The sequence below is a fragment of the Microbacterium sp. PRC9 genome (assembly GCF_031844125.1).
GTDB lineage: Bacteria > Actinomycetota > Actinomycetes > Actinomycetales > Microbacteriaceae > Microbacterium.
In genome coordinates this window covers 344,779-569,480 of record NZ_JAUZUR010000003.1, presented here as the reverse complement: position 1 = coordinate 569,480, position 224,702 = coordinate 344,779, and the positions used below count along the sequence as shown (strand labels likewise).

The following is a 224,702-nucleotide window of genomic DNA, read 5'->3' as shown; positions in this document are numbered from 1 at the left end:
GCGGGCGTGGGCGTGTGGGCGTGCGGGCGTGCGGGCGTGCACGCCAACAGGGTTGCCGATCTTCGCCCTCAACACCGGCTTCTGACCGGACACCGCGGGGAGGCATCCGCTGTTCTGAAAGCCGATGCCTCGGCGGCTTCCTCTGCCGTACTGTGAGCGGATGGCGTTCGATCCGCGCGACGTTCCGGCATTCGTGGAGTTCGTGCGCGCCGAAGCGCAAGGCGTCGTCGCGACCGTATCGCCGTCGGGGGCGCCCGAAGCGGCGCTCGTGGGAATCGCCGCGCTCGACGACGGCACGCTCGTGTTCGACACCCTCGCCCTCTCGCGGAAAGCGGAGAACCTCCGCCACGATCACCGCATCGCCGTCGTCATCGGGACGGACGGCGCGGTGTCCGTCCAGATCGACGGCTTCGGAACGATCGTGCACGGAACGCTCCGCGAAGAGTACGGCGGGGCCTACAACGAGCAGTTCCCCGGGTCGCGCGCGCTCGATCCGGAGTTCGCGGTCATCGTCGTCCGCCCGGCGTGGGTGCGGGTCTACGACGCGTCGACCAGCCCCGCCAACGTCACCGAAGCGCGCTGGTGACCCCACCGGCGGCGGCGACCGCCGGATGCAGGTGCTCGGACGACAGCGCCACGACTGCCTGACGGGCGCCGGCGGCGAGGCATCCGTCCAGTCCTTCACCGGTGAGCGAGGCGGCCAGGAACCCCGCGAAGAACGCGTCGCCGGCGCCGTTCGTGTCGACGACGTCGACCGGAACGGCCGCGACCGTCGCACGTTCGCCCGACGCGGCGAGCGCGACAGCGCCCTGCGCGCCGCGGGTGCATACGGCGAGCCGCGGACCGCGGTCGAGGCAGCTCTGCATGAGCGCCCACGGATCGTCGGTCGCGTCGTCGTTCATGAAGACGACGTCGGCGGCGCGGAGGAACGGCTCGTGGAACTCTGCCGTCCCGTCGTAGTCGTGCAGGTCGGTCCATATCGGAACGCCCGCCGCGCCGGTGAGTCGGCGGTGCACGATCGCCACGCCGACCTCGCTGAGATCGACGACCGCGACATCCGCTCCGGCGAGGGCGTCGTCGATGCGATCGATCGTGTCGACGGATGCCGCCGACGGCGTCGCGAGGTAGAGACTCACGCGCTCCCCCGTGGCGGTCATCAGATTCGCATGGCGCTCGGTGCGCTCCGAGGGGTAGGCCTCGACCCGCACGCCCGCCGCGTCGAGCGCCTCAGCCACCCGGCGGCCGTCGTCGTCGGCACCGAGGAGCGCGTGGAGGGCCACGTCGACGCCGCGATCGGCCAGGTGCAGAGCCTTGCCGGCCGACGTCCCGCCGAGGGTGTGCAGATCACCGAGCGCGAACTGCATGTGCGGCACCGGCTCGGGAAGTCGGTCGAGGAGGATGAGGTGGTTCCACGAGGCGGGCCCGCACAGGGCGACCCGGGCGTCAGCGAGGGGCATCCGCCCAGTAAACCAGCGGTCTTCTGCTCCCAGCTCCTCAGCCCCGTCGACGACCCACGCAGCTGCTCCGATGGACGGCGCCCGCTACCGCGGCTGCCACGCCACCCAGGTGCGGCCGGCCACGAGCGCCGAGTTCGCCGCGGCCAGGCGCTCAGCGGGGTGGTCCTGCGCACGGCTCGTGCCGCCGCGCCAACCGTCCCCGCGCTGCAGGCGGAACGACACCGGCAACTCGGCGCCCTCGGTGAACCGCTCCGACAGACCGCCCTCGACCACGGAGAACACGGTCTGCTCCATCTCGTCCGCAGTGCTCTCCCATGTCTCGTCGCACGCGTCGCAGCCGCACACCGGAAAGTACGCGTCGACGAGGAAGCCGGCGTGCAGATGGATGCCGGGGAACGACGTGAAGACGAAGGTCAACGGCGACGCAGCGTCGTCGGCCGGTCGCACCCGCACGGCTCGCACAGCATCAGCGGGCACCCGCGCGAGATCGGCTGCGGCCTCCGGGGAATCCTCGACGGTGACGTCGAACGACTGCGCCAGCCACGTGATCAGAGCATCCGCGACGTCGTGCAGGGGCGCGAACCGCTCGAGATTGCTCGTCACCGAGTACGTGTCGTGGGGCGGCGACTCGCCGCCCCACCGCTCGCCGTAGGCGATCGGCGCACCCGATGCGTCGACGAACACCCGGGCCGGCGGCGACGGGCGCAGATAGCCGGGCATGCGGCCAACCTATCGCGGCGCACCGGCCGGCTGCGTCCCCGGCTACTCCTCGAGCGGCCCGAGGTCGGGCCCGGCGACGAATCGCGCGATCGCCCCGGCGACACGATCCAGCTCGACCACGACGACGACGTTCTCCCCCGCGTTCAGCGCGGCAGCCGGGACGTACAACGTGCGCTGCGGGCCGTTCGACCAGAAGCGGCCGAGCAGGAAGCCGTTGACGAGGGCGAAGCCCTTGCCCCAGCCGTGAGTGTCGAGGAAGAGGTCGGCGGGATCGTCGAGCGTGAACGAGCCCCGCAGCACGAACGGAGCGACGTCGATCGTCGAGGAGACAGCGGTCGCAGCATCCGTCGCCGCAGCAGCGAGAGCGGCGACGTCGATGGGCGTCGCGGTCCACCCGGTGAGGGGCTCACCCGCCAGCGTCACCGGCCCGATGAGGCCCTTGGGCTCGCCGAGGCGCACGTCGTAGTTGACGCGGCCCTGCTCCTCGACGAGGACTCGCAGCCGGCGACCGGCGGGAACGACGAGTGCGTCCTCGTGCCGCGTGCGCGACAGCGTACCGACCGACACACCGTCGACCGAGACCCACGCGTGATCGCGCACCTCGCCGAAGCGGAGCACTCCCCCGCGGCCGCCGAGCTCGGCCTCGTACGCGACGAGCGCGCTCAGGTGTCCGAGGTCCTCGAACGTCGGCGGGGTCTCGTGACCAGACACGGATGCCGCCACCACCGTCTCGACCGGCTCCAGCCCCACCTCGAACGCGGGTGCCGGGCCGCTCGCCGCGGGCACCTCGTCGGGCACCGGCGCATACTTCGCGATGACATCACGGAACGCGAAGTACTTCTCGGTCGGATCTCCACGCTCGTCGAGCGGGGCGTCGTAGTCGTACGACGTCACGATCGGCAGGTACCGGCCCTTGTCGTTCGCGCCGTTCGTCAGCCCGAAGTTGGTGCCGCCGTGGAACATGTAGAAGTTCACGGACGCGCCCGACGCCAGCAGCGCGTCGAGCTCGGCGGCCGACGCCGCAGCCGGTGTCGTGTGGTGCGTGTTGCCCCACCAGTCGAACCACCCGTCCCAGAACTCGGCGCACATGAGAGGCCCCGTGGGCTGGTGCCGGCGCAGGGTCTCGAGGCGCTCGGCCGCGCGGGATCCGAAAGAACCCGTGAGATGCACGCCCGCGACGCTGCCGTCGCTGAGCATCTGGTCGGTCGGCTGGTCGATCGTGGTGAGCGGGACCGTGATGCCGGCATCCTTCGTCACCTGCACGAGGTGCTCGAGGTAGGCGGTATCGTCGCCGTACGCGCCGTACTCGTTCTCGATCTGCACCAGGATGACGGGTCCGCCGCGGTCGATCTGGTACGGAGCCACGATCTCGTACACCCGCTCCAGGTACGCGGTCACCTCTTCGAGGTAGCGAGGCTCGGAACGACGAAGGCCGACGCCTTCGAGCGCCGTCAGCCAGACGGGGAGTCCCCCGTTGTGCCATTCGGCGCAGATGTAGGGACCGGGCCGCACGATCGCGTGCATGCCCTCCGCCGCGACGAGGTCGAGGAACCGGCCGAGGTCGTTCCAGCCAGTCGCGTCCCACTCGCCGCGCACCGGCTCGTGGGCGTTCCACGCGACGTACGTCTCGATGGTGTTGAGGCCCATGAGCCTGGCCTTGCGGATGCGATCGGCCCACTGTCCCGGGTGCACCCGGAAGTAGTGCAGCGCCCCGGCGAGCACCCGGAAGGGCTCTCCGTCGAGGAGGAAGTCGGTCTCGCCGATCGCGAACGAGCGCGCGCCGGCGGTCATCGCGCAGCTGTCCGGGCGTGGAGCACCGCGGCGAGGCGCTCGAGCTGTGATGCGTCTTCGAGGGCCGAGCCGACGGCGGCGACGCGCACCCCGGCGTCGAGGAACTCCTCGACGTTCGAGGCGTCGAGTCCGCCGGTGGCGACGAACGTCACCTGCGGGAACGGTCCGCGGATGTGCTTGAACCAACCGCTGCCGAGCCACGTCGCGGGGAATGCCTTGAGCCACGTCAGCCCGAGCGAGACGGCGAGCTGGACCTCGCTGGGGGTGGCGACTCCGGGGAGGATCGGGATGCCGGCATCCTGCGCCGCCCGGACGACGACCGGATCGAGTCCCGGCGAGACGAGATACACCGCGCCGGCGTCGGCGGCCCGCGTCACCTGCTCCGGCGTGATGATGGTGCCGGCACCGACGCTCTTGCCGCGGGCGTTCGCGGCCTCCACGACGGCGCGCAGGGCGCGCTCGTCCTCGTCGGTCTGCAGCGGCACCTCGACCGAGTCGATTCCGAGGTCCCACGCCGTCTCGGAGAGGCGCACCGAGCGCTCGACGCCCATGCCGCGGAGGATCGCCATGAGCGGCGCCCCGGCGAACGCCGTGTCGAACCACGCGCCCTGGGCGTCAGCTGGGCCCACGCGCCCGGAGGCTCCGGCCGACGCGCCAGCGGCGACCGGAGGGGGCGTGGGGACCATCGCGCTCGATGAGGTGGGCTGGGAGGTCATTCGGAGGTCCTTCGTGCGTCAGGTTCGGTCATCGTTGCGGGTCTGGGGCGCACCGCGTGCGTTCGGGGCGTGCGGCGTGCGCCCCGAACGCTGGGGACGCGCCCCGAACCCGTCATGTCGGGGTCGGGATGCCAGCGGCGGGAGCCGGAGCGGCGGCCGGAGCCGGAGCGGCAGCCGGAGCCGGGGCGGCAGCCGGAGCCGGGGCGGCGGGAGCCGGGGCGGCAGCCGGAGCAGGAGCGGCGGCCGGAGCCGGGGCGGCAGCCGGAGCCGGAGCCGGGTCGGCGGGCGGAGCCGGGGCGGCGGGCTCGTCGATCGAGTCGGTGGTGGTCTGGAGGGTGCGGGCGGCGCGGGCGTGGCCGGCCCGCAGGCGATCGGACACCGAGTCGCCCGAGAGCCGTCCCGCGAGGTACCCGCCGGCGAAGGCGTCGCCGGCGCCGACCGGCTCGACGACCTCGACGACGAGCGCCGGCTCGAACACCTCGTCGTCACCGACGAAGGCCGTCGCGCCGATGTCGCCGTCCTTGACGATGAGCTCGGCGACGTCCGGCAGGAGGGCCCGCACGTCGGCGGCGGTCGGGGTGGACCAGAGCGTCTCGGCCTCGTCGCGGCCCACGAGCACGATGTCGGCGCTGCGGGCGAGCTCGAGCAGCACCGGCGCGGCGGTCGCGGCATCCCACAGCGGCGCGCGGTGGTTGACGTCGAACGACACCGGCACGCCGTGCTCCCGGGCGCGAGCGATGACGCGCGAGAGGAACGCGGCGGCGGACGCGGAGATCGCGGCCGTGATACCTGAGACATGCAGCAGGTCGACGCCGTCGAACGACACGTCGTCCGCGTCCGACTCCGACAGATGCGCCGCAGCAGAGCCCCGGCGGTAGTAGAGCACCCCGTTGCCGGGATCCTTCACGTACAGCCCGGTCGGATGCCCGTCGTCGAACACGACGCGCGAGACATCAACGCCCCGCCCCGAGAGCTGACGCGCGATGCGGTGCCCGAGAGCGTCCTCGCCGAGCCGGCTGAACCAGACGGCGCGGTGTCCGAGCGCGGCCACGTGCGCGGCGACGTTCGACTCCGCTCCCCCGGCATCGAGCAGGAACGCGTCGGCGTCGGCAACGGGAGCCGCGATGACGGGCGTCACCATCGCCATGGTCTCGCCGATCGCGAGCAGAGTCCGGGGCACCCCGCCAGCGTAGTCAGGCTGCAGCATCCGTCGCCCTCCCTGGCGGGATCGCGCGAAACTCGGAGATCCGGATCCCGGCGGCCGCCGTCGCCGTGCCGGCGGCGTCGAACCGCGTCATCGCAGGTCGGTGACGGGGGCCGCGTCCATGTCGTCGAACGCCTGGTTCTCGCCGGCCATCGCCCAGATGAACGTGTACGACGACGTGCCGACCCCGGAGTGCAGCGACCACGAGGGCGAGATGACGGCCTGGCGGTCGGCGACCACGAGGTGGCGGGTCTCTTCGCGCTCGCCCATGAGGTGGATGACGCGGGCGTCCTCGGGCAGGTCGAAGTACAGGTAGCACTCGGTGCGGCGGTCGTGGGTGTGCGCCGGCATGGTGTTCCACATCGAGCCCGGGTGCAGCTCGGTGACGCCCATCACGATCTGGCAGCTCTTCACGCCGTTCTCGTGGATGTACTGGTTGAGCGTGCGGCGGTTCGAGGTCAGCTGGTCGCCGAGCTCACGCACGGTGCCCTCGCCGGGCGACACCAGAGCCGACGGGTACGCCGTGTGCGCCGGCGCCGAGAAGAGGTAGAACTGCGCCCCCGTCTCATCGGAAGCGTCGGCGAGCGACACGGAACGGATGCCGCGGCCGAGGTACAGGCACGCGCCCTTGACGAGCGTGTAGACCTCGCCGTCGGCGGTGACCGTACCGGTGCCGCCGACGTTGATGATGCCGACCTCGCGGTGCTCGAGGAAGTAGTCGCTGCGGATCTCGGGGTATCCGCCGAGCTCGAGCACCGCGCCCGCGGGCACGGCGCCGCCGAGCACGATGCGGTCGTGGTGCGTGTACGTCAGGCGGATCTCACCCGGCACGAAGACGTCGGGGATGAGGTACGTGTCGCGCAGGTCCTGCGTCGTCATGCCCGGGATCTGGGCGGGGTTGGTCGCGTAGCGCTGCGGGATGTGCGTCTCGGTCACGAGTTCTCTCCTGGTTCTGCGTGGGGGTGCGTAAGGGTCAGCGGACGAGCCAGCCGCCGTCGACGGGGATGACGGCGCCGGTCACGTAGGCGGCGGCGTCGGAGGCGAGGAAGACGAACACGCCTTGCAGATCGGATGCCTCGCCCCAGCGTCCTGCGGGGATGCGAGACAGGATCGACGCGGCGCGGTCCTCGTCGGCACGCAGCGGTGCGGTGTTGTCGGTCGCCATGTAACCGGGGGCGACGGCGTTGACGGTGACGCCCGCGGCCGCCCACTCGTTCGCCAGCGCCTTGGTGAGCCCGGCGACGGCGTGCTTGGAGGCGGTGTATGCCGGAACGAGAATGCCTCCCTGGAACGACAGCATCGACGCGACGTTGATGATGCGTCCGCCGCCGTTCGCGAGCATGTGGCGGCCCGCGGCCTGCGACAGGTGGAACACCGCGTCGAGGTTGATGGCGAGCACGTCGTCCCAGTCGCCGAGCGGGTACTCGGCGGCGGGCGCACGCCGGATGGTGCCGGCGTTGTTGACGAGGATGTCGAGGCCGCCGAGCTCGGCGATCACCTCGTCGACCGCCGACGACAGCTCGTCGGGCGTGGCCGACACGAGGTCGCGCTGCACGCGGTGGACGCGGCGGCCGGTGGCCTCGATGAGCTCGGCGGTCGCCGACGCGTCGCCGCGGTCGAGGAGGGCCACATCGGCGCCGGCCTCGGCGAGGGCGACAGCGGCGCCCTGGCCGAGCCCACGGCTCGAGCCGGTGACGAGCGCGACCTTGCCGTCGAGGCGGAACGAATCGAGGATCATGCGGCGGACTCCTGGCTTGCGATGAATCGGGTGGTGAGCTCGCCGAGCCCCGAGATGCGCACGGTGACCGCGTCGCCGCCGGCGAGCGGGCGGTGCGCGTCCTGGGCGGCGGGCAGCTTCTGCGGCGTTCCGGTCGAGACGATGTCGCCCGGCTCGAGGGTCAGCACCTGGCTGAGGTGGTGGATGACGTACGCCACGCTGAAGATCGTGGTCGACGTCGACTGCGACACCGTTACGACCCCGTCGCGCACGACCTCCACGAGGAGGTCCTGCGGGTCCGGCGCCTCGTCGGGCGTGACGACCCAGGGCCCGAGCGGCGCGAAGCCGTCGGAGCACTTGCCCAGCGCCCATTGGCTCTGCCGGCGCTGCCACGCGCGGTCCGACACGTCGTTGAGGATCGTGTAGCCGCCGACGTGGTCGAGGGCGTCCTCGAGTGACACGCGCTGCGCGCGCCGGCCGATCACCACGGCCACCTCGCCCTCGTAGTCGACGTCCGTCGCACCCGGCGGGATCACGACGGCGTCGTTCGGGCCGGCGAGCGTGTTCGACGTCTTCACGAACACGTCCGGATACTCCGGGTCGTTCGCGGTCGGGTCGACGCCGTCCGGCACGTGTCCGCGGTAGTTGTACCCGAGGCAGAGGATCTTGCCCGGCACGACGGGAGCGAGAAGGTCCGCCGCATCGACCACCGGCAGGGAATCCGCATCCGCCGACGCCACCGCGGCCCGCGCCGCGTCCAGTGCGGCGTCCGATGACAGCAGCTCCGTCACCGAGCCGGCGATCCCGCCGAGGTCGAGCACGCGATCGCCCGCGACGACCGCGGCCGGACGGGCGCCGTCCGCACCCGCATAGGTGACGAGCCTCACCAGTACTTCCTCCACTCCGGACGCGCGACGCGCATCAGAGCCTCGAGGTAGAAGTAGTCGCCCCAGAGCGTCCCCTCGTCGACGCCGTTGGCCTTCGGCAGGTCGTAGACCGAGTGCAGGATCAGCGCGTCGGCGTCCTCGGCGTTCACCGGGGTGTAGTTCGCGATGAGCGACGCCAGGATCGAGTGCGCCCGGGCAGTCCATTCGGCGGCTCGCTCAGCATCCGTCTCGACCTTCGCGAGCTCGAGGAGGCCGCACACAGCGATCGCCGCCGCGGAGCTGTCGCGCGGCGCATCGCTGCCGTCGGTGTAGACGAGGTCCCAGAACGGCACCTCGTCGGCCGGCAGGTGGCGCAGGAAGTACTCCGTGCAGCGACGGGATGCCTCGAGCAGGCGCTCGTCGCCGGTCACCGCGTAGTTCATCGCGAAGCCGTAGATCCCCCACGCCTGCCCGCGCGCCCAGCACGACTCGTCGGCCGCGCCCTGCTCGGTGCCGCCGCGGAGGGCGTCGCCGGTCTCGGCGTCCCAGTAGAACGTGTGGAAGGTGGAGTCGTCCTCGCGGAGGATGTGCTCGCGCAGCTGCGCGGTGTGGCGCACGACCGCGTCCGCGAAGCGCTCCTCGCCGGTCTGCTCGTGGGCCCATGTCAGCAGCGGCATATTCATGAGGCTGTCGATGATGGTGCGTCCGCGCTGGGCGGGGTCGGAGAGGTCGCCCCATGCCTGGATGATGCCCGCCGGCTCGAGGAACCGGCGCATCAGGTGGTCGGCGGCGAGCAGCGACGCGTCACGCGCCTTCGGGTCGCCGACCAGGCGCCACGCGGCGACCGTCGACAGCGTGTAGAGGAAGCCGAGGTCGTGGGTGTCGAGGTCCTCCTCGGCGCGCACGCGACGCTCGAAGTCGGCCGCGTCGATCCGCGCGGCGTCGCGATAGTCCTCATCGCCCGAGAGCTCCCAGGCGAGCCACAGCAGGCCGGTGCGGAAGCTCGTGGTCCAGCCGCGGTTGCCGCCGAGCGGGATGCCGCCCTCGGCAGGACGCAGCTCGTAGCGGTCGTCCACCGTCGTGTCGTCGGGGTACGCACCGCCGAACTTCGCGATGTTGCGCCGGATCGTCGACAGCGCGGCAGCGATGGCCGCGTCGGTCGTGGTCTCGGTGGTGCCCGCGGCGGGCGAGGTGGACGTCATGGAGAGATTCCTTCTGAGGTATATGCAGAGAACGGATGCCGCGGGCTCAGGCCTGCGCGGCGGCCTTCTCGTCGAGATCGAGCACGGGGCGGAGCGTGAAGCGCGAGTTGGTCCACGCGAAGAAGAGGGCAGCGGAGGCCGTGAGGCCGAGCCCGAGGGCGGGCGCGGTGGCGAACACGGCGACCTGGGCCGCTAAGGCCGCGAGCGACGCTGCCGTGAGGTACCAGCGGCGCAGGCTCAGGTAGAGGCAGGCCCGCAGCACGTCGCGCAGGCGTGCGGTCGGCACCTCCGAGATCGCGACGAGGGCGACGAGCCCGACCGCGATCGCGAGCAGCGCCAGCATCCCGAGGAGCGGGACGGTGAACACGGCGACGGCCGTGGTCGACAGCATCCGTACGTCCACGAGCAGCACCACGACGACCGCCGCGACCGCCGCGCCGATCAGGAGTGCACGGCGCCACGTGGCGCGCAGCCCCGCGACGAACGCGCGGATCGGGCCCAGCCCGCCCTCCCCGTGCTCGCGGAACGCGCGGAACGCGGCAGCGAGACCAGGGGCGGCGAGCGGCGCGGCGATCGCGAGCAGCGGCCACGAGTACAGCGGGTCGGTCGTGACCAGCAGCACCACGAGCGGCAGCGACGAGACCACCAGCAGCAGGTTCACGATGAGCCCGAGATAGATCATCCCGATGAGGGACGCCCACGTCTCGTGCGACACCAGCCCGTTGAGCTTCTTCATGGCCTCAGCCCTTCAGACCGCTCGTCGCGATGCCCTCGACGAAGTACTTCTGGCCGAGCAGGAAGATGATCGCGATCGGGATGACCGAGATCGTCAGGCCGGCGAACAGCAGTGCGTAGTTCGTGTCGAAGAGGTTCGAGACGAAGCCCTTGAGGCCGAGCTGGATCGTCCAGAGGTCGGGGTTGCGCAGGTAGATGAGCGGCCCGAGGTAGTCGTTCCAGGTGTTCACGAACGTGAGCAGCGTCAGCGAGGCGAGCGCCGGGATCGACAGCGGCAGCATGATCCTGCGCCAGATCGCGTACTCGCTGAGGCCGTCCAGACGTGCCGCCTCGGAGAGCTCCTCGGGGATCGTCTCGTAGAACTGCTTCATCAGGAACACGCCGAACGCACCGAACGCCTGCAGCAGGATGATCGACCACAGCGTGTTCGACACCTTGAAGTTCGAGAGCAGGATGAACTGCGGGATCATGTACGACTGCCACGGGACGGCGATCGTGCCGACGTAGAGCAGGAACAGCACGTCGCGGCCGCGGAAGCGCATGCGGGCGAAGCCGTACGCCGCGAAGGAGCCGGTCAGCACCTGCAGGAACGTGACGACCACGGCCAGGAACAGCGTGTTGCGGATCCAGACGAGCATGTTCGACTCGGTCCAGATGTCGATGTAGTTCTGCCACACCCACGTCTCGGGGAGCCACTTCACCGGCACCGAGAAGACCTCGTTGGCCGACTTGAACGAGCTCAGCACCATCCACACGAACGGCGCGAGCAGTCCGATGGCGAAGATGACGAGTCCGACGTACATCGCGATCCGGGCGATACGGCGGCCGGGGGTCATCTTCTCGGTGTAGGCGACCTGGGGCTGCGGCTCCGGGGTCTGTTCGGCGAGCTTGCGCAGTCCGCGACGCGCGCCCGCGGGGGCGGTGAAGTCGGAGACGAGGAGCTCGGCGTCCTTCTCGATCTGCTCGGCCATCAGCTGCTCCGCTTCTTGTTCCAGAGGAACTGCACGATCGTGACGATGATGCACATGAAGAACAGCGCCACGGCAGCGGCCGACGCGTAGCCGAACTGGCTCTCTTCGAAGCCCTTGCGGTAGATGAACTGCGACATCACGAGGGTGGACTGACCCGGGCCGCCGTCGGTCATGACGAGGATCAGGTCGAAGATCTTGAACGAGTTGATCGTCAGCATCACGGTGACGAAGAACATGGTGGGACGCAGGCACGGCAGCGTCACGTTGACGAACCGCTGCCACACGTTCGCGCCGTCGACGCGGGCGGCCTCGTGCAGCTCGCGCGGGACGGTCTGCAGGCCCGCGAGGAAGAGGATCATGTAGTAGCCCATGTCACGCCAGGTGCCGACGATGACGACGGCGGGCATCGCCCACTCGGGCGAGGTGAGCCATCCGGGCGGGTTCTGGATGCCGATGAAGCGGAGGAACTCGTTGATGGGGCCGTATTCGGGGCTGAAGAGCAGGTTCCACACGACCGCGATCGCGACGATCGAGGTGATGTACGGGAAGAACGCGGCGGTGCGGAAGAAGGCGACGCCGCGGAGCTTGTTGTTCAGCAGCAGCGCGAGACCCAGCGACACGAGGATCGTCAGCGGGATGTGCAGCGCCGAGTAGTAGAGGGTGTTGAGAACCGAGATGCGGAAGCTGCCGTCGCCGATGAGGCGCTGGAAGTTCGCGAGTCCGACCCAGTCGGCCTTGCCGAACACGTTCCAGTTCGTGAACGACATGTAGAACAGCACGATGATCGGGATGAGCGTGAGCAGCCCGAAGCCGATGAAGTTCGGAAGGATGAAGCTCCACCCGATGAGGGTGTTGCGCAGCCGCAGCTTCGAGCGCCGAGGGCGCACGGGCGGCGGCGCGGTGCCGGCCTCTGTGGCGGTGATGGTCGCCATGGCGGACCTCCAGTGGGGTGGTGACGTCGGGGGGCGGTGGCCGGTCCGCCGCAGGGTGCGGACCGGCCACCGGGTCGGGCCCCGGTGGGCCCGGAGAGATCAGTCGGTGCCGACCTCGTTGGCCACGCGGTCCTGGGCCTCCTTGATGGCGTCCGAGACGCTCTTGGAGCCCGACATGATCGCGGTGTGCATGTCGCCGAGGATGCCCTGGATCGCCGCCGTCTTGCTCGACGTCGGGTTCTCCGGGTGCACCTCGTGCGTCGAGTACGCGAACTTCGACAGGTCGTCGGTGGGAGCCCCGTCGACCGAGAAGTAGGTCTCGACGACCGAGTCGGTCAGCAGCGCCGGGGTGATGCCGATGTTCGCGAGCACCTGGGCGCCCTCTTCACCGGCCGCGAAGGCGAGGAACTTCTTGGCCGCGGCCACCTTCGACTCGTCGATGCCGGCGTTGATGCCGAAGCCGGTCGGGTCGCCGAAGGTCACGGGGGTGTTCTCCAGACCCGCGGTCTTCGACGAGACCTGCGGGATCGGTGCAATGCCCCACTCGAAGTCGTCGGCGTCGCCCGAGGCCTGCTGCGCGATCAGCGTCGCGACGAACCACGTGCCCATCTGGAGCATCGCGGCGTTCTGCTTGCCGAACTCGCCCTGGTAGGTGAGCTGGTTCGCCTTGGCGGTGTTGAAGTCCACCTGGTCGCCGGCCGACTGCAGTGCGAGCACGTTGTCGTAGAACGGCTCCATGTAGTCGTACTCGCCCTTGAGGATGTCGCCGTCGGACTGCGCGTTCGCGAAGCCCTGGACGGTCGACTGCCAGTTGTGGAGGTACGCGCCCTTGGCCGAACCGCCCGCAGCGGCGATGCCCTCGGTCAGCGCCGCCGCGGCGTCGCTGTAGTCGTCCCACGTCCACGAGCCGTCGGGGTACTCGACGCCGGCCTGGTCGAAGAGGGCCTTGTTGTAGTACAGGACCCACGAGTCGTTGCGGTAGGGCACCGCGTACGCCGTGCCGTCGACCTCGTACGACTTGGCGCCGCTGATGCCGTCGGGCAGCTCGACATCCGACACGTCGAGGAGCTGGCCGCCCTCGACGAACGTCGGGACGAACTTGACCTCCTTCTGCGTGATGATGTCAGGGCCGGAGCCCGCAGCGAGGTCGGCGGTGAGCAGCGTGTTGTACTCCGCCGCGTCGTAGCCCTTGAGCTCGACCGTGATGTCGGGGTTCTCCTCGTGGAACGCGTCGGCGAGCGCCTGGAACTCCGGCGTCGTGTCGAGGCTCCAGCCCGAGAGGGAGAGCGTGACCGGACCCGACGACTCCTCGGGCGCGGCCGCGTCGTCGCCGCCGCCACTGCAGCCGGCGAGAGCGAGCGTTGCGACCACGGCGATGCCGGCCGCGGCAGCGTATGAGCGCTTCATTCTGGGGGTACTCCTTTGTGATTGCGGACCCGTCCTCGGGCCCATCGGGTTACCGGTTCGCGGGGGATCCGGGGTGTGCGAGGCGACTCGTGGTCGCCGTTCCGTCCGGCCAGGTGACCGTGGCGGTGGTCTGGTCGCCGTCCTCGTCGAGGACGACCTGTGCGGCATCGGCGGGCGATGCGAGGTCTTCGGTGGTGAGCTCCACGAGCGTCGCGCTCCACGTGCCCGGCTCGACCGGGAACGACACGAGCGGCACACCGGCGACAGGCCCCAGCGGGCTGGCGTCCTCGCGCGTCTCGATGCTCGCCTCACCGTCGCCGAGGAGGGGACGGATGCTGCTGCTCAGCCCCTTCGCGACGACCGAGGCGGCAGCATCCGTGCCACCTCCTGCATCCTCATCTGAGGACGAGAGCTGAGATGCGGAGGCCGACCCGGCGTGTGCTCCCTCATCTCGGCTCAGCTCCTCAATTGAGGAGCGCGGGGTCTGGGCGTCTGCCAGAGCCCAGCCCCCCACGCGGAGGCGGAGCGACGCGGCGTCGACGCCGGATTCGAGCGCGGCGACGCGGACGAGGCGCGCCTCCCACGGGCCGCGCACGAGCGAGTGCACCTCGACGAGGCCGGCGATCTCGATCTCGCCGTCGATGCCGGAGCCGTGGCGCTGGGCCGACGGGCGGAGGTCGATCCAGTGGGCGCGCGAGACGGACGCGGCGATGCCGACGCGGCCGCCCTCGTCGTCCTGCACGCGCACATCGATGAGGTCCATCGCCGCGCGATGGGTCGCGCGGCCGGCGGCGTCCACCAGGGCGACGGACTGCTCGAGGGGCTCCTCGAACGCGCGCTGGTTCGCGAGCGGGCCCGCCGCCGTCGCGTACCCGATGCGGGCGTAGAGGGGCGAGTCGCCGACGAGGCTGCCGCCTGCGGCGTGGTCGGTGCCGTGGTTGACGATGCGCACGATGCCGTCGGCCTGCGTGCCCGAGATCACCCAGCCGGCAGGGCGCACGGTGCGCAGCTCGTCGCCCGACTCGATCGGCAGCGGCTCGGTCTCGGCGGCCCACACCTGGTGGTCCGCGGGGAGCGCGATGCCGAGGAGGCCCTTCACGGCCCAGTACGGCGAACCCGGGCCCGAGTAGGACTGGGCGAGCTCGCGCCACTCGTGGTGCCACCCCATGGTGAGCACGCCGTCCGCCGTCGGAACGCCGGCGTGGTCGAAGTGTGCGACCACGGCGTTCGCCGCGCGGCGCAGCTGCCCGAGCGGCACGGACGGGACCTCGGCGATCGCGCCGACCCAGAACGGGGCGGCGGCGGCGAAGCGGTAAATGAGGCTGCGGCCCTGCACGAGCGGCGAGCCGTCGGCGCCGACGAGGGTGACCGCGTCCTGCAGGAAGCGGTCGAGGCGCGCGATGTCGCCGGGCGTGCGGCCGGCGGCGAGCTCTTCAGCGCCCTGCATGCGCGACCACAGCACGGGGTAGGTGTGCAGGGCCCAGCCGACGTAGTGGTCGTACGAGCGCTCGAAGCCGTCCGAGATCCAGCCGTCCTCGCGCACGAGCACATCGTGCAGCGCGAGGTCGTCGGCGATGTCGCCCTGCGACCAGGGCCCGCCGACCGAACGGAGGAACGTCTGCACGACGACGCGGAACCACAGCCAGTTCGTCTTGGGGTACGTCGCATCGCCCACGACGGGCGCGAGGTAGTCGATGACGCGCTGCTGGGTGAGAGCGTCGAGGCGGTCCCAGATCCACGGGCGCGTCATGTCGAGCACGAGCGCGAGCGATGCCGCCTCGACCTTGGCCTGCGCGTGCTCGTCGAGACGGACCCAGCGGTCTTCGGCCTCGGGGTCGACGCCCGTCACGATGCCGCGGCGGTAGAAGTCGGCGAGCTCCTCGGTGCCCTGCCCACGCGCCCCCGCGATGCGGAATCCGGCGAGGAGGAAGGTGCGGGCGAACCCCTCGAGCCCGTCGACGGCGTGGCCGTAGCCGCCCTCCGCGCCCGGGAAGTGGATGCGGCCGGCACCGGGCGACGCGTGGGTGCGGGCGGTGTCGAGCAGGCGGTCGGCGTAGGCGAGCCATTCGTCGCGTGTCCAATCGAAGCCCGTCGCGATGTGCGCCGACGTGGTGGGCTGCTGGACCGTCACTGGGATCTCCCTTGATGCCTTCTTCTCGCCGCCGGAATCAGATCAGCGGAAAGCGAACGTTTGGGACTGTAGCAACCCAATTCGTTCATTGCAAGGTTGTTTGAGATTCGTTATGATCGTTTATGATCGCTTTGGGTTCATAACGAGCCTCACTGCGAGGTGGATCCCCCACCCATGGTGAATCAACGAGGAGGAACCTTGACGACCGCGACGGATGCCTCTCCCGCGACGTTCCAGGGAGAGCTGGCCGCCGCCTACCACCGGCGGGCCGGCATCGACGCCGCCGGTTTCGGCGCGGCACTCGCCTCCCTCCTTGCGGGGCCCGAGCGCGCGCTCCCGGTGGCACCCGCCGAGGACCGCGCCGTCTGGGGACCTGACGGCAGCGCCGATCCCGTCGCCGTCGCCGACGTCCTCGCCCGGGCGCACGCGGATCTCGGCCGCCCGTGGGGCGTCCCCCTCGCCACCGCCGCGGCGCGCATCCACGACGACGGCGACCGCGTCGGGTGGGAGACCGTCGTCTTCGAGCGCCAGTTCCGCCTGGCCCGCGCCGCGATCGCCGCCGCGCACCACGCCGACGACCCCGAGCTCGGCCCCGCGTGGCTCGCCGAGGTGCTCGACGGCGTCTGGCTGATCTGCGAGCAGAGCACGTGGTGCTGGCCGGCCCACGACGACGCCTTCCGAGAGCGCGGATCCGTCCTCCCGACGGTGACCGCCCCGTACCTCGACCTCGGCGCGGGCGAGGCGGTCGCCCTGCTCACGTGGGTCGACCAGCTCCTCGGTGCACGGCTCGAAGCCCGGTACCCCGGCATCCGTTCCCGCATCCGCCACGAGGCGCGCGTGCGCGTGTTCCAGCCGTTCATCGAGCGCCGCGACTGGCACTGGATCGGCCTCGACGGCGACGTGCACAACTGGAACCCGTGGATCCACGGCAACGTGATCACCGCGGCGCTGCGGCTGCTCGACGACCCGGCCGAAGCCGACGAGCGGGCGCGCATCGTCGCCCTGGCCATCGAGGGCATCGACCGATACGTCTCGGTGCTGCCGGCCGACGGCGCCATCGACGAGGGGTACGCGTACTGGTGGAACGGCGCGTGCCGCGCCCTCGAAGCCCTCGACATCGTGCGCCACGCGACCGGGGGAGTGCTCGACGCCTCCGGCATCCCGGCGCTGCGCGAGACCGTCGCCTTCCCGCACCGCATGCACCTCGGCGGCGACTGGTACCTGAACCTCGCCGATGGTCAGGCGCGCATCACGGACCGGCAGCCGTGGCACGCCCTGCATCGTGCGGCGCGGAACACCGGAGACACGGATGCTGCCGCCCACGCTGCGTCGCATCGTCACGCCGGCACGCCCGCGGCCACCGAGCACGAGGGCTTGGGGCGCCTGCTGCGCGGCATCACGGATCCGGCCTGGGTGGGCGCGGCACTCCAGACGTCACCGTTCCCGCGCGACGTCTGGCTGCCCTCGACCGAGGTGCTGCTGGCCCGTGAGCACAGCGGGACTGCGCGGGGCCTGACGGTCGCCGTCAAGGGCGGGCACAACGGCGAGCACCACAACCACAACGACGTCGGCTCGTTCGTCGTCGCGTCGGACGGCGTGCCCGTCATCGTCGACGCGGGCCGGCCGACGTACACCCTGCAGACCTTCGGCCCCGGCCGCTACGACATCTGGACGATGCAGAGCGGGTGGCACAACGTGCCCGTGATCGGCGGTGTCGAGCAGAGCCCCGGCGCCGAGTTCGCGGCATCCGGCGTCGAGGTGTCCGTCGATGACGCGTCGCTGTCGCTCGACCTCTCGGGTGCGTACGCCGACGCGGCGCCGTGGCGGCGCACGGTGCGCCTCGAGCGTGAGACGCGGCGCGTCGTGATCGAGGACGCGTGGACACCCGCGCTCCCCCCGCTCGTTGAGCGAGCGAGGAACGTGGTCGTTGAGCGAGCTTGCGAGTCGAAACGCACAGGCGAAACGCCCCGGACGGACGAGAAGACCCAGGTGCGGATGCTGCTGGCCGGCGACGTGCGCAGGGACGCAGCATCCGTCACGGTCATGCCGCTCGACGGCGCGACGCCCGTCCGCATCTCGTGGCCGGCGGGCGTGGAGGCGTCTCTCGTGGTGCGCGAGCTCGACGACCCGGTGCTGTCCGGCGTGTGGGGCGCGCGACTCACCCGGCTCGATCTGGACGTGACGACGGCCGACTCGGTCGCCGTCACGGTAGAACTGGACCTGACGAACGCGGAGGACGCCCGATGACCGACCAGACTCCGGCGCTGCTGGCCGCGGAACGGCGGGCGCACGTGATGGCCACGCTCGAGCGCGACGGCGCCGTGCGGGTCGCGCAGCTCATGGACGAGCTCGGCGTCGCCCCGGTGACGCTGCGCCGCGACCTCGCCCAGATGGAGCGCGAAGGCCTGCTCGTGCGCGTCCACGGCGGCGCCGTGCCTCCCGCCGGGGGATTCGACGACGTCGAGCCCGGGCATCCGCTCGCCGCCACCCGTACCGGATCGATCGCGATGCTCGTGCCGTCGCTGAGCTTCTACTGGCCGAGCGTCGTGCGCGGCGCCGAGACCGAGGCGACGCGCCACGGTCTGCGCGTCGTGCTGCGCGGCGCGTCGTACGAGCTGCAGGACGAGCGCCCGGTGCTCGAGCGGCTCGTCCACACCGAGGGTGTGCGCGGGCTCGTCGTCGCGCCGAACACCGACACGCCCCACGCGCAGGACGTTGTGCAGTGGCTCGCCGACTGCGGTGTCCCCAACGTGCTGGTGGAGCGCGATGCGGTGGTGCTGCCGGACGGCAGCCCCGTCGAGAACGTCACGACCGACCACGCGCTCGGCGCCGTGCTCGCGGCCCGGCACCTCGCCTCGCTCGGCCACCGCCGCGTCGGGCTGATCATCGCGCGGGACTCGCCGACCTCGCGCAAGATCGCCGCCGGCTGGCAGGCCGCCTGCCTCGAGCTCGGCCTCACCCCGTCGGACCACTTCGAGACGAGCCTGCCGCCACGCACGAGCCCCGACTTCTCGGCGGTCGTCGACGCCACGCTCGACGCCGCGCTGTCGAACTCGGTCACGGCGATCCTGGTGCACTCCGACCCCGAGGCGATGGCCTTCGTCGATCTCGCGCTGAACCGGGGGATCTCGGTGCCCGGCGACCTCTCGGTCGTCGCCTACGACGACGAGGTGGCCGAGCTCTTCACGCCCGCGCTCACCGCCGTGAGCCCGCCCCGCCACTCCGTCGGTCGGGCGGCCGTCGACCTGCTGGCGCGGCGCATCGAGGACCCCACACGCCCGGTGCACCGCGTCGTGCTCAACCCCACGCTGAACGTCCGCGGCTCGACCGCTCCGCCCCGCGGCGCGTAGGCGCACAAACGCCCGGGGCTCGCTAGAGTTCCGCCATGGGGGAGGACGTCCCGGCACAGGAGTTCACCCGCGCCGACCGCACACGCCATCGCGAGAAGGTCCGGCGCAACCTCGACGTGTTCGCGCGCATGCTGCGCGAAGCGCACTTCGACACCGACGACCCGCTGACCGGCCTGGAAGTCGAGCTGAACCTCGTCGACGAGGCGGGAGACCCGGCGCTGCGCAACGCCGAGGCGCTGGAAGCGATAGCGGATGCTGCGTTCCAGACCGAGCTCGGACAGTTCAACATCGAGATCAACGTGCCGCCCGCGCGCCTGCGCGAGGGCGGCCTGACGACCTTCGAGGAGGGGCTGCGGCGCAGTCTCAACCACGCCGAGGAGCGGTCGGCGACGGTCGGCGCGCACCTCGTGATGATCGGCATCCTGCCCACGCTCGCGGAGGGACACCTGCGGCCCGACAGCATCAGCGCGAATCCGCGGTACCGGCTGCTCAGCGAGCAGATCCTCGACGCGCGCGGCGAAGACATCCTGATCAAGATCGACGGGCCCGAGCGGCTCCTCACGACGGCGGACTCGATCCTTCCCGAGGCGGCCTGCACCAGCACGCAGCTGCACGTCCAGACCTCACCGGACTCGTTCGCGGCGTACTGGAACGCCTCGCAGGCGATCGCGGGGGTGCAGCTCGCGATGTCGGCGAACTCGCCGTATCTGCTGGGCAAGCAGCTGTGGCACGAGACGCGGATCCCGCTGTTCGAGCAGGCGACCGACACCCGCAGCGAAGAGCTGAAGGTGCAGGGCGTGCGCCCGCGGGTCTGGTTCGGCGAGCGCTGGATCACCTCCGTCTTCGACCTCTTCGAGGAGAACGTCCGGTACTTCCCCGCGCTCCTGCCGATCGTCCACGACGACGACCCGATGGCCGTGCTCGACGACGGCGGCATCCCGGCCCTCGCGGAGCTGCGCCTGCACAACGGCACGGTCTACCGGTGGAACCGCCCGATCTACGACGTCGCAGACGGCGTGCCGCACCTGCGGGTCGAGAACCGCCTGCTCGCCGCCGGGCCCACCGTCGCCGACATCATGGCCAACGCCGCGTTCTACTTCGGGCTCGTGCGCGCGATCGCCGAGAACGACCGGCCGCTGTGGTCGCAGCTGTCGTTCACCGCCGCCGAGGAGAACTTCCACAGCGCCGCCCGCGACGGCATCGACGCCCAGCAATACTGGCCCGGCGCCGGCCAGGTGCCCGCGACGGAGCTCGTGCTGCGGCGCCTGCTGCCGCTGGCGCACCGGGGTCTCGAGGCGTGGGGCGTGGAGACATCCGTCCGAGATCGCCTGCTCGGCATCATCGAAGGACGATGCCTCACCGGGGTCACGGGCGCCGGCTGGTTCACGGACCGCATGCATCGCCGGGCCGACATGGACCGCTACGACGCGCTGCGCGCCACCCTGCTCGAGTACCGCGAGGCGATGCACACGAACGAGCCCGTGCACACCTGGGAGTGACGCGGGCCCACCCCGTCAGCCGGCGAGGGCGGCCGCGCGCCAGTCGGTGAGCACGCGAGCCGCGGCACGCGTGTGGGCCCAGGGCATCTCGGGCACCTCCAGCCGGCCCTCGGCGAGCGCCAGCGACAGCGCGTCGGCCTCGGCGGCCATCGGCTGCACCACCGGCAGCTCGACGACCCGCTCGTCGGTCCCGCGGCGCACGATCAGCGTCGACGGGCTCTCGGTGCGACTGCCCCACACATTCGGCAGCAGCACGTCGGTCTCGGTCTCACCGAACCACAGCATCGCCACGTCGGAGAGGTCCTCGACCACCGACGTCGCCAGCTCCGCCGTCACCGTGCCGAAACCGACCTCAGCGGTCGCCCACCCGTCGACGCCGTTGACGAGCTCTGCCTGGAAGCTGCGGTACTCCGGCGCGTCGATCGGCTGTCCGGCCGCGGCCGCGAGGTCGATCGCGAGCGCCAGCGGGTAGCAGCCGACGTCGAGGATCGCGCCGCCGCCGACCGCCGGGTCGAACAGACGCCCCTCGCGTGTTCCGGCGTCGAAGCCGAAGGCACCCCCGAAATGCTCCAGGCCTCCGAACTCGCCGCCCGCGGCGAGTTCCCGCAGCGCGTCGGCGAAGGGACCGAAGCGCGTCTTGAACGCCTCGAGGAAGGGCCGCTGCGTGCGCTCGGCGGTCGCCAGGATCCGCTCGACCTCCGCGAGCGTCGGACTCGCGGGCTTCTCGCACAGCACGGCCTTGCCCGCTTCGAGAGCACGGATCGCGAGGTCGGCGTGGGCCGTATGCACTGTCCCGATGTACACCGCGTCGACGTCGTCGCGCGCCAGGATCTCGTCGTAGGTTCCGGATGCCTCGGCCCCGTGCTCCGCCGCGAACGCCGCCGCGCGCGGGGCCGACGAGCTGCCCACGGCATGCAGCATCCCGTATTCCGATGCCCGCAGTCCGACCACGAAGTCCCGGCTGATCCACCCCGGCCCGAGGACCGCCCATCTCGTCTGCGCCTGAGTCACGCCCTGATGCTACCGAGCAGCACCCACCTCTGGGCGAGACCGCACGACAGCACCGCGCATCCGCCGGGATCGGTGCTTCTGTGCGGTCTCGCATGCTGACGGAGCGAATGCGGATGCTGCGGCGCGGCGCACGCCGTGGGTCAGGCGATCGGCTCCGCGGACTCGCGCGCAGCGCGGGCGGAGGACCGGATCGCGCCGATGCTCGCGGCGATGACCAGTGCGATGCCGAGGACCTCGAGCCACGTCATATGTTGTCCGAGGAATATGAACCCCGCGAGGGCCGCGGTGGCCGGCGCGAGACTCATCAGGATCGCGAAGACGGCCGCCGGGAGGCGCCGGAGAGCGATGAGAATGCCGAGCGGGCCGACCTGGGGGAACAGCAGGACGGCGATCGACGCACCGACCTCCTGGCACGCGAGGCCCGCGATCACCAGCAGGATCGCGGGCGAGCTGCCCGAGCGGCCACCGCCCGAGATCGACGCGCCTGCGGAGTCTGCGCCCGCGTTCACTCCGACGCCGGCGGCGTGCAGACCGCGAGCGTGTCGATCGCGGCGTGGTACTGCTCGGAGGTCCAGGGAAGACCGGCCTCGGGTGCCGTCTCGCCCGCGGTGGCAGGCGTCTTCGACGCGATCGCCGCGAGCTCCCACGCGAGGTACTCGCCCACCGCGGCATCGGCCGCGGAGTTGTTGAGGACGATCGCGACCGTCAGCCCGGTCGTGGGGTCGGCGAAGGCCGCGGTGATGTACCCGGGCACCTTGCCGTACTGGCCGATGAGCGAGCCGGCGATGAGCGCACCGCCGTCCGCGGCGTACCACGACGGGGCATCGGCGGCGACCGCCACCGGCGCGTTGAATCGGTCGTCGTCCTCGACGAGCGAACCGGACGCCAGCGCCTGCACGTAGCGGCCGAGGTCATGGATGTCGGTGATCGCGCCGGCGTCGGTGAAGCCGCTGCTCGACGAGGCCGTGGTGAGATCGAGCGGCTGTGCGCAGTCGAGCGCACCCTCGGCGTTGTTGACGGACTGCCCACCCTTGAGCATGCCCGAGGCGGGGAGATCGCCGAGCGCGGTGGCATCGAGCCCGAGCGGGTCGGCGACGTAGTCGTGGATGAGGGCGGCGGCGGTCTTCTCGGTGGCGCGCTCCAGTGCGAGGCCGAGCAGCACGTACCCGGCGTCCGAGTCGCGGTAGGCCGCGCCCGGGTCGGCCGTGCGTGGCTGGCCGAGTCCGAAGCTCGCCAGATAGCGAGGATCCCAGTTCCGGTCGGGATTCGAGAGCCAGGACGAGTACAGCTGGCCCGCGTACGAGCCGATGCCGGACGTCCCGTCGCAGAGCTCGATGAGCGTCACGTCCTTCAGGTCGGGCACGCCCGAGACGTAGTCGGTGATGCTGTCGTCGAGCTTGACCTTGCCCTCGGCGGCGGCCTCGAACAGCACGTCGCACGTCATGGCGCGCGTGACCTTGCCCGCACGGAACACCAGATCGTCGGTGACCTCGCCCCCGCCGTCCGGACGCTGCGTCCCGAGGCCGGCGACCCAGCTCCCGCTCCACGGCGCCCACACGCCCACGATCGCGCCGGACGACCCGGTGACCCCCATCGCGTGGGTGACGGCATCCGTCAGCTGCTGCACGGTCTCGTCGGCGAAGGCCGCGGTCGTCTGAGGGGGCAGATCGGGCTCGATGTCGCCGTCGAACGAGCACCCGGCGAGGAGCAGAGCGGATGTCAGGGCACCGGCGACGACCGCGATGGCGCGTCGATGTGTGGAGCGGGTCCGCATTCTCACCCCCCGATGATCGTGCAATGAATTCAAACACACCATGGTCGCTTGCGTTGAACGGCGATCCGTAGGGTGATGGCATGACCCATCACTTCGACGACGCCGCCCTCACCGGCGTGCTCGGCCACATGAACGGCGATCACGCCGGCGACAACCTCCTGATCTCGCGGGCGTTCGCCGCGGACGCGGGAGTGGCCGACGCCGAGATCAGCGCCGCGACGATGACCGGGTTCGACGGGGACCGGGGCGTCTGGGAGGCCACGCTCGCCGACGGCTCGACCGCCGAGATCGCCGTGCCGTGGCCGTCGGGTCCGATCGCGGAGCGCCGCGAGGTGCGCCGCGAGATCGTCGCCCTGTACGACGAGGCGTGCCACCGCCTCGGAATCGAGCCCCGGCCGCACGCGTAGGAAATCAGTGGGTTAGGTTCGCCTTATCTTCAGTTAGCATGAAGGTATGAGCGACCCGATCCCGTTCTCCGCCGCCCTGCGCGAGCGCTCCAGCAGCTCGCACTCGTCGAGCGAGCACTCCGGCTTCATGGCCGATCTCATGAAGGGGGAGGGCACGCGCGAGGACTACGTCGCCCTCGTCGTGCAGCACTGGTTCATCTACGAGGCGCTCGAGCGCACCGCCGGCCAGATGCGCAACGACCCGGTCGCGAGGGTCTTCATCTCCGACAAGCTCACGCGGCTGCCCGCGCTCGAGGCCGACCTCGGGTTCCTCGTCGGTCCCGACTGGCGCGAGCGCATCGAGCCGCTGCCGACGACGCGCCGCTACGTCGACCGCATCAACGAGGTCGGCGCGACGTGGGCGGGTGGCTTCGTGGCCCACCACTACACGCGCTACCTCGGCGACCTCTCGGGCGGCCAGTTCATCGGGCGCCTGATGGCGCGCCGCTTCGGGTTCGAGACGAACGGCATCGGCTTCTACCTGTTCGACGACATCGCCGACCCGAAGGCCTTCAAGGACGTCTACCGCGAGCAGCTCGACGCCGCCCCGTGGGATGCCGCGGAGCAGGAGCGCGTGATCGACGAGGTGCTGCTCGCCTACCGCTTCAACACCGAGCTCTTCGAAGACCTCGCCGCCGCCAAGGCCGCGGAGTCCGCCCAGTCCTCGCACGTCGCCTGACTCGCGGCCCCTCCGAACCCCGCGAGGTGGTGGGGACGGATGCTGCGGGCCGGGGCGCACCTCAGGCCACCGGCGCTCCCCGCACCGCGGACGCCATGAACCGCCGCACGTCGGGGTCGACCTGGATGTCGCGCGGCCTGAGCGGCCGTGAGAGGTACAGCCCGTCCAGCGAGGTCAGTCGCGACAGCGCGACGTACGTCTGCCCCGGCGCGAAGGCCCCGGAGCCGAGGTCGATGATCGCGCGGTCGTAGGTCTTGCCCTGCGACTTGTGGATCGTCACCGCCCACGCCAGCCGCAGCGGGAACTGCGTGAACTCGGCCACGATGTCGCGGGTGAGGGTCTTGGACCCGGGGTTGTACGAGTAGCGGTACTTCTCCCACACCGACGGCTCGACGTCGAACTCCTCGCCCTCGACGTCGACCCGCACGGTCTCGCCGGCGATGCGGGTGACCGTTCCGATCGTGCCGTTGACCCACCGCGGCGGCTCGCCGAAGGCGGCGGTGTCGTTGCGCAGGAACATCACCTGGGCGCCGACCTTCAGCTTGAGCTCGAGATCGGCCGGGTACGCGGCATCCCCTCGTCCGAAGTCGCCGTTGACCTCCGCCATCGCCGTCTGCTCCCGGCCCACGAGCTCGGTGAGGTGGCGGCGGTTGATGTTGTTGACGATGTCGTTGCGCGTCGCGAGCGTGATGATCGGGTGTTCGCCGTCGAGCGGGTCCGGGGGAGTGCGCGCGCCGGTCGTGTTGAGCACCTCGGCGATGTCGGCCGTCACGCGGCCGTACCGCACGGCGTTGAGCATCGCCTTGAACGCCGGATCGGACTGGCGGTGGATGTCGACGAGCTCTCGGATGTTGAGGTCGGCGCCGTACGACCCGACATCGAGGATGCCGTCGGTCGCCGCCTCGCCCACCCACACCTTGGCGTCGAAGAACCAGAACGACCGGTAGTGGTCCTGCACGTACCGCAGCTCGTCGCCGCGGGGCGGGACGGGCGCGAGCTGGTACGGGTCGCCGAACATGACGATCTGCGTGCCGCCGAACGGCTCGCCGCGCCGCCCCCGCGCCTTGCGCAGCGAACGGTCGATCGCGTCCATGAGGTCGGCGTTGACCATCGAGATCTCGTCGATGACGAGGGTGTCGATCGCGTTGAGCAGCTTGCGGGTCGCGTCCGACTGGTCCTCGTCGTGCGAGCCGATGATGCCGAGCGGCAGCTTGAAGAGCGAGTGGATCGTCTGACCCTCGACGTTGAGCGCCGCGACGCCCGTCGGCGCGCACACCGCGATCTGCTTGTTCGTGTTCCACGCGAGGTGCTGCAGCAGCGTCGATTTGCCGGTGCCCGCGCGCCCGGTCACGAACACGTGCTCGCGGGTGTCTTCGATGAGCCGGAACAGCGCCTCCTGCTCGGCAGACAGAGGCGGAGTGTTCACCGACTCATGTTAACGAGCGGATGCCGCCTCCCGGCCCTGCACGCCGCGATCCGTGGACACCCGCCCGCTCTCCACAGGCTCCTCGGCTTCTCGCCAGCGCCCGGTCCCCGCCACGACCTCGTCCATGATCGCCCGGAATCGCGGACACGTCGTGATGTCGTGGGAGCGGCAGCGCAGCGCGTGCTCCGTCATGCGCCGCGAGCGCTCCATGTCGGCCATGCGGCGCTCGAGGTCGGCGAGGTGCTCCTCGAGCACGCGATGCCGCTCGGGCGCCTGCTCGTCCAGCAGCACGCCGATCTGCTCGAGGCTCATGCCGGCGTTCTTGCTGCGCACGATCACGCCGATGCGCACCAGGTCGTCGTCGCCGTAGCGACGGCGCCCACCTCCGTCGCGGTCGGGCCGCAGCAGTCCCACGTCCTCCCAGTGCCGCAGCACGTTCGTGGGCAGCGAGAACCTGGCGGCGGCGTCTCCGATCGGCAGACTTGACTTCATGTCGACATGAAGTCACAGGATCGAGGCAGACGCAACCCGACGAGAGGATCACTCATGTACGACGTCATCGTGATCGGCGGCGGCCCGGCCGGCCTCCAGGCCGCGCTCACCATCGGCCGCATGCACCGCACCGTGCTCCTGCTCGACTCCGGCGAGTACCGCAACGCGACGGTCGCGCACGCCCACAACCTCCTCACCAACGATGGCCGGAGCCCTGCCGAGCTGCGCGGAATCGCCCGCGACGAACTCGCCGCGTACGACACCGTCGAGGTGCGCACGACGGCCGTCACCGCCGTGTCGGGGTCGCTCGGCGACTTCGAGGTGACCACCGCCGACGGCACCGAGCGCGCCGCGCGCCTCGTGCTGGCGACGGGTATGCGCGACGAGCTGCCGCCGGTCCCCGGCCTCGCCGAGCAGTGGGGCCGCCTCGTCGCACAGTGCCCGTTCTGCCACGGCCACGAGTTCGCCGGCCGGCGCGTCGGCATCCTCATCGACGGCGAGCACGCCGGGATGATCGAACGGATGCTGCGCCCCGTCGTAGCCTCCGCCTTCATCGCCCGCCCCGCCGACGTCGCGCTCGTGACCGAGGTCGACGGCGGGCTCGAGCTCTCGCTCGCCGACGGTTCGGTCGAGAACGTCGCCGGCGTCTTCACGGCCGCGACGGCGACGCAGCGCGCCCCGTTCGCGGCCCAGCTCGGCTGCGGCATCCTTCCCGGCGGCGGTGTCGAGATCGACGCGATGGGGCGCACCACGGTGCCCGGCGTGTACGCGGGCGGCGATATGGCGCACCTGGCGGCCGTCCCCGGCCCGATGGTGTCGCTGGCCGCCGCGATCGCCTCCGGCCAGCTCGCCGGCGCGAGCGCCGTGCGCGACGCGATCATGCCCTGACCGGCGCGCGGGTGCGGCGAGGCGACCGAGTGGACTTCGAGTCCCGACTTTGCGTTCCACAGGGGCCTCCCGGCCACGCTTTCCTAGACTGGGCCCGTGGATCAGGGGGTGATGGACACGTCGTCCGGTCGCGCGGGTGCGCCTCCGGCCGGTCCGGCGACCCCTGACACGGCGCACGCGACCCCCGAGTCACCGGTCATCCACCCTCCGATCAAGCGGCGGACGCGCCGCCGCCTCGCGCTCGATCTGACGCTGCTCGGTGTCGTCGGCGTGGTGCTCGCCGGCGCCGCGTTCGCGGCCTGGCAGGTGATGCAGCGCGAGTTCTACAGCCCGAAGGCGTTCGTCGAGCGCTACGTCCAGCTGCTCGCCGAGGGGCGCGCGGCCGATGCCCTCGCCGTGCCCGGCGTCGCCGTCACCTCCGCCGAGCTCGAAGAGGCGGGTCTGCCTCCGACGGCGTCCGAGGCGCTGCTGCGCAGCACCGCGCTCGCCCCGATCCGCGACGCGCATGTCGTCTCGCAGGAACAGGACGGTGACGTCACGCACGTCACGATCGAGTACACGGCACGCGGCCACGACGGCCGCACGACGTTCTCGGTCGAGCAGGACGGCTCGATCGGCCTCGCGCCGACGTGGCGGTTCGCGAAGAGCCCGCTCGCGGTCATGAATCTCGGCGTCACCGGCTCGATGGTCTTCGACGTGAACGGCTTCGAGATCGACAAGCGCCAGGTCTCACCCGACGGGGCGGACGCCGACCCCGCAGCCCCGGTCTCGCTCCTCGTCTTCTCGCCCGGCCTCTACTCGGTGTCGGTCGACACCGCGATCTCGAGCACCCCGGGTGTGGCGGTGCTCTCTGACAGCCCGTTCCGTGCGATCCCCGTCAACGTGGTCGCCCAGCCCACCGAGAAGTTCCTGAGCGTCGTGCAGGAGAAGGTCGAGGAGTTCCTCACCTCCTGCGCGACGCAGGAGGTGCTGCAGCCGACCGCGTGCCCGTTCGGCTTCTTCGTGGAGGACCGCATCACGTCGCTCCCGAAGTGGTCGATCGTGTCGCAGCCGACCGTCGCCGTCGAGCCGGACGGCGCCGGGTGGGCGATCCTGGCGGCAGAAGCCGTCGCCCACATCGAGGTCGGCATCCGCTCGCTCTTCGACGGTCGCGTGCGCGCCGTCAGCGAGGACGTCCCCTTCATCGTCAAGGGCACGATCACCGTGCGCCCCGACGGCACCGCGACGATCGTCGTCACCGGGCCCGACACGACCTGACCACGCCCCGACGTGCAGATCCGAGGAGATCTGCCCATCCGAGGGCTGATTCCGCCGAATCACCCCCTGATCCGCAGAACTCCTCGTCTTCATCGGCCGCGCACCGGGCGGCGGCGACCGCCTTTCCGCCATGATGGGTGCCGGGGTCGATGATGAGGTCGCAGGAAGGCATCGCGCGGTGGATTCCCGCCGTCGCGGCCGTGCGCGGCTACCGGCGCGCATGGCTCTGGCCCGACGTGCGGGCGGGCATCGTCGTGACGGCCCTTCTGATCCCCGCGGGCATGGGCTACGCCGAGGTCGCGGGGCTTCCGCCCGTGACCGGCCTGTACGCGACCATCGTGCCGCTCCTGGCGTACGCGGTGTTCGGTCCCTCGCGCGTGCTCGTGCTCGGCCCGGACTCGTCGCTCGCCCCGATCATCGCCGCCGCGATCCTCCCGCTCGCCCTCGGCGACCCGTCGCGCGCCGTCGCGCTCGCGGGGCTGCTGGCGATCATGGTCGGCGCGCTGCTGATCGTCGGCGGCCTGGTGCGACTCGGATTCGTGACCGACCTGCTGTCGAAGCCGATCCGCGTCGGCTACCTGAACGCGATCGCGGTCATCGTCATCGTGTCGCAGCTTCCGAAGCTGCTGGGCTTCTCCGTCGAGGCACCCTCGCTGTGGCGGGGAGCGGTCGCCACGGGCGAGGGCATCGTCGGCGGCAGCGTCGATCCCGTCGCCGCCGCGTTCGGCATCGGCTCCCTCTTGGTGATCTTCGCCCTGAAAGCGCTGCGCTTCCCCGTGCCGGGAGTGCTCGTGGTCGTGATCGTCTCCATGGTCCTCACGGCGATCCTCGGCTTGTCGGCGTCGCTCCCCGTCGTCGGCGCACTGCCGCAGGGCCTCCCCGCGCCCGCACTCGGCGGACTGGAGTGGGCGGATGTCGCGTCCCTGGCGCTCCCCGCCGCCGGCATCGCGCTCATCGCGTTCACCGACACCGCGGTGCTCTCGCGCACATTCGCCGCCCGCCGCGGCGACAGCGTCGACGGCAGCCAGGAGATGGCCGGTCTCGGCATCGCGAACGTCGCGGGCGGCGCGCTCGGCGGCTTCCCGGTCTCGGGCTCGTCGTCGCGCACCCCGGTCGCCGAACAGGCCGGGGCGCGCACGCAGCTCACCGGCGTGGTCGGCGCCGTGCTGCTCATCGTGTTCATCCTCGCGCTGCCGGGACTCACCGAACTCCTCCCGTCAGCGACGCTCGCCGCCGTCGTCATGAGCGCCGCCATCGGCCTCATCGACGCGCGCGGAGTCGTGCGGCTCGTGCGCATCAACATCGTCGACGCGGTGCTCTCGGCGGCCGCGTTCCTCGGCGTGCTCGTCTTCGGCGTGCTCGAGGGCATCGTCATCACGATCGGGCTGTCGTTCATCGCCTTCGTCAACCGCTCGTGGCGGCCCTACAAGGCCGAGCTCGGCCGCGTCGCGGGCCTCCGCGGCTACCACGACCTCGCACGCAATCCCGAGGGCACCCGCGTCCCGGGAGTCGTCATCGTGCGATTCGACGCACCGCTGTTCTTCGCGAACGGCGCGATCTTCGACGACTGGGTGCGCTCGCGCGTGCGGTCCGCGGGACCGGACGTGCGCAGCGTGATCCTCGCCGCCGAGCCCATCACCGATATCGACACCACCGCGGCCGACGAGCTCGTCGAGCTCGACGAGTATCTCGAGGCACGCGGCATCCGTCTCATCATCGCGGAGATGAAGTCGCCGGTCGTCGACACGCTCGCCCGCTACGGCCTCACGGGCCGCTTCACGCCCGACCGCTTCGCGCCGACCGTCGGCGCCGCCGTCGACGAGGTCACGGGCACCCTGCGCGGCGACATCAGCGGGACGAAATGGGATGCTGCGCCCGAAAGCCCTCGTCGCGCCCCGGGCGACGACACCCCCGGCGACCCGAAAGCGTAGTTCTCAGCCGCCGCTGCGCGCGTCACGCTCGGCGAGCGCCGCCAGCCGTGCGTTGTACTCCTCGAGCTCCGCGTCGCCGGTGCGGTCGGCGTGGCGGTCGCGACGCTTGGTCTCGCGGTCGTCGCTGCGGCTCCACTGGATCGCCACCGTGATCGCGAGGATGAGCGTGGGGATCTCGCCGATCGACCACGCGATGCCGCCGCCGGTGTACTGGTCCTCGAGGGGCGTCGCACCCCACGTGCGGCCCATCGAGCCGAACCACTCGGCGATCATGAGGCCCTCCTGCATCATGATCGCGATGCCGAAGAACGCGTGCATCGCCATGACGCCGATGAGCAGGAGCAGGCGCCCCGGGTACGGCAGGCGATACGGCACCGGGTCGATGCCGATGAGGCTCATCACGAACAGGTACCCCGTGATGAGGAAGTGCGCGATCATCCACTCGTGGCCGAGGTGGTCGTACAGCGACCAGCGGAAGAGGTCGGTGTAGTAGAAGACCCAGAGCGAGCCGATGAAGAGACCAGCGGCGACGAACGGGTTCGTGAGGATGCGCGCCACCGGCGAGTGCACGACCCAGAGCAGCCACTCGCGGCCGCCGCGGGTGCCGTCGCCGCGCTTGTGGATCGCGCGCGCCGCGAGCGTGATGGGTGCGCCCGGCACGAGCAGGAGGGGGATCGCCATGGTCAGGAGCATGTGCCCGACCATGTGCATGCTGAACAGGTAGTCCTGGTAGACGTTGATGACGCCGCCGGTGACCCACACCAGCAGGAGCCAGCCGACGACCCACATGATCGTGCGGTACACCGGCCACGCGTCGCCGCGCCGGCGCAGGCGCCAGACGCCCACGAGGTAGAAGAAGATCGCGAAGCCGGCGATGACCGCCCACAGGAGGTCGACGTTCCACGCCGTGAGCCAGCGGTCGAGGGTCAGCTCGGGCGGGAGCGGCGCCCCGGTGAGGCGCTCCGCGGGCGTGGGCGTCTTCGGAATCAGCGGCGTGACCGGCGGGGGCGTGCGCGCGAGGGCCGCCGCCGCACCGCTCGCGACGCCCATGAGCACGAGCTCGAAGGCGATGAGCGTCCAGAAGGCGCGGGTGGCAGCATCCGCGATCTTCATCTTCCCGATGAGGCGGGTGCGGTACCAGGCGCCGAAGAGGCCGAGCGCGATGAGCGCGAGCACCTTCACGCCGAGGATCAGGCCATACGGCGAGATGAGCGCGGACCAGTCGCGCAGACCGATCGCGGCCCGCACCGTGCCCGACACGGCCACCACGACGAACGCGGCGAGCGCGATGCTCGAGTAGCGGGCGACGGTCGCGACGCTATCGCCCTGGGATTGCATCGGCCGCACGATCACGATGAGCAGCAGGCCGCCCAGCCACACCGCGGCGGCGATGATGTGCAGGATCAGCGCAGTCATCGCCTCGTGGTGGAATGCCTCTTCGCCGGAGTGGCCCTGGGTGCCCATCGGGACGAGGGATGCCGTGGCCAGCAGCGCCACGAAGAAGGTCGCCGTCCAGGAGCGCACGGCGAAGGTCAGCACCGTGAGGGCGGCGCCCGCGATCGTGGTGATGAGCCACGTGCGGCCGACCTCGGTCTCGACGATGAAGCGGCCGAGCTGGGCCCCGAACTCCGGGCCGATGCTGAGGACGGGGTTGAACGCGTCCACGAACGTGAGGAACCCGGTGGCTGCCGCGGCCATCGTGAACACGGCGGCCGAGATGGACGCGGTGTCGAGCGCGACGTCGAACTCGCGATCCCCGGCCCGCAGCGTGAACAGCGCCGTCACGAGCACGCCGACCATGCCGGCGGCCGAGAGGTTGACGAAGAGCTTCGCGGTCGGAAGCCCCCAGCGCACGAACGGCCCGGGGTCGGCGATCGCGAGCGGCGCGGCGCCCCCGCCGAACGCCAGCGCCCACACCATGACGGCGAGCGCGGCCACGACGAGGATGACGGGCCCGACGGCCCGCAGGGCGCGGGGGTTCACGTCTCCAGCCTACGTTTACGAAGAGAGAGGGGATGCCGCGGGTCGCGGCATCCCCTCTCCAGAGGTCTGCGTCGGAATTACTTGACGGCGGCCTTCAGCTTCGAGCCCGCGGTGACCTTGACGCGCTTGCCCGCGGGGATCTTGATCTCCTCGCCGGTCTGCGGGTTGCGGCCCGTGCGAGCCGACGTGGCGACCTGCTCGAAGGCGATCCAGCCCGGGATCGAGACCTTGCTGCCGGCGGCGACCGCGTCGGAGACGGTGGAGAAGAGGGAGTCGAGCACGCCAGAGACGGCGGACTGGCTCTGGCCGGTCGCGCTCGCGATGCTCGCGACGAGCTCGGTCTTGGTGATGGTCTTGTCGGCCATTTGGTATGTCCTCCAAAGACGACGAGAGTGCCGTCTTGTCATTGCTCGGACCGGACGGCTTCGCCCCCCGGCTGGTCCTATCGACCGGTCCCGAATGTACCCGACCAGGCCGACAGAACCGCGTATTTCTGCGGATTTCTGCCGATTCAGGCCGCGTGTCGTGTGAAAAGAGTGACAAATGTGGCTCGTGAGCCTCGATTACGCCGACAGCGTTCAGCCCTTGTGCGCGGCGATGAGCTCGAGGGCGGTGCGGGCGAACGCCGGGCCGACCCGGTCCTGGCCGTCGAGATAGCCGCCGACGAGCGCCGCATCGCGCAGCAGGACGAGGGATGCGGCGACCCCCTCGGGATCGCGCAGCCCCGCTCCCTCGGCCAGCTGCCGGAGAGTTCCGCGGAACCACTCGCGGTGGTCGGCGATGAGATCGCGCACCGGCCCTCGGTCGGGATACTCGGCCGCGGCGTTGATGAAGGGGCAGCCTCGCGTGTGCCGGTCGCGGATGTCCTGCTCGATGCCGGCGACCACGAGGTCCAGCAGCGCATCCGGGGCGCCCCCGGCCTGCGCCGCCTGCGCGAACAGCGCCCGCAGGCCCTGGTCCTCCCCCTCGAGGTAGGCGAGCACGAGGCCCTCCTTGCCCGCGAACTGCTTGTACATCGTGGCCCGCGTGACGCCGGCCTCCTCGATGATGCGATCGACACCCACCGAGTGGATGCCCTCGTTGTAGAAGAGTTGCGTCGCGGCTTCCAGCAGCCGCTGACGCGCCGGCGACGGGCGGCTCGCCGCGGCAGGCGCGGCACTTGTGGTGCTCATGGATCCCCCTCAGGTCCTTCCATCGTGCCATTCCAGAAAATCTTGGGAATAGTATTGCGTAGATAGAACGTTCGGTCTACCATCGGACACATCAGCCGGAGACACACCAGGATCCGGAGCCTGAGAAACATCCGAAACCACCGCACGACACCACCGAGGAGCACGACATGAACGAGAGCACCACGACCAAGACCCCGATCGTCCTCATCCACGGCCTCTGGATGACCCCCAAGAGCTGGGACACGTGGGCCGAGCGCTTCCGCGCCGCCGGCCACCAGGTCATCGTCCCGGGCTGGCCCGGAATCGACGACCGCACGGTCGAAGACATCCGCAGCAACCCCGAGGCGCTCAAGGGCATCGGCCTGAAGCAGATCGCCGACAACTACGAGCGCATCATCCGCGAGCTCCCCGAGAAGCCGATCATCATCGGCCACTCCTTCGGGGGAGTCCTCACGCAGATGCTCGCCGACCGCGGCCTCGGCGTCGCGTACGTGGGCGTCGCCCCCGGACAGACCGCCGGTGTCACCACGCTGCCGCTCTCCACCCTGTGGACCGGCACCCCGATCCTGTCGAACCCGTTCGGCCGCAACGGCGCCAAGCCGCTCTCGAAGCGCCACTTCCACTTCACCTTCGGCAACGACCTGCCGCGGGAGGAGTCCGACAGGCTCTGGGAGGAGTACGCGGTCAACTCGTACAACCGGGTCTTCTTCGAGGGCGTGGCATCGGTGCTCAACGAGAAGGGCGGCGTCACCCACGTCGACTACGGCCGCACCGACCGCGCGCCGCTGCTCATCATCACCGGCGAGATCGACCACGTCGTGCCGCCGGCGATCGGCAAGGCGGTCGTGAAGAAGTACACCGGCACCGGCAGCCCCGCGATCGTCGAGTACAAGGAGTACGCGGGCCGCACCCACCGCCTGGTGAGCCAGGACGGCTGGGAGGAGATCGCCGACTATGCCCTCCAGTGGGCGACCACCCACCAGGTGCGCGAGACGGCTCCGGCCTCAGAGACGGAGGCGGCGCAGTAGACGGATGCTGCGCCCCGGCGCCGCGCCGACAGCAGCCGGTCGTCGAGCTCCCAGTCCATCTGGTGGTTCGGCGGCCGGGTGGTGTCCCGGCCGGTGTCCGCGGTGGGACGCAGCGGCCCGGGGTTCTTCGAGCCCCGGGCCTTCGCCGTCCGTCCCCCCACCTTCTCGCGGATCCGGAATTCGGAGAATCGTCGCGTTTCCGGAGCGGTCGTGGTCGCAGCATCCGGAAGGCAAGAAGCCCGAATTCCGGATCCGCGGGTGAGGTCAGGCGTGCAGGCGGCGCAGCGCGGCGACGACGTCGTCGTGCCAGCGGCGGGCCGCGGGGAGGACGGCGAGGAAGATCGGGGTGTCGTGCGTCACGCCCTGATAGCGCACGACGCTCGCGTCGACGCCGGCCGTGCGCAGCGCCGCGCCGTAGGCGTCGCCGTCACCGCGGAGCGGGTCGTACTCGGCCGTGAGGATCACCGCCGGCGGCAGGCCCTCGTGCGACGCGGCCCGCAGCGGCGACGCGTAGGACTCACGGGCTCTCCGCTTCGACGGCAGGTAGGTGCGGGCGACCGAGCGAAGCTCGCGGACCGCGATGAATCGAGGGATGCCGAGAGCCCGGGTCGCGCTCAGATCGAGGTGCGCCCCCGTGAGGTCGACCACGGGCACTTCGAGCAGCTGGAGCCGGAGGTCCGGCCCGCCGCGGTCGCGGTTCATGAGGGTCACTGCAGCGGCGATGTTGCCCCCGGCGGAGGTGCCGAGCACTCCGATGCGCGCCGGGTCGATGCCGAGCTCCTCCGCCTGCGCGAACAGCCACTGGAGCGCCGCGTACCCCTGCTCCACGGGCACGGGGTACTGGTGGTCGGGCGCGAGGGCGTAATCGACGGCGGCGATCGCGACCTCGGCGTCGACGGCACGACGGCGGAATCCGGCATCCGTCGTCGGATAGTCGATCCCCCCGATGCGGAACGCGCCGCCGAAGAACGCGAGCACGGCGGGCACCGGGGCGCCGGCCGCCTCGGACGGGAAGTAGATGCGCACGCGCACCGACGGGCGGCCCGGCACGTCAACGCGGTGCTCGGCGATGCGCACCTCGGGCCCCGCGACCCCCACCGTGCGCAGCTCCGTGCGATCCCATGCGAGCGCGGCGCGGCGCTTGCGCGCGCGGGCCTGAGCCCGGGGACCGAGCGTCGGCTTCTCCGGCTTCTTCGTGCGCTGCTGCGCACGCGCCTCGACGGTGGAACCCGTCGCCTGGGCGGTGCTCGGCGCGCTCGCCTCGGCCGCCGCGGTCGGCGCGGCGACGCGCGGGAAGGGCCAGAGGGCGGCGAGCCGCGCGCGCATCGACCCCGTGGCCTTGTCGAGCAGGTACTTGCGGTGCACTCTCAGGCGCTCGTCGAAGAACGGATCCAGCCGCATGATCCCATCCTCGCGCGGCCGGCCGCGGCCGCACGGCGCTTGACAAAGCGCAAGGCCCGGAGCTCCGAGGAACTCCGGGCCCGAGAAGACCGGGCCTACTCGCCCGACTCCTGCGCGAGCTTGGCGTCGAGGGCCGCCCCGACGTCGGCCGGAGTGGCCTGACCCTGCGCCATGAGCTGGATCTGCGCGACCAGCTCGGTGTACAGCGCGTCCTGGTACTGGGGCCACGAGATCATCGGCAGGTAGAACTTGCCGTCGAGCAGCGCCTGGAACGGCACCTCGAGCGACTCGTCGATCGTCGGGGTGTAGTTCGACGTGGTCGTCATGTCGTTGGTCTGCTCCTGGAAGATGCGCACGCCCTCCTCGCTGGCCAGGAACTCCAGGAACGTCTTCGCGGCCTCCGGCTCCTTCGCGGCGGTGTTGATGGCGTAGCCGGGCGACGCGGCGCCGGTGAAGAAGGGCTCGCCGCCCTCCTGGGGCACGCCCGCGAACGTGAAGTTCAGGTCGGGGGCGGCTTCACGGATCGTGCCGACGTCCCACGGACCCGTGGTGATCATCGCGACGCGGCCCCCGACGAACTCGTCACGCACCTGGTCGCCGGTGAGGCCGACCATGTCGGGGCTCAGCACGCCCTCGGCGATCAGCTCGTCCCACGGGGTGAGGGGGTCTGTCCAGAGGTCCTCGAAGGTGGACTCGCCCGCGAAGATCTGCGCGTCGACGTCGCCACCCTGCTCGTAGTTCGCGAGGCCGACGGCCGACCCCAGCGAGGTCGGGAAGCCCTGCCACGACTCGAGGAAGGGCACGACGCCGTCGCTCTTGAGCGTGGTCAGCATCTCGACGAAGGAGTCCCAGTCGGTGGGGAACTCGTCGTACCCGTGCTCGGCCAGGAGGTCCTCGTTGTAGACGATGCCCGACGCCCACGACGACAGCGACAGCCCGTACGCCTCGCCGCCGGGACCCGCGTAGGTCGCCGTGTTGAACTCCGACGCGACGTCCATGAACGGCTCGTCGCTGAGGTCCTCGACGAACCCGCCCTCGATGAGGTTCGTCTTGTTCTCGGCCGCGATGACGAAGACGTCGGCGGCGGTGTTGGAGCCGAGGCGGTTCTGCAGCGTGGAGATGTACTCCGCGACCGGCGGCGCCGAGGAGAACTCGACGCGGATGTCGGGGTTCTCCTCTTCGAAGGCCTCGATCACGGGCGTCATGGTCTCTTCGTTCGACCACGAGAAGAAGGTGAGCACCGTCCGGTCGTCGGCGGGTGCTCCGGAGCAGCCGGCGAGCGCCACGGCCGTGGCCACTGCGGCGGCGCCGGCGGCCAGCCGGACCGACGCGCGGGCGGAGGGGAAGGTATGCGTCATTGCTGTGCCTTTCGGTTGTTGGATCGTTACAGGTTGCGGAAGCTTCCGCGTGTACCGCCGTGCGAGCGGTGCATCTCAGCCCTTGACGCTTCCCGCGATGAGGCCGCGCACGATGTGGCGCTGCATCGCGATGAAGAAGATCACCATCGGGATCAGGACGATGACGCTGAGCGTCAGGAACATCGGCCAGTCGGTCGTGAACTCGCCGACCGCCTTGTAGGTCTGCAGGACCAGGGTCTGCTTCTCTGTCGAGCTGATGAAGACGACCGGCAGCAGGAAGTCGTTCCAGACCCACATCGTCTGGAAGACGCCGACCGTCACCAGGATCGGCCGGATGAGCGGGAGAGCGATCCGCCAGTAGATCTGCCACGGCCCGGCGCCGTCGATGCGCGCGGCCTCGATCACCTCGCCGGGGAGCGTGCGCATGTAGCCGACGATGAGGAAGTAGCAGAACACCGCCCCCGCGGAGTAGAGGATGATGAGCCCCTCGAGGGTGTCGACGAGCCGCGCGTCGCTCAGCAGCCGGTACAGCGGGATCAGGGTCACCTGGCCGGGTACGAGGAACGCGATCACCAGCAGGACGACCATGAGCCGCGACGTCCGCATGATGACCGAGAACGCGGCCATCGACCCGATCAGCAGCATGAGCAGGATCGAGGCGACTGTCACGTACAGCGTGTTGAGGAACGCCTGCGCGACGGGGACCTCGGTGAACACGCGGATGTAGTTGTCGAGGTTGAACGTGGCCGGCAGGGCCAGCGGAGACGCCGTGGTCTCGGCCTGCGTCTTGAGCGTGTTGATGACGAGGTAGTAGAACGGCAGCCCCACGAGCACCGCGAGGGGGATCATCACGAGGCTCGTGACGATCGCGCCCGGGCGCGACAGCACCCGTTCACGGCGGCGCATCTTGACGGCGGGGACGGATGCTGCGGGCACGGCGGCTTCGCGGACGCTCATGAGAACCTCCCCTCGAGGCGGCGGGAGAGGAAGAGCTGCAGGGCGACGATCGCCCCCACCGCGACCATGAAGATCACCGCGAGCGCGGACGCCTGGCCGTACTTCGCCTGCGAGACGCCGTTCTGGATGATCGTCTGCGTGATCGTGAAGGTCGAGAAGCCGGGGCCGCCCTTGGTCAGCGTGATCGGCAGGTCGTAGACCTTGAGCCCGCCCGTCATCAGCAGCAGCCAGCTCACCGTCATCGCCGGCAGCAGCAGCGGAAGCGTGATGTAGAAGAAGCGCTGGAACCCCGACGCACCGTCGATGCGAGCGACCTCGTAGTAGTCGCCGGGGATGGACTGCAGGTAGGCGAGGTAGAGGATGGCGTGCCACCCGGTCGAGGTCCACACCGCGACGGCGATCACACTGATCTGCGCCAGCGTGCTGTTCGACAGCCACGGGATCGGCCCGATGCCGGCGATCGACATGAGGAGCGAGTTGAGCGCTCCCGATCCCAGCGGGTTGAGGATGAAGCCCCACACCAGGCCGAGGATCGCGACCGACGGGATGGCGGTGAAGAAGAAGATCGCGCGCACCGCGTTGCGGCCGAAGAACGCGCGGTCGAGGACGACGGCGAGCGGGATCGCGAGCGCCGTGATGATGATCGTCGTGGCGAGCGTGAACAGGATCGTGAAGCTCAGGCCCGCCAGCATCGAGGGGTCGGTGAAGACGTTCGCGTAGTTGCGGAACCCGACGAACTGGGCGTCGGACGAGTACCCGTTGAAGTCCGTGAAGCTCCACCACAGCGACTGCGCCAGCGGGATCGCGAACAGCACGATGAAGACGATGATCATCGGGACCAGGAACAGGCTGATCCGCACCCGATCGGCACGGTAGACGGGGCCGTGGCTGCCGACCGGCTGTCGAAGCCATCGCGACATGCGCTTGCCCGCCGTCACGAGGACCCGCGTGTCTGTCCGGGGCCTCTCTTCCATGAGTGTCACGTGATCTCCTTCGACCAGCGGAAGTGGACTGAATGCTACCTGTATCGTTACAACCGGTCTAGAGCCGGTCCGGGATCCTCATGCCGGATTCATCCGGTCGACTCCCGCGCGACCACACGGAACCCGGTGACGTGCTCCCGGGGCTGCCAGTCCGGTGAGTCCGCCAGGCGGGCGAGCAGGAGGTCGACGGCGAGCCGGGCGACCTCCTCGTGGTCGGGGTCGATGGTGGTGAGGCTCGGCACGCTGTACCGGGCCTCGAGGATGTCGTCGAAGCCGACCACCTTCACATCGCCGGGGACCGAGATGCCGCGATCGGCGAGCCCGCGGATCACGCCCAGCGCGACGGTGTCGGTGATGCACACCACACCGTCGACACCCGCGGCGCCGTCGGCCAGTCCGTGCGCGGCGAGGCGTCCGGACTCGGACGACAGCTCCTGCAGCTCGACGACGAGCGCAGGGTCCGGCTCGATGCCCCGCTCGGCGAGCGCCCGACGGTATCCCGCGTGACGCAGCGACGTGACGCTGAGGCGGCTGACGTCGTCGCCCTCGACCATCGCGATGCGCCGGCACCCCCGGTCGATCAGGTGCATCGTCGCGGCGTACGTGCCGTCCTCGTTGGGCAGGGCGATGTGGTCGACCGGCGAGTCGAAGACGCTCTCGCCCAGGATCACCATCGGCACGTCGGTCGTGAGCAGGTCGCGGTCGGCGGTGCCGAGGCCGACGGCCGACAGGATGAGCCCGTCGTACATGCGGGTGCGGGAAGAGACGATGGCCGACAGCTCGTTCTCGCGGTCGGCGCCGGTCTGCTCGATCACGACGCGGTATCCGGCCTCGTGCGCCTTCGCGATGACGCGCGCCGCGAGCTGGGCGAAGTACGGCCGGTCGACCTCCGGCACGGCGAACCCGATCGTGTTGGTGCGCCCCGCACGCAGGTTGCGCGCCGCGACGTTCACGCGATAACCGAGGTCGTCGATCGCCTTGAGCACGCGCTCACGCGTCTCGGCCCGCACGTGCGGGTGCTTGTTGAGCACGTTCGACACGGTCATCGGCGAGACGCCGGCGGCCTTGGCGACGTCGTGCAGGGTGGCCATTGCTGAACTCTATCCGTGGGCCGCCGGCCCGGCCGTCAGGCCAGCTCCAGCGACACCGTCGCGAACGAGTGCGCCGGCAGCGTGACCCGCAGCGTGCCGCCGTCGAGCTCCGTGTCGAGCGCGACCGGGGCCACCGCCTCGGGCGCCTCGGCCGAGTTGTGCGCGGCCGCGGAGTCGCCGGTGAGCACGCGGGCCGTCGCGGACGACACCGTCCGGCCGCGCAGGTCGACCTCGATGGAGAGGGATGCCTCGGCGTCGAGGTTGCTCAGCGAGAGCAGCGCCGTCGAGCCCGTCGTGCTGGCCGACGCCGACACCACCTGCAGCGATCGGCCGTCCGCCTCGCGGGCGTCGGGGGCGTCGAGGACGTGGACGGCGAGCGACGTCGCGTCGTGGTGGCCGCGGCTCATCTCGAACACGTGGTACGTCGGCGTGAGCACGAGGGCGCCGGTCTCGGCATCCGTCAGCAGCATCGCCTGCAAGACGTTCACCGTCTGCGCGATATTGGCCATCACCAGGCGGTCGGCGTTGCGGTGGAACGCGTCGAAGTGGACGGCCGCCACGAGCGCGTCGCGCACGGTGTTCTGCTGGTACAGGAACCCGGGGTTGGTGCCCTCCTCGACGTCCCACCACGTGCCCCACTCGTCGAGCACGAGGCCGACCTTGCGGCCCGGGTCGTACGCGTCCATGATCCGGGCGTGCGCGCTGATGACGCGCTCGATGTCCTGCGCCTTCGACATCGTCGCGTAGTAGTCCTCGGTGGAGAACGACGTGGCGCTGCCCTTGTGCTCCCACGTGCCGGCGAGCGTGTAGTAGTGGAACGAGATCGCCTGGAAGATGTTCTTCGGGTCGCGCTGGCAGCCGAGGCAGTTGAGCGCCTCCATGAGCGCCGTCGTCCAGGTCACGTCGTCATCGGACGCGCCGGCGGCGATGCGGTAGAGCTTGTTGTCGCCGTGGTCGCGGCAGAAGGTCGCGTAGCGACGCGCCTCGGAGGCGAATTGCGGGGCGGTGAAGTTGCCGCCGCATCCCCAGGCCTCGTTGCCGATGCCCCAGAACGGCACCTTCCACGGCTCGTCGCGCCCGTTCTCGCGGCGCAGGCTCGCCATCGGGCTGTCGCCGTCGCGCGTCAGGTACTCGACCCAGTCGCTCATCTCCTGCACGCTGCCCGAGCCGACGTTGCCGCTGACGTACGCGTCGGCGCCCAGCATCTCGCACAGGTCCATGAACTCGTGCGTGCCGAAGTGATTGTTCTCGACGACGTCGCCCCAGTGGGTGTTGACCATGCGGGGCCGCGACTCTTTCGGGCCGATCCCGTCGCGCCAGTGGTACTCGTCGGCGAAGCAGCCGCCCGGCCAGCGGAGGTTCGGGATGCCGATGCCCTTCAGCGCCTCGACGACGTCGAGCCGGATGCCGCGCTCGTGGGGGATCGACGAATCCTCGCCGACGTAGAAGCCACCGTAGATGCAGCGCCCCAGGTGCTCGGCGAAGTGGCCGTAGAGGTGGCGGCTGATGACCGGACCGGGGACGTCCAGGTCGACGACGGCGCGAGCGCGGAGGTCGGGCACGGGTTTCTCCTTCGAAACATCGGGGCGAGGCGATTTGTAACGATACACATTCGGACGATCGATGTCGAGCGGAAATGCAGAAGGCCCGGAGTTCCGAGGAACTCCGGGCCTTCTGTGAAGCGGGTGCTTACCAGCTCGACTTGGTCACGCCGGGCAGCTCGCCACGGTGCGCCATGTCACGGAAGCGGACACGCGAGATGCCGAACTTCGTGAGGACACCGCGGGGGCGGCCGTCGATGACGTCGCGCGAGCGCAGGCGGACCGGCGACGCGTTGCGGGGCAGCTTCTGCAGGCCCACGCGAGCGGCTTCGCGCTCCTCGTCGGTCGACGTCGGCGAAACGAGCGCCTTCTTCAGCTCAAGGCGCTTGGCGGCGTAGCGGTCGACGACCTCCTGGCGCTGCTTGTTGCGCGCGATCTTGCTCTTCTTAGCCATGGATCAACGCTCCTCTCGGAAATCGACGTGCTTGCGGATGACCGGGTCGTACTTCTTGAGCACGATGCGGTCGGGGTTGTTGCGGCGGTTCTTGCGCGTGACGTAGGTGTAACCCGTGCCCGCGGTCGAACGCAGCTTGATGATCGGACGGACGTCCTGTGCCTTCTTGGCCATTAGAGCTTCACACCCTTCGCCTGGAGGTCACGCACGACCGCCTCGATGCCGCGAGCGTCGATGACCTTGATGCCCTTGGCCGAGACGTTGAGCTTGATGTTGCGACCCAGCGACGGAACGAAGTAGGTCTTCTTCTGCACGTTCGGGTCGAAGCGGCGCTTCGTCCGGCGGTGCGAGTGCGAGATGTTGTGACCGAAGCCGGGAACTGCTCCGGTCACCTGGCACACTGCTGCCATGGTGATGTCTCCTTAGTACCGTGAGGCCGGACGGCCTCACCCAAGATCCCTTGTCTGCATCTCGACGCACGCCGCCATCGCCCGGAAGTTTCCGGTCGTTGAGCGAGCGAAGCGAGTCGAAACGCGTACTGCGTGCTGGAGGCGCGCAGACAAAGAGTCAGTCTAGCACGGACGGATGCTGCGCCCCGCCGACTCCCACCGGCGCCGGGCAAACCGCATCCCGGCGGTCAGGCGGTGAGCGTGTAGCGAGACTTGCCAGCGAGGCGTGGAGTGCACTGGGCGTCGATCCACCGCGGGGGTATGAGCCACACCTTCGCATCGATGCCGGGACCGTCGACGCGGATCCCCCACCCGTCGGCATGGAGCCGATGATGACACCCGGTGCGCAGCAGGACGCCGTTCTCGAGGTCGGTGCGCCCGCCGTCGCGATCCCACCACTCGAGGTGGTGCCCGTGGCACCACGCCGGTGGCGCTCCGCAGCCGGCGCATCCGCCGTCGCGTTCGCCGAGCGCGAGCTTCTGCACTGGGGTGAAGAGCCGCTTCGCGCGCCCCCAGTCGAGGATCTCGCTGTCATCGCCGAGCACGCACGGGATGATCTGCGCATCTGCCGCCAGGCGGCGCACCGCGGACGCCGGGATCGACTGGGCGATGCCATCGATCGTCGCGGCGCCCGTGCCCGCCTCGAGATCTGCGAGGTCCATCCGCACGACGCAGTCGCGGTCGCCCCAGTGGGCACCCGGTCGCACCCGATCGCGTGGCGGCAGAGGTCCGCCAGCGCATCCGCTTGAATCTGCCGAACCGATCGCGGGTCACGGTCGACCTCGTCGGCGTGTTCGTTGCGGCGCAGCGCATCGCCGACGAGCGCGTCGAGCGCCGCTTTGACAGGCGCTCCCGTCTCAGGGTCGAGCTTGGCGGAGATCACCAGCATCCCGTCGCGCTCGTGCATCTGGAACGTCCGCTCGGACACAAGCTGCTCGTGTCGCGGTTCGATGCCGTCGGGATCGAGGTGCGCCTCAGCGCGGGCCAGCAGCTTGCCGAGTTCGTCGGGGCGCATCCCCGGAGCCAGCCCCACGAGCTGCCGCTCTGCTTCGTCGAGCCGGGCCGCATCGACGCGCACGGCCAGCCGGTCGAGCAGGCCGATGATCGCGGCCGCCGCCGTCATGCCGATCCCGCCGCCCGCCACCGCCTCGGCGACATGCGGGTGCTTCGCGGGCAGCGCCTCACCGGTGAGCGAGACCCGAGGCGCGGTCGCCTCACCGACCTGCACGATGCGCACGGCCTCACCGACGCTCGTGCCGGTGGTCGTCGAGATCAGCACCGCCGGCGATGCGAAACCCTGCTTCTTCGCGAGCGAATCCTTGCCGAGCTCTCGGCGCGACTGCCGCGAGATCTCGGCCGCTACGGGGGCGAACGCGGCATCGACATGACGCTTCAGCGCACCGAACGCTTGGTTCACCGCCACGAGCTCCGCCGGCGTCAGAGCGCCGGCAGGACGGTCGCCGCCCGCGGTCGCCAGCGCGTGTAGCGCCTCTGCGATGCCGTCGAGCGGGGTTGCTTCCATGGCTCGATATTAGAACATACCTACGACATTGAGACCGCCCCCTGAAACCGGCTGAGAGTTGGGGCCCTTCGGCGCCGGGACCCGCTCTCCGTGCGCCTTCTTGGCGCTGCCCTGTCCCCGCGATACCCCTCCTCAGCGCTGCATTCCGCCACGGGAATGCATCCTCGGGGTTGCTCCAAGACAGCAGGCCCCGGCGGCGCGCCGCGTTGTGCGCCCCTACAAAATCCCACACCGAACCGCATTCCGGGTGGACCATGTCGTCAATCCCGGGAGAGGGGATGGACATGAGCGCAACGCACGACGACGGACCCCTGTGGCCTGCGTCTCCGTTCGATCTCGCCGACGCGCACCGATGCCCGTCGTGCTTCACCGCCGTCACCGCGCGGGTATGCCCCGCGTGCGGCTTCGCGTTGACCGACCCGGGCGCCCCGCGCGTGCTCGAGCTCGGCCGCCAGATGCTCACGCTGGAGCTGTCGCGTCAGCAGCTGATGGACGAGATCCGCCTCGCGCACGCGACGGCATCCGCGGCGACAGCGGATGCTGCACCCGCGACCGTGGCCGCAGCGCCGGAGCTCGTCGCGGCCGTCGCCGACGCAGGCGTCGCCGTGCACCTGGCGCCCGCCGCCGAGGCGATGCTCGGCGCCTCGGCACCGCCGACCGGCGCCATCGCGGTCGTCACCGCGCCGGAGTCCACCACCACGGCGCCCGCGACGACGCAACCCAAGATCGTGGCGCCCCCGAAGCCGCCCGCGCCGGCCGCTTCGGTGCCGCAGGGGCCCGGGCCGTCCGCACCGGTCGCGGTGGCGGCATCCGCTCCCCGCCGACGGCTGACCGTGCCGGTGCTGCTGCTCATCGTCGGCGTCTCGCTGGTCGGCATCGCCGCGGTCTTCTTCCTGCTGCTGGCGTGGTTCCTGTGGGGCATCGCGGTGCGCGCGCTCATCATCGGCGGCATCACCCTCGCCACGATCGCGCTGGCCTCGTGGCTGCGCCGCCGCGACCTGGGGGCGACGGCCGAGGGGATCGGCGCGCTCGGTGTGGGACTGCTCGCGCTGGACGCCTGGGCCGTACGGGCGAACGACCTGTTCGGCACGGGGTCGACCGACGCAGCGCTGTACACGGGGGTGTCCGCTCTCGTCGTCGCGGTGATCTGCCGCCTGTGGGCGCGCGTCTCGCACCTGCGCGGACCCGACCTCGCCGCCTCGCTCGCCCTGCCGGCAGGCCTCGGATTCCTCGTGGGCGGGTTGACGTCGCTGCCGCCCGCGGAAGCCCTCACCGCCGGCCTGCTCGGCGCCGCCGCCGGCGGGCTGGTGCACGCGCTTCCCGCACCCTGGTCCTCGGCGCGGCGCGGCGAGGACCACGCGGTCGAGCGCCTCGTGCTCGCGCTCAGCGGGGTGGCTGCCCTGGTCGCGGCGGGTCTCGCCGCGGGGTTCCTGACCGGGGACGCGCTGCCGGTCGTGATCTGGTCGGGCATCGGGCTCGTCGTGCTGGGCATCGCGCACGCGTGGCTCGCCCATCGGACGGTCGACGGCGCTCGTCTTCCCGCCGCCGTCGTGGTCTCGGGCGTCGCCTCGGTGGTCGCGACCGCGGCCGCGGGGCTCGCGGGCTGGCAGCTCGCGATGCGCAGCGGCCTCCCGGTGTACGGCGTGCTGGTCGCCCCGGTGCTGGCCGTGCTCGTCGCCGTCGCGATCGACGTCGTGCGCAGCCGACGCGGCGCACCCGCGTGGGTGCCCGCGGCGATCGCGTCCGCGGTCGTCGCCGGGCTGTCGATCGTCGCCATCATCCTCACGTGGGTCACGCAGGCGATCGTGACGATCGGCGCCTCGTGGACGGCGTGGCGGACGGATGCCTTCACCCTCCCGGCCGGAGCCCCCGAGGTCCCGCTGCTCGCGGTGATCACCGCCGTGGTCATCGGCGGCCTGCTGCTCGCGACGCCCTCGCTGCGAGGACCGGTGCTGGGCCCGTTCGTGCCGGCCGTGGCGACGGTCCTCCTGCTGGTCGCGGGCGCGCGGACGGCCGTCCCGGCCGTCGTCGTGGCGGTCGCGGTCGTCCTGGTCGTCGCCGCGGTGGCCGTCGTCGCGGTGCTCCGGATCCGAAAGCGCCGCCGCAACGGCGTCGACGCCGACGGTGCGGTCGATCCCGGCGAGGGACTCCTCGCCAGAGGCCTTCCGATCGGGTACCTGGTCGCCGGCGGGATCGCCGCCGCGACCGCATACGTCGGCGGCGTGGCCACGCCGTGGCTGTGGCTCGTCGGGATCGGCGTCGCGATGGCGTACCCGATCGCGCTGCGGCTCGTGCTGCGGCCGAGCGACATCGCCGCGGTCGTGGCGGCCGTCGCCCCGGTCGCCGTCGCCGCGCTGTCGACGGTGTTCGCCCCGAGCGCCCTCGCGGCGGTGACCGGCCTGACGGGCGAGCCGGGCCCGGTGATCGCGACGCTGCTGCAGTGGGTGGCCGTCGCGACCCTCGTCGCGGCGATCGTGCTGCCTGTGGAACGCGCGAGCCGCATCGCGCTGGCCGTCGCCGCCGAGGTGCTCGCGGCCTTCAGCCTCATCGGCGCGTTCACCGCCGTGACGACGCCGGGCGCGGAGCCCTCGGCGAACCCGCTGCTGACGGCGATCGGCGAGCCGGGCCTCGGCATCGCGCGGGGCGCCCTGCTGCTCGCCGGCCTCACGATCGTCGCCTTCGGCGTCACTCGCGTCGCCGGGGTGCCGACGATCCTCGCCGCGGCGCTGACGGCCCCGGTCGCAGCCGCGACGACCTACGACGTGCTCGGCACGTTCGGTCTGCGCGACACGGAAGGGGCGCCGCTCGCCCTCACCGCCGCGGCGGTCGTCGTTCCGCTCGTCGCGGCGGCCACCGCGTTCCCGCGACGCGAAGCGAACGAGGCTCCGCCCGCACCCGTCTCGCAGTGGCCGGCCGACATCGCCCCCTCCCCGCCGCGGCCGCGCCCGACGGATCGCGTGCTCCGCAGGCTCGCCGCCGATCTCGGCGCTGCCCTCACGGTGCTCGTCGTGGTGTGGCCGGTGACTCCTCTGCTCGTGTGGGCCGCACTCGCGATCGTCGCCGTCGGCTTCGCCGCGGCATCCGTGTCCCGCGGGTGGGTGGGGGCGATCGCGGCGGATCCTGCCGACGATCGCTTCGCGACGAAGCGCGCCGGGATGCCGCTCCTCGACGCCCCGCGCCGCGTGCTGGCGTGGCCGGCGCTCGTCGCCGCGATCGCGGCGTGGTGGACGTGGCTCGACGCCGGCACCCCCGACATGTCGTACACGGTGGAGTCGTACGTCGTGCCGTCGGCCGTGGTGCTCGTGGTCTTCGCCGCGCTGCTGGTGCGGCTGCGCCGCCGCGTCGAGGCGAGCATCGCCCTCGCCGGCGGTCTCGCGCTCGGGCTGTGGGCGCCCGCCGTCGAGGGGTGGAGCGGGGAGCCGCTGCGGGGCGTGGTCATCGCCCTCGTCGCCGTGGCGGTGTGCCTGGCGCTGTCGTTCACGCCGGTGCGCAGCATCCGTCCCGCCGCTCCGCTCGGGGCCGGCGTCGCCGTGATCGCGATCGGGCTCGTCGCCGTCGAGCGCGCGTTCGAAGGGCAGGGCTCGCAGGTGCTCTGGCTCGTGCTGCTGGTCGCGGTCGCGTACGCGTCGGGCTGGGGCGCGACCCTCGCGCGGCCGAGCCGTCTGGCGTCCGGGCTCTACGCACTCATCGTGCCCCCGACAGCCGTCATCGCGGCGATCGTCGCGATCCTGCCGATCGCCGACGAGCCGCGCATCGTCGCGGGGACGATCATCATGCTCGCCGCACTGCATCTCGCCGCCGCGGGGCTGAACCGCCTTCCGCTGACCGGCGCGACCCGCTGGATCTCGCTCGCGGGAGCCTTCGCTGTCGGCGCCGCAGGCTGGGTGCTGGGTGCGGCGACCGAGGTCGAGGCGGTGTCGCTCCCCGTCGCCGCGATGTGTCTCGTCGGGGCCGTGCTCGGCATGCTCCGGCGTCGGCGGGCCGGCGATGTCTGGCCCGCCGCGGAGGGCCCCGCGTGGATCGTGGGTGTGGTGCTCGCCACCGCGCCGAGCCTCCTGGTCGCGGCCGAGCCCGCGCGCGTCTGGGCGTACATCGCGCTCACCCTCGCGGCGGCGGCCGGGGTGGCCGCGCTGCGCGAGCCTGCGCGCGAGCGCGTCGCCGCGGCGCCCGCGCCCACAGCGGCGCAGGTCGCCGCGCCGCCGGCGTCTGCCCGGGGTGCCGCTGCACCCATCCCGCCCGGCCCGTTCGCGACGAGCGCCCCGCCCGAAGAGCTCTCCGCCTACGCTCCGCCCGCGGGTTCCCCCGTGCATCCTGCCGCGCCACCGGCGTACGCAGCGCCGCCCGCGGCAGCCGTCGCGCCGTCCGTGCCGCGGACCCCGCGGTTCGTGGACATCTGGTCGCTGCGCACCCCGACCGCGATGCTGCTCGGTTTCGCCGCCGTCCTGATGGGACTGCGCGGGCTCGTCCCGCCGGCCGTCGCGGGCGACGCGGCGGCGGCGATCGTCGCGGGCCTCGGCGTCGTGGCGGTGGCCGTCCTGCTGACGGCACGCGCAGCAGCGGATGCCGCCGCCCGCGGTGCGGCCGCCCTGGCCGGCGCCGGGACGGCCCTGCTCGTCGCGATGTCGCTCACGCGTCCGGACGCCGATCTCGTGCTCACGACCGTGACCGCCGTCATCGGCGGCGTGCTCGGCGTCGCGGGCGCCTCGGTGCTGGGCCTGCGGCGCTGGGCGCCGCTCGGCGGGGTGCTGGCCGTGGGCGGACTCGTCGTCGCGGTGGTCGCGTGCGGCGCGCGGTTCTTCGAGATCGCACCCGCCGGCGGCCTCGAGCCCGACCTCTGGGCCGTGGCAGGGGCGGGGATCGCAGGAGCGGTCGCCCTGGCTGCGCTGCGCGCGACGCCGTCGCGCGCGGTCGGCCTCACCGCCGGTGCGGGCTTCGCGGTCGCATCGGTGCTGTTCGCCCTCGCCGAGCTGCAGCTGCTGCTGGTGCAGCAGACGGGCGACGAGCTGCGCACCGCCGCGGTGATGTCGGCGCTGACGGCGGCCACCGTGGTCGGCACGGCGGCACGCGCCCGGCTCGGACTGGCCCTGGTGATCGCGGCTGCGATCGCGGGCGCCGGCTTCGGCATCCTGGCGCTCACGGCCGGGGACGTGCGCCCCATCGAACTGGTCACGGCGCCGCCGGCGCTCGGCGGCATCGCGTACGGCGTGCGCACCCTGCGCCGCGAACCGGCGTCGCGCACGTGGCCGACACTCGGCCCGTGGCTGGCGCTCTTGACCGTGCCGTCGCTGCTGACCGACTTCGCGGGGTCCCCGTCCGGAGTGGCCGCCGAAGCGGGGTGGCTGGGCGGGCCCGAGCTCTGGCGCATCGTCTCGCTCGGCGTCGTCGCGATCGCAATGGTGGTGGTCGGCGCGATCTACCGGCTGCAGGCGCCCCTCCTGCTCGGCTCGGCGGTGCTGGTCGTGCACGCGGTCGCCCAGCTGTGGCCGTGGATCTCCACCACCTACGTCGCCGTGCCGTGGTGGCTGTGGCTCGGCCTGGGCGGCGCGCTGCTCATCTTCATGGCCGCCCGCTACGAGAAGAACATGAAGGCGCTGCGCACGACCGTCGTCGCGGTCACGTCGCTTCGCTGACCTCGCGCGCGCCGCGCCCCCAGCGGAACGGCGACACGGTCGGCTCGCCGGGGATCCAGTATCGCCACGGGAACACGGCGGTGCCGGCCACGCCTGCGACGCCGACGCGCGGGCCCGACGCCACCTCGGCGAGCGGGTCGGCGAGCAGCTCCAGCCGTGCCACTGCGCCGTGGAGCGGCGCACCGGTGATCGCGTCGATGCCGTCGTGCAGCGGATGCCGCAGCCCCACCGCGTCGCCGAACCGGCCCGGTCCGCGCGCCAGGTCGCGCGGAGTGCGGGCCGCCGGTCGGCGGCGGGTCGCAGCATCCGTCCCCTCGATCACCTGGCCCGCCCGCAGCAGCACACCGCCGGCGACCCCCTCGGGACCGCACACGACGTTCACGCACGAGTGGATGCCGTGGCTGAGGTACACGTACAGATGCCCGGGTTCGCCCCACATCGTGGCATTGCGGGCGGTCTGCCCCATGCGCGCGTGCGAGCCCGGATCGGGCACCGGTCCGGTGCCGCGCCCGTGGTAGGCCTCGACCTCGGTGAGGCGCACCGCCACCGTCTCGCCGTCGACCACGGTCGTGAGGCGGGCGCCGAGCAGGCGCGGCGCGACGTCGGCGGGAAGACCCTGCAGGTCCGCGCGGGTCGCCGCACGCCACAGGTCCCGCGCCATGGGGCGAGTCTACGTCCGCGCGTCGTGGCCGCGATCAGCCCGGCGACGCACCGCCGCCGATACTGTTCGCGCATGGGGAAGTGGTTCGTACTCATCCTGCTGAGCGTCTCGCAGTTCATCATGGTGCTCGACAGCACGGTCATGAACGTCTCGATCTCGACCGTCGCGCATGACCTCGGCACCGACATCTCGGGCATGCAGGCCGCCATCACGTTCTATGCGCTGACGATGGCGGCGTTCATGCTCACGGGCGGCAAGCTCGGCGACCGCTGGGGCCGCAGCATGGCCTTCCGCATCGGGTCGGTCGTCTACGGCATCGGCTCGCTGACCACCGCGCTCGCGCCGAACCTCACGGTGCTGATGCTCGGCTGGTCGCTCGTCGAGGGGCTCGGCGCCGTGCTCGTGATCCCCGCGATCGCCGCCCTGGCCGCGATCAACTACACCGGCCGCGAGCGCGTGGTCGCGTTCGCCGTGCTCGGTGCGGTCACCGGCGGCGCCGCCGCGGCCGGCCCGCTCATCGGCGGACTCGTCACGACCTACTCGTCGTGGCGCTACGTCTTCGTCGCCGAAGCCGTCGTCATGACCATCGTGCTCATCGTGTCGGGGCGCATCAAGGACGTGCCGGGCGACCGAAAGCTGCGGATCGACCTGCTGAGCGTCGTGCTCTCGGCGCTCGGTCTGGGGCTGCTGGTCTACGGCATCCTGCAGTCCAAGACGTGGGGCTGGTTCCAGCCGCTCGACCCGCCCGTGATCAACGGCCAGCCGTTCGCTCCGCTCGGCATCTCGCCCGTCGCGTACCTGATCCTGCTGTCGCTCGTCGTGCTGTGGCTCTTCGTGAAGCGGCAGCAGCAGCTCGAGCGGAGCGGCCGCGTGCCGCTGCTGAAAGTCAGCCTGCTGCGCATCACGGCGCTGCGCAGCGGCCTGACGATGTTCATGGCGCAGTACTTCGCGATCGCCGCGCTGTTCTTCGTTGTGCCGGTGTACCTGCAGACGATCCTCGGCTACGACGCCCTGCAGACGGGCCTGAAGATCCTGCCGCTGTCGCTCGGGCTCATCCTGTTCTCGATCCTCGGGTCGCGGCTCTCGACCGTGCGCACGGCGCAGAACATCGGCCGGATCGGGCAGCTCACGCTCGGCCTCGGCGTACTGATCGTGTTCCTGGCTGTGCAGCCCGAGCTCGCCGACTGGGCGTTCGCCGCCGGCATGTTCGTTGTCGGCGCCGGCTTCGGCCTCCTGGCCTCCCAGCTCGGCAACGTCAACATGTCGGCCGTCTCGCAGTCCGACACCTCGGAAGTCGGTGGCCTCCAGGGAACGTTCCAGAACCTCGGCTCGTCGTTCGGCACGGCGATCGTGGGCTCGGTGTTCATCCTGCTGCTCACCTCGGGCTTCACTGCGGCGGTGGAGCAGAGCACGACGATCCCGTCCGATATCCAGCAGCAGGTCGTCGCCACCGCTTCGAAGGGCGCACCGATCATCTCGCAGCAGCAGGCCGAGGACCTGTTGACGGATGCCGGCGCCGACCCCGAGTCCGCCTCCGAGGTCGCCCAGCTCTATGCCGACACGCAGGTCGAGTCGCTGCGCCAGTCGCTGTTCTTCGTGTTCGCTCTCACCGTGCTCGGGCTCATGCTCTCGAGCGGCCTGCCGGCCACGCTGCCCAATCCCGCCGCGCCCAAGACGGACGACGAGGACGCAGCATCCGCCCGCCCCTCCTGAGCTCCTCGCGTCCTCAGCTGAGGATCTGCGCCGAGATGCGGAGCGAGCCGGTGCGCACGGTCCGCATCTCGGCTCTCGTCCTCAGGTGAGGACGTGACACGGATGCTGCGTCCCCGCGTCCGTCCGCCGGGTCAGCGGGGCGGCACCTGGCACCACGAGATCGAGGAGCCGTTGAGCCCGACGACGGGGTCGCCGTCGGCGACCTCGAGGACGCGTGTCTCGGGGCGCTTCGGCAGCGGGTGCTGGTACGTGTCGTAGGAGTTCGTCACGGCGTCGGGCGCCACGAGCACCGCGAGGTAGCGGGCGCTGGGCGACACGCACACCTGGATGACGGCATCCGTGTCGGCGATCTCGGTGAGCATGGTCGTCGCACCGTCGGCGCCCACGTGGGCGACCGAGGTGCGCCCGGTCGGCACGCCGTCGGCGTCGAGCACCGCCGCCGTGCGGATCGTGGAGCCGTCGGGGAGGGGCGTCACCGACGTCGTCCCGCCGAGGTCGATGTCGGGCGCGACGAGGTCGGCCTCGCCCGCGTCGGTGAGGTCGATCACGGTGGCCCGGTCGAGCCGGTCGACGACCGCCTCGCTCGAACCACGGGCGATGCCCTCGATGGTCAGCGCGTCGCCGAGCGCGGTCGGCGCGCCGGCCGAGGCATCCGAGCCCGTCAAGAGCAGCGAGCCGTCGAACGAGAGCAGCAGGATGCTGTCGGTGTCGGGCACGAACCGCCACTCCGCGACGCGGGGGTCGGCGCCCTCGACCTCGATCGCAGTCGGATCGGCGTCCGGTTCGCTCAGCGACGCGGTGTAGAGCCGGCTCTCGCGACCCGAGTCGGCGGTGAGCTCGGCGTCCGAGAACGTGTAGCCGATGCGCTCACCGCGATCGGCGGTCTGCAGGTTCGACACGAACCCGTCGCCGGGAAGCGGCAGTTCGTGCGCGTTCTCGCCGTCCAGATCGGTGACGATGAGCCCGGCCTGATCGTCGTCGGTGCGCACCGAGACGACGAGGTGCTGGGATGTCGCGCGGAAGTCCTCGATGTGGGCGTGCCGGAACACGGGCACCGCGTTCTGCCCGGTGAGGTCGGTGCGGTAGATGAGGTCGCCCGAGTTCGTGCCGCGCTGCATGAGGAAGACCTCTGCCGCGGGGGTCCGGAAGGTCTGCGTGATCGTCGCCGTCGGGCCGCCGCCCAGCGACGCGACGTCGTCGATCGTCACGGTGTACTCGGTGTCGTCCCACAGCGGCAGCGTGAACCGCACGCCGACGCTCCGCCCCGACGTGTCGACGGCGAACGGCGTCTCGGGGGTGATCGTCACCTGCGAGGGGTCGATCTCGGCGAGCGACTGCGTCGTGGTCACGATGAGACGGGCGCCGGATGCTGCGGCCGCCGCCTCCGGATCGACATACGCGTCCGTCACCCGGGGCCCCTGCGCGACGCTCGCGGCGGCTCCGGCGAGCCCGAGAACGGCGAGGACGCCCACGACGATCGCGAAGGCTCCGACGAACGCGCGGCCCCGACGACGCCGGGACCGCGAACGACGTGACGACCCGTCAGTATTCATACGGGTCCTCGGGCTCGTCGATCTCCTCGACCGCGGCCGCGGCGACCACGAGCTGCCCGTCCGACGACGAGCGCACGGTGCCGGTGATCGTGACCCACTGCCCGGTGTCGGGCGCGCTCGCGCCGCTCACGACGGGCAGGCTCGCGGGCTGCGCGTCGATGACGCAGTGCGTGATGACCAGACGCGTGAGATCGAATTCGCCGCCCTCACCCGGCGTCACGAAGCCGGTGAGCTCGACGGTCTCGCCGTCGAACGCGTCGGGATTGGTGGCGGTCGCGAACACCGTCGCCCACTCGCCGACGCCGAACGAGGCCGTGTCGCCGGTCGAGGCGAGCTGGATCGTGTCGGTCCCGCCGAACAGCGGCGTGGCCCCGACGTCGCGCGACATCGCGAGCTCGGCGCTGAGCGAGGCCGGAGGCAGCACGAGCGTGAGCACCACGACCCCGGATGCCGCCACCCCGCCGGCGACGGTGGCCGCGACGGCGAGCGGGTGCGAGGTGTGGTGGCCGTGGTCGTGCTCCGGTTCCTCGCCGTGGTCGTGGCCGTGGTCGGCCTCGGCGCCGAGCGGCAGGGCGAACGAGGCCACCGCGCCGATCAGCACGAACACCGACATCGACACCGCGAACCACGTCGAGTCGGGGTTGATGTACAGGCCCAGTCGCCCGGTCACCGCGAGCGAGATCGTGAAGACGGCGAGCGCCGCGGCCAGCCCGACCCCGAGCCACCGCGTGCCGACGAAACCCGTCTTACGCAAGGAGGTTCACCGCCGTCCCGATCGCGAAGGCCGACAGGACGACGACCACCACGATGCCGCCGAGCGTGCGCCACGTGAAGGTCGTCCGCATCAGCGCGAGCATCTTGACGTCGACGAGCGGCCCGACCAGCAGGAACGCGACGATCGAGCCGGGCGTGAACGTCGAGGCGAACGACAGCGCGAAGAACGCGTCGACGTTGGAGCAGATCGACACCACCATCGCCAGCGCCATCATCGCGACGATCGACAGCGCCGGATTCGCGCCGATCGCGAGCAGCGCCTCGCGCGGGATGAGCACCTGCACCGCGCCCGCGAGCGCGGAGCCGATGACGAGCGCCGGCATCACCGCGCGCAGCTCGATCACGAACTGCGCGAGCGTGCGCCGCCACTTGCCGCCCGGCTCATGCACGACGAGCTCGCACGTGTCACGGAAGCGGTCGGTCAGCAGGGCGTCGGGAGACGGATGCCGCGAGTACAGCCATCCGATGAGGTTCGCGATCGCGTACCCGCCGAGGAGGCGCGCGATGAGGATGCCGTCGCTGAAGCCGAACGCCTGGTGGGTCGTGATGATGACGATGGGATTCACGATCGGCGCGGCGATGAGGAACGTCAGCGTCTCGGGCACCGAGAATCCGCGCATGAGCAGGCCGCGGGCGAACGGCACGTTGCCGCACTCGCACACCGGCACGATCATGCCGAGGAGCGACAGCACCGCCCGTCTCGCCCACCCGCGCCGCGGCATCCATCGCTCGATGACCCCCGGCGGCACCCACACCTGCACGACGATCGACAGCACCACGCCGAGCGCCACGAACGGCAGCGACTCGATGAGCACGCTGATCGCGAGCGTCAGGCCGTCCTGGGCGCGGGTCGGGAGCGACGCGGGGAACAGCGCCGGCGCGAGCCAGTCGATGAGGAAGAGGCCGGCGACGACGGCGACGCCCACACCGAGCCAGAGCAGGGTGCGAGCCTGCGCGGACGGCTGCGGCGCAGCATCCGATGCAGATCCGTGGCGGTGCTCGGCAGAGCGCCCCCGCGTGCCGGGGTCAGTTCGCGTCACGCTGGGCATCCCGGGCGGCGGCGCAGTTCGCGCAGAGCCCGAAGATGTCGACGACGTGTTCTGCGTCGCGGAATCCGTGGCGCTCGGCGGTGCGCTGGGCCCACTGCTCGACGTCCGTCGCCTCGATCTCGACGGTCAGTCCGCAGGAGCGGCAGATCAGATGGTGATGGTGGCCCGTGCTGGAGCACGCGCGGTAGAGCGCTTCGCCCTCGGGGCTCTGCAGCGAATCGGCCTCGCCCAGGGCGGCGAGCCCGGCGAGGGCGCGGTACACGGTCGCCAGCCCGATGCCGGTGTTCTCGTCGCGGAGGGTGGCGTGCAGTGACTGCGCGCTGACGAATCCGCGGGCGTCCGACAGCGCTTCGCGCACGCGTTCGCGCTGCCACGTGTTGCGCTGGGCCATGGTGGGGAGTCTACCGAGGGGTCCTGTGCGTCGCCCGGGCGCCGGTCAGACCGAGCTCCGCATGCTCACCTGTCGCACCGTGCCACCGCAGGCAGCATTTCGTGACAGGGGAGCAGAATCCGGCGCCGGTCACCGGGCGACCTCGGGCACGGCGGCCCGCGTGACGCGGTCGCGGCGGGAGCCGACGACGCGGCAGACGACGTAGATCAGGAACGAGATCGTGGTGATGTACGGGCTCACCGGGAGGGTGCCCATGATCGCGAGCAGGATCCCGCCGACCGCAGACACGAACCCGAACAGGGCCGACAGCAGCGGCACCGACAGCGGGCCCGACGCGATGCGCATCGCCGCCGCAGCGGGGGTGACCAGGAGGGCCATCACCAGCAGCGCCCCGATGATGTGCACCGCGACGGCCACGATGAGGCCGAGCAGCAGCATGAACCCGAGCGAGACCGCGGTGGTCGGCACGCCGCGGGCCGCCGCCGACTGCGGGTCGAGCGAGTCGAACCGCAGCGGGCGCCAGATGAGCAGCAGCCCGAGCAGCACGACCGCCCCGATGCCGATCAGCCAGCCGAGCTGGCCCGTCTGCACCGACACGATCTGGCCGGTGAGCAGGCTGAACCGGTTGGCGCTGCGGCCGTCGTAGAGCGAGAGGAACAGGATGCCGAGACCCAGCCCGAACGGCATCAGCACGCCGATGATCGAGTTGCGGTCGCGCGCCTTCGCCCCGAGCACGCCGATGATGGCGGCTGCGATGAGCGAGCCGACGATCGACCCGGTGACGACGTCCCACCCGATGAGCAGCGCCGCCGCGGCGCCCGCGAACGACAGCTCGCTGATGCCGTGCACCGCGAACGCCATGTCGCGCTGCATGACGAAGACGCCGACGAGTCCGCCCACCAGCCCGAGCACCGCGCCCGCCCACACCGAGTTCGACACGAGCGCGAGGATCTCGCCGTAGTAGGGCAGCCCGCCGAACATCGCGTCGGCGATGTCGTTCCAGTTCATGCGTGCGCCCTGTTCATTCGTGCATCGGGTGGTCGTGATGGTGATGGGATGCCTCGGCGTCGGGCGCACCGACCACCACGAGGCGGTCGCCCGCCCGCAGCACGAAGACGTGCGCCCCGTACAGCGCCGTCAGCACGTCCGAGCGGAGCACCTCCTGCGGCGTGCCGAGGGTGAACCGCCCGTTCGCGATGTACAGGATGCGGTCGACCTTGCCCAGCAGCGGGTTGATGTCGTGCGTGACGAGCAGGACCGCGGCATCCTTCTCCCGGCGATGCCGGTCGATGAGGCCGATGACGGCCTGCTGGTTGGCGAGGTCGAGGCTCGTGAGCGGCTCGTCGCACAGGAGGAGCGGCGGGTCGTCGGCGAGGGCCTGGCCGGCCCGCAGGCGCTGCTGCTCGCCGCCCGAGAGGAGGCCGACGGGCCGGTCGGCGAAGTCACGGGCGCCGACCGCGTCGATGAGCGCGTCGACGCGTGCCCGGTCGCCGCGCCGGGGGATCGGGAAGCCGAACCGGTGGCCGTCGACGCCGAGCGTCACGAGGTCGCGGCCCCGCAGCGACGTGTCGCGCGGCAGCGGCCGCGCCTGCGGGATGTAGCCGATGCTGCGACTGCCCTTGTGGGCCACCGGCTCGCCCTCGACGGTGATCTCGCCGTTCGACAGCGGCTCGAGGCCGAGGATCGCGCGCAGCAGCGTCGTCTTGCCGGAACCGCTCGGCCCGAGTACGGCGACGAGCTCGCCGGCGTGCACATCGAGGTCGAGACCCGCCCAGAGCTCGCGGGCGCCGCGCTGGAGGGCGGCATCCCGGATGCTGAGGATGACGCGGCGCGAGCCCGCGGCGGCCGGCGTCACGCGTCCAGCGCTGCGCTCAGCGCCTCGATGTTCGCCTGCATCCACGAGATGTAAGTCTGCCCCTCCGGCAGCGTTTCCGAGAACGCGATCACCGGGATGCCGAGCCCGTCGGCCTCGTCGACGATCTCCTGCGTCTCCGCGCCCCCGGTCTGCGTGTTGGTGATGACCACGCGCACGTCGCCGCCCTTCACGAGCGCGAGGGATTCGAGCAGGGTCGCGGGCGCGACATCCTGCCCCTCTTCGACGGCCTCGCTGAACTTCTCGGGCGTCGCGTTCTCGAGTCCGGCCGCCTGGACGAGGTACACCGGCACGGGCTCGGTCACGAAGACCTTCTCGCCCTCGTGCGCTGCGGCGATCTCTTCGAGGGACCCCTCGAGGCCCTCGACCTCGCCGGAGAACGCCTCGGCGTTGGCGGTGAAGGTCTCGGCGTCGCCGGGGCTCAGCTCGCCGAGCTCGGTCGCGATGGCTTCAGCGACATGCGCGATCGTGTGCGGGTCGTACCAGACGTGCTCGTTGAAGCCCTCGACGTGCTCGTGGTCGCCGTGATCGTGGGCGTGATCCTCGGCGTCGCCGGCGCTCTCCTCGTCGTGACCGCCGTTCTCGGGCCAGTCGTGCGAGTACTCGACGGCGGTGACGACCGGCGCATCGGTGCCGCTGGACTCGATGAGCGCGTCGATGAACGCGTCGTAGCCGCCGCCGTTCTCGATCACGAGGTCGGCCTTCGACACGGCGAGCTGGTCGCGCGCGCTCGGCTCGAACGAGTGCGGGTCCTGCGACTCGTTCGTCACGATCGACGTGACGTCGACGAGGTCGCCCCCGATCTCCTCGGCGATCTGCCCGTACACGTTGGTCGAGGCGACGACCACGATCTTCCCGTCGCCCGCGTCGCCTTCGGACGGCGTTCCCGCGCACCCGGCGAGGACGAGGGCGGATGCTGCCGCCAGGCCGAGCACGGGCAGGGAACGTCGCACGAAGGTCATGCTCTCGACTCTAAGGCTAATGAGAATCGTTCTCAAATCTCCGCCCGCGCTCCTCGACCCCCTCCGTGAGACGACACCAGGCGGACGAGACGGTGGGCAACACCCAGGGTCTCGTCCCCCGACTGTCGTCTCACCGGCCGTGGGGGTGCTGCCGGGCGCGATCGGAGAGACGACGCAGCGCCGCCCGGCACGGAGCCGCGGCGGCGCTACGGTCATACAAGATCTCAGTCGAGCAGCAGCGCGGGCTCCTCGAGGATCGACGCGACGTCGGCGATGAAGCGCGACATGCCGTCGCCGTCGACCACGCGGTGGTCGAACGAGCCGGCGACGGTCGTGACCCAGCGAGGACGCACCTCGCCGTCGACGACCCAGGGCTTCTGGCGGATGGTGCCGAGCGCCACGATGCCGGCTTCACCGGGGTTGATGATCGGGGTGCCCGCGTCCATTCCGAAGACGCCGATGTTGGTGATCGTGATCGTGCCGCCGTGCTGGTCGGCCGGGGTCGTCTTGCCCTCGCGCGCCGTGAGCGTCAGCTTCTCGAGCGCCCGGGCGAGCTCGCGCATCGACAGATCCTGGGCGTCCTTGATGTTGGGCACCAGCAGTCCGCGAGGTGTCGCCGCCGCGATGCCGAGGTTCACGTAGTTGCGCACGCGGATCTCGGCGCCGCCCTCGACGTCGGCCCAGGCGGCGTTCACCATCGGGGTGCGCCGGGCCGCCCAGATGACGGCGCGCGCCATGATGAGCAGCGGCGAGACCTTGATGTCGGCGAAGTCCGGTGAGGTCTTCAGACGCTTGACGAGCTCCATCGTGCGGCTGGCGTCGACGTCGGTCCACACCGACACGTGCGGAGCCGAGTACGCCGACTGCACCATCGCCGACGACGTGGCCTTGCGCACGCCCCGCACCGCGATGGTCTCCTCACGGCCCGCCGCATCGGGGGCGGGCGTCGACGGAGCGACCGCCGCCGGCCCGGCCGTCCCGGTCGCAGGCGCCGGCGCCGGCGCCGAGACCGGGATGGTCTCCTCGCGCACGTCGCCCCACTCGGGCGTCTCGATGTTGCGGAAGACGCTGGCCTGCGACGCGTGCCGCACGACGTCCTCGCGGGTCACCTCGCCGGCGGGGCCGCTGGGCGCGACGGCCGAGAGCTCCACGCCGAGGTCGCGCGCGAGCTTGCGGATCGGGGGCTTCGCGATGACGCCGACGGATGCTGCGACCCGCTCCTCCGCCGGAACCGCGGGCTTGCGCCGCCGCGACTGGACGTGTCCGCCCGTGCCGTAGCCGACGAGCACCGCACCCTCGCCGGCCGCCTCGGCGGGCTCGCCGTGCTCGGACTGCCCGACGGTGGCCGGGGGCGCAGCATCCGTCGCCGAAGCGATCGTGATGATCGCGGCCCCGACGTTCACGGTCGTGCCCTCGGCGGCGAGCAGCTCGCCCACCGTGCCGGCGAACGGCGAGGGCAGCTCGACGAGCGACTTGGCGGTCTCGATCTCGACGAGGACGTCGTTGACGGCGACGCTGTCGCCGGGGCCGACGCGCCACTGGACGATCTCGGCCTCGGTGAGGCCTTCACCGACGTCGGGGAGGACGAACGTCTGGGTGCTCATGCGGAGCTCCTTTCGATCCCGGATTCTTCGTGAGACGACAGTCTGCGGCCGAGACCGTGGGTTTCACCCACAGTCTCGTCCCTCATCTGTCGCCTCACGGGGAAGGGGTCGGGTCAGTAGGCGAGGGACCGGTCGACGGCCTCGAGGATGCGGTCGGCGTCGGGGAGATAGGACCCCTCGAGCTTGGCCGGGGGGAAGGGGGTGTCGAAGCCCGACACGCGCAGCACGGGTGCCTCGAGCGCGTAGAAGGCGCGCTCCATGACGGTTGCCGCGACCTCCGAACCGAGCGAGGTGAAGCCGGGGGCCTCCTGCGCGTAGACCATGCGGCCGGTGCGGCGGACGGAGTCGAGGATGGGCCCGTAGTCCACCGGCGAGAGCGAGCGGAGGTCGATGACCTCGATGCTCGTGCCCTCGGCCTCGGCGAGCACCGCCGCCTGCAGCATGGTCGTCACCATGGCGCCGTGTCCGACGAGGGTGATGTCGGTGCCCCGGCGGACCACGCGGGACGCGTGCAGGGGCAGGGCGCGCGCCGACGTGTCGACCTCGCCCTTCTGCCAGTACTTGCTCTTGGGCTCGAGGAAGACCACCGGGTCGGGCGACGAGATGGCGTCCTGGATCATCCAGTAGCCGTCGTTCGGCGTGGACGGGCTCACGACCCGGAGGCCGGCCGTGTGCGTGAAGTACGCCTCGGGGCTCTCCTGATGGTGCTCGACGGCGCCGATGTGCCCGCCGTACGGGATGCGGATCACGACGGGCATCTGAAGGGCGCCCTCGTGCCGGTTGGTCATCTTCGCGAGCTGGGTCGTGATCTGGTCGAACGCCGGGAAGACGAACCCGTCGAACTGGATCTCGACGACCGGGCGGAAGCCGGCCATCGCGAGTCCGATCGCGGTGCCCACGAGTCCCGACTCCGCGAGCGGGGTGTCGAGCACGCGCTGTTCGCCGAACTCCGCCTGCAGGCCCTCGGTCACACGGAAGACGCCGCCGAGCTTGCCGATGTCCTCGCCCATGAGCAGGACGCGGTCGCTGCCGGCGAGCGCCGCGCGAAGTCCGGCATTGATCGCCCGGCTGAACGGCAGGGTCTGCACCGTGGGCGCGGCGGCCTCGGCGGCTGCCGCGGCCTCCACCGCCGGTCCCTGAGCCTGTCGGAGGGTCACGATGCGCCTCCTTCGAAGGATGCCTCGTAGTCGGCGAGCCACTGCCGCTGCTCGTCGATCAGCGGGTGCTGCTCGGAGTACACGTGCGCGAACATGTCGTCGCGCTCGAGGCCGCCCAGAGCGTTGGTGCGGGTGCGGACGTCGTCGGCGAGCGCCTGAGACTCGGCCTCGACGTCGGCGAAGAACGCCTCCGAGGCACCGCGCCCGATGAGGAACGCCTTCATCCGCGCGATCGGGTCGCGGCGGCGCCACGACTCCTCCTCGTCGGAGGTGCGGTACTTGGTGGGGTCGTCGCTCGTGGTGTGCGCGCCGAGGCGGTAGGTCATGGCCTCGATCGCCTGCGGTCCGCCGCCGGCGCGCGCCTGGTCGAGTGCGGTGCGCGTCACGGCCCAGCTCGCGAGCACGTCGTTTCCGTCGATCAGCGTGCTCGGCATGCCGTAGCCCTCGCCGCGCTTGTACAGCGGCGAGCGCGACTGCGTCGCGACGGGCACCGAGATCGCCCACTGGTTGTTCTGCAGGAAGAACACCTCGGGCGTGCGGTAGCTGTTCGCGAAGACCATCGCCTCGTGCACGTCGCCCTGGCTGGAGGCGCCGTCCCCGTAGTAGACGATGACGGCCTCGTCACGGTCGAGGTCGCCGGTGCCACAGCGCCCGTCGAAGACGAGCCCCATCCCGAAGCCCGTGGCGTGCAGCGTCTGAGACCCGAGCACGAGCGTGTAGATGTGGGTGTTGCCGTTCTTCGGGTCGGTCGGGTCCCACCCGCCATGCGTCAGTCCGCGCATCACGCGGATGATGTCGATCGGGTCGACGCCGCGGATCTTCGTGACCACGTGCTCGCGGTACGACGGGAAGAGGTGGTCCTGTGCGCGCGCAGCGCGGGCCGAGCCCACCTGCGCGGCCTCCTGCCCGTAGCTCGGCGGCCAGAGGGCCAGCTGCCCCTGCCGCTGGAGGTTCGTCGCCTGCACGTCGAACGCGCGGATGACCGCCATATCGCGGTAGAACGTCTCGAGGTCGGCATCGCCGAGACTCTCGACGGCCTCCCGATACGGTTCGGCGGCACGGCTCGGCGCGAACGTTCCGTCCGCCTCCAGAAACCGCACCAGGGCGTGATCGTCGACCGGGATCATGGATTCACGCTATCTCTCCGTGCATGCGCGATTCTGCATGCGTTCGACAACGGTTGCCGAGATCCACCGCACGCGATCGACAATCGCACCGGCAGTCATCCCTCGCGACGGGCGGCGACCGTCGCCGCGATCCGCAGCACCTGCTCGACGGATTCCTCCTCGCCGACCGAGATCCGGATGCCGTCGCCGGCGAACGGCCGCACGATCAGCCCGGCCTCCTCGAAGGTCGCCGCGAACGCCATCGTGTCGTCGCCGGTGGGCAGCCACACGAAGTTGCCCTGCGCGACGGGGACGTCCCACCCGGCCTCGCGAAGACCCGCCGCCAGCCGGTCGCGACGGTCGGCGATCACGCGGACGCGCTCGAGCAGCTCGTCCTCGGCGTCGAGGCTCGCGAGTGCGGCCTCCTCGCCGTGGGCGGTCACCGACAGCGGGATCGCGGTGCTGCGGGCGGCGTCGAGCACGCGGGGGTGCCCGATCGCGTACCCGACGCGGAGCGCGGCGAGACCGTACGCCTTCGAGAACGTGCGGAGCACGACGACGTTGGGCCGGCCCGACCCGCCGAGCACGCGCAGTCCGTCGACCGACTCGGGGTCGGTGACGAACTCGGCGTAGGCCTCGTCGAGGATGACGAGCACGTCGGAGGGCACCTTCTCGACGAAGGCGTCGAACTCGGCCTGCGTGACGATCGGGCCGGTGGGGTTGTTGGGGCTGCACACGATGATCGCGCGGGTGCGGTCGGTGATCGCCGCCGCCATGGCGTCGAGGTCGTGGCGGGCACCCTCGGCGAGCGGCACCTGCACGGCGGTGGCGCCGGCGACGACCGCGAGCCACGGATACGCCTCGAACGAGCGCCAGGCGTAGATGACCTCGTCGCCGGGGCCCGATGTCGCCAGCACGAGCTGCGCGAGGATCGAGACGCTGCCGGCACCGATGTGGACGGAGTCGGCGCCGACGCCGAACCGCGCGGCCAGCCGCTCGCGCAGCCGTGCCGCCGTCGCGTCCGGATATCTGTTCAGCGCCGACGCATTCCGCACCCGCTCGAGCACCCCGGGCAGCGGGTCGAACGGGTTCTCGTTGCTCGACAGCTTGAACGCGTCCGCGCCGGCCTGCCGGCCCTGCTTGTAGGGCGGCAGGGCGGCGACCTCGGGGCGCACGCGGACGGGGATCTCGGGAGCGTCGGTCACGCCCCGAGTCTACGAGCGGGGGATCGGATGCGCCTCCTGTCCCCGGCCGCCGCAGGGCACGGTGTGGCTCCTATCGATCGCGGGCGCGGGCGTGGAAGACTGGGCGGATTATGGGCTTCCTCATCCGCGTGGTCATCAACGCCTTCGCGATCTGGGTCGTCACCCTGATCCCGGCGCTCCAGGTCTCGGTCATCCCGTTCCCGCCGGGCGAGACGCTCCAGCTGATCCTGACCCTGCTGATCGTCGCCGCGATCTTCGCGCTCGTGAACACGATCATCGGCACGGTCATCAAGGTGCTGGCGTTCCCGCTCTACATCCTGACGCTGGGCCTCATCGGCCTCCTCATCAACGCGTTCCTGCTGTGGCTCACCGCGTGGTTCACGAGCTTCTGGAACTGGGGCCTGCGGGTCGAGGACTTCTGGTGGGGCGTCGTGGCGGCGATCATCATCACCCTCATCAACTGGATCGTCGGCATCATCATCCGCCCGCGCAAGGACTGACTCACCCGGCACCGCGCGTCGCCGCGTACTCGGTCACTTCGACCGATTCGGCTCGCGCGAGCTCGGCGAAGACGTCGCGGAGCGCATCGACCCGCGGGTCGGTCGAGGCATCGACCAGCGCGGCCGTCTCGGCGTAGGCGTTGAGCCGGTGCGCGGGGAGCCGGGGCTCGTCGGTGCCGACGTCGGGATCGAAGACGCGTTCCGCGACGAAGCTCCCAGGCGCTCCGATCGCGGCGGCGTGGCCGCCGCCGGCCAGCCCCGCGACCGGGTCGTCGGTGTGCCGCAGCGTCACGCTGAGGGTGCCCGATCCGACGTCGGTGTCGACGGGCGACCCGATCGAGACCAGCGTCTGCGTGTCGTAGCCGCCTTCCAGCGCCAGGTGCCCGGCGATCATCGCCCCCTGCGAGAACCCGAAGAGATGCACGGCGTCGCCCGGCTGCACGCCCGCCTGGGCGAGCGCCGCCTGGGTGGCCGTGTACGAGTCCGACCTCTGCCCCGCGTACAGCTCGACGTTGGAGGCGTTGTCCCAGGGCTCCTCGCCGCCGACGTCGAACGACTGCATGCCGGCGAGGTACACGGCGTACTGCCGCGACCCGTCGGGCATCGTGTACCGCTCGACACGCACCCGCGAGTCGCCGGCCCCCGGCATCCGTTCCGTCACGGCAGCCAGGCTCTGCGGCGCCACCGAGGCGGGCGACCGCGACGGCGCGAACGCGACGCCGGCGGAGGTCGCGCCCGCCGGCGGGCCGGCCACGACCGGGGTCACCGTGACCGGCCCGGCCGTGCCCGAGAGCCGCGCGTTCCGAGACAGCAGGCCGGCATCCGAGAGCCCCACGACCGCTGCCCCGCCCAGCGTGAGCAGCCCCGCCGCACCGCCGACCACGACCGACCCCGGGTCGCTGACCTCGCCGCCCACTGCGACGCCCCACTGCGTCGCCTGGCGGACGAGCTCCGACGGCCACATGACGGCGCGCTCGAACTGGGATCCGAGTGCCATGCGCCACGCGTCGGGGTGCGCGTCGACCAGGGCTGTCATGCGGGCGTCGAGGCGCCGCGCGCGGTCGGTGTCGCCCGCGAGCACGGCGGAGCGGTGCGCCGCCTCGATCTCCACCATCTCGTACGCCCACGCGGCCTGCCGCAGTGCCGCGGCGATCTCGTCGGCCTCGACCTGTGCCGCGTCGAGCTTCGCGGCGAGGACGGATGCTGCGGCCCGCGCATCTGCCGTGTACTCGGCGTGCGTCCCCAGCTCGGCGCGCAGCGCGCGCACTTGCCGGCCGATCGAACTGAGCTCTTCCCGGGAGGCGTCGAAGCGGACCGCCGCAGCCGAGAGCGTCGCGGTGTCGACGGCGACGGCGCCCCCGCCGCGGATCTGCAGGCCGTCGTCGACGCGCGGCCAGTGCTCGGCGAGGAGGCCGATGGCGCCCTCGTTCGGGCCGAGGCGCCCCACCTCCGGCGCCAGCTCCGGATCGACGAGGTTCGGACCGGGCTTCGTGTCGCTCATCGCCCCGCCCTCGGAAAGAGGCCGGGGAAGGAGCCCGCGAACGCGGCGCGGTCCTGCGCCCGGGAGACGTCATACCGGGCTGTCTCGGCCAGGCAGGCGAGGCCGGACACGTCACCGGCCCACAGCGTCGCCCGATCGTGGAACGCGGTTGCGGCCTTCGCCTGCCAATCGACGGCGTCGGCGAGCCCGCGGGCGACGGTCGCGGCATCCGTGATCCGGTCGATGATGCGTGCGAGCTCCCGCGCGATCTGGGCCAGGTGGTGAGAGGCCGCATCGGCGGCCGGTTCAAGCAGTGTCACCCGTCGATCGTCGCGGGGAGCGACCTTGCCGCGGCCGCCCGCGCGACGATCTGTTCACGGCGCAGCGCCCCACCCGGCTGTGGAGGAGGGGCGCCGCTCCTTTCGGAACGACGCCCCTGGGGGGCGGAGCGATCGCGGGCTACTTGCCCACGACCACCTCGACCGTGTCGGTGCTGGTGTTGCCCGCAGCATCCGTCGCCGTCCAGGTGAAGCGGTAGACGGCACCCTTCGCGGCCTTGACCGTGAACGTGTCGTCGTCGACCTGGGTCCACGACGCGTTCGCGCCCGAGACGCTCACATCGGTGAGTTCGACGGTCACATCGCCGCGATCGTCGGCCGCGTCGATCGAGAACTGCACCGTGCGCATCTTGTTGTTCGGCGGCCAGATCAGCTCCGGGTCCGCCGTCACCTCGATGGTCGGATCCGTCGCGTCGGGCGTCAGGTTGAGCCCGACGATCACCGGGTCGTGGTCGCTCGAACGGTAGGCGTCCGGCGCATACAGCGCGTCCTGGGCCGGGAGCTTGAACGACATGTCGTAGTCGATCAGGCTCGGCTCGTCGGAGTTGATGTGCCACGACGCGACCGCCGACACGTCCGCGGTGAGCGCGGGCTGCGCGAGCGCGTAGTCGAGGTAGCCCAGCTGGCCGTCGAACACGTACGAGTACGCGTGCTCGCCGTTGAACTGCTTCTCCAGGTCGGTGAAGCCGCCCCGGGCGAACGCGTCGATCGAGTCCTCGTGGTCGTACGAGTTCAGGTCGCCGATGACGATCGCACGACCGTCCGGAGCCACCGTCTCGTTGAGCCACTTCGTGAGCGCCGTGGCGGCCGCCGTGCGCGACGCGCTGCAGTTGCCCTGGCCGTCCTCGAGGTCGGGGCTCTCGGAGCACGCCGAGCCCTTCGACTTCAGGTGGTTGACCGACACCACGAACTCGTCGCCCGTCTCGGTCGACGCGAACCGCTGCGTGACCGCGGGGCGGTGCCGCGCGTCCGACCAGGTCGGGTCGACGGCGCTCGTCATCAGCTGGTACGTCCCGACGGGGGTCACCGTCGACGGCTTGTAGATGACGGCCGTGGTGATCGCGTCCGTGCCGATCACACCGGTGGTCACCGGCACATAGGTGCCCGCACCCACCTTCGCGTTGAGCGCGTCTGCCAGCGCCTGGACCGCGGTGCCGTTGTTCTCGATCTCGAGCAGGCCGAACACGTCGGCGTCGATCGCGGCGAGCGCAGCGACGATCTTGTCCTGCTGGCGCTGGAACTCCTCGGCCGTGTCCGCACCCCGGTAGTCGTCGTCGTCACCCGAGTTGGCCGGGGTCGGGTCGATCGAGGTGAAGTAGTTCAGCACGTTGAAGCTCGAGATCTTCAGGTCGCCGCCCACGTCGGGCACGCCGGTGCGGGCGTTTGCGACCGTGAAGTCGGCACCCTCGGTCGGCTGCACGCCCCACGTGTCGAAGCGGTAGTCCAGGATGCCGGTGGCGTTCTGGACGAGATCGCCGCTGCGGAACGAGTGGTCGAGCGTGAAGACCGCGCCGTCCGGGTGGATGGCCGGGTCGGGGTTCTGGCTGCCGCGACCGTCGTCCAGTGTGATGCTGTTCTCGATGTTGGCGGCAGCGAGCGCGTTGGCCGCAGCCCCCGGCTCGACGACCGCGGTCGGCGTGTCGAGGCGGCCGTTGGTGAGGGTGATCGTGCCGAAGCGGCCGTACTCGAACGTCTCGCCGATCGCGAGGTTCTGCGGAAGCGTCACGTACATGCCCTCGAGCGCCTCGCGCTGCGCGCTCGTCGCCGGGAGTGTGAGAGGCGTCGCCGTCGGCAGCGCCTGGCCGGTCGCGCACACCTCGACGTCGGCGGCGACGACCTGCGTGAGGCCGAAGAACTCCGCGACCTCGCCCGCAACGCTGACACTGTCGCCGACGTCGACCGGCGCGCCGCCCGGCGCGTACACGAAGATGCCGTCGGAGGTCGCGGCGTTGCCGTCACCCGCATCCTGCACGTAGTACCCGTCGAACCCGCCGGTCTGGAAGTCGCCCACGACGACGCCCTCGATCAGCACGTCCTGTCCCGGGATCGGCGACGCCGCACCGGAGCCCTGGACAGAGCCGATCGTCACGGGAGTCGCCGCGCAGTCCGCCACGGGCTCGGGATCGGGGTCGGGAGGAGTGAGGTGCCAGCCGACGCCGTCGAACGTGTCGCTGGCGTAGCCGGTCCATTCGACGGCGGGATCGAACGGGTCCGCGCCGTTCGTGTCGCCCTGCACGATGCTCGCGTTGCGGCGCAGCGTGTTGTCCATCGTCGACGCGAGCCCGGTGCCCCACTGAGAACCGGGGTCGACACCGATCTGACCGATGACGTCGACGATCTCGGTGCCCTTGACCAGGGCGACGGCGTCATTGCCGTTGAAGAGACCGAGGTTCGCCGACTGGTCGGCCTGGGCGAGGATCGCCGCGTTGGCGAGCGCGTGCGAGAACACGTAGACATCCCCGGGGGCGACGCTGCCGGTGAGGTTGATCGTAAGGCTGACCGTGGCGCTGCCGTTGGAGTACTGCTGCAGCTTGTATCCGGTCGCGGCGAGGTCGACCGCCGTCGTGCCGGGGTTGTAGATCTCGATGGCCTTGTTGTTCGAGGAGCCTTCGACGTACTCGCTGATGAACAGATCGCCGGATGCTGCGGCCGCGGGCGCGGCGGATGCCACGACTCCTCCGGCGGCGAGCGCCGCGGCCGCGATCGCAGCGGCTATGGGACGGGGTACTGGGGACACGAGACCTCCACGGGATGACGGCGGTCTGTGGACCGCGCATGGGGAAAGGGCGGCCTGGTCGCCGCCCGTTCGTCACAAGCTAGGCGAGCAGCATCCGTCATCGGAAGACCCTGAGAGGAGAACTCCTTAACGTTCGGTGTCCGCTCGGTCCAGAATGGAACCCATGACCGCGACCGACGCGACGCCCTTCCGCGTCGTGTTCGTGTGCACGGGGAACATCTGCCGCTCGCCGATGGCGGAGGTGGTGTTCCGGGGATTCGCGGATGCCTCGGGCCTCGGCACTCGCGTCGCCTCGACGAGCGCCGGCACCGGCGACTGGCACGTCGGCGAGCAGGCCGACCTCCGCACGATCGAGGCGCTGGAGCGCGCCGGCTACGACGGATCGCACCACCGCGCGCGGCAGTTCACGCACTCGGACTTCGCGCGCAGCGACCTCGTGGTGGCGCTGGACCGCAGCCACGAGCGGATCCTGCGCGGATGGGCCCGCACAGAGGGCGACGCCGACAAGATCGCCCTGCTGCTGGCCTTCGATCCCTCGGCCCGCACCCTCGACGTCCCCGACCCGTACTACGCGGGCCCCGGAATGTTCGACGAGGTGCTCGGTATGATCGAGAGCGCGAGCCGGGCGCTCTTCCGGCAACTCGAACCCGCCATCCGCCCGGTGTGAAGACACCGGATCGACGGTCGTCCTCGGCGATACCGACGGGAGCCCCCATGACCTCTCTGCCTCCGCAGCCGCTCAGTCCCCTCGACGGGCGCTACCGCCCCGCCGTCGGCGAGCTCGGCGAGTACCTCTCGGAGGCGGGCCTGAACCGCGCCCGCGTCGAGGTCGAGGTGGAGTGGCTCATCGCCCTCACGGACCGCTCGCTGTTCGGCACCTCGCCGCTCGCCGATGCCGACAAGGAGCGCCTGCGCGCGCTCTACCTCGAGTTCGGGCAGGCAGAGATCGACTGGCTCGCCGAGAAGGAGTCGGTGACCCGTCACGACGTGAAGGCCGTCGAGTACCTGGTGCGCGATCGCCTGTCGACGCTCGGACTCGACGCCATCGCCGAGCTCACGCACTTCGCGTGCACGAGCGAGGACATCAACTCGACGTCGTACGCCCTGACCGTGCAGCGCGCGGTGCAGCGCGTGTGGCTGCCGAAGCTGCGCGCCGTCATCGCCGCGCTCACCGAGCTCGCCGTGAACCACCGCGACGCCGCGATGCTGTCGCGCACGCACGGCCAGCCGGCGACGCCCTCGACCATGGGCAAGGAGCTCGGGGTGTTCGCGTGGCGCCTCGCCCGCGTCGCCGACCAGATCGAGGGCGGCGAGTACCTCGCGAAGTTCTCGGGCGCGACCGGCACGTGGTCGGCGCACCTCTCGGCCGCCCCGGACGTGGACTGGCCCGAGGTCTCCCGCGCGTTCATCGAGGGCCTGGGGCTGGACTTCAACATCCTCACGACCCAGATCGAGTCGCACGACTGGCAGGTCGAGCTCTACGACCGCGTCCGTCACGCCGGCGGCGTCCTGCACAACCTCGCGACCGACATCTGGACCTACATCTCGATCGGCTACTTCACGCAGATCCCGGTGGCCGGCGCCACGGGCTCGTCGACGATGCCGCACAAGATCAACCCCATCCGCTTCGAGAACGCCGAGGCGAACCTCGAGATCTCGGGGGGCCTGCTCGCGACCCTCTCGCAGACGCTCGTCACGAGCCGCCTGCAGCGCGATCTCACCGACTCGACCACGCAGCGCAACATCGGCGTCGCGTTCGGGCACTCCCTGCTCGCGCTCGACAACCTGCAGCGCGGCCTCAAGGAGATCTCTCTGGCCGAGGACGTGCTGCTGGCCGACCTCGACCAGAACTGGGAAGTGCTCGCCGAGGCCATCCAGACGGTCGTGCGCGCCGAGATCGCGGCCGGGCGCTCGCAGATCAGCGACCCGTACGCGCTCCTCAAGGACCTCACCCGCGGCCGCCGCGTGGGCGCCCCCGAGCTCGCCGAGTTCGTCCGCGGGCTCGACATCGGCGACGAGGCCAAGGAGCGCCTGCTCGCCCTCACGCCCGCGACCTACGACGGCCTCGCCTCGCAGCTGGTCGACGAGCTGGGCTGACCGCTCCGGTCCGCGCGGCCGCACCGCAGTCCGACGTGGCCCTGTGGAGGGCGCCGCACTCAACCTCGGATCCGCAGGAGCGGATGATCGACGTGACACGCCGGGCGGCAGCATCCGTCACCGGCGTGTCGCTCGTCACGCCCGCACCGGCGGATCCGATTCTGTGGCCGGGCCCCGCGAGGTGGACGGTACGAAGTCGGTCCGTCGGGTTCAGGCCTTTTGGTCGCCGGATGCTGCGGCATCCGGCGTGTCGCCCTGCTCCGGCTCGTCGGGGTTCTCGTCGAAGAGCACGGGCTTGTCGATCTGCTTCGTCACCTGGGCGGGGTCGACCGCCAGGAGGAGCAGCGACACGATCAGCAGCACCGCGATGAAGCTGATGCCGGCGATGACGAGCGCCGTGACCACCGCGCGCTCCGCCTCGCCGGCGGCGCGCTGCTGGAAGAAGCCCATCGACACGAGCGTCACGATGCCCGCGAACAGAGCGGCCGCGAAGGCCAGCCCGAGCAGCTGCAGGGGCTTCATGAGGTCGCGGCGGGTGGGGCTTTCGTGGCTCACGCGGAGTCCTTCTGGGGGGTGGGATCGGCGGACGCGGACGCCCCCGCCGTGATGTCGGGGGTCTCGGCCGGGCGCGGCGAGAAGCCGGCGATGCCGAGGTACACGGCGACGATCGCGGCGTAGCCGCCGAACAGGCCGACGCCGATCGTGATGCCGGTGAGGGTGAACGTCGCGTGGGCCTCTTCGATCGTGTAGTCCAGTGCGTACGCAGGCTGCACGAACAGCAGCGCGATGCCGAGGAGGATCGTCAGGGCACCCACGACGGCCGCGTCGCGGCTCTCCGAGCGCGGACCGACGAGCGCGGCGGGCCGCGCGTCGGCGACACCCGGCGCGATCTCGCGCCGCTCGCGCCGGCCGAGGAGGCCGCGCCAGCCCGCGATGAGCTCGATGACGCCGCTGATGAGCGCCCACGCGATCACGATGACGAAGTACCCGGTGACAGTGCGGAGCGGGAGGAGGCCGCTCGCCATGCCCGCGACGATGGCGACGCCGCCGAGCGCGGCCGACGGCCAGCGAAGTCCCTTCGGGTAGACCAGCCACACCGCGAGCAGCAGCACGAGGCCGGTCGCGATCGCGAAGCCGCTGAACACCGAGCTGCCGACCAGGGCCGAGTGGTCGGGCGAGAACGTGATCATGAGCGCCGCGAGCGCCGCGAATGCGGCACGTGCGAGCTGCACGTGGCGCACGGCGAACGTGCGGGAATCGGCTGAGGTCACGGTGATCCTGCGGAGCGGCGGGTTCTCAGGAATGAGAACGGATGCCCCCAGTCTACGTGCGTGGAGGCTGGGAGCTTCCGGGCACCTGTCGGCGGCTTCAGTCCAGGGTGTCGAGGATCGCGGTGAGCAGCTCGAACGTCGTCAGCGGCGAGATGATCGCGAACCGCAGCACGGGCTCGCCGGCGTGGGAGCTCGGCACGACGAACGCGTGCTGCTCCTCGAGCAGCCTGCTCGACCACGCCTCGTAGTCGGCGAGCGTCCAGCCCTCGCGTCGGAGCACCACGACCGACAGCTGCGGGTCGCGCACGAGCGAGAGGCCCTCGCGCGATGCGATCTCGTCGGCGATGCGGCGCGCCAGGTCGATGCCGTACTCGATCGTGGCGCGGTACTGGTCGGTGCCGTGGGTCGCGAGCGAGAACCACATCGGCAGGCCTCGTGCCCGGCGGGTGAGCTGGATCGCGAGGTCGGACGGGTTCCAGTCCGGCTTGCCGGTGAGGGTGTCGAGGTACTCGGCCTTCTGGGTGTGGGCCGACAGCGCGAGTGCGGGCTCCCGGTAGATGAGAGCACACGCGTCGAAGGGCGCGAACAGCCACTTGTGCGGGTCGACGATGACCGAGTCGGCGAGCTCGACGCCCGCGAAGACGGGCCGCATGCTCTCGACGAGCATCGCCGCGAGGCCGTAGGCGCCGTCGACGTGGAACCAGATGCCGCGCTCGCGCGCGACGGCCCCGACGCTCGCGATGTCGTCGACGATGCCGAAGTTGGTCGTGCCACCGGTGGCGACCACCGCGAACACCGCGTCCGCGTGCTCGTCGAGCACGCGGGCGACCGCGTCACCGTGCAGGCGCCCGTTCGCATCCACCTCGGCCGTCGCCACGTCGACGTCCATGACGGCCGCGGCCGACGCGATCGACGAGTGGGCCTCGGCGCTGCACACGACGACCCACCGAGGCGGCGCCTGGCGCCCCTCGTCCGCCGCGCGGCGGCGCGCAGCATCCCGAGCCGTCACGAGAGCCGAGAGGTTGCCGATCGTGCCGCCCTGCACGAACACGCCCCCCGCTCCCGCCGGCAGGCCGAACTCCTTCGCGAGCCAGTGCAGCACCTCGTTCTCGGCGAACACCGCGCCGGCGCCCTCGACCCATGAGCCTCCGTAGATGGCGGATGCCGAGACCACGACGTCGAACGCGAGCGCGGCCTTGCTCGGCGCCGAGGGGATGAACGAGAGGTACCCGGGGTGGTCGGTCGACACGCACGCCGGGGCCAGGACGTTCTCGAAGAGGGCGATCGCGCGCCGCGAGCCGATGCCTTCGGGGGTGATCGAACCGGACGCCAGGCGCTCCAGGTCGCGCGGGGTCATCGGCTTGTCGAGCGGCACGTCCTCGTAGAGGGCCCGGCGCCGCGCGTACTCCAGCACGTCCTCGACGGTGTGGCGGGTGTCGGGCGAGATGCGGTGCATGTCTTCAGGCGCGGTCACGGTGAGTCCTTCCAGAGGTGGCGTGGCCAGGCTATGCGCGTACCACTGCGCCTTTCAATCAGCATCTCGCGTCAATTCGGCAACCCGATACGCATTCTGCGTATAGACGGGGTACATTCTGTGCATGGTGGCTCCGCTGGATGATCTCGACCGTCGCCTGATCTCGCTGCTGCGCGCGAACGGCCGGGAGTCGGTGGTTCGGCTCGCGGAGCGGCTCGGCGTCACGCGCACGACCGTGAACAAGCGCATCGAGCGGCTCGTCGAATCGGGCGTCATCGCCGGCTTCTCGGTGCGCCTGCACGATGTCGCGAGCGACTCCGCCGTACGCGCGATCACGCTGGTCGCCGTCGAGGGACACGACGCGCGGGACGCGATCCGTCAGCTGCGAGGCATCCCTCAGATCGCGGCACTGCATACGACCAACGGTCGCTGGGATCTCGTGGCCGAGCTCAGCTGCGAGAGCCTCGGCGACCTCGACGGCGCCCTCGCGGCGATCCGCAGCACCGCGGGCGTGCGGGACAGCGAGACGAGCATCCTCCTGAGCTCGGCCGTCGCCTGAGGTCAGGGGAGCGGGACGACCGCGCCCGACCGCAACGTCGTGCAACGTACGCGCGCCTACCGTCGGATCAGAGGGCGGCGAACGCCCGCCCCAGGGAAGTGATATCGATGACGATCCTGACCGACTCGCACGCAGCACACGGCACCGCGACCCCCACCGGCACGATGCGCGCAGCCGTGGTCACCGCGCCCGACCGGCCTCTCGAAGTGCGCGACGTGCCCATCCCCGCGCCCGGCCCCGGGCAGGCGCTCGTGAAGGTGCTGACCACCGGCGTGTGCCACACCGACCTCCACGCCGCCCGCGGCGACTGGCCGGTCGCCCCGAAGTCCGACCTCATCCCTGGGCACGAGGGGTACGGCCGCGTCGTCGCCCTCGGCGAGGGCGTCACGACGCTCGCGGTCGGCGAACTCGTCGGCAACGCGTGGCTCTGGAGCGCCTGCGGCGTCTGCGAGTTCTGCCGCACCGGGTGGGAGACGCTGTGCCCCGACCAGCAGAACGGCGGATACTCCGTCGACGGCAGCTTCGGCGAGTACATGCTCGTCGACGAGCGCTTCGCCGCCCGCATCCCGGCGGGCGCCGACCCCGTCGAGGTCGCGCCGATCCTGTGCGCCGGCGTCACCGTCTACAAGGGACTCAAGATGACCGAGGCGCGTCCGGGCGAATGGGTCGTGATCTCGGGCATCGGCGGACTCGGCCACATCGCGGTCCAGTACGCCCGCGCGATGGGCCTGCGGGTCGCCGCCGTCGACATCGACGACGCCAAGCTCGAGCTCGCCCGCCGGCACGGCGCCGAACTCACGGTCAACGCGCTCACGCAGGACCCGGCCGCCGTCGTCCAGGAGCGCACCGGCGGCGCGCACGGCGTGCTGGTCACCGCCGTGCACCCGAAGGCCTTCGGCCAGGCGCTGGGCGTCGCCCGCCGCGGCGCGACGATCGTCTTCAACGGCCTCCCGCCGGGCGACTTCCCCGCCGACATCTTCGACATCGTGCTCCGCGCGATCACGATCCGCGGATCGATCGTCGGCACGCGCCAGGACATGATCGAGGCCCTCGACTTCTACGCGCGCGGCCAGATCCACCCGACCGTCGCCGTCGAGTCGATCGACGACGTCAACGACATCTTCGAGCGCATGGAGCACGGCAGGATCGACGGCCGCATCGTGATGCAGTTCGAGTGACGCCGAGGAGGTGTCACGGGAGCACAGGGGCGGGGCGGATGCCTCGCCCCTGCGTCGTGCCTCGGCCACCACGATCAAGCAGGAATGGAGAAGCACCCTCCGGAGCGCCTCGGTAGCGTGAGGATCACGGGACGCGAAGGCGCCCACGAGCGTGAGGAGGAGCATCATGGCGAAGACGGCATCGGACGGACTGTCGCAGGAGGAGCGCGAGGCGGTCAAGAATCGCGCGAAGGAGCTGCGCGACCAGGCCAAGGCGGGCAAGAGCCGCGAGGCGGGCACCAAGCAGGTCCGCGAGGCGATCGAGAAGCTCGACGGCACCGACCGCGACATCGCCGAGGGCCTGCACAAGGTGGTCGGCGAGGTCGCTCCCGACCTCGTGCCCAAGACCTACTACGGCTTCCCCGCGTACGCGAACGCGGCCGGCAAGGTCGTCGTCTTCACTCAGCCGGCCTCGAAGTTCAAGACCCGCTACGCGACCATCCAGTTCGACGAGAACGCCCACCTCGACGACGGCGACTTCTGGTCGACGGGGTTCGCGGTGCTCGCCTGGACGCCCGCGGTCGAGAAGAAGATCACCGAGCTCGTCGCGGCCGCCGTGGCCTGAACCGGCGCGACCGACGCACCGCGGGGCGCGGCATCCGTCAGAGATACGGATGCTGCGCCCCGCGGTCGTGCGCGGTTCAGCGGTCGGGGCCGGCCGGCGTCGGAGCGGCGCGATCGGCGTGGCCGAGGGCCCGGCCGGGAGCGATGCGGTCGCGTACGCGGCGCTTCAGGGCGACGATGTCGGGGAAGCCGCCGTCAGCCTTGCGGGACCAGACGAGCTCATCGTCGGCGTAGACCTCGAAGATCCCGCCGGTGCCCGGCTCGAGCGTCGCGCCGCCGCCCATGAGTTCGTCCTGGAAGGTGGTGAGGAGCTCCTGTGCGACCCATGCCGCGCGGAGCATCCACGCGCACTGGGTGCAGTAGACGACGCGGATGTGATGGCTCATACGCCTGCCCCCTCCGCCGCCAGGAACTCCGCGGCCGCATCGCGGAACGCGCGCGAGCCCGGGGCGTTGAAATGATGCCGCCCCGGGATCTCGATGAAACGGCCGTTCGGCGCCGTCGCGGCGAGTGCCCGCGAGCGCTCGAGGATCGCATCCTCTGTACCCGTCGCGAACAGCACCGGCTGCCGCGGAGGCCGCTCCGGGTCGGGGTCGGCGTCGCCGAACCGCATGCCCTCGGCGAGCGCGATCAGAGCGCGCAGGTCGTTGTCAGGGACACGCTCGGCGAGTTTCACGTAGTTCTGGGTGACCGGATCCTCGACGGGTATGCCCTTTTCGGCATACGCGCGGGCCTGCTCGATGCGCAGCCGCCCGAGCGGGCGCCCGTCGGGGATACCGCCCAGCACCGCGCGACTCACGTGCTCCGGCGCGTCGACGGCGAGCTGCCAGCCGACACGGGCACCGAGCGAGTAGCCGACGTAGCGGACGTCATCGACGAGATACGTGTCGAGCACAGCGATCAGGTCGCTCACGAAGGCGCTCATCGAGTAGGCGACGGGATCGTCGGGCTTGTCGCTCGCGCCGTGGCCGCGCTGATCGACGCCGATGACGCGATATCCGGCGGCGGTGAGCATGCGCACCCAGCCGGTCTCCACCCAGTTGTCGCGGCAGCTCGACGCGAACCCGTGCACGCACAGCACGGGGTCGGCGTCAGGCTCGCCCCAGGCGTACGTCGCGAGCTGGTACCCCTCGGCAGACATGATGTAGCTCGGCGGCGGCATCTCGGTGCGCGGGAACGAGGCGACGGCATCCATATCGCCATTCTGCTCCCGCGCCCGCGCGCTCAAGTGCACCAGAGCGCCGGCGAAGGGTCCCCAAGTCCTTTCCCCCCAGGCGGAAAGGCCGCACAGGTTACCTCCCACCGCGCGGGATATCAACCGGGCTGAGGGTCGGGGCGTGCTCCGCATACGTTCACCTCATGAGCACCGACAACCGCGACTACCGCACGACGGACCCGCGGAGGACCGACGCGGACCTGGATCGTGATCGCGATCTCGCCCGCGACCCCGATGCCGGCAGCACCCGTCCCCTCGACACGGATCCCCGCACCGACACCACCCGCGACATCGACGGCACTCGCGCCCGTGACGCGGACCGCGACGGCGTCGCCGACGACACCGAGCGCATCTACCGCGACCGCGACGCCCACGTGGTGCGCGATCGCGACGGCGACGGCGTGCCGGACGCCCAGGAGGCGCGTCGCGCGCGAGATGTCGACAGCGTCACCGACACCCGCGAGGCGTCGCTGCGCGAGGTCGTCGTCGCCCGCGAGCGCGAGCGCTTCGGAGGGATCAAGTTCGGCAGTGCCTTCTTCGGCTGGCTCACGGCGTTGGGCGCACTCGTCGCGCTGACTGCCGTTGTCGCCGCGATCGGCGCTGCCATCGGCCTCACCTCGCCCCAGGCGGTCGACGACGCCGCCGAGGCCGCGACCGGCAACACGGGCGCGGCCACCATCATCGGGGCGATCGCCATCGCCGTCGTGCTGTTCATCGCCTACTTCGCCGGCGGCTACGTCGCCGGCCGCATGGCGCGTTTCAGCGGCGCCAAGCAGGGCTTCGCAGTGTGGCTGTGGGCGATCCTCATCGCGGTCGTGGTCGCGGTGATCACGCTGATCGCCGGCAGCCAGTGGGACATCCTCGCGAACGTCGACATCTTCCCGCGCATCCCTGTGACCGCCGACACGGCGACGCTCACCGGCATCCTCACCGCCATCGGCGCCGCCGTGATCACGCTCGTCGCCGCGGTCCTGGGCGGGATGGCCGGCATGAGCTACCACCGCCGCGTCGACCGCGTCGGACTGGACGGTGTGGACCGCGTGGATCGCGCCCGCTCTTGAGCCTCGCCCTATGAAAGACAACGAAGAGAAGGGGATCCGCCATGGGTCTGGATGACGACATCAAGCACAATGCCGAAGACATGAAGGGCAAGGTGAAGGAGAAGGTCGGCGACGCGACCGGCAACGAGAAGCTGCAGGCCGAAGGCGTGGCGGATCAGGCCAGCGCCAAGATGAAGAAGGCCGGCGACGACATCAAGGACGCGTTCACCGGCGACCGGTGACCTGCCGACGACGATGCCCCGGCTCCCGGCGGACCCGGGGCATCGTCGTGCGTGCGCTCAGAACACGTCCCAGTCGCGCGCCCGCTCGGCCAGCGCGTCAATGACACGGCCGGTGGAGGGTGTTGGGGGGTCGGCGGCTCGGATCGCGAGGTGCAGGGTGTTGATCGGCGCTTCGTCGGAGCGGTGCAGCACCTCGACGGTGCCGGCGCCGATGGCGGGCTCGGCGAGGTAGCGGGGCAGCGCCGAGATGCCGATTCCCGCCACAACGGCGGCGAGCACACCCCGCAGGTCGGGCACCGTGACAGCCACGGGATTGGCGGGTCGATGCCCGAACTGACTGCGCCAGTACCTGCGCACGATCGACAGGTCGGCGTCGTAGGCCACGAGGGGCAGGTGCTGAAGCGCCCCCGCCGGTTCGGCGGCGAGGCGCTTCCGGTCGATCGTCCGAGCGAGCGCCGGTGCCCCCACGAGCACGAACTCCTCGTCCACGAGACCGCGATAACGGATGCCGCGCACCGGCGTCCGCACCGATGACACCACGACGTCGAGCTCACCGTCCGCGAGGCGTGCGAGCAGGTCGTGGGCGAGGCCCAGGGTGAACGCGAGGCTCACGCCCTCGCCCGTCAGCGGCGCCAGGGCGGGGATGACCCTCGACGCGACGACGTCGCTCGCACCTCCGATCCGGACCGTCTCAGCGGGGCCGGGGGCGGGCGCGACCCACACCTCGCGCAGGCGGTCGACCGGCCCGGCCACGCGTACCGCGAGGGCGTCGCCGGCGGGCGTCGGGGTGGCTCCACGTGCCGAGCGCGTGAACAGCGGCGTGCCGAGCTCGCCCTCGAGCCGGGCGATCCGTTCGCTCACCGACGGCTGGCTGACACCCAGCCGCGCCGCGGCGGCGGTGATCGACCCCGCCCGGTGCACCTCGAGGAACGTGTGCAGCAGGTCGAGTTCTTGCATGCGGCATCCATCCATCAAGAAATCTATGACTAAACAGAATTGTAGGAAATGATGCCGATGGATGCCTCGTTCCTTCCCGCAAGCGGCTCGCACCGAGCGCCCACCTGAACGGAGAAGACATGGCACACGTACTCATGGCTGTCACTGGCGCGGACACCATCGCGCTCACCGACGGCACCGCGCACCCGACCGGATTCTGGGCGGAGGAGCTCGTCGAGCTGCACCGCGGGCTCGTCGCCGCGGGTCACACCGTCGACATCGCGACTCCGGGCGGCGCACGCCCCACGGTCGACCCCGGCAGCCTCGGCGAGGAGTCCTCAGACGAGCTGCACGCCTACCTCGCGTCGATCGACGCCCTGCTCGCGCACCCCCGCGACCTCGCCGGTGTGAAGACCGGCGAGTACGACGCGATCGCGCTGCCGGGCGGGCACGGACCGATGGTGGACCTCGCGACGGATGCCGACCTCGGACGGCTCCTCGTCGACGCGATCGACCGCGACGCGGTGGTCGGCGTGCTGTGCCATGGTCCGGCCGGCCTCTTGAGCGCGGTGCGCGAGGACGGCTCGTTCGCCTTCGCCGGGCGCCGGCTCGCGGTCTTCACCGACGAGGAGGAACACCAGGGCGGCCTCAAGGATGCCTCGCCGTACCTCGTCGAGTCGCGGTTGCGCGACCTCGGGGCCGTCGTCGCGTCGGGTGAGCCGTGGTCGGTCACGGTCGTCGTGGACGGCTCGCTCGTAAGCGGACAGAACCCGCAGTCGAGCGTGGCCACGGCCCGGCGCCTCGTCGAGGTGCTCGCCGCTCGCTGACGCCGAGGGAGGCGGATGCAGCGGCCCGCGGCATCCGCCTCCGCGTCGGTGCGAGGGTCAGGCGACGGGCTGCTGCAGCTCGGTCACCCACGTTGACTGCGGGCCGTCGGCCTGGAGGTAGACCTCGCGGCAGGGGCCGTCGAACTCGCCGCCGTCTGCCACGACCGCCTGCATGAACGCGGCCCACGCATCGGCGATGCCGCTCATCTCGCCCCGGTAGGTCGTGACGGCGGAGCGCTCGACTGCGGGCAGCTCCACGACCTGCCAGCCGTCGCCCTCCACCGGCTCGTCGCCCGCGATCCACGAGACCCACACCCGCAGGTCGCCGCCGTCGAGCGGCTCGTACCAGAAGGTGCCGGGCTCGCGGTACTCCACGCCCGCGGCCTCGAGGGCACCGTGCAGGGGCGGCAGGATGCGGTCGATCACGGCGGGTACGCCTTCACCGCCCGGTGCGACGCCCGATGCCGCATAGACGGTGACGGGCTCGAGCCGGCGGTATTCGATGGCGGTCATCCTGTGCTCTCCTTCGAGGGTCGGGGGCGGCGCGTGAATCTCGCCTCCTGGATCGTCGCCCTGGGGTCGGACATCGGCGGCGGGGCACAATGGCACCGTGCCCATTCTGAACAAGGACATGGTCCTCTGCATCTCCCTCGCCGCACGCCCCTCCAACATCGGCACGAGGTTCCACAACTTCCTCTACGACGAGCTCGGGCTGAACTTCATCTACAAGGCGTTCACGACGAACGACATCGAGGCCGCGATCGGCGGAGTGCGAGCGCTGGGGATCCGCGGGTGCTCGGTGTCGATGCCGTTCAAAGAGGCCGTGATCCCGCTCGTCGACGAGATCGAGCCCTCCGCCGCGGCGATCGAGTCCGTGAACACGATCGTCAACGAGGGCGGGCGCCTCGTCGCGTCGAACACCGACTACGAGGCGGTCGCGGAGCTGCTCGAGCGGCATGCCGTCGACCCGGCGCTCCCCGTGCTGGTGCGCGGATCGGGCGGCATGGGCAAGGCGGTCGTCGCGGCGTTCCGCGGCGCGGGCTTCGACGACGTCACCGTGGTCGCGCGCAACGCCGAGGCGGGCGCCCGGATCGCCGAGAAGTACGGCTTCCGCAGCACCACGGCCGACCCGGCGCCCGGGCACGCGGTGCTGGTCAACGTCACCCCGCTCGGAATGGCCGGGGCCGACGCCGACATCCTGTCGTTCTCCCAGGAGCACGTCGACGCGGCGCAGACCGTCTTCGACGTCGTCGCCTACCCCGCCGAGACCCCGCTGATCCGGGCGGCGCGGGCCGGCGGCATCCCGGTCATCACGGGTGCCGAGGTGATCGCGCTGCAGGCGGCCCGGCAGTTCGAGCGGTACACCGGCGTCACGCCGACGCTCGACCAGATCCAGCGCGCCTCGGAGTTCTCGCGGCAGTAGGCCGGCCCGCGGTCGTCCGCGAGCCAGGGGCTTCCCGCCGAGACCGGGGACGTCGCCCTCGGTCTCGGCGCAAACGCCTCGGCTCGACGAAATCCGGCGGCGGGTCAGGGCACGCGGTAGCCTGCGGCCCGGAACAGCTCGTACCACTCGGCGCGGGTAAGGGGGATGTCGGAACCCTCGGCGGCACCGCTCACGCGCTCGGGGCTCGTCGTTCCGAGCACCACCTGCATGCGCGCCGGGTGGCGGGTGATCCACGCCACCGCGATCGCGATCGGCGGCACGTCGTACCTCCGCGCGAGACGGTCGATCACCGCGTTGAGCTCGGGATAGTCGGGCGAGTCGAGGAACACGCCGGTGAAGAAGCCCGCCTGGAACGGCGACCAGGCCTGCACCGCGATGTCGTGCAGGCGGCAGTAGTCGATGATGCCGCCGCCGTCGAGCGTGAGGGACTGCTCCTCACCGTGCATGTTCGCGGCGACGCCCTGCGCGATGGTCGGGGAGTGGGTGATCGAGAGCTGGATCTGGTTCGCGACGATGGGCTGGCGCACCGACTTCTTGAGCAGATCGATCTGGCGCGGGGTGTGGTTCGAGACGCCGAACGCCCGCACCTTGCCCGCCGCCTCGAGGTCGTCGAACGCCCGCGCGACCTCGTCGGGCTCGACCAGGGCGTCGGGCCGGTGCAGCAGCAGGATGTCGATGTAGTCGGTGTCGAGCGCACGCAGCGACCCCTCCACCGAATCGACGATGTGCTCGTACGAGAAGTCGAAGTACGGCCCGTCGCCGACGATGCCGGCCTTGGTCTGGAGGGTGATCTCCGCGCGCTCGGAGGATGAGAGCCGCATCGCCGCGGCGAAGCGGAGCTCGCAGCCGTGCAGGGAGCTGCCGTAGATGTCGGCGTGATCGAAGAAGTCGATGCCCGCGTCGCGCGCGGTGCGGGTCAGCGTGCGCACGGTGTCGTCGTCGAGGTCCTGGATGCGCATGAGGCCGAGCACCACGTTGGGTGCCGGGCGCTCGACGCCGGTGAGTTCGATGGTCTTCATGGGTCCGCTCTCGGGTCGGGTCAGTACTGCCGGGTCCACGTTAGGCACCGCCCACAAAGAAGTCCAACAACTGTATATTCTGCGATTGAGAATCGAAGCGAATGGATACACCATGGAGCACCGCCAGCTGGAGTACCTGGTCACCCTCACCGAGGAGCGGCATTTCACCCGCGCCGCAGAGCGATGCCGCGTCTCTCAGTCCGGCCTGTCGGCGGCGATCCGCCGGCTCGAGCAAGAGCTCGACGCGAAGCTCTTCGAGCGGACCACGCGCTCTGTCGAGCCGACGCCGGCCGCGCTCGCGCTCCTGCCGCACGCCCGCGAGATCCTCGCCCAGACGGCCGCGGGACGGGATGCCGTCGTCCGCGCGTCGCACCAGCTCGCCGGCTCGCTGCGCATCGGCGCCGAGCAGTGCCTGGGGGCACTCGACGTGAACCTGCTCCTCGAGCGGTTCCACCGCCGCCACCCTGCCGTCGACATCCAATTCGTGCAGGCGGGGTCGCACCAGCTGGTCGACCATGTCGCGGCCGGCGAGCTGGACGTCGCCTTCGTCGCCAGCGCAGACCCCGCGCCGGTGCCGGCCGTGGCGGAGCTCGCGCGGATCCCCCTCGTGCTCATCGTCCCGCCCGCCCACCCGCTGGCCGAGCGTCCGGTGTCGCGGTGGAGGGACCTTCGCGACGCCGACTTCGTGGACTTCCGGCCGGCGTGGGCGCTGCGCACGATCAACGACGACGCGTTCCAGCGGCACGGCGTCGAGCGGCGGGTGCGCTGCAGCGTCGACGACGTGCACACGCTGCTCGACCTCGTCGTGCGCGGGCTCGGCGTCGCGATCGTGCCGCAGCACGTCGCGAACAAGCCCCAGGCGAAGGGCCTGGTCGCCCTGCCGGTCCCCTCCGGTGCGCCGGAGTGGATCGTGTCGACCCTCATCGCGGGCACCGCCTCGCTCGCACCCCGCCTGCTCGAGATCCTCGACGAGGAGCGTGCCGAAGCCGAGGCCGCATGACCGTCGTGCTGGTCGAGGGCGAGAGCGATCGGATCGCTCTCGAGACGCTCGCGACGCGGATGGGGATACGGATGCCGGAGGTCCGTGTCGTGGGCGGCTCCAAGGGCGCCCGCCGCGCGGCCGGGCAGCTCGTCGGCGTACCGCTCGTCGGTCTCGTCGATGTGGGGGAGCGGAGAGACTTCGAGCGCGTGCTCGACACGGTGTTCGTGTGCGACCCCGACCTCGAGGCCGAGTTCGTGCGCGCTCTCGGCGTCGCGGGCGTCGAGGCGGTGATCGCGGAGCAGGGCGAGCTCGAGTCGTTCCGGAGTCTGCAGCGCCAGCCGTTCCAGCGCGAACGTCCGGTCGACGCGCAGCTCGCGCGCTTCTTCGGGGGCCGCAGCGGCAACAAGGCGCGCTACGCCCGGCTGCTCGCAGAGGCGGTGCCGCTCGATCGCGTGCCGCCGCCGCTCGCCGCGCTGCTCGCCGCGCTCTGACCGCGACCCCGATCAGGGCTTGTGCGGCAGCATCATCCATCGTCTTGCCGTCGGTGAGATCGTTCTCACGCGCCGCTTGCCACCCGTTCACCGGGCCGTCGCGGAATGGTCGGCGATCGGTCAGCGCGCGGCCGAGCGACCCCGGTTGCGTCGAGGGCATGAGTCGAATCCCCACACGACGCGTCCTGCCGCGCCTTCTCGCCGCGGCAGCAGCGACGGCCACCGCCGTCGCCCTCCTCCCCACCTCCGCCGCCTTCGCCCAGCCGGTCGCCACCGCGTCCGGCGACTCGCAGTCGCCGTACGTGCAGACGCACGTGCCGACGCTGGTCGCGCGGGCGACGCTCTCGGCCGACCACCTCGAGCCGGGCCCGGCGTCGGGTGCCCTGGCCAGCACGGCCAATGGGCGCACCGGTCCGTGGAACGGGCAGGTCATCCCCGGATTCTCGGCCGCGATCGACAACGGCGACGGCACCTTCTGGGCGCAGCCCGACAACGGCTTCGGCGCCAAGGGCAACTCCGCCGACTTCCTGCTGCGCAACTACCTCGTGCGTCCGGCGTGGCAGACGGCCGCCGGGGGCGCCGGCGAGATCCGCATCGAGCGGTTCGTGTCGTACAACGACCGCAATCACGTGCTCGACTTCCCGATCGTGGGCGACGGCACCGCCGAGCGCCTCCTCACCGGCGCCGACTTCGACATCGAGTCCGTCGTCAGGGCCAAGGACGGCACCTTCTGGGTCGGCGAGGAGTTCGGGCCGTTCCTGCTGCACTTCGACGCCGAGGGCACGCTGCTCGAGAAGCCCTTCTCGCTCGACGGCGCGAAGTCTCCGCAGAACCCGTACCTGCAGTCCGGCGAGACGCCGCGCGTGCGGGCCAGCCGTGGCTTCGAGGCCCTCGCCGCCTCGGTGAACGGGCGCTACCTCTACCCGGTCGTCGAAGGCTCGTACGCAGACGACAGCGACCTGCGCCGCCGCGAGATCCTCGAGTTCGACACGCGCGCCGGCGCCTACACCGGCCGCACGTGGAGCTACCAGACCGACCAGGAGCCGAACGTCATCGGCGATGCCTTCACCGTGAAGAACGACGTGCTCCTGCTCATCGAGCGCGACGACTTCGAGGGCGAGCAGTCCGTCACCAAGCGCGTGTACCAGGTCGACCTGCGGCGCACGGACGCCGAGGGCTACCTCGAGAAGACGCTAGTGCTCGACGCGCTGCGCATCGCCAACCCGAGCGGCATCGGCGCGGGTGACGGCTACGGCACGGGCGAGGTCTACTCGCTGCCGGTGCAGTCGTTCGAGACCGTCGTGCAGCTGAAGGACGGCAGCCTGCTCATCGGGAACGACAACAACTACCCCGGCAACGACGCGCGCATCCCCGGCACGCCCGACGACACCGAGTTCGCGATCATCGACCTCGACAAGACGAAGATCGAGCCGTCGACGGTCAGCCTCATCGGCCACCGCGGCGCGAGCGGCTCGCGTCCCGAGCACACGCTCGCCGCGTACGAGACGGCGATCGTCCAGTGCGCCGACTACATCGAGCCGGATGTCGTCTCCACGAAGGACGGCGTCCTGGTCGCGCGTCACGAGAACGAGATCGGCGGGACGACGGATGTCGCGTCGCACCCCGAGTTCGCCGCGCGCAAGACCACGAAGCTCATCGACGGCGTCTCGGTGACGGGCTGGTTCACGGAGGACTTCACCTTCGCCGAGCTGCGCACCCTCCGCGCGAAGGAGCGCCTGCCCCAGACGCGTCCCGCGAACACCGCGTTCGACGGGCTCTATGTCATCCCGACGCTCGACGAGGTCATGGACCTCGCTCGCCACTCGGTGAGCTGCGACGGCCGGCCCGTCGGCGTGTACCCCGAGACGAAGCATCCGTCGTACTTCGACGCGATCGGTCTGTCGCTCGAGGAGCCGCTCGTCGCGGCCCTGAAGGCGAACGGACTCGACCGCGCGGACGCGCCGGTGATCCTGCAGAGCTTCGAGACCGCGAATCTGCGCGACCTCGACGAGATGACCGACGTCACGCTCGCCCAGCTCGTGAACGGGTCGGGCCGTCCGTACGACTTCACGCTCGCGGGTGACGCGCGCACCTACAAGGACCTGGTGGCGCAGGCCGGCCTCGCCGAGATCGCGACCTACGCCGACGGGGTGGGACTCGAGAAGTCCGTCATGATCCCGCGTACCGCTGAAGGGCGCCTCGGCACGCCCACCGCGGTCATCGCCGACGCGCACGCCGCGGGGCTCACGGTGCACGGCTGGACGTTCCGGGCCGAGAACCAGTTCCTGCCCGCCGACTTCCGCTCCAGCGCCGACCCCGCCGCCTACGGCGACCTGGACGGTGAGATCCGCGCGTTCGTCGCCGCCGGCATGGACGGCGTCTTCAGCGACCACCCCGGCATCGCCGCGGTGACCATCGACACGGTGACGCTCGCGGGCTGAGCCGGGACGACATCGCCGATTTCGGGCGGGGGATGCTGCGGCATCCCCCGCCCTTCGCCGTGCGCGCCACCTCCGCCTGGCAAAATGCGGAGGATGGGCGCCGCAGGGGGGCGGCGCTTTGGACGAAGGGACGAGTATGGCCATCGACGGCACCCCCGGGGCGGGACTGACGAAGGAACAGCTGGCGGAGGAGGTGACGCACCTCGCGACGCCCGACGTCCTTTCGACGCCGTTCGGCGACTTCGAGTTCTTCGACGGCGTGCCCAAGACCGACTCGGTGCGGTCGATCTTCGACGCACTCGACCTGCTGCGCGGCATCGACGCGTTCCTCACTGCGATGCCAGGAGCCTCGCTGGTCGCGATGCGGAACGGTCTGCGGACGGCGGGCGTGGATGCGCCCGACAAGATCGGCTACACCGACCCCCGGGCGAACTCCGGCGGCATCTTCCTCACCCCGAACACCGAGACGACCTATGGCACGACGTTCCTCGATCTGAAGGCCTGGGGGCCGACGGTCATCGAGGCGCCGCCGCAGTCGTTGTGCGTCGTCGACGACTTCTGGTTCCGGTACGTCGCCGACATGGGCATCGCCGGGCCCGATAAGGGCGCCGGCGGCAAGTACCTCTTCCTGCCGCCGGGTTACGACGGCGAGCGCCCGGAGGGGTACTACACGTACGATTCGCCGACCTACGCGAACTGGGTCGTGCTGCGCACCCTGGGCGGTGTTCCCGCGATGAAGGAGACGCGGATCTACCCGCTGAGCGAAGCCGACTCGCCCCGCGAGAACACCTTCCTGAACATCGCTCCCGTGCTGCAGAACACCGTGCACGCGAACGACTTCACGTTCTTCGAGGAGATCGCGCAGCTCGTTTCGGAGGAGCCGCCGACGGCGCTCGACCCCGAAAGAGCCGGCACCCTGGCCTCGATCGGACTCGTGCACGGCACGCCCTTCGAGCCCGACGCCCACCGGCGCGCCATCCTCGACGACGCCGCCCGCATCGGTGCGGCGATCTCGCGAGCGCTCGTCTACAAGCCGCGCGACCCCGACGCCTTCTTCTGGGAGGGCTCGTCGTGGAAGAACGCGTTCGTGGGCGGCAGCTACGAGTTCCTGCGCGGCGGCGCCCTCAATCTCGACGCCCGCACGCAGTTCCACTACTTCGCGACGGTGATCACGCCGGCGATGGCGCATGCGCAGGTGGGCTCCGGCTCGGCGTATGCGTACACCGCGGAGGATGCCGACGGCCACGCGCTCGACGGCTCCGCGACATACTCGCTGCGGATCCCGGCGGACCCGCCGGCGAAGAACTTCTGGGCGATCGACCTCTACGACACGCAGACCCGCTCGCTCCTGCAGTCCACGCCGTACCCCGCGCTCGCCAGCCTCTCGGGGACGGTGCAGTCCGAGGACGACGGCTCGTACGTGCTGTGGTTCTCGCCGACCGCGCCCGAGGGCAAGGAGGCGAACTGGATCCCCACGATCCCCGGCAAATCCTGGTTCCCCATGCTCCGGCTCTACGGACCGCTCGAGCCCTGGTTCGACAAGACGTGGCAGCTGCCCGAGCTCGTGAAGGGGGCTTGAACGCCGTGACCGACCTCGACGCCCTCGCCGCCGAGGCGTACCTCTACGGGTTCCCGCTGGTCTTCGACCTCGAGCAGGTCGTCCGCTACACGTCGACCGGCGTCGGCTCGAACCCGCGGGCGCCGTTCAACGCGTTCTCGCACGCGCGCACCCTGGCCACGGCCGCCGACACGTTCGTGTCGATCAACAACGACACCGTCTACTCGATGGCATCGCTCGACCTCGGGGTCGGGCCGGTCCGGCTCTCGGTGCCGGCGTCCGATCGGTATCACGTGCTGCAGTTCGTCGACGCCTGGACCGACAACTTCGCCTACGTCGGCACCCGTGGCACGGGCAACGATGCCGGCGAGTTCCTGATCGTCCCGCCGGGATGGGACGGGGATGCCGAGGGGTCGAACGTCATCCACTCGCCGACGCGAGTGGCGTCGATCGTCGGCCGCTGGTCCTGCTCGGGTGTCGAGGATCTGCCGGCCGTCCACGCGCTGCAGGACGCCACCACGTTGACGCCGCTCGATCCTGGTGCGGCGGCCACCGGGATTCCTGCGGTCGAGGCTCAGGGCGACGAGGTGCTCGACTTCTGGGAGAAGTACCGCGTGTGGTCGCAGGCCTTCCCTCCCGCTCCGCGCGACGAGGCGCTGCAGGCGTCGTTCGCGGCGCTCGGCCTCACCGGCGATGCGCCGGTCGGCAAGCTGAGCGACGAGCAGCGGGCCGCGTTGCGCGCCGGATTCCAGGGCGGAGCGGGCATGATCGCCACGGCGATGGCCGGTGCCGCCACCGGTGCGGAGCCGGGCGCCTGGTCGGCCACCCTCCACGTGTTCGACTACAACCTCGACTTCTTCGAGGTCGGCGCGATGGACGATCCCGCGTGGAAGATCGCCGATCCGAAGGTCCGGATCGTCGAGCGCGCCGTGGCGGCGAAGGCAGGGCTGTGGGGCAACCACGGGTACGAAGCCGCCTACGTCATGACGTTCCTCGACGGCGACGGGCAGCCGCTCACGGGTGAGCACGAGTACGAGCTGCAGCTGTCGCCGCCCCCGCCGGTCGGGGCGTTCTGGTCGGTCACGATGTACGCACTTCCGGAGTTCTACCTCGTCGCGAACGAGATCGACCGCTATTCGGTGGGCGATCGCACGCCCGGGATCATCACCGACGCCGACGGCGGCCTCACGATCCGCATCAGCCGCACGCGGCCGTCGGATCCGGATGCTGCGGCCAACTGGCTCCCGGCACCCGAGGGCGCGTTCCGCCCGATCCTGCGGATGTACATGCCGGGCGAGGCCGTGCTGAACGGCACCTACTCTCCGCCGCCGATCACCCGCCTCGACTGACGCTGCCCGCGCCCTCCCGACCGTGAAACGACAGTCGCGGGACGAGACCCCGGGGATCACCCAAGGTCTCGTCCCGCAACTGTCGTCTCACGGAAGCGGCGAGGCGCAGCGCTCGGCGCCAGGACGGGGGTGCGCCGGACCATCCGTCGCGCGGGGTCAGCGCACGCGGCGGCCGTGCGCGAGGTCGATGAGGCGCGAGAGCACGTCGCCGGCGCGCAGGCCGTTGTGTTCGTGCTCGCTCGTGATCCACGGGGTCACGCCGGGGAGGAGCCGTGCCGTCTCCATCGAGAACTCGAACGGCACATAGACGTCGTTGACGTACACCGCGGCGGCGCCGCGGGCGCCGGACGCGGCGAGCGCGTCGGCGTCGTAGAGCGACGGCCACTCGAACTCGGCGAGCGCGAGGGTCACGTCGCGCCACGGCTGGAACCCGGGCACGGTGTCGAGCCACTCCCGGCGCACGTGCTCGCCGGTGAAGAGCGTCGGGTCTTCGCGGAAGTCTGCGGGTTCGGTGCGCTCGGCCGACCACCGCGTGGCGTGGCCGTCGGCATAGCTGGACTCGTGGAAGACGTAGTACAGCGGGTTGCGGGCAGTGAACGGCATCGCCGCGGCGAGGTCGTGGCGGAAGGCGTTCGATCGCGGGTCGCGTTCGAGCAGACCCCACAGTGTCTGCCAGCCGTCGTCGGTGCCGAGCGCCGAGCCCACCGAGCGCACACGCGAGACCGAGGCGACCTCGCCGCCGGGCAGCACGAGCTCGCCGTCGACCGCGAGGTCGATCACGCGACGCATCGCGTCGCGGTGAGCGGGAAAGCGGCGGTAGTACTTCTCCGACTCGTCGCGCATCTTGTCGTACGTCACGGCGTAGACATCGTCGGGGTGGCGGCCCACGGCGCTCAGACCGCCGGTGATGTAGACGTGCTCGAGAGACGCGGCATCCGTCGAGAGATACGCCAGCGTGGTGAACCCGCCGAAGGACTGGCCCAGCACGCTCCACCGCTCGGCGCCCAGGTGCTGGCGCACCGCCTCGCCGTCGCGCACGATCGCGTCGGCGCGCAGGTGCGTGATGTACTCGGCGAGCTCGGACGGGTCGCGCTCGAGGTCGTCGTCGCCGACGGGTGTCGAAAGTCCCGTGCCGCGCTGGTCGAGCAGCACGACGCGGTAGTGCTCGAGCGCCGCGTCGAGCCACGACGGCCCCGACGGCGAGTGGAACGCGCGCGGCGCCTCGTGGCCCGGTCCGCCCTGCAGGAACACCAGATACGGCAGACTCTCGCCGCCCTCTCGCGTGACGACCGCCGCGTGGATGTCGATCGTGCGGGCGTCTGCCGGATCGCCCCACACCAGGGGGACCGTGAGGAAGTGGTCGTCGATGGTCAGATCCTGCATGCGGCGCGTCGTCACGGACATGGGAACGAGCCTAGGCGCCGTCGCCGACGTCGATCGTGGAACGGACGGTGACCGTGAAGTCGTCGACGTTGGGCAGATGGGAACGGATGCTGGATTCCGCCGCAGTGGCGAGGAACGAGGCATCCGTCTCCCGAGCGGCGATGACGATCGCGTCGCCCTGGAGGCGGTGTCCGACCCAGCGAAGGCGGACGCGGTCGATGCGCTCGACACCGTCGACGTGCTCGATCGCGTGCTCGGCGCGGTCGACGAGCTCGGGTTCGACGCCGTCGAGCAGCCGGCGGCCGACGCTGCGCACCGTGCCGATGAGCAGCACGAAGATCGCGGCTGCGATGAGGAGGCCGACGATGGGGTCGGCGAGCGGGAAGCCGAGCAGGACGCCGACGCCCCCGAGCACGACCGCGAGCGACGTGAAGCCGTCGGTGCGGGCGTGGACGCCGTCGGCGACGAGGGCCGCCGACCCGATGCGCCTGCCCACTCGGATGCGGTAGATCGCGACCGCCTCGTTGCCGGCGAATCCGATGACGCCCGCGGCGATCACCCACCCGAGGTTGTCGAGAGGCTGCGGGTGCAGGATGCGGTCGATCGCCTGCCAGGCCGCCACGACGGCCGACAGAGCGACGACGAACACGATGAACAGTCCTGCGAGGTCTTCGGCCCGGCCGAGTCCGTACGTGTAGCGACGGGAGGCCGCGCGACGGCCGAGCACGAACGCGATCCACAGCGGCACGGCCGTGAGGGCGTCGGAGAGGTTGTGGACCGTGTCGGCGAGGAGGGCGACCGAGCCGCTGAACGCGACGACGATCGCCTGCACGACCGTCGTCGCGAGCAGGATGACGAGGCTGATCTTCAGTGCGCGGACGCCGGCGGAGTGCGCCTCCATCGCGTCGTCGATCGCGTCGGCGGCGTCGTGGGAGTGCGGCACGAACAGCTCGTGCAGCACGCCGCGGAACCCTCCCGCGTGGGAGTGGTCGTGGGGGCCGTGGGAGTGGTCGTGGGGGCCGTGGTCGTGAGAGTGGTCGGTGCGGTGCCCGTGCTCGTCATGCGCGTGGTGCCCGGCGGTGTTCGCGCTCATTCGAGGGCACTGTCGGCGTGGTGGTGGCGGGGCGTACCGCCCAGCGAGTGCTCGGCCTGGTAGATCGCGTCGGCGACCAGGCGCGAGGCATGCTCGTTCTCGAGCCGGTAGAACACCCGCTGACCCTCCTGGCGGGTCGAGACGATGCGCGCGAGCCGGAGCTTGGCGAGATGCTGCGACACGGCCGCCGGGGACTTGTCGACGATGTCGGCGAGATGATTCACCGAGAGCTCCCCCGAGTCCTGCAGCGCGAGGACGATCCGCACCCGGGTGGCGTCGGCGAGCATCGCGAAGACCTCGACCGCGAGTTCGACGAAGGGACTGTCGACCGCGTATCCGGATCCCTGCTTATCTGCACTCATACGCAGATACTAGGACATCAAGATCCGTGGGAGAGCGCCTGAGATGACCGCCCCTCGTGACTCAGCCTCGCGTGCGGCGCTTGTCGCGCGACGGCACGAACCGGAACCGCCGCGGCCGCCGGGTCGCGCCCTGGGCGACGGGCGGCAGCACGATGGGCTGCGTGACGATCGCGTCGACGACCATCGAGCCGTCGGTCGGACCGATGACCGCGATGGGCGTGGTGGGCGTCGCGACCATGGGGGTGACCGGCTGCGTGGCGAGCTGACGGTGCGCGTGGATGTACGCGGGCACGAGCACGACCACAGCGCCCAGCCACGCGAGCGGGTTGCTCGCGGCGACGCCGATGAAACCGAAGATGCTGCCCAGCACGACGGCAGCGCCTACGCGCATCACGAGCTCGATGACGCCGGTCACGGTGGGGATGAGGGTGTGGCCGAGCCCCTGCAGAGCGCCGCGGAGCACGAACAGGATGCCGAGGATCCAGTAGGTCGCACCGTTGATGGCGAGCATCTGCGCGGCGAGGTCCACGACCTCTGCCGAGCCTTCGTCGATGAAGAGGCGCACCGTCATCGCGCCGAAGGCGATGAGCAGGGCACCGAGCACGATGGCCGCGCCCACCGACATCCACGTCGCCTCGATCACGCCGCGGCGGATGCGGTCGGGCCGGCCGCCGCCGTGGTTCTGCGCGACGAACATCGACACGGCGAGGCCGAGCGACTGCAGGAGGGCGACGGCGAGGCCGTCGACCCGGGATGCCGCGGTGTACGCGGCGACCGCGTCCGCGCCGAGCTCGTTCAGCGCGACCTGCACCGAGAGGGTTCCGATCGCGATGATCGAGGCCTGGAAGCCCATCGGCAGACCGAGGCGGAGGTGCTCCGCGAGCTCGGCCCTGCTGACACGCCAGTCGCCGCGGCGGACGTGGAGCACCGGCATCCGTCGCCGTACGAACTCGAGGCAGAGCAGCACCGAGATCGCCTGCGACACCACCGTCGCGAGCGCCGCCCCGCCCACGCCCCAGCCGAGCGGGCCGACCATGACGATGACGAGCGCGACGTTGAGCACGCACGCGAGCGTGAGGAAGACGAGCGGCGTGCGCGAGTCGCCGATGGCCCGGATGATCGCCGACAGGTAGTTGAAGAACATCATCGCGCCGGCGCCGAGGAAGCTGATCTGGGCGAAGACGATGGCGTCGTCCATGAGTTCAGCGGGCGTCTGTAGCAGCTCGAGCAGGGGCGCCGTCAGCAGCGGTGCGCCGACGGTGAGCAGGAGCGTGCAGATGCCGGTGAGGATCGTGCCCGACGCGACGGAACGGCGCACCGCGGCGTAGTCGCGCGCCCCGAAAGCCTGCGCCGTCGGGATCGCGAAGCCCGATGTGAGACCCCACGCGAACCCGAGCAGCAGGAACAGCATGCTGCCCGTCGCGCCCACCGCGGCCAGCGCGTCGACGCCGAGCTGGCGCCCCACGACGACGGCGTCGACGAAGTGGTACAGCTGCTGCACCACGTTGCCGATCAGCAGCGGGACGGAGAACAGGAGGATGACGCGCCAGGGGCGGCCCGTCGTCAGGGCGGTGGTCATGAGGGCGGCTCTTGAACGAGAAGACGAGGAGGGGGACGGATGCCGCGCCCGCAGGCGACGGAGAGGTGCCGAGTGGCAGCAGCCAGTGTATCGAATCGATTCGGAAGCGCCATCCTCAGCTCGGGCTCTTGCGCAAAACCTCGCGCGCCCCACCCGGGCAGCCCGCCTGGGTGACTCGTATTTTTGTTCGTATTTGAACTTCCTTCTCGTGGTGAGATTGGCTACGATATAGATCAGAGATTCGAAGATCGGGTGGGCCCGTTCAGGGCGTTTGGGGGGAGCGGTTCGGCCGCGGGCAGGTGTTGAGGCATATGCGCGTGACGCGCGGGAATCTCGGCCCACTCCTCCCTGACTGCGAGCCTCATGTCTGCGAATTCCGACCCCGGTGCTGACGGCGTCGCGCCCGAGTTCTTCCGGGTCGTGCGGCTGGTCGATGCGTTCGAGGCGGGGCGGAAGCGTCGATCGATGGACGATGCGGCAGAGATCCGGGTGCTGGCGGATGCTGCGGCCGCGGTCGCCGGGCCGGCCGATGCGACCCCGGAGCGCGCGCGGCGGGCGGAGCTGGACCGGCGTGCGCTGGTCGCCGATCTGGCGACGTCGACCCGGGTGTCGGAATGGACCGTGAACCGGCTGCTGTCGGAGGCCGCCGATCTGTGTGAGCGTTTCGCCGGGGGCGTGGAGGCGCTCGAGCGCGGGGAGATCTCCAGGCCGCACCTCTCGGTGATCCACGACGCCGGCGCCTCGATCGTCGACGACACCGCGCGAGCCGAGTTCGTCGGCCTGGCGCTCGAGCGCGCCGCGAACCTGACACCGGGACGCCTGGCCGCGGTGCTGCGGGTGATCGCCGAACGCTTCTTGGAGCGAACCCTCGAGGAGCGCCACAAAGAAGCAGCCGCCGGGCGTCGCATCGAAGTGGTCGATCTGCCCGACGAGATGGCCGCGCTGACGGCGATCATGCCGGCGACGCTGGCGCACGGCATCGAGGACCGCCTCACGCAGCAGGCCCGCTCGGTCATCACCGCACGGGGCAACGGCGAGAGTGACGGCGACGGCGACGGCGACGGCGACGGCGACGGCGACGGCGAAAGCCTCGACGATCACGTCGAGATCGACGAGCGCACGATGGACCAGCTCCGCGTCGACATCTTCACCGACACCCTGCTCACCGCCGGACCTGAGGACTGCGTCGCCGGCACCGGCCTCCGCGCGATCCGCGCCACCGTCCAGGTCACCATCCCGGTGCTCACCATGACCGGCGCATCCACCGAGCCCGCCCTGCTCGCCGGCTACGGCCCGATCGACCCCGACACCGCCCGGATCCTCGCCGCCGGCGCCGTCGGCTGGGAACGTGTGATGACCTCCCCGGTCACGGGCAGCGTCCTCGCCGTCGACCGCTACCGCCCCGGGCCCGCGCTGAACCGGTTCCTCGCCGCGCGGGACGAGCACTGCCGATTCCCCGGCTGCCGCCGCCCGGTATGGCGGTGCGACGTCGACCACACGATTCCCGCCGCCGAAGGCGGACCCACGCACCACGCGAACCTCGCGCACCTGTGCCGACGCCATCACACCCTGAAGGGCGTCACGGCGTGGTCGGTCGAGCAGGTCTCGCCCGGCGTTCTGATCTGGACCAGCCCGTCAGGGCGAAGGCACACCGACCGCCCCGAGCCGACCGTGAGATTCACCTCCGACGAGACCGCCACACACCTCCGCACGATGATGCGCGAACCCTGGCTCTTCCCTGCTGACGACCGACCCGGATCCCCTGCGGCGCCACCCTTCTGACGCGGATGCCCCAGGTCTCGGCGCGTCTGTTCACCTCACCGACCTGAGCCGACGAGATTCACCCGCTTCCTGTGCGATCGGGCGCGCGTCATCCCCTGCGGACGCGCTTCGCATGGGCTGCCGGCCGACCTCCGTGATCCTGCGCCGGCGAAACGACACTCGACGGCGCAGCCCGGTGACGAGCACACCTCCGACCAGGAGCATGCCGCCGATGATCTCGGCGGGCGTGGGGATCTGGCCGAGCAGCAGCGCGGCCGATGCCATCGCGACCACGGGCGCGAGCAGCACCCACGGCACGACGGCCGCGGAGGGATTGCGAGCCAGCAGGCTGTTCCAGATCGAGTAGCCGATGATCGTGCACAGCACCGCGGTGTAGAGCGTCGACAGCAAGGACTGCCAGCCGAATGCGGCGATGCCCGACGAGATCGCCCCCGGCCCCTCGACGACGAACGACAGCATCAGGGCGGGGACGGGCACCACGAGCGCCGACCACACGGTGAGCGACAGCGACCCGAGCCGCCCGGGCCCGCTGACCACCCCGGCGCGGCGGGAGATCACGTTCCCGATCCCCCACGAGAATGCCGCGGCAAGGGCCAGCGCCACCGCGAGCGCGGGCGCATCGCCACCGCGACCGGCCGCCACGATCGCGAGCCCGACGATGCCGAGTCCGATTCCGGCGATCTGCGGGACAGTCGGGCGCTCGCGCAGCACGGCGGCGGCGATGAGGATGGTGAACACCGCCTGCGCCTGCAGCACCAGGGCGGCGAGCCCCGGCTGCAGCCCGAGTGCCATCGACGTGTACAGGAGCCCGAACTGCCCGAGGCTCATGAACAGCCCCACGCCGATGACCGGGCGCCACGAGGTGCGGGGCCGCGGGACGACGAAGACCGCGAGCGCGACCACCAGGAAACGGATCGCGACGAACAGCAGGGGCGGCACGCCCTTCATCCCCCAGTCGATCACGACGAAGTTGAATCCCCAGAACGATGCGACGGTCGCCGCCAGCACCATGTCGCGTCTCTTCACGACTTCTACTTCACCGCACCAGTGGATGAAGCACCAGCGATGCTTTTCTCATGAATCGATGTAGCGTTGCTTCATGATCGATCTTGAAGCCGTCGTCTCGCTTCGCGCGGTCGCCACGCAGGGCAGCGTGGTCGCCGCGGCGACGAGCCTGGGCTACACCCCGTCGGCGGTGTCTCAGCAGGTCAAGCGACTCGAGCGCGAGACCGGTATCGCCCTCCTCGAACGTGCGGGACGCGGAGTGATCCTCACGGAAGCGGGGACGCGTCTCGTCGTCGCATCGACGCCGATCCTCGCCGACCTCGAACGGCTCCGCGCCGATCTCCAGCTCACCGCGGGGCCGGACGATCAGGTTGTGGGCGAGATCAGGCTCGCCGCGTTCTCGACCGTCGTGCGCGGACTGGTCATCCCGGTCCTCGGCGACCTCGCGGCGCAGCATCCCGATCTCTCCGTGCCCCTGCGTGAGAGCGAGCCGTGGGAGACGATCGCGCTCGTGGCCTCAGGCCAGCGCGACCTCGGCATCGTGCACCGCTGGGGCGGGGTCGCGCTGGCGATGCCCGATCACCTCGTCTCGACACCGCTGTTCACGGACGTCGCCGACGTCATCCTGCATCGTGACCATCCGCTCGCCGGCCGCACGGTGCTGCACCCCGACGAGCTGGCGGGGGAGACGTGGGTCGCGACGTTCGAGGCGACGATCTGCCGCCAGTGGCTGCGTCGGCTCTTCGACGGCGTCCCCAACGCCCCGCGCATCGTGCACGAGTCGATGGAGTTCCAGAACCACCTCGAACTGGCGCGCGCGGGCCGCGCGGTGGCACTGGTGCCCCGGCTCGGCCGCGGCGACCTCGGGCCCGACCTGGTCGCGATCCCGACCGTCGAACCGGCGTCGACGCGCGACGTCCGCGCGGTGCATCGCCGCACTCAGGAGGATTCCCCGGCCCTGCGCGCCACGCTCGACGCGTTCGTGGAGCACGCGCGCTCCCTGTGACCGCGGGGTGGCTCAGGTCGCGGCCACGCGCTCGGAGCGCAGGGGCGAGAACCACGCCAGCAGCGCCGCGATCGCGAAGACCACGGCGACGGCGATGAGCGTCCAGCGGTCGCCGACGAGCGCGATCGCAGCGCCGCCGGCGAACGCGCCGATCGCCGCCGCGGTGCGATTGGCCGAGCGGATGTTCGCATTCACGCGGCCGAGCAGGAGGTCGGGGGTGACCGTCTGTCGCAGGGCCATCTCGTTGGCGTTCTCGACACCGCCCGCGAGCCCGTGGAGCGCGAGCGCGACGAAGAGGAGCGCGGGTCCGGCGGGGACCCAGGCCGCCACCGCGGCGAGCGCCCACGCGATCGGGTACAGCGCCCGCGCCACGACGATCGTCCGGCCGATGCCCAGCCACTCGCCGATCCGGGCCGCGAACGTCGCCCCGACCAGCGCACACGATCCCGCGACCGCGAGCAGCAGGCCGAACGTGAACGCCGTGAACCCGAGCGAGCGCAGCGCCAGCAGCGACAGCACCGTGAGCGCCAGGCCGTTGGCGAAGAACCACACGTGCGTCGACACGGCGAGCGGGCCGAGGGTGCGGTGCGCGTACGCCCACCGGAGGCCCTCGCGGATCTCGCGGCCGAGATGCCGATCGCGCCGCCGCTCACGGGTCTCCTCGACGCGGATGCTCGCGTTCAGCGCGGCGTCCACGATGTAGCTGATCGCGTCGACGAGCAGCGCGATCGGCGCACCGAGCAGCGCCACGAGGCCACCGCCGATGGCCGGACCGAGCGTCTGGGCCGCGGCATCCGTCTGATCCAGTCGCGCGTTCGCGACGACGAGCCGGAAGCGGGGCACGAGCCGGGGGAGGAAGGACTGCGTCGCTGCGAAGCCGAAGACGGAGAACGCGCCGAACAGCAGCAGCAGCACGACGAGCATCCAGATCTCGAGCGCGCCGACGAGCCACAGCACGGGGATCGCACCGAGCGACACGGCCCGCCCCACGCTCGCCCATACGAGGATGGGCCGGCGACGCCAGCGGTCGGTGTACGCACCGGCGAAGAGCCCGAGCACGGCGTACGGCACGAACTGCGCCGCGCCGACGATGCCGACCTCGAACGGCGTCGCGTGCAGCAGCTGCACCACGAGCACCGGCATCGCGACGGCGGTGACCGCGGTGCCGAACGAGCTGATGGCCGCCGCGGTCCAGAAGCGCGCGAACGACGACCGGGGTGCCGGCCCGCGCCCACCCTCCACCGGATCGCTCACGACCGCCGCTCCGGCGAGGTCACCCCCATCCACCACGTCCTCATCATGCCCCGGGCGGGCCGTCGAGCACCGTCGGGACGTACTCGAGCAGCTGGATGCGCCCGTCGAACGTGCGTGCCTCCACCAGATCCAGGCGTACGTCGGGGTAGCCGTCGAAGATCCGGTCCTGTCCGGTTGCGCCCGTGATCACCGGGAACACGCCCACCCGGTAGCGGTCGACGAGCCCCGCCAGAAGCAGCGACCGGCAGAGGGCGACACTGCCGAGCGTGCGCAGGGGGCGGTCGGAGTCCTCCTTCAGCCGCCGGACGAACGCGACCGCATCCTCGCGGACGAGCGTCGTGTTCTCCCACGCGAGAGGCTCCTCGAGCGTGGACGAGAAGACGTACTTCTGAATGCCGCCGAGCATGTCGGTGCCCTCCTCGCCGCCGGCGGTGAGCTCCGACATGAGGCGGTACGTCGTCGCCCCCATGAGAAGCGGATCGTCCTTGTCAGGCGACTCGGCGAGCCAGCCCAGGTACTCGGGACCTTCCATCCCCCAGAAACCCGGCCACCCCTCCGCGGCGCCGTAGCCGTCGAGCGAGATGATGAAGTCGACCGTCACGGTCTGCACGGGACTCTCCTTCGTGTCCGGTTCTCGCCGCGTTCTGCGGGAGTTCTTTTCTCGAGCGGATGCCTCGACCCGAGCCTATGCGCCGCCTCCACGCGACGACACCCCCGCGTCGCGCACCGAACCCATCGCGGAATCGGGGGCGGTCTGACATGATTTCTCCCACCGCAGATTGGAAGCTTTCGTGAAGCAGCCATCAGAGGGTTCTTCACCGGTCGCGCCGATACCCCGCTACCGGCGCACGTTCGCGGGGGTTGTCGGGGGCCTCGTCGGTCTGCTCTCGCTCAGCGTCATCGCGGGGGTGCTGGTGGTCGCGCCGCTCGCGCCGGCCATCGCGATCGGCGGGCACGCGGCCAGCAGCGCGGTGTCGCTGTTCGACAACATGCCGAGCTACCTCGAGATCGACCGCCTCATGCTGCCGACGACGATCTACGCCCGTGACCCGTCGACCGGGCAGGACGTCGAACTGACGTCGTTCTACGACCAGAACCGCGAGCCCGTCGCGTTCGACCAGGTGTCGCTCGTCATGTACGACGCGATCCTCGCCTCCGAGGACCCCCGGTACTACGAGCACGGCGGGGTCGACATCATGGGCACCACCCGCGCCCTGATCAAGAACGCGCAGGGCGGTCAGACGCAGGGTGGTTCCTCGATCAGTCAGCAGTACGTGAAGAACGTGCTGGTCCAGCGCTGCGAACGCGACGCCGAGACGGTGTTCGAGACGAACGAGGCGGGTGAGACGGTCGTCGACGAGAACGGCGCCGCCGTCGTGAAGATGACTCGCGACCAGGTGCTGCAGCAGTGCTGGCTCGACGCCACGCAGGCGGACGGCACAGCGGGCTACGAACGCAAGCTGCAGGAGATCCGCTACGCCGTGCAGCTCGAGCAGAAGTACTCGAAGAACGACATCCTGCTGGGCTATCTCAACATCGCCAACTTCGGCGGCACGACCTACGGCATCGAGGCGGCCGCCCGCTACTACTTCAGCACCACGGCCGCCCAGCTCACACTGACACAGGCGGCGACCCTCGCCGGCATCGTGCAGAACCCCAACACGTTCCGGATCGACCGCGCACAGGGCTCGATCTTCGGGGGCGACGGCACCAGGTACAACAAGGCCGCCGACGGCTCGGTGGACGACGTGACCCCCGGCACCCTGGCGGGCCTGGACACCCTCCTCGCCGACGGCGCGATCACGCCGGAGCAGTACCTCGCGGCCGGAGACGCCTACAGTGCCACCAAGGGGCGGCAGCTCTACGTGCTCGACCGGATGCGCGAGGACGGCCGCATCACCGCCGATCAGTACGTCGCCGCGGCGATCGAGCCGATCACCCCCGCGCTGCAGCTGCCGCCCACCCGGTGCGGATCCAGCGCGGCCCCGTTCTTCTGCCAGTACGTGGTGAACACCGTGCAATCGGACCCGGACTACGCGAGCGCGTTCGGCGCGACGCCGGAGGACCGGCAGAAGTCGCTGACACGCGAGGGCCTGAACATCTACACGACGCTGGACTGGAACCTGCAGAACGCGTCGCAGGACGCCATGCACCGCTACGCGCCCGAGACCGTGGCGGGAATGTCGTTCGGGTCGGCCTCGGTGAGCATCGAGGTCAACACGGGGCGCATCCTCGCGATCAGTCAGAACAACCGGTTCACGGAGGACCGCGACCTCGCCCTCACCGACCCGGTGTACAGCTCGCTCGTCTACGCCGGCGACATGATGCACGGGGTCTCGACGGGATTCCCGACCGGATCGACCTTCAAGCTGTTCACCCTCGTCGACTGGCTCGAGACCGGGCACACGTTGTCCGACACCGTCAACGGCACGTTGCGGGCCATCCCTCGTCTTCGCGACCGCTGCGCGGGCACCTGGGTCAATCGCGAGAACCACGTCGTGCGCAACTTCGGCGGCGCCCCCGGCTACGTGGGAACGCCGATGCAGTTCACGGCGCAGTCCCTCAACAGCGGCTTCCTCGGCATGGCGGAGCAGCTCGACATGTGCGACATCGAGAACGTCGCAGCCCGCATGGGCGTCGCCCGCGGCGACGGCGACCCCGTGGACCTCGACGGCTCTTCTTCGATCATCGGGACCAACAACATCGCCCCCGTCGCGATGGCGGGGGCGTTCGCGACCGTCGCGAACAACGGCGTCTACTGCATGCCGCGCGTGATCGAGCGCGTGGTCAACGCCGACGGCACCGAGCTTCCGGTCCCGGGCAACCGGTGCACCCAGGCCATCAGTCCCGAGGTGGCGGCGGCCACCGCGTTCGCACTGCAGGGCGTCATGCGTCCGGGCGGCACCGGGTCGGGCGGCAACCCCAACGACGGCACGCCGGTGCTGGGCAAGACCGGAACGCACGAGAACATCCAGACGTGGCTGGTCGAGTCGAGCACGCGGGTGACGACCGCCGTGTGGGTCGGGAACACGACCGGCTACGGCGACGTGTTCCGGTCCTTCCACAACGGCCGCGCACTGTCGACGATCCGCTTGCCGATGACCCGCGACATCCAGGCGGCCGCCAACCAGCTCTACGGGGGCGGTGGCTTCGCCGCGCCACCCGCCGACCTGGTGCGCCGCGCCGCGCCACCGCCGCGCCCGGGTCCCGCACCCGCTCCCGGTCCGGACCAGCCGCCCGACGGCAACGGGAACGGCAACGGGAACGGCAACGGCAACGGCAACGGCAACGGGAACGGGAACGACTGAGCACGGGCAGGGCCGGTGCGCGTGCGCGGACCTTCGGCCGCAGCATCCGTTCTCCCGATCGTGTATCTGGCGAGCACCGTCGCGACTCTCGGTACCTCGGAACATCCGTTTCGCACGTCCGTTTCCTTGGGGAGGAAAGCCCATGTCTCGAACCGCCGGCCGACGCCGCAGCTTCACGAAGCTCGCAGCCGGCCTGACCGCGACCGCGGCGCTCACCGTGACGACACTCGTCGTCAGTGCGCTGCCCGCCGCCGCGTTCAAGCCGTACACCCACAACGCCACCGCCGAGAACGCCTACGACGACGTCACCGACGACGGGAAGGTGACCATCGAGGGCACCGAGTACACCGTCCGCGGCGACATCGTCACGGCCCTGCGCAACCAGCCGGCCGCGTACAACGCGGGCGTGATCGGTCCCGACGGGTTCCCCGACCTGGCCTACGGGCAGTCGGCGATCCACCCCGACGAGACCGGCAAGTGGCTGCAGCACGTCATGACCGAGGCGTGGGACGCGCAGGACGACGCCGGCCGCAGCGCCGCCGAGAAGCAGCAGATCCTCGCGTTCGCGTACGGCTTCATGACGCATGCCGCCGGCGACATGTGGGCGCACACGCTGATCAATCAGGTCGCGGAGGGCGTCTTCCCCGGCGTCGGCGAGATCCTCGACCTCGAGGACCCGACCGCGCTGGAGATCGCCCTGCGCCACGTGATCGCCGAGGGCTACGTCGGCGATGCGACGGCGGGCTTCGACGGCAACTCGCTGCGTTCGCAGGTCGCGGGCGAGACCGACGAGACCGGACCCGAGTACAGCAACGACTCCACACCGGCGTTCGAGTACTCGGCGCCGACCGCGTGGATCTACGACACCCTCGTCGACCCGAACAACCCGCTGCCGGTCGGCACGTGCGGCGACGGTGTCGACGACGACGGCGACGGGACGGCGGATGATGGATGCCCCGGCCTGGCGTACACCGTGGGCGACGAGCCCGAGCCGAACCGAGGCCCGCTCATCGACTACTTCATCGACCTCAAGGCCACGCTGCAGGTCGAGCGCGCGGCGATGCAGAAGGACCTCGACTACGAGGACTGCAACATCGTCGACTGGGACTGCTACGAAGTGGTCGAGAACGTCACGGTCGACACGGTGCGCGGCGTGACCGTCACACCGGTCACCGTGCAGGAATGCCGGGCGGAGTACTTCTGCGTCACGAGCCCGATCGACGAGGCCGACGACGCCATCGTCAACCCCGCGATCATCGCCTACCTCGACGCCTGGATCGCCGACATCGAGCGGGGCCTGCGGCACTGGCCCGAACTCGGTGAGGCGCTCTCTAAGACGCTCTTCGACGCCGGCACGTTCCGCGATGCGCAGAACTTCCTCTGCGACGGCGACGCCGAAGAAGGCGAGACCGACGAGGTGCTCGACACCGACCGCGCGAAGTGCGAGGACGGCATCGGCATCTTCCAGGTGGCCGGCTACACGCTCGGCGGTCTGAACGACAGCGACAAGCCCGGCTTCATCAACGAGTACCTGCTGTCGATGCTCGGGGCTCCCGACTTCGTCGGCGAGGTCGTCGAGGAGGGCGGCGCGGTCTTCCTGTGGCTGCAGGATCTGCTGCAGTCGATCATGCCCGACATCGACTTCCTCGATCCGCTCGTCGCCGACGCCAAGGAGCTCGTCCTCGAGCTCGCCTCGGAGGCGCTCGGCTTCGACGTCGAGCTGCTGTCGGACTTCCTCAAGAGTCCGACGCACTGGATGGAGGTCGGCTCGGCCGACATCGACGTGCCCTTCTCCGACGACGACGTGCACGTGGACCTGTTCGACGACGGCGACCGCGAGTACCTCGACGCCGTCATGGGTCTCGTCGACCCGCTGGTCGGCGACCAGGTCGAGCTGCCGGACGGCACGGTGGTGCCGTCGTCCCGCCTGAAGGACAGCGCCGAGTGGACGCTCGAGGACTTCGAGCCCGCGTACGACGCCGTGCAGATGTCGAAGCTGCTCCTCCTGGACGCGAACGGCCTCAACCAGGTCATCGCCGACCACCGCAGCCCCGGCCTTCTGCCGAGCGTGTCGACGGCGATCTACACGGATCCCGCGGGTCGCCCCGCGAACGTCATGATCGACGGGCTCGACGGGCAGCCGTGGCTGCGGAGCATCGACTCCGACCATTCCTGGCGCGCCGACCGGCTGCCGGTCTTCGACTCGCCCGACCCGGGCCACAGCTCGGAGGACGAACCCCAGTACGCCGGCACCGGCCAGATGCCGCTGTGGGAGTCGTGCGTCGCGCGCTCGACCTTCCGCGACGTGTTCCGCGACTGGGAGAACGGCGCCTGGTACCTGCCGGGGAAGAACTTCCCCGACCACGGCGACGCCCCGAGCGCGCCGGCGTGGATCGCCGGGTCGCTCGGCGCGGACTTCCAGATCACCGGTGACGAAGCCGTCGTCTCAGGCGTGCAGTGGGTGGGCGTGGACCACACGTTCACCGTCACCGCCGCCGACGACTCCTTCACACCGGAGTCGCTGACGACGGCGTACGCCGTCCACCCCGCCGGCTCCGAGCCGACGTGGACGACGGTCAACGGTGCGGTCGCCGAGTTCGCCCTTCCGGCGGACGCCGACGAGAACCTGGAGTGGGTCATCGAGTGGACGGCGTCGAGCGAGTGCGAGACGGTCACCGGAAGCCAGACGGTCCGCGTCGACCGCACGGCGCCGGTCGTCGACCTGAGTCAGCCGGCGGCCACCGGCTACGACACCGACGACTTCGCGAGCGTGCAGTACACGATCACGGATTCGCTGAGCGGGGTCGAGTCGCAGTCCGTGACGTTCGATGGCACCGAGGTGCCGACGGGCCACGTGCTCGACATGTTCACGCTCGACACCGGTGCGCACACGGCGGTGGCGACGGCGACCGACTTCGTCGGCAACACCGGCACGGCCACCCGGACGTTCACGCTGCTGGCCACGACCGAGTCGCTCAGCAACAACCTCACCCGGGCCGTCGCCGAGAAGCTCGTGACAGACCCCAAGGTCGAGAAGGGTCTGCGCGACAAGCTCGACGCGGCGCTCAAGAGCCACGCGACGGGCAAGCACCCGACCGAGGTGAACCAGCTCGGCGCAGTCGTGCAGCAGCTGGAGGGTCAGCGCGGCAAGGGCGTGAATGCGGTGTTCGCACAGCGCATGATCGGCTGGACGAACGATCTGATCGCCGTCCACTGACCCGGTGAGACACCGAGGCGGCCGGTCGGGACTTCCCGGCCGGCCGCTTCCACGCGTCTACCCGAAGTCGCCCGGGGCCATGTCGGTGAAGCGCGAGAAGTGGCCCTGGAAGGCGACGGTGATCGTGTCGGTGGGGCCGTTGCGGTGCTTCGCGACGATGAGGTCGGCCTCGCCGGCGCGCGGCGAGTCCTTCTCGTAGGCGGCCTCGCGGTGCAGGAGCACCACCATGTCGGCGTCCTGCTCGATCGAGCCCGACTCGCGGAGGTCGCTCAGCGCCGGCTTCTTGTCGGCGCGCTGCTCGGCACCACGGTTCAGCTGCGACAGCGCGATGACCGGCACGCCCAGCTCCTTCGCGAGCAGCTTGAGGGCCCGCGAGAACTCGGAGACCTCCTGCTGACGCGACTCGACGCGCTTGCCCGAGGTCATCAGCTGCAGGTAGTCGATGACGACGAGCTTGAGGCCCGCACGCTGCTTGAGCCGGCGGCACTTCGCGCGGATCTCGACGAGCGTCATGTTGGGGCTGTCGTCGATGTACAGCGGCGCGTCGTTGATGCGGCCGCGGGTCGCGGCGACGGTGGTCCAGTCGCGCGAGTCGAGCGTGCCCTTGCGCATCGACTGCAGGGGGATCGCACCCTCGGCACTGAGCAGGCGCATCGCGATCTCGCTGCGCCCCATCTCGAGCGAGAAGAAGATCGTCGGCATGTTGGCCTTGATCGCCGCCGAACGTGCGAAGTCGAGCGCGAGCGTCGACTTACCCATCGCGGGTCGCGCCGCGATGATGATCATCTGACCCGGGTGCAGACCGTTGGTCAGCGCGTCGAGACCCGAGAAGCCGGTCGGGATGCCGGTCATCTGGCCGTCGCGACCGCGCGCGGCCTCGATCTCTTCCACCGCGGCATCCACCGCGATCGTGAGCGGGACGTAGTCCTCTGCCTGCTCCGCGCCGGTCACCGAGTAGATCTCGGCCTGCGCGTTGTTGACGAGGTCGAGCGCCTCACCCTGACCCGAGTACCCCATCTGCACGATGCGGGTGCCGGCGTCGACGAGGCGGCGCAGCAGCGCACGCTCCGACACGATCGAGGCGTAGTAGCCGGCGTTCGCGGCGGTCGGCACGATCGAGGTGAGCGTGTGCAGGTAGTCGGCGCCGCCGGCGCGCTGCAGCTCGCCCGTCTTGATGAGCTCGTCGGTGACGGCGACGACGTCCGTCGGCTCACCGTGCGAATACAGGGTGAGGATCGCCTCGAAGATCAGCTCGTGCTTGGGCACGTAGAAGTCGGTGCCGCGCAGCGTCTCGATGACGTCGGCGACGGCGTCCTTCGACAGCAGCATTCCGCCCAGTGCGCTCTGCTCGGCGAGCAGATCGTGCGGGGGAGTGCGCTCGAAGTCGCGAGGGCCCCCCATGCGCTCTTCGGAGATGTCGGCGATCGACATAGGCTGCGAGTCCTCCCTACCGTTGTTCACATCATCCGAGCTCTCTCGGCGGTACCGGGACGGCTCGCCGAGTCGGCGCGCCTGAGCACGAGCGACCAGCGAGATGCCACGGCATCTCGCCCCCCGCTTGATTCCGCCGTGCGATCGCGGCCACCGTCGCGTCACCTGACCCAGCACGGAGGCGCGACGCCCGAATGGGCCGCACCCCACGCTAAGGATGGCCCCCGACAGTCGCAACACACCCTGTGGATAACTTTGTGGAGAGTGGGGGAGAAACGCCGTAGCTCCTGTGAACAACCCCTGTGGAGAACCCACCGTCCTTCTGGGGGTTATGTCGCCGAAATCGCCGCTGACCAGGGCCTGCCCAATCCACAGCCTGTGGAGAGAGATGTGGTTGAAGTCCGGGTTGAAGGTTTACTCGCGAACACTGTCCTGTGCACAATCGCCCGCAGCCCCCGCTGTCTCCGGATGCTGCCCCGAGACAAAGGGACTTACCGTCCAAACGGGTCTGGACAGACCGAATCGGCGAGGAGTACTCTCGGGGGTCCAGGCACCCTCACGCACGATCCATCCGGAACGTGCGGCTCTTTCGTCGTGGGAGGTGAACGTGGAGATCGCAACCTCGCAGCTGCCGAGGATCGTGCGGCTGGCCCTCATCGGGGCCGCGACCGCGTTCGCCTGGCTCGTCGTCTCGCTGGTCCTCGGCCTCGGCCTCGGACAGGCGCATGCCGACGAGCCCGACGACGCAGGAGCGCTCGGGGGTGCCCTCGGCGCCGTGACCTCGCTGGTCGACACGACCGCGTCGACGGTCACCGGCACCGTCTCGACCGTCACGACCGGCGTGAGCAACGCGGTGAACAACGTGGTCGCCGCCGCTCCCGCTCCTGTGCAGCAGCCCGTGAGCCAGGTCGTGCAGACCGTCGGCTCGGTCGTCACGACGGTGACCCAGCCGGTCTCGGAGGCCGTCTCCGGCGGTGTCGTGAGCGAGATCGCCAAGCCGGTCGTCGACCTCGTCACCGAGGTGCCGATCGTCGGCGGGATCGTCTCGGGCGTCGGCCTCGACGATGCCGTGAGCGACCTCGGCGGCACGGTCGACGCGACACTGGGCGGTCTGGTCGGCGCCATCGACGGGACTGGCTCGACGATCGGCCAGCCGCCGGCGACCGTCCCGGGTCTGCCCGCACTTCCCGCGATCCCGCATCTTCCGGGCCTTCTCGACAGCCCGGCCGACTCTTCGGCGCCGACCGCGATCGCACTTCCCGCCGCGCGGACGGATGCTGCCGCGGCCCTTTTCACGACGACAGCGGGTGCGCTCGGGCACTGGGCCGCGGCATCCGTCACCGAAGCGGCCACGCGCGCCGCTCTCGTCATGTCTTCCGCCGCGCTGGTCGCAGGCGGACTCTTCGGCTCCGCAGGCGGACTCTGCCTGTCGATCGCTTCCGCGGGACCCGGTGGTGCGGGTCCCGGCGCCTGGGCGCTCGCTGCCCTCCTTCCGCTCGTCGCACACCGTGCCTGGGTGCGCCGAGCAGGACCGCAGGACGAGCACGCGCCGCCGGCGCCCGCCGGCTCCACCGACGTCTCCCCCGACTGATCGGCTCGCCGCCGCTTCTGCTCACCCGAGCGTGAGCGGCAGAGCATCAGCGCGCCCTCCGCGCTGAGCAGTGCGACCCTTCCGCGCTGCGAACCGATCAATTCACAAAGGGGAACATCATGCGCACTTTCTGCAAGCGCGCCCTCTTGGGCACGCTCCTGGCCGGCGGCATCACGCTGCTCGGCGCGACGGTCGCCAACGCGGCCGAACCACCATCGGATCCGGACCTTCTGTCGTCGGTGGTCGCCGACAACGGGCTCGTCGACTCGATCGTCGGCGACGGCATCGTCGAGCCGCTGCTGGGCGATGACGGCGGTCTCGACCCCGTCGCCGACGCCGCAGCCGCGGTCGTGAACGACGTCACCGACACCACCGCCGGCACGGCCGTCGTCAACACCCTCGTCGGCGACGGCGGCGCACTCGATGATGTCGTCGGCGACGGCGCCCTCGTCGAGGGCGGAACCGTCGGCACCCTCGCCGCAAACGGTGATGCCGTCATCGACGACGTCGCCGCGGGTGCCATCCAGGCCGCCGTCACGGATCTCGGAACGACGGTCCAGGATCTCGGCTCCGATGTCGGACAGACCATCACCGATGCAGCGGCCAACACCGACGATCAGGTCGTCGACGGCCTCGTGCACGACGCGCTCACGGACGCGGTGGGTGTGCTGTCGGGCGACACGGCGATCACCGGCGCCGATGGCCTGGTCCAGCACGCAGGGGAGAACACCGGCGACGCCATCGACACGACGGGCCTGCTCGAAGACGCCCTCGAGCAGACGCTCGAAGGCGGCCCCGCGTCGACCCCGGCCACTCCGGTCGCGGACGCGGACGGCCTGCTGACCGGTCTGACCGAGAACGACGGCATCGTCGACGGTCTCCTCGGCGACAGCGTGCTCGATCCAGTCCTCGGCGACGACGGCGCGCTCGCGCCGCTCACGGATCCGGTCGGCGACCTCCTCGATGGCGTCACCGATACGACCGCGGGCACCGGCATCCTGGATGGCCTGCTCGGTGACGAGTCCGGTCTGAACGATGTCGTCGGCGACGGCATCCTGGTCGAGGGCGGACTCGTCGGCAACCTCGTCGACAACGGGGACAACCTCGTTGACGATCTGCTCGACGGCGACCTCGACGGCGCCGTCGACGACCTCGGCAACACGGTGGCCGTCCTGGGTGCCGACCTCGGCACCACGGTGACCAACGCCACGGAGAACACCGCCGACCAGGTGCTCGATTCTCTGGTGAACGACGCGCTGGGCGACGTCGGCACGGTCCTCGACGAACTGGTGAGCGGCGGCGACGTGCTCGGCGCCGTCTCCGGCACGGTGCAGAACGCCGGAGACAACGTGGCGGACGCGGTGGACGACACCGGACTGGTCGACGATCTGCTCACCGACCTGCTCGGCGACACGGACGTGACCGGGCCGGTCGATCCGACGGACCCCACCGATCCGACGGACCCGACCGATCCCACCGATCCGACGGACCCGACCGATCCCACCGATCCGACGGACCCGACCAGCCCCACCGGCCCCGGTGACGGCGGCACGGGAGGCACCGACGGCACGACCGGCTCGGCGGCCGCGGTCACGGGCTCGGCGGCTACGGCCGGCACCGCCACTCAGCTCGCCACGACGGGAGGGACGGGTGTGATGCCGTTCCTGCTGCTCGCGCTCTCGCTGCTCGCAGCGGGCGCCATCGCACGCGCGTCGCGGCGGCGCTCCGCGTGAGTCGACGGGGCGGGTCGACGTACCCCAGGCGTCCCTCGCCCCCACCCGCGTGAGCGCGCGGGAGGGCCGTCCCCCAGCGGCCCTCCCGCCCTCAACGCCCCCGATCGCGAGAGCCGGCTCTGCCTGGACCGCGCCCCGCGATCGGGGGTACACACCATCTCCGCAGTCCGGTGTCCCGGCACAATGCCTGGACCGGGGCGACGTACTCGGAGATGTCACGAGCGGATGCCGCGACCCGGGGGGCTCGCGGCATCCGCCTCGTCATGCCTGCTCGAGCCGCGCACATCCGACGCGTTGCGCGCCTCCCCACTCCTCGCCAGAGTGGAGGGATGCCGCTGCCCGAGCCCTATCGCCTGGCCCCCGTCGACGCCGACCGGCTGGAGGACGTCCTCCGCCTCGACACCTGGGCCTTCCCCACCGAGCGCTCCGTCGAGGCGCTGCGGGAGCTCCCGAGCCCGCTCAGCTGGGATCGCACCTACGGGATCACGCGCGTCGACGACGACGAGGTGCTCGCCGGCTTCCACGGCGCCTATCCGCTGCGCGCCTACCCCGTCCCCGGCGCCGAGGTCGCGTGCGGCTGGCTCACCTGGGTCGGCGTGCACCCGGGGCACCGGCGGCGCGGCATCCTCCGCGGCATGATCGAGCACCACTTCGCCGACTGCCTCCGCAACGGCGAAGCGATCTCGGGCCTCATGGCCGCCGAGACCCCCATATACGGCCGCTTCGGCTACGGCATGGCCTCGACCCAGCTCGACCTCACGATCCCGCGCGGAGCTGCGCTGCGGCCGGTGGCCGGGGCGTCCGAGCTCGAGGTCGAGCTGGAGGAATGGGATGCCGAAGTCCACGGCGATCTCGTCGCCTCGATCCATCGCGACTATGCGCGGCTGCCGGCCGGCCTCGGTCGTCCGGGGTGGGCGACGCGCGAGACCCCGCAGCAGCGCACCGCCCGCGACGCCGACCCGCCCGCGTACCGCGGCGGCAAGGAGTCGCTGCGGCTCCTGCTGGTGCGCGACGCCGCCGACAACACGCTCGCGTACGCGACCTTCCGGCGTGCGACATCGTGGGAGCGCGCCGGCGCCGAGGGCACCGTCCACGTGCGCGAGGCCGTCGCGCTGACCGCGGCGGCGGCCCACCGCATGTGGTCGGTGCTGCTCGACCTCGACCTCACGAGCCGCGTCAAGATCTCGAATCTTCCCGTCGACGACCCCATCGTGTCGCTGCTCGTCGACATCCGCCCCGCGGTTCCCGACTTCCAGGACAACTCGTGGATCCGCATCCTCGACCTGCCGGCGGCGCTCGGGCGGCGGCGCTACGCGGGCGACGTCGACGTGGTGCTCGAGGTGACCGACGCGATGCTGCCCGCGAACGCGGGCCGGTGGCGCGTGCGCGCCGCCGCGTGGGAGCACGCCGAGGTGGCAGCATCCGATTCCGAACCCGACCTCGTGCTCGACGTCCGCGAACTCGGAGCGGCGCACCTCGGCTCGATCTCGCTCAGCTCGCTCGCGCAGGCGGGCCTCGTCGAGGTGCGGACACCCGAGGCGCTGCGCGCGGCCTCGGCGGCGTGGTCCTGGCCCGTCGCGGCCGGCGCGAACTGGATCTTCTGACCTTCTCGGCTCAGAACTCAGGCAGAAGAATCGCCCCACGGTCGCCGGCACGAGCGCCTGGAGCCCGGTTCCGCCGGAGTCGTGACCCGTGACGGATGTCACAGCCACATCGTGACAGCCGTGTGAGGGTCGCGGGCGCCCGCCGCGCGACGCTGAGGGCATGAAGATGACACAGACCCTCGCGCGAACGGCGGCGGCAGCATCCGTGATGCCGCTCGCCATCGACGCGAGCGACCTGCGCAAGGCGTTCGGCAAGGTCCGCGCGGTCGACGGGGTGACCCTCCGGGTGCACCCCGGCGAGATCGTCGCCTTCCTCGGGCCGAACGGCGCGGGCAAGACCACGACGATCGACCTGCTGCTCGGCCTGTCGGAGCCCGACTCCGGCGCGGTGCGCGTGTTCGGCGAGCCGCCGCGCGCGGCGATCGCCCACGGCCTCGTGTCGGCCGTGCTGCAGACGGGCGGACTGCTCAAGGACCTCTCGGTCCGCGAGACCGTCGAGCTGACCGCGAGCCTGTTCGCCGACACGCGACCCGTCGACGAAGTGCTGCAGCGGGCCGGCATCGCCGAGATCGCCGGCCGCCGCGTGGGCCTGTGCTCGGGCGGGCAGCAGCAGCGCCTGCGCTTCGCCATGGCGCTGCTCTCCGACCCCGGCGTGCTCATCCTCGACGAGCCCACGACCGGCATGGACGTCGAGGGCCGGCGCTCGTTCTGGAGGGCCATCCGGGCCGACGCCGCGCGCGGTCGCACCGTGCTGTTCGCGACGCACCACCTCGACGAGGCCGACGAGTACGCCGACCGGATCGTTCTGATGAACCGGGGACGGATCGTCGCCGACGGCACGACCGCCGACATCAAGAACATGGTGTCGGGACGGACCCTGACCGCGACGGTCACGGATGCGGATCCGGCCTTGCTGGCGGCGCTGCCCGGCGTCGACAGCGTCGAGGCGCTGGGCGACCGGCTCAGCATCTACACCAGGGATGCGGACGCCGTCGCCCGGCACCTCCTGACCCGCACCGATGCGCGCGACATCGAGATCGCCGCGCAGAGCCTCGAGAGCGTCTTCCTCGCCCTCATCTCCGAAGGAACGGCATCATGACCACCACCGCACCCACCGCCGACCGGGTGTCGCTCGAGCGGCGCGTGCCGCCGCTCGGCGGCTTCAGCCTCACCTACCTGGGCATCGAGCTCAAGCGCAAGCTGCGGGGTCGCCGCATCCTGCTCTTCATCGTGGCGTTCCCCATCGTGATGTTCGTCATCATCGGACTCCCGCTGCGCGACCAGCCGCTCACGGCCACACCGGTCTCGCAGGGCGGGCCCTCGGTGGCCGCCTACATCATGGTGTCGATGGCGATGTACGGCGCCATGATGTCGGCCACGCAGACCGGTGCCGCCATCGGGATCGAGCGGGCGCAGGGATGGAGCCGCCAGCTGCGGCTCACCCCGCTGAACCCACTGGTCAACGTCATCGTGAAGACGATCGCCGGCATGCTGCTGGGGCTCGTCGCCGTGGTCGGCACCTACATCACCGGCGCGATCAGCGGCGTCCAGCTCACGCCGGCACAGTGGGTTGCGACCGGGCTGGCCGGCTGGCTGCTCGCGAGCGCCGTGTTCACGACACTGGGCCTCATGATGGGCTATCTCGTGCCGGGCGAGGGGGCCGCGCAGATCACGAGCCTTGCGATCGTGCTGCTGTCGTTCCTCGGCGGGCTCTTCACACCGCTCAGCTCGATGCCCGACTTCGTTCAGGTGATCGCGCGGTTCACACCGGTCTACGGCATCAGTCAGATCGCGCGGGCACCGCTCACCGGAGCGGGAGTCGACCCGCTGTGGTTCGTGAACACGGTCGTGTGGCTGGCGATCTTCGTCGCCGGTGCCGCCTGGGCCTTCCGCCGCGACACGAAGCGCGTCTGACCGGCGATCGCGGCGCCGGCCGCGCGACTCTTCGCCACTCGCGCGGCCGGTGCCGCTCGCCGACCTCGACCCCTAGGGTGAGAGCCATGCACGCGACGTCTCGCGGCGACGGACTCGATGCCGATCCTCCTCCGGGAACCCCCGTGCGACGACCCGACGCGACGATCCGGGCGACCGGCCCCTTGCCGCGAGCCCTCTGGTCGCGGCAGGCCGCGGGCTGGTACATCGGGGCCGGAGTATCCCTGCTCTGGCTGATCGGCCTCGCTCAAGAGGTGATCGCACAGTCGGCATCCGCCGCGGCGGCGACGACGGGCGTGCTCCTGCTCATCTTGTTCGCAACCGCGTACCTTCTTTCCGCTCCTCTCGCGTGGACGCTGCGCACCCGTGGCCGGCTCACCGTGTGCGCCGGGCTCTTCGCCCTGTCGTTCAGCCTGTTCCCGTGGCTCGGCTGGGGCATCGCGCCCGCCTGGACCTACGTCGGCGTCACCTTCGGCATGTGCGTCTTCCCCTGGCGGTGGACGTGGCCGGCGATCCTCGGACTCGGAGGGCTCGCCCTCGTGACGGCCGGCATGACCGAGGGCTGGGACGAGAACGTGCTCTGGGTTCCGGCGATCATCGTCTCGATCTCGATCATGCTGGCGTCCTTCGCCCGCACGACTGCGGCGATGAGCCAGCTGCGGCACGCGCAGAAGCAACTCGAGGCGCTGGCGGTCGAGCGCGAGCGCGGTCGGGTGGCCCGCGACATCCACGACATCCTCGGCCACTCGCTCACCGTCGTCACCGTGAAGGCCGAGCTCGCCGGGCGACTCGTGGACGTCGACCCGCAGCGCGCCAAGGCCGAGATCGCCGAGGTGGAGTCGCTCGCCCGGGGCGCGCTCGCCGACGTGCGCGCGACGGTCGCCGGGGTACGGTCGGTGAACGTGAGCGGCGAGCTCGCAGCGGCCAAGGCCGCGCTGGCCGCTGGGGGCATCGCCGCGGAGCTGCCGTCGTCGACGGATGCTGTGCCCCCGCATCGCCGCGAACTGGCGGGGTGGGTCGTGCGCGAGGGGGTCACCAACGTCGTCCGGCACTCCGGTGCGACGGTCTGCCGCGTGACGCTCGCCGCACATGAGGTCGAGGTGGCCGACGACGGAACGGGCCCGACGGACTCGACGACGACGTCGACCGGACTGGCCGGCCTGCGCGAGCGCGTCGAGGCCTCCGGCGGGCGCCTCGTGATCGGGCGCAGCGACCTGGGCGGCTTCAGCCTGCGGGTGACGCTGTGATCCGCCTGCTCATCGCCGACGACCAGGCGCTCGTGCGCGGCGCGCTGTCGGCGCTCCTCGGCCTCGAGCCCGACATCGAGGTCGTCGCCGAGGTCGGCCGCGGTGACGAGGTCGTCGCGGCCGCGCGCGCGTCGCACCCCGACGTCGCGATGCTCGATATCGAGATGCCCGGGCTGGACGGCATCGGAGCGGCCGCCGCCCTGCGCGCCGCGCTGCCGGGGTGCCACGTGCTCATCGTGACGACGTTCGGCCGGCCCGGCTACCTGAAGCGCGCCATGCAGGCGGGAGCCGCCGGCTTCGTGGTGAAGGACACCCCCGCCGCCCAGCTCGCCGACGCCGTGCGCCGCGTCGCCCAGGGGCTGCGGGTCGTCGATCCCGTCCTGGCCGCGGACTCGCTCGCCCAGGGCGACTCACCGCTGACCGAGCGAGAGACCGACGTGCTGTCGGCGGCGCAGACCGGCGGCTCCATCGCCGACATCGCCCGCATGCTCCACCTGTCGGAGGGCACCGTGCGCAATCACCTGTCCAGCGCCATCGGCAAGACCGGCGGCCGAAACCGCGCCGACGCGGCCCGTCTCGCCCAGGAGAACGGCTGGCTCTGACCCCGGAGACGACGGATGCCGCAGACCCGAAGGTCTGCGGCATCCGTTCGTGCGCCAGGAATTACTTGGCGGCGACCACCTGCAGGGTGATCACGGCGGTGAGGTCGTCGCGGAGGCGAACGGTCGCCTCGTGCTCGCCCACCGACTTGATCGGGGAGGTGATGTGGATCTTGCGCTTGTCGAGCTCGCCGAGACCGGCGGCCTTGACGGCCTCCGCGACGTCGACGGTCTTGACCGCACCGAACAGGCGACCCTCGGCGCCGGCCTTGACGGCCAGGCGGACCTTGTTGGTCTCGAGGTTGTTCTTCAGGGCCACGGCCTCTTCGTGGTCGTGGATCGCGCGCGCCTCGCGGGCGGCGCGGATCGACGCCACCTGCTTCTCGCCACCGCGGGTCCACGCGACCGCGAAGCCCTGGGGGATGAGGTAGTTGCGGGCGAACCCGTTCTTGACCTCGACCACGTCACCGGCGCTACCGAGCCCGGCGACCTCGTTCGTGAGAATGAGCTTTGCCATGTGGGTACTCCTTAGCGGCCAGCGCCGGCGTAAGGCAGGAGCGCCATTTCGCGCGCGTTCTTGATCGCCTTGGCGATCAGACGCTGCTCCTGCACCGAGACACCGGTGATACGACGGGCGCGGATCTTCCCGCGCTCCGAGATGAACTTGCGAAGCGTCGCGACGTCCTTGTAGTCGATGAGACCGACACGGATCGCCTTCGCGGGGGCCGCGTTCTTCGCGCCCTTCCGCGGCTTCCGGCGGTCGCCGGTTGCCTTTCCAGCCATGGTGTTTCCTTTACGTTTTGCTGATCGGATGCCTCGTCACGAGGCATCCGGAACCTGTTGTGAGATCTGACCGATCAGAACGGGGTGTCGTCGCCGTAGGCGCCCGGGGCAGCCCACGCGTCGCCGCCACCGGCGCCGCCGGCGTTCTGCGAACCGGGCGTCGACCACGGCTCGTCGGCGACCTGCGGACGCGACTGACCGCCGCCGCCGAAGTTGCCGCCGCCACCGCCGGAGCCGCCCGCGGCGCGGGTGACCTGTGCGGTCGCGTAGCGCAGCGACGGGCCGATCTCATCGACCTCGAGCTCGATCGCGGTGCGGTTGTTGCCCTCGCGGTCCTGGTAGCTGCGCTGCTTGAGGCGGCCGGTCGCGATGACCCGCATGCCCTTCGTCAGCGAGCCGGCCACGTGCTCGGCGAACTCGCGCCACACGCTCGCGCGGAGGAACAGCGCTTCGCCGTCCTTCCACTCGTTCGCCTGACGGTCGAAGTTGCGAGGCGTCGACGCGATCGTGAAGTTCGCGACGGGGAGACCGTTCTGCGTGTACCGCAGTTCGGGATCAGCCGTGAGGTTGCCCACGACGGTGATGATCGTCTCGCCGGCCATCGTCCTTACGCCTTCGCAGCCTTGGCGGTCTTGCGGGCGGCGCGCTCGTCGGCACGCTGCTTCTCCGAGGCGATCATGGCGATCGCTTCCTCGGCGCGCAGGACCTTGGTGCGCATGATCTGCTCGCTCAGGTTGAGCTGGCGGTCGAGCTCCTGCGTGGTCGCAGCCGTGGCGGTGAAGTTGACGACGGCGTAGATGCCCTCGTTCTTCTTCTGGATCTCGTAGGCAAGACGGCGCTTGCCCCAGATGTCGATGTTCTCGATGGTGCCGCCGTCGGTCGTGATGACCTTCAGGAACTTGTCGAGGTTGGCGCCGACCTGGCGCTCGTCGATCTCGGGGTTCAAGATGACCATGAGCTCGTACTGGTGCGTCACTAACCCACCTCCTTCGGACTAGAACGGCTGTCGGGCATTTCCCGGCAGCAGGAGGGTGTGTAGCACGTCGTCCGACTCGCCGCGCATGGTTGCGCGTGCGGACAACCCTCCTATGGTACCGGATCGTCGAGCAGACGCCGAACCCAGGCCCGGTCGGCGTCGGCCGCGGGCGGCGCGAGCGGGTACGCGGGCGGCGTGGCGGAGAAGGAGATCGGATGCCGCACCCCCGGCACGCGCTGCGCGCCGGCGTGGGCGACGGGGTCGAGGCCGAGCGCCCGGGCGCGTGCGAAGGCGGCGTCCATCGCGAGGATCGGGGCACAGGGGACCCCTGCCGCCGTGAGCCGGGCCTCCCATTCCGTCGCCGGGTGCGCGGCGAGCGCCCGCTCGAGCACCGGGCGCAGCGCCTCGCGACCCGTGCTGCGATCGGCGTTGCGGAGGAAGCGGGGGTCGGTCGCGGCATCCGGGATCTCGAGCACCAGGCAGAGCCGCTGGAACTGGCCGTCGTTGCCGACCGCGAGGACGAGCTCGCCGTCGGCCGTCGGGAACGGGCCGTACGGGTACACGCTCGGATGGTCGTTGCCGAGCCGCTCGGGCACCACGCCGGCGACGGCGTACGCACCCGACTGGTTGACGAGCGCCGACAGTGCCGACGACAGGAGATTGACCTCGACGTGCTGCCCCTCGCCGGTGGCATCGCGGTGCCGGAGCGCGGCGAGCGCGCCGAGACCCGCGTGGAGGCCGGTCACGACGTCGACGATCGCGACCCCGGTCTTCGTCGGCTCGCCGTCGGGCGCCCCGGTGACGCTCATGAGTCCCGAGAGCGCCTGGCCGAGCACGTCGTAGCCGGGAAGGGCCGAGTCGGCGCCGAAGCCGGTGATCGAGACGTACACGGCGCGGGGGTTCTCGGCGTGCACGGCGTGGTAGTCGAGGCCGAAGCGCGTGAGTCCGCCGGGCTTGAAGTTCGCGATCACGACATCGGCGCGGTGGGCGAGTGCGCGGGCGACGGCGAGGTCTTCGGCGTCGTCGAGGTCGAGCGTGATGGCGCGCTTGCCGCGGTTGATCGACAGATAGTAGGTGGCCTCGCCGTCGCGCGACGGCGGCATCCAGTGCCGCGTCTCGTCGCCCGCCGGGCCCTCGACCTTGACGACCGTGGCGCCGAGGTCGGCCAGCAGCATGGTGCAGTACGGCCCCGCGAGCACGCGGGAGAAGTCCGCGACGAGGAGGCCGGCGAGCGGGCCGGTGGCCCCCTCGTGTTGCCGAGCGTGTCGAGGCGCGGTCATCGGAACGCGCTGAGCCCGGTGAGGTGCTGGCCGAGGATCAGGGTGTGCACCTCGTCCGTGCCCTCATACGTGCGCACCGACTCGAGGTTCGCCGCGTGCCGGATCGGCGAGTTCTCGAGCAGCACGCCATCGCCGCCCAGGATCGTGCGGGCTTCGCGCGCGATCTCGATCGCCTCGCGCACGTTGTTGAGCTTGCCCAGCGAGATCTGGGTGGGCGTCAGGGTTCCGGCATCCTTCGCGCGCCCGATCTGCAGCGCCAGGAGGGCGCCCTTCTGCAGCTCGACGACCATGTCGACGAGCTTGCGCTGCGTGAGCTGGAATCCCGCGATCGGCCTGCCGAACTGCTCGCGCCGCAGCGCGTGGCGCAGCGCCGCCTCGTAGCTGTCGCGCCCGGCGCCGAGCGCGCCCCAGACGATCCCGTAGCGCGCGTCGTTCAGGGCCGAGAACGGTCCGCGCAGTCCTCGCGCTCCGGGAAGGAGAGCGGATGCCGGCACTCTCACCTCGTCGAAGTGCAGCGCCGTCTGCACCGACGCCCGCATCGAGCCCTTGGGCTCGAGGACGGTGATCCCGAACCCGGGCGCATCGGTGGGCACGATGAAACCGCGGACGCCGTCGTCGGTCTGCGCCCACACCACCGCGAGCTGCGCGAGCGACGCGAGGCCGATCCAGCGCTTCGCGCCCGTGATCACCCAGTCATCGCCATCGCGGCGGGCGAACGTCGTCATGCTCGACGGGTCGGACCCGGCGCCCGGCTCCGTGAGCCCGAACGCGCCGATCACCTCGCCCGCAGCCATCGGCGGCAGCCACTCCTGCTTCTGCTCCTCGCTGCCCCAGCGGTGGATCGAGCCCATCGCGAGCGAGCCCTGCACCGAGACGAACGTGCGGATGCCGGAGTCGCCGGCCTCGAGCTCGAGCGCGGCCAGACCGTACTCGACGGCGCTGCGGCCGGGGCATCCGTACCCGTCCAGCTCCATCCCGAGCACTCCGAGGCGTCCGAGCGCAGGTGCCAGCTCGACCGGGAAGTGCGCCCGGTCGAACCAGTCCGCGATGTGGGGGCGCAGCTCTGCGTCGACGAACGCGCGCACCCGGTCGCGGATCGTCCGCTCGTCGGGGCTCAGCTGCGCATCGATGCCGAGGACATCGGATGCCTCACGCAGCGCGGCGAGATCGTCGGGGTCACGGCGGGCATCGGTCACGGCGCCTCCTCGCGCAGAATCCATCGGGCGCGCGCTCGCGCCGACACCCCTTGATCATGCCCGCAATCGCCCGCCACGCGCAGAACCGGCGCGGGTAGCGTGGTCGGGTGAGTGTTCCTCCCGCCGGGCAGAGCTCCTACCCGTTCGACGCGCGCCCGCTGGTCGAGCCCGTCGCACCGGGCGCCGCGCGAGCGTTCGTGCAGGAGCTGCGCCGGACGGGCCGCATCACAGGCTCTCCCGTCTTCGGCGTGCTCGTGATCGTCGTCATCGTCTTCGTGGTCGTCGTGCTGTTCGGCTCCGTCGCGATCACCCTCGTCACCAGCATCGTCAGCGTCGCGAGCGCCGGCGCCGACGGTGGGGGACTCGCCGTCCTGTTCGGCTTCCTGCCGCTCGTGGTCATCGGCATCATCGCCGCGGTGGGGATCACCCTCTTCGTGCGGGGTGCGCGCAGCAGCAGCGAGCGCATGTACCGCCTCGACCGCTTCGCGCGCGCGAACGCGATGCACTATGTGCCGCGACTCGACGCTCCGGGACTGCCGGGCATGATCTTCTCGCTCGGCAGCGGCCGCGGGTCGAGCGATCTCGTGCGCGGCGATCGTCCGCGCTTCGTGGAGTTCGCGAACTACCGCTACACGACCGGCTCGGGCAAGAACCGGCAGACGCATCACTGGGGCTACGTCGCGGTGAAGCTCGACACGCCCCTCCCGCACATCGTGCTCGACGCGACGAGCAACAACGGCCTGTTCGGCTCGAACCTGCCGCTCACGTTCGACAAGAATCAGCGCCTCAGCCTCGAGGGCGACTTCGACGAGTACTTCTCGCTGTACTGCCCCGCCGACTACGAGCGCGACGCTCTCTACCTCTTCACGCCCGACATCATGGCGCGCTTCATCGACAACGCCGCTGCGCTCGACGTCGAGATCGTCGACGACTGGCTGTTCCTCTACGCCAAGCGCGACTTCTCCACGCTCGACCCGCAGACCTGGGCGTGGCTCTTCTCCGTCGTCGGAGCCCTGCTCGACAAGTTCGCGCAGTGGGCGCGGTGGCGCGACGAGCGACTGGCCGCGGCTGCGGCTGCGGCGATGACGGATGCTGCCCCCCTCGGCTCCGCGGCGGCCGGGGCCGGCGCAGAGCAGGCAGGCGCAGCATCCGTCCCGTTCACTCCGCCCCTCGACGCACTGCGCCCGCCGCCCGGCGTCGCCCCGGCGGGCCGGCGTCTGCAGCGCGGCGTGCCGTGGCTGCCGATCATCGTCGGCGGCGTGATGGTGCTGTTCTGGATCCTGACCCAGATCGGGCCGGCCTTCCTCCGCTGAACGCGAGGCCGACGCGCAGGCCGACGCGCGTATGCTGTCGGGCGTGCATTCGACGTTCACGACGGCCGGCGGGCGTGAGGGGGTACTCGGCGCTCCACGCGCCGAGCGGAGGTAGCCGCGCGCGCCGCCGGGGTCCCTGACCTCGGGTGGTGCAGCCCGCATCATCTGCGCGCCGCCGGCCCGCAGCATCCTTTCGTCGCCGCTTCGGCGATCTCTTCCGTGAATCAAGGAATCATGCACGCATTCACCGAGAAGGACATCCGCGCGTCCTTCGTCAACGCCTCGCTGCGCGAGCGCAACTCCCTCATCGTTCCCGACCTCGCCCAGGTGGACTGGGACGGACTCGACTACTTCGGCTGGCGCGACCCGAAGCAGCCGCTCGCCGGCTTCATCGTGGTGCCGGTCGACGGCGAGGCCGTCGGCATCCTGCTGCGCCAGACCGAACAGCGCACGCGCACCCGCGCGCAGTGCTCCTGGTGCGAGGACGTCACGCTGCCGAACGACGTCGTGCTCTTCGGCGCGAAGCGGGCCGGCAAGGCCGGTCGCAACGGCGACACCGTCGGCACCCTGCTGTGCGAGAAGTTCGAGTGCTCGGTCAACGCGCGGCGCCCGATGCCGCCGGCGTACCTCGGCTTCGATGTGATCGCCGCGCGCCGGCGGCGCATCGAGGCGCTCCGCGCGCACGCCGAGGGGTTCGCGCGCGACATCCGCGACGGCGCGTGACCCCGCGTCCGGTTCAGAACACATGATGTCGCCGAGATCACACGTCGTTCACGCGCCGAACGTGTGATCTCGGCGAGAACACATGATGTGACCGCCGGGCGGGGCGCGAACACCCGCCCGGCCCACCGGGTCACTCGTCGCGGGTCGCCTGCCCGCTCGCGATCGGGCCGGATGCCCGTTCAGCTGGGCGAAGTGCCCCCTGACACCTCCGGCCCGAGGCCGAAATGCACGAGCTCTGCGTCCTCGAGCATGCGGCTGCGGATGAGGAACCGGCTGCCCGTCGGACCCTCCACGCTGAAGCCCGCGCCCCTGCCGGGGACGACGTCGATGGTGAGGTGCGTGTACTTCCAGTACTCGAACTGGGCCTGCGAGATGAACACCTCGATCGGGGCGTCCAGGCCGACGTCGAGGTCGCCCAGCCGCACGTCGGAGGGACCGACGATGAACATGCCGATCGGGAAGCACATCGGGGCGCTGCCGTCGCAGCAGCCGCCGGACTGGTGGAACATCAGCGGACCGTGCTGCACCGTCAGCTGCCGCAGCAGGGCGGTCGCAGCATCCGTCGCGGCCACCCTGCTGTAGTACGTCGTGTCTGACATGCGTCGGCTCAGAAGAAGCCCATGGCTCCGTCGGCGTACGACACCAGCAGGTTCTTGGTCTGCTGGTAGTGGTCGAGCATCTTGAGGTGGTTCTCGCGGCCGATGCCGGACTGCTTGTACCCGCCGAACGCCGCGTGCGCAGGGTACTGGTGGTACGTGTTCGTCCAGACGCGGCCCGCCTCGATCGCCCGGCCGGCGCGGTACGCGGTGTCGCCGGAACGGCTCCAGACGCCGGCGCCGAGGCCGTAGAGCGTGTCGTTGGCGATCGAGATGGCGTCGTCGAAGTCGTCGAACGAGGTGACCGAGACGACGGGTCCGAAGATCTCCTCCTGGAAGATCCGCATGTCGTTCGTGCCCTCGAAGACCGTCGGCGCGACGTAGTAGCCGCCCGACAGCTCGCCGCCGAGATCGACGCGCTCACCGCCGGCGAGCAGCTTCGCGCCGCCCGCCTTGCCGATCTCGATGTAGCTCAGGATCTTCTCGAGCTGGTCGTTCGACGCCTGCGCGCCGATCATCGTCGCAGGATCCAGCGGGTTGCCCTGCACGATCTTGCCGACACGGCCGAGGGCGTCACCGAGGAACCCGTCGTAGATCGAGCGCTGGATGAGCGCGCGCGACGGGCACGTGCAGACCTCGCCCTGGTTGAGGGCGAACAGCGTGAAGCCCTCGAGCGCCTTGTCGTAGTAGGAGTCGTCGGTCGAGCGCGCGACATCCTCGAAGAAGACGTTGGCGCTCTTGCCCCCGAGCTCGAGCGTCACCGGGATGAGGTTCTGCGACGCGTACTGCATGATGAGGCGGCCGGTGGTGGTCTCGCCCGTGAACGCGACCTTGCGGATGCGCTTGTGCTGCGCGAGCGGCGCGCCTGCCTCGATGCCGAAGCCGTTGACGATGTTGACGACACCCGCGGGCAGCAGATCGCCGATGATCTCGAAGAGGAACAGGATCGACGCCGGGGTCTGCTCGGCGGGCTTCAGTACGACGCAGTTGCCGGCGGCGAGCGCCGGAGCGAGCTTCCACGTGGCCATGAGGATCGGGAAGTTCCACGGGATGATCTGGCCGACCACGCCCAGCGGCTCGTGGAAGTGGTACGCCACCGTGTCTTCGTCGAGCTGGCTGAGCGAGCCCTCCTGGCCGCGCAGCACGCCCGCGAAGTAGCGGAAGTGGTCCACGGCGAGCGGGATGTCGGCGGCCAGCGTCTCGCGGACCGGCTTGCCGTTCTCCCACGTCTCGGCGACGGCGATGCGCTCGAGATTCTGCTCGATGCGGTCGGCGATCTTGTTGAGGATCACCGCGCGCTCGGCGGGCGTCGTGCGCTTCCACGACTCGAACGCCTTCCACGCGACGTCGACGGCGCGGTCGACGTCTTCGACGGTGCCGCGGCCGACCTCGGTGAAAGGCTTCCCCGTGACCGGGGTGATGTTCTCGAAGTACTGGCCCTTGATCGGCTCGACGAACTCGCCGCCGATGTAGTGCCCGTAGCGGGGACGGTAGTCGGCGATCGATCCTCGCTGCCCGGGTGCGGCGTAGACGCTCGAGACGCCCTCTTCGACGATGGTCATTGCTGGTCTCCTTCGACGCTGTCCGCGACGGTCGTCGTCGCGATGCGTCGAAGGTAGGCCGGGCGACGTTGCATGATGTTGCGACCTCGTCCGGGGCGTTCCGTCTCTGCGTCTCGACTCGCGAGCTCGCTCAACGACCGCGTTCCTCGCTCGCTCGACCAGCGGGAGGAGGGTCAGTCGTCCGCTTCGAGCCTCTCGATCCTCGCGACGAGGCCGGCGCGGCGCGGCGAGCGGGCGGGCAGCATCGACAGGCACAGCCGGAGCAGCTCGACGTCGTCGGCGGCGGCATCCGTCTCGGCGAAGGCGAGGAGGACGTCGACGGATGCCTCGGCCATGAGCGCTTCGCGCAGCGCGACCCGGACGGTGTCGCGGAACTCCTCCACCCCGGGCGCGACCGAGTCGGGCAGCACATCACCGCGGTAGGCGGCCAGTGCGACGCGGTGCGCGCCCCGGTCGAGGAGCGACAGCACCTGGTGCGCATCGGTCTCGACCTCGACGCCGAGCCGGTACGGCCGGGACTCGGGCACGAGCGCGGGGGCGGCTGTCGTCAGCGCCTTTCTGAGGCGCACCATCTCGGCGCGGAGGGTGACGGTCCCCGCTCCTCCTCCGCGCGGCGCTGGCGCGCCGCGCGGAGCCTCTCGGTGCGGGGGCCCAGCCGTGTCCCCCGCCGATTCGCCGTACACGAGGTCGCCGAGCCGCTCGGCAGACAGGCCCTGGCGGTGCACCGCGAGCATGAGCAGCAGCTCGGCGTGGCGCGGACCGAGCTCCGACACGGTCTCGAAGCCCTCGCCCGTCACCTCGAGCTGGGCACGGTCGCGGCCCAGCACCCGCAGCGTCGCGCGCGTCGGCTCCACCCGCCGGGCGGGCGCACGACGCGCGGGTCGCGGCGGCTCGGCGCGGGCTCGGAGGCGCGCCACGAGGAGTTCTCCCTCGATCGCCCGGGCCGTGGCATCCACCAGCAGCTGCGCCTGCGGGGTGACGGCCTCGAGGCCGCCGGTCACGTCGATCACCCCGAGGATGCGCCGCGTCTCAGGATCGTGCACGGGCGCAGCGCTGCACGACCACGGCTGCACGAGCCGGTTGAAGTGCTCGGCACCGGTGATCTGCACGGACCGGTCGAGCGTGATCGCGGTGCCGGGGGCGGCGGTGCCGACCGCGTCCTCCGACCAGTTCGCGCCCTCGACGAAACCCATGTCACCGGTGAGACGCCGCACGTTGCGGTCGCCCTCCACCCACAGCAGGCGCCCGGCGGCGTCGCCCACCGCGACGACGACCCCGGATTCGGATGCCTCGCCCGGGAGCAGCAGACCGCGCACCATGTCGATCACCGCGGCGAGCGGGTGGGCGCGCCGGTACGCCTCGAGCTCCTCGGCCGTCAGGTCGAGGGGCGGCAGCGCTTCGGCACCGACGAGGCTGTCGAGCGAGCGGCGCCACGAGTCGCGCACCAGCAGCCGGACGTCGCGCAATCGCTCATCTGCGGCGTTGCCCGCCACGAGCTCCTCGTGGGCGCGCTCGATCAGCAGACGGGAGGTCTCGGGCGACACCTCGCGGCGCTGCGACCAGGATGATGACACGGCGGCTCCGATCGACGTCGGTGGAGCGTGCCTCCAGTGTAGGTGCGGGCGGTGCTACGCCGCCGCGGTGGTGACCTTCGCGCGCAGCGGCATGAGCGCGCCGGCCACCTGGTCGATCGCGTCGGCGTCCACGCCCGCTTCGGCGAGCGCCGCCGCCGCGTGGCCGATGACGCGGTCGAAGTCGGCGTCGGAGATGCCGCGACCCGCGTGGGCGACGCCGAGGTCCTTGCCCTTGTACCCGTCCGGGCCGCCGGCCGCGGCGGCGAGGAAGAGCGCCATGTGGCGCTTCTGCTCGATCATGCGGGTGTGCTCGAAGAAGGGGGCCAGCGTCTCGTCGGCCATGATGCGGCTGTAGAGGCCGTCGACCACCGCAGCGATGCCCGCGCCTTCGCCGAGGCGCTGGTACAGGGTCGCTTCGCTCGTGTCAGTCATGCGGATGCTCCGATCGTGAGGGGGATGTCGTCGTGCGGGTCGTTCAGTATTCGACGTCGATGCGCCGCCGGCGGCCCTCGTCCGAGGGGTTCGCAGGAGCGGGGAGGGGCGCAGCCGTCGTCGGCGTCGTCGGCGTCGTCGGCGTCGTCGGCGTCGTTCGCGCAGGGGTGGCGCCGAGGCGTCCGAGTTCCCGTTCGATCGACTCCAGCAGCGAGTGCACCTGCGCGCTGGCCATGCGGGCGAACTGGCGGGCGCGCACCACGTCCTCCGGCGAAGCAGGCCCCGCGACCTCGAGGTCGTCGGTCGCGAACGCGAGCGCGGGCGACCGGTCCGCGGGTCCCGGCTGCGAGGCGGATGCGGGGGCGGGGGCGCCTGCCACGGGGACGCCGGACGGGGCCGCCGCGACCTGAGCCGGGTGCGCCGCCGCTTCCTTCTCGATCGCGTGGGCGACCTGCTGCGCCCGCTCGACGATCTCGCGGTACTGCTTGCGCGCGGTCTCGATGAGGTCGCGGGCGTAGGACTCGGCCTCGGCGACGGCGTCGTCGGCGATGCGCTGCGCGCTGCTGAGCAGCAGCACGGCGCGGCTCGAGATCTCGCCCTCGTCCGCGCTCACGCCGCTGGCGGTCAGCGCGGCGTTCTCGCGCCAGGCGACCTCGAGGGCGTCGGCCGCGGCGGTCAGCAGCGCGTCGACCTCGCCGCGGGAGTAGCCGTGGCGCTCGTCCGAGAACGACGCGGCGCGCAGCGTCTCCGGTGTGGTGGATACGGATTGGATCGCGGTCATTTCGCCTTCGCTCTACTGGACTCCCAGCGAGACGGCGGGGCGGACGAGCTCCGGGGAGTCTGCTCGTCCGGCGGCGGCGCTGGGTTGCTGGGTGAACGGGTCTTCGTACTTCTCGCTGCGGATGCGGTGCTCGTCGAGGCCTGTGCGGCGCAGGGCCGCGATGGTGTGGTCGACCATGCGCGGCGATCCGCACACCATCGCCAGACGCTCATCCCACGGGCCGTCTGCGGCCGCGAGGTCGCCGATCAGGCCACGGCGCCCGGGGAACGACGGGTCGTCCGACACGCCGTACTCGACATCGAGCCATGCCGCGTCGGCGTACCGCTCGAGTTCGGGCTTCGCGTAGAAACCCCACGGGTGCCGCACGCCCTGGTAGAGCGCGACGCGCGGGCCGTTCCCGCGGGCCGCGTGGCGCGCGGCGACCTGGTCGATCACGGCGAGCAGCGGCGCAAGACCGGTGCCGCCGGCGACGAGGAGGAGGTCCGGCCACTCGCTGTCGAAGGGGAGGGTGAGCAGCTCGCCGATCGGCGGGCCGAGGCGCACGCGATCGCCCGCCTTCACGTCGCGCAGCAGCGCACCGCTGACCTGTCCGCCGGCGACGAGCTGGACGTGGAAGGTGATCGTGCCGTCGGCGCGGGGGGCATGGGTCGGCGACAGGTAGCGCCACTGCCGGGGCCGCTGCGGGATCTCGACGGCCAGCGACTGGCCGGCCTGGTAGCGGTACCGGTCGTCGGGGCGGATCGTCACGGTGCCGACGTCCATTCCCCGTCGCTGCGTCGCCACGACCTCCGCGGCCCACGTCGCGGGCTGCGACTCGACGGCTTCTGCGGCGGTGATCATGGTGGTGGCGATCAGCCCGTAGGCCTCGGCCCACTCGGCCGCGAGTTCGGCCGTCCACGCGTCGCCGAGGAAGTGCTTCAGCGTCGCGAGCAGCGACGCGCCGACGGCGGGATAGTGCCCGGCGATCGTGCCGAACTTGCGGTGATCGCGGCCGAGATCCTCGATGTAGGGCACGACGTCGCCGACCCGGTCGACGTTGCTCACCATGTGGCCCAGCGCCTTGACGAGGCGATCGCGCTGCGCCGCCATCGCGACGGGGAACAGGTCGCGCGTCTCGGGGTGGGCGAGGAAGAGGTGCGCGTAGAAGTACCCGGGGACCGCGTCCCCGTGAGCGGCGACCTGGCTCCAGGTCCGCTTGAGCGCTACCGCATCCACGTGTGTCCTGTCCCCTCGTCGGCGATTCGGTCTCGGGCGACGCTAGCGCGTTGCAGATGTAACTGCAAAGCAACCACGTGCAACTGCAACCGGATAGCATTGCCCTGTACAGCGCTCAGGGGTGGTGCGCGATACAGGTCGGGGGGCCGGATGAGCGTGTTGTTGTCGAACGGGACAGTCTTCATCGAAGACGGCCTGCGCGAACAGGCAGCCGAGCTCCTGCGCCGCGTCCCCGACCTCGGCACCGTCGGGTTCACCGTCGCCGCGGAGGACGTCGCCCACACCGCGGTTCCCGCTGATCTGGGGTCGTTCCTGGCCCACGTCCTCAAGGGATTGGCACGCGGCCGCGTGTCGGTGGCCACGCTCCCCGACGAGCTGACCACCACCGTCGCGGCGGAGCTCGTGGGCGTGTCCCGGCCCACCTTGATGAAGCTGGTGCGGGCGGGCGAGCTCGCCTCCCACCAGGTGGGAACCCACACGCGGCTGCGCACCGCCGACGTCCTCGCGCTGCGGCGGACACGCGCCCGCGCGCGGCGCGACGCCCTCGACGCCCTGCGCGAGCTCGACGACGAGCTCGGAGCCGGATTCGGAGCCGATTGACAACCCTCGCTGGGTAGTCTGACCGGGTGCTGCACCGTGTCTTCGTCGACAGCGACGTCCTCGCCGCGCGCACCCCGTACGAATGGCTCGCGCTGCTGCGCCACCAGACCGGGTCGTTCCAGCTCCATTCGTCCGCGGGTGTCGTGACGGACTCCGTCCGCCTGTGGTCGAGGCGGCAGCCGACGCGGCGCGCGGCCTCACGGCGACGTCTCGAGCTTCTCGCCACCAGCCTCGACGAGATGATCGGGTCGGTCGGCGCCGACATCGACCTCGACGATGCCGTCGAGCCCCACCGCGCCGCGGCCGACGCCGCGACCGGCGGCGCCCACGTGCTGGTCTCGAGCCACCCTCACGGGATCGCTGCAGAGGATCCGCCGCCCTTCGACGTCTACAGCCCCGACGAGTTCCTCTGCCTCCTCGACGACACCGCGGGTGCGGACGTGAGGCGCGTGACCTCCGAGCAGCACGCACGCGCACGCCGAACGCGAGAGGGCCGCCCGGAGCCGATCACGGAGGCGCTCACCGCCGCCGGATGCCCCGCCTTCGCCGAGCGGGTCGGGGTGCATCTGCACGCGCTCTCTCGGTGATCCACGCGAGGTGGCGGAGCGGAGGATCCGTCGCTGAAGGGGATCAGGCGCGCGCGGCCCACCACTCCCGCAGGCGCCGCTCTGCCTCGTCCTCGCCGACCACGCCCTCGTCGAGGCGGAGGTCGAGGAGGAATTTGTACGCCTCGCCCACCTCGCGGCCGGGCTTCAGGCCCAGCACCTCCTGGATGCGGTTGCCGTCGAGCTCGGGGCGCATCGCATCGAGCTGCTCCTGGGCCGCGAGCTCGGCGATGCGGCGCTCGATGTCGTCGTACGCGCGCGCGAGGCGCGTGGCCTTCTTGACGTTGCGGGTCGTGACGTCGGCGCGCGTGAGGATATGCAGGCGATCGAGCTCGGCATCGGCGTCGCGGACGTACCGGCGCACCGCCGAGTCGGTCCAGGCACCCTCGGAGTACCCGAAGAAGCGCAGGTGCAGCTCGATGAGCCGGCTCACGGTCGCGATGGTCGCCGAGTCGAAGCGCAGCTCCTGCAGGCGTTTGCGGGCCAGCCGCGCGCCCTTGAGGTCGTGGTGGTAGAACGTGACGCCGCCGCCCGGCTCGAGGCGTCGGGTCGCCGGCTTGCCGATGTCGTGCAGCAGCGACGCGAGACGGAGCGCGACGTCGGGTGCAGCATCCGGATTCCGGCTCTTCTCGAGCTGGATCGCCTGCCGCAGCACCGTGAGGGAGTGCTCGTAGACGTCCTTGTGGTGGTGGTGCTCATCGACCTCGAGCTGCAGCGCGGGGATCTCGGGCAGGAACTCGGCCATGAGTCCCGTATCGACGAGCAGGCGGATGCCTCGCACGGGGTCGTCGGTCGCGAGCAGCTTCACGAGCTCGCCCTGGGTGCGCTCGGGGCTCACGATCTCGAGCGTCGCGCGGAGCTCTTGCATCGCGGCCTCGGTGGCGGGGTCCACGGCGAAGCCGAGCTGAGACGCGAAGCGGGCGGCGCGCAGCATCCGGAGCGAATCGTCGCCGAAGCTCACCGCCGGGTCGGCCGGGGTGCGGAGCACGCCGCGGACGAGGTCTTCGACACCGCCGGTGGGATCGACCAGCGTCTGCCCGGGTATGCGCAGCGCCATCGCGTTCACCGTGAAGTCCCGGCGCACGAGGTCGCCCTCGATGGTGTCGCCGAACTCGACGGTGGGCTTGCGGGTCACGCCGTCGTAGCTGTCGGCGCGGTACGTCGTGATCTCGACCTGCTCGCCGTGCACGCGGGCGCCGATCGTGCCGAACGCGCGGCCGATGTCCCACCGCGCGGACGAGATCGGCTTGACGATCCTGAGGATGTCGTCGGGGCGCGCGTTCGTCGTGAAGTCGAGGTCGTTCGTCGGGCGGCCGAGCAGCGCGTCGCGCACCGGGCCGCCCACGATCGCGAGGTCGAACCCGGCGTCGGAGAACGCGCGGGCGAGCGTGGAGACGACGGGGGACTCGGCGAGCGCGCCGAGGCGCGCGATGCCCTCGGCCATGTTGAGCATGACATCGAGCCTATCCGCGCGGACGGGACCCACCGAGACGGGCGGGTCAGTCGTCGTCCACGATCGTGATCACCCCGGTGCCGTCGGCGATGGTCGCACCGGCGCTCACTGTGCTCAGCCCGACGACGATCGTCTCGTCGGCCTCATCGGCCTTGTCTGCCACGATCGTGAGCGAGAACGTGCCCGACGTCTGCCCGGCCTTGATCGTGAGGGTGACCGTGGTCGCCCCCTTGTAGTCGGTGCCGCTGGTCGCGGTGCCCCCGATCACCGAGACGGTCACGGTGATGTCGACGGTGGATGCTGCGGACAGCGTGATCCTGAGGCTCGCGGTGGTGCCGGATCCCTTGCTGCCCTCGGTGACCGACGTGTCGGAGATGGTCAGGGCGGGAAGGGTCGCCGGCGCCGCGGGCTCCACCGGGTCGGCCAGCCGCGTCCCGGTGCCCACGCCGTGCTGGTCGAGATCGGAGCCGTAGTTGTTGTAGCGGTCGAGCTCGGTGGCGAGGGCGTTGATCTGGGCGCTGCTGCCGCCGGCGAGCACGGCGTTCACGCGGGCGATGACCTGGGCCGTCGTGTACGGATAGGGGATCTCGGGGTGCGCCGACGACAGCAGGGCCGACACCGCGTGGCGCAGCAGGGCGGTGACGCCACCACCGCCCGCGCCCAGCGCCTGCAGCAGCGTCTGCGACGCGTATGCGCCGGTGGCCGCTGTGAACACGCTGCCGACGGTCTGGTCGGGGCGGTACAGCAGCGAGCCGTCGGGCAGGCGGGGCCACGCGATCGCGCCCCAGTTGGTCGCGTTCGTCTTCCAGAAGCCGGGCGTGTGGCCTTCGGCGCCGCCCGCGGCCACGGCGCGGTATGCGGCGGCGTCGCTGTCGGTCGCGGTCTGCCCGGTGACGGCGTCGGTGCCGGTCGCGGTCGCGGTGTTCGTGTAGTCGACGGTGCGGACTGTGCTGCTGTAGCTGTACAGCCAGATCTCGTCGGGGTCGAGCAGCCCGTTGCCGTTGGTGTCGCCCGACACGTACGCGGGGGTGAAGTCGTCGGTGGTGTTGCCCGGCGTGCCGTTGTCGTCGACGAGGCTCACCGAGATCGGCGTGTTCCCGGTGTTGCGCACCAGGTACGTCCACACGATGGCATTGCCCGCGAGCAGCTGCGGGCCGCTCGTGTCGGCGTCTTCGAGGCCGTTCGGGTGCCACGGGTCGACCGCGTTGATCGCCTTCTCGACGTCGATCCCGACGACGGCGCCGTAGACGTGCGCCGGGTCGTCGTCGGTGAAGACGCGGCCGAACCGGTCGGTGCCGGAGACGGTAGCGACGTTGCGGAACGCGCCGGCGCTCGCGATCGTCGTCCAGCGGTAGAGCCAGACCTCACCCGTCTCGAGGATGCCGTTGCCGTTCACGTCGCCGCTCACGAGCGTCAGCGTCACGTCGTCGGCGGTGTCGGCCGTGCCGCGATCGTCGACCAGCACGATGCCCCTCAGGGGCAGCGAACCGTCGATGAGGCGCACCTCGAACGTCCACTCGATCGTCGAGCCGGGGATCACGCGCACGGCCGCTGCGGCGGTGTCGGCATCCTGTCCGTCGGCGCGCTTGACGACCACGACCCCTGTCGGCGGGACGACCACTCCGACATGGTGCGCGTCATCGGTGTCGCGGCCCGTGATCGCCGTTCCCGGGACGGTGCCCACGACCGTCGCGACGTTGACGTACGCGCCCTCCGTCACGGAGCCGGCCGCCCGGTAGAGCCACAGCTCGCCGGGGTCGACCAGCCCGTTGCCGTTCGCATCGCCCGACACGTACGCGGGGGTGAAGTCGTCCGCGGGGTTCGCAGGCGTCCCGTTGTCGTCGATCACGGTGACGGCGAGCGCGATGTTGCCGAGGTTCCGCACCTCGTACGTCCACGTCACGGGGCCGCCGACCGGAAGCTCGATGCCCGGTGCGGTCGCAGCATCCTGTCCGTTCACGTACTTCACGATCTCGGGAAGCGTGATCGCGCCGAAATGGTAGGCCGCGTCGCGTGCCGAGGCCGGGGCATTCGCCTCGTCGTAGGCGGTCACTGTCGCGGTGTTGCCGTAGAGCCCCGCGATCGCCGCGAAGACCCGGACGCCCAGCGACGTGAAGAGCCACACCTCACCGGGATCGAGCAGACCGTTGCCGTTGGCGTCGCCCGAGACGTACACCGCGGTGAAGTCGTCGCTGGCGTCGTCGGGGCTGCCGTTGTCGTCGACGACGGTGACGCCGTGGAGGCTGGACGTCGTGAGGCTGCGGACCAGGTACGTCCACACGACGGCGGTGCCGACGCCGATGGGCTTGGCGAGGGCCGCCGCGTCGGCGTCGTCCTGGGCGGTCGGCGCGAGCGGGGATGCCGCGTTCACGGCCTTGTCGATCGAGACCAGGCCCACCGGGATGCCGACGTAGTTCGCGATGTCGGTGGCGTCGAGGCTGACCCCGCCGGCGGCGCCCCGGACGGTCGCGGTGTTCGTGTACTGGCCGAGGACCGCGGTACGGATCGCGCGGAACAGCCACAGTTCGCCGACGTCGAGGATGCCGTTGCCGTTGGTGTCGCCCGAGACGAACACGGGCGTGAAGTCGTCGTTCGGGTTGCCGGGCGTGCCGTTGTCGTCGCGGAGCGTGACACTCGACACCGGGCCGCCGACGGCCGACACGAGGTACGTGAACACGACCTGCGAACCCACGATCAGTGTGGGCCCGGTCGCGAGGTCGGCGTCCTCGGCCGAGGTCGGGTGGAGCGGGTCGACGGCGTTGACCGCCTTCTCGACGAACAGCTCGGTGCCTTCCACAGGCACCCCGACGTAGTTCGCGGCGTCGGTGGCCACCAGCGGCGCGTCGCCGGCGGCGCCGCGCGCGGTCGCGATGTTCGTGTACTGGCCGAGGATCGCCGCGCGGACGGCCCGGAAGTACCAGATCTCGCCGGGATCGAGGATGCCGTCGCCATTCGTGTCTCCCGACACGTACACAGGTGTGAAGTCGTCACTCGGATCGAACGGCGTGCCGTTGTCGTCGCGCAGCGTGAGCGTCGAGACGGGACCGCCGACGGCGGTGACGAGGTAGGTGAAGACCACCTGCGACCCGACCGCCACGCGCGGACCCGTCGGCGAGTCGGCGTCCTCGGCGAGCGTCGGGTGCAGCGGATCCACCGCGTTCACGGCCTTCTCCACGAACAGCACCGTCTCGTCGACCGGGATGCCGAAGTAGTTGGCCGCGTCGGTGCCCACCAGTGCGCGCCCGGCGCCGGTGCCGCGCACCGTCGCGATGTTCATGTACTGACCGAGGATCGCGGCGCGCATGGCGCGGAAGATCCAGATCTCGCCGAGGTCCAGGGAGCCGTTCTGGTTGGTGTCGCCTGAGACATAGGTCGGGGCGAAGTCGTCGTTCGGGTTGCCCGGTGTGCCGTTGTCGTCGATCAGCGTGACGCCCGAGACCGAGCCGTTCAGGGAGGTCACGAGGTAGGTGAAGACCACCTGCGAGCCGGCGGTGACGAGGGGGCCGGTCGCGGTGTCGGCGTCCTCGGCGGGGGTCGGGTGCAGCGGGTCTACGGCGTTCACGGCCTTCTCGACGAAGAGGAGCACGTCGTCGGGGCCCGAGATGCCGATGTACACGGCGGGGTCGCTGTCGCGCCGGGCCTGGCCGTTCGCGCTGACGCCCTCCGCCGTCACCACGTTCATGTACCGGCCGGCGCGCGCGATGCCAGTCGCGCTGAAGCGCCAGATCTCACCGGGGTCGACGAGCCCGTTGCCGTTCGTGTCGCCGCCGAGGTACACGGGCGCGAAGTCGTCGCTCGGATCGGCGGGCGTGCCGGCGTCGTCGAGGAGCCGGGTGAGGCGGATCGAGATCGTGCCCGCGACGGTGACCTCGTACGTCCAGACCACGGTGGACCCGACGGGGACCGTCGGACCCGACTCGTTCGCATCCTGCCCGTTCACGTACTTCACGACGCGGAGGATCGTCTGCGGGTCGCACGGGCAGTGCAGGTTCTGGCCACCCACATCGTCGCGCCCGGTGCCGCCGATGTTGCCCGGCTGCGGGTCGCGGGGGCCGCCGTGCTGGTCGTTCCACAGCTGGCCGTCGCTCGGCTCGACGAGCGCCTCCTCGTCGAACGGCTCGCCCGAAGGGACGCCCGGGCCCTCGTCGGAGCCGCCGGCGACCGACAGGGCGCGGATGAAGTCGCGGATGTGCGGGCTGAAGCCACGGTTGACGGTCGGCGAGCCGAACGGGCTGAACGGGACGAGGTAGCTGTTGAACTCGCCGCCCCAGTCGAACATGCGGTCCTGCGCGGTGTTGGCGATGAGCACGTCGCGCCCGGCGCCGCCGAAGGCGAAGTCGCCGTCGCGGAAGCGCGGGTCGTCGTTCTCGGGGTCGGTGTTCGCGCCGCCGGCGGTCTCGAGGTTGTCGTCGAGCTGGAGGAGGTCGTCGCCGAAGCCGCCGAACAGCCAGTCGCAATTCGTGCCGCCGACGAGCCAGTCGTGCCACAGGTCGCCGTAGATGCGGTCGCGGCCGTCGTCGCTCTTGACCTTCATGCCGTCGATGTCGATCGGCAGCCCCGTCGCCTCGTCGAGCACGTACGCGTCGAAGTTCAGGAGGAACCCGGGGATGATCGACCGCGGGTCGTCGGCGTCGTAGTCGGCGAACATCGTCGTGTCGGCGTTGTAGTGCAGCGGGTCGGTGTCGACCGTCGGAAGCTCGGTCGCCAGGCGCGTGAGCGCCCCGATCCGCAGGTCGCGGTTGTAGAACTCCTGCATCGCCTCGGCGCCGGACATGGAGTCGCTGCCTTCGCCGCCGTGCATGAAGTCGTCGCCGAGGCCGCCGTAGAGCACGTCGTGGTTGACCGCACCGTCGACCCAGGTGGCGAAGTCGGCGCGCTTGAGCAGCTCCCCGAGGATGTAGATCTCGGCGCCCGTGAACGGACCGGGGATCGACACGAACTGGGCCGCGTCGGCGATGTTCAGGTTGTTGAGCGGCTCGGTGAGCCCGTTGCGGCTGGTCTGCAGCTTGCCGTCGTCGCCCATGATGCCGTCGACGCCGGTGCCGCCGTAGATGCGGTCGTTGCCCCAGCCGCCGTAGATGTCGTCATCCTGGCCTTCGCCGAAGAGCACGTCGTCGCCGAGCTGGCCGTGGATCGTGTCGTCGCCGTCCTCGCCGTGCACCACGTCGGCCGCGCCGATGCCTGCGCCCGACCCCTGTGTGTAGTCGAGGAAGATGTACGCCCGCGGCAGCAGGCGCACGGCCCCGGCGTAGGTGTCGTAGGTGAAGGTGAGGAACGCGGTGCCGGGCGTGTACGGGTCGGCGTCCGCCGCGGTGGCCACCATCCGCACGAGGCGGTGGATGTTGCCGTTGTCGCCCAGGATCACGTCGCTGTCCGCGGCGTGGCCGCCCTCTTCGAGGTCGCCGTAGTTGTTGCGGACGAGACGGATGCCGGCACCGCCGAAGATCGTGTCGGCGCCGTCCGGCCGGCGCGCGGCCGTCGTGAGACTGAAGAGCTCGGAGCTGCCGCCGATGAGGTCGTCGCGGCCGAGGCCGCCGAAGAGGACGTCGTTCCCACCGTTGCCCTCGATGTAGTCGTCGCCGTCGCGGCCGGGTCCCGCCCAGTCCTCGGCCGACTGGCGCGTGGTGCGCACATCGACGGTGATCGCGCCGGTGTCGTCGATCGCCGAGCCGTCGCCCTGGATCCAGTCGTCGCCGAGCTGGCCGAAGATGAGGTCGTCCTCGGCGCCGCCGGCGATCACGTCGCCGGCGTACAGCCCGGGCTGTGTCGACGTGTCGTGGTCGAAGAGCACGACGTCGCGCTCCTTGGCGCCGCGCGGGTCGTCGTACGAGCTCGCCGGGTTGGTGCCGCAGGCGCCGCCGGCACCGCTGACGATGTTGGCGCATCCGGTGTCCTGCGCGTAGATACCGCTTCCGGTGAGCACCTGGAAGCGCCGGCTCGAAATGTCGCCGGTGCGCAGCAGGTTCGCGTTGTCGCCGGCGATGGCGTCGTCGCCCTGACCGCCGTCGATCACGTCGCCCCATCCAGCGGGATCAGCACCGTCGCTGCCGCCCGCGACGTTGTGGCCGCCGATGAGGTCGTCGTCGCCGTCGCCGCCGGTGATGCGGTCGGCGCCCTGACCGCCGATGATGACGTCCTCGCCGGCGTTGCCGCGCAGCAGGTCGCCCGCGCCGCCGTGGGCGGCGAGCGTGTCGATCGACGTCCACCGGAACGGGTGTGCCGCGAGCGGCATGTTGAGCGGGAGCAGCTCGAGGAAGATGCCGAGCACGCCGCTGTACGGGACGGTGGACTCGACCTTGCCGTGGTCGCCGAAGATGAGGTCGTTGGCGTCGTCGCCCGCCACGGTGTCGGCGCCCGTGCCGCCGAAGACGATGTCGTTGGCGGTGCCGCCGAAGATGACGTCACCCGCGCCCTGGTGCGGGTCTGTCGTCGTGATGAGGTCCCACGTGCCGTCCGCCGCGGCCGGCGTCGCGCCGTCACGCACGAGACCGTGGTCGCCGAGCATGATGTCGGCTTCCGCGTCGCCGCGGATCGTGTCGGCGCCGTTGCCGCCCAGGATGACGTCACGGTCGTCGCCACCGGAGATCACGTCGCCACCGGCCGCCACGAGCGGGTCGGTCGTCGTCACCAGGTGGCGCAGGCCGTCGGGCGAGGCGTACTGGATGCGGCCGTGGTCGCCGAAGATCGTGTCGCGTCCGGCGTCGCCGGTGATGGCGTCGGCGCCGTTGCCGCCGGCGATCCGGTCATCGCCCGCGTCACCCGAGATGACGTCGTCGCCGCCCACGGCGGGCTCGGCGGTCGCGATGGCGGTCACGAGGCGCGCCGTCTGGATCCGCACGAACACCGGTCCGCCGAGCAGGTCGGTGCGCTCGAGGGTGACGGCCTGCGTCACGACGCCGTGATCGCCGAAGATGACGTCGTCGTCGTCGCCCGCGGCGCCCGCGGCGCTTCCGGCCCCTTCGCCGTGCAGCTCGTCGTCTCCGGGGACGAGGCCGTCGGCCATGGGATGCGTGCTCGCGTTCGCCGTCGGGATGTCGAGGCGGCGCGTGATGACGTCGACGTTCACGCCCGAGTCGCCGTAGATCTGATCGCTGCCGCGCTGGCCGAGGATGAGGTCGTCGCCCGAACCGCCGGCGAGGTAGTCGTGCGCCTGGCTGCCGATGATCGTGTCGTCGCCCTCGCCGCCGTAGATCACGACGCCGACGGTGGGCAGGGCCCCGGCGGGCACCCCGGTGAACAGCGCGCTCGCGTCGATCACATCGTTGCCGGCGTGCGCGAACGGGTTCGCCAGCGGCAGCCAGAAGCGTTCGTCCTCGTCGGGGATCCCCGGGAAGGAGTCGAACGGCTGTGCGCCGAAGTCTCCCGCGTCCTGGCCGGCCGGGCGGCCCGAGTACCAGACGCCGTCCTGCGACGTGTCGCCGTAGACGACCAGCGGCGAGGCGGGACCGCTGCCGCCGGTGATGATGATCGTGTCGCCGCCGACCACGCCGCCCACGAGCTGGTTGCCGCCGCCGTGCACGACGGTGAGCGATCCGTGCGCGGCGGGCGGGTTCACGGTGGTGGCCGGGTCGCCGTCGTCCTCGGGCGCCTGCTGCAGCGTGCCGGTGATCGTCAGGCGGTCGTTGCCCGTGCCGAGCAGCAGGTTCAGCACCTCGATCGTCGAGAGCGAGGCATCCGTCGTGATCCCCGTCACCGTGCCGTCGCCGCCGGTCGCGAACTCGACGCGGCCCCACGAGATGCCGCCGGGCACCACGGCGGGCTCACCGAACGCGGTCGCGCCGTCGACGGTGAACCCAGCGGGCAGTCCCGTTCCGGTGAGGCTGGTGGAGGTCAGCGTGCGGACGTGGTCCTGCACGCTCGAGTCGTCGTAGATGCTCAGGATGTCGACGTTCTGCCCCTCGGGAACGGATGCCGCGTTCCCGATGCCGAGCAGGGGCCCGTCGGTCTCGCCCGGCAGCTTGATGCCGCCCCGCAGCGACCGATCGGCGCGAGTCGTGCCGCCCTCGATCTGGACCGGACCCACGAGCTGCGACAGCAGGTGCGGCTGCGCGGCGAACGTCCTGACGCCCTCGCGCACGAGCGGCACGTCGAACAGGGCGTCGGCCCGCAGCGATACCGTGACCGGCGTCGCCCAGTTCGCAGCCGTGAAGGTGATGGATGCTGCCACCCGGCGCAGCGTCATCGTGCCGGCGAACGCGCCCAGCGCGCCTTCGGCGGTCAGCTCGATCACGTTGTCGAACGTCGCGTTCGTGCCGCGGATGACCGCGATCTTGTAGGAGGTCGCGCCGCCGTCGAGCGAGATGCGCATGCCCTCGAGGAAGCCGTCCGCGAGGAAGCTGCCGCCGTCGGTGCGCGTGATGCGGCGCGTTCCCGGGTCGATCGTGACGCCGCCGCTGAACAGGCCCGCGCCCGCGGTGCCGATGGCGCGCATCGTGACGCGGCCGCCGAGGACGACGTCGGTGAGCCCGTCGGTGAGGATCGCGATGTGCACATCGGCGGTCGGCGGCGTGGTGAGGCGGATCGTGTAGTCGTCGCCCGTGCCGCCGCGGACGACGGTCGTCGAGCCGCCGCTCTGCGTCACGATGACGCCCGCGGAGTCGTCGTCGCGGACGTCTGCATAGAGCGTGCGGTCGGCGAACGCGTAGCCGGCCGGCGCCGAGACCAGGTGGGCGATGAGGCGCACCCAGGTCGGGTCCTGGCGCGCGGCGTCGTCGATCGCGACGATGCGGATGCGCACCGGCGCGACGTCGCCCGCCGCGAACGTGATCGTGCGGGTCGCGGCGTCGAACCGCGAGTCCGAGCTCTCGAGGCGGATCCGGCCGTCCGGCAGGTCGAGCCGGATGACGACGGTGCCGGCGGCGGGTGCGGCCAGCCCCACGAGGATCTCGTCGGTGATGCCGTTCGCGCCCTCGAGCACCACGGTCGAGCGGTCCTCGTTCGACGTGCCGGGCGTGACCTCGACGACGACGACCCCGGGCACGTCGTTGTCGCGCACGAGCGCCTCGACGTTGCGGACGGTCGCACCGTCGAACCCGGCGGCGATGTCGGCGGCGTCCGTCGCGATCGTCGTGTGGCTGATGGCGACCACGCGGTCGCCCTCTCCGCGCAGGTCGTCGACGGCGTAGACGTGGATGGTCTGCGGCACGTTCCAGTCCGAGCCGTCGAAGACGAGGACGACCGCGCGCTGCGCGGGGTCGACGACGCCGCCCATCTCGACGAGGTGACGGCGGAATTCGGCGAACGCGTCGTCGCACTGCGCGGCGGTGCCGGCGCAGAGCCACACCGAGTCGCCGGGGTTCACTCCTAGCCGCTCGGCGACGCCGGGCGAGGCGGCCGAGACCGTGACGTACACCTTGCCCACCGGCTGACGCGAGAGCTTCACGGTGTACGAGTCGAACGATGTCGCACTGCCGCCCTCGCTGACCGAGGTGCCGCCGCCGGACTCCGTGATGACCACGAGCCCCTCGTTCACGCCCGCGACGTGCAGGTCGATGCCGGGCGCGACGATCCCGTCGTAGCGGATGTCGCCCGACGTGACGAGGTGGTCGACTGATCCGCTCGCCCCCTCGATGTCGCGCACCACGATGTCGGTCGAGATGTCGCCCGCGATGTTGATGCGGTCGCTGCCGAGGCCGCCGATCACGCGGTACGAGACGCCGCCGGCGGTCGACTGCACGAAGAACTCGTCCGCGCCCTCGAGGCCGTCGATCTCGACCGACTCCACGGTCGTGTACCGGACGCTCACGCCCGCGCCGTAGATCGCGGATGCCGTGATCACGATGTCGTCGGGGAACTCGGTGCCGAGGATCACGAGCTTGTCGTAGCCCGCTCCGCCGTCCACCGACACCGGCGCGTTCATCGTGTACTGCACCTCGTCGTCACCGCCGCCGGTGCGGATGTCGAGCGGACGCCCGGTCGAGAGCCCGATCGCCGGGACCGCCGTGCCGTTCGCCATCAGGATGTGCCCCGCGGCATCCGTCCGCGCGAGCGCGAAGGCGCGGACCACGAAGAGGTCGTTGCCGTCCTCGCCCTCGAGGCGCAGCTCGGCGCGGTTCGAGTAGACCGTGAACCGGTCGTCGCCGGCGCCACCGAGGGCGACGAGCGGCGCGCTCACGCCGGGGCTCAGGTAGCCGCGCGTCGTCGGGATGAGGAGCGGGAAGACATCGGCGGGCGCGAGGCCGGCGGAGGCGTCCCGCGGGGTGCCGTACAACTGGCCGAGCTGGAACTCGTCGTCGCCGGCGCCGGCGTCGAGGGTGATGGTCGTCGCGGTGTCGTCGACGGCGAAGAAGTCGTCGCCGAGTCCCGACTCGACGCTGAGCCGGCCGTTGAGCGCGGCGTCGTAGGTGATCCGCTCGACGCCGGTGCCGAGAGCGGGCGAGGAGCGCAGGCCCTCGACGGTGCCGTGCACGAGGGCGACGAACGCGGGGCTGTGGGCGTTCTCGCCGGGGATCGAGGTCACCCGGCGCAGGAGGAAGACGTCCGCGCCGTCGGTGCCGACGATCGTCGCGACGTCCGCGCCGTCGTTCGGTGCGCCCGAGTCGAGGAGGTTGACGATGTAGGTGCGCGAGGCATCCGTCGTCGTCTCGACGCGGTAGGAGTCGGTGCCCTGCTGCCCGTCGAGCGTGAGGGTGTGCGCGGCCGGGTCGTCGGGGGTGCGCAGCGCCAGCACGCGGAACGCGTCCTCGCCGTCGCCGCACCCGACCTGGAGCACTGCGGGGGCGCAGATGGTGCGGTCGGTCGCCGACAGGTTCTGGCTGCCGTAGACGTGCACGGCGGTGCCGAGGAGCGTCGACATGAAGTCGAAGTGGTCGGCGTCGATGTGGCCGAAGATCAGCGCCCCGTTCGTGCGGTCGGCTCCGCCGTCGAGGTCGAAGACGCCGCCCAGGCGTCCGGCGAACGTCATCGTCGTGCCGAAGCCGGCAGGTGCCGTGGCCGCGCTCGCGTGCGTGTCGGCGTTCGCGGCGACAGGCGTCCCCAGCGGGTCGGGATCGGTGGCCGTCGGGGTGGCGGGTCCGCGGTCGGCGTCGCCGTGGATGTAGATGGTGCGGCCGGCGACGATGTCGGAGCCCGCGGGGGCGAGCAGGTCGTCGCCCACCCAGAGGGAGATGTCGACCTTGGCCCAGATGCCGCTGCGCGTCGTGGTCGCGGTGTCGGCAGCGCCGGGGGTCGTGCTGCGAGGCTGCGCCTGGCTGACCAGGCTCGTGCCGCTGACGAGGAGGATGAGGTTCTGCGTGCCCGTCGACGGGGGTCCGCGTACGCCGTTCGTGTCGGGGACCGTCACGCGCACGTCGCCGGTCCGCGACGTCGCCGCGAGCAGCCGCAGATCGCCGTCGGTCTCGGTGACGAACACGCTCGCATCGGCGGAGGCGTAGAGGCGCCCGCCCGCACCGGTGATCGACGACGTGTTCACGTCGAGGTCGTCCAGGAGCGCGCCGATGCCGCCACCGGTCGCCCGCAGGTCGATGCGCTCGGCGACCACGTCGGCGGCGGCATCCGTCTGTCCGTCCAGAATCGAGCCGGCGCCCGTGACGAGAGCCACGTCGGTGACCTTGGTCGTGTCGAGCTGGTTCGAGGTGACGAGTCCGACGCGCAGGTCGCCGATGGTCTCGAGCAGGTGCACGCCCAGAGCGGCCGTGGCGTTCAGGATGCCGCTCACCGGCGTGCGCGCGAGGCCCACGGTGTCGAGGAGGTTGATCTCGAGGAAGTCGCTCTCGGTGCCGATCGAACCGGTCCTCGCGGTGAGCGTGATGTTCACGCCCTCGACGTCGCGCGGGTCGGCCGGGTTGGTGGCCGCGTCGCCCGGGTCGCCGTCGAGCATGCTCACCGCGGCGACGAGGGCGACGTCGGACGTGCGCGAGCGGATGAGGCCGATGCGGAAGTCGTCCTGGACCTCCTCGAGCGTGACGGATCCGTCGATGTCGACGTCGACCCAGCCGGAGCCCGTGCCTGCCGCGGACGGCGCAGTGAGATCGATGAAGCCGACGACGTCGATCTCAGGCGCGGTCCCGCCGTCCACGGCGTCGGGTCCGTTCACCAGTGCCTCGGTGTCGCGGATGCGGAGGTGGTCGCCCGCCACCACGCCGGGCGCGCCCGCCGGGAGCGGGGCGTCGGCGAAGATCACGAACCAGCCGCCGACGATCTCGGCGAGGAACATGGTGTCACTCGAGCCGCCCACCGTGACCTCGGTGCGCGGGCGCGGAGCGTTGCGCGCGAGCAGGCGGTAGACGCTGTCGATCTCGACGTCGGCGCCTGCGGGGTCGATCGCCGGATCGACGAAGGCGGAGACGCCGGCGCGGGCGGGGTCGTAGGCGCCGTTGACGTCGTTCACCCCGCGGAAGTGGTGGCGGTGCGGGCGCGGCACCGACCAGATCGACTGCTCGCCGGGCACGACCACGTTCACGTCGGCGGTGCGGGCGGAGGCGCCCTGGCGGATGCCGGTGCGCAGCTCGAGGTCGACGTCGCGGCCGGCGCGCACCAGGTCGAGGGTGACCTCGATCACCGTCACCGCGGGCTGACCGGCCGCGGGCACGGTGCGGTCGACGCCCCGCAGGCTCAGGTGCGCGTCGACGCCGGCGACGGCGGCCAGGCGCGGATCGCGCGGGCCCGAGGCGGTGGGGGCGTCGAGCCGCGGGCGGGCGGTGAAGCGCACCAGGTCGACGGCGAGGCGGCGCTCTGCCGACCCGATCGAGCCCTGCGTCGCCTCGATGTCGAGCAGGTTGGTCACGATGATCGTGCTCAGCGACGACGCCAGGATGTCGCCGAACAGGTTCACGATGCGCGTGAGGCCGACCGGGTTGTTGATGCGGCCGTTCAGCAGCACGTCGTCGTCGCCGCGCTTCTCGATGTCGACGACACTCGGGGCGGCCGCGTGGCGCAGGTCGAACTCGAGCGTCACGTGCGAGTCGAGCGGGCCGCCCGACGAGCGCAGCACGACACGGGGCCACGAGCCGAACGTGTTGACGACGTCGATGCCGCTCACGGTGACCCGCTTGCCGGAGCGGTCCACGATCGTCACCGACTCGAGCGTGTCGCGGAACTCGAACGTCGGCCACGGGTCGCTCGCGCGGCCGTCGACGCTCGAGGCGTACCCGTCGCCGTTGTCGATCGCGCACGACACCTGGTCGGTCGGTGTGCACTGCGCCTCGAAGAGCACGTTCGCGTAGCCGTCGTTGCGGATCGGATCGATGACGTAGGCGCCGTCGCCATCGGGGTCGACCTCTTCGCCGATGACGGGGGCGCGCCCGCCGTTGATGGTGATCGCGTTGACCGCGACGACTCTGCCGTCGGCGCCGACGACGAGCAGGGGCGCTCCGTTGAGCCCGCCCAGCACGATGACGTCGGCATCCCAGGCGATGCGGCGCGCCTGCATGAACGGCGAGCCGCCGTCGTCGCGGTAGCGGTCGGAGTCCGTGGGCATGTCGGGGTAGGTCACGCTCGCGTTGGTCGAGAGCACGTACAGCGCGACCTGACCGGGATCGGACGCCGCATCCAGCCCCGACGCCGGGTCGGTGCGGCGGGCTCCCGCGATGACGAGCGCGCCCTTTGCGGTGTCGACGGTGGTGTCGATGCGGCCCTCGCCGTTGTTCTCGGCGCGCTGCGGCGGGATGAGGGCGACGGCGAGCCGCATCGCGTTGCGCTCGATGACGATGTTCGCGGTGTGCGCCTTGAGGTCGACGCCGCGGTCGCCGCGGATGATCGTGCCGCCGCCGGCGATCTCGACCGCGACGGTGAGGAAGACGTCGACCTCTGCGTTGGCGAACGCCGTCGCGACGCCGAGCAGGATCGGGTTGACGCCCAGTGCCTTCGCGGTCGCATTCGCGAGGATGCGCGACACGAACGCGTCGAGGTTCACCGTCTCGCCGGTCAGGCGCACGCCCGTGCCGACGACGACGCGCGAGGTCGAGGCATCCGTTCTCGATCCGATCCTCACACCCCGGTCGTCGTTGGTGTTGTCGGAATCCGCACCGGCCCCGATCCCCCAGGACTCGGTGTCGGACAGTGTCCGCCCGTTCGTGGCGAGGTCGGTGCGCACGATGACGTGGTGGCCGGCGGCGATCACGGCGTTCGCACCGATCGTCGCGGTGGTGTCGTTGTCGATGCGCGCGGTCGTCTCGGCGATCTTCGCCGAGATCGCGCCGCCGCCCTTCGACGAGGCGGTGGCAGAGATGCGGTGGTCGGATGCTGCCGACAGGAGCACGTCCGCGCCGGCGGCGATGTCCGAACCCCCGCCGATCGCGACGTCGGTGGTGGCGGTGTCGAACACGGTGTCGGCGTGCGCCTCGCCGACGGCGACCCCGCCGCCGCCCGCACTGTTCGCGTACGCGACCGACCGGGTGCGGCTCGACGCGACGACCTGGACGGACTGCCCCGCGCGCACCGTCACGGTGCCGAGGGCCGCGTTCACCGTGGGGGTTCCATCGACACGCGCGCTCGGCACGTCGATGCCGACGATGATGCCGGCCGATCCGCCGTTCACGGTCGCGCCGGTCGCGCCGTCGCCGGCGGCGGGCGCGAGGTCTGCGAGCACCTCGCCGCCCGGGCCGCCGAGCGTGTGGGTGCCGGCCGGCAGCGACGGGCTCGTGAGCCGCGCGTAGATCACCTGGCTGCCGGAGCCGGCCTTCAGGTCGACCTGCACGAGGCCGAAGCGGTGGACGCCGGCGGCCGCGTCGCCGAGGGCGATGGCGCTTCCGCCGATCGTGGCGGCCAGCGCCACGCTCGTGCCGTCGGCTGCGCGCCCGACCGTGTAATAGGTATACCCGTCGCGGAGGCCGGGCAGCGCCCTCTGCAGCGAGGCCGTGACGCTCTCGTCGGAACCGGGCGAGATGGCGAGCGCCTGGGCCGGGTCGTTCGTGCACCCGACGGCGTGGCAGAAGGTGTCGGCGAGCTGGATGAGGCCGTTCGCCTGCACGATGACGTAATACGTGCGTCCGTTCACCAGGCCCGCGATGCCGGTGCCGTAGTAGACGAGCGCGTCGCCGGAGTGCAGGGTCGCGGTCAGATCGGTGCCCAGGAAGATGTTGTTCGCGCCGTTGCTGTGCGCCACGACGGTCTTGCCGTTCACCGTCGTGGTCTCGGGCACCCAGACCTGGCCGCCGCCCTCGGGCTTGTCGACGAGGTGCAGCGTGACGTCGACCGCCCCGGCGATGAAGTCGGCGACGTACGGCGCCCGGTACTCGACCGCGGTGCCGTTGGGCAGGGCGCTCAGCGTGCCGTCCTGCAGACGCCCGTCCGTGACGGCGGGGGCGAGCGGCGTCTCGGTCGAGGCCGTCGCCGCCGCGGAGGTCGTCATGAGCTTGATGCGGTAATCGTCGATCCTGCGCACGTAGAACGTGGTGCTTCCCGGCTGCGCGCACGTGCCGGTGGCGGCGCCCGCGCTCGCGATGATCGACGCGCCGCCGCGCGCGTCGTAGACGACGCAGTCGCCGCTCACGAACCCGTGGGCCGATCCGAACGTGATGATCTCGGTGGCGGGATCGACGGTCGAGGCGTTGAAGATGGCGCCGAGGCGGATCTGCCCGGCCACGCCCGTGTCGATGACCGTGTAGCGCGCGCCCTTGTGGAGGCCGAGGATGCCGCCCCCGGTCGCCTGATAGGTGACGACGGTGCCCTCGCCGATGCCCGGGTAGGTGAAGGTCACCGTGTCGCTCGACGCGCTGACCGCTGCGATCTGGTCGGACACCGGCTGCGCCGAACCGCCGTCGTCCTTGAGCGCCGCCTCCACGCGCACCGTGCCGCCGGCGTGGATCACCGTGCGCGCGGTGGCCCCCGCGGTGCCGATGTACGCGTCGAGATCCGGGCCGATCGCCGCGTGCGCGTACGGTACGCCGACATCGACCCCGCCGCCGCCGTAGGCGTTGCCGGTCGCGTCGGCCTCGGCGCGCGCCCGGGCGGTGACGGTGACGCCGCCGGTGATCGGCACCGGCGCCGACGCGACGCTGACGTCGCCGATCACGACGCCGTCGCCGATCCACGCCTTCACGACCGGCTTGGTGGTGGCGGCGGCCTCGGTGCCGCGCACTCCGATGAGACCGCCCGAGCCGACGACGACGGTCGCGGTGCTCGTCGCCGAGAGCAGGTCGGCCGTGACAGACACTCCGAGAGCGCGCAGGATCGCGGTGTTGCCCAGGATCCCGGCTTCGGTCGATCCCGTCTGGTTCGCACTCGCGATCAGGAAGCTGACCGCTGCCGCGCCGCCGGCACCGCCGTGCGAGTAGGCCGAGAGCGTGCGGGAGGAGGTGGCCAGGAGTGAGATCGAGCCGCCCGTCGCGAGGGTCGTGGTGACGCCGGCGGTCGATCCGACGAAGGCACGCGTGTGGACGTCGACGTCGACGTCGATGCGGGCGCCGGATCCGCCGAAGAGGCCGATCGCGACGGCGACGAGCTCTGCGGTCGCATCGACGGTGTCGGATGCTGCGATCTCGAGCGAACCCGCCTCGATCCGCACCGCGTCGCGGACGGCCGCGAGCACGAGCCCCGCGATCGTGATGTGCACGACGACCGCGCCGACGGCGATCACCAGGCCGCCGGCGCCGCCCGCGGCGTGCGCGACGACCGTCGGGGTGAACGTCGAAGCGACCCGCACCGTACCGGTCGCATAGATCAGCGTGCCGCGGCGCACCTCGGCCGACGCGACCGAGGCGGCAGATGCACCGATCGTGATGACGAGCACGCCGGCGGCGATGCCCACGCCGGCGCCGCCGTTTCCGAGCGCGAGCACGTTGACCGAGGCGTTCGCGAACTCGTGGACGCTCGCCGTGTGGGTCGCCGAGAGCGACACCGATCCGACGGGGCTGCCGGGCTGGCCCACGCGCGAGTTCGTTCCGAGGGCGGCGGTGGCGCCGCCGCCGTCGGTGACGACGACGATGCCCGCACCCGCGCCGACGCCGACGATGAAGGCGCTGCCGATCGCGTAAGCCGAGATCGTGAGCAGGAACTGCTTGACCGCGGTGAGGGTCACGGCCCCGCCGGCGAGGATCGTCGCGCCGGTGACGGCCCCGTCTTCGAGGTACGCGGCCGCGGTGCCGCCGTCGTAGACGACCGCGACGGTCACGCCGATCCCGACGAGGAGAGAGAGCCCCGTCGTGATCGCGAGCACGTCCAGCTCGTCGCGCAGGTTCGCGGCGATCGCGACGTCGTGGCCGGCGGTGAGGGTCGCCCCCGAGCCGACGGAGGCCGAGACGTTCTCGCTCACCGTCGCCACCGACACCGAGACGCCCCCGCCGAAGGCGCCGAACCCGAAGCCGCCGGTCACCTGCGTGAAGTCGAGGCGGCTGCGGGCGTCGATGCGGATGTCGTGGCCGGCGCTGAGCGTGGCGCCCCGGCCGACGAACGCCGCCGTCCCGGCCGGGATGCCGGCCTCCTGGGGAGGTGCCGTGCGCGACCCGGCGATCACGCCTGCGGGGGATGCAGCGCCGAGCGAGCCGTTGGCCGAGGTCGCGGCATCCTGCAGCACTCCCGCGTTCGCGCGGCCGTGACCGGCGCCGCCGACCTTGCCGATCTCGGTCGAGGCGGAGCCGCCGCCGATGAGCGTGTCGGCGTTCGTCAGCGTCTTGCCCGCGCCCTGGGCGCCCAGTGCGTCGTAGGTCGGGTTGGTCGCGTTGCCGTTCTCGTCCTGGTCGGCGTAGCTGTACGTGCCCACGAGGTCGCCGGCGATGACCCACACCGAGATCGCCGCACCGAGCGCGGCCGCACCGCCTGCGGCGCTCAGCGCGAAGGTGCGGATGTAGCGGTCGGCGAGGGCGGCCACGGCGATGTCGCGCCGGGCCCGCACGTCGCTGCCGGCGTTCCACGCGGTGGTGTCGCTGTTCACGACGCCGACGTCGACGCCGCCTGCGAGCCCGATCATGCCGATCGCGAGTCCGCCGGCGATGACGAGCACCGTGAGGTCGTCGACGGCGACGACGCGCACGTCCTGCGTGGCGGAGGCGTTCGGGGTGGCGGTGTTGATGCGCGCGCCGCCGGCGATGTACGCCCGCGTGTCGGCGTTGATCACCTCGACGGTCACCGCTCCGGCGATGCCGGCGGAGAAGCCGGCGCCGGCGGCGACCGCGACCGACACGACATCCTCGCGGCTGACGGCGGTGACGATCACGCCGGTCGCGGTGGTGTGGCCGAAGGTCCCGTCGCCGGCGAGCGTGCCGTCGTGGACGTCGACGGCCGCGCCGTTGCCGGAGGCGTCGACGGTGGCGGCGCCGATCCAGGCCCTCGTCGACTTGGTGAGCACCGTCACACCGACGCCCGCTCCGGCGCCGGCTCCGCCCGCGCCGATGCCGGCGCCGATCGTGATGAGGTCGATGTCGGTGGCGTCGAACGCGGCGACCAGCACGCTGCCGCCCGCCGTGATGGCGGCCCCGTCGTCGATCGAAGCCCACGTCGTGGAGTCGATGACGAGCACGCCCACCGCGCCGCCGAAGCCGACCGCGCCGACCCCCATGGCCACGACGATGACGAGCGTCTCCTCGTTCGCGTCGGCGCGCACGATCACGTCGCCTGCCGCGGTCACCACCGCGTTCTTGCCGATGCGTGCGGTGGTCTGGGCGGTGGCGACGGCCACCTGGATGCCGGGGGTCGCGGCGACCCCGCCGCCCGACGCTCCGCCGGCGATGCCGAGCAGCTGGTAGTCGTCGGCGGCGATGACGAGCACGTCGTCACCGGACGAGAGCTGCGCGAGGTCGTCGACCTCGGCGTTCGTCGTGGCGTTCAGGACGTGCACGAGGGCGGAGATCTGGACGCCGAAGAAGAGGCCGCCCGACGCCCCGATGCCGTACATGCCGATGTCGTCGCGGCTCAGCGCGGTGACGGCGATGCCGGTGAAGCCGGTGCGCGCGTTCTCCGTGACGGTGCGGTCCTGGGTGAGCTGCGGCGAGGTGAGCGGGTTCTGCGAGGTGTCGCCGCCGTGCTGGGATTGGTCGTACCCGACGTCCTGGTCGGTGAGGCACGGCGCCGTCACCTGGTGCGGGTCGCGCGTGCCCCCGTTGCAGGCGTTCGCCGCGAGCAGCTCCGACAGTCCGTCCTCGACCGTGATGCCGGGGCGGAGAGCCCGGCCGACGACCACCGCGCGCGCACCGATCACGGCCTCCGTCGTCTTCGTCACGACCGGCACGACCAGCGCGCCCCCGACTCCGCCGATCTCGATGCCGATCGCGAGGTTGCCCGACACCACCTCGACCCGCAGGGCGGAGGATGCGGCGACCTGCACGCTCCCGTCGGCCCGCACCGTCGTCGGGGTCACCGCTGCCGGGGTCCCGGCGATCGTGGCCTTCGTGGTGACGTCGATGACGTACACCCCGACCGTTCCCGCGACCGCGACGTCGCCGCTCACGGCCCCCGCGATCGCGACTCCCACGACGAGCTCGGTCGAGACGGCGATCACCCGCACATCGCCCTGCGCCTGCACCTCGGCGCCCGCGCCGATCCACGCCTGTGTGTCTTTGGCGAGCACGCCGACGGTGAGGCCCGCGCCGATGCCGACGCTGCCGGACCCCGCCGCCGCGCCGGCCGCCGTGACGTGCACGGTGCGGTCGGAGGCGAGGACGAAGACGTCCTGCGCGTTGTTCTCGGCGCCGGCCGTCGTGTTGATGCGGGCGCCCGCGCCGATCCACGCGTGGGCCTCGCGGTCGATCACGGTGACCGCTCCGCCGCCGGCACCGGCGACCTCGCCGGCGCCCGCGAGCCCGATGCCCACGGTGACGACATCCTCGGTCGCCGTGGCGACCACCGCGACACCGCGCCGGAGCACCGTCTGGCCCCGGCCGTCCGGCACCGTGAGGGCCGCGTTGCCGCGGGCGTCCACGACCGCGCCGTCGCCGATGTAGGCGTGCACGGTGCTCACGTCGATCTGCAGCGGCACCGCCACCCCGGCGGCGTTGTCGCCGACAGCGATGCCGCCCGCGACGGCCACGGCGGTGAGGTCGTCCGCTGCGGCGACCAGGATGCTGCCGCCCGCGCTGACGGGGCGGCTGCCGGTGATGCGCGCCACGATGTCGTGCGTGATCACGTTGATCGAGATCGAGCCGCCGACAGCGAGGTCGTTGCCTCCCGCGGCGCCCACCGTGACGCTGACGATGGTGGCGGTGAACGCCGGGCTGCCCTCGGTGCTGGGGTCGCCCGGGATGCCGATGACGAGCGCGCTGCCCGTGCCGGTGTCGAGGGACACCGCGCCGGGCACCCCGGTGTCCGCCGGCAGGTAGCCCGCCGTCACGACGATGTTGCGGCCGGCCGAGACCTGCGCGTCGTCGATCGCGGCGATGATCTGGTCGAGCTCGCCGTCGACGGTGGCGGTGTCGCTGTTGGTGTGGTCGGGGTTGGCCGCATCGAAGCTGCCGCCGATGAAGTTGTACGCGAACGATGCGCCGACCGCGACGCCGCCGAACGCGATGCCGACGCCGCCGGCGACGACGACGAGGGTCACCGACTCGGCGGCCGTGACGAGCACGTCGCGCCCGGCCTGCACCGCGGGGCTGTGCGCGACGACAGCGGTGAGGGTGTTGGCGATCGAGTTGACGGTGACGGACCCGCCGATCGCGAACCCGTTGTCACCGGCGAGCGCGCCACCCACCGCGATCGCGACGAGCGTGGCCGTCGAGCGCGCGGCGACCGTGATGTCGGATGCCGCACCCCGCGCGAACACCGACACCCCGTCGATGCGGGCCGAGATCACGTTCGAGATGAGGTTGTAGCTGATGGCGGCGCCGACGGCGGGGCCGCTGGTGGCCAGAGCGACGCCGCCCGACAGCGACGCGATCACCGAGGCATCGGTCGCGGTCACCGACACCGGGCCCTGCGCGTCGATGACCGAGGCGCCGATCGGCGACGACGACACGGTGTCGACGATCTCGGCGATGATCCGGTTGTCGATGATGTTGATGAGGAGCGAGCCCGACGCGGCGATGGCGTTGCCGGTGGACGCCGAGGCGGTGACGCCGACCGCGACACCGCCGATCTCGGCCTTCGAGGTCGACTCGACCGTCACCTTGCCGTCCGTGGTGAGGTCGACGTCGTCGAGTCGCGCTTCGACGTCTCCCTGGATCTCGTTGTACCCGACGGCGGCGCCGATCGCGCTGCCGGTCGTGACCGCGATCGCGCCGCCCAGGGCGACGATGCCGGAGTCGTCGGTGGCAGCGACCGTGACGTCGAGCGTGTTCGTGGAACTCGTCGCTCGGAGGATCGTGCTGCGGGTGATCTCGGCGATCGTGCGGTAGACGAGGAGGTTGACCGCGAAGTGGAAGGCGCCGCCGATGTGCGCCTGGGCGTCGGCGGCGAGGCCGACCCCGGCGCCGATCGCGTAGATGCGCTGACCGGTGTCGTCGTTGAGGCTCTTCGCCGTGACCGACAGCACCTTGCCGCCGATCGTGAGCGTCGAGCCCGAGATGCGCGCGCTCGAGATGAGGGGTCGCGACTCGGTGCCGAGCAGGTTGAGCGCGATGCCCAGGCCGATGCCCACCGCGCCGCCGAACCCGATGCCGCCGCCAACGGCGACGATGCGCGTGCCGTCGCGCCCGGCCACCACCACGTCGGATGCGATGACGCCGCGCACGTTCTGCACGACAGCCTCGGTGGTGCCGTAGACGGTGTTGAACGAGAACGAGCCTGCGACCGAGACCGACTGGGTGCCGGCCGCGGCGGCCATGCCGGCCGAGACGCTGATCAGGTCACCGGTGCGGGTTGCCTGCACGACGAGCGATCCGTCGGTCGTGGTGAGGTCGGTGGCGACGATGAAGGCCCGGGTCGTCGCATCGATGAGGTTCACGCTGAGCGCGCCGGCGAGCGCCGCGGCATTCGTCTTCGCGCCCGCCACGAGCGCGGCGCCTCCGGTGATCGCCCGCTGCCAGAAGTCGTCGAGCGCGGTGACGGTGATGCTTCCCGCGGTGAGATGGCCCGCGTCGGCGATCGACGCCTGCGTGGTGTCGACCACGACGTTCACCGCGATCGCCGCAGCGACGGCGGCCTGCGACTGCGTCGCCGGCTGGGCGTTGCCGCCGAGGAGCTGCAGCGCCTTGGGCGATGCGCCCGCGGGCGGCGTGGGCTGTGGCGCCGCGGGTCCGGAGAAGGCACCCGCCACCGTGAAGGCCCACAGGTCGCCGTCGAGCTTCGCCAGCACGTCGACGACGCCGGTCACCGTGATGTTCGCGTTCGGCCGGGCCGTCGCGGTGCTGGTGGCCGAGGCATCCGGATTCCCGATCACGGCCTTGGTCGTGCGGTGCAGGTCGTTGATCGCCAGGGAGAACCCGACACCGAGCCCGGTGCCGAATGCGACGGCGCCGACCCACGTGACCTGGGTCATCAGGTCGCCCGCGTACAGGCGCACGTCGCGACCCGTCACGATGGCGTTCGCACCGAGCTGCACCAGCGTGTCGCTGCGCTGGCCGATGTAGGCGACCGAGCCCGAGATCGTGAACGCGCCCCCGTTGCTGCCGGACTGCACGAGGTCGATGTGGAACAGCGCCTCTTCGGCCTTCATGTTGAAGCCGCCGTCGGTGCCGCTGAAGATGCGGGCGCCGTCCTGCACGATCGCGTGGGTGGTGTTGTCCTGCACGAAGATGAGGAACGCGCCTCCCGCGCCGCCCTTCTCGCCGCCCCCGCTCACGGACGGCGTCTCGAGCCGCTCCTTGATCTTCACGTCGGCGGTGTCGAGATCGAGGTCGGGAAGCGAGAAGTTGCCGGTCATCGACAGCAGCTGCTGGTAGTTCGTCGCCTCGACCGACACCGTCTGCTCGCCGGTGTTGTTGATGTGCGTCGCGTTGATCGCCTCGGGGTCGGCGGCGTCGGTCGAGCGCCACTTCTCGTCCTGGTTGATCCAGGCACCGCCCTGCACGGTCGCCGTCGAGATGTTGGTGAGCACCAGCACAGCGAGCGAGCCGGCGAGCGCGATCTTGTCGGCGGTCGCGGTGGACGTCGTCCACGCGTTGAACATGCCCTGGAGGCCGAGGGTGGTGTTGAGGTACTTGAGCACCGCGTCGGGACCCTCGCTGCGCAGGCGGTCGATGAACTCGCTCCACGACAGCGGGATGTACTCGTCGAACCGCACCAGGAACGGGTAGCTCACGTCGGAGATCACGCGCGTGGCGCGCAGCCCGTCGACCTTCGCCCCCGTCTTCACGGTGGCGATCGCCGTGTTGTCGAAGTTCCCGACCGACACCGCGACGCTGATGGCCGTGTCGGCGCTCGAGCCGGCCAGGCCGCCGGCCGCGTCCGTCTGAGGCTCGATGCTGCTGTTGGCGCTGATCGTGTAGCCCTGCGCGATCGTGGCCTTGATCTCGAGGTCTTCGCCCGACTTCACGACGGCGGTGGAGCCGATCGTCGTCTCGACGTGGTGGTCTGCGTCGATGACGGCCAGCGCCCCGGCGACCGCCAGTGGCGGCGGAGACCCCAGCCCGGCAGCGGGGGCGTGCGCCCCGAACGCGAACGCCGCGGCATCGAACAGCTGGTTGACGGCGTTGCCCGCGAAGGACTCTTTGAGCCGGGCCCACCACGTCACCGGGTGGCCGGCGTCGGCGAGGCCGGCGGCGGCGCTCGAGGAGTCCTTCGCCTCGAGCTTGGCGAGGATGCCGACGCCCGTCGCGAACCCGGTGTCGAGCACGTGCTTGGCGGCGAAGTGGTAGCCGCCCGCCTGCGCCGGGCCGATGTCGATGAGCACGCCGGCGCGGGCTTCGTTCTCGGTCTCGGCGAGCCCGATCACCTGCGCGTCGGTGAAGCGCGTGTTGCCCTGCAGGTTGGTCTGGTTGGTGCTCGCGACGACGTAGTAGGTGGCGCCGTCGACGAGGCCGTCGATCTTCGCGTCGCCCTTCTGGTGGTACACCACCGCCTGGCCGAGCTCCAACGTGTTGAACACACCGCCGGTCCAGTGCAGCGTCACCGTGTTGGCCGCGGCGTCGACGTCGGCCGCGCTGAAGTCGCGCGTGTTGTTCGTCGTCGCGGGGAACCCGGCCTGCGTGAGGTCGACGGTGAACTGCTGCAGGCACACGAGGTAGGCCAGGTACGCGGCGTGGTCGTCGCCGGCGGCGCTGCAGGTCGCGGCGCGCACCGCGGCCTGCTCCGACGAAGCCAGCGCGATGAATTCCGATTCGTTGAGGTCGAGGGTGGTCGGGTCGTCGGCCATCCACACGACGAAGTACGTGCGTCCCCCGACGAGCCCGCCGATGTTGCTGCCGCGGCGCGGACTGTAGGTGACGGTGTCCTCGGTGACGAGGCCGTGCATGCCCACGTGGATGCGGTCGTACGCGTAGTCGACGTAGCCGACGTCCGTGATGTTCGTGACGAGGGGGTCGATCTCGATCTTCACGGTCGAGCACCCGGTGAGTGTTCCGGTGAGGTCTTCGCACGGGGTCATGTGCGCGATCACCGTGCCGTTCACGACCGTCGTGACATCCGCCTTCGACAGCTCGATGCTGAAGGCGAGCCCGGCCGACCCGTCGGCGTACATGCCCGATTCGGCCTCGGCCTCGGACTCGACCGTGCCGCCGGCGACGAGGTTGGCCGTCTTCCCTGCCTCGATGACGGCGCCCGCGGCGACGTCGATGTGCGCGTTCGCCACCGCGTTGCTCACTGCGACGGCGATGGCCACCTGCGTGCCGCCCGGGTTCGCGAGACTCTTGATCTCACGTTCGGTCGAGGCGCTGATCGAGGCGCCGGCGTTGGCGGTGGCGGTGATGACGATCGCGGCGGTGCTCGTGATGAGCGCGTCCTTCTTGATGATCACCGTGGCGGTCGCTGTGGCCTGCACGAAGCCGGCGCTCACGAGGCTGCCGCGTGCGGTGCCGTTCGCGACGGCCGCCGCCGTGGCGTACATGCCGACGGTGTCGTCGCCGATGAGCTGGGCGCCGACGCCGATCGTGATCGTGGCGGTGGACTTCTTGAGGAGCAGCTTGACCGGGAGGGCGATGATGCTGCCGAGGAGGCCTGTGAGCGGGTCGAGCACGTAGCTGCCGACCTCGCGCGCGACGCCGAGATACTCGGCGAGGCTGCGGTCCTCGGCCTGCGCGATGAAGAAGATGCCCGTCGCGTGGATGGTCGCGCCGTCGCCGACAGTGATCGACACGTTCCGGTCGGTCGCGAAGACGGGTGAGAGGTTCTCGGCGAACGCGCTGCCGATCTGCCGGGCGCGGAAGGTGACCCAGCCGGCCCCGGTGTCGATCGCGACGTTCGCGTTCACCGTGATGTGCGCGGCGTAGATCTCCATCACGCCGTCGTTGGTCCAGACGTCCCCCGTGAAGGTGACGCTGTCGGCCTCGGGGTCGTCGACGAAGATCGGCATGTCGTCGCTGAGCCGGCGGTTGCCGTAGACGATGAACGTGGCTTCGCTCACCCAGCCGGCCGCGAGGCCGGTTACGACGATGGTGTCGGCGCCGTCGAGGCCCTCGACCACGAGCGACGCGCTCGGCACCGCGAACTCGATCACGGTGGTCACGATCTGGGTGATCGGGTCGTACCAGCCGTGCGAGCCGTAGTCGACGCGCATCCGGTTCGGGTCGGTGGGGTGAGCCGAGATGGTGATGGTGTCGTTCGACGCGGTGCCGGTGATGCGCACCGTGTCGCCGCCGACGGTGAGGAAGGGGGTCTGCTGGTCGAGGCCGGTGTAGGCGATCACCCGGCCGTAGAGCGACGCGGTTCCCGCAGCATCCGTTCCGCTGATGTTGTAGAGCGCGCCGCTGATGCTGCCGCACAGGACGACGCAGGAGATGACCAGGATGTCGGTGCCGCCGCTGCCGCCGGCCACCGATCCGATGAAGCCGGTGCCGACGACGTCGAAGACGTCGGCGTTGTTCGCGGTGCCCACGAGGTTCTCGATGGACGAGAAGGCGATACCGGCGACCGTGCCGGAGTTCGCGCCGTCGATCGTCCAGCGCACGCTCGCGTCGGGAGGACCGCGGATCGAGTCGGAGCTGCTCGCGGAACCCACCAGCCTGTCGATGCCTGAGAAGGTGCCGAAGCCGACGACCACGTTGACGGGCGGGACGTACGACAGCGTCACGTCGGTGCCTCCGGCGAACGGCGACGCGGCACTGGCCGCGATGACCTGCACGCTCACGGTGCGCGACTCGCCCGGCAGGCCCGGCGCCGAGATCCCGAGCACCCGGAACAGGATCCAGGCCGACGGGTCGTCCGCACTCGAGATCAGCAGCTGGCCGCCGCTCTGCGAGGTGTCGATGCGATCGATGGATGCCGCGACCGACGCGCCCGCCGCGTCCGTGGTGCTGATGACGACCTGGGTCGCCTGGTTCTGATCCGGGGTGTTGAGGCGCACCGTCCCGGCCGCGGGTGCGCCCGCGGTGGCGGCGGAGAACGCGGTCGCGATGTCGACCGCGCCGCCGGCGAGGATGGCGACGATCTGGCCACCGCGCGCCGAGAAGTCGAGCACGTCGACGGGCGCCGCCGCAGCGTCCGCGACCGCTCCGCCTTCGACGCCGCCCGAGAGCGCGCCGCCCGCCAAGACCTTGAAGGTGTCGTCGGCGTTGCCGCCCACGAGGGTGCCGATACCGGTGAACGACGTCGTGCCGAGGGTTCCGGCATCCGCTCCCGAGACGGTCCAGGTGTTCGCGGCGTCGGGGCCGACGAGCGTGTTCGCGCCGCCGCCGCCCGCGATCGAGTCGATCGACCCGGTGCTGCGCATCGCGAACGCGTCGGCACCCGAGCCGCCGACCACGGTGTCGATGCCGCTGAACGAGATGTCACCCGTGAATCCGGTGCCCGGCCCGTCGATCACCCACTGCGTGTCGGCGGCGCCGCCCGCGAGGCTGTCGGTGCCGGCGCCCTGCAGGCGTTCCACGCCGGTGAAGGCGACGGAGGCGGCACCGGCCGCGAGCACGCCGGCTCCGGGGCCGGTGAGGGTCCACTGCACGCTGCCCACGGGACCGGTGACGGTGTCGCTTCCCGCGCCGCCGTCGAACGTGATCCCGATGCCGGCGAGCGCCGCCAGCGCCGCCGCGGAGAACACGACGGTGTCGTCGCCGCCCGAGCCGACGATCGCGAGGGCGCTGATCGTGTCGAGGGCGCGCCTCTCCGCGCCGATCACGAGGTCCGTGCCGTCGACCGTGACGGTGACAGCGCCCGCGATCGAGATCGACCACGGGGTGGCGGCGGCCAGCGCGGTGACGGCGAGGGATGCCTCGGGCGCGGCCGGCTGCGCCGCTGCCGGGTCCTCGGCCGCCACGTCGGCGGTCGCAGGGTCTTCGACCGCGGGGGGCGCGACGGACTCGGCGGCCGGGTCGGTGGTCGCCGCGGAGTCGGGGGCTGCCGGTGCCGGGTCCACGACGGGCGCCGGTTCCGCGGCCGGAGCTTCCGCCGGAGCTGGGGCGGGTTCGGCCACCGGAGGCGCCGGCTCGGCCGCGCCCGGGTCGGTCGCCGCGGGGTCGCCGGTCACGGCGTCCGTCGCCGCGGTCAGCGGCAGCTCCGCGCCGGCGGCCAGCGCACGGAGCACGCTGACCCGGGCACCGGCGTCGACGCCGCGGGTGAGATGACGCTCGCCCGGCGCGAGGCTCTCGTGCATGATCGCGTCGGCGCGGCCGAGGTCCGCGCGGCCGAGCAGGTGCCCGATCTCGTGCGCGAGCACCGTCTGCAGGTCGAACCGTCCCGCCGCCGGGCTCGAGCCCGAGGCGTGCGCGACGTCGCCGGAGCGCTGCGTGAACTCGTGCGAGGTGGACGGGGTGCTGTCGACGAACCAGCCGCGGCCCGCAGCATCCATGTCGATCGTGATCGTGCGTCCGGACGTGACCGCGAGCCGATCGCCGCTGACGGCGCCGACGCGCACGACGGCGCCCGCGAAGCCGGTCTCGCCCCACACCGCCAGGGCCGCCGGAAGCACCGTGTCGATGTCGGCGGGCGTGAGGTCGCGGATCGCGGAGGAGGACCCGACGGGCGCGGCGGAGCGGAGCGCGAACTCGTCGGCGACGGCCGCAGGAGGGACCATGAGCGGGGTGATCGCCATCGAGAGCGAGACGGTGGCGGCGACCGCCGCGGAGCGCGCGCGTGACATCGTCGCTTGGCGCTCAGCGCGCAAGGGTCCCCGCGATTTCGCCACCGCAGCCCTCCCCAGGGCCTCAGACAGATCCCGAATTCGCCGCATCGACGCGGCGCGGGCGCCCACACCAGCACCCGAGACGGATGATGGCCCTGCGCGGGCGGCCTGTCAAGATACTGTCGTCAACAGCATCCATATTCGTTTCGGCGCATCAATGCGCGAAGCGGAGGAATCCCGTGAAGGCGAGTTCACGCGCGCGGGGCAGCAGGTCCGCACGGAGCGCACCGGCGTCGACCTCGAGCAGGTCGGCGATCGCGTCGATGAGAACCCCGACGGGAAGGTCGCCGTCGCACGCGCCGACGAGCGCGGCGAGCCCCGGATCCACGCCGAGGGCGCGACCGAACCCGCCACCCTGGCGCAGTTCGATGACGGTCGGATCCTCGGCTCCGGGCAGGTGATGACGCGCTTCGGTGACGTCGGGGGCGACGACGAGGACGGATGCCGCGAGCCCCGCGTCGTCGAGCCCGCTCAGGCGGTCGTGGGCGTCGAGCGCGGCCGCGAGATGCGCCCCGAGCCCGTCACCCGCGAGGGCCGTGTGGAGGCTCTCATACCGGGCGAGCGTGGGCGTCCCGTCAGCCGGACGGCGCAGCAGCAGGTACCCGAAGCCCACCTCCGTCACCGCGCGGGCCGCGAAGTCGTCGAGCCAGGCGTCGACGAGTCTCGCGAAGCCGGGCGTGCCGGGCAGCGTGCCGCCGTCGCGCACCCACAGCTCGGCGTACGACAGCGGGTCCAGGCTCTCGCGCTCGACGATCCAGGCGTCGAGCGGCACCGGCGACGACTCGACCCATCCGCGCACACGCTGAAGGCCGGGCATGCCGTCGCGCGTCTCCCAGTTGCCGAGCAGCTGCGCGACCCCGCCGGGCGCCAGGTGCGCGCCGACCCCCTTCACGAACGCAGCCACGACGTCGTCGCCGACCATCCCGCCGTCGCGGTACTCGTAGGCGGGGACGTCGGCGACCCGCGGCGTGATCACGAACGGCGGGTTCGACACGACACGGTCGTACTGCTCTCCGGCGACCGGCTCGAAGAGGCTGCCGAGCCGCACCTCGATGCCGTCGATGCCGTTGAGGAGGGCGTTCAGCCGCGTGAACGACAGCGCGCGCGGCGAGATGTCGGTCGCGACGACGTGGGCAGAGTGCGCGCGGGCGCGCAGCGCCTGGATGCCGCAGCCCGCCCCGATGTCGAGCGCGCGCTCCGCGGGGGTCGGCAGCTGCAGCCCGGCGAGCGTCAGCGACGCGCCGCCGACGCCGAGCACGTGATCTTCGGGCAGCGGCCCGCCGAGCGCCGCCTCATCGAGGTCGCTCGCGATCCACCACTGTCCGGATCCTGACGCGTCGGCGTACGACTGCGGTCGCACCACCGCCTGCGGGCGCACCTCGCCGCCGTCGATCTCGGCGAGACCCAGCCGCGCGAGTCCTTGCGCACCGGCACGCACGAGCGCGTGATCGACGGATGCCTCGGCCTGCGGCATCCCGAGCACCAGAAGCCTGCCCAGCACGGCGAGGGCGTCGCCGCGGTCGCCGAGGGCCCGCGACGCCGGCGACCGGAGGCCGCGCGCGATCGCATCGTCGGCCGCGGCGCCCCACGCGTCGCGCAGGGCTTCGGCGGTGAACCCCGCGCTGCGCAGGTCGGCGGCGAGGTCACGGCACAGGTCGGTATCCGGTTCGGGGAGCACGGCTCCATTCAACCGCGCCGCCCGCCCTCCGGCAGGCTCGGAGGCGCGGACCGTAGAATCTCCTCGATCGTGCGGTCAGGACATCGCACAGGAGCGAACCCCCCGACAGGATGATCGTGACTTCACCGCGAGCCCCGCGGCGTGCCCCGCGCCGCGCACCGCGTCTCGTGACCGCCGCCATGGCGGCCGGAGCCGTGCTCGCCGCACTTCTGCTGCCCGCTCCGGCGATCGCGGCGGATCCGACACCGATCCCCTCGCCGAGCGTGAGCTCCGCGGTCCCCGCCGGCACCACCGTGTTCACCCTGTCGCCGGTCGCCAACGGCATCGTGAACCCGGGCGATGCGCTGAGCGTGTCGGTCTCGATCCAGAACGGGACGGATGCGGAGCTCGCGGCCGCGACCGTCACCCTCTCCCTCGGACGCACGCCGCTCGCCGACCGCGACGACCTGGGCGACTGGCTCGACGGCAGCTCGCCCGAGCTCGCGCTGGAGCCGATCGGCACCGACTCGATCGCCGCTGTCGAGCCCGGCGGCTTCCAGGTCCGCGGCATCACGGTCGCAGCCGACGACCCTGCCCTCGCCGGCCTCGCCCCGGGCGTCTACCCGCTCGCGGCGTCGTACCCCGCCGCGGAGGGCACCGTCACGTCGACGAGCGCGATGATCGTGCCGCCCACCGAGGCCATCGACGTCGGCATCGGCGTGGTCGTGCCGATCACCGCAGGTCCTCTCAGCGAGGGCCTGCTCACCGCGGAACAGCTGGCCGAGCTCACCGCAGCGGACGGCGATCTCACCAACCAGCTCGACGGGGTCACCGGCACCGCCGCCATCCTCGCGGTCGACCCGGCCGTGCCCGCGTCGATCCGGGTGCTCGGCACCTCGGCTCCCGAGTCCGCGCTCGAGTGGCTTTCGCGGCTCGAGGCCATCCAGAACTCGCGCTTCGCCCTGCAGTTCGGCGACGCCGACGTCACCGCGCAGCTGCAGGCGGGCCTCCCGCGTCCGCTGCAGCCCACCTCGTTCAGCGCGTACATGTCGTCGTCGAACTTCGCGACGCCGACGCCGACTCCGACCCCGACGCCCACCCCGGCGCCGTCGGATGAGCCGACCACCGCACCCACCCCACAGCCCGACAGCGCACTCCCGAGCACCGACGAGCTCCTGGTCGTCGGCCCCGCCACCCGCCAGGGCGTGTACTGGCCCGCCGACGGCACGGCGGACGAGCAGATCGTCTCCCACCTCGCCGACATCGCGACCGCCGACGGCACCGCCCCTGTCACGCTCATCCCGTCGTCGACGACGGATGCCGGCTCCGACGGCCGCACCGTCTCGGCGCACGGCCGGGTCGGCGCCGGCGAGGTGCTCGTCTACGACAGCGACGTCTCCGCCGCGCTCGATGACGCATCCCAGCAGGAGGAGTCCTGGCTGCGGGGCGCCCCGCTCACCACGGCCACCGCCTACCTCGCCTTCGCTGCGGCCGAGACCGACGGGCCCCTGCTCGTCACCGTCGGCCGCGGCGACGGACGCTCGCGCGTCGAGCTCGGCGCCGCGATCTCCGCGGCCTTCTCCGCCCCCGACGTGACGCCCCGCACCATCGCGACGGTCGCAGCGGGGGAGGCGTTCGACCTCGAGCTGACCGGCGTGGAGTCTTCGCCCGAGCGCGCGGCCGCGGCATCCGCTCTCGTCGCCGACGAAAGCGAGCTCGCCCGGTTCGCCACGATCCTCGACCAGCCGTCGATGCTGACCGGACCCGAGCGCGCCGACATCCTGCAGCTGCTCGGCGTCGCGTGGATCGGCGACGCCACCTGGTCGACGGAGCTCGCCGACCACCGCGCCGCGACCGCCGGCACCCTGGACTCGGTCGCACTCCTGCCCACCAGCCCCAGCGACCTCTACGGGTCGAGCGCCGCCCTCCGATTCTGGGTGCGCAACGACCTGCCGTACCCGGTCAACCTCGTGCTGTACACGACCCGTGACAACCTGCGGCTCGACGTGCAGGGCGAGACGCCGATCGTCGCGACACCGCAGAGCAACACCCGCGTCGAGGTGCCGGTGCAGGCCCGCGTGGGCCGCGGCGACGTCACCCTGACCCTGCAGCTGCGCAGCCCCGCCTTCGTCGCCATCGGCGAGCCCGAATCCGTCGAGATCAACGTCTACGCCGACTGGGAGGCCGTCGGCATCACCGCCCTGGCGGTGCTCGTCGGCATCCTCCTCCTGTTCGGCATCGCACGCACCGTGCTGCGCATGCGCCGCAAGCGCAAGGGAACGGTCCCCACGCCCACCGAAGGGGACGAGCGGTGAGCGGGATCGGGCGCGCCAGTGCGCTCATCGGCGCGGGCACGATCGTGTCGCGCCTCACCGGCTTCCTCCGCTCCGTCGTGCTGGTGTCGGCCATCGGCGCGACCACCGCAGGGGGCAACGCGTTCGCGATCGCGAATCAACTCCCGAACAACATCTACGCGATCATCTCGACAGGCCTCCTGAGCGCCGTCGTCGTGCCCCAGATCGTCAAGGCCGCCGCCCATGACGACGGTGGGCGCGCCTTCGTCTCGAAGCTCTTCACCCTCGGGACGGTCGTGCTCCTCGGGACCGCCGTCCTCGCCACGATCGCAGCTCCGTGGCTCGTCGCCCTGTACGCGCCCGGCTATCCCCCTCAGCAGCAGGCCTTGGCAACGGCATTCGCCTACTGGTGTCTGCCGCAGATCTTCTTCTACGGTCTGTTCGCGCTCGTCGGCGAATCCCTCAATGCTCGGCGCGTGTACGGGCCCTACACATGGGCACCCATCGTCAACAACATCGTGTCGATCGCCGGTTTCCTCGTCTTCATCTGGCTCTTCGGCCCGACGGGTTCCGCGACGGCGTGGACGCCCGAGATGATCGCGGTGCTCGCGGGTACCGCGACGCTCGGCATCGTGGTACAGACGGGGATCCTCTTCCTCTTCTGGCGGCAGACAGGACTGCACATCCGCCCCGACTTCGGCTGGAAAGGCGTGGGACTCGGGCAGATCGGAAAGCTCGCCGGCTGGACCTTCCTCATGGTCGTCGCGGGTCAGCTCGCCGGACTGGTCCAGTCGCAGGTCATGTCGGAGATCCCCAAGGGCGACCCGGGCGTCTTCGTGGCGCAGAACGCGTGGCTGCTGTTCATGCTCCCGTACTCGATCATCGTGCTGTCGATCGGCACCCCGTACTTCACCCAGTTGAGCGAGCACGCCGCGGCGGGCCGCGACGGTGAGGTGCGGGGCGACATCGGTCGCAGCATCCGCACGCTCGGAGTGTTCGTGGTCGCCGCCACGGCCGCGCTCGCTGCCGCCGCCATTCCCGCGTCGCGTATCTTCACCGGCAGCCCCGACGAAGCGGTCGCCGCAGCGGGGGTGCTTCTCTGCTACCTCGTGAGCCTGATCCCGCTCGCCGTGCTGTTCGTCGTTCAGCGCAGCTTCTACGCCTACGACGACACCCGGACCCCCTTCTTCTTCACGATCCTGCAGTGCGCGATCGTCGTCCTCACCGCCTGGGGCGCGCTGTGGGCCTTCCACGAAGGCGTGCTCCCTTCCGCCCAACTGGTCGCCGCGGTCGCTCTGGGTCAGTCTTTCGCCAGTGTCGTGCAGGTGATCGTCGCGACCTGGCTGCTGCATCGGCGGCTGGGAAGCATCCACGTCGGCTCATGGCTGTGGGCGCTCGGGAGGTTCGCACTGGCCGCGGTTCCTGCGGGTGTCGTCGGCTGGCTGACGTTCGAGCTGCTGGGCGGCGTCGACGGCTGGACGGTGTCCGACAAGATCCTGGGTGCCGCGGGCGCCGCCGTCATCGGCATCGTGGTCATCGCGGTGTATGTCGGCATCCTCGCCGTCTTCCGCGCGCCCGAGCTGGCGGTCGCCACCGGCCTCGTGCGCCGCTTCCTGCCCGGCCGCCGCTGAGACCACCGGCCCATGTGTCCCGCCGGGGCGCGGGGGACGGGTCACGGAATGCCGCGCGGTTACCATGTGTTGAGGCATCCGGAGCCATCGCGCGTGTCATGGGACGTTCCGCGAGGCTTCACGAGGAAAGGTGCGCACGTGCGTCAGGTCATCATCATCGGTTCGGGTCCCGCGGGTTACACGGCGGCCATCTACGCCGCACGGGCCAACCTGAGCCCGCTCGTCGTGGCGAGCTCGGTCGAGGCCGGCGGCGAGCTGATGAACACCACCGAGGTCGAGAACTTCCCCGGGTTCCCCGAGGCGATCATGGGTCCTGACCTCATGGCGAAGATGCAGGAGCAGGCCGAGCGGTTCGGCGCGGAAGTGCTCTACGACGACGTCGTCTCGCTCGACATCGACGGCCCCGTCAAGAAGGTCACCCTCGGCAGCGGCGCCTCCCACGAGGCGGACGCGCTGGTGTTCGCGACCGGTTCCGCTCCCCGCAAGATCGGCATCGAGGGCGAAGCCCGCCTGTCCGGCCGCGGCGTGTCGTACTGCGCGACCTGCGACGGATTCTTCTTCCGCGAGCGCGTGATCGCCGTGGTCGGCGGCGGCGACTCCGCGATGGAGGAGGCCACCTTCCTCACCAAGTTCGCGTCGAAGGTGTACATCATCCACCGTCGTGACGAGCTGCGCGCCTCGAAGATCATGCAGGAGCGGGCGTTCAAGAACGACAAGATCGAGTTCGTCTGGAACAGCGAGGTCGTCGACATCCTCGGCGACGAGGCGGTCACCGGCGTCGTGCTCGAGGACACCGTCGACGGCTCGCGTCGCGACCTGGCGCTGGACGGCGTGTTCGTCGCGATCGGCAACGACCCGCGCACGCACCTCGTGCACGACAAGCTCGACCTCACCGCCGAGGGCACCGTGTGGGTCGATGGCCGCTCGTCGCGCACGTCGGTGCCCGGTGTGTTCGCCGCCGGTGACGTGATCGACCCGACCTACCGTCAGGCCGTCACCGCCGCGGGCAGCGGCACCGTCGCGGCCCTGGACGTCGAGCACTTCCTCGCCGCGCTCGGCGAGGCCGGCGCTCCCGCCCCCGACGCCGCCGAGATCGACGGACTTCCCGGCGCCGAGCCGGTCGCCAAGGTCGACGCCGCATAGCGCTCGACCGGGCGCCGCACAAGCCCGGGAACACTTCACGCCCCTCTCGCGTTGAATGAGCGTGGACAGACTTCCCAGAGAAGGAGAAACACAGATGACCGCCAAGGCGACGACTTCCGCCACGTTCGAGCAGGACGTGCTCCAGGCCGAGGGTCCGGTGCTCGTGGACTTCTGGGCGGAGTGGTGCGGCCCGTGTCGCATGGTCTCGCCCGTCCTCGACCAGATCCAGTCGGAGCACCCCGACAAGATCACGATCCTCAAGCTCAACGTGGACGAGAACCCCGACCTCGCGATGAAGTACCAGATCACCTCCATCCCCGCGATGAAGGTGTTCAACAAGGGCGCGGTCGAGACGACCATCATCGGCGCCAAGCCGAAGTTCGCGCTCGAGCAGGATCTCGCGGCCTACATCGGCTGAGTCCCCTCACGCTTCCCGAAGACCCCGCCGACCCGTTCGGCGGGGTTTTCGCATTCCTACCGGGGATTTCCTCAATATGCTGTTTCCGGCATCCGAGATTCCGTCGAGAATCTTCGTGGGCGATGTCGATCTGCGGGAGGCTGGTTCGACGCACATGGTGAAGGGGCCCGGACGGGCCTCCAACCGGGCCACGATCGCCCCGACGAAAGGGATTCCCATGCGTTACATGCTCATCATGCAGGTCGGTGCCGAGGCTGCTGCGGCATTCGATCCCGAGGCGTTCGACATGGCGGAGGCGTACGCCGCCATGGGCGCGTACAACGAAGAGCTGCAGAAGGCCGGAGTGTTCCTGAGCGCCGAGGGGCTGTCCGACGCCGCCGAGGGCTTCCGGGTCGACTTCGACTCGGTCCCGCCCGCGGTGACCGACGGACCGTTCGCCGAAGCGCGCGAGGTCTTCACCGGCTTCTGGATTCTCGAGGTCGCCTCCCGAGAGGAGGCCGAGCACTGGGCGCGCAAGTGCCCACTGGGCCCCGGCACCGCACTCGAGGTGCGTCGCGTCAACGAGCTCAGCGATTTCGACCAGAACGACGAGTGGATCGCCAAGGAGAAGGAGTGGCGTGCCGCCAACTCGTGACTCGTGAGCTGCGCGCTTCAGCTCGCTTCGGCACGCACCGTCGGGTCCCACCGGCGGTGCGTGTTCGCGTCACCCAGCAACGACCACACGGCGCGGGTGAGCGGGGGATAGTCGATGGCGATCTGCCTCAGCACGCGGTAGTGGCGGCTGGCGTTCGGGCGCGCCCCGCCGTCGGCGGCGATGTTCTCGGCGCGGAGCAGATACACGACGAGCTCGTCGACGGACGGCAGATCCTCCATGAACTCCCACGGGTCCTCGCCGGCACGGAGGCGCTCATGCACCAGCACCGAGAGCTCGTCAGCGGCTTCGGCACGGAGCAGCTCGAGGCTCGCACGTCGCCGCGGGGTCTGCTCGTCGTTCGCCATCAATCCAGGGTACGTGCCGATCCCGACACCGTGGGTCACGCGCCTACGCTGGCAGCATGACCTCACACGACGATGCCCACGCGCGCCGTGCGGTCGAAGCCGTGTGGCGCGACGAGTCCGCGCGCATCGTCTCGGCGCTGACGCGGCACACCGGAGACTTCGCATGGGCCGAGGATCTCGCCCAAGAGGCGCTCGTCGAAGCCCTCGCCGCGTGGCCGGGCAGCGGCATCCCTGACAATCCGGGAGCCTGGCTCATGTCGGTCGCCAAGCGGCGCGCGATCGACGGGTGGCGACGGCGCGAGCGGATGTCGCAGCGCGAGCCCCTGTTCGTCTCGGAGGCTCTCGTGACCGAGGCGATCGACTCGGTGCCCGACGACGCCGACCCCGACCGCATCGACGACGACGTGCTGCGTCTCGTCTTCGTCGCCTGCCACCCGGTGCTCCCGGCACAGGCGCGCCTCGCCCTCACCCTGCGCACGGTGGCCGGTCTCACCACCGAGCAGATCGCGCGGGCGCTGCTGATGACCGTGCCGACGGTGCAGCAGCGCATCGTGCGGGCCAAGCGGACCCTCGCGGCAGAGGGCGTGCCGTTCGAGGTGCCCGACCGTGCCGAACGGCCGGCACGGCTGGCGAGCGTGCTCCAGGTGATCTATCTCCTCTTCACCGAGGGGTACTCGGCGGCGGAAGGGGAGGGGGTCATCCGTCCCGACGTCGCGCGCGAGGCGGTGCGGCTGGGTCGGCAGCTCGCCGCGCTCATGCCGCCTGAGCCCGAGATCTGGTCGCTCATCGCGCTCATGGAGTTCCAGTCGTCGCGCTTCGCCGCGCGCATCGACACCGACGGCCTCCCGGTGACCCTGGAAGACCAGGACCGCCGTCGATGGGATCGTTCCGCGATCGCCCGCGGCCTGGAGGCGATGGAGCACGCGGATGCATCGAATCGAGGTCTCGGCTACTACGGCCTGCAGGCCGCCATCGCACGGTGCCACGCGGTCGCCCCGTCGTTCGGCGAAACGGACTGGGAGCAGATCCTCCGGCTCTACGACGCGCTCGTGTCGCTCGCGCCGTCTGCCGTCGTCCGCCTCAACCGCGCCGTCGCGCTCTCCATGGCGCGTGGTCCTGAGCCCGCTCTCGCCGTCGTGGACGCGCTCGAGCCCGAGTTGTCGGGGTTCCGCCCTCTCCCTGCCGTGCGCGCGGAGCTGCTGGAGCGACTCGGACGAACGGATGCCGCAGCCGCGGCGTTCCTCGCCGCGGCGGCGTTGCCGGGCAACGCCGCTGAGACTGAAGCGCTGCGCCGGCGCGCTCGGGCGCTCGGGCGCCTATGACGCCTCGAGGGCCCCGTACTCCGTCTCACCGAGCTCCGCGAGGATGCGGTTGAGGTCCTGAATCGTCGCGAAGTCGATGCTGATCTGGCCTTTTCGTGCCGTCAGCGCGATCTTCACCCGGGTGTTGAGCCGATCGCCCAGTCGTCCTGCAACTTCATCCAGGTGGGCGCGGCGCGAGCCGGCCTGCGGCTTGACGGAACGGGTGGGGGAGGCATCCGGAAGCTTCGCCGCAGCCTCCGCCGCACGGACGGAGAGATCCTCGTTGACGATCTTGTCGGCGAAGCGCTGCATGGCCGTCGGGTCTTCGAGCGACAGGATCGCGCGCGCGTGACCGGCGGTGAGCACCCCTGCGGCGACCCGCTGCTGCACCGGCATCGGGAGCTTGAGGAGGCGGATCGTGTTGCTGATCTGCGGACGCGAGCGGCCGATGCGGGTCGCGAGCTCTTCCTGTGTGATGCCGAAGTCCTCGAGCAGCTGCTGGTACGCCGAGGCCTCTTCGAGGGCGTTCAGCTCGGAGCGGTGCAGGTTCTCGAGCAGGGCGTCGCGGAGCAGGTGCTCGTCAGCGGTGTCGCGCACGATCGCGGGGATCGAGGAGAGTCCGGCCTCACGGGCGGCGCGCGTACGACGCTCACCCATGATGAGCTCGTAGTCGCCCTTCTCGTTGAGCCGGACGACCACGGGCTGCAGTACGCCGAACTCGCGCACGCTGTGCACGAGCTCCGCGAAGTGCTCCGGGTCGAAGTTGGTGCGGGGCTGACGCGGGTTGGGCACGATGTCGTGCGGGTCGATGTGCGCCAGGCGGGCGCCGGGCACCTCGAGGAGATCCTCCTGCCCGTCGGACTCGACGGTCTCTGCGGGTGGCTCCGCCTCAGCCACCGCGACGGCGCGGGGGAAGAAGACATCTGCGGGACGCTCGTCGGCCTGCTCGCTGGTCGGGATCAGTGCGCCGATTCCGCGGCCGAGTCCTGTGCGCTTCGCTGCCATCACGCGCCCCTTTCATTCGAGGCGCTGTCGCGCCGGATCATCTCGACTGCCGCCTCGCGGTACGCGATGGCGCCGGCCGACTGTCCATCGTAAGCGAGAACCGACTGCCCGAAACTCGGCGCCTCTGAGACGCGCACCGAACGCGGGATGATCGTGTCGAGCACTTCGGTCGGGAAGTGGGCGCGCACCTCGTCGGCGACCTGCTGCGCGAGCCTCGTGCGCCCGTCGTACATCGTCAGCATGATGGTCGACAGCTCCAGGCGGGGGTTGAGGTGCTTCTGGATCATCCGCACCGTGCCGAGCAGCTGGCTCAGTCCCTCGAGCGCGTAGTACTCGCACTGGATGGGGATGAGGAGCTCGCTCGCCGCGGTGAAGGCGTTGATCGTGAGAAGCCCGAGCGAGGGCGGGCAGTCGATGAGGATGAAGTCGAGCTCGCCCGGATTGTTCGCGAGATAGTCGTCGACGGCGACGCGCAGTCGGTGCTCGCGTGCGACCTGCGACACGAGCTCGATCTCGGCGCCCGCGAGGTGGATGGTGCTCGGCGCGCAGAGCAGATTGGGTGACTCCGGGCTCACCTGGATGATGTCGGCCAGCGGGAACTCGTCGATGAGCACGTCGTAGACACTCGGCGTATCCGCCGTGTGCGGCACTCCCAGCGCCGTCGAGGCGTTGCCCTGTGGGTCGAGGTCGATCACGAGCACCTTCGCCCCGCGCTCGGCCATCGCGGCGGCCAGGTTGACGGTCGTCGTCGTCTTGCCGACTCCGCCCTTCTGGTTCGAGACGGTGAGGACACGCGTGCGTCCGGTGAGCTGCACGTCGGCGGCTTCGAGCGCCTTGCGACGTGCGGTGAGGTCTGCGAGCTCCCGCGCGATGGGGGAGTCGTCTTCTTCCTGCGCGAGAGCGGCGCCGTCTTGCTGCACGATGGGGGATTCCTCTTCCTGCGTGACGGTGGGGCGCTCGAGGGATGCGATGACTTCAGGTGCGGGGTCAGCGTACTCGGACGATACGACATCGCCGTCGGAGTGTGCACGCTCAGCCTCGTCGTCCTGCGAGGTGATCTCGTCGGGCACGTCGTCCTGCTGGGAGCCCGCGAGCTCGTCGGGAACGGGGTCTTCGTCGGGAACGACGTCTTCTTCCGGAACGGCGGCTTCCTCGGGGACCGTGGCTTCCTCGGGGACCGTGGCTTCCTCGGGGACTGCGGCTCCGTCGGACACAGCGCCCTCACTGTGCGAGTGGATCTCGCTGTCACTGGGCACCGGGTCGGACGCATCCTGCTGTTCCGCAGACTGCGGTGTCCAGACGGTCGGCGGCTCATCGGACGAGAAGGATGCCTGAGCGTCGCTCTCGTCGGGTTGTTTCACGTGAAACTCTCCCCCGTGCCCGAGCCGCTCAACATCGTCTTCCACCCTATCCCGCCTTCCCCCCATCCCCAGCCGCCGGAGCCACTTATTCATTCGTTCCTTACCGTTTCGGGTGGATCATCCACCGTCCCTAGTCAACCCCGCGCGGACCGTTCGGGCACGCCAACCCGCCGCTCGGATGCGACTGAGAAATCCCTCATCTGACGCAGCACCTGCCAAGGCGGCATCCGCGTTCACCCTGCGCCCGTAGGGCACCGCAGCCCGCTCGTCAGTCAAGGCATTCACGTGTGACGTGGTGCGGGAGCGGGCAGGTTGTCCCGCCCGACCCCGCTCCGGGTCAGCCGTTCCACCTGTTCGCGTTTGGGTGCCAAGGCCCCGTCTCCGGGTGTCGTTTACGGCCTGGACGTGTGGGCCGCGTACGCGTTCTCGCCGCGCTTCGGTGCCGTCCGTTTCACGTGAAACGGACGAAGCTCACGTGTGACAGCGGCAGTGAATGGCAGCGTCTGATAGCTGCAGTCCGGTATCGGAACAGCCGACACCAGCCCGTCCCGCGTTCGCTTCAAACGTCCCATCCCGACACTCGCAGCCACGATGGTCGGTTCTGTGGTGGACGTCGTGTTTCACGTGAAACTCCCTGCGGCGTTGTTGCAGAATCCGCAGAGTTCTGCAGCAGACCCCTGGCAGGCGCGTGCGATCTTCAGACGCGCGCGCTCCGCGGACCGCCTCCCGGTCGCGCCCGGCTTGCACCACCGATCGCGACATCTCTTCACTCGACGGGACGCAGCTGACGCGGCTTCTTGCGGAATGAGTTCACTCCCCGGCGGCTTGTCCATGGCACCCATCCGGTGAGGAACCGAGACCGACGCGCTCAGCGGCCCGATTCAGGGCCGCTCGTCACCTGTTACTATTTCCCATCCTCCGGAGGGGCACGTGTGAAGTTCCAACCGTTCTTTCGAGTTCGATATCCACGTCAGTGCGTCTCGACCGCAAGGCTGCATCATCGCACGCGCTGACTTCATAGAACATCGTTGCCTGACGTCTGCGCCCTCTGTCGCACCGGTCGACGACAACCTTGCGGCCGAGCACGCCTTGCGCGGGCTAGGGGAGAGGACCCATCGGTCGCGGTGCCATGGCGCCGCGACGGGTCGACTCACTGACGATCGCCAACAGTAGGTACTCGCCGATGACGTTGCAGTGAGCTCGGGCCGCGCATTGCCCAAGGAATCAATCTGCGCCGCTCGGGGAATCAGTGCGCGCATCTGCACGTGCCAACGAGGGTGGCGCGCGGGAGGGGTTGCCGTACAGATCATCTGGTCTCGCCACCCGGCGATGTGCAGTGGTGCAGTGGTCCATTCCGCGACGGGAGACCGATGGCGCCCTGCCGCTCAACGACATCACTCGTCGCCGTCCTTGAGAGGCTGACGGCCAGGCGGAAGTCTGCGCATGTTTCACGTGAAACCATGCGTGGAGGGGAAGCCCGCGATCTTCATCACCTTCGACAGGTGGGACTCCGACAGGTGGGGCCCGCACACCACAGGCGGATCACCTCTCCACCGCCCTCTGGAGCGGACCGCTCGCCACAGCGCGATCGCTCATGCTTACTCCAGGCAGGCGTGCTGAGTCCGGTGACACGCGGCCGCGCGCCACCGGCCGACAGGCTGTCGCTTGGTCGACCGCACTCGCCTCACGCGCCGTTTCACGTGAAACCATGCATCGAGGGAAACCCCGCAATCCTCATCACCTTCGACACGGGGCTCCGACACATGGAGCCCGCACACCGCAGGCAGATCACCTCTGCACCGCCCTCTGGGGCGGACCGCTCGCGACGGCGCGCTTGCTCATGGAGGAGGCTCCAGGCATGCATGCTGAGGCTGGCACTTCGTCGACGGCACTCGCCTCACACGCCGTTTCACGTGAAACCATGCATCGAGGGGAACCCCGCAGTCCTCATCACCTTGGACAGATGGGCTCCGACACGTGGAGCCCGCACGCCACAGGCCGATCGCCTCTCCACCGCTCTCTGGAGCGGACCGCTCGCCACAGCGCTTACTCATGGACCGCTCCAGGCAGGCATGCTCAGTCCGGTGACGCGCGTCCGCCCGCCACCGGACGAGAGGCTGGCGCTGATCGACTGCACTCGCCTCACGCGCCGTTTCACGTGAAACGGAGCCTGCGGCGCAAGAACTCTCCGCTACACATCGCCGGCGAGAACCGGGCAGTCCCGGATCAGGAGATCCCGCGCGAGAACCGGAATTCCGCGCCGCAAGGGCTCCGCGCCAGCCCGCGCCGGCGGTAGTGCGTGCGGTGTACGCCTGTCGAGGGTGCACAACTTCGCCTGTCGTGTGCCGTCGGTCTCCTTGGGGACGCCGGGCATCGCGCCAATCGCGAATGGTTGGTCACCGCCCTGTTCGATCCGCTAGGGCGGCCTGGCCGTGCGAGATCATGGTTCTTCACGGGCGACGATCCCGTGAACGACGCCTCGCACAGGCCATGCCAGCGCACGATCGGCCCAGAGACCCGTCCGGTCGACGTGGTCCGCAGCAGTTCAGGGCGCAGCGAAGAGGCGCGGGTTCACTCCGCCCGGAAGACACCTCCAGCCCCTCGAGGTCGCAGCTGTGCAGCCCGCGATCGCACCTGGCACGTCATCGCCCGCAGGCTCCCGGCGGGAGCCTCTTTCGACCACGCCGCCGGCACAACGGCAGCCTTTGCCTCAGCTGGTCTCGTGGGGATCTTCCCCCCGCCCGATTGGCTACAACTTCCCATTGAGGAGACGGCACTTTACCCATGACCACCGCAAGCACGCCACTTTCGCAGCGTGCTGACTTGACCCCTGTGGGCGCACAAACGCGACGAGTCGGCGGAGCGTTCGAGAGGGGCATCGGTCGCAAGGCGGTGAGTGTCATCGCTCGATGAAAAGACATGCTCGAGGCTCGCGGATCTCCCGTTGCCTCAGGGAAGGCGAGAGCCGCGAGCATCAGACGCCCGTCGTCCATCGCGCGACTCTGCTCGATCCGGTCGACTCCGCAGGAATCCGCCGGAGGCGGTGACCGCAAGGGGCCTTCCAGGTGTCAACACGGGTGCGCTGGCGCTCTTCCGCTGGACGAGAACGTCTCCCTGGCGGGGTTGAGCGCGGTCACCGTCACAGCCAGGTAGCAGTGCGGCAACGACGAGCGGGATGTCCCTCAAGGCGCGCCGATCCAAAGATCTCGGCGCGATCATTCGCGAAGGTCAGCGGGGAGTGATCGCTCCTCGCCGCGCCAGATGTAGGCGCGTGCGTTTCGATCCACGTCGAGATCGTAGTGGGACGAAACCGAGCGGAATCGGAAAGTGCGACTCGACCACGGCCTAACCCATGGTCGGCTGCTGAGTGCACATGATGAACCCTCCTGCTTCCCGTCGAGCGGTGAGCCTAACTGCGGGAGCGCACCCGCTAGCGCCCGAGCCGACCTCCACGGCTGATCCGCCGCTCCGACTTCGGCTTGCACAGCCCCGGGCCTGCGCCGAAATCCTGTTCGTGACGTACGCGCGCCGAATGCGGAATCAGACAGGCATCACCGCCTCCTTCAGCGGTCGGCTTCCATCGGGTGGGCTGAACCAAGCCAGAATTGCCAATGTTCACGTGAAACACACGCCGCGGCGCGGCCATTCTGCCTGCGCGGTCCACACCGCTCTGAACTGCAGGATGCGTCCACTCACGTGCGGAGGGTGGGTCAATGCGCGCAATGCGAGCCGGCGCGCACGGCCGCGCGCGTCTCGCCACCGACTCGTGCGCTCAGACGGACTACTTCATGGTGTGCGGTAGCGACGCGCCGGTACGCCGATGGGTCTCACTTTGCGCCGCGAAGCGTTGCTGCACGCTGCGGGAAGCGACGCGCAACCCCCAGTCGGGTCGTGCTCACGCCGGATCACGCAGCATGGAGCGGACAGTCATTGAGCCGACTCGCCGCGTGTTTCACGTGAAACGTGATCAACAACACTCACCCGTGGCGCGGTCGACCCGGTGCTGGCAGCTTCGTCGCACGACAAGCCCGCGATCCCGGGAGCCTTCGGCGGCCATGCACGTCAGCGACAGCACGCCCTCCACTCTCGGCATCAACGAGAATCGAGGCGCGCAGCGCGGCGAAGCTACGTCGCCTACGCTCGGGGACGTGGGCGCCGCGCCACTCCGCGTCGACGTCCACGCCCCCTCCCGGCGGCGCGTCACGCGGTGAGCGGTCGGTCATTGGTCAGCGTCTACCGCCGCATGTTCACGTGAAACCTGCCTGATCGACGACACGGCGCGGGACACGGTGCCCGCTAGGCAGTCATACTCCTCCGCGCTGAGGCGGGTGCAGGCGTCGCGGAAGCAGACAGCGCGCTGGACGCATCGGATGTCCCCGGATTCGACCGGACACCCCCGTGACAACTCCGCCACCTACTTCTTACGGGGGGAGTCGCGGCGCGCAGTGCTGCGGCAGTACTCCTCCATGTGCTCCCATTGGCTCCGCAGCACACACCACACCAACGAGGCTCCGAGAACCGACACAGACGAGACCTCCGCATCCGTGCCCCGCTCGCCCCACACAGCGCGCCACGTCGAGAGACCCGTGTGGATCCGGCCGCGGCGGCGCCATGTTTCACGTGAAACGTCGTCGACCACATGACTCAAGACGCAGTTGGCCGAAAACAAGAGGCTCCTCGGAAGGCAGCGGCACCGCCCAGCTTGAATTCAGTGGCCCCGCAAGACGCCGCTGCGCTGTGCGACGACGCCTCGATCTTCGCGTTGGCGCCGCACTGGGGTCGGAGAGCGCCTGCGCCGAACAGCTGGCAATCCACTCATCCTCGACGCCAAATGTTTCACGTGAAACGTGATCAGTGCCGCCGGCGCGGCGGGTGCGATCGACCAGATCTCCCAAGCCTCCTCGGAAGAGAAACCCGCTGTTCCCGGCGCCCACCTCCCGAGACTTTGCGGTGGCTAGATGCGTGCCGTCTTGAGCCACCGCGTCGCGAACGCACTCAAGCCGCGATCAGGCGTGGCGTGGGGCAGTGGCGGAGATGACCGCTGTGCCCGACCAGCGCACGGCACACGTGCGGGAACAACACCGCGGCCAAGCCGGACGGCCGCTGTCACAGCGCGGATCGACGTTTTCCTGTACGACTGGGCCTGCTCCAGAGCAATGACAACCAGCGCCCGTTGGCACAGCGAGACGTAAGAGATCGCAACCAGCGGCATCCCGGATGAGCCCGCGGCCCGATGATCGGGCGCGGAGCTTCTTGGTTGCAGCGCCAGCGACGTCGCGCGTCGAACTGGGGTTCGGCATGGCGGGACGGAGCCGCAGCGCACAACGGTCGGCTGAAGCGGCGCAGCATCCGTCGCCCGCAGCGACGCAAGATGCAGCCGGTGTTGCGTCGTGGTCACCTTCGCCCCCGCGCGATCCAGTCGCCACCGACGGAGAAGGCGGGTCGCACCTCTGTGACGACCTTCATCGAAATCACTCGCCGGCAGGGGAGTGAGCCCGAGGGGGGTGCGAGATCCGACGTGGCCAACCAACGCAACTATGACGCCTACGCTGTCGTCATGGCTACGTCCGGCGGACATGGAAGGGATCCGCCTATCCGCGGATACCGGCGAGCACCCGATCGTCGCGCCAACACGAGCACTCGCTGCTCGCCGGCCCATTCACCGTGCGGACACAGAGTCTCCGTGGGAGAACCGCGACAGCGGGGTCGACGTAGACGATCCCACACACCATGAGCTCGCCCCCGGCCTCGGGAGTTCGAGCCGGCCGGAGGTCACGGGGAATCGGGTCAACCTGTGGCGATCCCACTGTCCTCCGCATCCGGGACACCGTGATCGACGCTGTGCCTCGGAGACGCGCCGTGAGGGTTCCGGTGTGCGCCTGCACTCCGCGGTTCGCGCACGTCCGCCAGCAGAGTTCGGGCACGTCCATCCCCTCTTACAGGCGGCACGCATAGCGAATATCCGAGGCCGACGGCCGCGGGGTCCCGCATCTCCTGGCTTACGCAGGGTGAGCTGCATCCGACGGACCAGCCGTACGTCTTCGGCAGCCGGACGACGGTGGACATCGGTGCTCCCGCCTTCACTGCGACCGCTGCGGGATGAGTGACACTCGGCGGTCGCCGATCCTTTGTGGTGCGGGGGAGGCGCTGTCGGACCCGACAACGAAGCCGTTTCACGTGAAACATAACCGCGGCGTCGGTCCTAGACCGACGCCAGCCACGCCGAATGTCCGCCGAAAATCGAGCTGTCGGCGACCAGCCGTCAGCGTACGGTCGCTCGGATCACCCGCGATGGTTCGGGAAGCAGACCTTCGCCGACGACCTCGACGCGCGGGTTCGTCACCTTGAACTTGCGGAGCTGCTTCTCGGCTGCCTCGATCTCGTTCGCGGCGCTCGTCCCCTTGAGGAGGATGAGCTCGCCCCCGTCGCGCACCAGGGGAGCGGTGATCGGCACCAGGGTGCGCAGGGCGCTCACAGCACGGGCAGTGACGGCATCCAGCGAAGGACCGCGCTTCCAATCCTCGGCCCGAGCGCGCAGCACCTCGACGTTGTCCAGCTCGAGCGACTCGGCCTGCTCCGACAGCCACGCGACCCGGCGCTCCATCGGCTCGATGAGGACCCACTCGACATCGGGACGCGCGATCGCGAGTACGAGCCCGGGCAGGCCGGCGCCCGACCCCACGTCACCGACGCGGCCGGAGAACAGGGGAGCGATGACCGCGCTGTTCAGGATGTGGCGCGACCAGAGGCGCGGCGGTTCAAGGGGACCGATCAGTCCGCGCTCTTCACCGTGCTGTCCGAGGGCTTCGGCGAACTTCCGCGCGACGTCGACGCGGTCGCCGAAGATCTCGGCGGCGGCCGGGGGTTCCTGCTCGATCTCGATCATCGATTCTTCGACAAGCTCAGCACGACTGTTTCACGTGAAACGCGCGGCTCAGCCGCGACGGATCACCGTGTGACGGTCGGCGCCCTCACCGTACGACTCGGACACGAAGCCGCGCTCCGCGACGATGTCGTGGACGACCTTGCGCTCGTAGCTCGACATCGCCGGCAACGACGCCTGCGAGGCACCGTCATCCAGCCGGGCGATCGCGCGGTCGACGAGAGCGGTCAACTCGTTCTGCCGAGCGTCACGCGAGCCGCCGATGTCGAGGATCAGGCGCGAGAAGCGACCGGTGCGGTTCTGCACCGCGATGCGCGTCAGCTCCTGGAGCGCCTGAACGGTGTCGGGTGCTGCGATCAGATCGACCGATCCGCCGGACGGCGCTTCGACCGATACGTATGCGCGGCCCGCGCGCACATCGAGATCGAGGTCGCCGTCGATGTCGGCGATGTCGAGCAGACCCTCGATGAAGTCGGCGGCGACGTCGCCTTCTTCCTCGAGCTGGGCGACGGTCGCGGGGACCCGCTCTTCGCGCGTGTCGACAGGGGCGTACTCAGGTGACGTGGTCATGGCGTGATCCTCGTGTGTGACGTCGGTGGGGGTCTTCAGGAAGTGGAGCCGGTGCCGGGCTTGCCCGGGTCGGTCCCACCGGAGACCTGGTCGCCCTGCTTCTGACCGGATCCGGGCTGCTTCTGACCCTGCTTCTTCGCGCGCTGCTTGCTCACGGGCTGCTGACGCTTCGGCGCCGCTGCCTTCGCGCGCTCGGCCTCTTCATAGAGGCGCTGCTGCTCGGCGACGTACTTCTCCATCGGGACGACCTTGCCCGAGGCATCGATCGCCTTGCCCTTCTTCGCGAGACGCTCTTCGCGCGCCTTGGCCGCGTCGGAGCCGGGGGTCGGCATCTCACGGATGACGAGGAACTGCTGGCCCATGGTCCACAGGTTCGACACGAACCAGTAGATGACGACGCCGAGCGGGAAGAAGACACCCGAGAAGATGAAGCCCAGCGGCAGAATGTACAGCATGATCTTCTGCATCTGGTAGGCCTGGCCGGTCTTGGCCTCGGGGGACAGGTTCTTCGAGATGATCTGCAGCTGCGTGAAGAACTGCGACACGATCATCAGCACGACGAGCACGACGAGGATGATGATCGCCGGGGTGTTTCCCGTGTTGACGGCGTCGATCAGCGTCTCGTGCAGCGAAGCGACGCCGAACAGCTTCGCGTTGTAGAACTCCTGGGTCAGCTCCGCGTTGAGAAGGCCCACGCCGCCGATCCCGGCTGTTGCGTGCTTGGTGACGTCGTTGAGCACGCTGAACAGCGCGAAGAAGACGGGCATCTGCACGAGCAGCGGCAGGCAGCTCGAGACCGGGGTCGTGCCGTGCTTCTTGTACAGCGCCATCGTCTCGCGGCTCATGGCCTCGCGAGACAGCTGGTCCTTCTTGCCCTTGTACTTCTCCTGGACTTTCCGCAGTTCAGGGGCGATTTCCATCATCTTGCGCTGGCTCTTGATCTGCCGAACGAAGAGCGGGATCATCGCCGAGCGCACGACGATCACCAGACCCACGATCGCCAGCACCCACGTGATGCCGTCGGCCGCCGGAAGCCCGATCGCGGTGAAGAGCCAGTGCCAGAAGACGAGCACCGCCTCGACCGCCCACTTGAGCGGCCACAGGATGATCCCGAAGAGATCGAATCCGCCGTTCGTCGCCGGAGCGGACGGCGACGGCGTCGAGGCGAGGGCTGACAAGAGATCCATGCGGAGGATCAGTCCTTTCCGGTGGGGGCAGGCACGACGAACCCGTGTCGGGTCAGTGCGTGCCGGAAGTTCTTGCGAGGCGGCACGTCGTCGACGCCGCCGACCGCCCAGGGGTGGCAGCGTGCGATGCGCGCGGCGGTCAGAGCCGAACCGACGACGGCGCCGTGCTGCTGCACCGCGCCGACGGCGTACGCCGAGCACGACGGGTAGTACTTGCAGACGTCGCCGTAGGTGTGCGAGATCGTGGCACGGTAGCCGTGCAGCAGCGCAAGCAGCGCGTTGCGGGGGAGCAGAGGGATGCTGCGCAGGGAATCGGATGCCGCGAACTCGGCGTCTCCGAACGCGTAGGCGGGAAGAACGCTCATGCGGCCCTCCGTGCGAGGCACTTCACGACGTCGCTGCGCAGATCATCGAAGGACGCGGATGCCGCACTGGGCAGTGCGCGGATCACAACCTCGCTGCCCGGCGCGACCGAGTCGATGGACTCGAAGCACAGCGCCTTGAGCCGGCGACGGACGGTGTTGCGCACGACGGCGCCACCGACCTGCTTGCTCACGATGAAGCCGAACCGCGCCGGACCATCGGTCACGACGCGGTTCACGTAGGTGATGGTGTGCGCTCCGGCACACCGACGACCCCGACGGACAACGGCCTTGTACTCCGATCCGCGGGTGAGTCGGTGCGGCCTCGCGAGCACCGCTCGGCTCAGGCCGAGAGCTCGGTGCGCCCCTTGGCGCGGCGAGCCGACAGGATCGAACGGCCGGCGCGCGTGCGCATGCGGGCGCGGAAGCCGTGCTTCTTGGCGCGGCGGCGGTTGTTGGGCTGGAAGGTGCGCTTGCTCATGGGGACTACTTCCGATCAGGTGTCACCGGGACGCTCGAGACCGGGGACGTGTGTACAGGGGCGACTGCCACGAGGGCATAAGTCAACCGATTAAGGCTACGTCGAGTTGCCCGAGAACTCAAACCGAGCGCAGAACGTGTCATTATGCACCGGAGAGGGGATCGACCCTGGCACCGACACGCAGGCCGGTTCTACAGTGGAGTTTGCTCACGCGACGCCTCCTGACTAGCGTGGCTCCGGCAGTTATCCACAGGCCTGCACCGACATTTCCGCGGCCTCCGGTGGAATCATCAACAACCCGGGGGGGCCATGACACCGCACGAAGTTCCAGATGTACCGGTCTGGACGGCCGTTCTGGACGAACTCGTGCGAGACGATCGCATCACCCCGCAGCTGCACGGCTTCATCAGCCTGGCCGTTCCGCAGGGAGTGATGGGCGGGACGCTCTATCTCGACGTCCCCAACGATCTGACCGCGGCGCAGTTCACCAAGCGCATGCGTGCGCCGATCCTCGAGGCGCTCACGCGCGTCGGCCAGGACGTCCAGGATCCCGCGTCGAATTTCCGCGTCGTCGTGAACCCGGATCTCGCCGACGTGCACCTCACCGCACCGATCCCGGTCCAGTCCACGGCGGCGCCGATCGCGTCGCCCGTCGGACTGCAGTCCGGGCCGCCGGTCGGACGCCCGCCGCTCGACGAACCGGGGGACACAGCATCCGTCTCGCGCAGCGATACGCGACTGAACCCGAAGTACACGTTCGACAACTTCGTCATCGGGCAGTCCAACCGCTTCGCCCATGCCGCGGCGGTCGCGGTCGCCGAGGCGCCGGCCAAGGCCTACAACCCGCTCTTCATCTACGGCGACTCGGGTCTGGGCAAGACCCACCTCCTCCACGCGATCGGCGACTATGCGCTGAGCCTCTACGCCGGCATCCGCGTGCGGTACGTGTCGAGCGAAGAGTTCACCAACGACTTCATCAACTCGATCGCCAACAACCGAGGCTCGGCGTTCCAGGCGCGGTACCGGGATGTCGACATCCTCCTGATCGACGACATCCAGTTCCTGCAGGGCCGCGCCGAGACGCAGGAAGCCTTCTTCCACACGTTCAATCAGCTGCACGATCACGACAAGCAGGTCGTGATCACGAGCGACGTGCCCCCGAAGCACCTCACCGGCTTCGAGGACCGCATGCGCAGCCGGTTCGAATGGGGCCTCATCACCGACGTGCAGGCGCCCGACCTCGAGACGCGTATCGCGATCCTCCGCAAGAAGGCGCAGTCCGAGCGACTCCACATCCCCGACGAGGTCATGGAGTACATCGCGACCGTCGTGTCGAGCAACATCCGCGAGCTCGAGGGCGCACTCATCCGCGTCTCGGCGTTCGCGAGCCTCAACCGCTCGACGCTCGACATGTCGCTCGCCCAGACGGTGCTGCGCGACATCGTCGACCAGGACGATGCCAACGTCATCTCGCCGACCGACATCATCACGGCGACCGCGGCCTACTTCAAGCTCACCGTCGACGACCTCTACGGGTCCAGCCGCTCGCAGTCGGTCGCCACAGCGCGTCAGATCGCCATGTATCTGTGTCGCGAGCGCACGAGCCTGTCGCTGCCCAAGATCGGGCAGCTGTTCGGCAACCGCGACCACACCACCGTGATGTACGCGTACAAGAAGATCAGCGAGCTCATGAAGGAGCGCCGCTCGATCTACAACCAGGTGACCGAGATCACCGCTCAGCTCGGCCGCAACGGTCGCTGATCCGTCCTCCACACCCTTCGAGGGGCCGGTGCGTCATGACGCGCCGGCCCCTCGTCGCATATGCCCGAAGAAGTTCTTGACACGCGCGGGGAGCAGGGCCATTATTCCGGTTCTGCACAGTGTGGAAAACCTGTGGATAACTCTCCCAAGCTGCGGAAACTGCTGTGAACGAGCGGGGGACACCTGTGGATGGATTGCGGACTCCACAGGTTTTGTCATTCGTCTTTCCGATCGCTCTCCGGAGCGTCTCCACAACTCACAAGCGTGTGGTTTCCCTCTCCCGACTGGCAACGCGGCAGTTGTCCACAGTTTCCACAGCCGTTAACACCATGACAAGAAATCTTTGTGATGAAACCCGTCCGATCACCTTTGCGGTGGACAAGCCCCGAGACGAGACGGCGGACTGGCAATCTCCGAGGCTGGCACTAGCATGAGAACCCCGAGCCCGCAGTCGAAGGGCCCGCTGCAGAGGGAGCGTTCGTGAAGTTCCACGTCAATCGCGATGTGTTCAGCGAAGCCGTATCGTTCGTCGTCAAACTCCTGCCGCAGCGCAACCCTCAGCCGATCCTCGCGGGCGTGCTGATCGAGGCATCCGCTGAAGGCCTCTCGCTCGCCGCGTTCGACTACGAAGCGTCTGCGCGCACCACGATCGAGGCGACCGTCGACGAGCCGGGCACGATCCTCGTCCACGGCCGGCTGCTCTCCGACATCGCCAGCCGTCTGCCGAACGCACCGATCCAGATCGAGGTCGACGAAGACGGCGGCATCCTGCTCACCTGTGGTTCCGCGCGCTTCACCCTCGCCTCGATGCCGGTGCAGGAGTACCCCGCGATCCCCGAGGTGACCGGTGACTCCGGTCTCGTGCCCTCCGAGGACTTCGCCACCGCGATCGCGCAGGTCGCGTTCGCCGCATCGCGCGACGACGTCACCCCGGTGCTCACCGGCGTGCAGCTCGAGGTCTCGGGAACGAGCCTCAGCCTCGTCGCCACCGACCGCTACCGCGTCGCGCTCCGCGAGATTCCGTGGGACGGCGGCACCACAGCGAGCGACGAGTCGACGACCGCACTCGTGCCCGCGCGCACCCTGACCGAGGTCGGCAAGACGTTCGCGCACGGCGGCGACATCTCGATCGCCTTCTCCGGATCGGGTGACCGCGAGATCATCGCCTTCACAGCCGGCAACAAGACCGTGACCTCGCTGCTCATCAAGGGCAACTTCCCGCCGGTTCGGCGCCTGTTCCCCGAGCAGACCGAGCACCACGCGGTCGTCAACACCGCCGAGCTCGCCGAGGCCGTGCGCCGTGTGTCGCTCGTCCTGGACCGCTCGGCCCCGCTGCGCTTCACCTTCACGGCCGACAGCGTGTCGATGGATGCCTCGGGCACCGAGCAGGCTCGCGCCACCGAGTCCGTCGACGCGACGCTGCTCGGCGGCGACGAAGTCACCCTGGGTCTGAACCCCCAGTACCTGCTCGAGTCGCTCGGCGCCGTGAAGAGCGAGTTCGTGCGCATCACGTTCACCTCGAGCGAGAACGCGAACAAGCTGAGTCCCGTGCTCATCACGCCGCAGACCTCGGTCGACCGCGCCGGCTCGGACTCGTTCCGCTACCTGCTGCAGCCCAACCTGCTGCTTCGCTGATCAGCCCGTCGTCGGAGCACGTCATTAGGCTTGTCCGGTGATCGTGGAACACCTGAGTCTCGTCGACTTCCGCAACTACGCGGCCGCCGACGTCGAGCTCGGGCCCGGTCCGAACGTGTTCGTCGGCCGCAACGGCCAGGGCAAGACGAATCTCGCCGAGGCCATCGGCTTCTTCGCGACTCTGGGCTCGCATCGGGTATCGAACGACGCACCCATGGTGCGTGACGGGGCGGATGCCGCGATCATCCGCGCGCGACTGGCCCACGGCGAGCGTCGCGTGCAGCTCGAGGCGCAGGTGAACCGGCAGGGTTCCAACAAGGCGCGGGTGAACGGCGCTCCGGTGAAGCCGGCGGAGCTTCCCCGCTACGCGCAGGTCGTGCTCTTCGCCCCCGAGGATCTGCAGATCGTGCGCGGCGATCCGTCCGCGCGCCGCCGCTTCGCCGACCAGCTCCTGGTGCAGCGCACTCCGCGCATGGCCGCGGTGTTGGCCGACTACGACCGCGTGCTCAAGCAGCGCACCGCGCTGCTGAAGTCGGCGAAGGCGCGCGGCATCCGCGGCGACGCGCTTTCGACCCTCGATGTCTGGGACGAGAAGCTCGTCTCGCTCGGCACCGAGCTCATCGCGGCGCGCCTCGCCCTCGCGACCGACCTGGCGACCCCGCTCGCCGCCGCCTACACCGCCATCGCCGGGGCCGACCACAACCCCGAGATCGAGTGGGCGCTCTCGGTCGCCGGCGCCGACACCGGTGAAGACGGGGATTCGGGCGTCGGTGCGGCGCCGGGCCCGGACGCCGAGACCGCGAGGACGGATGCCTCGACCACCCGCATCGCAGGGCTCTTCCGTCAGGCGCTCGCGGCGAAGCGCACATCCGAGCTCGAGCGCGGGCTCACACTGGTGGGGCCGCACCGTGACGACCTGCTGCTGCGGATCCGCGGTCTTCCGGTGAAGGGATACGCATCGCACGGCGAGTCGTGGTCGGTCGCCCTCTCGCTCCGGCTCGCGTCGGCGGAGCTGCTGCGCGCGGATTCGCGCCTCGGAGACCCGGTGCTGATCCTCGACGACGTCTTCGCCGAGCTCGACACCGACCGCCGCGCACGCCTGGCGCACCTCGCCGCCGACTACGAGCAGGTCGTGGTCACCGCCGCGGTCGAGGGCGATGTGCCCGGTGAGCTGCGCGCTCGGATGGTGCGTGTCGAGGCCGGCCGCATCGTGGGTCCCGTCGAGTCGGAGGCGGCCGATGCCTGAACGCCCCGAAGAGCCGGCGGCCACCCCTCCCCAGAAGCCCGCCCCTCTCGATCGCACGGCCGTCCCGGAGACGATCTCGACGTACCTGCGTCTGCGCGGCCTCGAGCCCTCGGCCCGGTCGTACCGCAAGCGCCGCCGGCGCACCGCGGACGACGAGAACATCCCGTTCGCCCCGGGGCGCGACCCGCGCGGCGTCGGCGACGTGCTCGCCGACCTCACCCGCGAGGCCGGATGGGATCCTCAGCTGGCGCGGGAGGACGTCGTCCGTGCGTGGGATCAGGTGGCCGGCGAGGACACCGCGAAGCACACCCGGCCGGTCGCGTTCTCGGACGGCACCCTCACCATCCAGGCAGACTCGACGGCGTGGGCCAAGCAGCTCCAGCTGATGCGCGCGCAGATCCTCTCGGAGATCGTCCGCCGGTACCCCGAGGCCGGGGTGAACGCGGTCCGCTTCATCGGGCCGGACGTCCCCTCCTGGAAATGGGGTCCCAGAACGATTCCAGGGCGCGGTCCGCGCGATACCTACGGATAAGCCACGTCGGGAGGCATCCAGGCGATTTTCATCCCCTCACAGGGGCGTAGAGCGCTGTGATCGGGCCGTTACCCGATAGACTGTCAGGGCCCGTGTCGAAGGATTTGGAGCCCTCGCGAAGATGACGTCTGACAACCCCGATAACGTTTCCGAGGAACCCGAAAAGCCCGCTCCGGCTCCCAACGGAACTCCCGGCGACTACGGGGCAGACGCCATCCAGGTGCTCGAGGGCCTCGAGGCCGTCCGCAAGCGCCCCGGCATGTACATCGGCTCGACCGGTGAGCGCGGCCTCCACCACCTCGTGTACGAGATCGTCGACAACTCCGTCGATGAGGCCCTCGCCGGCTATTGCGACACGATCAACGTCACGATCCTGCCCGACGGCGGCATCCGCTGCGTCGACAACGGCCGCGGCATCCCCGTCGACATCCACCGCACCGAGGGCAAGTCGACCGTCGAGGTCGTTCTGACCGTGCTCCACGCCGGTGGAAAGTTCGGCGGCGGCGGGTATGCGGTGTCGGGTGGTCTCCACGGTGTCGGTTCGTCGGTGGTGAACGCGCTGTCGACGCGCCTCGAGGTCGAGGTGAAGCGCCAGGGGCACGTCTGGCGCCAGTCCTACCGCGACGGCGGGCAGCCGCAGGCGCCGCTCGCGAAGGGCGAGCCGACCGAAGAGACCGGAACGATCATCCAGTTCTGGCCCGACGACACCATCTTCGAGTCGGTGAACTTCGACTACGACACGCTGCGCACGCGGTTCCAGCAGACGGCGTTCCTCAACAAGGGCCTGCGCATCACGCTGTCCGACGAGCGCCCCTCCTCGACCTACGTCACGGATGCCGAGGGCGGAGGCTCTGAGGAGCGTCAGCCGTTCGACGACTTCCACTACGAGCGGGGCCTCGTCGACTACGTCGAGTACCTCAACAAGGTGCGTCACGCCGACGTCGTGAACGAGGAGATCATCGAGATCGAGTCGGAGGACACGGTCCGCCACATCTCGCTCGAACTCGCGATGCAGTGGACCTCGAGCTACACCGAGAACGTCTTCACCTTCGCGAACACCATCAACACGCACGAGGGCGGCACGCACGAGGAAGGCTTCCGTGCGGCGCTGACCACGCGCATCAACACGTACGCGCGCGACAAGAACCTCCTCAAGGAGAAGGACGACAACCTCACCGGCGACGACATCCGCGAGGGTCTCACCGCCGTGATCTCGGTCAAGCTCTCCGAGCCGCAGTTCGAGGGACAGACCAAGACCAAGCTCGGCAACACCGAGGCCAAGGCGTTCGTGCAGAAGGTCGTGGGCGACCAGCTCGCCGACTGGCTCGACCGCAACCCGGTGCAGGCGAAGCGCGTCATCACGAAGGCCGTCGACGCCGCGACCGCGCGCATGGCGGCCCGCAAGGCGCGCGAGACCGCACGCCGCAAGAGCGTCTTCGAGTCGGCGGCCATGCCCGACAAGCTCAAGGACTGCACCAGCAAGGACCCCTCGATCAGCGAGATCTTCCTCGTCGAGGGCGACTCGGCCGGCGGCTCCGCGGTGCAGGGCCGCGACCCGCACACGCAGGCGATCCTGGCGCTGCGCGGCAAGATCCTGAACGTCGAGCGCGCGCGCCTCGACAAGGCGCTCGGCAACCGCGAGGTTCAAGCGATGATCCAGGCCTTCGGCACGGGCATCGGCGAGGACTTCGACATCGACAAGGCCCGCTATCACAAGATCGTGCTGATGGCGGATGCCGATGTCGACGGCCAGCACATCACCACGCTGCTGCTCACCATGCTGTTCCGCTACATGCGCGGGCTCATCGAGGCCGGCTTCGTGTACCTCGCGATGCCGCCGCTCTACCGCCTGAAGTGGACCAACTCCGCGCACGAGTACGTCTACTCCGACAAGGAGCGCGACGCGCTGCTCGCCGACGGGCTCGCGAACGGCAAGCGGATCCCCAAGGAGGGCATCCAGCGTTACAAGGGTCTCGGCGAGATGAACGCCAAGGAGCTGTGGGAGACCACGATGGACCACTCCACGCGCACGCTCCGCCAGGTGACCATCGACGACGCGGCCGCCGCGGACGAGATCTTCTCCGTGCTGATGGGCGAGGACGTCGAGTCGCGCCGCACGTTCATCCAGCGCAATGCCAAGGACGTCCGCTTCCTCGACATCTAGCACAGGCGAGCGCAGCGAGCTGCCCCGGTCGTTGAGCGAGCGGAGCGAGTCGAAACGCCGCAGGACGATCTCGAAACGCAACGAAGAATCGAAGAAGACGAGACAGAAGACATGGCAGAAGACGAACGTCCCGACGTGAATGCCGAACACGACCACGGCCGGATCGACCAGGTGGACCTGCAGCTCGAGATGCAGCGCAGCTACCTGGATTACGCGATGGCCGTCATCATCGGCCGCGCGCTCCCCGACGTGCGCGACGGCCTGAAGCCCGTGCACCGCCGCGTGATCTACGGCATGTACGACGGCGGGTTCCGTCCCGACAAGTCGTTCTCGAAATGCGCGCGCGTCGTCGGCGAGGTCATGGGTCAGTACCACCCGCACGGTGACACCGCGATCTACGACGCCCTCGTCCGTCTCGTGCAGCCGTGGTCGCTGCGCTACCCGCTCGCGCAGGGGCAGGGCAACTTCGGCTCGCCCGGCAACATGGGCGCCGCCGCCCCGCGGTACACCGAGACCAAGATGGCTCAGCTCGCGCTCGAGATGGTGCGCGACATCGAGGAAGAGACCGTCGACTTCCACGACAACTACGACGGTCAGACCCAGGAGCCGTCGGTGCTGCCGGCGCGCTTCCCGAACCTCCTCGTCAACGGTTCCGTCGGCATCGCGGTCGGCATGGCGACCAACATCCCGCCGCACAACCTCCGTGAGGTGTCCGCCGGCGCACTCTGGGCGCTCGAGCACCCGGAGGCATCGCGCGAGGAGCTGCTCGAGGCGCTGATGGAGCGCATCCCCGGTCCGGACTTCCCGACCGGCGCGCAGATCCTCGGCACCAAGGGCATCCGCGAGGCCTACCGCACCGGCCGCGGCTCGATCACGATGCGCGCCGTCGTCTCGATCGAAGAGATCCAGGGCCGCACCTGCCTCGTCATCACCGAACTGCCCTACCAGGTGAACCCCGACAACCTCGCGGTCAAGATCGGCGACCTTGCGCGCGACGGCAAGATCACGGGCATCGCCGACATCCGCGACGAGACCTCGGACCGCACCGGTCAGCGTCTCGTCGTGGTCCTGAAGCGGGATGCCGTCGCCAAGGTCGTGCTGAACAACCTGTACAAGCACACCCAGCTGCAGGAGAACTTCGGCGCCAACATGCTCGCGATCGTCGACAACGTGCCGCGCACGCTGTCGCTCGATGGTTTCGTCACGCTGTGGCTCGAGCACCAGATCGATGTCATCGTCCGCCGCACCAGCTACCGCCTGCGCAAGGCCGAAGAGCGCATGCACATCCTGCGCGGCTACCTGAAGGCGCTCGACGCACTCGATGAGGTCATCGCGCTCATCCGGCGGTCGCCCAACGCGCAGGAGGCGAACGAGGGTCTGCAGAAGCTCCTCGACGTCGACGAGGCGCAGGCCGACGCGATCCTCCAGCTGCAGCTGCGCCGCCTCGCGGCCCTCGAGCGACAGAAGATCATCGACGAGGCCGCCGAGCTCGAACTGCAGATCGCCGATTACCGAGAGATCCTGGCCACGCCGCAGCGTCAGCGCGACATCATCCGCGAAGAGCTCACGGCGATCGTCGACAAGTTCGGCGACGAGCGCCGCACGCACATCCTCCACGGATTCGACGGCGACATGTCGATGGAGGACCTGATCCCCGAAGAGGAGATGGTCATCTCGGTCACGCGCGCCGGCTACATCAAGCGCACGCGCAGCGACAACTACCGCCAGCAGCACCGCGGCGGCAAGGGCGTCAAGGGTGCGCAGCTGCGCGCCGACGACGTGGTCGAGCACTTCTTCGTCACCACCACGCATCACTGGCTGCTGTTCTTCACGAACAAGGGCCGCGTGTACCGCTCGAAGGCGTACGAGGTGCCGGAGGCCGGGCGCGATGCCAAGGGCCAGCACGTCGCGAACCTTCTCGCGCTGCAGCCCGATGAAGAGATCGCCCAGATCCTCGACATCCGCGACTACTCGGTCGCGACCTACCTCGTGCTCGCAACCCGCAGCGGCCTCGTCAAGAAGACGCGTCTGACCGAGTACGACACCAACCGCCAGGGCGGCATCATCGCGATCAAGCTCCGTGGGCAGGTGCCCGAGGAGGGCGACGAGGCCGAGGCCGGCCCCGATGACGAGGTCGTCAGCGCGCTGCTGGTCGACGAGGGCGACGACATCCTCCTCATCAGCCGCCACGGCATGTCGCTGCGCTTCTCGGCGACCGATTCGGCGCTGCGCCCGATGGGTCGCTCGACGTCCGGTGTGAAGGGAATGGACTTCCGCGCGGGCGACAGCCTGCTGTCGGCGTCCGTCGCCGCCGACGACGGGTACGTCTTCGTCGTGACCGAAGGCGGGTACGCGAAGCGCACCGCGGTCGATCAGTACCGCATGCAGAACCGCGGCGGACTGGGCATCAAGGTGGCCAAGCTGAGCGAGGATCGCGGCGATCTCGCGGGCGGACTCATCGTCTCCGAGGACGACGAGGTCTTGGTGGTTCTTGCCAGCGGCAAGGTGGTACGCTCTGCCGTGGCCGAGGTCCCCGCCAAGGGCAGAGACACGATGGGTGTCGTGTTCGCCCGCTCCGGCGACGACGATCGCATCCTCGCGATCGCGCGCAACGGCGAACGAGGCCTCGCAGAAGAATCCGAGGACGCATCCACCGACGGGGCTGAAGCAGCACCGTCACCCGAGACCCCCCAGTCGAACGACACCCTCGAATCGGATGCCTCTCCCCAGACCCCCGAAGAGAGCACTGACGCATGAGCACGGTAGCCGACAAGCTCGCCAAGAAATCGAGTCACAAGACCAGCGCCAAGCAGGTTCGCCTGCGTCTGGTGTACGTGGACTTCTGGTCCGCGGTGAAGCTGTCCTTCCTCGCCGCGATCGCCATCGCGGTCGTGACGGTGGTGGCATTCGTGATGGTCTTCCTGGTGGTGCAGACCACCGGCCTGATCGCCAAGGCCGACGAGTTCTTCTCGAGCTTCTCCGACGGCAGCATCCTGCTGTCGCAGTTCGTGAGCTTCCCGCAGGTCCTGGCCTTCTCGGCCGTCGTCGCGATCCTGAACCTCGTGGTCGTCACGGTGCTCGGCGCCGTGATCGCGGGCATCTACAACCTCGCGGTCAAGGTGACGGGCGGCCTGCTGGTCGGCTTCACCTCCAACTGACGCAACCGCCCGAGCGCCGGCATCCGTGGATTCGATCCCGGATGCCGGCGCTCTGCGTCTGAGGGTCAGACCACCGTCGTCCCGAGCAGCGTGCCGATGAGCCACGTCGCGACGAGGGCCAGCGCGCCGCCGATGACGAGGCGGATCGCGGCCCTCCCCTTCGGAGCGCCGCCGAGGTGCGCGGAGACCGTGCCTGTGACGGCCAGCGCGATGAGCACCGCCACGAAGGTGACCGGCACGCGCCACTCGGGGGGCGGCAGAAGGATCGCGAGGAACGGCAGCAGCGCACCGAGAGTGAACGAGATGGCCGACGAGATCGCGGCGTGCCACGGGTTCACGAGGTCGTTCTGGTCGATGTGCAGCTCCACCTCGAGGTGGGCAGACAGCGCGTCGTGTGCGGTGAGCTCGTGGGCGACCTGACGTGCCGTCGCATCCGACAGCCCGCGGTCGCGGTAGAGCTGGGTGAGCTCCTCGAGCTCCTCTTCGGGCGTCTCACGGAGTTCGCCGCGCTCTTTGGCGATCAGCGCCCGCTCGGAGTCGCGCTGACTGCTCACCGAGACGTACTCGCCGAGCGCCATCGAGATGGCACCGCCGACGAGGCCGGCGATGCCGGCGGTGAACAGCGCGGCAGTGTCGGTCGTCGCGCCCGCGACGCCGACGACCAGCGCCGCGACCGAGACGATGCCGTCGTTCGCGCCGAGAACACCGGCGCGGAGCCAGTTGAGGCGCTCCCCCAGCCGGACCCCGTGCGGTTCACCAGGATGGGAAATCTCTGTCACGACCCCAGTCAACCAGCCCGATTCGTGAAATCCGGATTCGTCGGGTAAAGTCTTGGAGGTTGCGGAGCGCAGGTTCCGCAGTCAAACGGGGCTATAGCTCAGGCGGTTAGAGCGCTTCACTGATAATGAAGAGGTCCCAGGTTCAAGTCCTGGTAGCCCCACCGTAAGCCCCGGGGCCTTAGCTCAGTTGGTAGAGCGCCTGCTTTGCAAGCAGGATGTCAGGAGTTCGAATCTCCTAGGCTCCACAGACACGAAGCCGGTTCCGAGAGGGACCGGCTTCTGCATTCTCCCCCGGGCCTCGCGCAGTTAGGGTGAAGCATGGACCTGCGCGTCGCGGCGTACGCGGTGATCGTGGATGATCACGACCGCGTCCTGCTCGCGCACTGGAACGAGGGCCGTCGCGCCGCGTGGACGATGCCCGGCGGCGGCCTCGAGGCCGGAGAGGACCCCGAGAGCGCCGCGCGCCGCGAGGTCAGGGAAGAGACCGGCTACCGCGTCGACATCGACGGGCTCCTCGGCATCCATTCCCGCGTGATCCCGCCGGGGCGCCGTCTCAAGCCCGGCGCGGACCTGCCGCTGCACACGCTGCGCATCGTCTACCGTGCCCGCATCACCGGCGGGCGCCTGCGCAACGAGACCGACGGGTCGACCGATCGCGCCGACTGGTTCACACTCCCCGAGGTCCGCGCGCTGCAGCGCGTCAAGCTCGTCGACATCGCCCTCGAGATGGCGGGGATCGAACTTCCGTCGACGCACTGATGGCGACGGATGCCGTCAGTCGATGGGCTGCGAAATGTCGGCGACCGTCGCGCCGTAGGCGGCGATGAGCGCGTCGGCGTCGACGAACATGCTGTAGCCGTGGGCGCCCGCCCCCATCGCGATGCGCTGCCCCACGATCTCGGCGTCGGCGTACAAAGGCCAGTCGTGCGTGCTGCCGAGCGGCACGATGGTGCCCCGCTCGTAGCCGGTGGCCGCGAGGGCGCGCGCAGGATCCGGCAGCTGAAGTTTGTTCACCCCGACGACGGCGCGCAGCTTGGGCCATGAGATCGCACGGTCGCCCGGGATGAGGGCGAACAGGTAGGTGTCGTCGCTGCGCTTGACGACGAGCGTCTTCACGATGCCCGAAGGCGGGATGCCGAGGATCGCGGCAGCCTCCGGCAGGCTGTTCGCCGCCGGACGCTCCCGGATCTCGACCTCGAGCCCACGCTCGGCCGCCGCCGCGCGAACGCGATCGACGCCTGTCAGAGCCTCACCCGTGGTGGGCTCAGGCATCCGGTGCGCGCAGCGGGTCGTCCGCGACCCAGAGCTCGTCGTCGGCGCGCAGCGTCTGCCACGCGGCGTAGAGCACGCCGACCGCGGCGGCGACGCCGAGGATGATGGCGATCACGCCGCCGGCGCCGATGCCCTTCTTCGCCGGAACGGGTGCCGCCTTGGCCCACGAGGACGGAAGGCTGATGCCGCGGCCGTCCGCCAGGCGCGAGCGCTGCTCGTTGGCGGCGTCCCACACCGACAGCGCAGAGCCGACGACGGCGCCCGCCGCGGGGATGACGGTCTTGTTGACGACCTTCTTGCCCTTGTCGACATAGGGGGCGGCGTACTTGTCGTAGCCGGCCTGCACCTGCGGCTTGACCTGCTCGCGGCCGTAGTGACCGAGCTGACGGCTCGCCTCGCGGGCGACGGTCGCGGCCTCCCCGACCAGAACCTGCTGGGCCTCCCAGAGGTTTCCGGCCTGCTTCTGCAGCTTCTCGAGTTCCTTCTTGCGCTTGCGGCTGAGGCTCACGGTTTGCCCTCCCTGTTGTGGGGATGTCGGTCTCTTCATCTTGCCAGACCACCGGTGAGACGGGAGGGGTTGCAGGGAACTCTGAGACAATGTAGACATGCCGCTTCACACAGCTGTCGCAACGATCCACACCAACTACGGCGACATCGTCGTCAACCTGTTCGGCGACCAGGCTCCTCGCACCGTGCAGAACTTCATCGGCCTGTCCGACGGTTCGCAGGCGTGGACGCACCCGGCGACCGGCAAGCCGGGCGAAGGCCCGCTGTACAAGGACGTCATCTTCCACCGCATCATCTCGGGCTTCATGATCCAGGGCGGCGACCCGCTCGGTCAGGGCGTGGGCGGCCCGGGCTACAACTTCAACGACGAGATCAGCGGCGAGCTCACCTTCACCGCTCCCTACAAGCTCGCCATGGCGAACGCGGGCCTGCGCCGCAACGCGATCACCGGCCAGCCCGAGGGCACCAACGGCTCACAGTTCTTCATCACCGTCCCCGGCCAGGGCGGCCGCGGCCCGGAGTGGCTGCAGGGCAAGCACACGATCTTCGGCGAGGTCGTCGACGACGCGTCGAAGGCCGTCGTCGACACGATCGCCGAGGTGCCGACGGCGGCGGGCGACCGCCCGGTCGAGCCCGTCGTCATCGAGTCGATCGACATCGCCGCGGTCTGAGCGCGAGCGTCATCGGGCCCGGGGCGGCGACCGCCGCCCCGGGCCATCCGCATCCCTGAGCCCAGGCGAGACAGAGACGGGGCCCACGTGAGCACGCAGGACTTCCAGCGCAACCGCGACAACTTCTGCTACCGGCATCCCGACCGGCAGAGCTTCGTGCTGTGCCAGCGGTGCCTGCGCACGATCTGCCCGGAATGCCAGACGCAGGCCGCCGTCGGGGTCATCTGCCCGGAGTGCCTCCGCGACCAGCAGAAGGCGCAGTCGCCGGCGCAGAAGAAGGCCGAGCGGCGCTGGTCGCGCCCACGCGCGGTGTCGGCGTCGTCGGGCCGGCCCGTCGTGACCTACTCGATCATCGGGATCACGGCCTTCGTCTACCTCCTCACGCTCATCCCCGGCGTCGGCGGCGCCATCCAGGACGCGCTGTACTACTGGGCGCCGCTGCTCTACCCCGAGTTCCGGGGCACCTCACAGCCCTGGCGTCTGCTCACCGTCGCTCTGGTGCATTCGGGCATCTGGCATGTGGGACTCAACATGCTCGCCCTGTGGATGATCGGTCGCAGTCTCGAGCCGCTCCTCGGCCGCTGGCGCTTCCTCACGCTCTACCTCCTAAGCGCGCTCGGCGGCTCCGTCGCCGTGACGCTGCTGTCGTTCACGACGCCCGTGGTCGGGGCATCCGGTGCCATCTTCGGCCTCTTCGGGGCGCTCCTCGTGATCGGGCGGCACATCGGCGCGAACATCGCCGGCATCGCCCTCGTGCTCGGAATCAACCTCGTGATCGGGTTCATTCCCGGATTCAACGTGTCGTGGCAGGCGCACGTCGGCGGCCTGCTCGTCGGCCTGCTCGTCGCATTCATCTACACGCGCACGCGTGCCCTCCGCCAGCGCGGGCTGCAGATCGGGCTTCTCGTCGCGGTCGGCGCGGGACTCGTGGCGCTGCTGTTCGTGCCGGTCTTCTTCCCGGCCCTCGTGATCCTCTGAACAGAGTTATCCACAGGCTCATCCACACCCTGGGGAGAATCACACCCGTGTAATTCACAGGTGTTAACAGACTTGTTAACAACTGCGGATCGGCCCGATCTGCAGCATCCGGGCATGGAAAAACCCCGGTCGTCATAGACCGGGGTTTCTCTGTCGAAGTGTCGCTTACCGCCAGCGCGTCGTCATCAGGAAGCCGATGAAGGCGATGCCGAAGCCGATCACGAGGTTCCATGCCCCGATGTCGGGGATCGGGAACGCCATGCCGCTCAGGTAGAAGACGAGGATCCACACCAGACCGATGAGCATCAGTCCGATCATGATCGGCTTGAACCACACCGGGTTGGGTGCGGCTTCGCCTTCTGCGCGCTCGACGAGCGAGTCGTCGTCTTTGCCGGGTCGTGCCATGCAGAAGAGTCTAACTGCCAGCCACGCCACAGCCCGCCCTGATTAGAATCCACCTGTGGATGACGCGTTGCCCGGCCCGAGGCGAGCTGCCCGCGGGACTCGAACTCCGCGTCGGCGCACCTCCGTCGTCGGCGTCATCGGCGAGGTGCTCATCACTGCCGGCGTCGTCGTGCTCCTCTACGTCGTGTGGCAGCTCTGGGTGGGCGACCTCATCTACGGCGCCGAGCGCAACGCCGAGGGCACGGAGTTGTCGCAGGAGTGGCAGGCGCAGTACGAGGATCAGAACCCCGAGGCGGCCCCCGCCCCGACCGACGCCGGCACCGACCCCGAGGTGGTGCCCGTCACCGCCCCTCCGCCCGTGCTGGCCGAACCCGCCGACGGCCAGACGTTCGCGATCATGCGGATCCCCCGGTTCGGCGCGGACTACGCCGTCCCGATGGCCGGCGGCGTCACGCGGGCCCGTACCCTCGATCCCATCGGCATCGGCCACTACCCCGGCACCAAGATGCCGGGCGAAGCGGGCAACTTCGCGCTCGCCGCGCACCGCACCACGTGGGGCAAGCCCTTCAACCGCATCGCCGATCTGCACGTCGGCGACGCGATCGTCGTCGAGACGCAGGCGGGGTGGTACACGTACCGCTTCCGCACACTCCAGTACGTCACGCCGAACGAGGTCGAGGTGCTCCTTCCGGTCCCCCAGCAGATGGACGTCCCCGCGGGCACGGCCTACATCACGCTGACCAGCTGCAGCCCGATGTACGCGATGACCGAGCGCATCGTGGCGTACGGCGTGTTCGAGTCGTTCACCCCCCGCACAGCGTCGGGCGAGGAGCCCGCCTCCCTCCAGGCGGTGGCCTGATGTACGCGGGTCTGTGGCGGATCCTCCCCGGCCCGTGGTGGGTGCGGGTCCTCATCCTGCTCGTGCTGATCGCCGCGGTGCTGTACGGCCTCCTCTTCTACGCCTTCCCCTGGGTCAGTCAGTTCGTGAACCCGCAGGAGGTCACCGTCACCCTGCCCGCGGCGTCGACTCCGACGCCGCTGTCGTGACCGACCGCTCCTCCTCGTCGGCGCCGATCCTCGTCGTCGACAACCACGACAGCTTCGTCCACACCCTGATCGGGTACCTTCACGAACTCGGCGCCGGCACCGAGCTCGTCGAGGCGGACGCCCTCGCCGATCCGTCGCGCGACGTCGCGGGGCGGCCCGGCGTCCTCGTCTCCCCTGGACCCGGCACGCCCGCCGACGCTGGCGCATCGATCGAAGTGGTCCGCGCGGCGGCGGCCGGCGGCATCCCTCTCCTCGGTGTCTGTCTCGGTCACCAGGCGATCGGCGAGGCGTACGGAGCCACCGTCGATCACGCGCCCGAGCTCATGCACGGCATGACCTCGCTCGTGCACCATGACGGCTCGCTCCTGTACACAGGGCTGCCCGACCCGTTCACCGCCACGCGCTACCACTCCCTCGCGATCGTGCCCGAGACGCTCCCCGATGACCTCGTCGTCACGAGTCGCACGGCGAGCGGCGTGATCATGGGCGTCGCCCACCGGACCGCGCCGATCCTCGGGGTGCAGTTCCATCCCGAGAGCGTGCTGACGGAGGGCGGCTACCGCCTGCTCGGCAACTGGCTCGCATCGATCGGATACACGGGTGCCGCGTCCCGCGGCGCTGCGCTGAGCCCGAGGCGCTGAGCCCTCGGGCCGTCTGCCCTCCGGGTCAGGCGCCCGTGCAGTAGGTCAGCGTGATCTCGGAGTGGACCGGGACGTCGCCCGGCGTGAGCGACTGCGACGACACGGTCGGCGGGGTGGAGCCCGCGCAGTTCGGGTCTTCCGCCGGGATCACCGTGAGGCCGAGGTTCTCGAGCTCACGCGTCGCGGCATCGACGGTGTAGCCGCGCACGTCGTTGATGGCCACGCGGCCCGAGGCGACGACGAGGTTGACCATCGTGCCGGTGGGCACGCTCGCCCCGTCGACGGGGGTGCTCGAGATCACCGTGCCTGCAGCGAGATCCTTGTCATTCTGCTGCGTGACGGTGCCCAGCTGCAGCCCGGCGCCGGTGATGGCCGAGGTCGCAGCCTCCTGTCCGAGGCCGGTGAGTGTCGGAACCGTCGACATCTGCTGCCCGGTCGACACGTAGACCTTCACCTGCTGATCGGGTGCGACCGACGTCCCCGCCTCGGGATCGGTGCGGATGACGTTGCCCGCCGCGACGTCGGTGCTCTCCTCGTCCACGCGGATCGCGCGGAGGTCCGATTCGGCGAGGGTGTCGTTCGCGCGCTCGTAGGTCATCCCCGACACGTCCGGCACCTCGCGCACGTTGCCCGGGAGGTCGTCGCGCGGCTGGATCGTGAGCACCCAGAACAGCAGGGAGATGAGCAGCACCGCGAGCAGGGCCACGCCCGCCCAGATCCACGCCACCGGCGGACCGGCCTGCGTGCGCTTCATCGTGGTGTCTGTGCTGAGCTGGCGCAGCGACCGCGCGGTCTCGGCAGCCTGCCGCGGGTTGGGCCCGTACAGCTCGCTCGTGAGTGCGCCCACCTGGCGCTTGGAGGGCTGCCGGCCGTCGACTGTCGCGTCGAGCGCCTCGCGGAAGCCTGCGGCGTCCTGGTAGCGCTGGAACGGGTCCTTCGCGAGAGCGCGCAGAGCGACGGTGTCCAGAGCCCGGGGCACGGTGTCGTTGACCTCGGACGGCGGCAGCGGCGCCTCGCTGACATGCTGGTAGGCCACCGCGACGGGCGACTCGCCGCGGAACGGCTGGCGCCCGGTGAGGAGCTCGTACAGCACGACGCCCGTCGAATAGACGTCGGCGCGGGCGTCGACCGGCTCCCCTTTGGCCTGCTCGGGCGAGAAGTAGGCGGCGGTGCCGAGGATCTGGGTCGTCTCGGCGACGGTCGACGACGAGTCCGACACCGCGCGCGCGATGCCGAAGTCCATCACCTTCACCTGGCCGGCGTCGGTGACCATGACGTTGCCCGGCTTGATGTCGCGATGCACCACACCCGCGCGGTGCGAGTACTCGAGGGCCTCGAGGATTCCGTCGACGTAGCGGACGGCATCCGTCACCGGGACCGGGCCCGCGGCGATGATCTCCTTGAGGAGCCGGCCCTTGACGAGCTCCATGACGATGAAGGGCACCGGACGCACCGTGCCGTCGGGAGCCGTGAGAGAGTCCTCGCCGGCGTCGTAGACGCGCACGATCGTCGGATGGGCCATGCGCGAGGCAGCCTGCGCCTCGAGGCGGAACCGCGTGCGGAACGCGTTGTCGTCGGCGAGCTCGCGGTCGAGGATCTTGATCGCGACCTCGCGGCCGAGCGTGAGGTCGTAGCCGCGATAGACGCTCGCCATGCCGCCCCGGCCGATCGGCTCATCGATGCGATAGCGCCCCGAAAGCACGCGCGGCTCAGCTGTCACGGTCACTCCCTGCCTGGAACATCAGCCACACTAGCCGAGCCAAAGCGGGTCGCACGTGCCGCACGACCCGCTTTGAGGACTCACTCAGCCAAGCTCACGGCGTGGGCGTCGGGATCGGGGCTGCGGCCTCGATCAGCACGGTCGCCTCGCCGGACGCGCCCGACGTGCGGTTGCCCGCGGTGCCGCCGCTGCAGGTGACGGTGTACGTGACGATCACGGTCTGACCGGCCGTGTCGCCCGCGGTCACCGTCGCGTTGCGTGCGTTCTGCGGGAAGTTCGGGCCGTTGGCGATGGTGCCGTTCTGCACCGCGAAGGTGTACGAGCTCACCGAGCCGGTGCCGGACGGGCAGGTGTAGCCGTCCCACATCACCGTCAGGGTGCCGCCGGGCTCGACCGTCGCCGGCGATCCCTGGAACGTCGGGGTGGAAGGTGCCGGCATCGGGGTCTGCCCGGCGTACGCCGTCAGCTCGATGATCGTGCCCTTCGGCACGTTGCCCGTCGGCGAGACGCTGTAGATCTTGCCCACGCTGCCCTCGTCGGGCGCGGCGTTGCCCTCCTGGCAGCTCGCCCCGAGGCCGAGCGTGTCGAGCGCAGCAGACGCGGTGGCGCAGTCCTGCCCGACGTAGTCGTCCGCGACGACGTTCGCCGTGGTCGGTGTCGGCGTCGGTGTGTTGGTCGGCGTCGCGGACGGCGACGCCGACGTCTTCGTCGGGTCCGGCTCGGGTTCGTTGCCCGAGTTCGCGACCACGGCCCAGATCGTTCCGATCAGCACGAGCAGCAGCAGCGCGATGAGCGCGATCAGCGGCCACGTCCAGGGGCTGCGCTTCTTCTTCTCGGTCGTCTCTTCGGTGGGCTCATCGCCCGGAGCGGGCATGAGGCGGGTCGCCGCGGACGTGTCGGAGCCGGAGGCCAGCAGCTGCGTCGCCGCGTCGCTGCCCGCCGCGACACCCGCGATCGCCGGAACGGCCGCCGCCGCGGCGGCGACATCGCCTCGGCGCAGCGCCGTGGCGGCGCGCGCGACGGCGGCAGCCGACGCGGGGCGCTCTTCGGGCTTCTTGGCGATCATCGCCATGACGAGGTTCTGCACCGGAACGGCGACCGTCGCGGGCAGCGCAGGCGGCTGCTCGTTGATCTGCGCCATCGCGATCGCGACCTGCGACTCGCCCGTGAACGGGCGCTTGCCCGCGAGGCACTCGTACGCGACGATGCCGAGCGAGTAGATATCGGTGGCCGGGGATGCCGGGTGCCCCGAAGCCTGCTCCGGCGACAGGTACTGGACCGTGCCCATGACCTGGCCGGTGGCGGTCAGCGGCACCTGGTCGGCGATGCGCGCGATGCCGAAGTCGGTGATCTTCACGCGCCCGTCGGGCGTGATGAGGAGGTTCCCGGGCTTGATGTCGCGGTGCACGAGGCCCGCCGCGTGCGCGGCCTGCAGAGCAGCGGACGTCTGCGCGACGATGTCGAGCGTCTTGTCGGTCGACAGGGAGTCGTCGCGCTCGAGGATCGTCGACAGCGCCTCGCCGGGGACGAGCTCCATCACGAGGAACGCGCTGCCGTTCTCCTCGCCGTAGTCGAACACGCTGGCGATGCCCTCGTGGTTGACGAGCGCCGCGTGGCGGGCTTCGGCACGGAAGCGCTCCAGGAAGCCCGGATCGCCCATGTACTCGTCTTTGAGGATCTTGATGGCGACAGTTCGTCCGATGACGTGGTCTGTCGCCTCCCACACCTCGCCCATGCCGCCGATCGCTATGCGCGAATCGAGTTCGTAACGGCCGCCGAAGGTCACGCCCTGCGTCGGTCTCATCGTCCCAGCACCGCCTCCATGACCTTCTTCGCGATAGGAGCGGCGATGGTGTTGCCGCTGCCCGATTGTCCTTGCCTGCCGCCGTCCTCGACGACCACGGCGACGGCGACCTCGGGGTTGTCGGCGGGTGCGAACCCGGTGAACCAGAGCGTGTACGGCTCATCGCCCGTGTTCTCCGCGGTACCCGTCTTTCCGGCCACGTCGACCCCGTCTATTCTTGCACCCGACGCAGCACCGTCACTGACATTGGCGACCATCATCGCCACCAGCTCGTCTGCCAGTCCCGTGTCGAGGGCACGCCCGAATTCACTGTCGTCGAAGGTCTTCTGAACGGACAGATCCGGGCCGATCACACGATCCACCATGCGCGGGTTCATCACGATCCCGCCGTTCGCGATGCCGGCCGACACCATCGCCATCTGCAGCGGCGTCGCCGTCACCTGACCCTGGCCGAAGCCGCTCAGCGCGGTCTGCGCGTCGTCCTGGATCGTGCGCGGGTAGCCCGACGGCGTCGAGATGAGCGGCAGCTCGAACGACAGGTTGAAGCCGTATTTCTCGGCCTCTTCGCGGATCGCGGTGTCGCCGAGCTCGACGGCGAGCTCCGCGAACGGGATGTTGCAGCTCAGCCGCAGCGCGTCGGCGAGGGTGACGGTGTCGCCGCCGCCGCACGTCCCGCCGCTCGCGTTGTGCACCACGCTGGACGACTGCGGCAGCTGGTACGTCGCGGGGTTCGGGAGCGTCGACTCGGGCGTGTAGTCGCCGGACGTGAGCGCCGCGGAGGCGACGACGAGCTTGAACGTCGAGCCCGGCGGGTTGAGGTCGCCGGCGATCGCACGGTTCGACAGCGGCTTGCCCGGGTCGGCGACCAGCGCGTCGTACGCGGCGTTCACCTCGCCGGTGGCGTGCGAGGCCAGCACGTTCGTGTCGTAGCTGGGGCTGGTCACCAACGCCAGGATGCGGCCCGTCGCCGGCTCGATCGCGATGACGCCGCCCTGCAGGTCGCCCAGCGCCTCGTAGGCCGCGCGCTGCACGTCGGCGTCGAGCGACAGCACGACGTTCGAGCCGCGCGGCGGCTGCCCGGTGAAGATGCGCTCCACGCGCGACAGGAACTGCGATCCCGCCGTGCCGCTGAGCTCCTGGTTCATGGCCTGCTCGATGCCGGTCGCCGAGTTCAGGGCGGGGTTGATGTAGCCCGTGACGGGCGCCCACATGTCGGCATCCGTGTACACGCGCTGCCAGCTGTAGAGATCGCCGGACGGCACCGACGACGCGATGGCCGAACCGCTCGCGATGATCGATCCGCGCTGCACCTCGTACGAGTCGTAGAGCGCGCGGCGGTTCGCGGGGTTCGCGGCGAGCTCGTCGGTCTGGATCACCTGGATCCAGCTCGTCGACCCGAACAGCGCGAGGAACATGATCAGCATCAGGATGCTGAGCCGCCTGAGTTCCTTCGTCATGTCAGCCGATCACCACCCTCGGCCGGCTGCGGACGGCATCCGAGATGCGCAGCAGCAGGGCGACGATGATCCAGTTCGCCACCAGCGACGAACCGCCGGCCGCGAGGAACGGTGTCGTCAGGCCGGTGAGCGGGATGAGGCGCGTGACGCCGCCGACCATGATGAAGACCTGCAGCGCGATCGTGAACGACAGGCCGGTCGCGAGGAGCTTGCCGAAGTCGTCCTGACCGGCGAGGCCGATGCGGATCCCGCGGCTCGTGAACACCATGTACAGGCACAGGATCGCGAAGACGCCGATGAGCCCGAGCTCCTCGCCGAGCGCCGGGAGGATGTAGTCGCTCTCCGCGACCGGCGTGAGGTACGGCCGCCCCTGGCCGAGGCCGGTGCCGAGCAGTCCGCCGTTCGCCATGCCGAAGATGCCGTTGACGAGCTGGTAGCTCGAGTTGTCCATCAGCTCCGGGTTGAACGCGTCGAGCCAGTTGTTGAACCGTGCGCCGACGTACGGCAGGATCCGCGACGCGAGGAATGCGCCCGACACCGCGAGCACGACGCCGATGAGCACCCAGCTGGTCTTGCCCGTGGCGACGTAGAGCATCGCGACGAACATGCCGAAGATGAGCACACCGGTTCCGAGGTCGCGCTGCAGCACGATGATGCCGAGCGACACGAGCCAGATCACGAGCAGCGGCCCGAGCTCGCGGGCTCGCGGCCAGGTCATGCCGAGGAAGCGGGTGCCCGTCGAGGTCAGGCTCTCGCGCGTGCGGACGAGATAGCCCGCGAAGAAGATGCCGAGCGCGATCTTCGCGAGCTCGCCCGGCTGGAACGTGAAGAAGCCGAGGTCGACCCACACGTCGGCGTTGCCGCCGCCGCTGAGGCCAGGGATCACGGGCAGGATCAGCAGCACGATGCCGACGAACCCGAAGATGTACGTGTACCGGAACAGCACGCGGTAGTTCTTGAGGAACATCACCACGAGGATCGCCGCGACCAGCGCGATCGCCGCCCACGCGAGCTGCCGCGTCGAGAACGCGTCCCACCCGTGGCGGTCCCCGTACAGGTCGAGCCGGTAGATCATCGCGAGACCGAGCCCGGTCAGAAGCGTCGCGATCGGCACCACGAACGGATCGGCGGCGCGGGCGCGCAGGCGCAGCAGGATGTGCAGCGCGATGACCAGGGCGGTGAGACCGCCGCAGTAGACGAGGAACGTCCAGTCGATCACGCCCTCGGAGCCGAGCTGCACGAGCGCGATCGCCGAGCCGTTGATCGCGAACGCGAAGATCAGCAGCGCCAGCTCGCGGTTGCGCTGCGTCTGCGGAACCCGGATGCGGCGCAGCGCCCGCACCACGGCCGTGTCGGTCGAGACGGCGTCGGTCGGCGTGCCCGTGGAAGCGCTCATCCGCCGCCTCCCGCCAGGTCGCTGATTCCCGACACGATCTGCCGCGCGTGCGACAGGGAGTTCGCCGAGATGGTCTGTTCCACCGTCGCACGGGCGAAGTCCGAGAGCGAATCGAGAGGGATCTCGGTGTCTTCGTACGGGGTCGACAGCGAGATCGGCCCGATGCCCTGCTGCACGCCCTGGTAGATGACGACGGTGTCCTCGTCGGCGCCGACGTAATACCGGGTCTGCGTCCACTGGTAGCCGATCCAGGCGGCTCCCGCGATGATCACGAGCACGAGTGCCACGCCGGCGATCCAGCCGACCCGGCGGCGGCGTGCCCGTCGCCGGTCCTCCTCGATGAGCTCTTCGAGGAACTCCGGGGCCGGTTCGAAGTGGGTCGGCTCGTTCGCCGCCTGGCGGTTCGGGTGCAGCCAGCTCGAACGCCGGGGCGCCGCCGCGGGCACCTCGACGCCGACCGGGTTCGACGCGGAGCCGACGATGGTGGGCGTTCCCGAGAAGAGCGGATGCTGCCCGCCGACGTCGACGATGACGATCGTGACGTTGTCGGGGGCGCCGCCGTCGAGGGCCTGCTTCAGCAGGTTGTCGGCCGTGCGGCCCGGGGCCAGACCCAGCCCGAGCGCTTTGGACGTGTGAGGGTCGTCGACCACGCCCGACAGGCCGTCCGAGCACAGCAGCCAGCGGTCGCCGGGCTGCGTCGGCATGATGAACGTGTCGAGCTCGGGATCGGTGTCCATGTCGCCGAGCACGCGCATGAGCACCGAGCGGCGCGGGTGGTACCGCGCCTCTTCGGGCGTGATGCGGCCCGAGTCGACGAGGCGCTGCACGAAGGTGTGGTCGGTGGTGATCTGCGTGAGGGCGCCATCGCGGTACAGGTAGATGCGCGAGTCGCCGATGTGGGCGATCACGGCGTAGTCGTCCACCATGATCAGCGCGCTGACCGTGGTGCCCATGCCGGCGAGCTCCGGCCGGACGCCTACGGTGTCGACGAGGTCGACCGCGGCGTCCGAGATCGCGTCGCGCAGCGCCCGCTCCGCCTCGGCGGTCGAGTCGAACGGGCGGTCGAGCCCCTCCAGGCGCGAGATCGCGAGGCTCGACGCGACGTCGCCGCCCGCGTGACCGCCCATGCCGTCGGCCACGACGAACAGGTTGGAGCCGGAGTACCCGGAGTCCTGGTTGTTGGAGCGCACCTTGCCGGTGTGCGAGATCGCGGCGCTCGAGCCCTGGAAGACCATGTGCGAGGGGTCCGCCCGCTACTTCCGCAGCTCGAACGTCGTCGCGCCGACCTTGATCGGGGCGCCGAGGTTCACGGGGACCGGGGCCGTCACGCGGGCACCGTCGTGCCACGTGCCGTTCGTCGAGTCGAGATCCTGGATCATCCACTGGTCGCCCCACAGCACCAGGCGTGCGTGGTGGCTCGACGTGTAGTCGTCGCGGACGACGAGTCCCGACTCGCTCGAGCGGCCGATCGTGAGCGGCTCGTTGCCCAGCGGGAGCTCGAGCCCGGTCTTGGGTCCGCTCGTGATGACGATGCGCGACGCGGTGGCGGTCGTGGCGGGTCCGCCGGGCTTGGCGACCGGAGCGGGCGCCGCCGGAGCGACGGGTCCGGTCACGGATGACGCGGCGGCAGCCGACGCCACGGGCGGGGCGGCTGCGGCGGCCGCAGCATCCGGCATCCGCCTCACCTTCACGCCGAACAGGTCGGCGCGCAGCGAGTAGACGACGGCGAAGACGAACGCCCACAGCAGCACCAGGAACCCGATGCGCAGCAGCAGCAGGGTGAGCTCGCTCATGCCAGCGGGCCCCTCTCGTGCGCGTCGAACGCCCGCGTGGCATCGTCGACGGATGCTGCGGGCCGCGGCGCGCTCGCCTGTGCGACGACGCGGAACACGATGTCGGTACGGCCGATGCGCACGGTCGAGTCGGGCGGGAGCGCCGCCTCGGTCACCTTGCGGCCGTCGAGCATCGTGCCGTTGGTCGAGCCCAGGTCGCGCACCATGGCGCGCTCGCCGTCCCACAGGATCTCGACGTGCTTGCGGCTGGTGCCGGAGTCGGCGACGGTGATGTCGGCGTCGCTGCCACGGCCGATGACCGTGCGCGACTTCGTCAGGGGGATGCGACGGCCTTCGACGTCCACGACGCCGCGCCACGAGACGCGGCCGCCCTGCGCCGTCGACGACTCGACGCGAAGGGTGCCGGTCGCCAGCTCCTCGTCGCGGCGGATCGCGATCGTCACCGGACCTGCGAACGAGTACCCCTGCGCCTTCGCGTGCGCATGGACGAGCGTGTCGAGCTCGTGCAGGAGCGCGTCGCCGAGCGCCGAGATGCGATCGTCGTCGGCGGGCGACAGGCGCACCGTGAACGTGTTCGGCGCGAGGATGCGGTCGCGGCTCACGACCGCCGCCTTCTTGTCGAGTTCGCTGCGCAGGGCCGATGCGATCTCGACAGGCTGAATGCCGCTGCGGAAGGTCTTGGCGAACGCGCTGTTGACTGCGCGCTCCAGACCTTTCTCGAAGCTGTCAAGTAGTCCCACGGAGCTCCTCTAGAGGGGGGTGCCGGTTGCTACATGCTAATTGCACACGCTGTACCCGTCATGGATCGTGCCCCCCCCGGACAGGAGAGTTCGGAAGGGGCCGCGACGCATGATATCCTCGGGAAGTTGAGTTTCGCGGGATCTCCGGATGCCGCGGCTCGCGCGAGTGGCGGAATAGGCAGACGCGCTGGCTTCAGGTGCCAGTGCCCGAAAGGGCGTGGGGGTTCAACTCCCCCCTCGCGCACAGCGCAGAAGAGGACTCCCGAGAGGGGGTCCTCTTCTTTTGTGCCCGCGCCGCCCGAAGGCTACGCGCCGTCGAGGGCGGGCGGGAGTGCGAAGACGATCTCTTCGATCTCGCGGCCGACGCCCGGGGCGAAGTCGACGTTGCGCGACACCTCGGTGAAGCCGACCTTCGTGAGCACGGCGATGGAGGCGGCATTGTGGGCGGCAACGCGGGCGAACAGCGGCCGGATGGGCTCGCGCGAGATGAGGTGGCGCACCGCCGCGGTGGCGACGCCCCGCCCCCACGCGTGACGAGCGATCCAGTAGGTGACCTCGCGGTCGCTGTCGACGGTGAAGGATGCCGCGGTCCCGGCGAATCCGCCGTTCTCCGTGACCACGAAGGAGAGGACGTCGGCCATCGCACGCTGCCGTTCGATCCACGCGTCGAAGGCCGCGCGGTCGTCCGGATCCTCCGCGGTGAATGCGGCCATCGTGATCGCCTCACGGTCGCGCATCATCTCGAAGACGGCGTCGAGGTCGTCATCGTCCAGGGGTCGCAGATCGATGTGGTTCACGCGCTTCACGGTAGCCGCGGCATCCGTCACCGAGGAAGGGCGGGTGTCAGTTCAGGCCGTGGATGCTGCGGAGCAGGGATTCGGCGCGGTCGGCCTCGCGGGAGGCGAACGCGCCGCGGAACTCCTCGTAGGCGGCGGTGCGGCCGATGGGGCATTCGATGAACGGCCGCCAGCCCACCATGTCGCGCCGGATGGCGAACTCGTACTCGCGGACGAACTGCAGGAGCGCGAAGTTGCCGCTCGCGCGGGTGACGACGGAGAAGAACGCGTGGCTGGCCGCGGCGAGAGCGTCGGGGTCGTCGGCGCGGGACGCCGCGATCACGTCGTCGAGCCGCTCCAGCGCGAGCTCCAGCGCGTCGGAATCCGCCCGCCGCGACGCCATGCGCACCGCGAGACCCATGTTGAACGCGACGAGCTCGACCGTGTCGCTCTGCTGGTTGGGGTGCGACACCCGCGTGTAGCGGTGGGGCGACACCTCCACCAGGCCGGCCCGCTCCAGTCGCTGCAGCGCCTCGCGCACCGGAGTGCGGGAGACGCCGAGCCATTCCGCCAGCTCCTGGTCGCGCAGCCGCGCGCCGGGGGCGAGCCGCCCGTCGAGGATCGCCTCGCCCAGGCGCGCGTACACCTCGTCTCCGAGGACGGCGCGGCTCGGCTCGAGCGGGACGAAGGGGGCACTCATGAGTGGCACCAGTGTACGCCGGAGGATTCACGTGCATAGACCCGCTTGAGCGCGCCTTGAGGAGGCCGTTGAGCGGGCCGCGGGACACCACCGGAACATGCGGAAACGCTGAGGAAACCGGCCTCGCTCTTGCACTGATATATCGGTACGATGTTCCCTGTCCACGTTACGACGTGGCCTATCCGGGGGGATCCGTCGACGCCCGGGCTTTCGAGCCAAGCTCAGCCCGGGCGGACGATGGTCCCTGTCTCGTCAACGGGCGCTCTGCAACATTTGTGTCACCTTCGCAACTGGGTCTCGCCGCGCGCCCGCCTGTTCACTACGTTGGATGCAATCGCCGCAATCGCGACGAGATCAACGAAGAACGGCAAGTAATGAGCACGCAGGGCACCGTCAAGTGGTTCAACTCGGAAAAGGGATTCGGCTTCATCGCTCCCGATGAGGGTGGCGCAGACGTCTTCGCGCACTACAGCGCAATCGAGTCGAGCGGGTACCGCTCCCTCGAGGAGAACCAGCGCGTCGAGTTCGAGATCGCGCAGGGACCCAAGGGCCTCCAGGCCGAGAACATCCGCCCGCTCTGAGCGGCGGACCGATCGTTTCACGCGGTCGAAGCCGCGGTATCCCATGGGTGGGTGCCGCGGCTTCGTCGCGCGCACCTGCGCCGACCGAGGCTCAGTCGCGGTCGCCGCGGACGAGTTCGAGTCCTGCCCCGGCGAACTGACGCAGGGTCGCGTCGGGGAGGAACGCTCGGGTGAGTGCTCCGCCGATGCGGGTGAGGTCGCTTTCGTCGCGGAACAGCAGGTACATGGTCTCGTACCGTGGGTGGAATTTCTCCTTGAAGCGGTGCAGCGACTGGAACCCGTAGACCGGTTCGAGCGCGTCGGCGAGCTTGTCGCTGAGCGCCGCGATCATTCCGGCGTCCGAGGGGTAGTCGTGGGCGAGCGGCGCTCCCGACAGTGACATGATCTCGGCGCCCTCGTCGGAGAACAGCCGCGCGGACGAGCCGATCAGGTACTCCATGACGGGGCCGAAGCCGCCGTCACGGCGGCGCATCAGGTCGAGCGTCCAGCCCCGGGCGACCTTCTGCGCGCCGTCTTCGCCGGGACCGTAGACCGGCAGCCAGGACAGGAACCCGTCGACGTCGCCGTTCGGGGCGAGCGCGAGGGCGAGGCGCACCTCGGGGTCTTCCGCCTCGACGAGGGTGCCGAGGGTGAACCCCATTTCGGGTAGCCCCTTCTCACCCACCCACATCTCCGAGATCGCGCGCAGCTGCTGCTGCACGCCCCACGACTCGTCCTTGAGGTGGGTCATCCGGAACGTCATCTCCTCGCGTCCGGCGCGGTTCAGCGATGAGCGCACCGAGTTCCACCGTTTGCCGGTGAACTCCAGGCCGGGAAGGTCGACGATGGTGTCGTCGGCGACGACCAGGCTGCGCCAGGTCGCGGGCACGGCGGCGCGGGTGGCCTCGTCGGCGCTGAAGAAGCACGGGATCAGGCCCGCTCGTTCGGCGTCGTGGATGAACTCCTCGACGGCTGCCGTGCGCGACGCCGCGGGTCCGATCGGGTCCGCGAGGGCGAGGGCGACACCGTTGCGGCGCTGGTAGGCGACGATGCTGTCGGTGGTGCGGGCGTAGCTGTTGCCCTCCCAGGTCGTCATCCACGACAGGGTGCCGCCGCCGTGGGTGTGCAGCATCCGTTTCACGTCGTCGACGACCGGTGCGGGCTGATGACCGATGCGGGACTTGCGGCGGGCGCGGAACGCGCGACGCACCCAGATCAGGTACACGAGCATGAGCAGCCACATCACGCCGCCCGCGAGGGCCAGCTCGGTCTCACCGTCGATCGTCGCCTCGACCTGCGCCTGCGAAGCGATGATGAACGCCGCGACGATGAGCATCGCGAACAGGATGTTGAGCACGGCGAGGATGATCGCGACGACCCAGGTCCACCGGCGCCCGCGGCGCAGCCCGTTGGCGACCACCAGGATCACGACCACGTCGATCGCGAGGTCGACGAAACCGCCCGACGCCGGCTCGGTCGGCCCGAACGGGCCGTCGGTGGGCACGAGGATCGTGATGATCTCCACCGCGCCCAGCACCAGCACCGCGATGAACGCGATGAGCCGCTGCTCACGCACCGTGGTGCGCTGGACGCGGAGCGAGCGATCCACGAACAGCACCAGGAGCACGGCGAGCAGGTGCTCGAGATCGGCCAGCGCACCCCAGAACAGCATCGCGATGAACACGAAGCCGAGCAGCACCAGCCAGCCCCGCACCCGCCAGGGCGGACGCAGAAGCCCGACCGCCGCCGCGATGCACGCCATCGTCCCGCCGGACGGGCCGACATCCAGCGCCGCCGCCTCAGCCTGCGCCCACCCCCACGGAAGCAGCGAGAGCACCCACAGCAGCAGCGCGGCCGCGAAGACCGCGAACAACTGCCCCACCCACAGATAGCCCAGCGCCGCGCGCCAGCCGCGACGCCACTCGAGGTACGCCATGCCCACGAACCCCGTGATCGTGAACACGTACACCCACGGCTGGTTCACGAAGAACGTCCCCGTCACCGGCGTCCACCACCGCCCGGCCTCCAGAGCCGGAAGCCCGTACGCGACGACATCGAACAGGTCCGAATCCTCGAACGGCCGCCACAACCCCTGCCAGATGACACCCGCCGCGAGGACCAGACCGATCATCGTCAGCGTCGCCGGAATCCGCCCCACCCCGGCCAGCACGCGGTTCGGTCTCTGAGTCGCCCCGTCGCTCATGGGCTTCACGATAGCGGGGGTCTTCCCGCTGTCGCTTATCCGAGCGGGCCGGTCTGGCGGGCGAATTCGGCGAGGGCCTTCGCGTCCTCGGCGTCGCGCATCGCACGTCGGGCGGCGTCGAGCGCGGCGACCGGGTCCTGCGCCTGGCGCGCCTGGGCGAGCTCGCTCTGGGCCGAGAGCAGCCGCGAGCGCGCGTCGGCCCCGGCACGCGAACGGGACACGGATGCCTCGGCCTGTGCCAGTGCGCCGCGCGCGGCGGCGAGGGTGCCCGGGAGGGCGGTGCGCGCGCCGCGCAGTCGCTGCTGCGAGGTGCGGGCGTCGCCGAGGGCGAGGTCGAGCCGGCTGCGCAGGCGCGCGATGGCGTCGACCGTGCGGGTGGGGTGGCGGGCAGCATCCGTCTCGATGCGGTTCAGCTCGCCGTCGATGGCGTGCAGCTCCGCGCCCAGCCGTGCGGCGTCGGCGGCGTCGAGGTGCTCGCGCGTGACGGAGGCCTGGCGCAGCGCCGTGCGCGCCGACGCGATCTCGTCGGGCACGGCCTGCGCCGCCTGCAGCACGAGGCGGTGGGTCTCCTCGAGGTTGCGGGCGTCCGCCTCCGCCTGGCGGAGCGCCCGTTCGGCGGCGGCGAGATTGGGGAGGGCGCTCAGCGACGGGTCGCCCGCACGGGTCGCGGCGGCGTCGAGGTGACGTTCGGCGGCGGTCACCTCGGACAGTGCGGCGTGCGCCGAGCGCGAGGCATCCCGCCATTCCTCCTCGGCGAAGCGCGACGACAGCTCGGCGACGAGCGCGGCCGGATCGCCCATCGACGCGCGCAGTCCGGCGAGACGGCGGCGGGCGGCGTCGATCTGCCCGGCCGCCGACACGTTCGCGGTGACCCACGCGCCGTGCTCGTGGCGGGCGGCGGCGACCGTCGCGAGTGCCTCGCCCGTGCGGCGCTCGATCCGCGCGGAGACGCGGCGCACCTCGTGCGGGCCGACGGCCGGGTCGCTGATCGCGCGGTACTCCTCGAAGGCGTCGTCACGCACGTGCTGCGCCGTGAGGCGTGCCCGCCGCAGCGAGGCGGGGGCGTCCCCGCCGTAGAGGGCGCCCGAGAGGCCGACCTCGAGGTCGAGCTCGCCGACCTCGTCGTCGAGCTTCACGAGCGTCGCGCCCGCCTTCGCTCTCGCCTGCTCGGCGGCGGCGCGGGCTCGCGGGGAGCGACGCGCGCGGCGTACCGCCCACACGATGGCGGCGACGGCGATGGCCGTCACGCCGAACACGACCAGGGCCGGCACGAGCCACCCCAGGATCGCGGCGGCGAGCTCAGGCATCGGCGACGCCGGCGGTCGCGGCCGCAGTCTCGTCGGGGTGCTCGCCGAACAGCAGCAGGGCGCGGAGCTGGTCGACGTCGTCGACGACCGCCTGCGCGCCCTCGGACTCGTGCGGCCAGCTGAAGCCCCACCGGACGAAGATCACCGGCACGCCCTGCGCCGCGCCGCCCTCGACGTCGTGGTGCCGGTCGCCCACGAGCACCGGACGGCTCGTGTCGACGCCCGCGGCCGCGAGGCGCCGCAGCGCTTCGGCGACGATGTCGGACTTCGCGCTGAGCGTCTTCTCGTCCGGCGTCGCGCCGACGATCGCGGTGAGCGAGGTCGACAGGTCGAAGTGGTCCATGAGGGCGACGACCTGCACCTCGGGCTTCGAGCTCGCGGTGGCCTGCGGGATGCCGCAGGCCGCGACATCCGTGATCAGCTCACCCACTCCGGGGAAGAGCTTGGCGCCCGTCGTGTACCCGTCCGCCTTGCCGAGCGTGCGGTAGAAGGCGACGGCCTCGGCCGACTGCTCGGGCGTCATGCCGACGTTCACCTGGAACGACTGGTACATCGGCGGGCCGATCCAGTGCACGAGCTCGGCGCGGGTCGGCGGGCGCTTGCCGAAATGCTCGAGGGCGATCGTGAGGCGACGGAGGATGCCGTCGGACGCGTCGACGATCGTTCCGTCGACGTCCCACAGCACACAGGTCCACGGCGATCGGCTCGGCATAGGGACCAGCCTATGCGGAGGCGGCCCTGCGCTCCGAGACGGAGCGGTGCACGCGGGCGAGGCGCGCCATCATGCGCCGCAGATCCTCGATCTCGGCCGGGGACCAGTCGGCGAGCACCGTGCTCATGTTCGACTCGGCCGTCGACATGATGCGCTCGCCGATGCGGCGGCCTTCGTCGGTGAGCGCGACGAGCACACCGCGGTCGTCATCGGGCGCCGCAACGCGCACCACGAGGCCCGCGCTCACGAGGCGGCCGACGATCTTGCTCATGTTCGTCGCGGTCTGCCCGAGCGCCAGCGACAGATCGACGGGCCGCATCGCGCCGTTGTACGACAACTGGTTGACGACGAGGAACATGCCCATGTCGTCCACCGGGAACGCGACCCGCGCCATGACGTCGCGGCGCACGCCGGTGCTGTCGGCCCAGTGCACGATAGAGGCGAGCGACAGCCGGAGGTCGAGCGGGTCGGGCGCGATGACCGGGCTCAGGTCTGCAGAGGCGTCGGTGTCGACGTCACCTCTGGCCATCGCCTGCTCGTTCCTCTCGCTCGGTCCCGGTCGTCACTCCTCGCGCAGCAGTCGGACCGGGCCGAGAAGTCCGTACTCGCGCAGGACCGCGTGCTGCATGTGCTCCTCGCCGGTCAGCTGCGCGCCGATGTCGGGGATGCGCTCATAGTATCCACGGGCGCGGAGCCGGTTGTTCAGCGAACTCGAGACGCGGACGGTGATCGCATTGTCACCGGGACGGATGCTGCCGCTGACGTCGACGACCGGGTGCGCGGTGTCGAACCCGCGCTCGGGACCGTCGCCGACACGCACAGACCCGAGCCCGCCGCCGGTCGAGCCGAGATCGAGGAGGAATCGCGCGCCGTCCGCGACCTCGGCGACCGAGAGGACGGCGGTGTACTCGCCGACGCCGGAGACCTCGGCGCCGACGCCCGAGATCGCCGACCACGGTGCGAGCTCGATGGTGCCGGCGTCGAGCCGCGTCACGGCGGTCGTCGGGCGCACCTCGCGAGAGACGTAGCCGAGGCCGCGGTCCTCCTCGAGCACTTCGGGCTCGCCGGCGTCCCAGCTCTCGACGACGAGGCGCCACGCCTCGGCCCGGGCGACCTCGGTGACGGCCGGGGTGGGCGAGTCCGCAGCATCCGTCGTCTTGTCCAGCACCACGATCGCGACCTCGCCGGGCGCGAGCGTGAGCGCGACCACGGTCCGGTCGTCATCGCGCTGCGCGCCGCGGTGCGGACGCAGCTCGCCGGTCCAGGCGTCGAGGCGGTGCACCGCACCGGTGCCCTCCAGGCAGATGCGCACCGTGGTGGGCTCGGTCGTCTCGTAGAGGAAGTGGTACGCGTACAGGACCGCAAGGCCGTCGTCCTCCCGCAGGTGCGTCAGCACGTGCGGATCGTCGGACTCGAAGCGCGCACGGCCGCCGGCGCCGAGCTCGTCGAGGGCGGTCACGACGCCGGAGGGCGCGGCGACGCGGACCCCCGGCATCCCTCGCAGCTCCGCCATGATGGCGGCGAGCTCGTCGTCGCGTCCGTCGAGACCGGGGGTGCGCGCCGCCGCGGTCTCGTGCGTGGTGTGGCGCCCCTCCATCAGCGACTGCACCTCGCGGGCGCCGTCGACGACCACGAGTCGCAGGCCCCGCTGCGCCCACGCGAGCAGGTGCGCGGCGACGTCGGGGTCGAGGGTCTCCTGGTACACGACCAGCGCGCGGTAGCCGGGGCCGGAAGGCTGCACCTCGTCGCCGTCGAACAGGACGTCGTCGCGCAGCAGCAGGGACCCGTCGAAGAATTCGTAGGTGATGCCGGCGTCCTGCATGCCGAGGTCCTGCCACCAGAAGTTGTCGCGGTCGCGCATCCACATGGTGCCGTAGGCGACCTCGTCGGGGATGCGCTCGCCGCCGTCGCCGGTCAGCGAGAGCCCGACGAGGTTGTCGGTGAAGTGGTCGGTGCGGAGGATGCCGACGTCGATCCGCGGGCGGCCGCGTCGGAGCGCATACTGCAGTCGGCCGATGGCGGCGGTCCAGAGGGGGTAGAACTCGGAGCCCGGCTGGCGCGTGTCGAAGCGCTCGGAGAACATCGGCCACATGCCCTCGTGGCCCGGCCACTCGGTCACGCCCTCGGCGCCGGCAGGGCTGGCCCACCCGTGCAGCACGGTCTTGGTGATGCCGGCGGCCAGCTGCGTCGCGATGATCTGGTCGTAGAAGCGGTGGTCGAGCATGTGGTTGCGGGTGGTCGCGCCGGTCTCGGACGAGTACTGCTTGCCGAACAGGTGCGCGGGGCCGGCGAGCAGCCGGTAGGCATCGATCTGCGCGCCGAACTCCAGCGACTCCGTCTCGATGCCGTCGACCTCCGGGCCGGGGCGGGTCAGCTCGAACGGCAGCCCGTAGCTGATCTCGGCGCGCAGGGTCATGCCGACGCCGTGCAGGAACTCCGCGAACGGCCGCAGCATGTTCTCGATGTACAGGTCGGTGAACGTGACCACGAGGTCGTGGCGCACCTTGTCGACCGTGATGCGGTCGGCGTCGTCGGCGGGCTGGTGGTGGTAGAGCGTCGAGACCGCCATGAACGGCACGTCGCGCGTGAGGAAGGGCAGCCACGGCACCACGTCGTAGCCGCGGCGGGCGCGGAACTCGTCGACGACCGTGTGGCCCCAGAAGAGCCCGCCGGCGCCGAACGTCGACAGCTCGAGCGAGTCCATGTACATCTGCGCACGGGGGTTCTGCGCGATCTGCGCGCGCAGCTCGGGGGTGAGCACGACCTCGTCCCAGTAGGCGATCACGGCGTCGACGCCGTCGCGGTCGATGTAGTTGACGGTGTAGTTGACGGATGCCGAGGGCTCCGCGGTCTGACCGGTCCCGTGCAGCCAGTAGAAGAAGACACGCCAGTCGCCGTCGCCGTCCGGCGCCGTCCACTCCAGGGTGTCGTCGGTGACGGATGCCGTCAGCTCGGTGAGCGACGAGGCATCCAGCACCCCCGCGTCGGCGTCGATGACCCTGGCCGCGACGACGGCGACGAGGTGCTGGTCGCGGACCGTGCCGCGCTCACCGGGAAGGTGGCGGGCAGCGGCGGGTGCCGCGAGGTCGATCCGGAGGAGCGGGCCGGAGCGGCGCTCACCCGGGGCGAGCGTCTCGGACGCCACGTCGAGCTCCTGCGCGGCGGCGCGGTCGTCGGGCGTGATCGTCGGGAGGTTGGCGTTGGACCAGTTGGTGCCCGACGTGAAGCTCACCGACATGCCGCGGCGGGTGGTCTCCTCGACCACGACCTGCGAATCGTGCACCCACTCCTCGGAGCCCCAGCCGTAGCGCGCGTGGTCGATCGCGCCCTCGTCCATGGCGAGGAACTCCATGCCGCCGAAGCCGAGGCGATGCGCGTCGTCGATCTCGCGTCTGAGCGTCGCGTCGCTGTGCAGGCCCTCGGCGAGCCACCAGCGCAGCTCGGGTCGGAATTCGATGGCAGGTTCGGCGATCTCACGCCGGAAGTCGTCGAGCGTCATTGCTGCAGCATCCGTTCGGGTAAGTACTGTCCTCGCGACAGTATGTACCGTCCCCACGACACGACACAAGACCCCGCCGCAAACGGGGAGGCCGCGCGGAGGGTTCAGAACAGGCGCGGGGCGCCGGACTCGATGCCCTTCATGCCCTCGTAGTCGAGGGTGACGCAACGGATGCCGCGGTCCGCGGCCAGCACCTTGGCCTGGGGTTTGATCTCCTGGGCGGCGAAGACGCCGGTGACCGGGGCGAGGTGCGGGTCGCGGCCGAGCAGTTCGAGGTAGCGCGTGAGCTGCTCGACGCCGTCGATGTCGCCGCGGCGCTTGACCTCGACGGCGATCGTGCCGCCTTCGGGGTCGCGCAGCAGGAGGTCGACCGGGCCGATCGCGGTCGGGAACTCGCGGCGAACCAGCGTCAGGTTCTCGCCGATGACATCGACCTGCTCGGCGAGGAGGCGCTGCAGGTCGGCCTCGACGCCGTCCTTCTGCAGGCCCGGGTCGATGCCGAGCTCGTGCGACGAGTCGTGGATGACCTCGTAGATGCGCACGAGCAGCGCGTCACCGGTCTTCGCGTGCGTCACGCGCCAGTGCTCGAGCACGCCGGCGGACGCCGACTCCTCATCGGGCACCTCGACGTCGAGCCGGCACGGCGGGCTCATCCAGTTGAGCGGCTTGTACGAGCCGCCGTCGGAGTGCACCAGCAGCGACCCGTCGCCCTTGTGCACCAGCAGGCGCGTGGCGAGGGGAAGGTGGGCGTTGAGCCGCCCGGTGTAGTCGACGGAGCAGCGGGCGATGACAAGACGCACCCGACGAGCCTAGCCGCCTGCGTCAGCTTGCCCGCAGGCTCGTCGGATAGCCTTTGCCCTCGTCGCCTGCGCCTCGCCGCGCGGCCCTCAGACCCCGGCCCCCCACGCCACCCCTTTCGTCCGGAGAAGAACCGATGAACTCACGTCTGCCCGACGCGACCGTCCACATCCTGTCCAGCACCGTCGCCGAGCTCCACGTCGGCAGCGACGTGGCAGAGGTCGTCGCCCCCGACAGCCTCGCGCTGCGCGACCGCGTGGTCGAGGAGATCCGTCAGCTCGCCGCATCCGCCGGCGAACCGGCGCACGCGACCCTCGTCGAGGGCTCGTCGCGCTGGCCGCTCGTGGTCCACCCGGACGGCACGTACGACGAGGCGCTCGAGGAAGCGGCCGTGGAGCCGGCGCCGGCGCCCGCTCCCGCCCCAGTGTCGGCCCTCCCGGTCACGGCGCCCACGCCGGTTCCCGCCGTGCCGACGCTCGCGCCGGTCGCGGAGGACATCGCGCGGCCGACCGTGCAGGATCTGCTCGACTCGCGCGGCGGCGGAGGCCGCCCCCGGGCGACCACGGGCTGGCAGGGCGCCGTGCGGCGCGCGACCGGCGGCCTGATCTCGCCGGCGCCGGGCCGTGTCGAGCGTTCGCGCCTCGACCGCGAGAAGCGGGTGCAGCGCCGACTCGACGCCCCCCGCACGATCGTCGTGCTCAACCCCAAGGGCGGCGCACACAAGACGACGAGCACCCTGCTGCTGGCCGCCACCTTCGGCACGCTGCGTGGCGGAGCGACGCTCGCGTGGGACAACAACGAGACCCGCGGCACGCTCGGCTGGCGCGCGCAGCACGCGCCGCACCACCGCACCGCCGTCGACCTGCTCGAGGACCTCGACGAGGCCTCGAACTTCCGCGGGTCCAGCCTCGCGGCGCTCGACCACTACGTCCGCACGCAGGTCGACGCCCGCTTCGACGTGCTCGCCTCGGACGAGGATGCCGCGGCATCCTCGACGATCGACGCGGCGGCGTTCGACCGGCTCCACGCCCTCCTGCGCCGCTACTACCGCCTGATGATCGTCGACACCGGCAACAACATGCGTGCCTCGAACTGGGTCGCGGCCGTCGCCGCCGCGGACCAGCTCGTGATCGTGTCGACCGTGCGCGAAGACACCGCGGCCAGCGCCGCGTGGCTGCTGGACGGCCTGCGCGAGAAGGGCTTCGGCAGGAAGATCGACGAGGCGGTCACCGTGCTCACGGCCCCGTCCTCCCGCCCCGACCGCAAGCTCGAGTCCCGCCTGTCGCAGCACTTCGAGCAGGTGACGTCGGCGGTCGTGAACGCTCCGTTCGATCCGTCGCTCGTCGACGGCGGCCCGATCGACTTCGACGCGCTGTCGCCCGAGACCCGCGACGCGTGGCTCACCGTCGCCGCGACCGTGGCCGACCGGCTCTGATCTGAGCCGACCGCCGGCGTCGGCGCCGCCTCAGTGGTGGGCGTGGCCAGCGCCGACCTTCGAGCCGGCGATCGGCTTCGCGGCGCCGGAGGCGAGACCCGACATCGCGATGAGGGCGACGATGATCCACAGGGTCGGCAGGATGCCGATCTCGTGGCTGATCCAGCCGAGGATCGGCGGGCCGCACAGGAACGCCAGGTACCCGATGGTCGCGGCGGCCGAGACCGATGCCGCCGCCTTCTTCGGGTCGTCCGCCGCCGCGGACATGCCGAGGGGGAAGCCGAGCGATGCGCCCGCGCCCCACAGCGCGATGCCGATGAAGGCGATCGGCAGGTTCGGCGCGAGGATGAACATGACCAGGCCCACGCCCGCCGCGATCGACAGGATGCGCAGCGACCACACGCGGCCGATCCGGTCCACGAGCGGGCCGCCGAGGATGCGGAACGTCGTCATCGCGACCGAGAACACCGTCAGCGCGATCGCGCCGACCGCCTCGGTCTGGTCGTGGCCGTCGACCATCGCGATCGTGAGCCAGTCGTTGGCGCTGCCCTCGGCGAACGCCATGCCGAGCATGATCGCGCCGATCGCGTAGGTGCGCGGGTCGCGCCAGACCGCCGCGATCTCGGCGAAGCGCTCGCGGCGCGTGACGCTCGTCGCGGGGTCGTCGTGCATGCTCTCGCGCACGGGGACGGCGCCGAGCGACAGCAGTCCCGCAACGGCGACGAGAAGTCCGGCGGCGCCGAGGTGCCAGCCCACGCCGATCCCCAGGGCGGCCATCGCCACGCCGAGCCCGGCGCCCGCGACGGTGCCGAGGCTGAAGAAGGCGTGGAACAGCGGCATGAGCGTGCGCTCGAATGCCTGCTCCACCGCGGCCGCCTCGACGTTCATCATGACGTCGGTGGCGCTCATTCCGAGGCCCATGAGCCCGAGACCGATGGCGGCGACGACGTACGACTGCACGAACTCCACGCCGACGCCTGCCACCACGACGCCGAGCGCGAACGTGATGATCGTCGCGAACATCCCGCGCCGCGCCCCCCAGCGCGCCACGATCACGTTGGCCAGCGAGAGGCCCACGATCGACGTGACGCCCGAGACGAACAGCAGGACACCGACCTGGAGGTCGTTGATGCCCAGGTCGTTCTTCACCGCCGGCAGTCGCGACGCCCACGACGCGAAGCCGACTCCCATGATGAGGAAGATCGTGAAGATCGCGGTGCGCCAGGCGACCAGCTGCCGACGGGTGAGCGCGGTATCCATCCGCACATGCTACCGAATCGATTCGACCGGGGCTGAACGGGCCCTGGCCGAATCGATTCGACATCACGTATCCGCGACGGGATACGATCGTGACAGCATGAGCCGTCAGGACACCGGCACCCGCCGCGCCACGATCTCGGACGTCGCCCGCGAGGCAGGCGTCTCGCCGTCGACCGCCTCCGTGGTGTTCAGCGGCAAGACGCCCGTGTCGGACGCGACCCGCCGCCGCGTGCTCGACGCGGCCTCCGCCCTCGGCTACACCGGCCCCGATCCCCGCGCCGCCTCGCTGCGCCGCGGCCGCTCGGGCATCGTCGGCGTGGTGTTCGAAGAGCACCTGGGCACCGCGTTCCTCGACCCCGTGAAGACGCTCATGATGGACGGCCTCGCCGACGCCGTCACCCCGCTCGGCGCGGGGCTGCTGCTCCTGCGCGACCACGAGCCCACCGGAAGCGGCCCCTCGCTCACCACCGCCCCGCTCGACGCCGCCGTGCTCATCGGCTGCAGCGGCCTGCTGCGCGAGTCGCTCGAGACCGTCAAGGCACGCGGCATCCCGGTCGTCGTCATCGAGGGGGATGCCGGCGACGACGTGCCGCGCATCGGCCTCGACAATCGCGAGGCCCAGCGCCAGGCCGCGAGCCACCTGCGCGCGCTCGGGCACCGCGAGATCGCCATCGTGACCCTGCCGGCCCGCGTGGACTGGCAGCGGGGCTGGCTGCACGACGACACCGCGGTCACCGTGGACGTCACCCGCGAGCGGCTCGCCGGCGCCCTCGACGTGTTCCCCGACGCCACCGCCTACGCCGCCGCGGGCAGCTTCATCGACGAGGGGTTCGCGGCCGGCCGCGAGATCTTCGCCGACCCCGACCGCCGGCCGACCGCCGTCATCGCGCAGAGCGACCTGCTCGCCGCCGGAGTGATCCGCGCAGCGGAGGAGGCCGGGCTGCGCGTGCCGGAGGACGTGAGCGTCACCGGCTTCGACGGCATCGTCGTCGACGGCCTCGCTCCGTACGAGCTGACCACCCTCGTGCAGCCCGCCACCGACAAGGGCCGTGCCGCAGGCGCCGCCGTCGCCGCGATGCTGGAGGGCACCCCCGCGGCGTCGATCCGGTTCACCTGCACCTTCCGTGAGGGCAACACCACAGGGCCGGCACCCGCGCTCGCCTGAGACCCGCTCGAACGCCCTTGACCGACGGCGATGTATGCCGCCCGGGCGATCGGGTGCGACGCGCCCGTTAGGATGGTTGCTGACACCCCGATCGCCTGGGCTTTGCGCAGTCCTCCTCTGACTTGCGCCTGCCGACGACCCCGAGGAGGCCCGAATGCTCCTCGTTCTCGGCGCGTTCGCGGTGGTCCCGATCCTCCTCCCATGGCTCGTGGCGCGTATCGGCGCCCGCGCGTTCTACATCGCGGCGATCCTCCCCATCACGGGCTTCGTCTACGCCGCAGTGCTCACCCCGCAGGTGCTCGCGGGTGACATTCCGTTCGAGACATACGCCTGGATCCCGCCGCTCGGGATCGACCTCTCGATGCGGATGGACACGCTGTCGTGGCTCATGACGCTGGTCGTCACCGGCGTGGGCGCGCTCGTGATGATCTACTGCCGCTGGTACTTCCGCGGCAAGAAGGAGAACCTCGGGCAGTTCGCGGCGGTGCTGCTCGCGTTCGCGGGGGCGATGTACGGGCTCGTCCTGACGGACGACCTCGTCGTCCTCGTGATGTTCTGGGAGGTCACCAGCGTCCTGTCGTACCTCCTCATCGGGTACTACAACAAGCGCGCGGCGAGCCGTCGTGCCGCGCTCCAGGCGCTTCTCGTGACGACTCTCGGCGGACTGGTCATGCTGATCGGCGTCGTGCTGCTCGTGGTCGATGCCGGGACGTCGAGCATCTCGACGATCCTCGCCGAGGCCCCCACGGGCCCGATCGTCGACGCCGCGCTCGTGATGATCCTCGTCGGCGCGCTCAGCAAGTCGGCGATCTTCCCCTTCCACTTCTGGCTCCCCGGCGCCATGGCCGCGCCGACCCCGGTGAGCGCCTACCTGCATGCGGCGGCCATGGTGAAGGCGGGCATCTACCTCATCGCCCGCTTCGCGCCCGTCTTCGCGATCGCCCCGCCGTGGCGGCCGATCGTGATCGCGCTGGGCGTCTTCACCATGCTGCTCGGCGGCTTCCAGGCGCTGCGCGAGACCGACCTCAAGCGCGTGCTCGCCTTCGGCACCGTGAGCCAGCTCGGCCTTCTGACCGTCGTGCTCGGCTACGGGACGAGGGATGCTGCGCTGGCAGGTCTCGCGCTGCTCTTGAGTCACGCTCTCTTCAAGTCGGCGCTGTTCCTCGTGGTGGGCGTCATCGACCGCCAGCTGTCCACCCGTGACCTGACCGAGCTCTCGGGCGTCGGTCGTCAGGCGCCGGTCATGGCGACGTTCTCGATCATCGCCGTCGCGTCGATGATCGGCATCATCCCCACCATCGGCTTCGTGGCCAAGGAGGGCGCCCTCGCGGCGCTGCTGCACGAAGCTCTCGGCGGTGCCGTGTGGGGGATCGTGGCGCTGGTCGGAATCGCCCTCGGCTCCGTGCTGACCGCGGGGTACGGCATCCGTTTCCTCTGGGGTGCGTTCTCGACGAAGCGCGCGGCGAACGGCGACCGCATGCCCGACACGGAATGGCCGGACCCGCCGATCGGATTCCTCGTGGCGCCGATCGTGCTCTCGGGGCTCACCGTCATCGCCGGAGCCGCCGCACCCTGGCTCGACAAGGCGTTCGCGCCGTACGCCGATCAGGCGCCGGTCTCGACGCCCGGTGTGCCGGCGCCCGCGCACCCCGCTCACCTCGCCCTCTGGCACGGGCTCGAGCCGGCGCTGTGGATCTCGCTCGCGACGATCGCGATCGGCGTGTTCGTGTTCTGGCTGACGCGGGGCTGGCGTCCCGCCAAGCGCCTGCTGCCGTTCACCGCAGCCGAGGTCTACAACGGCGCGCTGCGTGTCATCGCGCGCCTGTCGGTCGTCACGACGAGCCTCACGCAGCGCGGTTCGCTGCCGGTCTACGTCGGAACGATCTTCGTGGTGTTCGTCGCGGCTGAAGCGACCGCGCTGCTCGCGAGCGACGACTGGCAGGCGAAGCTCGACGCCTACCAGACACCCACGCAGCTGCTCGTCGCGCCCATCATGATCGCGGCCGGACTCATCGCGATCCGTGCGCGCAAGCGGTACACGGGCGTCGTGCTGGTGTCGGTGACCGGCCTCGGCATGGTGCTGCTGTTCGCGACGAGCGGCGCGCCCGACCTCGCGCTCACCCAGATCCTCGTCGAGACGGTGACGCTCGTCGCGTTCGCACTCGTGCTTCGCCGGATCCCGTCGCGGCTGGGCGAGCACAACGCGTCGGTGTGGCCGGTCGCGCGCGCGGTGCTGGGTGCGGCGGTCGGCATCACGATGGCGCTCGTCGCGATCGTGGCCACCAGTGCCCGCGTCGAGAAGCCGATCTCGGACGCGTTCCCCGACCTCGCCTACGAGCTGGGGCACGGCAAGAACGTGGTGAACGTCGCCCTCGTCGACCTGCGCGGCTGGGACACCATGGGCGAGTTGTCGGTGCTGATCCTCGCGGCGACGGGTGTGGCATCCCTCGTCTTCGTCACCCACCGCGCCGACACGCTGTCGCGTGCGATCTCGTCGCTGCCCACCGGAGCCACGCGTGCCCGTCGGCCCCTCGTCGAGACTTCCGACGGACTCCGCCAGCGCGGCGACGAGCGTGGCAGCGGTCGCATGGCGTGGCTCGTCGGCGGCCAGCGCGTGCGGCCCGAGAACCGCTCGATCATGCTCGAAGTGATCGTGCGGATCCTCTTCCACACGATCATCATCGTGTCGCTGTACCTGCTCTTCGCGGGTCACAACCTGCCCGGCGGCGGGTTCGCCGGCGGCCTCGTCGCGGGCATGGCGCTCGTCATGCGCTACATCGCGGGCGGCCGCTATGAGCTCGGCGCCGCTGCACCGACCGACGCCGGACGCCTGCTGGGAACGGGCATGACCATCGCCGTCGCTTGTGCGATCGTGCCCGTGTTCTTCGGCGACCAGCCGCTCACGAGCTACTTCTGGGAGGGGGACGTGCCGATGCTCGGCCACGTGGAGTTCGTCACCTCGACACTGTTCGACATCGGCGTCTACCTCGTGGTCATCGGGCTCGTGCTCGACGTGCTGCGCAGCCTCGGCGCCGAGGTCGACCGCCAGGCGCAGGAAGCGCGCGAGCAGGGGGTGAGCGTGCCGTGAACGCCTCGCTCGTCCTCATCATCGTGATGGCGGTGCTCTACGCCTGCGGCGTGTACGCCATGCTCGAGCGCAGCCTCACGCGCGTGCTCATCGGGTTCCTGCTGCTCGGCAACGCGACGAACCTGCTGCTGCTCATCGTCATGGGAGCCCCGGGCGTCGCGCCGTTCTTCGGCTCGGCACCCGTCGACGAGATGTCGGACCCGCTCCCGCAGGCGCTCACGCTCACCGCCATCGTCATCACCTTCGCCGTCTCGGCGTTCCTCCTGGCCCTCATCTACCGGTCGTGGCAGCTCGGCCAGGCCGACACCGTGGCGGACGACGAGGCCGACCTCGAAGTGCGCGAGCGCGCCGCCGAGGCCGAGGAGACGATGGACGAGGAGACCGAGATCGAGGACGCCGACGACGACGCGACCACCGACTTCGTCGGGACCGACACCGCGCCGATCACGATCCTCGGCGCGCGCGACTTCGCGGGCCTCCGCGATGACGCCCCGGTGGACCGCCCCTCCCCGGATCCGCAGGATCGGGGTGACGACGCATGACCCAGATCGCGCCCGCCCTCGTCCCTCTGCTCGTCACGCTGCCCCTGCTCGGCGCCGCCATCGCGCTCATCGCAGGCCGGCACCGCAAGACCCAGGTCGTGGTGTCGGTCGTCACCCTGAGCGCCGTCACCGTCATCGCGGCGATCCTCCTGTATGTCGTCGACACCGGCGACCAGCCGATCGCGGTGTCTGTCGGCGGCTGGCCGATCCCGTTCGGCATCGTGCTCTACGTCGACCGGCTCGCGGCCCTCCTCGTGGTGGTGTCGAGCATCGTGCTGCTCGCGGTCCTCCTGTTCTCCGTCGGTCAGGGAGCCGCCGACGGCGACGACGACACGCCGGTCTCGATCTTCCACCCGTCGTACCTGATCCTCGGTGCGGGCATCTTCAACGCGTTCATCGCCGGCGACCTCTTCAACCTGTACGTCGGCTTC

The 224,702-nt window shown here is 70.6% G+C and carries 174 protein-coding genes, 3 tRNA genes and 1 pseudogene (1 of these 178 running past the window's edge); 70 read left to right on the top strand and 108 right to left on the bottom strand.

Translation table 11 applies throughout. The annotated features are described in order from the left end of the window. The first annotated feature begins 160 nt into the window (after positions 1–160). Positions 161–586 (top strand): pyridoxamine 5'-phosphate oxidase family protein, encoded by a 426-nt coding sequence (locus Q9R33_RS09420; RefSeq protein WP_311293580.1) that lies wholly within the window; start codon positions 161–163, stop codon positions 584–586. Here the strand turns inward: Q9R33_RS09420 and Q9R33_RS09415 are convergent. From Q9R33_RS09415 to Q9R33_RS09350, 14 genes are all read right to left on the bottom strand, one after another. Continuing rightward, complete coding sequence (locus Q9R33_RS09415; RefSeq protein ID WP_311293579.1) at positions 567–1,457, bottom strand: carbohydrate kinase family protein; 891 nt, start codon at positions 1,455–1,457, stop codon at positions 567–569. The genes Q9R33_RS09420 and Q9R33_RS09415 overlap by 20 nt on opposite strands. An 84-nt stretch (positions 1,458–1,541) precedes the next feature. Continuing rightward, entirely contained in the window at positions 1,542–2,177 is a 636-nt protein-coding gene (locus Q9R33_RS09410; RefSeq protein ID WP_311293578.1) for a DUF6226 family protein, read from the bottom strand. 42 nt (positions 2,178–2,219) lie between these two features. Beyond that, positions 2,220–3,968, bottom strand: a complete 1,749-nt coding sequence (locus Q9R33_RS09405) for a beta-galactosidase (protein WP_311293577.1) — start codon at positions 3,966–3,968, stop codon at positions 2,220–2,222. Further along, positions 3,965–4,684: a bifunctional 4-hydroxy-2-oxoglutarate aldolase/2-dehydro-3-deoxy-phosphogluconate aldolase gene (locus Q9R33_RS09400; RefSeq protein ID WP_311293576.1), complete on the bottom strand. Its 720-nt coding sequence runs from the start codon at positions 4,682–4,684 to the stop codon at positions 3,965–3,967. The genes Q9R33_RS09405 and Q9R33_RS09400 overlap by 4 nt, the downstream gene beginning before the upstream one ends. A gap of 112 nt (positions 4,685–4,796) precedes the next feature. Then, positions 4,797–5,864 carry a sugar kinase gene (locus Q9R33_RS09395; RefSeq protein ID WP_311293575.1) on the bottom strand — a complete coding sequence of 356 codons (1,068 nt, stop codon included), beginning with the start codon at positions 5,862–5,864 and terminating at the stop codon, positions 4,797–4,799. Between the two features lie 114 nt (positions 5,865–5,978). After that, positions 5,979–6,824 carry a 5-dehydro-4-deoxy-D-glucuronate isomerase gene (kduI, locus tag Q9R33_RS09390; protein WP_311293574.1) on the bottom strand — a complete coding sequence of 282 codons (846 nt, stop codon included), beginning with the start codon at positions 6,822–6,824 and terminating at the stop codon, positions 5,979–5,981. Positions 6,825–6,861: 37 nt separating this feature from the next. Continuing rightward, positions 6,862–7,626, bottom strand: coding sequence for a 2-dehydro-3-deoxy-D-gluconate 5-dehydrogenase KduD (gene kduD / locus Q9R33_RS09385; RefSeq protein WP_311293573.1), 765 nt, complete (start codon positions 7,624–7,626; stop codon positions 6,862–6,864). Beyond that, a complete protein-coding gene (locus tag Q9R33_RS09380; protein WP_311293572.1) occupies positions 7,623–8,492 on the bottom strand; it encodes a fumarylacetoacetate hydrolase family protein in 870 nt (289 codons plus the stop codon). Before Q9R33_RS09380 ends, kduD begins: the two co-directional genes overlap by 4 nt. Continuing rightward, positions 8,489–9,673, bottom strand: a complete 1,185-nt coding sequence (locus tag Q9R33_RS09375; RefSeq protein ID WP_310244007.1) for a glycoside hydrolase family 88 protein — start codon at positions 9,671–9,673, stop codon at positions 8,489–8,491. Before Q9R33_RS09375 ends, Q9R33_RS09380 begins: the two co-directional genes overlap by 4 nt. Positions 9,674–9,719: 46 nt before the next feature. After that, complete coding sequence (locus tag Q9R33_RS09370; protein WP_311293571.1) at positions 9,720–10,409, bottom strand: ferredoxin-NADPH reductase; 690 nt, start codon at positions 10,407–10,409, stop codon at positions 9,720–9,722. Between the two features lie 4 nt (positions 10,410–10,413). After that, complete coding sequence (locus Q9R33_RS09365; RefSeq protein WP_082496801.1) at positions 10,414–11,379, bottom strand: carbohydrate ABC transporter permease; 966 nt, start codon at positions 11,377–11,379, stop codon at positions 10,414–10,416. After that, positions 11,379–12,311 carry a carbohydrate ABC transporter permease gene (locus Q9R33_RS09360; RefSeq protein WP_056365819.1) on the bottom strand — a complete coding sequence of 311 codons (933 nt, stop codon included), beginning with the start codon at positions 12,309–12,311 and terminating at the stop codon, positions 11,379–11,381. Before Q9R33_RS09360 ends, Q9R33_RS09365 begins: the two co-directional genes overlap by 1 nt. Before the next feature lie 99 nt (positions 12,312–12,410). Further along, positions 12,411–13,718, bottom strand: a complete 1,308-nt coding sequence (locus tag Q9R33_RS09355) for an extracellular solute-binding protein (RefSeq protein ID WP_310244014.1) — start codon at positions 13,716–13,718, stop codon at positions 12,411–12,413. Positions 13,719–13,767: 49 nt separating this feature from the next. Beyond that, positions 13,768–15,849, bottom strand: coding sequence for a DUF2264 domain-containing protein (locus tag Q9R33_RS09350; RefSeq protein WP_311293570.1), 2,082 nt, complete (start codon positions 15,847–15,849; stop codon positions 13,768–13,770). Between the two features lie 198 nt (positions 15,850–16,047). Here Q9R33_RS09350 and Q9R33_RS09345 point away from each other — a divergent pair, with 198 nt between their 5' ends. From Q9R33_RS09345 to Q9R33_RS09335, 3 genes are read left to right on the top strand one after another with little or no spacing between them, the layout of a single operon-like run. Next, positions 16,048–18,096 carry a heparinase II/III family protein gene (locus Q9R33_RS09345; protein WP_311293569.1) on the top strand — a complete coding sequence of 683 codons (2,049 nt, stop codon included), beginning with the start codon at positions 16,048–16,050 and terminating at the stop codon, positions 18,094–18,096. Then, positions 18,093–19,199: a substrate-binding domain-containing protein gene (locus Q9R33_RS09340; protein WP_310244021.1), complete on the top strand. Its 1,107-nt coding sequence runs from the start codon at positions 18,093–18,095 to the stop codon at positions 19,197–19,199. Before Q9R33_RS09345 ends, Q9R33_RS09340 begins: the two co-directional genes overlap by 4 nt. 35 nt (positions 19,200–19,234) lie before the next feature. Further along, positions 19,235–20,698 (top strand): glutamate-cysteine ligase family protein, encoded by a 1,464-nt coding sequence (locus Q9R33_RS09335; protein ID WP_311293568.1) that lies wholly within the window; start codon positions 19,235–19,237, stop codon positions 20,696–20,698. A gap of 15 nt (positions 20,699–20,713) precedes the next feature. Here Q9R33_RS09335 and Q9R33_RS09330 read toward each other — a convergent pair whose 3' ends face one another. The 3 genes from Q9R33_RS09330 to Q9R33_RS09320 form a co-directional block, all read right to left on the bottom strand. Continuing rightward, positions 20,714–21,709 (bottom strand): Gfo/Idh/MocA family oxidoreductase, encoded by a 996-nt coding sequence (locus Q9R33_RS09330; protein WP_311293567.1) that lies wholly within the window; start codon positions 21,707–21,709, stop codon positions 20,714–20,716. 140 nt (positions 21,710–21,849) lie between these two features. Next, positions 21,850–22,218, bottom strand: a complete 369-nt coding sequence (locus Q9R33_RS09325; protein WP_396654079.1) for an EamA family transporter — start codon at positions 22,216–22,218, stop codon at positions 21,850–21,852. After that, a complete protein-coding gene (locus Q9R33_RS09320; protein ID WP_311293590.1) occupies positions 22,215–23,483 on the bottom strand; it encodes a serine hydrolase in 1,269 nt (422 codons plus the stop codon). Before Q9R33_RS09320 ends, Q9R33_RS09325 begins: the two co-directional genes overlap by 4 nt. Positions 23,484–23,563: 80 nt before the next feature. Here Q9R33_RS09320 and Q9R33_RS09315 point away from each other — a divergent pair, with 80 nt between their 5' ends. Together Q9R33_RS09315 and Q9R33_RS09310 are read left to right on the top strand one after the other, a co-directional pair. Continuing rightward, positions 23,564–23,890 carry a DUF2470 domain-containing protein gene (locus tag Q9R33_RS09315; RefSeq protein WP_311293566.1) on the top strand — a complete coding sequence of 109 codons (327 nt, stop codon included), beginning with the start codon at positions 23,564–23,566 and terminating at the stop codon, positions 23,888–23,890. A gap of 46 nt (positions 23,891–23,936) precedes the next feature. After that, positions 23,937–24,608, top strand: a complete 672-nt coding sequence (locus Q9R33_RS09310; protein ID WP_311293565.1) for a biliverdin-producing heme oxygenase — start codon at positions 23,937–23,939, stop codon at positions 24,606–24,608. 61 nt (positions 24,609–24,669) lie between these two features. Here Q9R33_RS09310 and Q9R33_RS09305 read toward each other — a convergent pair whose 3' ends face one another. Together Q9R33_RS09305 and Q9R33_RS09300 are read right to left on the bottom strand one after the other, a co-directional pair. Continuing rightward, on the bottom strand, positions 24,670–26,034 hold the full coding sequence (locus Q9R33_RS09305) for a DEAD/DEAH box helicase (protein WP_310244031.1): 1,365 nt from the start codon (positions 26,032–26,034) through the stop codon (positions 24,670–24,672). A gap of 9 nt (positions 26,035–26,043) precedes the next feature. Beyond that, on the bottom strand, positions 26,044–26,526 hold the full coding sequence (locus tag Q9R33_RS09300; RefSeq protein WP_082496800.1) for a MerR family transcriptional regulator: 483 nt from the start codon (positions 26,524–26,526) through the stop codon (positions 26,044–26,046). Between the two features lie 54 nt (positions 26,527–26,580). On the opposite strand from Q9R33_RS09300, the gene Q9R33_RS09295 reads away from it, so the two are divergent. From Q9R33_RS09295 to Q9R33_RS09285, 3 genes are all read left to right on the top strand, one after another. Beyond that, complete coding sequence (locus tag Q9R33_RS09295) at positions 26,581–27,414, top strand: NAD(P)/FAD-dependent oxidoreductase (RefSeq protein ID WP_311293564.1); 834 nt, start codon at positions 26,581–26,583, stop codon at positions 27,412–27,414. Positions 27,415–27,525: 111 nt separating this feature from the next. Continuing rightward, positions 27,526–28,671: a hypothetical protein gene (locus tag Q9R33_RS09290; RefSeq protein WP_396654082.1), complete on the top strand. Its 1,146-nt coding sequence runs from the start codon at positions 27,526–27,528 to the stop codon at positions 28,669–28,671. A gap of 152 nt (positions 28,672–28,823) precedes the next feature. Next, positions 28,824–30,602, top strand: a complete 1,779-nt coding sequence (locus tag Q9R33_RS09285; protein WP_311293562.1) for a SulP family inorganic anion transporter — start codon at positions 28,824–28,826, stop codon at positions 30,600–30,602. A 3-nt stretch (positions 30,603–30,605) separates the two neighbouring features. Here Q9R33_RS09285 and Q9R33_RS09280 read toward each other — a convergent pair whose 3' ends face one another. The 3 genes from Q9R33_RS09280 to Q9R33_RS09270 all read right to left on the bottom strand — a co-directional run bounded on the left by Q9R33_RS09280 (position 30,606) and on the right by Q9R33_RS09270 (position 33,757). After that, positions 30,606–32,585, bottom strand: coding sequence for a cytochrome c oxidase assembly protein (locus tag Q9R33_RS09280; protein ID WP_311293561.1), 1,980 nt, complete (start codon positions 32,583–32,585; stop codon positions 30,606–30,608). A 77-nt stretch (positions 32,586–32,662) separates the two neighbouring features. Next, a complete protein-coding gene (locus Q9R33_RS09275) occupies positions 32,663–32,950 on the bottom strand; it encodes an HU family DNA-binding protein (protein WP_045301792.1) in 288 nt (95 codons plus the stop codon). Positions 32,951–33,163: 213 nt separating this feature from the next. Beyond that, entirely contained in the window at positions 33,164–33,757 is a 594-nt protein-coding gene (locus Q9R33_RS09270) for a TetR/AcrR family transcriptional regulator (RefSeq protein ID WP_056365779.1), read from the bottom strand. A 167-nt stretch (positions 33,758–33,924) separates the two neighbouring features. Between Q9R33_RS09270 and Q9R33_RS09265 the strand changes: the two genes are divergently transcribed. After that, positions 33,925–34,785 (top strand): carboxylesterase, encoded by an 861-nt coding sequence (locus Q9R33_RS09265; protein WP_056365776.1) that lies wholly within the window; start codon positions 33,925–33,927, stop codon positions 34,783–34,785. A gap of 264 nt (positions 34,786–35,049) precedes the next feature. On the opposite strand, the gene Q9R33_RS09260 is transcribed toward Q9R33_RS09265, so the two are convergent. From Q9R33_RS09260 to Q9R33_RS09210, 11 genes and pseudogenes are all read right to left on the bottom strand, one after another. After that, on the bottom strand, positions 35,050–36,186 hold the full coding sequence (locus tag Q9R33_RS09260) for an alpha/beta hydrolase (RefSeq protein WP_311293560.1): 1,137 nt from the start codon (positions 36,184–36,186) through the stop codon (positions 35,050–35,052). A 95-nt stretch (positions 36,187–36,281) separates the two neighbouring features. Beyond that, positions 36,282–37,544, bottom strand: a complete 1,263-nt coding sequence (locus tag Q9R33_RS09255; protein WP_311293559.1) for an extracellular solute-binding protein — start codon at positions 37,542–37,544, stop codon at positions 36,282–36,284. A 75-nt stretch (positions 37,545–37,619) separates the two neighbouring features. Further along, a complete protein-coding gene (locus Q9R33_RS09250; protein ID WP_235560100.1) occupies positions 37,620–38,501 on the bottom strand; it encodes a carbohydrate ABC transporter permease in 882 nt (293 codons plus the stop codon). Next, on the bottom strand, positions 38,498–39,475 hold the full coding sequence (locus Q9R33_RS09245; protein ID WP_311293589.1) for a sugar ABC transporter permease: 978 nt from the start codon (positions 39,473–39,475) through the stop codon (positions 38,498–38,500). The genes Q9R33_RS09250 and Q9R33_RS09245 overlap by 4 nt, the downstream gene beginning before the upstream one ends. Positions 39,476–39,573: 98 nt before the next feature. Next, positions 39,574–40,575, bottom strand: a complete 1,002-nt coding sequence (locus tag Q9R33_RS09240; RefSeq protein WP_311293558.1) for a LacI family DNA-binding transcriptional regulator — start codon at positions 40,573–40,575, stop codon at positions 39,574–39,576. Positions 40,576–40,610: 35 nt separating this feature from the next. After that, entirely contained in the window at positions 40,611–42,137 is a 1,527-nt protein-coding gene (locus tag Q9R33_RS09235; RefSeq protein ID WP_311293557.1) for an alpha-L-arabinofuranosidase C-terminal domain-containing protein, read from the bottom strand. A 127-nt stretch (positions 42,138–42,264) separates the two neighbouring features. Next, on the bottom strand, positions 42,265–42,570 hold the full coding sequence (gene rpsN, locus Q9R33_RS09230; protein WP_018173549.1) for a 30S ribosomal protein S14: 306 nt from the start codon (positions 42,568–42,570) through the stop codon (positions 42,265–42,267). Positions 42,571–42,573: 3 nt separating this feature from the next. After that, entirely contained in the window at positions 42,574–42,744 is a 171-nt protein-coding gene (gene rpmG / locus Q9R33_RS09225) for a 50S ribosomal protein L33 (protein WP_018173550.1), read from the bottom strand. After that, positions 42,744–42,980 (bottom strand): 50S ribosomal protein L28, encoded by a 237-nt coding sequence (gene rpmB, locus Q9R33_RS09220; protein ID WP_013584774.1) that lies wholly within the window; start codon positions 42,978–42,980, stop codon positions 42,744–42,746. The genes rpmG and rpmB overlap by 1 nt, the downstream gene beginning before the upstream one ends. 227 nt (positions 42,981–43,207) lie before the next feature. Continuing rightward, the gene (locus Q9R33_RS09215; RefSeq protein WP_311293588.1) at positions 43,208–43,504 is read right to left on the bottom strand and encodes an HNH endonuclease; all 297 of its coding nucleotides are present in this window, start codon (positions 43,502–43,504) and stop codon (positions 43,208–43,210) included. 30 nt (positions 43,505–43,534) lie between these two features. Beyond that, a pseudogene (locus tag Q9R33_RS09210) lies at positions 43,535–44,541 on the bottom strand (DUF222 domain-containing protein); the annotation flags it as partial. 284 nt (positions 44,542–44,825) lie between these two features. Between Q9R33_RS09210 and Q9R33_RS09205 the strand changes: the two are divergent. Further along, on the top strand, positions 44,826–50,171 hold the full coding sequence (locus Q9R33_RS09205) for an SCO7613 C-terminal domain-containing membrane protein (protein WP_311293556.1): 5,346 nt from the start codon (positions 44,826–44,828) through the stop codon (positions 50,169–50,171). On the opposite strand, the gene Q9R33_RS09200 is transcribed toward Q9R33_RS09205, so the two are convergent. Then, positions 50,155–50,832, bottom strand: a complete 678-nt coding sequence (locus Q9R33_RS09200) for a DNA-3-methyladenine glycosylase (protein ID WP_056365760.1) — start codon at positions 50,830–50,832, stop codon at positions 50,155–50,157. The genes Q9R33_RS09205 and Q9R33_RS09200 overlap by 17 nt on opposite strands. Positions 50,833–50,904: 72 nt before the next feature. On the opposite strand from Q9R33_RS09200, the gene Q9R33_RS09195 reads away from it, so the two are divergent. After that, complete coding sequence (locus Q9R33_RS09195; protein ID WP_311293555.1) at positions 50,905–52,545, top strand: MFS transporter; 1,641 nt, start codon at positions 50,905–50,907, stop codon at positions 52,543–52,545. Between the two features lie 131 nt (positions 52,546–52,676). Here the strand turns inward: Q9R33_RS09195 and Q9R33_RS09190 are convergent, their stop codons facing one another. The 11 genes from Q9R33_RS09190 to Q9R33_RS09140 all read right to left on the bottom strand — a co-directional run bounded on the left by Q9R33_RS09190 (position 52,677) and on the right by Q9R33_RS09140 (position 64,219). Beyond that, positions 52,677–54,098 (bottom strand): hypothetical protein, encoded by a 1,422-nt coding sequence (locus Q9R33_RS09190; RefSeq protein WP_311293554.1) that lies wholly within the window; start codon positions 54,096–54,098, stop codon positions 52,677–52,679. Then, positions 54,088–54,852, bottom strand: coding sequence for a TIGR03943 family putative permease subunit (locus Q9R33_RS09185; RefSeq protein WP_311293553.1), 765 nt, complete (start codon positions 54,850–54,852; stop codon positions 54,088–54,090). The genes Q9R33_RS09190 and Q9R33_RS09185 overlap by 11 nt, the downstream gene beginning before the upstream one ends. Further along, complete coding sequence (locus Q9R33_RS09180; protein ID WP_396654078.1) at positions 54,845–55,912, bottom strand: permease; 1,068 nt, start codon at positions 55,910–55,912, stop codon at positions 54,845–54,847. Before Q9R33_RS09180 ends, Q9R33_RS09185 begins: the two co-directional genes overlap by 8 nt. Beyond that, on the bottom strand, positions 55,899–56,312 hold the full coding sequence (locus Q9R33_RS09175; RefSeq protein WP_056365745.1) for a Fur family transcriptional regulator: 414 nt from the start codon (positions 56,310–56,312) through the stop codon (positions 55,899–55,901). The genes Q9R33_RS09180 and Q9R33_RS09175 overlap by 14 nt, the downstream gene beginning before the upstream one ends. A 129-nt stretch (positions 56,313–56,441) precedes the next feature. Continuing rightward, entirely contained in the window at positions 56,442–57,320 is an 879-nt protein-coding gene (locus tag Q9R33_RS09170) for a metal ABC transporter permease (RefSeq protein WP_056365742.1), read from the bottom strand. Positions 57,321–57,333: 13 nt separating this feature from the next. Then, positions 57,334–58,167 carry a metal ABC transporter ATP-binding protein gene (locus tag Q9R33_RS09165; RefSeq protein ID WP_056365739.1) on the bottom strand — a complete coding sequence of 278 codons (834 nt, stop codon included), beginning with the start codon at positions 58,165–58,167 and terminating at the stop codon, positions 57,334–57,336. After that, on the bottom strand, positions 58,164–59,147 hold the full coding sequence (locus tag Q9R33_RS09160; protein WP_311293552.1) for a metal ABC transporter solute-binding protein, Zn/Mn family: 984 nt from the start codon (positions 59,145–59,147) through the stop codon (positions 58,164–58,166). Before Q9R33_RS09160 ends, Q9R33_RS09165 begins: the two co-directional genes overlap by 4 nt. Positions 59,148–59,371: 224 nt before the next feature. After that, positions 59,372–60,751, bottom strand: a complete 1,380-nt coding sequence (locus Q9R33_RS09155; RefSeq protein ID WP_311293551.1) for a dihydrolipoamide acetyltransferase family protein — start codon at positions 60,749–60,751, stop codon at positions 59,372–59,374. A gap of 113 nt (positions 60,752–60,864) precedes the next feature. Beyond that, positions 60,865–61,839, bottom strand: a complete 975-nt coding sequence (locus Q9R33_RS09150) for an alpha-ketoacid dehydrogenase subunit beta (protein ID WP_396654081.1) — start codon at positions 61,837–61,839, stop codon at positions 60,865–60,867. A 65-nt stretch (positions 61,840–61,904) separates the two neighbouring features. Continuing rightward, positions 61,905–63,035 (bottom strand): thiamine pyrophosphate-dependent dehydrogenase E1 component subunit alpha, encoded by a 1,131-nt coding sequence (locus tag Q9R33_RS09145; RefSeq protein WP_310244081.1) that lies wholly within the window; start codon positions 63,033–63,035, stop codon positions 61,905–61,907. A 95-nt stretch (positions 63,036–63,130) separates the two neighbouring features. After that, a complete protein-coding gene (locus Q9R33_RS09140) occupies positions 63,131–64,219 on the bottom strand; it encodes a histidinol-phosphate transaminase (protein ID WP_311293550.1) in 1,089 nt (362 codons plus the stop codon). A 110-nt stretch (positions 64,220–64,329) separates the two neighbouring features. Between Q9R33_RS09140 and Q9R33_RS09135 the strand changes: the two genes are divergently transcribed. Next, positions 64,330–64,719 (top strand): phage holin family protein, encoded by a 390-nt coding sequence (locus Q9R33_RS09135; RefSeq protein WP_056365730.1) that lies wholly within the window; start codon positions 64,330–64,332, stop codon positions 64,717–64,719. 1 nt (position 64,720) lies between these two features. Here Q9R33_RS09135 and Q9R33_RS09130 read toward each other — a convergent pair whose 3' ends face one another. The 3 genes from Q9R33_RS09130 to Q9R33_RS09120 all read right to left on the bottom strand — a co-directional run bounded on the left by Q9R33_RS09130 (position 64,721) and on the right by Q9R33_RS09120 (position 69,274). Then, the gene (locus Q9R33_RS09130) at positions 64,721–66,220 is read right to left on the bottom strand and encodes a hypothetical protein (RefSeq protein WP_311293549.1); all 1,500 of its coding nucleotides are present in this window, start codon (positions 66,218–66,220) and stop codon (positions 64,721–64,723) included. Next, entirely contained in the window at positions 66,217–66,519 is a 303-nt protein-coding gene (locus tag Q9R33_RS09125; RefSeq protein ID WP_235560099.1) for a hypothetical protein, read from the bottom strand. The genes Q9R33_RS09130 and Q9R33_RS09125 overlap by 4 nt, the downstream gene beginning before the upstream one ends. Before the next feature lie 139 nt (positions 66,520–66,658). Next, a complete protein-coding gene (locus tag Q9R33_RS09120) occupies positions 66,659–69,274 on the bottom strand; it encodes an ExeM/NucH family extracellular endonuclease (protein WP_311293548.1) in 2,616 nt (871 codons plus the stop codon). Between the two features lie 163 nt (positions 69,275–69,437). On the opposite strand from Q9R33_RS09120, the gene Q9R33_RS09115 reads away from it, so the two are divergent. Both Q9R33_RS09115 and purB read left to right on the top strand, forming a co-directional pair. After that, positions 69,438–69,941 (top strand): low molecular weight protein-tyrosine-phosphatase, encoded by a 504-nt coding sequence (locus Q9R33_RS09115; protein ID WP_056365721.1) that lies wholly within the window; start codon positions 69,438–69,440, stop codon positions 69,939–69,941. A gap of 47 nt (positions 69,942–69,988) precedes the next feature. Next, complete coding sequence (gene purB / locus Q9R33_RS09110; RefSeq protein WP_056365719.1) at positions 69,989–71,371, top strand: adenylosuccinate lyase; 1,383 nt, start codon at positions 69,989–69,991, stop codon at positions 71,369–71,371. Between the two features lie 210 nt (positions 71,372–71,581). On the opposite strand, the gene Q9R33_RS09105 is transcribed toward purB, so the two are convergent. The 3 genes from Q9R33_RS09105 to Q9R33_RS09095 all read right to left on the bottom strand — a co-directional run bounded on the left by Q9R33_RS09105 (position 71,582) and on the right by Q9R33_RS09095 (position 74,116). Continuing rightward, positions 71,582–71,926: an amino acid transporter gene (locus Q9R33_RS09105; protein WP_310244099.1), complete on the bottom strand. Its 345-nt coding sequence runs from the start codon at positions 71,924–71,926 to the stop codon at positions 71,582–71,584. Beyond that, positions 71,923–72,642: a hypothetical protein gene (locus Q9R33_RS09100; protein ID WP_056365713.1), complete on the bottom strand. Its 720-nt coding sequence runs from the start codon at positions 72,640–72,642 to the stop codon at positions 71,923–71,925. Before Q9R33_RS09100 ends, Q9R33_RS09105 begins: the two co-directional genes overlap by 4 nt. Before the next feature lie 97 nt (positions 72,643–72,739). Beyond that, complete coding sequence (locus Q9R33_RS09095; protein ID WP_396654077.1) at positions 72,740–74,116, bottom strand: pyridoxal phosphate-dependent decarboxylase family protein; 1,377 nt, start codon at positions 74,114–74,116, stop codon at positions 72,740–72,742. 124 nt (positions 74,117–74,240) lie between these two features. On the opposite strand from Q9R33_RS09095, the gene Q9R33_RS09090 reads away from it, so the two are divergent. From Q9R33_RS09090 to Q9R33_RS09080, 3 genes are all read left to right on the top strand, one after another. Beyond that, positions 74,241–74,675, top strand: coding sequence for an Lrp/AsnC family transcriptional regulator (locus Q9R33_RS09090; protein ID WP_056365707.1), 435 nt, complete (start codon positions 74,241–74,243; stop codon positions 74,673–74,675). A gap of 107 nt (positions 74,676–74,782) precedes the next feature. Next, positions 74,783–75,853, top strand: coding sequence for an alcohol dehydrogenase AdhP (adhP, locus tag Q9R33_RS09085; protein WP_235560098.1), 1,071 nt, complete (start codon positions 74,783–74,785; stop codon positions 75,851–75,853). Between the two features lie 166 nt (positions 75,854–76,019). Then, positions 76,020–76,457, top strand: coding sequence for a hypothetical protein (locus Q9R33_RS09080; protein WP_056365705.1), 438 nt, complete (start codon positions 76,020–76,022; stop codon positions 76,455–76,457). 76 nt (positions 76,458–76,533) lie between these two features. On the opposite strand, the gene Q9R33_RS09075 is transcribed toward Q9R33_RS09080, so the two are convergent. After that, positions 76,534–76,842, bottom strand: a complete 309-nt coding sequence (locus tag Q9R33_RS09075; protein WP_056365702.1) for a SelT/SelW/SelH family protein — start codon at positions 76,840–76,842, stop codon at positions 76,534–76,536. After that, positions 76,839–77,651, bottom strand: a complete 813-nt coding sequence (locus Q9R33_RS09070) for an alpha/beta hydrolase (protein WP_311293547.1) — start codon at positions 77,649–77,651, stop codon at positions 76,839–76,841. The genes Q9R33_RS09075 and Q9R33_RS09070 overlap by 4 nt, the downstream gene beginning before the upstream one ends. Positions 77,652–77,815: 164 nt before the next feature. Between Q9R33_RS09070 and Q9R33_RS09065 the strand changes: the two genes are divergently transcribed. Both Q9R33_RS09065 and Q9R33_RS09060 read left to right on the top strand, forming a co-directional pair. Next, positions 77,816–78,733: a YrzE family protein gene (locus tag Q9R33_RS09065; protein ID WP_311293546.1), complete on the top strand. Its 918-nt coding sequence runs from the start codon at positions 77,816–77,818 to the stop codon at positions 78,731–78,733. 41 nt (positions 78,734–78,774) lie between these two features. After that, positions 78,775–78,954, top strand: a complete 180-nt coding sequence (locus tag Q9R33_RS09060; protein WP_311293545.1) for a CsbD family protein — start codon at positions 78,775–78,777, stop codon at positions 78,952–78,954. Between the two features lie 57 nt (positions 78,955–79,011). Here Q9R33_RS09060 and Q9R33_RS09055 read toward each other — a convergent pair whose 3' ends face one another. Further along, a complete protein-coding gene (locus tag Q9R33_RS09055) occupies positions 79,012–79,911 on the bottom strand; it encodes a LysR family transcriptional regulator (RefSeq protein ID WP_311293544.1) in 900 nt (299 codons plus the stop codon). A gap of 119 nt (positions 79,912–80,030) precedes the next feature. Between Q9R33_RS09055 and Q9R33_RS09050 the strand changes: the two genes are divergently transcribed. Next, a complete protein-coding gene (locus Q9R33_RS09050) occupies positions 80,031–80,717 on the top strand; it encodes a type 1 glutamine amidotransferase domain-containing protein (RefSeq protein ID WP_311293543.1) in 687 nt (228 codons plus the stop codon). A gap of 57 nt (positions 80,718–80,774) precedes the next feature. On the opposite strand, the gene Q9R33_RS09045 is transcribed toward Q9R33_RS09050, so the two are convergent. Next, positions 80,775–81,230 (bottom strand): GyrI-like domain-containing protein, encoded by a 456-nt coding sequence (locus Q9R33_RS09045; RefSeq protein ID WP_200919410.1) that lies wholly within the window; start codon positions 81,228–81,230, stop codon positions 80,775–80,777. A 97-nt stretch (positions 81,231–81,327) separates the two neighbouring features. Between Q9R33_RS09045 and Q9R33_RS09040 the strand changes: the two genes are divergently transcribed. Continuing rightward, positions 81,328–82,140, top strand: coding sequence for a shikimate 5-dehydrogenase (locus tag Q9R33_RS09040; protein WP_311293542.1), 813 nt, complete (start codon positions 81,328–81,330; stop codon positions 82,138–82,140). A 104-nt stretch (positions 82,141–82,244) separates the two neighbouring features. Here Q9R33_RS09040 and Q9R33_RS09035 read toward each other — a convergent pair whose 3' ends face one another. Beyond that, positions 82,245–83,180, bottom strand: a complete 936-nt coding sequence (locus Q9R33_RS09035) for an aldo/keto reductase (RefSeq protein WP_311293541.1) — start codon at positions 83,178–83,180, stop codon at positions 82,245–82,247. 112 nt (positions 83,181–83,292) lie between these two features. Between Q9R33_RS09035 and Q9R33_RS09030 the strand changes: the two genes are divergently transcribed. From Q9R33_RS09030 to Q9R33_RS09010, 5 genes are all read left to right on the top strand, one after another. Continuing rightward, positions 83,293–84,180, top strand: coding sequence for a LysR substrate-binding domain-containing protein (locus Q9R33_RS09030; RefSeq protein WP_311293540.1), 888 nt, complete (start codon positions 83,293–83,295; stop codon positions 84,178–84,180). Continuing rightward, positions 84,177–84,653 carry an ATP-dependent endonuclease gene (locus Q9R33_RS09025; protein WP_310244131.1) on the top strand — a complete coding sequence of 159 codons (477 nt, stop codon included), beginning with the start codon at positions 84,177–84,179 and terminating at the stop codon, positions 84,651–84,653. The genes Q9R33_RS09030 and Q9R33_RS09025 overlap by 4 nt, the downstream gene beginning before the upstream one ends. A gap of 158 nt (positions 84,654–84,811) precedes the next feature. Next, on the top strand, positions 84,812–87,094 hold the full coding sequence (locus Q9R33_RS09020; RefSeq protein ID WP_311293539.1) for an esterase-like activity of phytase family protein: 2,283 nt from the start codon (positions 84,812–84,814) through the stop codon (positions 87,092–87,094). 136 nt (positions 87,095–87,230) lie between these two features. Further along, a complete protein-coding gene (locus Q9R33_RS09015; protein ID WP_311293538.1) occupies positions 87,231–88,673 on the top strand; it encodes a DUF1254 domain-containing protein in 1,443 nt (480 codons plus the stop codon). A gap of 5 nt (positions 88,674–88,678) precedes the next feature. Beyond that, on the top strand, positions 88,679–90,001 hold the full coding sequence (locus Q9R33_RS09010) for a DUF1254 domain-containing protein (protein ID WP_311293537.1): 1,323 nt from the start codon (positions 88,679–88,681) through the stop codon (positions 89,999–90,001). A 156-nt stretch (positions 90,002–90,157) separates the two neighbouring features. On the opposite strand, the gene Q9R33_RS09005 is transcribed toward Q9R33_RS09010, so the two are convergent. The 4 genes from Q9R33_RS09005 to Q9R33_RS08990 form a co-directional block, all read right to left on the bottom strand. After that, positions 90,158–91,405: an alpha/beta fold hydrolase gene (locus Q9R33_RS09005; RefSeq protein ID WP_311293536.1), complete on the bottom strand. Its 1,248-nt coding sequence runs from the start codon at positions 91,403–91,405 to the stop codon at positions 90,158–90,160. A 10-nt stretch (positions 91,406–91,415) separates the two neighbouring features. Then, positions 91,416–92,477, bottom strand: a complete 1,062-nt coding sequence (locus Q9R33_RS09000; RefSeq protein WP_311293535.1) for a cation diffusion facilitator family transporter — start codon at positions 92,475–92,477, stop codon at positions 91,416–91,418. Continuing rightward, positions 92,474–92,839: a metalloregulator ArsR/SmtB family transcription factor gene (locus Q9R33_RS08995; protein WP_311293534.1), complete on the bottom strand. Its 366-nt coding sequence runs from the start codon at positions 92,837–92,839 to the stop codon at positions 92,474–92,476. Before Q9R33_RS08995 ends, Q9R33_RS09000 begins: the two co-directional genes overlap by 4 nt. A 61-nt stretch (positions 92,840–92,900) precedes the next feature. Next, entirely contained in the window at positions 92,901–94,418 is a 1,518-nt protein-coding gene (locus Q9R33_RS08990) for an MATE family efflux transporter (protein WP_311293533.1), read from the bottom strand. 363 nt (positions 94,419–94,781) lie between these two features. Between Q9R33_RS08990 and Q9R33_RS08985 the strand changes: the two genes are divergently transcribed. Further along, positions 94,782–96,200, top strand: coding sequence for a DUF222 domain-containing protein (locus Q9R33_RS08985; RefSeq protein ID WP_311293532.1), 1,419 nt, complete (start codon positions 94,782–94,784; stop codon positions 96,198–96,200). A 30-nt stretch (positions 96,201–96,230) separates the two neighbouring features. Here the strand turns inward: Q9R33_RS08985 and Q9R33_RS08980 are convergent, their stop codons facing one another. Next, the gene (locus Q9R33_RS08980) at positions 96,231–97,226 is read right to left on the bottom strand and encodes an EamA family transporter (RefSeq protein ID WP_311293531.1); all 996 of its coding nucleotides are present in this window, start codon (positions 97,224–97,226) and stop codon (positions 96,231–96,233) included. A gap of 73 nt (positions 97,227–97,299) precedes the next feature. Between Q9R33_RS08980 and Q9R33_RS08975 the strand changes: the two genes are divergently transcribed. Beyond that, positions 97,300–98,211 carry a LysR family transcriptional regulator gene (locus Q9R33_RS08975; protein ID WP_311293530.1) on the top strand — a complete coding sequence of 304 codons (912 nt, stop codon included), beginning with the start codon at positions 97,300–97,302 and terminating at the stop codon, positions 98,209–98,211. A gap of 12 nt (positions 98,212–98,223) precedes the next feature. Here Q9R33_RS08975 and Q9R33_RS08970 read toward each other — a convergent pair whose 3' ends face one another. Then, complete coding sequence (locus Q9R33_RS08970) at positions 98,224–99,498, bottom strand: MFS transporter (protein ID WP_311293529.1); 1,275 nt, start codon at positions 99,496–99,498, stop codon at positions 98,224–98,226. 10 nt (positions 99,499–99,508) lie between these two features. After that, a complete protein-coding gene (locus Q9R33_RS08965) occupies positions 99,509–100,075 on the bottom strand; it encodes a dihydrofolate reductase family protein (protein WP_056365651.1) in 567 nt (188 codons plus the stop codon). Positions 100,076–100,256: 181 nt separating this feature from the next. On the opposite strand from Q9R33_RS08965, the gene Q9R33_RS08960 reads away from it, so the two are divergent. Together Q9R33_RS08960 and Q9R33_RS08955 are read left to right on the top strand one after the other, a co-directional pair. Continuing rightward, complete coding sequence (locus tag Q9R33_RS08960) at positions 100,257–102,773, top strand: transglycosylase domain-containing protein (RefSeq protein WP_311293528.1); 2,517 nt, start codon at positions 100,257–100,259, stop codon at positions 102,771–102,773. A 142-nt stretch (positions 102,774–102,915) separates the two neighbouring features. Further along, a complete protein-coding gene (locus Q9R33_RS08955) occupies positions 102,916–105,990 on the top strand; it encodes a hypothetical protein (protein WP_311293527.1) in 3,075 nt (1,024 codons plus the stop codon). A 57-nt stretch (positions 105,991–106,047) separates the two neighbouring features. Here Q9R33_RS08955 and dnaB read toward each other — a convergent pair whose 3' ends face one another. After that, positions 106,048–107,421 (bottom strand): replicative DNA helicase, encoded by a 1,374-nt coding sequence (gene dnaB, locus Q9R33_RS08950; RefSeq protein ID WP_056365645.1) that lies wholly within the window; start codon positions 107,419–107,421, stop codon positions 106,048–106,050. Positions 107,422–108,028: 607 nt separating this feature from the next. Between dnaB and Q9R33_RS08945 the strand changes: the two genes are divergently transcribed. The 7 genes from Q9R33_RS08945 (at position 108,029) to Q9R33_RS08915 (ending at position 116,130) form a co-directional block, all read left to right on the top strand. Next, positions 108,029–109,012 carry a hypothetical protein gene (locus tag Q9R33_RS08945; RefSeq protein WP_311293525.1) on the top strand — a complete coding sequence of 328 codons (984 nt, stop codon included), beginning with the start codon at positions 108,029–108,031 and terminating at the stop codon, positions 109,010–109,012. A 119-nt stretch (positions 109,013–109,131) separates the two neighbouring features. Beyond that, positions 109,132–110,745, top strand: coding sequence for a hypothetical protein (locus tag Q9R33_RS08940; protein WP_311293524.1), 1,614 nt, complete (start codon positions 109,132–109,134; stop codon positions 110,743–110,745). Positions 110,746–111,074: 329 nt separating this feature from the next. After that, a complete protein-coding gene (gene eis / locus Q9R33_RS08935; RefSeq protein ID WP_311293523.1) occupies positions 111,075–112,349 on the top strand; it encodes a GNAT family N-acetyltransferase in 1,275 nt (424 codons plus the stop codon). Positions 112,350–112,509: 160 nt separating this feature from the next. Next, a complete protein-coding gene (locus tag Q9R33_RS08930) occupies positions 112,510–113,448 on the top strand; it encodes an ABC transporter ATP-binding protein (RefSeq protein WP_311293522.1) in 939 nt (312 codons plus the stop codon). Next, positions 113,445–114,263 carry an ABC transporter permease gene (locus tag Q9R33_RS08925; protein ID WP_311293521.1) on the top strand — a complete coding sequence of 273 codons (819 nt, stop codon included), beginning with the start codon at positions 113,445–113,447 and terminating at the stop codon, positions 114,261–114,263. The genes Q9R33_RS08930 and Q9R33_RS08925 overlap by 4 nt, the downstream gene beginning before the upstream one ends. An 86-nt stretch (positions 114,264–114,349) precedes the next feature. Next, positions 114,350–115,528 carry a sensor histidine kinase gene (locus Q9R33_RS08920; RefSeq protein WP_311293520.1) on the top strand — a complete coding sequence of 393 codons (1,179 nt, stop codon included), beginning with the start codon at positions 114,350–114,352 and terminating at the stop codon, positions 115,526–115,528. Beyond that, positions 115,525–116,130, top strand: coding sequence for a response regulator transcription factor (locus tag Q9R33_RS08915; RefSeq protein ID WP_311293519.1), 606 nt, complete (start codon positions 115,525–115,527; stop codon positions 116,128–116,130). The genes Q9R33_RS08920 and Q9R33_RS08915 overlap by 4 nt, the downstream gene beginning before the upstream one ends. A 61-nt stretch (positions 116,131–116,191) precedes the next feature. Here Q9R33_RS08915 and rplI read toward each other — a convergent pair whose 3' ends face one another. From rplI to Q9R33_RS08885, 6 genes are all read right to left on the bottom strand, one after another. Continuing rightward, the gene (gene rplI, locus Q9R33_RS08910) at positions 116,192–116,644 is read right to left on the bottom strand and encodes a 50S ribosomal protein L9 (protein WP_045301894.1); all 453 of its coding nucleotides are present in this window, start codon (positions 116,642–116,644) and stop codon (positions 116,192–116,194) included. A gap of 11 nt (positions 116,645–116,655) precedes the next feature. Further along, entirely contained in the window at positions 116,656–116,910 is a 255-nt protein-coding gene (gene rpsR, locus Q9R33_RS08905; RefSeq protein ID WP_045301896.1) for a 30S ribosomal protein S18, read from the bottom strand. Between the two features lie 74 nt (positions 116,911–116,984). Next, a complete protein-coding gene (locus tag Q9R33_RS08900; protein ID WP_045301898.1) occupies positions 116,985–117,512 on the bottom strand; it encodes a single-stranded DNA-binding protein in 528 nt (175 codons plus the stop codon). 5 nt (positions 117,513–117,517) lie between these two features. Continuing rightward, a complete protein-coding gene (gene rpsF / locus Q9R33_RS08895) occupies positions 117,518–117,886 on the bottom strand; it encodes a 30S ribosomal protein S6 (protein ID WP_045301900.1) in 369 nt (122 codons plus the stop codon). Positions 117,887–117,996: 110 nt separating this feature from the next. After that, on the bottom strand, positions 117,997–119,166 hold the full coding sequence (locus Q9R33_RS08890; protein ID WP_311293518.1) for a CoA transferase: 1,170 nt from the start codon (positions 119,164–119,166) through the stop codon (positions 117,997–117,999). After that, a complete protein-coding gene (locus Q9R33_RS08885) occupies positions 119,163–120,362 on the bottom strand; it encodes an acyl-CoA dehydrogenase family protein (protein ID WP_311293517.1) in 1,200 nt (399 codons plus the stop codon). Before Q9R33_RS08885 ends, Q9R33_RS08890 begins: the two co-directional genes overlap by 4 nt. Positions 120,363–120,469: 107 nt before the next feature. Here Q9R33_RS08885 and Q9R33_RS08880 point away from each other — a divergent pair, with 107 nt between their 5' ends. Together Q9R33_RS08880 and Q9R33_RS08875 are read left to right on the top strand one after the other, a co-directional pair. Further along, on the top strand, positions 120,470–121,675 hold the full coding sequence (locus Q9R33_RS08880; RefSeq protein WP_311293516.1) for a hypothetical protein: 1,206 nt from the start codon (positions 120,470–120,472) through the stop codon (positions 121,673–121,675). Between the two features lie 234 nt (positions 121,676–121,909). Next, positions 121,910–122,398, top strand: coding sequence for an FBP domain-containing protein (locus tag Q9R33_RS08875; RefSeq protein ID WP_311293515.1), 489 nt, complete (start codon positions 121,910–121,912; stop codon positions 122,396–122,398). A gap of 179 nt (positions 122,399–122,577) precedes the next feature. Here Q9R33_RS08875 and Q9R33_RS08870 read toward each other — a convergent pair whose 3' ends face one another. The 6 genes from Q9R33_RS08870 to Q9R33_RS08845 form a co-directional block, all read right to left on the bottom strand. Continuing rightward, a complete protein-coding gene (locus Q9R33_RS08870; protein ID WP_311293514.1) occupies positions 122,578–122,997 on the bottom strand; it encodes a DUF779 domain-containing protein in 420 nt (139 codons plus the stop codon). A gap of 8 nt (positions 122,998–123,005) precedes the next feature. After that, positions 123,006–124,556, bottom strand: coding sequence for an aldehyde dehydrogenase family protein (locus tag Q9R33_RS08865; RefSeq protein WP_056365621.1), 1,551 nt, complete (start codon positions 124,554–124,556; stop codon positions 123,006–123,008). 173 nt (positions 124,557–124,729) lie between these two features. After that, the gene (locus Q9R33_RS08860) at positions 124,730–126,130 is read right to left on the bottom strand and encodes a transcriptional regulator (protein WP_310244197.1); all 1,401 of its coding nucleotides are present in this window, start codon (positions 126,128–126,130) and stop codon (positions 124,730–124,732) included. 54 nt (positions 126,131–126,184) lie between these two features. After that, the gene (locus Q9R33_RS08855; protein WP_310286816.1) at positions 126,185–126,562 is read right to left on the bottom strand and encodes a group 1 truncated hemoglobin; all 378 of its coding nucleotides are present in this window, start codon (positions 126,560–126,562) and stop codon (positions 126,185–126,187) included. Between the two features lie 43 nt (positions 126,563–126,605). After that, positions 126,606–127,343, bottom strand: coding sequence for a DivIVA domain-containing protein (locus Q9R33_RS08850; protein WP_311293513.1), 738 nt, complete (start codon positions 127,341–127,343; stop codon positions 126,606–126,608). Between the two features lie 12 nt (positions 127,344–127,355). After that, complete coding sequence (locus Q9R33_RS08845; RefSeq protein ID WP_311293512.1) at positions 127,356–128,558, bottom strand: globin domain-containing protein; 1,203 nt, start codon at positions 128,556–128,558, stop codon at positions 127,356–127,358. A 150-nt stretch (positions 128,559–128,708) separates the two neighbouring features. Here Q9R33_RS08845 and Q9R33_RS08840 point away from each other — a divergent pair, with 150 nt between their 5' ends. Beyond that, the gene (locus tag Q9R33_RS08840) at positions 128,709–129,158 is read left to right on the top strand and encodes a helix-turn-helix domain-containing protein (RefSeq protein WP_311293511.1); all 450 of its coding nucleotides are present in this window, start codon (positions 128,709–128,711) and stop codon (positions 129,156–129,158) included. A gap of 26 nt (positions 129,159–129,184) precedes the next feature. Next, entirely contained in the window at positions 129,185–129,745 is a 561-nt protein-coding gene (locus tag Q9R33_RS08835; protein ID WP_311293510.1) for a hypothetical protein, read from the top strand. A 43-nt stretch (positions 129,746–129,788) separates the two neighbouring features. On the opposite strand, the gene Q9R33_RS08830 is transcribed toward Q9R33_RS08835, so the two are convergent. The 3 genes from Q9R33_RS08830 to Q9R33_RS08820 all read right to left on the bottom strand — a co-directional run bounded on the left by Q9R33_RS08830 (position 129,789) and on the right by Q9R33_RS08820 (position 160,906). Continuing rightward, positions 129,789–131,216: a CCA tRNA nucleotidyltransferase gene (locus tag Q9R33_RS08830; RefSeq protein WP_311293509.1), complete on the bottom strand. Its 1,428-nt coding sequence runs from the start codon at positions 131,214–131,216 to the stop codon at positions 129,789–129,791. A 46-nt stretch (positions 131,217–131,262) separates the two neighbouring features. Continuing rightward, entirely contained in the window at positions 131,263–159,186 is a 27,924-nt protein-coding gene (locus Q9R33_RS08825; RefSeq protein WP_311293508.1) for a Calx-beta domain-containing protein, read from the bottom strand. 196 nt (positions 159,187–159,382) lie between these two features. Beyond that, positions 159,383–160,906: a methyltransferase gene (locus Q9R33_RS08820; protein ID WP_311293507.1), complete on the bottom strand. Its 1,524-nt coding sequence runs from the start codon at positions 160,904–160,906 to the stop codon at positions 159,383–159,385. A gap of 116 nt (positions 160,907–161,022) precedes the next feature. Here Q9R33_RS08820 and Q9R33_RS08815 point away from each other — a divergent pair, with 116 nt between their 5' ends. The 5 genes from Q9R33_RS08815 (at position 161,023) to Q9R33_RS08795 (ending at position 167,005) form a co-directional block, all read left to right on the top strand. After that, positions 161,023–163,200, top strand: a complete 2,178-nt coding sequence (locus Q9R33_RS08815) for a DUF6049 family protein (protein ID WP_311293506.1) — start codon at positions 161,023–161,025, stop codon at positions 163,198–163,200. Continuing rightward, positions 163,197–164,810, top strand: a complete 1,614-nt coding sequence (gene murJ / locus Q9R33_RS08810) for a murein biosynthesis integral membrane protein MurJ (RefSeq protein ID WP_310244222.1) — start codon at positions 163,197–163,199, stop codon at positions 164,808–164,810. The genes Q9R33_RS08815 and murJ overlap by 4 nt, the downstream gene beginning before the upstream one ends. A gap of 138 nt (positions 164,811–164,948) precedes the next feature. Beyond that, positions 164,949–165,953, top strand: coding sequence for a thioredoxin-disulfide reductase (gene trxB / locus Q9R33_RS08805; protein WP_045301942.1), 1,005 nt, complete (start codon positions 164,949–164,951; stop codon positions 165,951–165,953). Positions 165,954–166,047: 94 nt separating this feature from the next. Next, positions 166,048–166,371: a thioredoxin gene (gene trxA, locus Q9R33_RS08800; protein WP_045301944.1), complete on the top strand. Its 324-nt coding sequence runs from the start codon at positions 166,048–166,050 to the stop codon at positions 166,369–166,371. Positions 166,372–166,588: 217 nt separating this feature from the next. Then, complete coding sequence (locus Q9R33_RS08795) at positions 166,589–167,005, top strand: YciI family protein (RefSeq protein WP_056366681.1); 417 nt, start codon at positions 166,589–166,591, stop codon at positions 167,003–167,005. A gap of 17 nt (positions 167,006–167,022) precedes the next feature. On the opposite strand, the gene Q9R33_RS08790 is transcribed toward Q9R33_RS08795, so the two are convergent. Then, positions 167,023–167,370, bottom strand: coding sequence for a tryptophan synthase subunit alpha (locus Q9R33_RS08790; protein ID WP_311293505.1), 348 nt, complete (start codon positions 167,368–167,370; stop codon positions 167,023–167,025). Between the two features lie 56 nt (positions 167,371–167,426). Here Q9R33_RS08790 and Q9R33_RS08785 point away from each other — a divergent pair, with 56 nt between their 5' ends. Then, positions 167,427–168,692, top strand: a complete 1,266-nt coding sequence (locus Q9R33_RS08785; protein WP_311293504.1) for a sigma-70 family RNA polymerase sigma factor — start codon at positions 167,427–167,429, stop codon at positions 168,690–168,692. Here the strand turns inward: Q9R33_RS08785 and Q9R33_RS08780 are convergent. The 8 genes from Q9R33_RS08780 to rpmH form a co-directional block, all read right to left on the bottom strand. Then, on the bottom strand, positions 168,687–169,676 hold the full coding sequence (locus Q9R33_RS08780; RefSeq protein WP_311293503.1) for a ParB/RepB/Spo0J family partition protein: 990 nt from the start codon (positions 169,674–169,676) through the stop codon (positions 168,687–168,689). The genes Q9R33_RS08785 and Q9R33_RS08780 overlap by 6 nt on opposite strands. Continuing rightward, a complete protein-coding gene (locus Q9R33_RS08775) occupies positions 169,676–170,599 on the bottom strand; it encodes a ParA family protein (protein ID WP_056366677.1) in 924 nt (307 codons plus the stop codon). The genes Q9R33_RS08780 and Q9R33_RS08775 overlap by 1 nt, the downstream gene beginning before the upstream one ends. A gap of 6,700 nt (positions 170,600–177,299) precedes the next feature. After that, positions 177,300–177,923, bottom strand: a complete 624-nt coding sequence (rsmG, locus tag Q9R33_RS08770; protein ID WP_310244231.1) for a 16S rRNA (guanine(527)-N(7))-methyltransferase RsmG — start codon at positions 177,921–177,923, stop codon at positions 177,300–177,302. Positions 177,924–177,971: 48 nt separating this feature from the next. Continuing rightward, on the bottom strand, positions 177,972–178,490 hold the full coding sequence (locus tag Q9R33_RS08765) for a R3H domain-containing nucleic acid-binding protein (protein ID WP_056365571.1): 519 nt from the start codon (positions 178,488–178,490) through the stop codon (positions 177,972–177,974). A gap of 35 nt (positions 178,491–178,525) precedes the next feature. Next, positions 178,526–179,677: a membrane protein insertase YidC gene (gene yidC, locus Q9R33_RS08760; RefSeq protein ID WP_311293502.1), complete on the bottom strand. Its 1,152-nt coding sequence runs from the start codon at positions 179,675–179,677 to the stop codon at positions 178,526–178,528. Positions 179,678–179,685: 8 nt separating this feature from the next. Then, entirely contained in the window at positions 179,686–180,042 is a 357-nt protein-coding gene (gene yidD / locus Q9R33_RS08755; RefSeq protein ID WP_045301961.1) for a membrane protein insertion efficiency factor YidD, read from the bottom strand. Further along, positions 180,039–180,374, bottom strand: coding sequence for a ribonuclease P protein component (gene rnpA / locus Q9R33_RS08750; RefSeq protein ID WP_056365562.1), 336 nt, complete (start codon positions 180,372–180,374; stop codon positions 180,039–180,041). The genes yidD and rnpA overlap by 4 nt, the downstream gene beginning before the upstream one ends. Positions 180,375–180,382: 8 nt before the next feature. Then, positions 180,383–180,520 carry a 50S ribosomal protein L34 gene (rpmH, locus tag Q9R33_RS08745; protein WP_005054680.1) on the bottom strand — a complete coding sequence of 46 codons (138 nt, stop codon included), beginning with the start codon at positions 180,518–180,520 and terminating at the stop codon, positions 180,383–180,385. Positions 180,521–180,829: 309 nt separating this feature from the next. On the opposite strand from rpmH, the gene dnaA reads away from it, so the two are divergent. The 7 genes from dnaA (at position 180,830) to Q9R33_RS08710 (ending at position 191,016) form a co-directional block, all read left to right on the top strand. Next, complete coding sequence (gene dnaA / locus Q9R33_RS08740) at positions 180,830–182,281, top strand: chromosomal replication initiator protein DnaA (protein ID WP_056365557.1); 1,452 nt, start codon at positions 180,830–180,832, stop codon at positions 182,279–182,281. Positions 182,282–182,761: 480 nt separating this feature from the next. Further along, the gene (gene dnaN / locus Q9R33_RS08735) at positions 182,762–183,916 is read left to right on the top strand and encodes a DNA polymerase III subunit beta (RefSeq protein WP_056365554.1); all 1,155 of its coding nucleotides are present in this window, start codon (positions 182,762–182,764) and stop codon (positions 183,914–183,916) included. Between the two features lie 37 nt (positions 183,917–183,953). Next, positions 183,954–185,162 carry a DNA replication/repair protein RecF gene (gene recF / locus Q9R33_RS08730; protein WP_311293500.1) on the top strand — a complete coding sequence of 403 codons (1,209 nt, stop codon included), beginning with the start codon at positions 183,954–183,956 and terminating at the stop codon, positions 185,160–185,162. Beyond that, positions 185,155–185,694: a DciA family protein gene (locus tag Q9R33_RS08725; RefSeq protein ID WP_310244239.1), complete on the top strand. Its 540-nt coding sequence runs from the start codon at positions 185,155–185,157 to the stop codon at positions 185,692–185,694. The genes recF and Q9R33_RS08725 overlap by 8 nt, the downstream gene beginning before the upstream one ends. A gap of 121 nt (positions 185,695–185,815) precedes the next feature. Then, the gene (gene gyrB / locus Q9R33_RS08720) at positions 185,816–187,858 is read left to right on the top strand and encodes a DNA topoisomerase (ATP-hydrolyzing) subunit B (RefSeq protein ID WP_056365547.1); all 2,043 of its coding nucleotides are present in this window, start codon (positions 185,816–185,818) and stop codon (positions 187,856–187,858) included. A 111-nt stretch (positions 187,859–187,969) separates the two neighbouring features. Further along, positions 187,970–190,615: a DNA gyrase subunit A gene (gyrA, locus tag Q9R33_RS08715; RefSeq protein ID WP_056365544.1), complete on the top strand. Its 2,646-nt coding sequence runs from the start codon at positions 187,970–187,972 to the stop codon at positions 190,613–190,615. Next, positions 190,612–191,016, top strand: a complete 405-nt coding sequence (locus Q9R33_RS08710) for a DUF3566 domain-containing protein (RefSeq protein ID WP_045301979.1) — start codon at positions 190,612–190,614, stop codon at positions 191,014–191,016. Before gyrA ends, Q9R33_RS08710 begins: the two co-directional genes overlap by 4 nt. A gap of 65 nt (positions 191,017–191,081) precedes the next feature. On the opposite strand, the gene Q9R33_RS08705 is transcribed toward Q9R33_RS08710, so the two are convergent. Further along, the gene (locus Q9R33_RS08705; protein WP_311293499.1) at positions 191,082–191,795 is read right to left on the bottom strand and encodes a VIT family protein; all 714 of its coding nucleotides are present in this window, start codon (positions 191,793–191,795) and stop codon (positions 191,082–191,084) included. A gap of 87 nt (positions 191,796–191,882) precedes the next feature. Here Q9R33_RS08705 and Q9R33_RS08700 point away from each other — a divergent pair. From Q9R33_RS08700 to Q9R33_RS08690, 3 genes are all read left to right on the top strand, one after another. Continuing rightward, positions 191,883–191,956 (top strand) — tRNA-Ile (locus Q9R33_RS08700). Positions 191,957–191,967: 11 nt separating this feature from the next. Next, positions 191,968–192,040, top strand: a tRNA-Ala gene (locus Q9R33_RS08695). A gap of 73 nt (positions 192,041–192,113) precedes the next feature. Further along, on the top strand, positions 192,114–192,554 hold the full coding sequence (locus Q9R33_RS08690) for an NUDIX domain-containing protein (RefSeq protein ID WP_311293498.1): 441 nt from the start codon (positions 192,114–192,116) through the stop codon (positions 192,552–192,554). A 15-nt stretch (positions 192,555–192,569) separates the two neighbouring features. Here Q9R33_RS08690 and Q9R33_RS08685 read toward each other — a convergent pair whose 3' ends face one another. Together Q9R33_RS08685 and Q9R33_RS08680 are read right to left on the bottom strand one after the other, a co-directional pair. Next, a complete protein-coding gene (locus tag Q9R33_RS08685) occupies positions 192,570–193,067 on the bottom strand; it encodes an aminoacyl-tRNA deacylase (RefSeq protein WP_056365536.1) in 498 nt (165 codons plus the stop codon). After that, complete coding sequence (locus tag Q9R33_RS08680) at positions 193,060–193,575, bottom strand: hypothetical protein (RefSeq protein WP_056365534.1); 516 nt, start codon at positions 193,573–193,575, stop codon at positions 193,060–193,062. Before Q9R33_RS08680 ends, Q9R33_RS08685 begins: the two co-directional genes overlap by 8 nt. 97 nt (positions 193,576–193,672) lie before the next feature. Here Q9R33_RS08680 and Q9R33_RS08675 point away from each other — a divergent pair, with 97 nt between their 5' ends. Together Q9R33_RS08675 and Q9R33_RS08670 are read left to right on the top strand one after the other, a co-directional pair. Next, positions 193,673–194,245, top strand: a complete 573-nt coding sequence (locus Q9R33_RS08675) for a peptidylprolyl isomerase (protein WP_056365531.1) — start codon at positions 193,673–193,675, stop codon at positions 194,243–194,245. 87 nt (positions 194,246–194,332) lie between these two features. Then, positions 194,333–195,223, top strand: a complete 891-nt coding sequence (locus tag Q9R33_RS08670; RefSeq protein ID WP_311293497.1) for a rhomboid family intramembrane serine protease — start codon at positions 194,333–194,335, stop codon at positions 195,221–195,223. A gap of 165 nt (positions 195,224–195,388) precedes the next feature. Here Q9R33_RS08670 and Q9R33_RS08665 read toward each other — a convergent pair whose 3' ends face one another. Continuing rightward, positions 195,389–195,628 (bottom strand): cell division protein CrgA, encoded by a 240-nt coding sequence (locus Q9R33_RS08665; RefSeq protein WP_045301992.1) that lies wholly within the window; start codon positions 195,626–195,628, stop codon positions 195,389–195,391. Positions 195,629–195,683: 55 nt separating this feature from the next. Here Q9R33_RS08665 and Q9R33_RS08660 point away from each other — a divergent pair, with 55 nt between their 5' ends. Genes Q9R33_RS08660 through Q9R33_RS08650 form a run of 3 tightly spaced genes read left to right on the top strand, consistent with a single transcriptional unit; the run spans position 195,684 to position 197,316 of the window. After that, a complete protein-coding gene (locus Q9R33_RS08660) occupies positions 195,684–196,487 on the top strand; it encodes a class E sortase (RefSeq protein ID WP_235560091.1) in 804 nt (267 codons plus the stop codon). Continuing rightward, positions 196,487–196,675: a hypothetical protein gene (locus tag Q9R33_RS08655; RefSeq protein ID WP_056365525.1), complete on the top strand. Its 189-nt coding sequence runs from the start codon at positions 196,487–196,489 to the stop codon at positions 196,673–196,675. Before Q9R33_RS08660 ends, Q9R33_RS08655 begins: the two co-directional genes overlap by 1 nt. After that, positions 196,672–197,316 carry a glutamine amidotransferase-related protein gene (locus tag Q9R33_RS08650; protein WP_311293495.1) on the top strand — a complete coding sequence of 215 codons (645 nt, stop codon included), beginning with the start codon at positions 196,672–196,674 and terminating at the stop codon, positions 197,314–197,316. Before Q9R33_RS08655 ends, Q9R33_RS08650 begins: the two co-directional genes overlap by 4 nt. Before the next feature lie 25 nt (positions 197,317–197,341). Here the strand turns inward: Q9R33_RS08650 and pknB are convergent, their stop codons facing one another. From pknB to Q9R33_RS08615, 7 genes are all read right to left on the bottom strand, one after another. Beyond that, positions 197,342–199,036: a Stk1 family PASTA domain-containing Ser/Thr kinase gene (gene pknB / locus Q9R33_RS08645; protein ID WP_311293494.1), complete on the bottom strand. Its 1,695-nt coding sequence runs from the start codon at positions 199,034–199,036 to the stop codon at positions 197,342–197,344. Between the two features lie 94 nt (positions 199,037–199,130). Beyond that, positions 199,131–200,840 (bottom strand): protein kinase domain-containing protein, encoded by a 1,710-nt coding sequence (locus tag Q9R33_RS08640; protein ID WP_311293493.1) that lies wholly within the window; start codon positions 200,838–200,840, stop codon positions 199,131–199,133. Continuing rightward, entirely contained in the window at positions 200,837–202,297 is a 1,461-nt protein-coding gene (locus tag Q9R33_RS08635; protein ID WP_311293492.1) for a penicillin-binding transpeptidase domain-containing protein, read from the bottom strand. The genes Q9R33_RS08640 and Q9R33_RS08635 overlap by 4 nt, the downstream gene beginning before the upstream one ends. A gap of 1 nt (position 202,298) precedes the next feature. Then, positions 202,299–203,693, bottom strand: a complete 1,395-nt coding sequence (locus tag Q9R33_RS08630) for an FtsW/RodA/SpoVE family cell cycle protein (protein ID WP_056365512.1) — start codon at positions 203,691–203,693, stop codon at positions 202,299–202,301. Then, a complete protein-coding gene (locus Q9R33_RS08625) occupies positions 203,690–204,928 on the bottom strand; it encodes a protein phosphatase 2C domain-containing protein (RefSeq protein WP_310244256.1) in 1,239 nt (412 codons plus the stop codon). Before Q9R33_RS08625 ends, Q9R33_RS08630 begins: the two co-directional genes overlap by 4 nt. A gap of 18 nt (positions 204,929–204,946) precedes the next feature. Next, entirely contained in the window at positions 204,947–205,486 is a 540-nt protein-coding gene (locus tag Q9R33_RS08620; RefSeq protein ID WP_311293491.1) for an FHA domain-containing protein, read from the bottom strand. Further along, entirely contained in the window at positions 205,483–206,226 is a 744-nt protein-coding gene (locus Q9R33_RS08615) for a DUF3662 and FHA domain-containing protein (RefSeq protein ID WP_056365504.1), read from the bottom strand. Before Q9R33_RS08615 ends, Q9R33_RS08620 begins: the two co-directional genes overlap by 4 nt. A gap of 160 nt (positions 206,227–206,386) precedes the next feature. Between Q9R33_RS08615 and Q9R33_RS08610 the strand changes: the two genes are divergently transcribed. Then, positions 206,387–206,470: transfer RNA gene (locus Q9R33_RS08610), tRNA-Leu, on the top strand. A 61-nt stretch (positions 206,471–206,531) separates the two neighbouring features. Here the strand turns inward: Q9R33_RS08610 and Q9R33_RS08605 are convergent. Further along, entirely contained in the window at positions 206,532–207,023 is a 492-nt protein-coding gene (locus tag Q9R33_RS08605; protein ID WP_311293490.1) for a GNAT family N-acetyltransferase, read from the bottom strand. 46 nt (positions 207,024–207,069) lie between these two features. Next, positions 207,070–207,702 (bottom strand): GntR family transcriptional regulator, encoded by a 633-nt coding sequence (locus Q9R33_RS08600; protein ID WP_056365501.1) that lies wholly within the window; start codon positions 207,700–207,702, stop codon positions 207,070–207,072. Between the two features lie 374 nt (positions 207,703–208,076). Between Q9R33_RS08600 and Q9R33_RS08595 the strand changes: the two genes are divergently transcribed. Next, the gene (locus Q9R33_RS08595; protein WP_045302013.1) at positions 208,077–208,283 is read left to right on the top strand and encodes a cold-shock protein; all 207 of its coding nucleotides are present in this window, start codon (positions 208,077–208,079) and stop codon (positions 208,281–208,283) included. Between the two features lie 91 nt (positions 208,284–208,374). On the opposite strand, the gene Q9R33_RS08590 is transcribed toward Q9R33_RS08595, so the two are convergent. The 6 genes from Q9R33_RS08590 to nucS all read right to left on the bottom strand — a co-directional run bounded on the left by Q9R33_RS08590 (position 208,375) and on the right by nucS (position 216,783). Continuing rightward, complete coding sequence (locus tag Q9R33_RS08590; RefSeq protein WP_311293489.1) at positions 208,375–210,465, bottom strand: DUF2156 domain-containing protein; 2,091 nt, start codon at positions 210,463–210,465, stop codon at positions 208,375–208,377. A gap of 35 nt (positions 210,466–210,500) precedes the next feature. Beyond that, entirely contained in the window at positions 210,501–211,772 is a 1,272-nt protein-coding gene (locus Q9R33_RS08585) for a hypothetical protein (RefSeq protein WP_311293488.1), read from the bottom strand. After that, on the bottom strand, positions 211,765–212,484 hold the full coding sequence (locus Q9R33_RS08580; RefSeq protein ID WP_056365489.1) for an HAD hydrolase-like protein: 720 nt from the start codon (positions 212,482–212,484) through the stop codon (positions 211,765–211,767). The genes Q9R33_RS08585 and Q9R33_RS08580 overlap by 8 nt, the downstream gene beginning before the upstream one ends. A gap of 10 nt (positions 212,485–212,494) precedes the next feature. Continuing rightward, positions 212,495–213,013, bottom strand: coding sequence for a MarR family winged helix-turn-helix transcriptional regulator (locus tag Q9R33_RS08575; RefSeq protein WP_056365487.1), 519 nt, complete (start codon positions 213,011–213,013; stop codon positions 212,495–212,497). Positions 213,014–213,046: 33 nt separating this feature from the next. After that, positions 213,047–215,983 (bottom strand): glycosyl hydrolase, encoded by a 2,937-nt coding sequence (locus Q9R33_RS08570; RefSeq protein WP_311293487.1) that lies wholly within the window; start codon positions 215,981–215,983, stop codon positions 213,047–213,049. Between the two features lie 104 nt (positions 215,984–216,087). Continuing rightward, the gene (nucS, locus tag Q9R33_RS08565; RefSeq protein ID WP_045302045.1) at positions 216,088–216,783 is read right to left on the bottom strand and encodes an endonuclease NucS; all 696 of its coding nucleotides are present in this window, start codon (positions 216,781–216,783) and stop codon (positions 216,088–216,090) included. Between the two features lie 134 nt (positions 216,784–216,917). On the opposite strand from nucS, the gene Q9R33_RS08560 reads away from it, so the two are divergent. Continuing rightward, positions 216,918–218,216: a chromosome partitioning protein gene (locus Q9R33_RS08560; protein ID WP_311293486.1), complete on the top strand. Its 1,299-nt coding sequence runs from the start codon at positions 216,918–216,920 to the stop codon at positions 218,214–218,216. Positions 218,217–218,246: 30 nt separating this feature from the next. On the opposite strand, the gene Q9R33_RS08555 is transcribed toward Q9R33_RS08560, so the two are convergent. Further along, the gene (locus Q9R33_RS08555; RefSeq protein ID WP_310244280.1) at positions 218,247–219,476 is read right to left on the bottom strand and encodes an MFS transporter; all 1,230 of its coding nucleotides are present in this window, start codon (positions 219,474–219,476) and stop codon (positions 218,247–218,249) included. Positions 219,477–219,573: 97 nt separating this feature from the next. Between Q9R33_RS08555 and Q9R33_RS08550 the strand changes: the two genes are divergently transcribed. From Q9R33_RS08550 to Q9R33_RS08535, 4 genes are all read left to right on the top strand, one after another. Continuing rightward, a complete protein-coding gene (locus tag Q9R33_RS08550) occupies positions 219,574–220,641 on the top strand; it encodes a LacI family DNA-binding transcriptional regulator (protein ID WP_311293485.1) in 1,068 nt (355 codons plus the stop codon). A gap of 154 nt (positions 220,642–220,795) precedes the next feature. Next, the gene (locus tag Q9R33_RS08545) at positions 220,796–223,729 is read left to right on the top strand and encodes a Na+/H+ antiporter subunit A (protein ID WP_311293484.1); all 2,934 of its coding nucleotides are present in this window, start codon (positions 220,796–220,798) and stop codon (positions 223,727–223,729) included. Further along, on the top strand, positions 223,726–224,271 hold the full coding sequence (locus Q9R33_RS08540) for a Na(+)/H(+) antiporter subunit C (RefSeq protein ID WP_082496792.1): 546 nt from the start codon (positions 223,726–223,728) through the stop codon (positions 224,269–224,271). The genes Q9R33_RS08545 and Q9R33_RS08540 overlap by 4 nt, the downstream gene beginning before the upstream one ends. Further along, positions 224,268–224,702, top strand: the 5' portion of a protein-coding gene (locus Q9R33_RS08535) for a Na+/H+ antiporter subunit D (protein WP_310244292.1). It continues 1,149 nt past the right edge of the window; the window shows 435 of its 1,584 coding nt (coding positions 1–435); its start codon is at positions 224,268–224,270; its stop codon lies off the right edge, out of view. The genes Q9R33_RS08540 and Q9R33_RS08535 overlap by 4 nt, the downstream gene beginning before the upstream one ends.

Coding starts and splice junctions, on each gene's coding strand:
- Q9R33_RS09420 (WP_311293580.1), top strand. CDS start 161: ATGGCGTTCGATCCGCGCGACGTTCCGGCATTCGTGGAGTTCGTGCGC.
- Q9R33_RS09415 (WP_311293579.1), bottom strand. CDS start 1,457: ATGCCCCTCGCTGACGCCCGGGTCGCCCTGTGCGGGCCCGCCTCGTGG.
- Q9R33_RS09410 (WP_311293578.1), bottom strand. CDS start 2,177: ATGCCCGGCTATCTGCGCCCGTCGCCGCCGGCCCGGGTGTTCGTCGAC.
- Q9R33_RS09405 (WP_311293577.1), bottom strand. CDS start 3,968: ATGACCGCCGGCGCGCGCTCGTTCGCGATCGGCGAGACCGACTTCCTC.
- Q9R33_RS09400 (WP_311293576.1), bottom strand. CDS start 4,684: ATGACCTCCCAGCCCACCTCATCGAGCGCGATGGTCCCCACGCCCCCT.
- kduD (WP_311293573.1), bottom strand. CDS start 7,626: ATGATCCTCGATTCGTTCCGCCTCGACGGCAAGGTCGCGCTCGTCACC.
- Q9R33_RS09375 (WP_310244007.1), bottom strand. CDS start 9,673: ATGACGTCCACCTCGCCCGCCGCGGGCACCACCGAGACCACGACCGAC.
- Q9R33_RS09370 (WP_311293571.1), bottom strand. CDS start 10,409: ATGAAGAAGCTCAACGGGCTGGTGTCGCACGAGACGTGGGCGTCCCTC.
- Q9R33_RS09365 (WP_082496801.1), bottom strand. CDS start 11,379: ATGGCCGAGCAGATCGAGAAGGACGCCGAGCTCCTCGTCTCCGACTTC.
- Q9R33_RS09360 (WP_056365819.1), bottom strand. CDS start 12,311: ATGGCGACCATCACCGCCACAGAGGCCGGCACCGCGCCGCCGCCCGTG.
- Q9R33_RS09355 (WP_310244014.1), bottom strand. CDS start 13,718: ATGAAGCGCTCATACGCTGCCGCGGCCGGCATCGCCGTGGTCGCAACG.
- Q9R33_RS09340 (WP_310244021.1), top strand. CDS start 18,093: ATGACCGACCAGACTCCGGCGCTGCTGGCCGCGGAACGGCGGGCGCAC.
- Q9R33_RS09335 (WP_311293568.1), top strand. CDS start 19,235: ATGGGGGAGGACGTCCCGGCACAGGAGTTCACCCGCGCCGACCGCACA.
- Q9R33_RS09320 (WP_311293590.1), bottom strand. CDS start 23,483: ATGCGGACCCGCTCCACACATCGACGCGCCATCGCGGTCGTCGCCGGT.
- Q9R33_RS09315 (WP_311293566.1), top strand. CDS start 23,564: ATGACCCATCACTTCGACGACGCCGCCCTCACCGGCGTGCTCGGCCAC.
- Q9R33_RS09310 (WP_311293565.1), top strand. CDS start 23,937: ATGAGCGACCCGATCCCGTTCTCCGCCGCCCTGCGCGAGCGCTCCAGC.
- Q9R33_RS09300 (WP_082496800.1), bottom strand. CDS start 26,526: ATGAAGTCAAGTCTGCCGATCGGAGACGCCGCCGCCAGGTTCTCGCTG.
- Q9R33_RS09295 (WP_311293564.1), top strand. CDS start 26,581: ATGTACGACGTCATCGTGATCGGCGGCGGCCCGGCCGGCCTCCAGGCC.
- Q9R33_RS09290 (WP_396654082.1), top strand. CDS start 27,526: ATGGACACGTCGTCCGGTCGCGCGGGTGCGCCTCCGGCCGGTCCGGCG.
- Q9R33_RS09285 (WP_311293562.1), top strand. CDS start 28,824: ATGAGGTCGCAGGAAGGCATCGCGCGGTGGATTCCCGCCGTCGCGGCC.
- Q9R33_RS09275 (WP_045301792.1), bottom strand. CDS start 32,950: ATGGCCGACAAGACCATCACCAAGACCGAGCTCGTCGCGAGCATCGCG.
- Q9R33_RS09270 (WP_056365779.1), bottom strand. CDS start 33,757: ATGAGCACCACAAGTGCCGCGCCTGCCGCGGCGAGCCGCCCGTCGCCG.
- Q9R33_RS09265 (WP_056365776.1), top strand. CDS start 33,925: ATGAACGAGAGCACCACGACCAAGACCCCGATCGTCCTCATCCACGGC.
- Q9R33_RS09260 (WP_311293560.1), bottom strand. CDS start 36,186: ATGCGGCTGGATCCGTTCTTCGACGAGCGCCTGAGAGTGCACCGCAAG.
- Q9R33_RS09255 (WP_311293559.1), bottom strand. CDS start 37,544: ATGACGCATACCTTCCCCTCCGCCCGCGCGTCGGTCCGGCTGGCCGCC.
- Q9R33_RS09250 (WP_235560100.1), bottom strand. CDS start 38,501: ATGAGCGTCCGCGAAGCCGCCGTGCCCGCAGCATCCGTCCCCGCCGTC.
- Q9R33_RS09245 (WP_311293589.1), bottom strand. CDS start 39,475: ATGGAAGAGAGGCCCCGGACAGACACGCGGGTCCTCGTGACGGCGGGC.
- Q9R33_RS09240 (WP_311293558.1), bottom strand. CDS start 40,575: ATGGCCACCCTGCACGACGTCGCCAAGGCCGCCGGCGTCTCGCCGATG.
- rpsN (WP_018173549.1), bottom strand. CDS start 42,570: ATGGCTAAGAAGAGCAAGATCGCGCGCAACAAGCAGCGCCAGGAGGTC.
- rpmG (WP_018173550.1), bottom strand. CDS start 42,744: ATGGCCAAGAAGGCACAGGACGTCCGTCCGATCATCAAGCTGCGTTCG.
- rpmB (WP_013584774.1), bottom strand. CDS start 42,980: ATGGCAGCAGTGTGCCAGGTGACCGGAGCAGTTCCCGGCTTCGGTCAC.
- Q9R33_RS09205 (WP_311293556.1), top strand. CDS start 44,826: ATGAGCGCAACGCACGACGACGGACCCCTGTGGCCTGCGTCTCCGTTC.
- Q9R33_RS09200 (WP_056365760.1), bottom strand. CDS start 50,832: ATGGCGCGGGACCTGTGGCGTGCGGCGACCCGCGCGGACCTGCAGGGT.
- Q9R33_RS09195 (WP_311293555.1), top strand. CDS start 50,905: ATGGGGAAGTGGTTCGTACTCATCCTGCTGAGCGTCTCGCAGTTCATC.
- Q9R33_RS09190 (WP_311293554.1), bottom strand. CDS start 54,098: ATGAATACTGACGGGTCGTCACGTCGTTCGCGGTCCCGGCGTCGTCGG.
- Q9R33_RS09175 (WP_056365745.1), bottom strand. CDS start 56,312: ATGGCCCAGCGCAACACGTGGCAGCGCGAACGCGTGCGCGAAGCGCTG.
- Q9R33_RS09170 (WP_056365742.1), bottom strand. CDS start 57,320: ATGAACTGGAACGACATCGCCGACGCGATGTTCGGCGGGCTGCCCTAC.
- Q9R33_RS09160 (WP_311293552.1), bottom strand. CDS start 59,147: ATGACCTTCGTGCGACGTTCCCTGCCCGTGCTCGGCCTGGCGGCAGCA.
- Q9R33_RS09155 (WP_311293551.1), bottom strand. CDS start 60,751: ATGAGCACCCAGACGTTCGTCCTCCCCGACGTCGGTGAAGGCCTCACC.
- Q9R33_RS09145 (WP_310244081.1), bottom strand. CDS start 63,035: ATGATCCCGGTCGACGATCACGCCCTGGTGCGGTTTCTGGAGGCGGAC.
- Q9R33_RS09135 (WP_056365730.1), top strand. CDS start 64,330: ATGGGCTTCCTCATCCGCGTGGTCATCAACGCCTTCGCGATCTGGGTC.
- Q9R33_RS09130 (WP_311293549.1), bottom strand. CDS start 66,220: ATGAGCGACACGAAGCCCGGTCCGAACCTCGTCGATCCGGAGCTGGCG.
- Q9R33_RS09115 (WP_056365721.1), top strand. CDS start 69,438: ATGACCGCGACCGACGCGACGCCCTTCCGCGTCGTGTTCGTGTGCACG.
- purB (WP_056365719.1), top strand. CDS start 69,989: ATGACCTCTCTGCCTCCGCAGCCGCTCAGTCCCCTCGACGGGCGCTAC.
- Q9R33_RS09090 (WP_056365707.1), top strand. CDS start 74,241: ATGGTGGCTCCGCTGGATGATCTCGACCGTCGCCTGATCTCGCTGCTG.
- adhP (WP_235560098.1), top strand. CDS start 74,783: ATGACGATCCTGACCGACTCGCACGCAGCACACGGCACCGCGACCCCC.
- Q9R33_RS09080 (WP_056365705.1), top strand. CDS start 76,020: ATGGCGAAGACGGCATCGGACGGACTGTCGCAGGAGGAGCGCGAGGCG.
- Q9R33_RS09075 (WP_056365702.1), bottom strand. CDS start 76,842: ATGAGCCATCACATCCGCGTCGTCTACTGCACCCAGTGCGCGTGGATG.
- Q9R33_RS09070 (WP_311293547.1), bottom strand. CDS start 77,651: ATGGATGCCGTCGCCTCGTTCCCGCGCACCGAGATGCCGCCGCCGAGC.
- Q9R33_RS09065 (WP_311293546.1), top strand. CDS start 77,816: ATGAGCACCGACAACCGCGACTACCGCACGACGGACCCGCGGAGGACC.
- Q9R33_RS09060 (WP_311293545.1), top strand. CDS start 78,775: ATGGGTCTGGATGACGACATCAAGCACAATGCCGAAGACATGAAGGGC.
- Q9R33_RS09055 (WP_311293544.1), bottom strand. CDS start 79,911: ATGCAAGAACTCGACCTGCTGCACACGTTCCTCGAGGTGCACCGGGCG.
- Q9R33_RS09050 (WP_311293543.1), top strand. CDS start 80,031: ATGGCACACGTACTCATGGCTGTCACTGGCGCGGACACCATCGCGCTC.
- Q9R33_RS09045 (WP_200919410.1), bottom strand. CDS start 81,230: ATGACCGCCATCGAATACCGCCGGCTCGAGCCCGTCACCGTCTATGCG.
- Q9R33_RS09035 (WP_311293541.1), bottom strand. CDS start 83,180: ATGAAGACCATCGAACTCACCGGCGTCGAGCGCCCGGCACCCAACGTG.
- Q9R33_RS09030 (WP_311293540.1), top strand. CDS start 83,293: ATGGAGCACCGCCAGCTGGAGTACCTGGTCACCCTCACCGAGGAGCGG.
- Q9R33_RS09025 (WP_310244131.1), top strand. CDS start 84,177: ATGACCGTCGTGCTGGTCGAGGGCGAGAGCGATCGGATCGCTCTCGAG.
- Q9R33_RS09020 (WP_311293539.1), top strand. CDS start 84,812: ATGAGTCGAATCCCCACACGACGCGTCCTGCCGCGCCTTCTCGCCGCG.
- Q9R33_RS09015 (WP_311293538.1), top strand. CDS start 87,231: ATGGCCATCGACGGCACCCCCGGGGCGGGACTGACGAAGGAACAGCTG.
- Q9R33_RS09005 (WP_311293536.1), bottom strand. CDS start 91,405: ATGTCCGTGACGACGCGCCGCATGCAGGATCTGACCATCGACGACCAC.
- Q9R33_RS09000 (WP_311293535.1), bottom strand. CDS start 92,477: ATGAGCGCGAACACCGCCGGGCACCACGCGCATGACGAGCACGGGCAC.
- Q9R33_RS08995 (WP_311293534.1), bottom strand. CDS start 92,839: ATGAGTGCAGATAAGCAGGGATCCGGATACGCGGTCGACAGTCCCTTC.
- Q9R33_RS08990 (WP_311293533.1), bottom strand. CDS start 94,418: ATGACCACCGCCCTGACGACGGGCCGCCCCTGGCGCGTCATCCTCCTG.
- Q9R33_RS08985 (WP_311293532.1), top strand. CDS start 94,782: ATGTCTGCGAATTCCGACCCCGGTGCTGACGGCGTCGCGCCCGAGTTC.
- Q9R33_RS08975 (WP_311293530.1), top strand. CDS start 97,300: ATGATCGATCTTGAAGCCGTCGTCTCGCTTCGCGCGGTCGCCACGCAG.
- Q9R33_RS08955 (WP_311293527.1), top strand. CDS start 102,916: ATGTCTCGAACCGCCGGCCGACGCCGCAGCTTCACGAAGCTCGCAGCC.
- dnaB (WP_056365645.1), bottom strand. CDS start 107,421: ATGTCGATCGCCGACATCTCCGAAGAGCGCATGGGGGGCCCTCGCGAC.
- Q9R33_RS08940 (WP_311293524.1), top strand. CDS start 109,132: ATGCGCACTTTCTGCAAGCGCGCCCTCTTGGGCACGCTCCTGGCCGGC.
- eis (WP_311293523.1), top strand. CDS start 111,075: ATGCCGCTGCCCGAGCCCTATCGCCTGGCCCCCGTCGACGCCGACCGG.
- Q9R33_RS08930 (WP_311293522.1), top strand. CDS start 112,510: ATGAAGATGACACAGACCCTCGCGCGAACGGCGGCGGCAGCATCCGTG.
- Q9R33_RS08925 (WP_311293521.1), top strand. CDS start 113,445: ATGACCACCACCGCACCCACCGCCGACCGGGTGTCGCTCGAGCGGCGC.
- Q9R33_RS08920 (WP_311293520.1), top strand. CDS start 114,350: ATGCACGCGACGTCTCGCGGCGACGGACTCGATGCCGATCCTCCTCCG.
- rplI (WP_045301894.1), bottom strand. CDS start 116,644: ATGGCAAAGCTCATTCTCACGAACGAGGTCGCCGGGCTCGGTAGCGCC.
- rpsR (WP_045301896.1), bottom strand. CDS start 116,910: ATGGCTGGAAAGGCAACCGGCGACCGCCGGAAGCCGCGGAAGGGCGCG.
- Q9R33_RS08900 (WP_045301898.1), bottom strand. CDS start 117,512: ATGGCCGGCGAGACGATCATCACCGTCGTGGGCAACCTCACGGCTGAT.
- Q9R33_RS08890 (WP_311293518.1), bottom strand. CDS start 119,166: ATGACCGCGCCTCGACACGCTCGGCAACACGAGGGGGCCACCGGCCCG.
- Q9R33_RS08875 (WP_311293515.1), top strand. CDS start 121,910: ATGCACGCATTCACCGAGAAGGACATCCGCGCGTCCTTCGTCAACGCC.
- Q9R33_RS08870 (WP_311293514.1), bottom strand. CDS start 122,997: ATGTCAGACACGACGTACTACAGCAGGGTGGCCGCGACGGATGCTGCG.
- Q9R33_RS08865 (WP_056365621.1), bottom strand. CDS start 124,556: ATGACCATCGTCGAAGAGGGCGTCTCGAGCGTCTACGCCGCACCCGGG.
- Q9R33_RS08855 (WP_310286816.1), bottom strand. CDS start 126,562: ATGACTGACACGAGCGAAGCGACCCTGTACCAGCGCCTCGGCGAAGGC.
- Q9R33_RS08850 (WP_311293513.1), bottom strand. CDS start 127,343: ATGACCGCGATCCAATCCGTATCCACCACACCGGAGACGCTGCGCGCC.
- Q9R33_RS08840 (WP_311293511.1), top strand. CDS start 128,709: ATGAGCGTGTTGTTGTCGAACGGGACAGTCTTCATCGAAGACGGCCTG.
- Q9R33_RS08830 (WP_311293509.1), bottom strand. CDS start 131,216: ATGCTCAACATGGCCGAGGGCATCGCGCGCCTCGGCGCGCTCGCCGAG.
- Q9R33_RS08825 (WP_311293508.1), bottom strand. CDS start 159,186: ATGTCACGCGCGCGCTCCGCGGCGGTCGCCGCCACCGTCTCGCTCTCG.
- trxA (WP_045301944.1), top strand. CDS start 166,048: ATGACCGCCAAGGCGACGACTTCCGCCACGTTCGAGCAGGACGTGCTC.
- Q9R33_RS08795 (WP_056366681.1), top strand. CDS start 166,589: ATGCGTTACATGCTCATCATGCAGGTCGGTGCCGAGGCTGCTGCGGCA.
- Q9R33_RS08790 (WP_311293505.1), bottom strand. CDS start 167,370: ATGGCGAACGACGAGCAGACCCCGCGGCGACGTGCGAGCCTCGAGCTG.
- Q9R33_RS08785 (WP_311293504.1), top strand. CDS start 167,427: ATGACCTCACACGACGATGCCCACGCGCGCCGTGCGGTCGAAGCCGTG.
- Q9R33_RS08780 (WP_311293503.1), bottom strand. CDS start 169,676: ATGGCAGCGAAGCGCACAGGACTCGGCCGCGGAATCGGCGCACTGATC.
- rsmG (WP_310244231.1), bottom strand. CDS start 177,923: ATGATCGAGATCGAGCAGGAACCCCCGGCCGCCGCCGAGATCTTCGGC.
- Q9R33_RS08765 (WP_056365571.1), bottom strand. CDS start 178,490: ATGACCACGTCACCTGAGTACGCCCCTGTCGACACGCGCGAAGAGCGG.
- yidC (WP_311293502.1), bottom strand. CDS start 179,677: ATGGATCTCTTGTCAGCCCTCGCCTCGACGCCGTCGCCGTCCGCTCCG.
- yidD (WP_045301961.1), bottom strand. CDS start 180,042: ATGAGCGTTCTTCCCGCCTACGCGTTCGGAGACGCCGAGTTCGCGGCA.
- rpmH (WP_005054680.1), bottom strand. CDS start 180,520: ATGAGCAAGCGCACCTTCCAGCCCAACAACCGCCGCCGCGCCAAGAAG.
- dnaA (WP_056365557.1), top strand. CDS start 180,830: ATGACACCGCACGAAGTTCCAGATGTACCGGTCTGGACGGCCGTTCTG.
- Q9R33_RS08725 (WP_310244239.1), top strand. CDS start 185,155: ATGCCTGAACGCCCCGAAGAGCCGGCGGCCACCCCTCCCCAGAAGCCC.
- gyrB (WP_056365547.1), top strand. CDS start 185,816: ATGACGTCTGACAACCCCGATAACGTTTCCGAGGAACCCGAAAAGCCC.
- gyrA (WP_056365544.1), top strand. CDS start 187,970: ATGGCAGAAGACGAACGTCCCGACGTGAATGCCGAACACGACCACGGC.
- Q9R33_RS08710 (WP_045301979.1), top strand. CDS start 190,612: ATGAGCACGGTAGCCGACAAGCTCGCCAAGAAATCGAGTCACAAGACC.
- Q9R33_RS08690 (WP_311293498.1), top strand. CDS start 192,114: ATGGACCTGCGCGTCGCGGCGTACGCGGTGATCGTGGATGATCACGAC.
- Q9R33_RS08685 (WP_056365536.1), bottom strand. CDS start 193,067: ATGCCTGAGCCCACCACGGGTGAGGCTCTGACAGGCGTCGATCGCGTT.
- Q9R33_RS08675 (WP_056365531.1), top strand. CDS start 193,673: ATGCCGCTTCACACAGCTGTCGCAACGATCCACACCAACTACGGCGAC.
- Q9R33_RS08665 (WP_045301992.1), bottom strand. CDS start 195,628: ATGGCACGACCCGGCAAAGACGACGACTCGCTCGTCGAGCGCGCAGAA.
- Q9R33_RS08655 (WP_056365525.1), top strand. CDS start 196,487: ATGTACGCGGGTCTGTGGCGGATCCTCCCCGGCCCGTGGTGGGTGCGG.
- Q9R33_RS08640 (WP_311293493.1), bottom strand. CDS start 200,840: ATGAGACCGACGCAGGGCGTGACCTTCGGCGGCCGTTACGAACTCGAT.
- Q9R33_RS08635 (WP_311293492.1), bottom strand. CDS start 202,297: ATGACGAAGGAACTCAGGCGGCTCAGCATCCTGATGCTGATCATGTTC.
- Q9R33_RS08630 (WP_056365512.1), bottom strand. CDS start 203,693: ATGAGCGCTTCCACGGGCACGCCGACCGACGCCGTCTCGACCGACACG.
- Q9R33_RS08625 (WP_310244256.1), bottom strand. CDS start 204,928: ATGGTCTTCCAGGGCTCGAGCGCCGCGATCTCGCACACCGGCAAGGTG.
- Q9R33_RS08620 (WP_311293491.1), bottom strand. CDS start 205,486: ATGAGCGAGCTCACCCTGCTGCTGCTGCGCATCGGGTTCCTGGTGCTG.
- Q9R33_RS08600 (WP_056365501.1), bottom strand. CDS start 207,702: ATGAGTGCCCCCTTCGTCCCGCTCGAGCCGAGCCGCGCCGTCCTCGGA.
- Q9R33_RS08595 (WP_045302013.1), top strand. CDS start 208,077: ATGAGCACGCAGGGCACCGTCAAGTGGTTCAACTCGGAAAAGGGATTC.
- Q9R33_RS08590 (WP_311293489.1), bottom strand. CDS start 210,465: ATGAGCGACGGGGCGACTCAGAGACCGAACCGCGTGCTGGCCGGGGTG.
- Q9R33_RS08585 (WP_311293488.1), bottom strand. CDS start 211,772: ATGCCTGAGCTCGCCGCCGCGATCCTGGGGTGGCTCGTGCCGGCCCTG.
- Q9R33_RS08580 (WP_056365489.1), bottom strand. CDS start 212,484: ATGCCGAGCCGATCGCCGTGGACCTGTGTGCTGTGGGACGTCGACGGA.
- Q9R33_RS08575 (WP_056365487.1), bottom strand. CDS start 213,013: ATGGCCAGAGGTGACGTCGACACCGACGCCTCTGCAGACCTGAGCCCG.
- Q9R33_RS08570 (WP_311293487.1), bottom strand. CDS start 215,983: ATGACGCTCGACGACTTCCGGCGTGAGATCGCCGAACCTGCCATCGAA.
- Q9R33_RS08560 (WP_311293486.1), top strand. CDS start 216,918: ATGAACTCACGTCTGCCCGACGCGACCGTCCACATCCTGTCCAGCACC.
- Q9R33_RS08555 (WP_310244280.1), bottom strand. CDS start 219,476: ATGGATACCGCGCTCACCCGTCGGCAGCTGGTCGCCTGGCGCACCGCG.
- Q9R33_RS08550 (WP_311293485.1), top strand. CDS start 219,574: ATGAGCCGTCAGGACACCGGCACCCGCCGCGCCACGATCTCGGACGTC.
- Q9R33_RS08545 (WP_311293484.1), top strand. CDS start 220,796: ATGCTCCTCGTTCTCGGCGCGTTCGCGGTGGTCCCGATCCTCCTCCCA.